Below are 230,686 nucleotides of genomic sequence, written 5' to 3'. Positions count from 1 at the left end.
TGCCTGCGGCAGAGCGACACCCTGGCGCGGATGGGCGGCGACGAGTTCACCATCCTGCTGGACTGCATCGACGCCCCCGACGCTCCGGTGCTGGTCGCCGAGCGCCTGATGAGCGCCCTGGAACCGCCCTTCCTCATCAATGGCGAGCAGCTCTATATCAGCGCCAGCATCGGCATCGCCCCCAGCGACCTGGGCTACGAGTCGGCGGAAGAAATCCTCCGCCATGCGGACCTGGCCATGTACCGGGCCAAGACCCTGGGCAAGCACCGCTTCGAGCTCTTCGACCACAGCATGCACGACCTCGCCGTCGGCCGGCTGACGCTGGAGACCCAGCTGCGCCAGGCACTGCTAAACGGCGAGTTCATCCTGCACTACCAGCCCATAGTCCGACTGCCCGGCGAAGAGATAGTGGGCGTGGAAGCGCTGGTGCGCTGGCAGAAGTCGACCGGCGAACTGGTCTACCCCGGCGACTTCATCCAGGTGGCCGAGGACACCGGCCTGATCCTGCCGCTCGGCCTCTGGGTACTGCGCGAAGCCTGCAGCAACATGGCGCGCTGGCACCGGGAACATCCCCGCCCCGCGCCTCTTACCGTGAGCATCAACCTGTCGGCCCGCCAGTTCGCCCAGCATGACCTGGTAAAACAAGTCGGCAGCATCATTGCCGAAACCGGCATCCGCCCGGAGTGCGTTCGCCTGGAGATCACCGAAAGCGTGTCCATGGCCGACTCCGAGCGGACCACCGCGGTGCTCGAGCAGCTCCACAACCTGGGCGTACGCATCAGCATCGACGACTTTGGTACCGGCTATTCCTCCCTGAGCTACCTGCACCGCTTCCACCTGGATGTACTGAAGATCGACCGTTCCTTCGTGACCCAGCTCGACCAGTGCCCGGAAGGCCGGCAGATAGTGCAGACCATCCTCAGCCTGGCCCGCAACCTGGGCATCGAGGCCGTCGCCGAGGGCGTCGAAACCGAACGCCACCTGGCGATTCTCCAGTCCCTGGACTGCGACTTCGGGCAGGGCTACCTCTTCGCCCGACCATTGTCCGCCACCGCCTTCGCCGGGTTGCTGAAAGAAAAAACGCTGCTGGCCGGGCATGATTCGACCGAATCCGGCATCCTCGCCGCGCCATTTGAGTAAGCGATTGATTCTGAAAGAAAAATGCATGTGGATGGAGCTAAAGCGCGCCAGCCGGGTATTTCAGTCCGATGCCGGGGCTTTTTAGCTACCGCGACAAGCAACTGCAGCGATGCGACAACCTCGCTCGCAGAGCCATTGCAGGGCTCCCCGCCGGCTTTCGCCTGGCAAAGCGCTATGCTAGGTTGGCCGTCGCCAGGAAGGCCGCCCCACCGCCCGAGTGCCCCCGAACAATAAGAGGACCCCCCATGGCCCAAGCCACGCCAGCGCTTGAAATCCGCAACCTGCACAAACGCTACGGCGATCTCGAAGTGCTCAAGGGCATATCGCTCACCGCCAACGACGGTGATGTGATCTCCATCCTCGGCTCCTCCGGTTCCGGTAAGTCGACCTTCCTGCGCTGCATCAACCTGCTGGAGAACCCGCACGAGGGCCAGATCCTGGTAGCCGGCGAAGAACTCAAGCTCAAGCAGAGCCGCAGTGGCGAGCTGGTCGCCGCCGACAACAAGCAGATCAACCGCATGCGCAGCGAGATCGGCTTCGTCTTCCAGAACTTCAATCTCTGGCCGCACATGACGGTGCTCGACAACATCATCGAAGCGCCGCGCCGCGTACTCGGCCAGAGCAAGGCCGAGGCCACCGAGATCGCCGAGGCCCTGCTGGCCAAGGTCGGTATCTCCGACAAGCGCCATGTCTACCCGACCCAGCTTTCCGGCGGCCAGCAGCAGCGCGCGGCCATCGCCCGCACCCTGGCCATGCAGCCGAAGGTGATCCTGTTCGACGAGCCCACTTCGGCTCTCGACCCCGAGATGGTACAAGAAGTGCTTAACGTGATCCGCGCGCTGGCCGAGGAAGGCCGCACCATGCTGCTGGTCACCCATGAAATGAACTTCGCCCGGAACGTTTCCAGCGAAGTGGTTTTCCTTCACCAGGGGTTGGTAGAAGAGCAGGGACCGCCACAGCAGGTATTTGACAACCCGCTATCGGCGCGCTGTAAACAATTCATGTCCAGCAATCGCTAAAACACGGAGCAAGATCGCATGAAGAACTACAAGAAGATTCTGCTGGCTGCGGCCGCCACTCTCGCTTTCGGCACCAGCGCCATCGCCGCCGACAAGCTGAAGATCGGCACCGAAGGCGCCTACCCACCCTTCAACCTGATCGATGCCAGCGGCCAGGCCGGCGGCTTCGACGTCGAGATTGCCCAGGCCCTCTGCGCCAAGATGAAGGCCGAGTGCGAAGTGGTCACTTCCGACTGGGACGGCATCATTCCCGCCCTCAACGCCAAGAAGTTCGACTTCCTCGCCGCCTCCATGTCGATTACCGAAGAGCGCAAGCAGGCCGTCGACTTCACCGACCCCTACTACACCAACAAGCTGCAGTTCATTGCCCCGAAAGGCTCTGACTTCAAGACCGACAAGGCCAGCCTGAAAGGCAAGGTCATCGGTGCCCAGCGCGCCACCATCGCCGGCACCTGGCTTGAAGACAACATGGCCGACGTGGTCGACATCAAGCTGTACGACACCCAGGAAAACGCCTACCTCGACCTGTCTTCCGGCCGTGTCGACGGCGTGCTGGCCGACAAGTTCGTCAACTGGGAATGGCTGAAGAGCGATGCCGGCAAGGACTTCGAGTTCAAGGGCGACCCGGTGTTCGACAACGACAAGATCGCCATTGCCGTGCGCAAGGGCGACCCGCTGCGCGAGAAGCTGAACGCAGCGCTGAAGGAGATCGTTGCCGACGGCACCTACAAGAAGATCAACGACAAATACTTCCCCTTCAGCATCTATTGACCTGCCTGCCGGTGCCGCCTGACCGCGGCACCGGCACTTGAACCCCCATGACCCTAGACCTCTACGGATTCGGCCCGGCCCTGGCCGCGGGCACCCTCATGACCATCAAGCTGGCGCTTTCCGCGCTCTCGGTGGGCCTGGTGCTCGGCCTGCTCGGTGCATTGGCCAGGACATCATCCATCAAGCCGCTGCAGTGGCTGGGTGGCACTTACTCCACACTTGTGCGCGGGATCCCCGAGTTGCTCTGGGTCCTGCTGATCTACTTCGGCACGGTCAACCTGATGCGTGCATTGGGCGAATGGCTCGGCTACCCCGATCTGGAACTGAATGCCTTCGCCGCTGGCACCATCGCCCTCGGTCTGTGCTTCGGCTCCTACGCCACCGAGGTATTCCGCGGCGCCATCCTGGCCATTCCCAAGGGGCACAGCGAAGCTGGCATGGCCCTGGGCCTGTCCAAGGGACGCATCCTCTGGCGGGTGATCCTGCCGCAGATGTGGCGCATCGCCCTGCCTGGCCTGGGCAACCTGTTCATGATCCTGATGAAGGACACCGCCCTGGTCTCCGTGATCGGCCTCGAGGAAATCATGCGCCGCTCGCAGATCGCCGTGACTGCCAGTAAGCAGCCCTTCACCTTCTTCATGGTCGCCGCCTTCATCTACCTGGGCCTGACCATCCTCGCGATGATCGGCATGCATTGGCTGGAGAAGCGCGCCGGCCGTGGCTTCAAGCGGAGCGCAGCATGAACTGGGACGTCATACTCAAATACCTGCCGCAACTGGCCCAGGGCGCGATCCTCACCCTGGAACTGGTAGCCATCGCGGTGCTCGCCGGCCTGATCGTCGCGCTCCCCCTGGGCATCGCCCGCGCCTCCCGCCACTGGTACGTGCGCGCCCTGCCCTACGGCTACATCTTCTTCTTCCGTGGCACGCCGCTGCTGGTGCAGCTGTTCCTGGTCTACTACGGGCTGGCGCAGTTCGAAGCGGTGCGCAAGGGGCCGTTCTGGCCCTATCTGCGCGACCCCTTCTGGTGCGCCGTGATCACCATGACCCTGCACACTGCGGCCTATATCGCCGAGATCCTGCGCGGCGCCATCCAGGCGGTGCCGCCGGGCGAGATCGAAGCGGCGCGGGCGCTGGGCATGTCGCGGTTCCAGGCGCTGTTCTTCATCATCCTGCCGCGCGCGGCGCGCATCGGCCTCCCGGCCTACAGCAACGAAGTGATCCTGATGGTCAAGGCCAGCGCCCTGGCCAGTACCGTCACCCTGCTGGAACTCACCGGCATGGCGCGCACCATCATCGCCCGCACCTACCTGCCGGTGGAGATCTTCTTCGCCGCCGGCCTCTTCTACCTGCTGATCGCCTACGTGCTGGTGCGGGCCTTCCGCGTGCTCGAACGCAAGCTGCGAGTAGATGCCCTGCAAGGCCGCTGAGGCCGGTTACCGCTCCTCGTCCACGGGATGAGGAGCGGTGGCGGCAGCGTTATAATCGCCGCCCCCGATTCCCTTCCGCTACGCCAGCATGACCACTCCCGCGCTCCTCCAAGGCCCGCTCCTGCGGGAACGCTTCGCCGCCCTGGACAACTTCCTGCGTGCGCACCAGGATCTCTGGCGTCCGGCACCCTTCACCGAACTGCATTTGCCCTGGGAAGACCGGTATCCCGAGCTGGCCGGCTGGCTGCGTCAGCGCACCCTGGCCGAGGCGGAAGCCATCCACAATCACCCCGAGCAGCTCCAGGCTCCGGCCCCGTACCCACAGCTCGCCGCCCAATCTGCGAACCTCAGCTGGGTGGGCGAACTGCCGGCCGCCCGCCTCGAAACCGTCTCAACCGCCTTCACTGTCGACGTGCCTGGGCGCAAATGGCAGCAGATAGAAGCCTTCGCCAGCCGCCTCGGTTTCCGCCAGGCTCCCGGCCATTGGCTGGACTGGTGCGCCGGCAAGGGGCATCTGGGTCGCCGCCTGGCCCATGACGGCACTGCACTGACCTGCATCGAACTGGACCCCGAGCTGGTCGGCGACGGGCAACAACTCAGCCGCCGCCTCGGTCTTGCCGCCGAGCACCGGGAGCAGGACGCGCTGGCCGATAGCGCCGCCCACCACCTCTCGGCCGCCCATACGCCGGTCGCCCTGCATGCCTGCGGCGATCTCCATGTGCGCCTGCTGCAATTGGCCAGCGCCGCCGGTTGCCGCCAACTGGCCGTGGCGCCCTGCTGCTACAACCGCATCCGCACCCCGGACTACCGACCACTGTCCGCCACGGCCCGAGCTTCTTCGCTTCACCTGAGCCTGGCCGACCTGCGCCTGCCGCTCAGCGAAACCATCACCGCCGGCGCCCGCGTCCGCCGCCAGCGCGACCAGTCCATGGCTCGGCGACTGGCTTTCGATCTGCTGCAACGGGAACTGCGCGGCTGCGACCAATATCTGTCGGTCCCGTCCCTGCCCACCAGTTGGCTGGGCAAACCCTTCGCCCAATACTGCCGCGAACTCTGCGAACTGAAGGAGCTGCCCTGGCCAATGGAACGAGACTGGGACGCCCTGGAAGCACTGGGCTGGCAGCGCCTGGCCGCAGTGCGCAACCTGGAGCTACCCCGCAGCCTGTTCCGCCGCCCACTGGAAATCTGGCTGCTCCTGGACCGCGCCCTGTTTCTCGAAGAGCAGGGTTACCAGGTCAGCCTCGGCAGCTTCTGCCCAACCCAACTGACCCCGCGCAATATCCTGCTGCTGGCCGAACGCTGAGCTTACCCACAGAACCTGTGGATAACTTTGTTGATGAAATCTGGGCAACCTGCCGCCAGCCCTTCCCCTGTGCGGCCAGCGACAGCTGGACGTTTTTTGGACAACCCACAAAAAGCCAATGAAAACAGCAGGTTGAAAAAATCCGAGAATTGCCGCACAAAATCTCAGAATGGCCGTGTCAGCTGAATCGCCATTGTGCATAAGCATCCTGCCTCTGATTCGAAAACCAAACGCACCTGTTGCGTAATGGTTTACTCGCCACGCCCAATCGCTATAATGGCGGCCCTTCTTCGCCGGTATAGCTCAGCTGGTAGAGCAACTGACTTGTAATCAGTAGGTCCCGGGTTCGATTCCTGGTGCCGGCACCATATACATCAAGGGTTTGGAACGACTCTTCGTTTTTGACCCCGTAATCAGATGTTCCCGAGGTACGCAATCGGTACAGTCCTGTGCCGAGCCAACCTCGGAGAACATATGGCAACCTTCGTAAAGTCCCCCTCCGGCGCCTGGAAAGCGGTTATCCGCAAGACCGGCTGGCCGACGACCGCCAAGACCTTCCGCACCAAACGCGACGCTCAGGATTGGGCCCGACGCACCGAAGATGAAATGGTGCGCGGCGTCTACATCGAACGAGGCAGCTCGGAGCGCATGACGCTTGAAAAAGCGCTGAACCGTTACCTTTCAGAAGTATCTCCCACCAAGGCACCGAAGACGGCCAAGTCGGAGGAAAGCAGCGCTAAGGTCCTATCAGCTCGCCTGGGCAAGTATTCGCTAGCAGCCCTGACTCCCATGCTCATCGCCGAGTACCGCGATGCCCGGTTGTCCGAGCGCAGCCGAAGAGGCAAGCCACTCAGCAACAACACCGTTCGACTAGAGCTTGCCCTGCTCAGCCACCTCTACACGGTCGCCATCCAGGAATGGGGCATAGGACTACCGTGCAATCCACTTCTGAACGTCCGCAAGCCCAGCCCAGGCAAAGGCCGCGACCGCCGCCTCACTGCTGAAGAGGAGCGCCAGCTGTTCGCGGCAGTAGACGCTCATTGCAATCCGATGCTGGGCTGGATTGTCCGCATTGCCGTGGAGACCTCCATGCGCTCGTCAGAAATCGCAGGCCTTCGCCGAAATCAGGTCGATCTAAAGCGCCGGGTCGTACGTTTGCCATTAACAAAGAACGGGGAGGCACGGACTGTCCCGCTAAATCGTGTCGCGACGGAAACGTTTCGGATCGCACTGGCGAACCCAATACGCCCGATTGACTGCGACTTGGTGTTCTTTGGGGAGCCGGGAAAGGACAAGAAACGACGCCCCTACGCTTTCACCAAGAAATGGGGCGAGTTGAAGAAAAAGCTGGGTATGGCGGATTTGCACTTTCACGACCTGCGGCACGAGGCGGTCAGTCGACTTGTCGAGGCCGGGCTTTCGGACCAAGAGGTTTCGGCAATCAGTGGGCACAAGTCGATGCAAATGCTCAGGCGCTACACCCACTTGAGAGGCGAGGACTTGGTAAGCCGGCTGGATAACGTGCAGGGGAGTGCAGGCTAATGCAAGGGAGCATAGGCCACTGCTAGGGAGGCATAAGTTTGCGCATGCGCAAACTAGGGTAAGCACAGGGAATTAGAGGGACGAATACAAAAAGGCCATTTTTTGGGGGGGTCGCCGGGACTGTTAAGGAAACCAATCAGAGGGTTTCCCCATGCAGTCGGCAATTCCCACCCAGTTTCTAGAACACACCGCAGCAGCAAAAATCGAGCGAGAGCTGACGGAGCGATTCGGTCCCTTGCTCACGGCCGACCATCTTGCCGAAGTGCTTCACCGCCCTCTGGAGAGCCTACGGTGGAGCCTGTGGCAGCAAAACGAGTTCGCTAGAACCATCAATTCAACCCGCGTGAAGATCGGCCGTCGCAACTACTACCGCGCCGCCGATCTTGCAGTCATTTTGGCTGGCGGAGCGACTCAATGAGGTTTTTCCAGGAGAAAGATCAACGCGACGCAGCGTGAGCTGCGTCTTATGGATCACCAACTATCGTTGCTCGGCCCGCAAGAGGAGGCTGAGCTGTTTCACGATCAACAGAGAAGTGGCTTCTTCGCACTGCTAGTGCAGCTCCCAGATAAGAAGCGCCAATCATCCTATCGCCTAACCGATATGCCGGCCGTACTGGAAATGGTCGACCCTACTCGGGATACCTGGATCTCGCAGGCCGAATTTTTCCGCCGCAATCGCCGGGTGGTGAATTTGGCCAGGATCGGACTTCTGTTTGTCGATCTGGACACCTATCGGCAGCCCTGGGCGCAGGGACGCACTCCCGAGCAGCAGGCCTCCGACGCCCTCTATCACTGCCATGCTGAAGGCATCCCCGCCCCTTCGCTGATGGTTTTCAGCGGGCGCGGCTTGCAAGCCAAGTGGTTACTAGACGGCTGCCTGCCGCGTGCGGCGCTGCCCCGTTGGAACGCTTGTCAGCGTCATCTTGTAAGTAGGCTGGATGTGCTTGGGGCCGACCCTGCCGCCATGGATGCCTCTCGCGTGCTACGCCTGGTCAATACGGTGAACAGTAGAAGCGGCGAGATTTGCCGCGTCGTCCACGTTGAGAATGGATTAGACGGCCATCCAGTACGCTACTCGTTCGAGTACATGGCCGAAATGCTATTACCAACAGCTCGCTGGGACATTGAGGCTACAAAGCATGCGCAATTCAACCGTCGGCAGCTCAAGCTCCTGGCCGGCCACAAGACGGGCGATCTGCGCACATTCAATGCTCGACAATTGGCATGGGATAGGTTGGAGGATCTACGCACTCTCGCCGAATTGCGCGGCGGCGTAAACGAAGGAGAACGAATGCAGCACTTGTTCTGGCAGTTGAATTTCCTACTTCTGTCAGGGGCAGTGCACAGCGCGGAGATGTACCACGAGGCAGCTGCGCTTGCCTGTCAGTTAGACCCTCAGTGGACCTACCGAAGCGCCGAGCTTATGACTCTTTACGCCAAGGCCAAAGCCTACAACGCCGGGGAGAAAGTTGAGTTCGGAGGCAGAATGCATGTCCCGCTTTACACTCCCAAGAATGACACGCTGATCGACCTGCTTCAGATCACGTCATGCGAACAAAAACACTTTCGTACGATTATTAGTAGGGAGGTGGCCAGAGAGCGCCACAGGGCACGCGAGGAGACCCGTAGGCGCGATGCTGGATCGATCGATAGGGAAACCTATCTAGGTATCGCTGGTGCTAAGCGGTCAACAGCGCGAGCGCTCAGTGCACAGGGCTTTTCCGTACGAGCCATAGCGGAGCGCATAGGCATATCGATCGGCTCTGTATCGAACTACCTCAACCACTGAAACTAGGGGTGTTCAAGGTCCGTGCGTATTACTAATGGCGAAGCCTAGCCGAGCCCTTCGTGACCAACAATCTGCGTTGGCTATGACCCCAGACTGCATTTGACTAGTCCAGCTGCGTCGTAGCGGCTGATAGAACACGATTTGAAGTGGGCATTCGCATTTGCGGTGCCACTCGTCCCGGAGCCTGCCGCGAAAAGAGGGGCAACAATATTTCCACGCCAGCCCAACCCGCCGTCACAGTTGTTACAAAGAAAAGGAGAGGCAAGGCTGTGGTAAAAAAAGAAAAATGGAAATTTGAAAAGACCTAAACCATTGCCGAAAAACGCAAATACTTACCTCCCGATGATGGGCGTGCGATGACCAAGTTAGCGAATGTCGACTTTGACGACTGCGTGCTGGACGCGCTACGCGACGAGAAGCTCGTCGTGTTTGCTGGTGCTGGTGTTTCGATGGGGCCACCGTCGAATTTGGCCAGTTTTTGGAAATTGACTAGTGATATTGCCCAGGGCACTGGGATGGCCCCATCCGAGCCATTGGATCGCTTTCTAGGACAGCTACAGCATCGCAAGGTGGCCGTCCACGAACGCGCTGCCCATTTACTGTCACCTGCTGGCAGCGCGCCCAATAATTTGCACTACGATCTGTTGCGGCTGTTCCGCACGGTGGAGCACGTGAGGCTGGTGACCACCAACTTCGATCTGCATTTTGAGACTGCGGCAGAAAGCCTGTTCGGAGCCACGCTGGATACCTATCACGCTCCTGCGTTACCACTGGGCAACGATTTCACTGGCATCGTCCACCTCCATGGCGCACTGCCGCGTACACGAAGTCTCGTTCTGACGGACGCAGATTTTGGCAGAGCCTACTTAACCGAAGGCTGGGCCAGACGCTTCTTGGTGGATGTGTTCCGCCGATACACAGTGTTGTTCGTGGGATATAGCCACAACGATGTGGTGATGAACTATCTGGCCCGCGCATTACCAACAGAAGGAGTTGCGGGCCGTTTCGCTCTCACCGACGAAGATGGAAGCTGGGATCTCCTTGGCATCAAGCCCATTCGTTTCAATCGCGGAATGGGGGCTGATGCCTACCAGGAACTTTACGAAGGTGTGCAAACACTTGCCGAGCGAGCCACACGGGGTGCATTGGACTGGCAGTCCAGGCTGGCTGAAATTGGCGGGCGAGAGCCTCCAACAGACGAAGAAGCGATTGGCGAAGTTGAACAAGCGCTACGTGAAGTACATACCACGCGCTTTCTCACAAATGTTGCGCGGAGTGCTGCGTGGCCGAGATGGTTGAGTGCGCGCAAGCATATTGACGCGCTGTTCGGCGTAGCCGAGCTGAACGAGCGGGACAGGCTCCTGGCATGGTGGCTGGCGGAGCATTTCGCGATCGAGCATCCCGATGCAATTTTCGAGTTGGTCGCTAAACACGGCCTACGACTGAATCCAGTTGTGTGGTGGTCGATTGGCCGCGAGCTGGGTGCAACGAAGGAAAAGTTGCTCGATGAGTCGGCGCTCAAACGCTGGGTTACGATTTTGCTCGCCACAGCACCGCCTAACGCCGACCACCACGTATTGTTATGGCTTGCCGAACGATGCGCCGACCAAGGTCTAGTCGCGTATACGCTTAAGGTGTTCCTCTTGATGGGCGAGCACAGGCTCAACATCAAACCAGGGTTCGCCTGGAATGGAGGAGAGGAAGACGAGCCAGGAAGTCGTCTAGCAGCAGAATGCCAACTGCTGGCCGACCACTGGTCTTTGAATGAGGTTTGGGTGAAGCATTTAAGGCCTCATCTCGCCTCTGTAGCGCAGCCACTGCTTTCCAGCGTTGCGCGGCACCTGGAAAACATGCACCACGATCTCGCGGCTTGGGATAAGGCGTCCCCAACGTGGGACCCAGTGAGCTACGGCCGCTCCGCGATAGAACCGCATGAGCAGGACCGTTACCCTGAAGCCATCGACATGCTAATTGATGCGGCACGAGACGCACTGGAATGGCTTGCCGCCAACGTACCTGTATTAGCCGACGCCTGGATCGAGACGCTAGTAGCATCAGATGTACCTTTGCTGCGGCGGCTGGCAATTCACGCAACGACGGCGCAACCAGAAAAATCGGCGAACGAGCGCTTGAGGTGGATGCTAGATCGCGTCGATCTATACGAACTTTCGACACACCATGAAGTTCACCGCGCAGTAGCCCTGAGTTATGCCACTGCTGACGATGAAGTGCGTCAGGTCGTCATAGACGCTTTGCTCGCACAAAAAATGTCGGACAGCGACAACTGGCCCGCAGAGCAGCGCACTGCGCGAGTGCATTTCGATTGGCTGTCGTGGTTGCTCCATTCGAAACCCGACTGTCCGCTAGCCGGCGCTGCATTGGCGCCGATTAAAGCTGAGTATCCAGAGTGGCAGCCTTCAGAACATCCCGACCTTACCCACTGGACTGGTTCAGCGGGTTGGGTGGGGTCTCAAAGCCCGTGGACCGTTGAGCAGCTGTTGGCTCAGGAGCCAGCTGAGCACCTTGATGACTTACTCAATTTCCAAGGCAGTCACTTCGACGGGCCAGATCGAAGGGGTTTAGTCACAGCGATCCAAGAGGCTTGTAAGCAGAATCCATCTTGGTCATTCGCACTGACGGCGGCGCTGGAGGCTCGTTCGCTATGGCAATCTGATTTGTGGTCCGCGGTAATAGGGGGATTGCAGGAGTCTAATCCCGCGATAGAGGAGTGGCGTGCATTATTGTTGATTGTTTCGAGACAAGAGTTGTACGAGGCGCATCCCTCCGACATTGCCAGGTTGCTTTTCGCTCTCGTCAAAGATGGCGGCAAGCCTTTCGCTCTGGATTTGCTGGATGAGGCGAACGGAGTCGCGTTACCTGTCTGGCAAGCCCTATTGCCTGACGCTCACGACGAGGAGATTGATGATTGGCTATCGCGTGCTATCAATCGGCCGGCCGGTGTCATTGTTGAGTTCTGGTTAAACAGCCTGACCCTGCTCATGCGTGGCAGGACAGGTGTCGAACGCACGCTGCCTGAGAACTACCGACAGTGGTTCACGATGGTGACACAGGAGGCAACCTCAAAGGGTGGCTTAGGGCGTAGCCTGTTGGCCAGCCAGACAGCATTCTTGTTTGGCCTTGATGAAGGATGGACACGGCAGCACATCATTCCGCTGTTCAGCGACGACGACCCGAAAAAGTTTGCGCAAGCCTGGGATGGATTCTTAGTCTGGGGCCGGTTGTATCCGGCGCTTGCAGAGGCGTTGTTGCCCGCCTTTCTCGGCGCTATCGCAAGGATTGGAGCAGATCTCCCGCGTCAACAAAGCCGTTTTATTGAGTTCTTTACAGCGTTGGCTGTGTTTCATGTGAGCGACCCGACGCAAGAGCTTTTGCCAGCCCTATTCCGTCATGGCTCCGTGGAAGATCGTGTCGGCTTCGTGTCTCATCTCGGCTTCTTCTTAGGTCAGATGCAGTCACCCGCCAAGCAGCAGCTATGGGACGCTTGGTTACACCGCTACTGGCAGGATCGCCTGCAATCGGTACCCGCCGCACTGGACGAATCAGAAACTCTGAAGATGATCGAGTGGTTGCCGGAGCTTGGCGACCTGTTCCCCGTGGCCGTATCACTGGTAGTCCGAGCGCCACATATCCGACTCGAGCACTGCCACGTGCCATACAACTTGCGTGAGAGTGATCTAGTGACACGCTATCCGACAGAAACTGCAGAACTGCTCATTTATCTCTGCAATTGCACCGTCGGCTATCACGTCGCTGATCTCGGCAAGGTTGCCGGTCGTTTACCTGAGTTGGCACCTGAATTACGCAGGCAGCTTAACGACGGCCTAGCGAGAATTGGGGCTAACTCGTGAGAAGGTTAGAGCATGGCTAGCCTCTGTCACCAGAAACGTAGCCTGATACTTGGGTGCTCATTGGGGCAGTATCGGTGCGTCATTGGGCATCGAAAGGCTGCCAGAGTGCTCGACTGGGATTTGCCGATAGCAATTTAAGGGGCGCGATAGGTGCCGTCTGGGTGTTCAGTAGGTGCTTCGTTGGGCCGCGATGGTGTTGCTTGGGGCGCATCAGGTCTTCCTGGTGCGCCATCGGTGCAGGGAGGTGCTTAGAATCTCGCAGGGTTCGGATTGGCGTCGTCATCGTCCCTAGCGTTCCGACGGTGCTTCCGTCGTTGACGCTCGGCAGCACCTTGCGCGTTGGATTTCCGAACCTCCGCTAGTCGCTTGGTAGCAACCTCCGCCGTCAACTCAGCAGCATCGGCTCGACGCGTCTCCATCTCGGCCTGCTTCTCGGCCTCGTCCGTTCGGCAGCGCAGTGCCTCCAATTCACTTTTCCACCAACCCTCTTGCATTTGCAACCGACGCGCCTGTTCGCGCAATTCTGCGCGAGCAATTCGTAACGCTTCCTCCTCTGCGTTGGCCAGCCGCCGTCGGTAGTCAGCCCCGGCCATTAGCTCATAGCTGAATACCTGGATCACCCGCGCAAAGAGCCAGCCTGAGAAGAAGGCCACTAATGTGAGCGGCCAGGCGTGGAGCAAGATGGTCCTGCCCACGGCCAGGGGTCGCCAGTCATAGCCGGTCCAAACCGCCAGGCGCGTGCCTAACAGAGGCTTCTCCATCCACTGGTAGAGCAACACTGTCAGCACGGCCAGCACCACGAGAGACAGAATCGGATTGATCCATTGGTTCAGCCATGCTTGTAAGGGCTCCATTATTTTTTTCATCGGAGGTACACCTCGGTAATCTCAGGGCGAAAATGCCCAAGCTCCTGCGAAACAGTTTCGAGGGCATCGCGTCGGCTCAATCCCAGCCGTTGGAGTTCGCCCATGCGTTGCTGGGCATAGCTGTGCCTGAGCCCATGAGCGCCGGCCGACCACCCCAGCGCTCGATTCGAGGCCGCGCTGTAGCTGCTCGACCAACGATGGCCACCAGCAAGGTCGTAGTGCTGCTGATAGTGAATACCCCTGTCCGTAACCTGGCGGGGGGCATCGAGGCGCAGGTTCTCCAGTCGAACGACAAGTTGGTGAGGAATGATGACCAGCCGAACAAGGCCACCTTTGCCATGGACGGTGTAGAGAACGCCCTGACGACCGAGGAATTTCTCGCGTCGTGCCGGACGCAGGTCGGGCGCACGCTCATCGCTGCGACGCAGGGTTAGCAATTCATGCGCCCGCAGGCCGGCGGCATGAGCCACATCGGTGGCCAAGGCATTTCGAGACTGCTGCGCCTGCGCCACCATCGAAACCTGATCGCGAGTGTAGGCACGGGACTTCAATGCCTGGTCCAGTTCGGACCTCACCACGCAGAGTGTCTGCCCTGGCGCCAGTTGTCCCGTGACATGCTGGAACATGGTCTGGATCGCCTGGCGCTCCATGTTCAGCGCGCTCTGCCCTACCGATTGAGCCCGTACCTCCAAGTAACGTAATGCCTGCTCAGGTGACAGTGCTTGTAGACCGCCCGGGATACGCTCCGATTTTGTCCACTCCGCAACGCGAGTCAGGGCCGACTCATAGTTCCGCACCGTACCGACCGACCTAAGCACAGCATCCCGCCCCTGGAGCTTCTTCACAACAGCGGCGGCCTGTTTATCTGAGGAAGAGAACTTAGCCAAGTAGCCCCTCCACCACAGTCTGCCGACTCAGCCAACGGGCAACGGTTGTATGGACCACACGCACTCGCCGCTCCCCGAGCCAACGTTGCAGCTCGGCGATGGTCGCGCCGGCCTGCCGTAGAGCGAGGAGCTCGCCAGCGTAGCGATCCAGCCGGGAGCACCGAAAAGTGGTTTTACGACGTGCGCGTGTCGCGCTTCGCAGCCGAGCAGCCTCGGCCAGAGGGTCAAATGGGATTTGGCTCATGAAGTTGCTCCTATGCGGGCTTTACAGGAGCAGCGTATCGACTAGCAAGATGCGATCAATCGAATCGGGGGGCAAAAACGCACTGTGCGTGTGCAGGTCAGGATGGTCTGTAAGAACACCTGGCCGACTGTAGTCGGACTCAGCGGCTATTCGCCTGTTCGCCCCTGTTCGCACCGTGGTGCTGGCTCGGACTGATCTCGCCATGTAATCGGGATTAGGGAGCTGATCGGCTCCTGCGTTATTGACCAGTACGCGACTGACCCCACCTGTTTAATCGCAGCCGGTGGAGTGGCTATGCCACACAGAATCACTGTGGGCGTCTCGGTTGTTTACATGGGCGGTGCCATGGGCAGATACACGTCTGCCAGCGGATCAACGGGCACAGACTAGCGCTGCCCGCCAACCTGCGCTATCGGCGTTTGCAGATCGGCGCGTGGAATGGGCGCGCCATTCTGTGCGCGGAAGTGGCTCAACGCGAGTGCCCCCGCTATGTGCGGGACCACGCAGTGGGTCTGACATAGCGGGGGCACGAGCGCACGCCAAAACGTCAGGGGAAACCGTTACCGCTTACGCAGCGACGCAGGCGCGCAGGAGGTGCTCGCTTTTACCAGGTGAATCGGTGGCGAGGACATGTAACGAGCCCTATTGTGGTGGCTCACAAACCAGCACACTTGGAGGTGCAAATGACCAACCAAATGACCGCCGATGAACAGCAGCAAATCACTATCAGGGCTCGAGCGCTGTGCGCTCTAGCCGACGCAGATGGTCACGTAAACATTGCCGAGGGGAGCCTCTGGTTGAGCACCAGATCCCATATGGAAGCGGAGTATGCGTCCGACGAGAATGTGGACGAGACAGTCAGTTTCTCTCGCGCTCCCTACTGGATAGAAATGTGTGGTGCTGAACCGATCCCCATTCTCGGCCCTGACGATCCTGATCTGCTGGAATACCTGCTCTAATACGTCCCGCTCAAAGCCCCCGATTGGGGGCTTTGTCATTTCAGGGGCACAAGAAATCGTTACCGCTTACGCAGCGACGCGTGTAAGCAGATGGTGATCGTTTTTACCCAGCGATTCGGTGGCGATACGACCTGGCCATGGATAGCCTCGACCTCATTACCCAATTGAGGAGTCGAGCGATGCCCCAACCTGCACCGAAACCGCTGCTACATAGAACGACGACCTGGCTGGGGTGGTCCGGCTTGACCCTCGGTCCCGGGCTTGCCGCCCTGCATGTTTCCGGGATGTCGTTCAGCGGCACCTATCTGGCCTATGCAAACGCGGCCTACGCCGAGTGGGAGCACAGCCAATCGTGGGTGGATGTGCCGCTGATCTCCCTCGTCGCCGTTCTAGGCCGAGCCCTCCTGGCGTGCTGGGTCGTCTGCTGGTTGTGGCGGATCGGCAAGGCCCTCCAGCACCGGTTCCGCCAGGCGGGAGGTGCGCAATGAACCGCCGTCGCTGGATCGCCCTGGCAGTCGTCTCACTGGTGTTTGGGCAGTTGGCCACCTGGGGACTCAATCATTGGGGAATATTCGGCTTCCTCCCCGGCCTGCTTATCGGAGGTCTGCTCGTCCTGAAAATCATCCCGAGTCCTGCGTATCTGGAGGCCTGAGATGGACGCAGAGGACTATGCCGGTTTTGGCTGGTTGTTTGGCATCTGGCAGGACACGGCGCTGTCCCTATTGGCCGCTACCTCGCCCGTTTTTGAGGCAATCGGAGCCAGCTCCGTCGCGCTGGTTGGCGTGGTGGGATTCCTGTGGCTGATATTGGTGCTGCTACGGGTAGCGGACGTCGGACTGGTCAGGGGTCTGGTGGGTGGCGCCTTGATTTTTGGCCTGCTCCTGCTGGGCATGCGTCCGACCACGTTCGCACAGCCAGGCCGAGCGGCGTTACCACTGCTGGAAGTCCAGAGCGTTCCCCTCAAATTCGCATTGAACCTGCACGGCATCTACGCCAGTTCGTTGTACCAGGTCATGCGCGAGCATCAGGTTGCCGGGCAGATTGTGCCAGCCCAGAAGGCCGTGGACGACGCGATCGAGCGCAGCGCCTCTCTGTACGAGGGAAGCGATCTAGCCCGGCTGATTCACGACTACAACCAATCCTGTGCCCCCAGTCGCACAGCCGTGGCCGGACCAGAGCACGAAACAGCAGTGGAGGCCTATCACGCGATCGGTCTGCTGGGCGGCGGCGGACTGGGAATACCCGATGAGGCCGTTTCGGTGCTGAGTCAGGCCAAGGCGGCAGCGGCAGGATTCTGGACCTATGTGTATGGCGACAAGGCGGAAAACGGTGGCTGGTTCAACTGGATCTATGGAGGAGCGGCCCGCGAGGGTGCTATGAAAGCCTATGACCTCGGCAGTGTTCGTGACCGACGAACTGCTGGAGTGAGGGCTCTGGAGCAAGCGAAACGGCCTTTCCTGGGCAGCAGCGCTGGCTACGCGTTGCCGACTCAGGGGCACTGGGAAGCGAACTTCCAGGGGCGCGCCAACGTCAATCCGGCTTATCTAGCTACGTCAGAGATTCCCGACGTGGAGACCATGGCAACTCATCCTGACCGACCGTCGCTCCTGTTCATCCCGCGTGACTGTGTGCAGGCATACCGAGTTGCGCAGCTCGGCGCAGAGCAGGCCTACAAGGCACTGCAGACCATTGGGGGGCGGACGTCTGAGGGGCATAGTGCAAGCGCTCAAAGTGGTTCAATCAGTGCCGGCATCGCCTGGCAGCGCCTGCTCAGCCGTTCACTGAGCGGCACAGGTGAGGTCTCGGGCGGCAGCGCCTCCGCAGCAGGCGGAATCCTGGCAGGAGTCCAAATGTTCAAGAACTGGAAAGCCTGGCTGGAATTGCAGACCCTCTTGCCTATGTACGCCGTTGGTATGGCTGGACTGTTCTGGCTGGTCCTGTTCGCGGCCCCCATTGCTCTGCTGATTGCTCCCCTGCGTGGCATTCAAGTAGTTATCTCTTGGCTGTCGATGCTGCTGTTTCCATTGCTGGCCATGGTGTTCGCACACGCGATCGCCATTGCGACCTCGCTGGCAATGGCTGGCATCTCCGTTGGCCAAGCGGCCATGGCCAGCGGATGGTCAGGTGCAGGGGCTGATCTCGATATCCTTCGCGCCGGGCTTGGCATAGTGGCCGCTGTAATGCTCGGCATTGCGACCTGGCTCGCCTCCTCCCTCACCGGGGTCTCGATTTCCGGATTGGCAGGCAGCGCGCGGGGGGCCGTGGCCACCACCAGCGATGCGGCCTCAATCGTCGCCAAGGTTGTCGGCGGGATGGCCGTCCTCGCGCGGTTCGGTGGGGCAAGGGGGGCAGGGATCGCACCTTCCGGCAGGAGCAGCGTCAGCGGCGGCGGCGGCGGAAACTCTTCCAGTGGTGTACGCCCCACGCGCCCCAACCCTCCCCCTGTCAGCCCGCCGACGCGACCGGCAGGTGGTTCCAACGACATCTTGCGAGCGAGGGGCATCAGTTTGACGCCAACACGCGCCACCCAAGCCAACGCACTCAAGATGGCCAACGACAAGAAGGTACGCGCCCAGGCCGGGTTTGAACGGCTGCGCCGCAAGCTCGATAAGCAACGGGAGGAATAATGCGAATTCCCGCTAAGCCAGGAAATTGGGCGGAGGCCATCGTGTTCGCCAGCTCTGCCACTCAGGTGGTGGCTCATCTGAACACGCTCGCAGACGATGATAGGGAGGAGGTTCGCCTGGCCGTAATGACGGCCATCGCCCTGGGCGATAGAGCGGATCTGGAACAGGCATTCCCTGATCTGGCCTTCGCCAATCCCGAGCATGGGGACTGGCCCTTCCTCAGCCAGAAATGACAAAGCCCCCGAATGGGGGCTTTGTCATTTAACCCAGCGCAGCCGGGATGGAAGTCTGCGCGTAAGGTGCAGCGTGTTGGCATTGCAGCCACCAACATCATCCACAACTCCAGCCACCTCGAACGGGCGACCACCTGCGCATGGCTATCCTACAGAAGGCGTAAGCGGTAACGCAACGGTATAGTTAGCGTCCCACGCCAGCCAGGTTCCCAGTGCCATGAAACCGCAGTCTCCCCATCGCAGTGCAGTCGCAATCCGCCAAGAAAGCTACCGGCAACGCAAAGAGGAAGCCGGCTATCGACGACGAACCCTGTGGTTGCACCAGGACAGCGAGCAGCGGGGATATGAGCATGGGTTCAATGGCGGCGCCTTGCTGCCAATGCCGGAAGGTGTGGATCAGTTCAGCTACAGCGCCGGCTGGTTCCAGGGGGCTGGTGATCGTCGGATGCCTGTGTTCTGCACCTGCTGCCAGAACCAGCTCGGCCATGGCACAGCCCGCGATTTCTACGAACTGACAACGATGCGCCCCTACGAGCTCATCTGCGACGAATGCGTGCCCCTGATGGAGGAGCACAAACGGGGCTCGTGACACAGCCAAGCCCTTTAACAATGAGCACCTCTGATCCAATGGGAGGTGCTCCATGAAGGTTCGTGTGTTCGGTCTTGCTCTGGCTCCGTGGCGATTCCTGGTCGTGAGCGTCGCAAACTTCAGCTTCGCGCTCTCCGCTGGCGGAGCGTGGTTTCCCTCGGCCACGGCCAATAGCTCCCTGCTCGGCCTGCTGCTGAGCGCACAGGTGGTGTCGTTTGGCCTCCTCCTCGGCGCAGTATCATTTTTCTATGCCGGGGTGCGAAGCTGGAAACCTGACTGGACGAACGCAGCCATCCTGCTCAATGCGGCCGTGCTCGGCAGTTACGTCGGTAATCAATTGGGAGGCTTGTGTACGTAGTTGCGCCGACCTGACCATCAGATTGCATTCCTACCGGCCAAGCACCTTCATTCGGATCGACCAGCCTCTTGTATGCAGTGTGACAGGCCAAACGACCGGCAGCACACGACCCACAGCTGCCGGCTGCAAAGGGCAGCAATCGGCCGATTCTGTTGAAAAAGTCGGTGTCGTCGCGATTCACTCATTCGAGGCCGGAAAAACATCCGATTGAGGCGTCGCTATGCGAAATCTGGAGCAATTCAGTGTTGACGCTGGCTCAGATTTCAACGTTAGCCGCTCACTTTCGCGGCCAGACATTGCGGAGGGAGTTTTTCAACAGAATCGGCCACGAGCGGACGCTCGTCGTGATGATGTATATGCTATTTCAGCAATAGCTAGCCTATCTCGGTTTTGGATTCAGGGAGTGGAAATGAAGAAGGATCTCGTAGACCGCTTTGCCGGGTGCCTGCTCGGCCTAGCTTGCGGTGACGCGGTTGGAACTACCGTTGAGTTCTGTCCTCGCAACACATTCCGCCCCCTCACGGACATGAAAGGCGGAGGGCCGTTCGCTCTTGCACCCGGTCAGTGGACTGACGATACGTCAATGGCTCTTTGCCTGGCAGAAAGCCTGCTGGCAAAGAACGGGTTTGACGCCAAGGACCAGATGGCGCGGTATCTCAACTGGTGGCAGTGGGGGTATTTGAGTTCGACTGGTCAGTGCTTCGATATTGGCGTAACGGTCAGACAGGCATTGATGAGCTATCAAAGTACGGGTCAACCCTATGCCGGCTCAATCGAGCCCGAGACTGCCGGTAATGGCTCAATCATGCGACTGGCGCCAGTTGTCCTGTTTTACTTTCCGCATAGAGACAACATCGCAATGTTTGCGCGGCAAAGCTCGTGCACTACTCACGGAGCCGCCGAAGCAGTCCAATCATGCCAACTATTGGCCGATGTCATTGCCAATGCCCTTGAAGGTAGACCGAAGGAGGCAATTTTCGACCTCTCTCCGGCCATGTATTCCGAGCCGGCAATCAGGGACCTTTCTACCGGAAGCTTTATGCACAAGCGTCGCGATCAGGTGCAGGGCACGGGTTACTGCGTTGCATCGCTGGAGGCGGCACTTTGGTGCTTCTGGACTACAGAATCTTTTGAGTCGGCGATATTGGAAGCAGCGAATCTCGGTGACGATGCCGACACCACGGCTGCCATCACGGGCCAAGTAGCTGGGGCGTTCTATGGAAAACAAGGAATTCCATCCAAATGGCTCGACACGCTGCATATGGGCGAAGAAATTGAGGACACTGCGATGGCGCTGCTTCAGGCAGCAACCGCCAGGGCACTTACAAACCCTGAAAATCGAAGATGACCGCTCCGAGACGACTTCTGCCGGTCACGACCGGCAGAGATCGGCCACATGCGGACGTTTAGAGTAGAGAAAATAAATCTTTCCCCTTGTCCTTTCTTATCCCTTTGCGGACAAATCTTGAAGTCAGTACGCTCACGCTCTCGCGTCGTCAAGGAAGCAAAAATGCGCACCGTCCATCGTGTAATGTTTTCGTCTCTGTTCGTAATCGGCTTGGTCTGGGGCCTCGGGTTTGCACTGAGCCTGGCTCCCGGAATGGACACTATAGAGAGCATTGGAATTTCAATAGCACTGGGCGCTTTTGGTTTGACCTCTGCAGCGTTCTGGCCAGCAGGTTATGTATTGATATGCGACTACATTCACTCGCGCCTTGATAAAAATGGTGCTTTCTATTTGAAATATGCCGAGTCTCTACAAAAGGATTTGGTGATTTCAGTAATAGGCGCGATTTTACTATTTCTCGTTTACTGGCTTGACTCTGCCGACTACTCGAGTTCTGGCATAGATATTGCTTTCATTGGAGTCCCTCTCTTAATCGGTGCATTTTACTCATTAATACAATGCTGCCGATTGAAACCGTTTGGAAACCCAGTCGCCAAGGTCGTATTTTTGAAGAAGACGCTCCCTGCAGTCATGTACTTTGGAGTGGCAATAGGGCTTCTGATTAAAAATTCATCTGGCGAATTGAGCTTCCCTCAAGCCTTATTCCTGCAGATATCTATCGTTCTCGGCGGGCTACAGTCTTACCTCGGATGCAGTTTGATTCAGTACAGCCTGACCAAAGAAGAAGTTCACCCTTCACCTTTCATCGAGTATTTCTATGAAAGCGTTATCCCATCCCAGTCAGGGATAACTAAAAAAGTAGCCGTAGATGTAAGATTGACTAATCAACGTTGGAAGCAGCGTAAATCTGAGCGTTCCGCTGAGATACGCCACAGCCAAAAGAGCTCTAAGAAAAACAAGAAGAACAATTCGCGAGACCGGAAGTAAGTCTATCGCCGTACTTTCATCCTTAGTCGGAAGGTGCCGCTCGCCGAGGGCAGCTGTCGGCCAAAACCCGCCCAATTGTGACTACTAAACACGCAGCAATTACCGAGGGGACTGTGGGTGAGATACTCAGCATTGGGGGGCCACGAAGGAAAACTTTCGTTACCTCTTCGGGACATACCAACTTTCATTCCGCTGTAGCACAACCCACTTCTACATCTGTGTGCGAGGAAGCCTGCTTACTGGGCACTGTTCGCTATCGCATGCCTAAGGCTCGCAGCCACGCATCGACTTGCCCGAATGCATCTACCTGCCACTGTTCCGGAGTCCGATCCCCCAGAACCTGCGTCTCTTTGACGAATCCGCGCACGCAAGTGGGGCCAAAACCTTCTACAGAATCGAATTTTTGGGCGATGAACGTGTAACCAGCCTGGCCGCTGGCAATCTCAAGCACTGGCCGACACTCTTCTGCTAGTGCTTCTGGGCCCCCTGGATAGTTCCGAACGCAGTAGTAGATGTCATAGGCGTCTTTTTGCTTGTAACGCCCTTCAATGGCATGGCCTTTCATTGCGAGTAATGCGGGGATAGAGCAAACCGCAACCTCAACACGATTGGTGCCGCCGTTCGGCATATTCCCGGAGATGGCCACCATTTGGTAAAAGCGAAGGGCCAGATCGGCGCCATCAGCGCGTTGAACGGCGAAATCGGTGATAAGCGGTGGAACGTTCTTGACGACTTCTGCATCCCTAGGCCGTAGGAAGTCGATGATGACATCGATGGGAGGCCCACCGTCGCCTACATTGATTTGGCGGACTAGTTGAAAGCGTTTGAGCTGTTGGCTTTGCGCATAGCCATGACCAAGTAGCTCTTCGACCAGATTGGCGTATTCACCATCCCCGAGCGCCTCAGCGTCTAGGCCGAGATCTAGATCTAGTGTTCCCACGTGTTGCATATCTTCGTTGTCATTCAACAGCAGCCAAGGGACGGCGCCCCCGACAACGGCGAATTTCCCTTTGAAGCTGCCGAGGATCTGCCCGATCTCGATCAAAACGGCCTTGACCGCCGCTGTGGTACGGTCGTCGTAATCACTAGCCCGCTGCGGTTCGTTCGGAGTCATTTCGTCCATTTCAATTTCTCTCGCCGAAGAAAATCAGCCGCCTCCCGCCCTCGCTCTCCGGCTTTTAAGAGATCAAGGTAGGTCTGAACGGGGCTGGTGCAAATTACTCCAGGTGCTGGCTCCACAGTGTCGAGCAATAAGCCAGGATCATCGAGTACGTTCACGATCACATTCTCCCCTTTGCTACTGGGGGAGAGTTTTAAGGCCGAACGCAGCTCTTCTAACCCCTGCTGATCGGAATAAAAATAGTGGGTGCCAGTACGTCCATATGGTGCGAGCCACTGTGCCGCAGAAAACGACGCCATTGCTGTTAGGACCCTTCCATCCGGCATTGGGGGGAGCATGCGGATAGCTTGGTCAAATGAAGAGCCATGTAGCGTCGTATAGAAGCCGATCCGTTTGTGAGGAGGCGGCTCGTACTCTTCGCTCCAAGCATCGAGCAAGGCGTCAGGGTCAGACAGAAATATCCCTTCTTCTGAGCGTTCAGCCCACTCCCGATCCAGTAAGCCAGAACGAACATTGCTCACCAAGCCGAGACTGACGCCAGCTGCTTCTGCTAGCTCAGCAACACGCCATGGGTGCTTGGGAGCGCGCAGCATCTGCCGCAGCACCTGAGCCGACTTTGGCTTGAATAGGGAGCGCAGTTCACGTCGTTCAACCACTGGCTTGCTAGTGACCTGACGGGAGATGAAGAAAGTACCAAAGGCCAACCGCGCATTACCCTCCAGGTCGAGGTAAGCGACGTTGTAATCCCGGCACAAGTCTTGGGCTTCAGCTGATAGGTATGGAGCGATGAAGACGGGGGTTACGGGCTCAGCTTGGCGCCGCACGTATTCTTGTAGCTGTAGTAACGCAGCCCGAACGTGACGCGGCTGTCCATTGGATTTCACTTCAGCTACCAGTGTGTGCCGTTTGCCGAACACCTCGACCTGGGCGATGAAATCGATCTGGTCGTTCCTCTTGGCGTGCCTGACTTCCAACCGGTCGACAGCCGGAATCTCAGCCAGGATGCGGCGTAGCGCTTCGGCGGACTGGTGTTCAATTTTCACTGGATCGACTGATTTCATCATTCGTTGAAAGTAGACCTTTTAGTGAAAACCGGTCAAGCAATTTCACTGAAACCATCATTTTCAGCGCTCGTTGAAAACTGACAATTCAGTGAAACCAACAGGTGATAGCTCAGTGATGGCCATGCTGGCGGTTAGGAGTTGTATGCTGGGGCCGAAGGCCAGTGCTCTGTGTATACGTCATCGTTCCGAGCAATGCAGATCAGTCTCCACCTGCTGGCTAAATTCACCGCAAAACGGTGGCATTTCGCGTTCTGAAGCGGGCTCGCTTGCTATCGAAGGACGTAAAGACAGAGATTCTGACGGGGCGGCCTTCACAAGGTTGCCATTGATCAATAATGGGGAGGACCGAATGGCATTGAGTAATATTGAGCGGTTCGACGAAATAACTGGAGAAGTGTTCGCCAAGCTTTATCTGAATTTTCCCGTGCCGTGCTTGCTTCGAGCTGCTGACTACGTTGCCAGTTCAACTGTATTCAATGAGCACCTCGGAGCCGATGTGCCATCCAAAGAGGCGGAATTTTTCTTTGCATGTATCCGTTGGTTAGAGGGCGCAGGATATATCACTGCAAAAGCAGAGAACGGGTTCTACGTAGCTGAGGTTGTCCTTACCAGCAAGGGGCTAGAGGTTTTGCGTGCAATGCCGTCCAGTTTACAAGGGAAAGCGTCAATTGGAGAGCGTTTGGGGGATACCGCAGCTAAAGGCGGGAAAGAAATTGCACGCATGTTGGTTTCGGAAGCACTCGCCCTCGGAACCCGAATTGTCGGCCAGCAAGTAGGGCTGGTCGTTTGAGTCCCGCATGAGAAATATCAGACCCGCTTAGATAGTACGGAAAATCAGGGTTGACAGTATCTAAAAAATTAGACTCTAGGGAGTCGACATCGCAACGGAGCATTGCATGTTCATATCAATTCCACCTGTCGATATATACAACAAGAATATAAATCTTCTTATCGGGTCTGGCGCTTCTGCTGATTTGTTTCCCACGCTGGGACTAGCGATAACCAATAATCGGTCTGAGTGGGAGACTATTGAAACATTGGCCACAAGATATGAGAGCGACCTTAAAAGGAAGACGGCTCTCTTTATGCACTATTACAATACTTGCATAAGTCCAGTTCAGAGTTACAACCCTGAACGCAGTGGCGGAGGCAAGAAAAAAGCGAACTCCAAGAACTATCAGGAATTGATAAAGACCATCATCGGCTTGCTTGATAAGCGAAAGGATCTTAGTCGCAAAGTAAATGTATTTACAACAAATTACGATGGGTGTTTACCTTTTGCTGCTGATTCAATATTGACTGATGATACACATCAGTTTGCTGTTAACGATGGCACCGCTGGATTCCGAACCAAGCATCTCCACATAAAGAATTTTCATCGATTCCAATGCCAGGCGAGTGCTTTTGAGCGGCACAACTACGGGATACCGCAAATAAATCTAATCAACCTGCATGGCTCGGTTTATTGGGCCAAAGATTCAGATAAGATTAAAGTTGATTACGATGCGCGCCCTTCTAATTTTTTGTCAGCAAGAACCCTCGATAAGCTCGAAGCCTATTCAGAGTACCTCGTTACTAAAGGGGGAACGACGGAGGAAATTCCTTCCGTGCAACTGACTTCGGGAGAAGTTAGTGGTTTCTGGGATAGCTATAATGCACTGCCCATCGTAAATCCAACCAAATGGAAGTTTCATGAGACGGTATTCGAAGAGCATTATTATCAGATGCTTCGGCTTCTAAGTTACGAGCTGGAAAAACCTAATTCAATCTTGATTACGTTTGGGTTCTCGTTCGCTGACGAGCACATCTTGAAGTTGGTGCAGCGCTCGCTTACCAATCCAACATTGAAAGCATATGTCTGCTGCTATAGCGTCTCAGGTGCCAAGAAGTTGGCCGGTGATTTTAAGGCCTGGAATAACGTAGACGTAATTGGCCCGCCTGATGGTGAGGTTCTCGATTTCACCAATTTTAATAAATACATATTCTCACTAAAACCTGAAGTGTATAGCCCTCCTGACGCTGAGGAAGATTTATGAGCCTGGTGGTCGGTGAGGTAATTGCAGTTTCGGGCATCAAAATATCATTGAGGATATTTGAAGACTCCAATCAGGAATCCATTTTTTATAATGGCGTGAAGTATCGAGGAATTTCGATCCGGGAGCACATCTCTATCCAGCGTGGATTTATAGATATTGTTTGCTTGGTAGAAGGTGAGTTTTTAGACGAGCGGAATGTTGACGCTGAGAGCGGGAAGGCAGTTTATACAAGAAGGGTTGATGTAAGGCCAATCGGATTCATTGTTGATGGCGTTTTTCAAGAGGGCGTGAAGTATATGCCTATGATCCGCGATGTGGCTTCACTGCTCAGTGAGCCTGCGGTCGCTAGGATATACGGAAAAGAAGGGCGTGGAGACTTTTCTATTGGCGTGATGTTAAAGGAAGATGTTGCAGTCAACTTGCCTTGGGCTCGGATATTCAATGGACACCTAGGGATTTTTGGAAATACGGGCAGCGGAAAATCTAATACGCTAGCAAAGCTATACACGACCTTATTTAAGCAAAAGCATGAAATCCTTAAGGATAAAAGCAGCTTTATAATAGTTGATTTCAATGGCGAGTACACGGAAGACCAGATACTTCCTTTAAGCGAAAAAAGAGTAACGATACTAAATCAGAAGAAGCCCCGCGACAAACTGAAATTGTCATCATCCCACTTCTGGGATGTTGAAACCCTGAGCTTACTTTTTCAGGCCACAACAAATACGCAGCAGCCCTTCATTCGTAGAGTTGTTAATGGTAGGGAGATGTTTAAATCCAGCCCTGACTCTCTGAAGAACTTTTTTTTGAAAGTGTTTGAGAGAGCGTTCAGTTCGGGCGAAGCAAAGCCAGATGCTTTAGAGTTAAGCAGAGAAATTGCTCGGATAGTCGACTCGCAGGCGTTGCAGACTCACCTTAAAGAGATTAAGTACATTTTTGCCAATCGCTCATTCAAAAGCAATAACGGGCCTTGGTATAACTCTGATGGGGCAGGCTTTACGGAAAGTATACTACCTATATTGCAGCGTATAGATCTGGACTATTTAGACCAGTTTGATGAGTTCCTTTTAAGGGCTTATCTGCAATTATGCTCTGATGTGGTGCTGGGTTATGCGCAGTATGAGCATATTCAGCCAGTGCTCACTCGCGCTAAGTCCTCGGTTACAGAACTACGAAAGGTGGTTGAACTGACCGGTGGACATCCTCCCTCTGATCTACTGCATGTGATCTCGCTGAAGCGGTGTAAGAGCGATATGAAGAAAATTCTTCCGCTCTTGATCGCAAAAAGTATCTATGCAAAGCACAAGGACACTGTAAAAAGCCCTCCAAATAAGACCCTTCATCTGATTATTGATGAAGCGCACAATATACTTTCAGAGCAGTCGGCAAGAGAGCATGAGGTCTGGAAGGACTACAGGCTTGAGCTTTTTGAAGAAATCATAAAAGAAGGTCGTAAGTACGGTGCGTACTTGACACTCTCTAGTCAGCGGCCAGCCGATATATCACCAACCGTAGTCTCTCAGGTTCACAATTTCTTTATTCACCGGCTTGTCAATGATCGTGACCTTAAGCTGCTAGACAACACCATTAGCACCTTGGACACCTCATCTAGAGCGCTTATTCCAACTCTTGCCAAGGGGTGCTGTGTTGTAACTGGGACAGCATTTGACCTTCCGATGATAATAAAAGTTGACCCACTACTTAAGGCACATCGCCCTAGCAGCGACGACGTAGATCTTGAGGATCTGTGGGATGATGCCTTGATCTAAGCTTTGTTGGCCGCGCAGTGAGGTTAACAAATGACAGCTAATGGCCGCTTTCTGCCGGTCGTCTCATAGCCGTCTCTTGGTCAAGCTCGATGCAACTACGTAGCTTGTGACACACCTCGACGGGGTTGAACCTGCACGCTCCCCCTCAGAGGAGTACAGCAATGTTCCCCCAACCCAGCACATTCCCTAGCGATCTCGTCGAGTGCCTGGACAAGCAACTGAACCACCTCAATGCAATTGTTCATGTCACCGTGGACAACTCCGGCAACCTGGTACTGGTCGCCATCGGCCAGAGCTGGCCGGCCCCCCTCCCCCTTCGCCATCCAACGCTTTCCTCCTTCGTTGAAGCGGAAACCCTGGCCGCTCGGTTGAACACCCTACAAGGTGCAAGTGACCGAGATCGCATCAGCGCGTTAAGAAGCATGGTCAACGCAAGGAGGACTTGATGCTGCGACTCAAGCAACAAGTGGCCCTGCGGGCAGCTCGGCTAGTGGGGAATGCTGAGCAGGTGACGGGTATCGAATCCTTCAAGATGACCACGCAATCAGCGCTGCGTCAGCTGGATGTCGAGGCTGCGCCCCTGTGGGCGGTATTGCGGCTGTGGTGGTTGGCTCACAGCATCGAGCGTTATGCCTACCACACAGCGAAACTGCTCCAGTTGCAGGAGACAGCCGATGACCTTCGAAATTGATGGCGATCTCCGGTATCTGCAAGAGGCAGACGCCCCACATTCTGAATTCCGAACCTGGGAACTGACGGAGAACCCATTCGAACGCAAGCTGGCCACCAATCTGCGGCCGGGCGTTTCGCTCGACCTCGATGTTCCAGCATTAAACCGCGTGTTAGGTAGTGCCGCTCTGCTCCTGGACAAGACCATAACCGTGGATTTGGTGCTGGGTCCCAAGGGCATCGGAGTAAGGGTCGTAGAGGTGTCGGATGCGTTGCTGCCTCTCTGGGCCGATGGCAGTGGAAACCTCACCTACGCCTTGAACTGGTTTCGCCAGAACGGCGAACACGCGCTGCGGTTGTCCGTATGCGCGGATGCCTTCTTCTGGATTCACCGAAACAAATGATGGCCTTTTGCCTTATTATCCCCCTCATGACTTTCAGCAATGGCAGGGATGCGATGAGAAAGCAACCCGCCGTTTTCGCGCATTTGCTCGCTGGATGTGATGACTCCAAGCCCCAATGGAAGGATCTTTTAATGAAGCGTCTCAGTCCCCTCGTATTCGCCGCGTTTCTCACCCTTACCGGCTGCGGTGAGAGCCACGGTGGTTTGGCATTCGAGAACATCAATGCCACCAACTACGATGAGCAGACCACTGCCATCGTGGCGCAAGTTGAAGCCCAGGACAAAGAGAAAGCCCGACAGCTAGCTGGCGCGCTGCTCACTCTCAACAATTACGAGAAACTGGCTTACCAGGCATTGGCTGGGAGCGAGTACGAACTGAAGTCCAATGACCGCATCTACTCCCGCCGTGACAAGGTGGTCAACGGCCGAACTGTTGATGACGTGATCGCGATCGGTAAGCTGGTGTTCGCGGAGGCTCAGACGGCGGACTCGAACAGGATCACCCGCCTGGATCACCGCGTGAAACGTATCCAGCAACTCCAAGACAACCTGCAGCTCGATTTCACCAACATCGTGACCGGCTTCGAGTACCGCAAGGGTTCTGGCGGTCAAGGCATCATGAAGCTGGACTACACCGCCAAGAACAACTCTGGCCTCAACATTCGGGGCTTTCTGGCACGACTGGAATTCGCTCGTAAGGATACCGGCGAGGTGGTCTATCACTTCAATGTCCCAGTGAAGGTAGACGCCGGCGATCTTGGTCCTGGTCAGGCCATCAACGAGAGCTACCGTATCAGCACACAAACGTCGTTCCTGCGCCTGCACTTCCTGGACAGTTTCAATCCGTCCGACCTGACGGCCACGATGGTGCCGCTATTCGTTTCCGAGAGCGTCAATTACAAAGCGGAGATGGTGGCCTACGCCCCTCTGGCAGCCGATGAGAAGGCTTTCGTGGATGCCTTCAACTACATTGCAGACGCCTTTGGTGCAAGACATATTGGCACCCTCTAGATGACCTGGCCTTGCAAGCACCACTATTGCATTAGCGGGACTTAAGCCCCGCTAATGTGTGACGTTACGTTTAATCGGCTCCGGACAATGCTGTAAGCTCCGGGGCCGATTTAATGTAACGTAGATTATGGGTATGCCTGAGCGCCCTTCCTCGCCGAAATCCCCGAATTTCTGTTACGTGACGCGATCCTGTACGCGCCCATGCGCGACCCGCAGGACGCTGTTTTGCACGTCCTGGGCGACTACCCGCGATTGGTGGCTGAGGTGCGAAAGCTGCGCGCGAAGGTGGCCCAGCTGGATGAGGGGGAGCCAATCTTGACGCCCGGATAGCGGCCCTACAGGAAGCCTGTCGGGCTATTTTGGAGCGTTAGGCCAGTACATCATTCCGTCAGCCCGGCAAGCTCGCCAAGTATCCAGCTGGCCGGTCCCTGATTGGAATTGCATGTAGTCCACCGACTCTTTCGCCTCGACGAAGCTAGTGCAGGCGTCTCCGCAGATCTCCCATTTCTTTTTGCCCATCCGCCTGACTTCGATGCACCACACGCCGATCGTTTCGTTGTCTGATTTTTCGTTTCCTTGCGCTAGTTGCAACTCCAGTTCTTGGATCCGAATCAGGAGCTTATTAACTTCGCTCACAGCGTGGTTGTAACGTGCCTCCTGCATATCAGCGATTGCCCGCTGCTGCTCGGCTTCTGAATTGTCGTTACGTTGCGCTTTCTGCCTCTCTCGGTAGGCCCGCTGCCGGTCGGCATTGCTGATCGCCTTGCCGGTGACCGGACGACCTCGCTTCGCCTTTGCCCGCTGCTCGTCCAGGGCGAAGAGCTGGGTTTGCTTGTCGTTGGCGTCGATCATGCTTCACCGCCTATCCACTCGAAGGCCTCCTGTGCCCAGCCGCTGAGTTCTGCGTTGAGCCCTGCCGCACTGGTGAAGGCCTGGACGAACCCGCGCAGTTCTTCAATGGTTACGTCGCCGTGTTGGTAGTCGGTGCTCAACGCCGCCCAGGTGCGCGACAGGTTTTCGACGACCTTGGCAGGAAGCTCCACAGTGCCTGGCGTGTGATCTTGGATCACGTGAAGCTCGATAAGGTCTTGCCAGTAGGCCAGGGCGCGGGCCAGTTTCGATTGGCCTTCGTCGGCGGCTATGGCGACGTGGTAGCGGATTTGACCGTTGTTGAGGAAGGGCATTTCAGCAACTCCATTCCGGGTGGACATGGAGCAATTATAGTTACGTAACAATAAATAGATGAGCGTAACGTAACGATAAATACGACCGCTCGTCGAATTAACCGCAACTCATTGCACGCAACGGGATATCAGCCCCTCGGCGGCACGTCCGCGAACGCCTCGGCCGCCGCCGCGCCGAACCCACCTCGCGCCATGACTACCCCTCGGGCGCGTACTGCGGCGCCACAAAGGGCACCTTGTCGATGCCCTTGTGGTCGATCAGACCTCCGAGGAAACGTGCTTCCCGCCACGCGCTCTACGACTGTGGGCGGATGCAATGATGGCTTTCTGCTCATCCCTTATCCCCATCCGTAAACTCAAAGGAATGATGCCTTCAACTACATCGCAGACGCCATTGGCGCAAAGCGCATCGGCACCCTCTAGAAAAGCTACCTGCTAGTAAACACGACTGTTGCCTAGCGGGCTTTAGAGCCCGCTAGCTATTTGAGAGCAGAGGGTATGGTGGGCAGTATGGAGTCCGAAATTGGAATCTCAGAATGCAAAATACCAATCATTCGGTATATGCAAGTCGAAAAGGCCACAGCCTCCATGTGTCGAGCCCGTCAAAAGATCAGCAACTCCACTATTCGGAATGCGAGTAGCTAGAGTCAGACAGGTGATCTACAAACGAATACCTTGTCAGAGAGCGCAACTCCTTCAAGGTAATGTCATCTGTCGTTCGTGCGATGATACCTTGCCTTGACATTCTAATGCCGCGTTCTTCGGCCATTTTCGCCATAGTCTTCTTTCCCTCCCCTCCTTTTACTTTGACCTCATCATCAAATATTTTTTTGACAATTTCGGATTTCAAAGGCTCTGGATCTACATCGCCATGGCAGACAATAACTATTTCCAGAGCATATGGCGGAGGCATGAGCCCTAGAGCTCCAGCGAACTCATCATCCGAGTCTGGAGATAAAGAAAAATATATTCCATACAGCTGATTCGAGTTGGCCGCAAGCTTTTCCTCAATATATGATTTAAGTTTGCACTCCGACAATGCCTGATTAAATTGATCAGGAAGTGTTACTCGCGTGTAGCTCCTAGCAAGCCAACCTGAGAATTTATCGAGCCATTGCTTTTTTATAAAATCAGGATCGCCAGAATCAATAGAGTCCACAATTTCGGCATAAGCCGGCGGCAGATTTGAAAGAACGGATCGATCAAGCCACTGACGCTGAAGAATATTTATCTCAAGCGAAATAGTCTCATCTGGCCGTATCGCCTCCACATGCAACGCCCTAGGGTGGTCGCCTTTCGAAAAACCAGGGAGACATTTTTCAATCCGCCTGGCACCTACCAATTCGAAATTCGGCACTTTATCGAAGGAATAATTATATAAATTGCATGTCTGGGATGTAATGACCCAGAAATCAACATCTGCTTGAATCGGGATGTAGCCGGCCAAATCAGATGCAACAATCACCGAGCCCTGCCACCAGCCAAGCTCTCTGATTTTAGTTAAAACAGAAATAGACTCATCCGACATCTGTAGTCCGATCTATATCAGTTAGATGAGCATCGCCCAAGAAGACGTCTGAACCTTTGATTTTGGCCATCCCCATCCTAGGTGCTAGTTCTGAAATCTTAGCCAACGCTTCCTTCAGAAGATCACCTTTATCTAGGGCGTCATCAGCTAGGACCTGCTTGAATGAACGACCAGACACCGGCAAATTCCAAACAGTCTTAAGCCGCTTCAGATCCACTCCCTTGGTGGAAGCAATTATGTCCTCCAGCAGAACAATACGACTAAGCGCCGCGCTTCTTGGCTCAGCTCCATCCATCCAGTCATAAACAGCCTTTCTAGTCACCCCAAATAGTTCAGACATCTGGGTTATTGAAAGATCTAGACAAGATTGGACATTGCCGAGTCGTTCTTTAGTAGACAGCTTAGTCGCCTGTTCGACCTCAGAATCATAGGACGACCTTGCCTCACTAGAAACGACTTCAACCCCATCTACTTTGGCAACATCATTTATTACAAGAATAAGTTTAGGCTTACCTCGATAAAGGTGAACCCCTGTGCCCGACACGACCAGTGTTTTTCGCTCAGCCTGTTCGCCCAAGTCCCTAAAAATTGAATCATCAAAACGATTCAATGCGTCAAAGTCAATCGGACACTCGGCAGATGATGTATAACTACCTGGCGAAACAACACCATAGTTTTGGAGATGGCTTGTAACAGCACCAGTAGTCAATGCGTCTACCAGCATCTTTACTCTCCTTTCCAGACTTTGAAGGCGTGCTCAGTGCACACACCTTCATGCCTGAAGAAATCGTTAGCAACGTTGTGAAGCCTATCCAACTGCGACATGACATCACTCAACGACATTCTAGCTGGAGCGGGGTTAATCAAAATAGCATCCATATCCAAAACCAACTCATTTGGCTTTAGCGAATCAAGCTGAATTGGTTTATTCGTCGCACTAGTCATCATCAGCAACCCAATCACATCCTGAGGCACAGGAAGAGCATTAGGCATACTCATAGAGTTCACTCGAAGCCTGGTATTATCACCCTTCAAGTATTCAGCAATAATATGGCCACCAACAGCATCATGTCCATCTACTGCCGGAGGAAGAAACGAAGCAGAAATATAATCTGATAAAGACTCTCCCTCCCCCGCCTTAATTCTGTCTATGTACCGAACACCTATATTCAGAACATCAACAAATCTCATATGCTCAAGAAGCGTAGAGAGCGCCCGCTCGAACTTAGAGGAAAAATCCACAAAGCGGTTATACTTCGAAGCAATAAGTAAAACTTGATCTTGGGCGAATTGTATGGCGAAGCTATGGTCAGGTGCGACCAAGACCCACGCTTGGTGAGGCTTCCCAAGAGCCTGGCCGTCGGGCCCAACTTGCTCTAATTGGATTGCATTCATCAGCGGCGCAATTTCCCGCATCGAATCTTGGATGTCGTCGATCTGCTTGGCGAGGCGCGGCCAGGGAGCAAATCGGACAGATGCGATCACGTGCGTGAGAGGGGAGCTTGCGAGTACGCCAGTACGAGTGGTCATGAGAAAGATCCGAAGCGACAAGGGGCTTGCTGGTGCAACTATACACCAAACTAAACACAACGCTTTGGGGGGCACTGTCAGATTTTTCGCATTTTCGACCAATGAAGCGGTGCAGGTAGCGGGCTGGGCAAGCCACTCCGCGAAGCGGCGCTGTGCCTGAGAAGCGCCCCGGCCAAAGCAAAGTCACCCTTTGCAGCCATAGCCGGCGGCCGGTGCCGCAAAGCCCACTAGCCGTAGATGGATACGAACCTATACGCAGCGTGCCGTGCTCATGAAAAGGTACAATAGCGGTACAGTGCTCAGTTCAAGCCGAACCGCAAAAATCGGCCAAAACTGCGCATAATCAACTAGTTAAGCCTATTGTACCCTCGCATACCCTACACTAGACTTCATTAGCCTCGGTGCATCAGTCTACGACTTGTAATCAGTAGGTCCCGGGTTCGATTCCTGGTGCCGGCACCATATAAAGAAAAGGCCTCGCAGCGATGCGAGGCCTTTTGTTTTTGGGCTCACCTGTCTTTCGGTAAGCACAATCGCCCGTTCACTCCATTGCCGCACACTGCACTAGCGTACCGATCTAACCTTCAAATCGAGGCGCAGTGCCCGGCTACTGGAGCGACGCAACGATGAATTCTGAAGGTTCACCCGAGCTCCAGGAGCTGGGCCTGCAGCCCACCAAACCGGACGAAAGCCCCCGCCCCAAGGCGGCTCCAGCCAAGTTCCAGATCGATACCCGTGGGCGGGTCGACCGGCGCCAGTCCGCCGACCGGCGTCAAACGATCCGTTTCGAGGAAGACCGGCGAAAAGGCGATCGCCGTGCCAGTAGCAATCCCTGGGACAATGGGGTCAACCTCTGAGCCGCCTTCCTTTTGAACCAGGAAATCCACCCTGCCGGTCACGATAGGGGGGTGCCACACGCGACGATCGAGACGGTAGCGCGGGCTTCCATCCCGCGGAGGTGCGCGCGATTCGCCGCGTTCCCGGCTACCGGAGCGGCGCCGCTGTGTTGCTTCGAAAATCGCGTGAAATACCGCTGTGCGGAAAAACTCGATGACTCGAACTGCAAAAAGGCCCGCAGAAATACGGGCCTTTTGATTTTCTACGGAAGGAAGGAAATTGTCTGCGCTTCTTTGAGCCTCTCTTGAACAAAGCGCCAGGCGCGCCGGACCGGCGCGAGAGTAATCCCCTGCCCTGCGTGTTGCGCTTCGCGAGTGTGGCCCCGTTTGACGCACTACACCCTGAACCCTGCCGAGCAATGGTTACCCGCAACATCCACTCCTACACTTACGCCATTCGCTAGGTGCCGCGCCTGTCTGCCAGCCAACGGAGCAGTCTGCCTATGTCTCAGCCCACCAGCCGCCTTGAGGGATTTCTGATCGCTGCGATCCTTTTCGTATTGGTGTGGTTGCCACTTCCCTTGGGCAGCAATCGTGATTGGGCGGTTGGGCTATTCATCCTTTTGATGGGTGGCCTGGGCTGCATCTGGGCGATAGGACAGCTTCGCGGAGGTGCCGAGCGAGGCGCTCGGAACAAGGCCATTAAAACTGCCCGGCCCTTGCTTGCGCTGCTCCTACTCACGCAGGCCTGGGTGGCGGTGCAATGGCTGGCCGGACTGACTGTGGATGAGGGATCGACCTTCCAGTACCTGATGCTCGGTCTGGCCTACTGCCTGTTGTTCTTCCTGGTGGTCAGCCTGTTCCACACCCGACAGCGACTCAACCTGCTGCTCGGCACGCTGGTGGTGAGTGGCACCTTGCAGGCCTTCTTCGGCGCCTTCATGACCCTTTCCAACGTGGAGTGGCTGTTGGCCGTTCCCAAAAGCAGCTATCTCGGCGACGCCACCGGCACCTTTGTGAACCGTAACCATCTGGCCGGTTACCTGGAAATGACCCTGGCCTGCGGCATCGGTCTGCTACTGGCTCTGCGCGATGGTCGCCCCTTCAGCTGGGTCAATTTGATGGAGCTGCTGCTGGGCCCCAAGGCACGCCTGCGCCTGGCACTGGTTGTCATGGTCATCGCGCTCGTCATGACCCACTCGCGCATGGGCAATACCGCCTTCTTCGCCAGCCTGTTGCTGGTGGGCGGCCTGTTCGTGCTGCTGGAGAAGGAGCACCGCCTGCGCAACGGCCTGGTTCTGGCCAGCATCATCCTCATAGACGTTCTGGTGGTCAGCCAGTATTTCGGGCTGGAGCGGCTCAAGGACCGCGTGCTCGATACCCGCCTGGACGATGTGGTGGTGAATGGCGAAGTGGTCCAGCAGGCCAACGAAGTTCGCGACGATGTGTTCAGCTACGCCCTGCAGCTTCTACAGGAGCGCCCGCTACTTGGCCAAGGCGCCGGCAGCTTCGAAGCGGTGTTCCCCAAGTACCCGGGCGAAGACATCCGCATTCACTTCGACCATGCGCACAATGACTACATCCAGTTCGCCGTCGAGTTCGGACTGCTGGGCAGCCTCCCACTGGCAGGCTTCATCCTGCTGGCCTTGTGGCATGCGTTCAAGGCGCTTTGGCGGCGCGAATCGGTTTACCGCAGGGGGGTAGGTTTCGGTGCGGCAATGGGCATCATCGCCCTGCTGATCCACTCCACCACTGATTTCAACCTGCAGATCCCGGCCAATGCCGCGACCCTGGTCGTTCTCTGTGCGATAGCCGTGCTCGCCGGAGGCCAGGTCGCCCCGGGCAAGCACGTAGTGCAAACGCAACGAGCCTGACCGCGCTCCCTGCCGTGATGCCCATCAACGCGGAGATCTCTCCGACTCAGTTGGGCGCCCTTTCGCCTGCCCTTCCAGCCTGGCGGCACCCTCACGGCGTATACGCAACCCACTTTGCAACAGCAACGAGCAGATCCATCCCAGCATTACGCCCAGGGCGTTGGCCAGCATGTCGCCGGTCGATGGTGTGCGATTGGGCAGCAAGCCCTGGCCAAATTCGATCAGAAGACCAGTCCCCAGGCTGAAGGCCAGGAGCCAGATGAAATGCGCACGGGGAAACGCCAACCGCGAGCTCACCACCAAGGCAGCGAAACCGAGCAGATGGTGCAACTTGTCCTGCTGGTCAACGGCCTCCGGCAAGGGCTGGGGCCTGAAGCCGGCGAACAGAATGACCACCAGTACGGCCAAAAAGAGCAGAACACACAGATACCGCATGAGGACTGGGACTCTCAAGTTTTCGAATGAGCGTGAAAGCAAGGGCGAATCGATTCCCTGTAATCGGGATGTAGCGAGCGATCCGGGCGCGAGGGAATGAGCGGCGGCACCTCGATCACTGCGAACCGCTTACGCCGACGGGGAGTTCAGGCAACAACCAAATCGAATGCAATTTGGAGAACCGCCTGTACGGATGCGTCATTCCCGGCCGTACCTATCCTCGAATCGCACGATGTCGTCTTCGCCCAGATAGGAGCCCGACTGCACCTCGATCAGATCCAACGGGATGACGCCTGGATTTTCCAGCGCATGCACCTGGCCAACGGGGATGTAGGTGGACTGATTTTCCGTCACCAGGTAGGTGTTGTCTCCGTTGGTGACCTTGGCCGTACCGCTAACGACGATCCAGTGTTCAGCGCGGTGGTGATGCATCTGGACCGAGAGCTTGGCGCCGGGCTGCACGGTAATTCGCTTGACCTGGTAACGTTGACCTCTGTCGATCGAGTCATATACGCCCCATGGACGATAAACCTCACGGTGGTTGAGGTGTTCGTGTCGCGAGCAACCCTTCAACTGATCGACGATCTTCTTCACGTCCTGCACATGATCCTTGTGCGCAACCAGTACGGCATCCTTGGTTTCCACAATGACCAGGTCTTCGACCCCGACGGTTGCGACCAGGCGGCTGTCGGCATGCACAAAGGTATTACTCGATCGCTGGTGCAGGACGTCGCCCCTGAAGACATTGCCTTGATCATCCTTCTCGCTGATATCCCAGAGCGCCGACCAAGAGCCGATATCGCTCCAGCCCGCATCCAGCGGCACCATTACCGCATCCTCGGTTTTCTCCATCACCGCATAGTCAATGGAGTCTTCAGGGCAGGCAGCGAAGGCGGCCTGATCTACGCGGGTGAACTGCATATCCCTTGAGGCCCCCTCCAGGGCCGAACGACAAGCCGCGAGAATGTCAGGACGGAAGCGTTGCAACTCATCCAGATAGCGGCTGGCACGGAACATGAACATGCCGCTGTTCCAGAGGTAGTTACCGCTGGCCAGGTACTCCTGGGCGTCGATCAAGTTGGGTTTTTCGACAAAGCGGCTCACCGCAAAACCGGTATCACCGATGCCTTCACCCTTCTCGATATAGCCGTAGCCGGTTTCCGGGTGGGTCGGGACGATACCGAACGTCACCAGCTTGCCATCCGCTGCCAGCGGCACGGCTGCCAGGATGCTCGCATGGAAAACCGGCACATCCCGGATCCGATGATCCGCCGCCAGCACCAGCAGCAACGGATCATCAGCCTCGGCGCACGCCTGCAAGGCAGCCAGGGCAATGGCCGGCGCAGTATTGCGGCCCACAGGTTCGAGCAGGATGTTGGCCTTCTCCATACCCAGCAGGCGCAATTGCTCTGCCGCGAGGAATCGGTGCTGCTCGTTGCAGATCAGCCGCGGTACAGCGGCATCGAGCCCCTCAAGGCGCTTGATGGTGGCCTGCAGCATGGAAAGGCCGGCATCGGCCAACGGCAAGAACTGCTTCGGTTTGAGTTGGCGCGACAACGGCCACAGGCGGGAGCCTGAACCGCCGGCCATGATCACCGGTAGGAACATTTCGGGCGTCCTCTCAAGCTGTTGGAAGTGCTATTGCAGGGCATCCAGATAGGCGCGGGTGTTGTCATGCACCTCGGGGCTGGCCTGCATCTCGGCCACGCGCCACCAGCGGAAGCAGCCATGCTGGGCGGCAGGGGGTATGAGCGTCATGGAGGGGCGTAAAAGGAGCTGGTAACCCAGCACGACATAATGGGTGTCAGGGTTGGCTTGCGTATCACCAAACACGCTATCGCTGTAGAAGTGCTCATAGACACCCAGCAAACGTGCGTGGTGTCGCTCGAAAGCCTGCCCCAACTCGTCCAGGGTCAGTCTTCGGAACGCGGCATCGAGGCTCTCGTTCTTAAGAATTCGGCCCCCGGGTACGAACCAATATCCCTGGGCCGGGCGGTTCAGCCGCTGCCCCAGGAGAATGGCTCCCTCGGCGTTCTGCACCACCAGGTCGATGGACACCAGCGGAGTCAGAGCCACCACGGTGCGAAAGGATTGGTTACTCAGCCACATTCGTCTCCGACCTCAGCCAGAAAACGCGCCAGAACCTGCTCTTTGTCGAGGAAATCACGGGCGTAGCCAGTTGCGATCCGGTTGGGAAGAGGCATTGCCAAGGTGCGTTCGATCCCCTGGACCAGGGCATCCACCGACTCCGGCTCGACCAAGGTCGCAATTCCCGGATACTCGCGGCACAGCAAGCCGAGGCTGGTATCGGGGTCAGCGGTAATCACCGCATTGCCGCCCACCGCCAGGATATTGGTCAGCTTGGAAGGCAGTACGGCATCGGCCGCACCGCGCTTCTGTATGACCAGATGGCAATCCGCAGAGGCGAGTAATGCCGGTAGCTCCTCGCAGGGCTGCAGCGGTGCGAACAGCACATTGCTCAGGCCTTTGAACTGCACCGATTCCATCAGACGAAGCTTGCCGGCGCCCTCACCCACGATCAGGAAGACCAGATCGTCCCGTTCCCGCAAGCGCCCGGCGGCTTCAACTACCGACTCCAGGCCCTGTTTTTCACCGATGTTGCCGGCATAGAGCAGAACGCGTTTGCCAGGCTCGACGCCGAGGCGACTCAACAGGCCAAGGGAACGAGGTACATCACGAAATAGAGCCGTTTCCGACCAGTTGGGGAAAAAGCGCAGACGCTGCTGATCCACGCCCTTCTGCCGGGCCCGTTGCAGCATGCCGCTGGAAATGGTGGAAACCCGGTCGAATGCCCGCAGGACAACCCTTTCGACTGCACTGGCGAAGCGCTTGAGCGCGCTGCTTCTGGCAAGCCCCAGACCGAACAGCGCATCCACCTCGTAGTCCTGGATATGCAGCACGGACCTTGCCTTCGTCAGCTTTGCCAACAGTAGCGCCTGGGGTGCGCAGAACATGGTCGGTACTTCCAGGATGACGAGCTCTGGCTTCCAGCGCAGCAGGCTGAGAATCGCCAGGGACGAAGACAGGGAAAAACTGGCAAGGTGCACGATGCGTTTAAGGGGGCTGGGCCTGGATGGCACGTAAAGCGGGCAACGGATGACGGTCACGCCATCCTCGACGCACCTGTTGAAGCGCCAGGCAGGAAATCCCTGCCAGACCTTCCACTGCGGGTAATAGGGCGGCGCCGTCACGACCCTTACCTCATGCTCGTGGGCCGCCAACCAGCGCGCCATCTCGCCGCTGTACTTGCCTATGCCGGTCAGCTCGGGACTGTAGTTGATGCCATACAGGAGGATTTTCATCAGAGCGCCCTCGTCCGGTCGAGCGCCTCGACGTACCAGCCATAGGCATCGCGCAGGCCTTCCTCCAAGCCGATACTGGCTTGCCAACCCAGCGCCTTGAGCCTTGCCACATCCATCAGCTTGCGAGGGGTACCGTCCGGCTTGCTGGGATCGAAGCTCAACTGGCCGGTGAATCCCGTGACCTTGGCAATGGTTTCCGCCAGTTCGCGAATAGTGCAGTCCACACCGGTACCCACGTTGATATGTGAGAGCATCGGCTGGGTAGTGGCCTGATAGGTAGCACGATCGAGCTCCATCACATGCACACTGGCGGCTGCCATGTCGTCCACATGCAGGAACTCGCGCATCGGCTTGCCACTCCCCCAGATCACCACGCTTTCGTCACCCCGCTGCACCGCCTCGTGAAAACGGCGGAGCAGTGCCGGGATCACATGGCTGTTCTCCGGGTGGAAGTTGTCGTGGGGGCCATACAGGTTGGTCGGCATCACGCTGCGGTAGTCGCGGCCATGCTGACGGTTATAGCTTTCGCACAGCTTGATCCCGGCGATCTTGGCGATGGCGTAAGGCTCGTTGGTGGGCTCGAGAATGCCCGTGAGCAAGACCTCTTCACGCATCGGCTGCTCAGCATGCTTGGGATAGATGCAGGAGGAGCCGAGGAACAGCAGCTTCTGGACGCCGGCCTGATGGGAGGCCTGGATGACGTTGGCTTCGATCATCAGGTTCTGGTAGATGAAGTCCGCCGGATAGGTGTTGTTGGCATGAATCCCGCCCACCTTGGCAGCGGCCAGATACACCTGATCAATCTGGTTGTGCTTGAAGAACGCTTGCACGGCGGCCTGATCGAGCAGGTCCAGCTCGTCATGGGCGGCAGTGAGAATGTTGGCGTAACCCAGCGCCCTGAGGCGCCGGACGATGGCCGAGCCCACCATACCGCGGTGGCCGGCGACGAACACAGTCTGGTCCAGATGTCGTGCCACGCTCAGTTCTCCACCGCTACCGGCACTTCATGGCCGTGCTGTTTGAGGAGCGCGTGACGCTGCGCGACCTTGAGGTCTTCGCGGACCATCTCTGCGCAAATTGCCTGCACAGGGATCTCCGGCACCCAGCCCAGCTTCTGCCTGGCCTTGGCGGGATCGCCGAGCAAGGTTTCCACTTCCGTTGGACGGAAGTAGCGAGTGTCGACGCGGACAATGACATCGCCGCTTTTCAGCGCTGGTGCCTTGTCGCCCTCGATGCGTTCGACAATGGCCATTTCATCCACACCTTCGCCTTCAAAGCGCAAGGTGAGCCCCAACTCCGCAGCTGACCAGCGAATGAAATCTCGAACCGAATACTGCACACCTGTGGCGATCACAAAGTCATCCGGCTGCTCCTGCTGCAACATCATCCACTGCATGCGGACGTAGTCCTTGGCGTGTCCCCAGTCACGCAACGCATTCATGTTGCCCAGGTACAGGCACTGTTCCAGGCCCTGGGCAATGTTGGCCAGACCGCGGGTGATCTTGCGCGTCACGAAGGTTTCCCCGCGGCGCGGCGACTCATGGTTGAACAGGATGCCGTTGCACGCATACATGCCATAGGCTTCCCGGTAATTGACCGTTATCCAGTAGGCGTAGAGCTTCGCCGCTGCATAAGGCGAGCGTGGGTAGAACGGAGTCGTTTCCCTTTGCGGGATTTCCTGCACCAGCCCGAAGAGTTCCGAAGTGGACGCCTGATAGAAGCGAGTCTTCTTCGTCAGACCCAGCAGACGGATAGCTTCAAGAATTCGCATCGGCCCCATCGCATCCACATCCGCCGTATATTCCGGCGCCTCAAAGCTCACGGCTACGTGGGACTGTGCGCCAAGGTTATAGACTTCATCAGGCTGAACTTCCTGAATAATACGAGTGAGGCTGGATGAGTCAGTCAGATCGCCGTAATGCAGCACGAAGTTTCGATTATCGACGTGCGGGGCCTGATAGATATGATCCACACGCTGGGTGTTAAACGAGGAAGCACGACGCTTTATGCCATGAACTTCATATCCCTTCTCCAGCAAGAACTCTGCGAGATAGGAACCGTCCTGGCCGGTGATACCGGTGATGAGGGCACGTTTAATCATATCGCTATCCGTATGGTTTGCTTATAGTGGATGGGATATATCTGCAAGACAATTAAGGCTGAACTCAGCGACCTACTTCTTGTCTTTAAAACTCGATAAACAATGCCCGGTTAGACGAGACAGCTCTTCGACTATCTGATCCTTGTCTGAAAGATGCACGATGGCACTTTCAAGCTCCATCACCTTGGCGCCGACCAGGAAGCGGTACCAATAGCCTTGCAGGAAGTGATAAACCAGGCCGGAACGGCCATCGAGGAACCCGAGCTGAAAAATATAACGCCAGAAAAAATAAAGCATGGCGCTCAAGGTGAAAGGCATTCGGTTGTAAACTCGCTCCTTTATCAGGCGCTTGGTCGATACCTGCAAGCAGGTACTCTCCCGGTTAACCGCCTGGTCACGCGAGAAGAGGCGAAGTCTCTGATTCAAGATCTCGATAGCTTCGCGGGTGGCGTAATTGTTGTGCTTCTCGGAAAAGAACGTGAGGTCATGCAGGTTGTGGTCAGCGAAACCACCTTCAAACGTCACCGTATTTCCGCCCCAGACAACTATATGCTCGTCCATCAAGCGGTCTTCAACTCGACCGTGACCATTGCGCCAAATACGCAGCATCAGCAGAGGGTAACGCCCGCCATGCCTGACCCAGCGCCCCATGAAAATGTGCTTGCGTTTCAGGTTTATACCAACAACATCCTTTGAAAGGTTTGGAACCTTTCTTGTTATTTCCTCGGCCAGATCCGGCTCGATAATTTCGTCGGCATCCAGGCGCATGATCCAGTTCCCTGTAATAGGAGCGTTATCCATGGCCCATTGGAATTGCCTGGCCTGATTCACGAATTTATTTTGCAGAACGAATGCACCGAGGGATTTGGCGATTTCCACGGTCTTGTCATTCGAAAATGAGTCGATCACAAAAACTTCGCTGGAAATAGCTGAAACAGACTTTATCGCGCGCCCTATGTGAATTTCTTCATTGAAAGTCAGGATAACTACTGAAATTGAAGTCTCATCTTCGCTCGAACGATAAGTATTCATCGATCGTTCCTGGTGCGGATACTGATCTTTTTGGCCGGAAATCCAGCATGGACTGTCCAGGGTTCGGTGATACTTTTCGAGACAAGAGATCTCGCGCCGACGACAACACCATCAGGAATGGACACACCCAGGGATACGAACGCCTCCGCACAAATCCAGACATGTTCGCCAATGACTATTGGCCTGGCGTATAGCTGGAAATTCCTGCTGTTGTAGTCGTGAGAGCCACCACAAAGATGCGCTCCTTGGGATATCACGCTGTAACGACCAACCTTGATCAAATCCATATTGTAGATTGTCGCACCATCGGCAATTCCTACATGATCACCAAGTTCAAGGTTCCAAGGCGCCCAGATCTTAGCGGCCGGATAAACGTGAATACCCTTTCCAAGTTTTGCGCCAAATATCCTCAACAGGAACGCACGCCACATGTGGAGCGGGCGTGGGCTAGGGCGAAAAAGCAGCAGCCAAACCGAGTTCCATACCTGTCTACGGATTCGATGACCCAAGGAAAAGGAAGCTGCTGTATATGAGTCATTTCCTTGAATGATCATTTTCAAGGCCCCCGAATGATTTCAAGCAGTCGCTCGGCAGCGCGCCTGATATGGAACCTTTGGATAAAGGATTCTTTTGCGCGATCGCTCATCCGGGTATAAGCATCGTGATCCATTGTCAACCAGCGCTGTAGATTTCGTACCGTTCCTTCAACCGTGTCTTCATCTACGAAACCGGTCTCATCCATTTCGATTTCACGCCAGATGTTGACCTTGTTACTGATAAGTACGGGTGTGCCGCAGGCCAGCGCCTCGGCTACGACGATGCCGAAATTCTCCTGATGGGAAGGCAGGCAGAACACCTCGGCGGCGTAGAATGCCGACCACTTGGCGTTACCCCGCAGCATGCCGGGCCAGGTAATGCGCCCGTCGATGCCCAAACGTTGGGCCTGTGTTTTCAGTGCAGTAGCCAGCCCAGTCTGGTCCGGTCCCCCCATCACCAGATGCAGGCGCTCGTCCTGGCTCGCAATCCGGGCAAAGGCTTCGAGCAACATGTCGCAGCCTTTTTTCTCATGAATGCGGCTCAGGAAAAGAACGATGCGCTTACCTTGCAGTTCTGGGTGAGTGGCTAAAAACTCTTGTTTCAGATCATCTGCGTTACATGGCGGGTTGGACGTGCCATAAGCCGTGACGGCTTCGGTTACTCGATAAAGCCAGAACGATTGGCGGGCCAGGAGTCGTTCCTCTTCACAAGTGAAGATCACGGCACGAGCATCGCGCAGCACCCGGTACTCGGCCCAGGGCCAATACAGCCACTTCTTAATATGTTTGAGCGGATAGGTATGCTTGAACCAGGGGTCCAGCATGCCGTGGGTGAACACATAGTAGGGGATATTGCTTCCTGCCACGGCCTTCCTCACGGCAAAGCTATGGTATTGCCAGATACCATTGACGATTATCACATCATAATTTTGCTTATTCTTTCTAAGCCAAGGAACAAGGCGCGAGTTATAGCAATAGCCAAGGCGAGATGGACCGAGCGCATGCACTTTCGCAGGGTAAGATTTCAGAAACGACTTGTTAGGTTCATCCAGGCAAACCACTTCAACTTGATGACCTGACTGAATCAGCACCTCGTCAATCTTGCACGCAGCCTCCATTGGCCCGCCACGCTCGGGGTTTATTGATGGGATGACCCTGAGAATCTTCAATTCCCGACTGATTACTGAAAGCTGGTTCACAGTTGCGCTCCATAGAACTATGGCATCGCCAAGTACAAATGCACCATCGGGCCATGGGAATAATGGAAATGCATGTATTGGATCGGATTCGGAAAGTCTTATGCAGACTCTCCCATTGCAACTTGAATCACTCAGCCAGCGGATCAGGGCCGAGCTAAAGAAAGCAGCGAGACCTTGGGATACTTTATGGAAAGTAGAGTCAATCCAAACATGATCCCGAGAAATACATTTGCGGTTAATTGGCCAATCGCCGACCAGATCAATAACGCCAGACTAAACGCGACAACCATCAATACGCAGCAGATGGACTTGTTTTCCCTGGCAGCGCGAAACGCTTTTCTGGCAAGATAAAATATAACCGCCATCTTCAGAAAAATATATGCGAATCCAAGGAGTCCACCCTCCATTATGATTCTTCCGGTTTCTGTCTCTGTAAGCATGAACATCCTTTCCCCGGACTGAAAGAAAGCTGCCAGATTCGATCCAAAACCAATTCCATAGCCCAGCCAGGAAAATCTCTCGAGAGCGACAGACTCACCAAGGAAAATAGTCAACACCCTTTCTATTATGTTTTCCTGCAGAGAGGCTTCGCTGAATCGCTCTTGCGTGGCACTCAAGGCCCCTTCAAAAACTGTGGATATGAATAAACCCGCCAGAACGGCTGCTATGACAGCGAACAGAACGTAGACTTTTTGTGAACCTCTAACGAACACAACAGCAAACAGAGAGTACACAGCAAACATGCCGAGCAAATAGATTATGGCTGACCTGGAGCCGCTGACAAGAGTACATATGATCAAGGATGAAACCGAAAGAGCAAGTATCAATTTATCCTTTCTAGTATTCTTGGCGGCGGCCAACAATGACAATACAAAAGGGGTTACGAGCGCCAGGAAGATTGTATACCCAAGTGTAAAACTGAAGGTCCCCGTTGTTCTGACCACACCGGCAATCACAAGAAAGACATTACCCTCTTCACTATCCACCTGGGTATTTATGAACGATGTCGGCGGTGAAAAATGCTGGAGCACCACAAGTGGCGTCATGGCGATCAAGGCCACGACCAGGAAATAGGCCGTTCTTTGGTAGTCATACTCGCTTAGCGTCAACGAGGCGAAGTAACCAAACCATAGATACAGCAGCCAGAACCGCACACCGAATAAGAATATGGGAAAATTATTCTCACCCAGCATAAGCTGCAACAACCCCCATAAGACCAAGAAGAAAGAGCAATAGAAAAGCACCTTCAGACTTTGGCCTTTACCTTTCAGGCTGCCATGCCTTATCGCATTTATTATCAGGTACAGCGCAAGAAGATCACGAATCAGAACCAACGGCAACGTCAATGAAGATGACAGCCACTTCCGAATGGCACCTTCGAAAATCGCGATAAGAAGTACAGATATGAATATTTTTCCGTTGTGACTGATCCTGACATTGGTTTTTTGCGCGATGTTCTCACTGAGCTTGACGTCAGGGAGCAGATACGTTTTCAAGGAAATATCTCCTTAAAGGTTTCTCTCACCCTCGCGCGATAGGCTTGCCATGTGAAGCAACCTGACGCTTCCAAGGCGCGGGCTCTGGCGCAATAAAGGATCTCCGGGTCTATCAATAATTCCCGTAATTTTTCGTATAGCGAATCAACTGTAGGTTCAACGATCCAACCACTCCCTGGAAATTTTTCGATTATTGACTTTGAACCGGTATTCGTAGATACGATTGCCGGGGTTCCACAGGCCATGGCTTCGGCAACGACCATGCCGAACGAGTCAAATCTTGATGGAAGCAGGAGGCAGTCCGAGTCAGCGAACCTGGAGTAGAGTGCTGGTTGGGGTAGGTTCTTATGCCGAGAAGCAAGTGGAGTCTTCTGTATTCTTCCCAGCAAATCAGCATCCCCCCCTCCCCCGACAAACGTCAAACTATACCTGAACCCCTCTTCATATAGCCTGTTGAAGGCATCGAGAATTATATCGATCGACTTCAGATGCCTTATACCGCCTGCAAATATGAACCTGACAGGCCCCTTGCCCTTTTTCCATGCCGGGATCCCTTTAGGCAACTCAGATCCAAGCAATATGGATCTTACTTTATCCGCAGGAACCCCATTTTCTATGAAACTTTCCCTTGCCCAGGGGGAGCAGGTGATTATCAAGTCAGACGATTCGACCTCCGCCTCCTTGCGCCTTACGATCTCGGACAAATAATTTGTATTTGGAAAATTCAACAAACTGGCAATAGACTTGTGATGCAAGGACGACGCATCCAGAACGCAGTAAGCCCCAATCGACTTCGCGGCAAGAAATGTTTTAGAGCTGGAATTCTCATAGCCTACTACTATACGCGGCTTAAGTTTCAAGACCTGCTTTGCTGCCCACGCATCGAAAAGGTGAAATATTCTGTGTGTGTAGTCGCTTCGCGAAAAGCCAGAAGGCAGGAATCTATTTGCCCTGATAAGTGCCTGAAATCTCAATGGATGGCACCTGGCTGCTTTGGGAATGTTTACACGCTTTATTCTGGCTCCATACATCTCGGGCAGCCACCAGGGAAGGCATTCACCTTCGGACAAGATCGGCACGCCCGAATAGAACTTACTCAATAGACCGCCTTCATGTAGCGCAAGAGCCAGCTGATGCGAATGCTGCAATCCGGGGTGAGCTACAAATACAGTATTCACTGGTTCACCATGAAAAGTCGTATTTCGGCACTTGCCCCACCGCGGGGTGCGCCATGCGCGCCGATCGCGGGATCAGTCCCTGCGCCTCGATCAACCATTGGTGCGCACGGCGCACCCTACCTCGTCAGCGCTTTCCCAACCCATGCCTCATAAGGGGCACAAAATATGACCGGGTTATATTCAAGGTCCATGCAGCGCTTGTTTTCCTTGATCGTTGCAGGATTTCCCACAGCCACCGAGTAGTCGGGAATATCCTTGGTAACTACCGCGCCCGCACCGACTACAGCCCCTCGGCCAATGGTTACCCCAGGTAGGATTGTCGCTCCAGTGGCAATCCAGGCGTAATCCTTTATGTATATCGGCTTTTTGAAAGACAGCCATTTCGGGTCGGATAGGCTATGGCTGGCCGTCAAGATTGTAACCCCGCTGTTTATGGTCACATGCGAGCCTATTTCAACAATGTCATGACAGGCGATATGCAAGGGGCCAACCAAGGAAGTGTTGGTTCCTATTTTCAGGTTCAGCGGACGCCCATTGATATCTACCCCGCGAACTACGGACAGATTACCAACGGTCACACCTCTTATGGTCAGCCTGGCCCTTTCAAACACGATCTTAAGAAGACCTCCGCTGGTCAATGCTCGCTTGGCCCAGACCACAAACCAACGCTTCGAGAGAAAATCGGGCGCCTCGCGGTTTTTCCATAGATAAGCAATCATACGCATCTACCATTTTTGAATATTAGATCTTTTACGTAATAGCCAGACGACATGATCACCAACAACTCGAACAAGATCATTCCAATCAAAGGAGCGTTGAACCCGAATACACCGCTGATGCTGTAAGTCACAAGCACGCAGAGCAATGCCGACAACAAATATGTCACTGAAAACCCGGAATGCTGATTGGTGGCAGACAAGACGATCATGCTCATCTGCCAAAACGATGTGAGTATGGTCGAAAGCAGAAATGCCTTAAGGAGGAACCCGTCGAATTGAACATGTCCAGAAGTCCACTCCTCCAGTATGTAAGGCGCCAGGAAATATACCGGCAGAGACGCTGCAAGGCTGATGAACACAGAGCCCAGGATCCCATATTTATATAGAGAGACTACAGCGCTGAAATTCCCAGCGCCAAACTGCTTCGATATTTCAGGCCACAAGGATCTTCCAAGCAAGGCGATAACCTGGACGAGAACCCTGGAGATAGTTCGGTATGTATTGAATATCACCACGGACGCCGGCCCAAACAGATAACCAACAAGAAGTGTGACGCCCTGGATGTTCAATGCGTTGGCAGTCGGAAAGGCCATGAATGCCAAGGAAGGCTTGATCATTTCCTTGAACTCGTTCATATCGGCGTATTTTGTTGACCAACTGAAATGTGGATGCCGACTTTTTACTATCCAGAATATTATTATCGTTTCGATAACCCTACCAATGAATTGGCTCAGCGCTGCATAAATTACGCTTCCACCGAGACTGGCTCCCAGTATTAGAAACCCCCATTCAACCAGCCTGGCCACATTGGCCATATTGGTTCCAAGCGCATATTCATCCGACGCCCTGAATACCGCATCAAAAAGACCACCCGCCATCGCAAGTAGCGACGTCGTAATCAACAGCATCAGAGCCAATTTCTTCTCGATCCCCCACGGAAAAACCACTTCCAATAGCGCCAGGATGAGAATTGCCCCGACAAATACAGCAAACGAGGTAATAGCCGTAAATTTTATTGCCGTATGAAAAACCGTCTCGGAACCCTTGTGATCGCCCGCTGAGCTCAGAATGCTCATTCTGTTGATGGCTACGGAAATGAATCCAAAATCAGAAAGTGCAAAATATGCCGGTATGGCCGATATGAGGATCCATTCGCCATATCTTTCAACCCCCCAGAAATACAGAAAAATCGGGACTGAAAGCACTTGGATTAAAACAGTTATCGCTTGGCTGGTCAGATTCGCCCCGAGGGCAGAATACAGCCTCTTGGCTACGCTCATGTCGGATGGTCTTCCGGGTTGGATTTCGATTCTTCCGCGATGAGATCGCGTCAAGCAGGGCGTCGCGCTCTTCAAGAACTGGACAGGCGATGTATAGCCCTTAAGCCAAACTCATCCGCCACTAGAGTGATTGGCACACCTGCTTGAGCAGATTTATGGTTTTTATTTGGCAAACTTCTTTCGAGAAGTTTTTCCTGACTATGTCCCGATTGATTTCCGTGCTCGCTTGGTCAAGGCGATTCTCGAGTAATCCGGGATCCTGTTCGAGTTCTTGCACTGAAAAAATCACAGCACCCATCTCGCGAAAAAATGCGTAAGTCGGGCACTCTTTTCGCAAGAACACCTTTGCCCCAATATGGAGCATGATAATTATATTGCTTACCGCCTGTTGCCGCAGATGATTCATAATTACGAAACCGCACGACTCCAGGGTTTTCACATAATCCATCAAAGGCATGAAATCAACGAGCGGGAAAAACCGTTCACCGAACAGTCTTCTTCCCTTCTTCATGACCAGGTCTCTGTAGCGCGCGTCACCGTAGCTGAGCGGGACGACAACCCTTCTGTCGTCAACGCCCAATTCTGACAGAAGAGCAAAAGAGTCGATGTGGTTGTTTTCAGCAAATGCACTATTGCCAACCAAAATTGAGCGCCCTGTCACTCGAGCGTCTTTAAGATCATTCTCCAGAGTTTCCTCTATTTCACCGTAATTCCAGGAACAATAATCTGGAAACCCACCCGCCGGATGCTTTTGTCTCACCAACTCATACTCCCCGGGCAGTACGGGCGAGAAGAAATTAATTCTTCTAATGACTTTTTCCTTGCTTATTGGAACCAACGACCTACGGATTAGGTCCTTCAACTTCTCTATTGGGCTTTTTTGAGGAATATTTTCTTGGATTTCCATACGTGTCAGGGGCAGTAGCATCTTATCCCGACTTCCGTATATGACATCATAGTAATCATAGCCCCACCCTATCCAGACTACGGGCATTTCTTTTGGAAGCCTGGAAATTGTTTTATACCAAACAGGGTTGAGCGAGTGGATGATCGCCATATCATAACCACCAAGATCCTTCGAGACCCCTCCGGTCAGTATCGAAATTATCGAAGGCATCTTCGCAGGAGATTTTATATATTTTATCGGCCTCCTACTGTAAACATATAAGTGATTGGAGCCCGGTGCCACTCTCTCAAAGTCGCTTATTGCCGCGTCAATGAATTTCTCGTCATGCGCCAAGTGGAGAATCTTTAGATCAGCCATTTACTAAGCCCATAATTTCGATGAGATTTCCCCCTAGGAATCACTGACGACTTCAGAAGGGGCCATACGGATTATTTTCATCACCCGGCATACTTAGCGTCAGATATTTGAATTCGCCGACAGGGCAAACCAAGTAACTGCGCAAGCGCATTAAATCAGGTCAATAAAGTCTTCTGCTGATCGTCCTAATGAAAACCTGCTCAACATCAGGCGAATTTCATCGATACTATTGAACATAAGTAGATCGATGATCGACAGGTTCGCCACAAACGGATTCTTCGATTGCCTATATTCGATCTTGTCGGTGCGATGAAAACGCAGCTGTATGCCACGACTCATGAAATACTCAGGGCAATACAAACTCAATCCACCGATCGGATTTATGTATGTATTGCCACCCATTACTCTCATGGTTTGGATAACTCGATCCTGGTGGTCGATTGGTGGCGGCAGGACCAAGTCGGATGAGCGCACTAGCGGTGTAGTAATACCCAGATAGGAACAGGTCTCACGTATGGCATTTTCAGCATATCGAGCGAGATTCGTTTGCGGGTGGCGCATTACCTGTTCCAGCCACGGGAACACTTCGCTTAGAAATGGCGCTCGCGAGTAATTCAAGGAAATCGTCTTGAGAATCCGAGTCAATTCATCCTGAATCCCATCGCACAATTGACGCTGGTTTATATTCAGTGTATGGCAATCCTTCTTGAGCGGAAAAGTTATGAACTTAGGCTCGCCATTAACAAGAATACGATTTCGATTTATCCAGCTCTCCTTGACATACTGCAAGTCATCGCCAAGCACAAATAAATCCGAGGTTGCTATTAACTGAAAATACCCCAAATAAGGAAATAGATAGGGCTGCATCATTGCAATCGTTCTGGACATCGATGTAACCCCTTGATAGAGACACTGATTCGAAGCGAAGTCCACGCCATCGCCAGCTCAATAGCATGGTCCCGAGACACTGAATCCGCTTGCCAGCACCATCCCCCAGGTCGAACTCACGCACTCGTGATGCTGCAATTGATTATGCGCATCGTGGCCCCGTAATCTTTCGCGCTGTAACGCTGATCACATGGAATTGGAACCAGGCTACTGACAAATTCGTACTCCAGAGACTCGGCCTTAACACGAGAGAGACAGGTTTCCCAATACGTTGGCGTGAATACTCTTTCCTTGATAAGCACCGCTCTAAGACCTTTCAGGTCGTTAAAGAACGGGTAGCACAACGGCCCATCAATATCTCCAGTATCTATCTCCAGCCTATTGTGTGGACCAAGCGCCTTATGGAGAAACCTGAAATTTTCGTCTCTTTTTAATCGTGCTGCTTCGTAATCGATACTGGATAGAAGCCTTTCCGTAAGCGCGGACATCCTTCTATAGCGGAAGTCCTCGAGCGTTTTTTCTGCAGCCTGGTGATCGGCGTATCCAGATTCCGGGGTTCCAGCAAGCCGCATCAAGAGAGGAAGCGAGCGCTGGATCGATCCTTCGTCAATCTCCTCCGGTTCAGGAACGTGAAGCTTCGTAATCAGGAGTCCACCATCCGGTATACCGAAAAATTTCCGTGGAGAGTAAATAGTGGCCAAGCAATCAAATGGGGGGACAAAGAATGCCTGAGAATGGTCAAAGACGACTTGTTCGGGATTGAATTTATTCAGGATTTCACGCTGCCGACTCGAGCAGACACCAAAATAATTTACATACAGAATCCACTCATAAGGATGAAGATTTATTTCATCCTTGATGGAGAAATCTTCATTGACAGAATAAAAGGAAACCTCGATACCTGCCTTGCTCAGGGGGCCAAGCATGGAGTCACAAATGTAGTGTGGCATCCAGACCTTGCGAGGGCGGCCGGCGCAGAGCAATGCGTAGAAGCTGGCGCGCGCGGATTGAAACCGTAGCGCCTCCGGATAGAGATCTGCGGTGCCTGACGGCAATTCAAGTTCAAAATAACCGCCAACAGCTTCATTCATGTTTTCTCACCCCGGTTGATGATTGGAGAACTGTTGTCAGAGCAACCGGACGCCATCATGCCAACATAAAAGACGAATTTGCCCAGCATCGAACTCGATACACCCCGAATACAGAAGAGCATTACTGCGAGCTTAGTTACACGCGTTCCCGCACATTACTTATCAGTTCCCCAATGGCAATGATCGATGCTTCCTGCAGCGCCGGATACATTGGCAGGCAGATCACCTTTTCAGATACCGAGTGTGCTACGGGCAGGTTGCTGCGCTGCGCCGAGACCAGCCCCCGATACATCGGGAACTCGCTTATCAGCGGATAGAAGTAGCGACGACCGAATATGTTGTTCTCTTTGAGCTTTTGGTACAGCTCGTCGCGGCTCAGCGGGTAATCCCCCTCGACCAGGATCGGGAAGTAGGAATAATTGGCGACCTTTTGACCGGCTCTCTCGACGATGCGGATGCCTTTGACATCTTTCAGCTGTTCGCGATAGGTCTGGTCGATCTCTTTACGGCGGGCGATTGCGCTGTCGATATGCTGGAGTTGCAGCAGACCAAAGGCCGCGTTGATTTCGCTCATTTTTCCGTTGATGCCGGAGGCGACCACTGTGACTTCATCGACAAAGCCGAAGTTCTTCAGATTGTTGATGCGCTGCTTGGTTTTGGCATCCGGGCAAATGATGGCGCCGCCCTCGAAGGTGTTGAACACCTTGGTGGCATGGAAGCTCAGCACACTGAGGTCGCCGTGGCGGAGAATGCTGCCGCCTTCATCCTCCACGCCAAAGGTGTGGGCTGCGTCGTAGATCACCCGCAGGTTGTAGTTATCGGCGATTTTCTGGATGGCTTCGACATCGCATGGGTTGCCATAGCAGTGCACCGGCATGATGGCGGTGGTCTGCGGGGTAATGGCGGCTTCGATCCTGGCCGGGTCGAGATTGAGGGTATGTGGATCGATGTCCACGAACACAGGCTTGATGCCATTCCACAGCAGCGAATGGGCGGTGGCGACGAAGGAGTAGGGTGTGGTGATGACCTCACCTGCCACGCGCAGGGCCTGCAACGCCGTCAGCAGGGCAATGGTGCCATTGTTGAACAGGGCGATGTGCTCGACGCCAAGGTAGTTGGAAAGAGCAGCTTCCAGCTCCTTGTGCATCGGTCCGCCATTGGTGAGGATCTTGTTGTCCCAGATGTGCTGCAGATAGGGGAGGAACTCCTCCAGCGGGGGCAGGTAAGGCTGAGTGACGTAAACCGGTTTGTCGTTCATACGACCTCCCTCACCAGGGACAGCAGATACTGGCCATAACTGTTCTTGCTCAGGGATTGGCCGATCCGGTAGAGGTGATCGGCCTTCAGCCAGCCATTGGTGAAGGCAATTTCTTCCAGGCAGGCGATCTTGAAGCCTTGGCGTTTCTCGACGGTTTCGACGAATACGCCGGCCTCCTGCAGGCTTTCATGGGTACCGGTGTCCAGCCAGGCGAAGCCGCGGCCGAGCAGTTCGACATAGAGGTCGCCGCGCTCCAGATACACCTGGTTGATGCTGGTGATTTCCAGCTCGCCCCGGGCGGACGGCCTCACCTGCCTGGCGATCTCCACCACGCCGTTGTCGTAGAAGTACAGACCGGTGACGGCGAACTGGGACTTGGGCTTGAGCGGCTTTTCCTCGATTGAGACTGCACGCTTCTGGTCATCGAACTCGACCACACCAAAGCGCTCCGGGTCCTTCACCTGATAGCCGAACACGGTGGCGCCCTTCTCACGCCGGGCAGCCTCGCACAACATGAGCCGGAAGCCCTGGCCATAGAAAATGTTGTCGCCGAGCACCAGGCACACCGAGTCGGTGCCGATGAATTCTTCGCCAATGAGGAAGGCTTGCGCCAGGCCATCGGGGCTGGGCTGCACGGCATAGCTCAGATTGATACCGAACTCGCTGCCGTCACCGAGCAACCGCTGGAACCCCGCCATATCGTCTGGCGTGCTGATCAGCAGGATGTCGCGAATCTCCGCGAGCATCAGTGCAGAAAGCGGGTAATAGACCATGGGCTTGTCGTAGATCGGCAACAGCTGCTTGGACACACCCCGGGTGATGGGGTAGAGCCGGGTTCCGGAGCCGCCGGCCAGGATAATGCCTTTCATCATCTTCCAGTCCTTATGCCAAGGCGCCTGGGCGCCCACGAATGGAGTTACCGCTCTGAACGCGGCGACAGCAGTTACCACTGGGCGGGAGGAGGGATACCGAGCTCATGCGCTGCCCGGCGGGAGGCAGCGCGTTTACGCGCGAGCATTGGCTCGCATCGATGGCCGGAACGTCAGCGAGGCTCTTGTAACCGCATCACTCGGATTTGCAGGCAACGCTGCGTCATGGAGTCTCGATCGGGGTGCGACCGCCTCAATAGACATCTCGTGAAAACAGTGCCAAAGGGGTCTGGACCATGATTTTGATGTCCAGCCACAACGACCAGTTGTTGATGTAGGCCAGGTCCAGCTCGACGCGCTTCTGCATCTTGTCGATGGTTTCGGTCTCGCCGCGCCAACCATTGATCTGGGCCAGCCCGGTTATCCCGGGCTTGATCCGATGTCGAGCCATGTAGGCGGCAATCTTGTCGATGTAGTAGTCGTTATGTGCCACAGCATGCGGGCGCGGGCCGACCAGGGACATCTGCCCCAGCAACACGTTGAACAGCTGCGGCAACTCGTCGATCGAGGTACGGCGGATAAAGCGGCCGACGCGGGTGATCCGCGGATCATCGCGACGGGCCTGCATGACCCGAGGGTCGTCATGCAGCCGCATGGAGCGGAACTTCCATACCTTGATGATGGTGCCATTCCAACCATGGCGATCCTGCTTGAACAGAACCGGGCCCCGCGATGAGCACTTCACGGCAACGGCGGTGGCCAGCAGGACCGGGCTCAGGACGATAAGCGCCAGCAGGGCCAAGGTGCGGTCCATCAGCGCCTTGCTCAGGGCCGCACTGGGATAAGCCGAGAGCGGACATTTATTCAGGTGGATGACCGGCATGCCTTCGATATCACCAACCGAGTGGTTGAGCGGCATGATGCTGCGGAGGTCTGGAAGCCAGACCATATCGATATTGGCGTCGAGCAGCTCGAAATACAGCTCTTCGATCTTGTCGGCCGCAGTCAGCGGCAAAGCGATGTACAGGCGACTGATGCGATGGATGACGATCAGATCATGCAGGTTCGAGAGGTTGCCGATTACCGGGTACCGACTATTGCTCGGTAGTTGCTCCTCATCCGCTGCGACCAGACCGACCACGGGCCCGTACTTGTATTCCACCAGCTTGCCCGCCAGCTTCCAGGCCAGCTCGCCGGTGCCAATGATCAGTGAGGAGCGCGCGGCCTGGTGCTTACGGTCGTACCGCCTGGCGAAGGTATGCAACGGCACGTAAGCGCCTGCTTGCAGGGCAAAGCCGAACATCCCCCAGGCGAGGGCCACTTCACGGGAGAAGTGTTCGCCGGTCTTGGTGACGTACACCGCCACCGTGAGGCCGCCCAGCAGAATCAGCCAGCCACCGAGCAAACGGCAGAGGCCAACCAGGTATCCATGCTTCTTGTGGTAGACCCGCATCAAGGAGTAGACGGGCACTGAACCGAACAGGACGAACAGCGCCAGCATGCGATAGTGCAATCCGATCTCGCCGGTCTCCATCATGGCCAGCACGCAGAGCAGCAAGATCATCAGACTGACGGCCACCAGCCATTGGCCCCAGAAGGTCAGGCCGCGACCGAGGAAGGTCGATCGAGGACCGGTTTGAACATTGGGATCGCGCCTGGTGGATGCTTCATGGCTGGCTGGCGCGGTTGCTTCGGACTGAGACACGACGAATACCTGTAAACAGTGCAGCGGTGTGAGTGGTGCGCTTGCTCTTAACTGCCCTGTGGCAAAGCGTGGGTAATGGCTCGTTGCGGTTTTTTCCCTGTGGTACCGGTACGAGCAGTGGTGCTAGCTGGCTATGGAGCTGGTTTGTCTGCGCAACATTCCTGCCAGTGCTGCCTGCGATCGAAGACCAGCCTGCGCCCCCGGAGACTGCATGGGCCGCAAGCGTTCGCTGCCGCGCTAATGCCGGCACTGCAAGAGCTTGCGCGAACCGATGAGCGCTTCACTCAGGCTGTCGCACAGTTCCCGGAGCAGGCCGGCCTCCTGGGCCAGTTCGAACAAGTTCTGGGCCTCGGCATTTCCGAAAGCCACGCTGCGCCTGGCAGATTCGAGAATTGCCAGGCGCTGGACCTGGCTCAAATGTGGCCAGGCGCTGAAGCCGATTTCGACCAGCTCACGGTTCACCCCGATACGCCAGGGGCCAAGCTGGAATGCCTGATCCAGGGCCTGATCGAACTCGCCGTCGAACTCCTGAAGGTACAGCTTGCTGTAAGCCAGGCCTGACCAGGTGTAAGGCCAGCTCGGCCGTGCAGCTACGGCGGCACGAAATGCGGCGAGGGCCGCACGCCGCGATTCCTGCGCAGCAGGGTCGGCATAGGGCTGGCGGAATTGCTTCCAGCTGTAGATACGCGCAAGGCGGTCCAGCCGATCGCCATCGGCGACCGGATACAGGCTGATGGCGCGTTGCGCTGCGCTGTGAGCGACTTCCCAGGCACGGGCGCTTGGCTCGGTATCGCGCTTATCCCATGAACTGATGAAGGCTTCGGTCTGATAGCTGGCGATGCCGGCCAGCAGGATACGTGCGCCCGAAACCAGCAGCACGATGGACAGCACCCCCAGCAGCAGCGGTGGCACTTGCTGCATGAGCGCGCGCTCTCCTCGTGAATGCGTATGCGAGTGCTGGTGCTTCCGAGCGCCTGGACTGTCGAGCAATTGGCTGGTGTTCATGCGAAATGGCTCTGAGCGATTTCCCAAGGCGTGTGCAGGACCAGAGACTCAGCCTTGCGGTCGCCGACAATGCGCGCGGCATGCTGCATGCCCTCGCTGAGCAGGGGCGGGCGATGCTGCAGGTTGTGGGAGTCGCTGGCGAGTATGGTGACTACGCCTTGTTCCAGTAGTGCGTGGGCGAGCACCTCGGCGGCGTGGCCGAAACGACCGGCCACCGAAGCAGCCGTGACTTGCAGCAGGCAACCCAGTTCGAGCAAGGGTTTGAGCCTGGACGGCGTGCGCATCAATTCCTTGTTGCGCTCCGGGTGGGCGATCATCGGCAGGATGTTGCGTTGCAATAGCCAACTGATCAGGCGTTCGGCGCAAAAAGGGATCTCGCCATGGGGGAACTCCAGCAGCAGGACCTTCTTGCCCTGCCATTTGCCCAGGAAGGGAATGGTTCCCTCACACACACCGGCCATCAGCTCCATGCCGAAACGTACTTCCGCAGCTGCCGCCACCCGCAGGGGAATTCCCTGCTCCTTCAGCGCCGCCTCGAAAGGGGCTCGCGCGCGCTGGATGCTGACAGACGTGTTGTCGTAACGGCCGGGGTGGATATGCGGTGTGCAGACCAGGTGAGTGATCCCGTCCTGAACGGCCATGCGCGCCAGCGCAAGCGAAGTCTCGAGGTCGGGAGCCCCATCGTCGATGCCAGGTAGCAGATGGTTGTGCATGTCAATCATGGCGGCTGTCGAAACCTTTCGCTGGCGGCCAATCCTGACTGGCCAGAAGGCGCGGACCCTCGATGGGTTTCTCGCGGGCAAAGCAATACCTGGGAGCCTGAGCTCCTGCTGAAAATTTCCGGGTTGGGGCGCGTTGGTCGGCAACGCGCTCAACGCGAAACAGAGCCTTGTTGGCTATGCGCCGATCAGGTCATGCGTTGAGCAGTCGCTCCATCGGGAGCAGAACGGGGCGCGTGGTGCTTGCTCGCGAAATGGGCTCCGAGATCATCGGTCCGCGAGCGACCTTGCCCCTGAAGGCCTCGAGGTTCTGCGGTCATGTGTCGTCCACAACTCGCTCAACCCGAGGTGACACCAGGTCCCTGTGTTCAAACCTGCTTGGTGGTGCTGTAACCGTAGTAGTCGTAATAACTGCCGTAGCTGTAGCCGTCTCGCTTGGCTTTCTTGATATCCACCTGATTGAGGACGATCCCGTTCACCGGGACATTGTTCTGCAGTAGCTGGCCGATCCCCTTCTCCACCAGCGGAATGTTGGTGGAGGCGGACTTGACCACGTAGATCACGGAGTTGGCGAATGTGGACAGGAGCACGGCATCGCTGACCGCCTGGGTCGGTGGCGAGTCGATGATGATCCGCTCGTACTTGCCCTTGAGCGCTTCGAGGAACTTGGCGAAGCGCGGCGAGGACAGCAGTTCCAGGGGGTCGGGAGGCACGGTGCCCGCACCTACGACGTCAATGCTATCCACCCGTTTGATGCAGTCTTCCAACATGGCGGTGCCAGCGATCAGGTTGGCCAAACCTGGGGTGCCTACCGGGAATTCGAAACTCCTGCCCAGGCTCGGGCGGCGCAAGTCAGCATCAATCAGCAGTACGCGTTCCATTTGTCCCAAGGCGAAGGCCAGGTTGGCCGAAACGGTACTCTTTCCCTCGCCGGGAATAGAGGAAGTTATGACTATTACCTTGTGCGGGTTGTCGACTGCAGAAAGCACCACGCCAGTACGAATGGTCCGAATCGCCTCGGAGAAGCTCTTGTCCTTGTCGATGGCGAACATGTGGGCCATCTGGTTGCGTTCCTTGCTCCTCAGGAGTGGCAGGATGCCAAGTACTGGAATGTTCAGGCGCCCTTCCAACTGCTCAGTACTCTTGACCGTGTTGTTCAGCGTCTCCAGCAACAGGGTCATCCCGATGCCCACCAGCAGGGCAAGCAACGCTCCAGCGGCGACAATCTGCAACTTCTTCGGTTTGATCGGGGAGGTTGGCACTGCCGCAGGATCGACTACTCGGGCGTTGGCGGATTCCAGGTCGGAAGTGGCGGTTGTTTCCTTCAGGCGGATCAGGAAGGTGTCATAGAGCGCACGGCTGGCCTCGACTTCACGCTGCAGTTCACGAAATTTGAACTCCTTGCGCGAAATATTCTGGATCTGCGATTTGTTGGCGTTGAAAGAGGCCTGCAGCGAATTCTCGTTGGCTACTGCCAGTTGGTAGTTGCGCTCGATACCGGCCACCACCTGTTCGACCTGGCCGCGCAGGCTGGCGGAGGCTGCACTCAGCTCGGAGCGAGCGGCCTCCATGGACGGGTGGAGTTTACCGTAGCGGCGCGACAACTCTTCGACTCTGGCCTGGGCCTTGGCTTCGTCCGCCTTGAACTGCTGGATAAGCGGATGGCCCAATACAGCCGGAACAGTTGCCAGGCGCCCCCAGCCACCGCCGCGCATGGCCTGGACTTGGCGGTATTGGCTTTCGGCTTCGGCGCGCTGGCGGCGCGCGTCGATCATGCGGTCACCCGTGAGGGAAAGTTCGGCGGCGCTGATGGTAGCCACACCGTCCACGTCCACCAGATTCTCCGATTCACGGAAGGCCTGGAGGCGGTTCTCGGCTTCCTTCAGCTTGGTGCGCAGCTCTCCCAGGCGGTTGTTCATCCAGCTGGCCGCGGTCATGGACATTTCCATGCTCGCTTCCAGCTGACTTTCGATAAAGCCCTTGGCCATGGCGTTAGCGGCCAGAGCGGCCGTACGCGGGTCCGCCATGTCCACCTGCAACTTGACCAGCTGGCTCTTGCCCTGAGCTTCGACACTGATACGTCGCATGAAAGCCTTGGTGACCGAGTCGAAGATTTGCGCTTCGGTGGTACCGCCCTCTTCCTCCAGGTCGCCGGGCAGAGTCACGGGCACTATCTTGTTGAAATCCAGATGAGCAAACAGGCCGTCAAAGTCGATCAGCGGTTCGGGCTGTTGCCGAGGATCGAATTCGGGGTGAGTGGTCAAGTTCAGCTGGCGCACAACGCGCTCTGCCAGGGCACGCGACTTGAGTAGCTCGATCTGGGTCAGGAGGTAATCGCTAGCAGCGCCTTCGACGCCGTAGACTTGCTCGATGGAGAGCACCTTGGCGGTCTTCTCCTCGATCATCAGGGTGGCGGCAGCGCGGTAGACGGGGGTGATGGCAAATACCGCGAGGATAGTCACCATGGTAACGACCAGCACCAGGGCGACAATGCTCCACTTTCGGTGCCAGACGGCGCGCCACTGCTTGAGCAGGTCGAGCCCAACGTCGACCTCTTCCTGACGTTGGGTGACCAGACTGCGCTCGATGATATGCATATTACTTTCCATGAGTGGGACACCCCTGAAAAGGTTAAGGGCGCTCAGGCACCAATGGGGTAAACCACGTGGTGCGACCCCATTCCCTGGTTTGCCGAGACGATGGCTCGCGCTAGAAAAAGCCTTGGTCGATCGTGATGGTGTCGCCAGGCATTACCAGCGTGTCGAGCGTGGCGCGCTCGGGGGTACGACTGGCATCGTGGTCACGGATGATGGTGATGCGCTTGTCCGAGGCGCGCTCGGTCAGGCCGCCGGCAAGAGCGACGGCACGACGCAAGGTCAGCCCCGGCTGGAAGGCGTAGCCGCCAGGGGTTTTCACTTCGCCACTGATGAAGAATTCACGGTATTTCAGGACGCTGACCGATACGCGAGGGTCGACCAGGTAATCGCCCTTGAGCTTGGCAATGATCATCTGCTCGATCTCGGCAGCGGTTTTGCCTTTGGCCTGCACCTCACCAATGAAGGGGTAGGAGAAAGTACCAGCATCGGTAAGGCGGAGTTCTTCGAAGCTGAGGTCCTTTTCGCCGAAAACATTGATACGGATGACATCTCCAGAAGCCAACTTGTACTGGGAGTTACCGTCCGCCTGTACGATGCCGCCATTGATCAGCAGCATGCCGAGGATCAGTCTGGAAAAAAATCGAATGATCATTTGGCTCGTTTGCTCCTGAAAATAGCGAAGTAACGAAAGGGGGCGGGTACCCCCTATTTTCTCTACGGACGCAGAGTCAGAGGCTGACGATGACGCTGACCGAGTAGATATTGCGTTCGTAGCTTTCGCCAATCGCGGTGGAGTCGTCTTCGGCGTATATGTAACCGACACCCACATCCAACCAGCGGCGCATCTCGTACGTCAGTGCCACGCTGAAAGACTTGATCTTGTCGTCACGATCTATGTCCTGGTACTCCTCGTCGGCGTACGAGTAGCTGACATCTGAGCTCAGGCGCTCGAGCCACTCGTGCTCCCAACTCAGGGAAACGCTCTGCGACTGAATAGAGGAAGAACCATCGTCACCTTCGTCGAGTTCGCGACTGGTCTCGAGGTTGAACGTGGAGTAGGTGCGCGGCTTCCATTTGACACCCACCTCCCACATCGAGCCGCTTTGCTCGTCGACGCTGGAATCATCGAAACGCTTCTTTTCTGCACCAATCTTGACGGAGCCGCTGGTCTTGGCAGTAGCTTCCCAGGTCAGGCCGCCGAGCAGAGCGATGTCATTACTGTTGAGGCGATCGTTCGTGACGTAGTCGTAGTCGCTATGGCGGGCCTCCAGCAGGGCTCGGGTCTTGGGCGCCACGCGGTAATAGAAGGTACTGCGCAGAGCGGTGGTGTCGTATTCGTTTTCGGCGTTGAGATGGTCGCTATTCTGATAGCGCAACTCCCTGTAGTCGGCACCGAGATCGATCTGCGCACGAGCGCTCTCGGCACCGTAGGTGTACACCCCACCAATATTGGCGATGGTGTACTTGTTGTTCTCCAGGCTCTGGCCATTCGTGAGATTCCGGTCATCGACAGCGGTGTCTTCAACCTGCTGGTAACCGGCGTCCAACTTCAGTTGGTTGCGCGCATCGAACTTGAGCACGGCATCAGCGTTCAGGTGGTGGTCCGTGTTGTCGTCCTTGTGGCTCGAATGAAAAATGTCAGTGTTAGCCGAGTATGTGAGCTTGTAAGCACTCTTGCGGCCTTCGGCACCCAGTTCGAAGGACGGGGCGATTTGGGTTATCCAAGAGGACTTCTCACCCTCTTCAACAGCCCGGAAATTGTCGTCGTATCGCTCGCCGACTTTCAGCGTTGGCGTGAAGGTCAGACTATCGGTCAGTTTGATGAATTGCGGCTCTATCGCCCAGGCATTGGTAGATAGCGCAACTGAAACGACGGCAGCCAATGAGCTTGCTTTCAACTTCATGCACATAGAAACCCCAGTGATCCTTTCCTGTGATTTTTTCGGCGGATATTGCAAAACAACGCCGACGCATAAAGTACCAGCATAAGAGCTTTTTCAGCGGGAGCTCACTCTATTAGTTTGGGCTGGCAGAGCCGCCACCACCGCCGTTACCCGGGTTTCTGGATCTGGCAGCGGTGTTGCCCGGGTTACCGGGGGTGGGACCTGCCGCGGCCGTGTTGACGGCGGCGGCCATCTTCGCTGCGGCGACGATCGCAGCGGCATGCGCCGGGGCAGCACTCGCCGCAGCACCGGTGATTGCAATAGCTTGGTCCGGAGCGGCGGCTACCGATGCGGCAACGATGCCAGGGGCCTGAGCCGGAGCGGCGGCCACGCCGGCGGAAATGATGGCTGCGGACTTGGACGGAGCGGCGGTTACGCCAGCGGCAACGATGTCAGCGGACTTGGACGGAGCGGCGGTTACGCCAGCGGCAACGATGGCTGCGGACTTGGACGGAGCGGCGGTTACGCCAGCGGCAACGATGGCTGCGGACTTGGACGGAGCGGCCCTCACGCCTGCGGCAACGATCTTTGCAGCCTGAGCCGGGGCGACGGTCACGCCTGCGGCAACGATGCTTACAGCTTGAGCGGGAGCGGCGGCCACGGCCTCGGCAATGATGTTTGCAGCCTGCGCTGGAGCGGCGGCCACGGCCGCGGCAACGATGTTTGCCGTATGCGACGGTGCAGCGGCCGTAGAATGGGCCGAAACGATACTGGCGACGGCTTTGGCCAGGGCATCACCTTCTGCGGCCTTCACGGCCTGAGCCTGGGCTTTGGTCAAAGCAACGCCTGCAGACTGCAATGCAGCCAGGGTGGATTGGTCAGCCAAGGCTTGGCCAGAGGCCAGCGCTACAGCCACGGTAAGAGCGCAGAGGTTGTTACGCATATGGAGCGTCCTCGTTGGGTGGTGCATGGAATCCTGTCTCCCTTCTCCTGCGAGCAGTGGACAGTTATCGGGAATTGCGACAACGCTTCTTTCCTCGAAGACGATTTCAAACCGCCCTCAGCCATCGGCCGCTTCAGTGGCCCGGCCATCAACAACAAAGTTCTTGTTCGATCTCGGACACAACCCCAATAGCCCCGCACCACCTAAATCAACCTGAGCGTCCAGACACGCTACCGCCCCAGATTTCCGACCTTCATCTGACAGCGGTAGTGCTAGATCCGATTTTTTAGAAGCAAAACCCAAGGCCCCCGCGCACCGAACAAATTTCGGCGCACCGTGACGAGTGGAAGGATAGTTGGGGGGGCGATTGGGCAGACTGACGCCCGTATGGCCCTCTTGGCCGCTAGTCGGATTTTGCTCGGCTCTTAGGCCGACAGATCCACTGCCTGCTCATCGCAGCGGTCGCTGCGCGCGTGGGCATGTCGGTGTATCGCATGAATGCCTGGATCAAGCTTCACAGCAAGGACTTGGCGCTGCGACGGCAAGCCTGTGACCAGCGGGCCGAGACTCTGAGTTCGGCGTCACATTGGAGGCTGCGGCGCGCACCTCTGCAGAAACCCGACGTCAAGATATCGCCCAGCTCAAGCAGTCCGACTCCGTGAGCAGCCTCTCTATCGTTCGGGTTGGGCAAGCCTTCTCCTGGCCAAGAGCCCGATCGGCACTATGAGTTGGCGGGGTATCTGCCACGACCATACGGTGGCCGAACAGCGTTCTTCAGTTGCGCAAGCGCGGACGCATCCGGTGAACAACACGAGGGGTTCGCGAAGAAGCTCGCAGCGATGGATTCGAATACATCCAGAAGTCTTCCCAAAGCCTGACCAGCACCTGGAAAACCCAGGGCGATTCACCCCGATGACGATCGGCGGACAGCGCTTTTCATATCCATCTTCGCGGTCCGGCGTGGCATCGATGGTGAACCCGTGAAGCGTGATCCCCCTACGGATGCCATGGTACTTGGCGGCTCAGCGTTTCCCGGTAAGCACGGGCCAAGCTTGTAAGGGCTATTTCAATCGCTTGGCAGGCCGCAGGCCTGCCCTGTGGGTAGATGCCAGGGAAAACGACGCCCTCTTCAGAGCTTTCTGATGCCGGCCAAAGGCATGAGAAGCTTCTGCTCGCGCTGCAAAAACTTGAGCAGCAGAACCACCCGCTCCTCCCCATCCATTGCCATGAAAATGGCCTCAAGGTCGGTAAATGGCCCATCGTTGATACGAACCTTTTCACCAACCGAGAGCATCTCCACTGCGCAAGGCACATGTTCGCGCTGCTGTAGTTGTTCGATCAGGCTGTCACTGAGAATCGCCGGCTGATTGCCAAAGCTCACGATACGGCTGACACCTCGCGTAGAGCGCAAGGGCCCCCAGTTATCCTCCTGGCTGAGATGGACGAACAGGTATCCGGGGAAAAGTGACTCTTCCGCGATCTCCCGCCGCCCCTTGGCCAGGCGCTCACGCCTGAGTTTGGGGTGATAGCAGGCATAGCCCTGACGCAGCAGATTTTCCTCGGCGCGCTCTTCCTGGCGCACCTTGCACTGAACCACGTACCAGGCTCTACCTGCGCTTTCCTGACTGGAACTCATCCGTGGAAACTCCCTTGCTTATGACGCGGCCAGTAACCATCCACGTTCGTAGAACGTCGACTTGCTTTGGCCCTCTGGAAGGGGCGACGCCTACCGTCGCAGCCCTGGCATAACTCCAGCGCTTGGGCCACCGTAGGTGCGCCATGCGCACCACTTGCCCCGGATCAGCCGCTGCGCCACGCCCAACCGTCGGTGCGCACGGCGCACCCTACCTGGCTGGCTCCAGTCGCTCACTCCAAACAACTCGAGCCGTAAAGGGCAGAGCCAGTTACTCATGACGACGTCTTAAGGCCGTGGTTTCCCGAGCTCAAATGAAGTGATGCATTGCGCCTCGTGACCATAAGAACATAGGGCACATCATGGCTCGGTGCCATCCATCAGGCGGCTGAACAGAGCTTTCTTACCGGCGACTCGCACAGATCGTGACTCGTCCTTGCTCCAGGGCACCATCGTCGATACCACGCGGCCAGGAGAAAGCAGATCGAGCCGACCAGTCTCAATTTGCCGCCACCGTCGACGTCATTCGATGCCGGGCTACATCAGTCCGGTAACGATTCGACGGCAACCGGCGATCAGGAATTCTTAACGCCTGTCCGCTCGCACTGGAGAAGCACCTTGTGACGACTGTAAAGGGGTTTTAGGTGCGCAGCACGAAGTTCAGAGAGGCTCGCCAGGGACTGTCGCAGGCAGTTCCACCTATGCCAAGTGTGGAGTGAAGAAGCCCGGAGAGAAGACAGATAACACCCTATCTCGCATCACCTATCAGGCTGGCTAGAGTGCCTGGGTAAAGTATCGAAACGTCGAGATATTCAGTTATGCCTGCGTTTGCTGCTTCCAAGAAATCCACGCTGGGGCGCAATACCAGGTAGGTAGGGCTTTAGCTCACCAGCAAGTTCAACTGTGGGCTAAAGCGGAGCGCCGTACGCCCCTACGGGTCTGGAAGCCAAATACCAACACTTTACGCAGGCAGCATGAAACATTTCGAATAACCTTCGACTGCAACATAGAAAACAGTGGATGCGGGCACTGCTAGAATCTCCGCAAAGCTGAATCCTCGTTTGATGGTGCGCAATATGCCCAACACCATATCAATAATGCAGCCGTATGTCTTTCCCTATATTGGGTATTTCTGCCTGATCGAGGAGAGTGACGTATTTGTTTTTTATGATGACGTGAACTTCATAAACCGCGGATGGATAAATCGCAATAGAATCCTGATAAACGGGACCCCATACAACTTCACCATCCCACTGTCGAATGGCAGCCAGAATAAACTAATCTGCGACATCAAGACGCATTCTTTTGACGACTTTAAACGGAAATTCCTGAAGCAGATACAGCTAGCCTATGGAAAATGCCCCTTCTACGAAGTTGGCTACAGGTATGTTCTTGACGTCCTAAGCACCGAACAGAGTTCAATTTCTGATGTGGCAATAAAATCGATCGAGAGGTTTTATGAGGTGATTGGAGTGGACAAGAAATTCGTTCGCTCTTCGGCCTGCTTTTCGAATACAAGGGGCATGGCCAGGCCAGACAGACTCATTGAAATAACAAAGCTTCTTGATTCAGATAATTACGTTAACTCCATAGGAGGAACTGAACTGTATGAAAAGGATTATTTCGCCGACAGAGGCGTAAACCTGTCATTTGTGAATCCGAAATTAAAAAGCTATAAACAAATCAGCGCAAGAGAGTTCGTCGCTGGGCTATCGGTTATTGATGTACTCATGAACAATGACGTGGAAAACATAAAGCTGCACTTGCAGTCGTATGAACTTTCTTGACTATTTGTTTTTATCCGGACTGACGAGATTTCGCTGGAAGTCCACCGCCGCTAGCCACACGAAGGCGAGCCAGCCTCCCCATCGCAGGGCCGCCCCAGGGCAAGTTCCAGTCGTACCGACACGCCCAGGCAACCGCTTGCACCAACCCCAGGTCCAACGCCGTTCCGCGCCAACCCCCCAGCTACACGAGCTTGAATTGCGCTGGATAAACGACATCCAGGTACTGCAAAGCACCTATGGTGACCGCCAGCGAGAAGAAAAATCCGCACTACCTACCCATCGCCTAGTATTGATCTCACCAGAGCCCAAGACGCTGGTGCTCACGCCATTCAATCGATTCAAGCGCTGAGGGAACCCCATGAAAGTGACCGTTTTTGGCATCGGCTACGTCGGCCTGGTGCAAGGTGCAGTTCTCGCAGAAGTAGGCCACGACGTTGTATGCATCGATGTGGATGCCAATAAGGTTGAGCGTCTCAAGCAGGGCGATATCCAAATCTATGAACCCGGCCTGGAAAACCTGGTCAAGGAAAACCATGCAGCTGGGCGCCTCAACTTCACCACAGATGCTGCTGCCGGGGTGAAACACGGGGAAATTCAATTCATTGCAGTCGGCACCCCGCCTGGTGAAGACGGCTCGGCAGACGTGAAATACGTGCTTGCCGTGGCAGAGACCATTGCTCGCAACATGGAAAGCCACCAGATCATCATCGACAAGTCCACTGTGCCCGTAGGCACAGCTGACAAGATCAGTGCCTGTGTGACCAAAATCCTCGCCGAGCGTGGCCGGGAGGACTTGGCCTTCGATGTCGCCTCCAACCCGGAATTCCTCAAGGAAGGTTCCGCGGTTGCCGACTGCATGCGCCCGGACCGCATCATCATCGGTACCGGTAGCCAACAGACTGAAGAGTTCATGCGGGAGCTTTACGCTCCGTTCAATCGCAACCGTGAAAGAATCATCGTCATGGATGTGCGCAGCGCAGAGCTTACCAAGTATGCAGCCAACTGCATGCTGGCCACCAAAATCAGCTTTATGAACGAAATGGCCAACCTGGCGGAACAGCTGGGTGCCGATATTGAAATGGTTCGCCAAGGAATAGGCTCTGACCCGCGCATTGGCTACCACTTCATCTATGCCGGTGCCGGCTACGGCGGCTCCTGCTTCCCTAAAGACACCCGGGCGTTGATTAGCACTGCGGACAGCATCGGCTTTGACGCCAAGGTGCTTAAGGCGGTCGAAGACCGTAACAACGAACAAAAAACCGTGCTGTTCAGCAAGATCTTCCAGCACTTCAATAGCGATCTGCGCGGCAAAAATTTTGCCCTGTGGGGGCTTAGTTTCAAACCCAATACCGATGATATGCGTGAAGCGCCGAGTCGAGTGCTGATGGAAGCACTCTGGAAGGCAGGTGCAAAAGTCCAGGCATACGACCCGGAAGCTATGGAAGAAGCCCAGAGCCTATATGGTAATGATGAAGCATTGAGCCTGTGCGGTACCAAAGAGGCTGCGTTGAAAGGCGCCGATGCCCTGATAATCGTTACAGAGTGGCAAGCATTCAAGGCGCCAGACTTCGATTTCATCAAGACGCAACTTAAACAGCCGGTTATCTTTGATGGCCGCAATTTGTTTGAGCGGAAGCGGATGACCCAAAAAGGCTTCACGTACCTGTCTATTGGCCGGTAATAACCTTAATCGCTAAATATAAAGCAGCGAAAAATGTGAATAAAAAGACTACTGCGGTCAAGGATGACTCCACAGACGGAAGACTGTCGAACCACAGGAAGGTCTAAGAAGGGCTTCCGGTTTCTGGTGCAATAGGTCGAACCCGTTAGCCAATCCATCTGGTGAAGCAGATGACCTTTGCCGATACGTACGCGGACCGCAAGCTCAGGCGGTGCGACGGCAGAGTTTGAATGCACCGATCGAGTCGCACTACCCGAAAAGTGAAGGTGAGCGTCCGGCGTACTCGCGGGTGGCCATGCGGCGAGGCACCTGATGCCGAATGGGTTCGGCTACAGCCATCCAACACGCGGCTATCACATGTCCTTCCGTCTAAAAGCCAAGCCGGGGCAAATGGCGGGCGGGCCGACAAGCCCCGCCAAAATAACGACTAGCGGGAACTACAAATCGGCTCATTGATCCTTCTGGATTGATTTGCAAACGAATTAGCAGCAACGCAACCCCTTGGCGCGACGCAGCTTTTGGAGCCGTAGCAGCAAATTGCCAGCCGTGCACCCCACTCCAACGTCCGGGCAATCCAGACCAGCGGTCATATGGTCAAACGCTATTTGACCTATATCGACGCGATCCAATGTGACTACCGTTCGTCACCCATAAGTGATGGCAACGGGCTTTACCTGATGAAGCAGTACAGGGGCACCGGCGGACATAACCCAGCCAGGAGAGGCGCCTCTTAAAGCAAAACGTCGGTGAGCCACCATGCGCAAGATTGCCGCCATCTTCATGGCAGGAGCCTTGTGTGCAGGATGCAACGGATTGGTCAAACCTGATATTTCAGGCCCCAGCACAGAAACGTACTTCTCGATTTTCTCGGGCTTTCCGCTTCCCTACTTCTATATGGCTTCGGCCGTGCAGTGGAACGAGGAATACGCCGTCACCACTGCCCACACGCCGCTGATCCCCTACGAGAAGTACCGCTGCAGTACGGGCTGCGACCTGGTGTTCATAAGGCACAAGGCCAACGGCAAAATACCGAGCTGGCGCACCGCGCAACCGGGCGAAAGCATCACTGCCGCAGGCTCCAGCCCTTATCTGGTTGGCGGCAGCAGCCATGGCAAGGTTTATCCGGCGCCCTTCCTCAATACCAATGAAGACAGCGGCGAGCTCTACGCCATTCATGACGCCCCCATCGCCAAAGGCATGTCGGGTGGCCCGGTGATGGCCGAAGACGGCAGCATTGTCGGCATCAACATGGGCATCTACTCAGTCAACCTCAACGACGTCAGCCACCACCCGGGCTTGCAGGGAGCCCAGCGAATCAGCGTGTTCATTCCCTATTCGGTCATCCAGCGGGAATGGATGCTGCTCCAGGCGAAACTGCAGCCAACAGATGAGCGACGCCTCGCCACAATCAAGTGATCCAGTGCCCTACATCTAAAAGGAGCTGGGCGAACCTTGTGGGGGCGAATTCATTCGCGAAGCAGACCAAAGGTCTGCCCTCGGGACCTCCGGGGGTCAACTTCGTAGGGTGCGCCATGCGCACCAATCCCGAGATCAGATCCGACGCCACGCCCAACCGCTGGTGTGCACAGCGCACCCTACCTGGCCGACTTCGGCGCTCTATCCAAACAACTTAAGTAACGGGCAGAGTCAGTTATTCATCACCCCGTTCTGAAACGTGGTTTCCCAAGTTCATATGAAGCTGCGCCTGACGTTGGGTCGAATATTCGCCCACCCTGCCCGGGCCAACATATCGGACCGAGGCTCGTTTCTATGGCAGAAAGCGACCAAGGAGTCTTGACCCTCATCCCCGCCCCCCCTACAGTTGCCCCCCTTCACGCTCCCCAGCAGTTGCGAAATTCTGGGGATGCCGTATCGGGATGTTGGAACGGAATCCGCTTTCCTCCTTCGCAGCACACCCGCGCGGCTGTAAAAACGACCCTGCAACCCGTGCTGGCCCTTATGTTCAAGAACATCCTGGTTGTCTGCATCGGCAATATCTGCCGCAGCCCGACCGCCGAAGCCCTGCTCGTATCCAGACTCGCCCCGCGCGGGATCACCGTCGCCTCCGCGGGCATCCATGCCCTGGAGGGCAAGCCCATGGACGCCACCGCACTCGAAGTGCTGCGTGAGCACGGCGGGGACCACCCCGACCACCAGGGCCGCCAACTGACCCGTGAAATGCTGCGCCAGTACGACCTGATCCTCACCATGGAGCAGGGCCATATCCAGCGGATCGTGCAACTGGCGCCAGAAGCGCGGGGCAAGACCTTCCTTCTCGGCAAATGGCAGGGCAATCAGGAAATCCCTGACCCCTATCGCCAGCAAAAGCCTGCCTTCGAACATGTCTATCAGCTGATGGCGCAAGGCGTCGAAAGCTGGTCGCAAAAACTCTGACCCCCTTGAAGAAGCGCTCCAGATGACCAGCCAAAACAGCCTGCCCGTGCAGGACACCCGTGATGACGATGACGATATCGACCTGCTCGCGCTGGCCGGCACCCTGCTGGACAACAAGTGGCTGATCGTCGGCATCACCGCCTTCTTTACCGTAATGGGCGCGGCCTATGCCGTGCTGACTCCCCCCGTGTACCAGGCCAACGCCCTGGTGCAGGTGGAGGAGAAAAAGGGCGGCCTGGCAGCCATGACCGGCATGTCGGAAATGACCGAGATGTTCGGCGGCACCTCGGCGGCGGTCACTGAAATCGAACTGCTGAAATCCCGCGCCGTGCTGGGCCAGGCGGTGGAAAACCTCAAGCTGGATGTGATTGTCGAGCCCCATCACTTCCCGCTGTTCGGCCGGTTCCTCGCGCGGCGCTTCCAGCCCGAACCCGGTCAGGAGCTTGCGGGGCCACTCTTTGGCCTCAGTGGCTTCGCCTGGGGCGGTGAAAAGCTGGACATCTTCCAGCTGGAAGTACCCGATAGTTACCTGGGCAAGGAGCTGACCCTCCGCGCGGAAGGCAATGGCGCCTTCACTCTGTTGAATGAAGACGATGAGGCCGTTCTGACCGGCAATGTCGGCGCCCAGATCGAGCAAGACGGCTTCAAGCTGCAAGTCGCTGAGCTGCGCGCCAATGCTGGCACTGAATTCAGCGTGGTTAAGCAACGCCGCCTGACCACCATCCTGCAGTATCAGGAAGACTTGGGGGCAGGTGAGCGCGGTAAGGAATCCGGCATCATTGCCCTCTCGCTGGAAAGCGAAGACCCGGCGCACGCTACTCGCGTGCTGGATGAAGTGAGCCGCCTCTATGTTTTGCAGAACGTGCAGCGCAACTCCGCCGAAGCGGCGCAGAGCCTGGAGTTCCTCCAGGGGCAACTGCCGGAAGTGCGCAAGCAGCTTGAGGAGGCAGAAGCCAAGCTGAACACGTACCAGACCAGCGCCCGCTCGGTGGATATCACCATCGAAACCAAGGCGGTACTGGACCAGATCGTCCAGCTGGAAACCCTGATTTCCGAGCAGAAGCTCAAGCGTGCTGAAATGGAGCGCCGCTTCACCCGTCAGCACCCCAGCTACCAGGCCCTGATCACCCAGATGGGTCAACTGGAGCAGACCAGGCGCGAGCTGTTGAAGAAGGTGGAGAACCTGCCCGAAACCCAGCAGGAACTGCTGCGCCTGACCCGTGACGTGCAGGTGAGCACAGAGATCTACACCCAGTTGCTGAACAAGTCCCAGGAGCTGGATATCCTGCGTGCCGGCACCGTGGGCAACGTGCGCATCATCGACGCCGCCGACGCCAACGTCGAGAAGCCCGTCAAACCCAAAAAGCCGCTGATTGTGATGATCGCCACTTTGCTGGGCGGCCTGATCGCGGTCGCCTATGTGCTGGTGCGCAAGGCACTGAACCGCGGCGTGGAAGACCCGGACGTCATCGAACAGATGGGCCTGCCGGTGTACGCCGCCATCCCCCACAGCAAGGAACAGGCGGCCCACGAGCAGAGCTTCAGGGGCAAGTCCCACGCCAGCACCGGCTCCCATCTGCTGGCGGTGACCAATCCGGCGGACCTGGCGGTGGAGTCCCTGCGCAGCCTGCGTACCAGCCTGCACTTCGCCACCCTGGAGGCGAAGAACAACATCATGATGATTTCCGGCCCCAGCCCGGCCGTGGGCAAGTCCTTCGTCTCCGCCAACCTCGCCGCCATCGTTGCCCAGACCGGTCAGCGCGTACTGCTGGTGGACGCCGACATGCGCAAAGGCTATCTGCACAGGATGTTCCGCGACGAGGCGGAAAACGGCCTCTCCGAGCTGCTGGCCGCGCGCATCGACCTGGATACGGCCATCACTCATACCGAGGTGGAAAACCTGCACATGATCACCCGTGGGCAGATTCCGCCGAACCCCTCGGAACTGCTGATGCACGCCAACTTCACCCGGTTCCTGGAACAGGTGAGCGGCCGCTACGACCTGGTGATAGTCGACACCCCGCCAATCCTCGCAGTAACCGATGCCGCCCTGGTGGGCCGCCAGGCGGGCACCAGCCTGATCGTCACCCGCTTCGGCATGAACGCCGCCAAGGAAATCCTGCTGACCAAGCGCCGCTTCGAGCAGAACGGCATCAACCTCAAGGGCGCCATCTTCAACGCCGTGGAGCGCAAGGCCTCGGCCTACGGCTACTACGGCAACTACGCCTACTACCAGTACGAGTACAAATCGGACAAGGCATAAGCCCACCCACTCCCCTCTCTCGCAAACGGGAGAGGGGACAAGTAGCCAAGGCTCCAGACCGAGAAGGGATGTGAATTGCATGGAAGGCAAACTTGCAGCCCCCCGCTGGTACCTGATCCAGTGCAAGCCGAAACAAGATGCGCGCGCGCAAGAGCACCTGCATCGCCAAGCCTTCACGTGCTTCCGGCCCACCCATTGCGTAACGCGCCTGCGTGCTGGTCGAAAGCAGCAGCACGATGAATCACTGTTTCCCGGCTACCTGTTCATTCAACTGGACCAGGTGAATGACAACTGGCTCCCGATTCGCTCCACTCGCGGCGTCAGCCAACTGGTGTGCTTCGGTGGCCAGCCGGCGGCCATAGCCGATGAGCTTGTCGAAGACCTGAAGCAACGCCTCACCTCCCCCCTACTCCCCGAACCCGACCTGAGCGCAGGCGATCGCGTCCGCATCAAGAGCGGCAACCTGAAGGAGTTGGAGGCCATCTTCCTGGCCAAGGACGGAACCGAGCGCGTGCTTATTCTCCTGCAACTCATGCAGCGTCAGCACACCCTCAGCGTCCCGCTGGACTGCATCGACAAGCTCTGACGGCTCCGCCGACCAGGGTTCGGGCTCTTTCAACGAGCCCCCCATAAAAACGACCCCGTCCGTCGGAACTTTCTCTTGGGTAATACGTCCCATTAGCGCGTAGGAATTTTGCCATTTTTGCCGTAGGCAGATTTCTGACTAACCGGTCATCCGCAAGATAGACACATTTCTGAAACGTCAACTTTTCGACGAGCGGTGTATGTTGATGCTCTTCACAATCTCAGACGAATCCGTAGAATGCCCCCGCAGGAACAGGCAAGGCCTATTCCTATGGGATGTAAGGCAACTGCCTACAGGCAGTCACGTCGTCAGGGAATGACTCTCCCCCTGCAAAGCGCTAGCCGAGCGCAGACTCGGTACGCCCGCTTTCATCCACTCCAACCACTGCCGCTTCGGGCCATGCCCGAGGCAAGCCATCGCCTGTGGCGACCGTTCTCAGGGAATCAACGGATAACCCTGGGGCGGTAGCGTGCCAAAAGCACGATCGGACCAAATCTGAATCCCAGAGCAATACAAGGCAGGGCCACAAGCCCAGGTAACCCGGACAAGGTTCGGAAACAGACAAGGAAGCACCGCGGAATTTCGTATTGGAACCACACCGCTAGCCCCAGGAAGGCAGGCTAGCTTCCCGATCGTAGCGTCGCCCCCAGGACAGGTATCAGTCGTGCCCACACACACTCAGGCAGCCTCTCAACGGCCCCAGGCCCAACACCGCACCGCGCCAGGCGCTCCCCAACAGGCCACCAAGGCCCGCCACAATGCCGCCGGTACGCGCACCAGCCGTATCAATCTGATCAGCAAGCGGGAAAACACTACACCGGATGCACGCGGCCTGACGTTCTGGGGCCAGTGGGCAGCCGCAATCGGCATGCTGACGTTGCTGCTCTGTGCCCTGGCCATGGGCAAGACCGGGCATATCGAAACCCAATACCGCATCCTCGCCCTGTACACCCTGCTGGGTTCCGTGCCGGCCTATTCGCTGATGGGCGTCTACCACAAGCATCATGGCTACGTGGCAGGCCTGGGTCGGCTGCTGGCCGGCTGGCTGGTCCTGCTTTCCGGCCTGACGGTGATCGCCTTCCTCACCAAGACCAGCGAGCTGTTCTCCCGCGAGATCGTCATCACCTGGGCGGGGGTCGGATTCATCGTTCAGGCCTGCCTGTTCCTGCCCCTGCATGCCTTCTCCCGCCGTTACCACCAACAGCTTCAATCCGCCCGCACCTCACTGGTGATCGGCACCGGAGACCTGGCCCAGGAACTGGCCGACAAGCTGGTGCGCAAGCGTAACGAGCCCCTGGTGGGCCTGGTGACCGCCGACGATCACCCTCACCTGGATGATGGCCTCTACCCCATCGTCGGCAACCTGAGCCATCTGCGCGAACTGATCGCCACCCACAAGGTGCGCCGTCTCTACATCGCCCTGCCCCTCTCCGCCGCAGACCAGATCGAAGGGCTCTACATCGATCTGCTCGATGCCAACGTCGACGTGGTGTGGATCCCCGACCTGCAAAGCCTGAAGCTGCTCAACCACTCGGTTTCAGATATCGACGGCCTGGCCGCGATCAACCTCAACGAAAGCCCGCTCACAAGCTACCCCACCGGCGCGCTCACCAAGGCCGCGCTGGACCGCTGTGTTGCCCTGCTGGCCATACTGCTGCTCAGCCCGCTCCTGCTGGGTACTGCCCTGGCGGTGAAGCTGTCCTCTCCGGGCCCGGTGCTGTTCAAGCAGAAGCGCCACGGTTGGAATGGCAAGGTCATCAAGGTCTGGAAGTTCCGCTCCATGCGCGTGCATGCCGATGCCCAGGTCAAGCAGGCCACCCGTGAAGACCCACGCATCACCCGCGTTGGCCGCTTCATCCGCCGCACCTCCATCGACGAACTGCCGCAGCTGTTCAATGTGCTGCAAGGCCGCATGTCCCTGGTGGGCCCGCGCCCACACGCCGTCGCGCACAACGACTACTACACCGGCAAGATCGACGCCTACATGGCCCGTCACCGCATCAAGCCCGGCATTACCGGCCTTGCGCAGATCAGCGGCAGCCGGGGCGAGACGGAAACAATCGACAAGATGGAAAGGCGTGTCGAACTGGACCTGGCCTACATCAACAACTGGTCCATCTGGCTGGATCTCAAGATCCTGATCAAAACGCCATTCACCCTGCTCTCCAAGGACATCTACTAATCCTGAACGCCAGCTCGACTCCGTAGGAGCGAGCTTGCTCGCAAATGAATCGTTTCCTGCCCCTTATCAGCAGGCCGGATCTGCCTTGCAGATGCCTGCCCCGCTAGCATGATTTGCGGCACCCGCCCCAGGAACGGAGCGGGCTCAGGAACGAGCTAAAGGACTGACACCCATGCGTTACCCGGACATCCAGCACCACGGCGCCGCCAACGGCGTAACCGGCTCTTGCCATCAGTTATTGATGGATGACCAGCACAGCCTGATGGTGGATTGCGGCCTTTTCCAGGGCGCGGAAACCTCTGCCGATGGGCGAGCCGATGCTGGCCGACTGGACATCGACTTCGATATCTCCACCCTGAAGGCCTTGGTGTTGACCCACGTACACATGGACCACGTAGGCCGGCTGCCGTATCTCCTGGCCGCCGGATACCAGGGCCCGATCTTCTGCAGCCAGCCCTCGGCACACCTGCTACCGCTGGTACTGGAAGATGCATTCCAGTTCACCTTCGGGCGCAATCCGCAGCAGCTGCAGAAATACCTAAAGCTGATTCGCCAACGTCTGATGCCTCTCCCCTACCGCACCTGGCATAGCCTGATCGACACCCCCGACCTGCAAGCGCGCATCCGCCTGCAGCGAGCCGGCCATATCCTGGGCTCCGCCTACATCGAGTGCGACCTCCGCTATCCCAAGCAGGCAGAACAGAAGCGCATCGTCTTCTCCGGCGACCTGGGCGCTACCCACACGCCCCTGCTGCCGGCACCGAAATCCCCCTGGAAGGCCGACATCCTGGTGCTGGAAAGCACCTACGGGGACCGGCTGCACGAAGACCGCCGCACGCGCAAACAACGCCTGAAAGCCATCATCGAACAAGCCCTGGCCGACAACGGCACCGTGCTGATTCCCGCCTTCAGCATCGGCCGCACTCAGGAACTGCTCTACGAGCTGGAAGACATCATCCACCAGGCAACAAACTCCACTCGCCCCCAGCTTGCCTCCCCTCGCCCGCAGCTTGTCTCCCCTCGCCCGCCTGCGGGAGAGGGGCCGGGGGAGAGGGAAACCAGCGCTCATGGAAAAGCCTCCGACGAAGATGGCATAGAACAAGCCACCACCCACTGGCCCACCCTCCCCATCATCCTCGACTCGCCCTTGGCCACACGCTTCACCCAGGCCTACCGCGACCTCCAGCACTTCTGGGACGCCGAAGCACAAAAGCGCATCAAGGTCGGCCGCACGCCGCTTGGCTTCGAGCAACTACTAACGGTCGAAGGCCACGACGCCCACCTGCGCATGGTGCGCCACCTGGCCGCAACTGCCCGCCCCGCCATCGTGATTGCCGGCAACGGCATGTGCAGTGGCGGACGCATCGTCAATTACCTGAAGGCCATGCTCGGCGACAAACGCCATAACGTGCTCTTCGTGGGTTACCAGGCACGCGGCACATCCGGCCAGATGATTCAGCAGTTCGGTTCCAAAGGCGGCTATGTCGACCTCGATAACGAGCGCTTCGAGATCCGCGCCGGCATTCACAGCGTTGGCGGCTACTCCGCCCATGCAGACCAACAAGGTCTGGTGAACTTCGTAACCCGCATGCGGCACTGGCCTGGCGAAATCCGCCTGGTGCATGGCGAGCAAGACGCCAAGGCCGCCCTGAGCAAACAACTCACCACGCATTACCGGCAGCAAGACCAAGCCGCCGACATACGTATCCCTTAAGCAATTTCCAGAAAGCAGTCCACAAGGACGCGTGGAGAAAGTAATGACGATCAAGACCCTCTGTGTTTTCGGCACCCGCCCCGAGGCCATCAAGATGGCCCCACTGGCTCTGGCCCTGGCCGCTGATGAAAACTTCGACGCCAAGGTATGCGTCACCGGGCAGCACCGGGAGATGCTCGACCAGGTATTGGGCTTGTTCGAAATCGAGCCGGACTTCGACCTCAATATCATGAAGCCCGGCCAGGACCTTACCGACGTCACCGCTACCATTCTCCAGGGCATGAAAGGCATCTTCTCTGCCTACAAACCGGATGTGGTACTGGTACACGGCGACACCGCCACTACCTTCGCCGCCAGCCTGGCGGCCTATTACCAGCAGATTCCCGTCGCCCATGTCGAAGCGGGCCTGCGTACCGGCAACATCTATTCGCCCTGGCCGGAAGAAGCCAACCGCAAACTGACCGGCGCCCTGGCCAATCTGCATTTCGCACCGACCAACACTTCGCGGGATAACCTCCTGCGTGAGGGTATCGATTCCAAGGCAGTCATCGTGACCGGCAACACCGTGATCGATGCCCTGCTCGATGTGGTGGCCCGCCTCGACAGAGATCACCTCCTCCAGGCACAAGCGGCAAAGCCCTTCGAGTTCCTCAACCTGAACCGCAAGATCATCCTGGTCACCGGCCATCGCCGCGAGAGTTTTGGTGGTGGCTTCGAGCGTATCTGCCAGGCCCTGATGGAAGTGGCCCAGCAGCATCCCGAAGTGGATATCGTCTACCCCGTCCACCTCAACCCCAATGTGCGGGAACCGGTAAACCGACTGCTGAGCGGTATCTCCAACGTGCACCTGATCGAGCCGCTGGACTACCTGCCCTTCATTTACCTGATGAGCCGCTCGTACATCATCCTGACCGATTCCGGTGGTATCCAGGAAGAAGCCCCCTCCCTGGGCAAGCCGGTGCTGGTAATGCGCGACACCACCGAACGCCCCGAGGCCGTAGCCGCCGGCACGGTGAAGTTGGTGGGTACCGACACTCAAAACATCGTCCGCGAACTCAACAGGCTGCTCTCGGACTCCAATGCCTACCGTCAAATGAGCTTCGCCCATAACCCCTATGGGGATGGCGAGGCTTGCAAGCGCATTCTCAGCGCACTGCGCTCCGCTCGATAGGCAACCGCCGCAAGGCACCGCGATACACCGTTTTCACTTTGAACTTTGGCTTTAATAAGGAAGCAAGATGCCTTACCAGACGATCTCCGTAGTTGGCTTGGGTTACATCGGCCTGCCGACCGCCGCCGTTTTTGCCTCGCGCAAGAAGAAAGTGATCGGCGTCGACGTGAACCAGCACGCCGTCGAAACCATCAACCGCGGTGAGATCCATATCGTCGAGCCGGACCTGGACATGGTGGTGCATGCTGCCGTGGTCGAAGGCTATCTGCGTGCCACCACGGTCCCCGAGCCGGCCGAAGCCTTCCTGATCGCGGTTCCGACTCCGTTCAAGGAAAACCATGAGCCGGACCTCAGCTATATAGAAACGGCCAGCAAATCCATCGCACCGGTGCTGAAGAAGGGCGACCTGGTGATCCTGGAGTCCACCTCGCCGGTCGGCGCTACCGAGCAGATGGCCGCCTGGCTTGCCGAGGCCCGCCCGGACCTGACCTTCCCGCAGACCCATGGCGAGGCTTCGGACATTCGCGTAGCCCACTGCCCCGAACGTGTACTTCCAGGCCATGTGCTTCGTGAACTGGTGCAAAACGATCGCGTTATCGGCGGCATGACCCCCAAGTGCTCCGAGGCGGCCGTGGCGCTTTATAAAGCCTTCGTCGAGGGCGACTGCGTTATCACCAATGCCCGCACTGCTGAAATGTGCAAGCTCACCGAGAACAGCTTCCGCGACGTGAACATCGCCTTTGCCAACGAACTCTCGATCATCTGCGACAAGCTGGATATCAATGTGTGGGAGCTTATTCGCCTGGCCAACCGCCATCCGCGAGTGAATATCCTCCAGCCCGGCCCGGGTGTAGGCGGCCACTGCATCGCGGTCGACCCCTGGTTCATCGTCAGCAAGACCCCCGAACAGGCCCGGCTGATCCGTACCGCACGCGAAGTGAACGACAGCAAACCGGAACTTGTCATCGAGAAGGTCAAAGCAGAAGCGTCGCGCTTTAAAAACCCGCGAATTGCGTGCTTTGGCCTCGCGTTCAAGCCGGATATCGATGACCTGCGGGAAAGCCCCGCTCTCGAAATCACCAAGAAGCTTTCTCAACTCTTCCCCGACGCGGTGATGGCTGTTGAACCAAACATTGAGAAGCTTCCTCGCAACCTAGAAAAACAAATCAGCCTTGTCGATGTTAATAACGCTTTGGAAAAAGCTGATCTTGCGGTTCTCCTTGTAGATCACAAAGAGTTTAAGACCATAAACAAAGAGAAGCTAAGCCGCCTGATTGCCATTGATACAAAGGGCATTTGGTAATCTGAAATTCACCAGGCTTGCGCGCTAGGAACTGCTCTTGGCTATTCAAAATAGCCAGCGCGCGAGCCTTATTAAAAAAAATCAAAATGTTAGACTGAAAATTTCAGAATCAAATCACGAACCAATAACTAAAAGCCACGCATGCGGAATCTCTTCAGACTAGCCCTAGACCAAGGGATATCTTCACTTTCCCTATTTATTTTTTCAGTAAGCCTAGCTCGCGAATTTGGGGCGTCGGACTTCTCCTTATTCGCCACCTCTCTCAGCTCAAGTCTAATTGTTATCGCCATACTGAACTCAGCATTCATTGAGCCCAACGCGATAAGTCAGCAAAACAACATAAGCGCACCTCTTATATTAAAACTAGCACTAACCCTTAGCATCTTTGCAACGTTCATTTGCCTCATAACGACAGAGATAGGAAACGCCCCATCCATTCTTGTTTTCACCGTTGGAAACTCTGTGCTTTACTCAGCAAGAAGAATAAATACTCTAACTGGAGAGCACAACAAACTCTACGCCGCTTCAATATTCAGCCTGGCCTCAATATCAGCAGCAACACTGGCACTTTCGCACACAAACACAACAATAAATAACTGGCTATTTGTTTACGGCCTAATAGGAATCGCAACTGCATTTACGATAAAAAACAATTCAAAACAAACAAAGATAAAGCCCCAGCCCGACCTAAACAGCCTTATAGCAGCAATAATGGTTTGGCTATGCACAAATTTCTATTTTTACTACCTCCCGGCCTCTGGACACCCAGAAATAAGCGGGCAGCTTAGAATGCTATTGACACTCTTCATGCCAGCACTACAACTCGGAACAATATTGGGTTCCTTATTAATCACCGGAAAAACAAACCACAAAAAATCACTTGGACTATCATTAGCGGCATCAATATTGTACGGCAGCACACTAACCATAATTGGACCCGATACATTAGAAAAAATAACAAACATTGAACTCCCGATCGAATCATTGCTACTCGCCACGCTTATGGCAGTCGCAATGAATCTGTCCGGCATCACATCAATATCAGCAAGAATAAAAAAGAGAGCAAAAACACTAATAATCTCCAGTTCTAGCGCTGCTTTCGCCCTGATCATTTCATCACCACTAGCCAACAATCTAAATTTCGTAATAATTGCAATCACCAGTTGCTTTATAGTCGGCACAATGTTAACGACACTAATCCCGATCATCAAAAAATGAGAACATCCAAGGTCGTCATAATCGCCATTATTCTTTTCTCACTAGACAGCCTATTAAAGATAAATCTAGAGAGCATCAGAGTACACATTTCCCACATACTTCTACTACTTGTTTTCGCTGCAGCAGCCCTCAGCTCAAAACTACCAGCAAAAGATTATTTTAGAAAACACAAGGCCATTGGCGCACTATCCATCTACCTCGCCCTACACTTCATACTTGTAGACGACAAAAAAAGCTACTTTATAGTTCTTTCATATTTCACGATTGCCATAATAACCCATATAACAATCTACTCCTTCAGGGATAGAATTGACTTTTCTTCCATATTCAAAATCTCTATCTACACACTCATAGCAACAGGTCTAACTCAGTACTCCCTACATATCGCCTTCGGATACCAACTTACACTTGGCGGGCTCGATGCGTCCTATTACAACAATGGCGGAAGTATCGCCGGAAGAATGAGAGGAATGTTCCTAGAGCCAAACTGGTACGGCCTTTATCTTTCCGCAACTCTTTTGGGCTACTTCATCACAACAAAAAGAAAAGATGTATCAATCGCACTAATTGCAGGCTCACTGATATGCCTATTCCTTAGTGGAAACAGACTCACACTATACTACAGCCTAATATCATCCGTACTTTTCATTGCCGGTCAAAGAGTACAAAAAAGAACTATCGGCCTTTCTATGTTTGCGTCTGTAGTCCCTGTAATCCTGTTTATATTGCTAACCTTCAACCCAATCCTAACCGCCAGTGTAGAGTCCGATCGATCCGCTGCCGCAAGAAGTATTACAGCGTACAAGACATACACCTATATGATTGAGAATTTCACGCCAACCAAGATACTAATTGGAAATGGCCTCTCGACATGGGGCGAGGTCTCATATGAAGAGAGCCTCTCATCACGATCGGACCCAGAGCGAAGCAAAGTAGCGAGAGACACTAGCGAATCCTATGTAATTTTATTTGAGCTAGGAGTACTGGGCGCGGCACTGTTCTTGTTAGACATAATTTCAGCATACCGCCTATCAAGAGCCAGTCCCCAGGGCGCCCAGATCATTCTTCTGGCCTCATTGATGCTTACATCTGCCTTCTACTACCCGATATTCTTCTTCATGATGTACATGGCTCCCTATTTCGCGACAAGGTCCTACTGCCTTGCAAACAAGAAAAGCAGCCACGCCAATAACTTTCACCAAGACAACCAACCCCAATTAAATATTGCAAAGCTATAACCCCTCCAAAGCCCACACCCAGGAAATATCATAAATGAAGATCATTCACTTCATTAATGATGCCACCCCCACCAGAGGGGGAGCACAAAGGCTACTATCACACCTGCGCAAGGAAGAGTCGTCCGCAGGCAAAGAGTCATATTCATTCAGCAAACAAAGAAACGACAACCTCAAGGACGCGATGAATATTACAGGAGGGAAGCTTTGGCCATTAAAGGCAATTTCCATTGCCCTCACAAAGAAGCCTAAAGTGATATTCATACACTCGAGGCTATTCTTGCCACTTTGCCCAATCTTCAGAGCACTTCGAATACACACAGTGTTCTATGCGCACGCCAACTACAAGAGCAAAAATCTGCTGTTCAGAGCGTTTAAGGCAAACAGATACATCGCCGTCTCGAACGCCGTCCGAGACAACCTGAAAAACCAAAGCGTTCCCGACAAAAAAATAGACCTATTGCTAAACCCAATTTTCGCACAGAAAGAAATCTACCCAGACCACACGACAGAGGCGGTGAATGTAAGCTACATAGGCGGTCTCTATGAATGGAAAGGGATATCCGAATTAATATTACATCTCGCCAACTCCAAGCTATATGTAAACCTTACAATCATAGGGAACGGCCCACTACGGAAAGACATTGAAGACCGGATAAAAATCCTACCCAAAAATATCAAAGTGCAGCTTGCGGGCCAACGAGAAGCCCCTTTCCTCCATGCAAGGAACTGCCAAATAAATATAGTCCCTTCAAAAGAGGAAGGCTTTGGCCTGGTAGCGTTAGAATCAATTTTCCATGGAAGAATTGTCCTTTACTCCGACATTCCGGCCCTGACCGAAATCTGCGACTCAGACAATTTTTCCTTGCCGTTCAACTTAGAAGACGAAAGCTCATTCACAAGGGCTTTGAACGAAGCCATTGAGCTAGTGAAGAACGGCATCAAAAAAGAAGAGCTAGTTAGAAGAAGCCAACGAATAACAAAGAATTACGGCGCCGACAGCTTCTCCAAAAAATATCTATCACTTATTGACCCTCAGTCTGCCTAAGCGCAATGGATGCGAGCAGTAACTCAACCAATAACCAGAATGCTAATAGCCCCGTAACTTGCAATATATTTCTTGACGGCAGCCAAACAAGAGAACGCCACACCAGAGAAATACCTACCCCAACATTTTCTACTGTTTACACCCTGAACATTCAACACAAAACTTAACCAAAAGCCCGACAGCCAATGAATAGAATTGACATATTCAATTGCCCCATGGATGTAGGCACAATGGGCGAAACGATTGATGCAATACGAAACGCCATAGTGCGAGACAAGTTCACCCAACACGTAGTCGTCAATGTCGCAAAAATAGTTCACATGGGTAGTGACTCGACTCTTAGAGAATCCGTTACGTCTTGCGACATCATCAACATAGACGGCATGGGAGTAGTCTGGGGCGCGCGTTTTCTCGGGCACAAGGTTCCCGAACGAGTGGCCGGCGTCGATCTCTTTCACGAGCTTCTTGCCATGAGCGCCAGCAATGACTTTTCCGTCTATCTGCTGGGCGCAACCGATGAAGTAGTCTCCAAGACGGCTGCTACGGTGCAATCCCTATACCCTGGCCTCAAGGTAGCCGGTTACCACCATGGTTATTTCTGGGATGATGAAGAAGCCATGGTGGAAAAGATACGCAATTCCGGTGCACGGCTCCTATTCGTGGCGATTACCTCTCCCAAGAAGGAAAACTTCATCAATCGCTGGAAGGATCAACTCGGCGTCAACTTTGTAATGGGCGTAGGGGGAACCTTCGATGTGGTTGCCGGCAAGGTCAAACGCGCACCTGTCTGGATGCAGAACTGGGGCCTCGAGTGGTTCTATCGAGTCATCCAGGAGCCCGGCCGGATGTGGAAGCGTTATTTGACCACCAATAGCCGATTTGCCTGGTTACTACTGAAAGAGAAGTGCAAACAGGTCTTTGGTAGAAGCTGATTCGCTCACTCGTCGCCAGCACCAGCATTAGCGATGCATGTCGTTTGAGTTGCTTTGGCCCAATTAAGGCTGCGACGACTCCTTAATTCCTCGCGCACTGGCAACGGAAACATTTCCGACATTATTCGGCTGTTAATCATCGATACTGTTTTTTCTTGCAGCGGCAGCCGTCTTTCCCCTACCCTATGCCACTATCTGTGCCATCAGGGATCCCCCCTCAAAAGGAGCATGACTGTGAAAAAACTTCTCTCCCTGGCTATAGCCGCTGTCATCAGCACCCCCCTGATGGCTGCCAATCCTCCCGCACAGGGCACCACCAACGCCGCGACCAAATCGGCAACTGGCGCCCAGAACGCCTCCAGGGCCGGCAATGCCATGCCCAACAAACCAGGCGCCACCCAAGGCCTCAGCCTGTCCACCCCGGTTGCCGGCGGCGTTACTGTGGGTACCGGCCTGGCAATCGGCGCGGCAGCCATTGCGGCGGGCGTCGCTGCCTCCAACAGCGGCGGCGGCGGCAACGACAACACCCCGGGCACTGGCGGCACCACTGGCACCACTGGTACCACTGGCACCACCGGCACCACCAACTAAGCCCTGCGCTTAGCCGCTGTACCCTGAAACCTCCCAGCTGTGCTGGGAGGTTTCGCATTCGGGCTGAAACTTCCGGCCCCGGTTGATCGTCACATAAGCCCAGCTTCCTTGCGCCCTTCTGCGCATAGCCTTGCGGTACGCTCCTGCTGGCTACGGCATCAACCTGAAAACATGACCCATTACTTCTGATACCGGCGCTGCCACTTCGGTCAGGCCTGTACTACTGCACAAGACCACCCGACCATGACTCGCGCACTTCCCCTGGCCATGCTGCTTGGCCTCACCCTGCAAGGCTGTATGTTCTCCCCTGGCCAACACATGGATTCCGGCAACCTGGTGCGCGAAGGTTCGCCGGAAAGCAGCCGCATCGAGTTAGTCCCCATCACGCCGAAGCTGGTGGCCATCGAGAACGGCATGAACGGTGCCAAAGTAGCGCCCGAGCTGCTCAGCTATCAGCCGGGCGAGTACCGGATTGGTGCCGGTGACCTGGTCTATATCACCGTGTGGGACCATCCCGAACTGACCGCCCCCTCCGGCCCGCAGCAGCAGATCGAGGCCAACGGCCGCCTGGTGCGCCCGGATGGAACCCTGTTCTATCCCTATGTGGGCACCATCGAAGCTGCAGGCAAGACCATCGAAGAACTGCGCTCATTGATCGCATCGCAGCTCACCAGCGTGGTGACAGAGCCCCAGGTGGACGTGAGCGTCCTGCGCTTTGCCAGCCAGAAGGTGATTCTCTCTGGTGCCTTTGGCAAGACCGGCACCGTACCGGTCACCAATACGCCCCTAAGCCTTCTGGATGCCGTCGGACAGGGCGCTGTTGTTGCGAACGCTGCCGATATCTCCGGCCTGGTGCTCAAGCGCGAAGGTCGCGAGTATGTCATCGACCTCGACACGCTGAACCGCAAGGACTCCGTCCTGCACAGCATCTACTTGAAGGACGGTGACCAGTTGCACCTGCCTTACAACGACAACAAGAAGGTCTATTTGTTGGGTGAGGTGAATGCCGCCCGCTCCCTGTTCTTCAAGGGCAGCAGCATGAACCTCACCGACGCCCTGGGTAGTGTCGGCGGCCTGCGCCAGGAAACCTCCAGCGGCAAGGAGGTGTATGTGATCCGTGGGGTGGATGACCTGCAGCGCGACGTTGCCAAGGTCTACCAACTCAACCTCAAGTCGCCGTCCGCCTTCATCCTGGCCGAACACTTCAAGCTCCAGCCCCAGGATGTGGTCTATGTCGGCCCAGCTGATGTCACCCGCTGGAACCGCTTTATCAGCCAGGTGTTCCCCACCGCCAATCTGCTGCGCACCGGGGTCGCCATTCAGGATGACATGAGCGACAACAGCAACTGAGAGCCAGTGACGTGAAGATAACGCGCCTGGCCATGCTGCCCCTGGCCGCTCTACTCAGTGCCTGCAACCCGTTGATGACGGCCAGCCTGGATACCTTCAAGGCGGCCGTGCAGGGGCCTGAGCCCCTGGAGCTGACTCGCGAGCAGGTCGATGCCGTTCCCTATTACCAGATCGTGATCACCGCCCCAACCGGGGAGGCGGTGATGGCGTTGGTGCGCCTGCAGGAAGGGGTGGAGTTCTGGCTCGCCTCGACCCAGCAGGTGCTGATGATGAAGGACGGCCTGGCCATCCGCTCCGTGGGATTCAACGACAACCTGGACGGTACGCGCTTTGTCGGCGAATCGCCCTTTCGCACCGGCCTGCACCGCATTCCGGATGGCCTGCGCGCCGAGCGCCAGGTGGATTTTGCCGGGCGCTACCAGATGGGCGCCCGCCTGATCAGTCATTTCGAGAAGCAGGGCCTGGAGACGGTGCGCATCCTCGACCTTGACCTGGAGCTGTTGCGGGTGGATGAGCATATCGAGATACCCGGCCTGGGTTTCTCGGCCCTTAACCAGTACTGGGTGGACCCCGCCGACGGCTTCATCCTGGCCAGCGTCCAGCATGTAACCCCCGAGCTGCCTTTGCGCATCGTCCAGGTGCGCCCGATGAAACCGAACGCACAATGAGTCTTCCCGCATCCTGGTTGCTGCTTTGCAGCGCCCTGTTCGTTTGCGCCGCCAGCGCCGCCCCCACCGTAACGGTTGAGGGTGATGCCGCCGAGCCTGGCCCCTATTCCATCACTTCAGAAACACGCCTCCATGATGTGCTGCTGCCTGCACAGGTAAGCCCCAATGCCTACCTGCTGGGCGCGGCCTGGCTGCATCGCCCACTGCGGGAGAAGCAGACACGCCTGAAGCTCGGCGTACTGTTCGACCTGGCCACCCTGGAACGTAATGCGCTGCTGGACAACCGCCCGGCCCTGGCCGAGTTGGCCAAACGCCTGACCGACAAGGTGCAGGCGATGCCGGTGACCGGCCGCCGCCTGGCCGTGCTCGACCCGGTGAAGGTGGAGCTGAACCGCGAGCACAACCCCGTGCTCAGCGCCGGCGACCGCCTACTGTACCCGCCGAGACCCGACTTTGTGCGGGTGGAGGGCGCCGTGCAGGCGGAGTGCAGCTTGCGCTTCGAGCCGTTCAAGCCCGCGCGGGACTACCTGGAGGCCTGCCCCCGGCATGCCGAGGCCGACGCGGATGAGCTTTTCGTGGTCCAGCCCGATGGCCAGGTGCAGCGCCAGGGCGTTGCCCTGTGGAACCGCCAGGAGGCGCCCCCACCGGCGCCGGGCGCACGCATTTATGTGCCCGTGCGCGGTGCCGGCCTGGGCGACCCGACGCCGGACCTGAATGCGGAGCTTGCGGCCTTTATCGGTACCCAGCCGCTGGAGGTGGCCCGATGAAGCGCCACTTCCTGCCCTGCCTCTTGCTGGGCTGCGCCACCTGTGCTCACGCTGAACCGCGATACACACAGAGCGACTTCGGCGGCGTAGGCCTGCTGCAAACCCCCACCGCGCGCATGGCCCCGGCCGGCGAGCTGTCGGTGAACGCCAACCGCACCGACCCGTACAGCCGCTACAGCGTGTCCTTCCAGCCCTTCGACTGGCTGGAGGGCAGCTTCCGCTATACCGCCATCAGCAACCGTGACTATGGTGCCGCAGCACTCAGCGGCGACCAGAGCTACAAGGACAAGGCCATCGACGCCAAGCTGCGCCTGCTCAAGGAAAGCCACTGGCTGCCGGAAGTGGCGCTGGGTGGCCGAGATATCGGCGGTACCGGCCTGTTCTCCAGCGAATACTTCGTGGGCAACAAGCGCTTCGGCGACCTGGATGTCAGCCTGGGCCTGGCCTGGGGTTACCTTGGTAACCGGGGCGATATCGACAACCCCTTCGGCGTGCTGGGCGACAAGTTCAACGACCGGCCGGACAACTCCGCAACGGTTGCCGATGCCGGTGAATTCAACGGTGACAGCTACTTCCGTGGCAGCCCGTCCTTCTTCGGCGGCGTGAACTACCAGACGCCCTGGGATCCGCTGTCGATCAAGATCGAGTACGAAGGCAACGACTACGAGAACGAACCGCTGAACAACAACCAGGTGCAGGATTCGCCCATCAACCTGGGCCTGGTGTTCAAGGCCGGGGACTCGGTGGATTTGCATGCCGCCTGGGAGCGTGGCAACACGGCCATGTTCGGCATCACCCTGCACACCAACTTCGCCACCCGCAAGGCGCCGGCCAAGACCTTCGACCCGCCGGCCGAACCCGTGCAGGCGAGCATGCCCAAGGTGGCGCCTGAAGATGTGAAGTGGGCCGGCGTTGCCCAGCGCCTGCAGAAGAATGCCGGCTACCGGGTGGAGCGCATCGCCCAGCGCGACTCGGAGCTGATCGTCTACGGCGAGCAGACCCGTTACTTCCACCAGCCCAAGGCCGTGGGCCGCGCCGCGCGCATTCTCGACAACAGCGTGAACGACGAGATCGACTGGTTCACTGTTGTGGATAACCGCAACGGCGTGCCGATACAGGAAATAAGCCTGCCTCGCGAAACTTTCCGCGAGGTGGCGAACAAGGACCGCTCCATCGAGGACCTGCGCCGCGTCACCGAGCAGAACGCCCCCGTACCGCATCAGGAGAAGGAGCTGTTCGCTCAGGAACTGTCGCCCTTCACCTATGGCCTGGGCGTGGGCTACAAGCAGAACGTCGGTGGCCCGGACGGCTTCATCCTCTATCAGTTCACCGCCGACCTGACTGCCGAGTACCGCTTCCAGCGTGACCTGTGGTGGAACGGTATGCTCAGCGGAAACCTGGTGAACAACTTCGACAAGTTCAAGTACACCGCGCCGAGCAACCTGCCGCGGGTGCGCACCTTCGTGCGCGAGTACATGACCACCTCGGATGTGACCATGCCCACCTTCCAGCTGAACAAGGCGCGTCAGCTGGATGAAGACCTCTACGGCATGGTCTATGGCGGTTACCTGGAATCGATGTTCGCGGGTGTGGGTGGCGAGTTGCTGTATCGCCCCATGGGCGAGCGCTGGGCCATCGGCGGCAACCTCAACTGGGTCCAACAGCGCGACTTCGAGCAGGACTTCGGCCTGCGCGACTACAACGTGCTCACCGGCCATGTGACTGGCTACTACCGCTTGCCCTTCGAGGACATCCTCGCTGCCGTGAGCGTGGGCCGCTATCTGGCCCGTGACTACGGCGTGACGGTCGACCTCTCGCGGGAATTCCGTAACGGCGTACGCTTCGGCGGCTTTGTGACACTCACCAACGTCACACAGGATGAGTACGGTGAGGGTAGTTTCAGCAAAGGCATCTACTTCTCGATTCCCTTCGACGAGCTGATGGCCAGCTCCACCATGCGCCGTGCCAACCTGGCCTGGTCGCCGCTGACCCGTGACGGTGGCGCTTCCCTGGGCCGCAGCTACTCGCTCTACTCGCTGACCGAGGGACGCAACATCGATCTGTTCCATAACAACTTCGACAAGGTAGTGGAATGAACCCTGTCTGGACCACCCGTCTCGCGCGCCTGGGTTTCTGCGCCGTGCTGCTGGTGATCCTGCTTGCCGGCCTGCGCAGCGATCCGGTGCCCGAGGCCTTCGAAAACCAGGACAAGCTGCACCATTGGGTGGGTTTTGCCTGCCTCACGCTGAGCGCGTGGCTGGCCTTTCCACGTACCCGGTTGCCGTGGCTGTTCCTGTGGCCCTTCCTGGTGTCCGTGGGCGTCGAGTTGGGGCAGGAACTGCTGCCCCTGCGCACGGCATCCTTGGCCGACATCGTGGCCAACGTGCTGGGCGTGCTGAGCGGCATTGGCTGCACGCTGGTCTTGCGCCGGTTCTGGTCGCCTGGCCAGGTCGAGCAGGCCGGGGAGCCTGAGGTGGATGCCTCGTAGAGGCTCTGGTGCGAGCCATCAGCCCGGTTAACATCCGGGGATAACCCCACCGGTTTTCGCGAATAAATTCTCAACCATGGCGATAGGTGCCACGTCTCGACTTGTGGGGGCGATTTCAATCGCATAGGGCAGCGCAGCTGCCCCCTGGGGCATTGCAGGCCGAACCTGCGGTCCGGTTAGCGAATCAATTCGCCCCCACAATAAAAGCGCTGTCTACTCCATTAGGTGTGGATCCGCACCTCCGCCTCTTTTCCGGTGGGCCGGGCGTGCTGAGCGGCATTGGCTGCACGCTGGTCTTGCGCCGGTTCTGGTCGCCTGGCCAGGTCGAGCAGGCCGGGGATAACCCCACCGGCTTTCGCGAATGAATTCTCAACCATCGCGATAGATGCCACGTCTCGACTTGTGGGGGCGATTTCAATCGCTTAGGGCAGCGCAGCTGCCCCCTGAGGCATTGCAGGCCGAACCTGCTGCCCGGTTAGCGAATGAATTCGCCCCCACAACAAAAGCGCTGTCCGCCCTATGACGTGTGGATCCGCACCCCCGCCTTATTCCCGCCGGGCCGCGGGGCGCTCCGAGCGGGGGCAGGCATCCCTCATCCGAACGCGGCCCGCCCCGGCCCTCTCCCAAAGGGAGAGGGGAGCAGGCGGGCGGTCTTGCAGTGTGCTGTGGGCGTCTCGCTCACAGGAGCGTTTCGAGAAAGAACTCCAGGTTGCCCGTTGGCGTATCTGGCAAGGGCCAGCCGTAGACCCGATTGGCGATCTTCTTGAAGGCAACTGCGCTTTTCGATCGGGGGAACTCTTCGACAACGGCACGCTGTTTGCGGACTGCGGCATGCAATTGCTCGTCGTAAGGTACGGCGCCCAGGTAATGCAGGGCCACGTCGAGAGACCGCTCTGTGAGCTTGAGCATTTTCTTGTACAGATAGGGCCCTTCCTCCGGCGTCCGCGTCATGTTTGCGAGCAGGTGAAAGCGGCTTACGCCGTGAGTGAGATGAAGCAGTCGAATAAGGGCGTATGCGTTGGCGACCGACGCCGGCTCATCGCACACCACGACCAGGACTTCCCGGGCAGCAACCGCGAAGCTGACGACTGACTGGTCTATGCCGCTGGCCGTGTCGATGACCAGTACATCCAGGTCTTGGGCAATCTCACTGAACGCGTGAATGAGCCCCGCAAGCTGGGTGGAGCTGGTTTGCGCCCCGCCGGAAGCCGACGGCACCACCTGAATGGCTGCCGGCCCGATTTGGACAACCTCTGCGAGATTGCACCTGCCGGCAAAAACGTCAGCGGAACTGAAATTGGCATTCAGGCCCAAGGCGATATCGATGTTGGCCAATGACAGGTCAGCGTCCAGCAGCGCAACTCTGCGTCCCCTTCTCGCCAGCGCGATCGCCAGATTGGTCGACACTTGGGTCTTGCCGACGCCGCCCTTGCCGCTGGTCACTGCAATAACCTGAATCGGATTCGCTTCCATGCTCACCCCACACGTTCCCTGTTGGAGTCCTCCTTGCCGACCAGAACTGACGCTGATCTGACAGGGCCTTCATCAGCATTGGTGGGCGGCCGTACCGCCTGCCACCGCTGATAATGAATGCATAGAAAATTTCCTATCCATCCTTTCCCGCGGACTCTGCCACGGCGGCCAATATGGTGGCAAGTTGCCGTCAAAGATTACCCCCAAGGCTCGGGTTGTCGCAGCCAGCAAGTAGCCCCTGTCACACGACAGGTTGTGCGATACGCCGGTGGGTTTTGTGCAACGGCTGGCCCAGACAGGGGGTAGAATTCCCGCATTTACAACCGGCTCGCCTACACGGTTAGATGCGAGCCCACACTAGATGCCGATCATCTTCAAATTCGGGGAATAGACATGCGAATTCTGGTCACTGGCGGAGCCGGCTTCATTGGCTCGGCGCTGATCCGCCACGTGCTCACGCATACCAGCCATGACGTCCTCAACCTGGACAAGCTGACCTATGCCGGTAACCTCGAGTCGCTGGCAACCGTGGCAGACAACCCGCGCTATCAGTTCCTCCAGGCCGATATCGCTGACAGCCAGGTGGTTGGCCAGGCCCTGGCCCGCTTCCAGCCCGATGCCGTGATGCACCTCGCCGCCGAGTCCCATGTCGATCGCTCCATCGACGGGCCGGCCGCCTTTATCCAGACCAATATCGTCGGCACCTATAGCCTGCTGGAAAGCGTGCGCACCTACTGGCTGGGCCTGGACGCCGAACGCAAGGCCGCCTTCCGTTTCCACCACATCTCCACCGATGAGGTGTACGGCGACCTGCATGGCGTCGACGACCTCTTCACCGAAACCACGCCCTACGCGCCCAGCTCGCCCTACTCGGCGAGCAAGGCGGCGTCCGACCACCTGGTCCGTGCCTGGCATCGCACCTATGGCCTGCCGGTGCTGCTGACCAATTGCTCGAACAACTACGGCCCCTATCACTTCCCCGAGAAGCTGATTCCGCTGATGATCCTCAACGCCCTGGAAGGCAAGCCGCTGCCGGTCTATGGCAACGGCCAGCAGGTTCGCGACTGGCTGTTCGTCGAGGACCATGCCCGCGCGCTGCTGGAAGTCGTCACCCGCGGGCAGGTGGGCGAGACCTACAACATCGGCGGCCACAACGAGCAGAAGAACCTCGACGTGGTCCATACCATCTGCAGCCTGCTGGAAGAGTTGGCACCGCAGAAGCCGGACGGCGTCGCCCGCTTCGAAGACCTCATCACCTTCGTCAAGGACCGCCCGGGCCATGACCTGCGCTACGCCATCGACGCCGGGAAGATCGAGCGCGAATTGGGCTGGGTGCCACAAGAGACCTTTGCCACCGGTCTGCGCAAGACCGTGCAGTGGTACCTGGACAACCTCGAATGGTGCCGCCGCGTACAGGACGGCAGCTACCAACGCGAACGGCTGGGAGCTTCTGTATGAAAGGGATCATCCTTGCCGGAGGCTCCGGTACACGCCTGCACCCGATCACCCTGGGCGTATCCAAGCAGCTGCTGCCGATCTATGACAAACCGATGATCTACTACCCGATCTCGGTGTTGATGCTCGCCGGCATTCGCGAAATCCTGGTGATCTCTACCCCGCACGACCTGCCGCAGTATCGCGACCTGCTGGGCGATGGCAGCCAGTTCGGAGTCCGGTTCACCTTTGCCGTGCAACCGTCGCCAGATGGCCTGGCTCAGGCTTTCCTGATTGGCGAAGAGTTCATTGGCCAGGATTCGGTGTGCCTGATCCTCGGCGACAACATCTTCCACGGCCAGCACTTCACCGAGAAGCTCAAGCGCGCGACCAGCCATCCGAGCGGGGCGACTGTTTTCGGCTACTGGGTGAACGACCCGGAGCGCTTTGGTGTGATCGAGTTCGACAGCGAGGGTCGAGCCGTCTCCATCGAAGAGAAGCCCAAGCAGCCCAAGTCCAGCTATGCGGTGACCGGCCTGTACTTCTACGACAACGATGTGATCCGCATCGCCAGGGCGGTCAAACCCTCCGCGAGGGGCGAGCTGGAGATCACCGATGTCAACAACGCCTACCTCGAACGAGGCGACCTGCGCGTCGAGCGCTTTGGCCGTGGTTTCGCCTGGCTGGATACCGGCACCCACGACAGCCTCCTGGAAGCCTCCCAGTACGTGCAGACCATCGAACATCGCCAGGGGCTCAAGGTGGCCTGCCTCGAAGAAATTGCCTTTCAGAACGGCTGGATCGACAAGGACCAGTTGCTGGCCCAAGCCAAGGCCTTCGGCAAGACCGGTTATGGCCAGTATTTATTCAAACTTGCAGGTGAACACGCATGAAAGTAATTGCAACCGAGCTGCCGGACGTATTGATCCTGGAGCCCAGGGTCTTCGGCGATGAGCGCGGTTTTTTTTACGAGAGTTACAATTCGCGCGTGTTCGAGGAGCTCACTGGCCTGAAGCCGGATTTCGTGCAGGACAATCATTCGAGCTCCCAGCGCGGTGTGCTGCGTGGCCTGCACTATCAGGTGCAACAGGCCCAGGGCAAGCTGGTGCGCGTGGTGCAAGGCGAGGTCTTCGACGTGGCGGTGGATATCCGTCGCAGTTCGCCCACCTTCGGCCAATGGACCGGAGCTTATCTGTCAGCCGAGAACAAGCTTCAGATGTGGGTGCCCGAAGGCTTCGCACATGGCTTCCTGGTGCTCAGCGAGACGGCCGAGTTCCTCTACATGACCACCAATTACTACGCACCCGTGCACGAGCGCTGCATCCGCTGGGATGACCCGGACCTGGCGATCGACTGGCCGTTGACCGGGGCCCCGATCCTGTCCGTCAAAGACCAGGCAGGCGTTGCCCTCAAGGATGCGGACCTGTTCCCATGAAGGTCCTCATCACTGGCAACAACGGGCAGGTCGCCCGCGAGCTGCAGCTGATCCTCGCCGGCAAGGCAGAGGTCGTCGCCCTGGGGCGTGATCGACTCGATCTGGCCCAGCCCGAGCTGATCCGCCAGCAGATCCGCGCCCAGTCGCCCGACCTGTTGATCAACGCCGCCGCCTACACGGCGGTGGACCAGGCGGAAAGCGAGCCCGAAGCGGCCTTCGCCATCAATGCCACTGCTCCCGGCGTGCTTGCGGAAGAAGCGGCCGCGCTCGGCATCCCGCTGTTCCACTACTCCACCGACTACGTCTACGACGGCGACAAGCCGGCTCCCTACCACGAAGACGACCCGACCAATCCCCTGGGCGCCTACGGCCGCAGCAAGCTCGCCGGCGAACAGGCGATCCGGGCCGTCGGCGGCGCGTACCTGATCCTGCGCACCAGCTGGGTTTATTCCCTGCACGGGCGCAACTTCCTGCTGACCATGCAGCGCCTGCTGCAGGAGCGTGAGGAATTGCGCGTGGTGGACGACCAGATCGGCGCGCCAACCTGGGCCGGTAGCATCGCCCAGGCCACCGCCCAACTGGTGGAGAAGTGGCAGGCAGGCAATCGCAACTGGGGCGTCTACCACCTGACCAACCAGGGGGAAACCTCCTGGTTCGGGTTCGCCAGCGCCATCGCCGATCAATTGCGCGCCGAAGGCAAGCCTTGCGCGCGGCTGGTGGCCATCCCCTCCAGCGAGTACCCGACGCCGACGAAGCGGCCGCTCAATTCGCGTTTGGACGGCAGCAAGCTGGCGCAGGACTGGCAGGTCCGCCTGCCCGACTGGCGCAGCGCGCTGGCCGAGTGCCTGGGCGACACGCGCCCGCACACCTGAGTAGCTCCCGTAGGAGCGAGCTTGCTCGCGAACCTTCGCCAGCAAGCTGGCTCCTACGATTTCCCGCGCCGGGGCCTCCTCGCTCCTGACCGCTAAGTCTGATGCCATAATGCGCCTCATCGACCGGCGCACAGTGACAGCATGACCACCACCCCCATTCCCCATCGCCCACGCTGGCGCAGCCTGGTGCTGCTGGCGTTGCTGCTGGCGCCGCTGCTCTGGCCGCTGCAGCACTTCAGCGAGCGCTACTACAGCGAGTCCCTGGCCGAGCAGAATCGCCAGACCCTCGACCTCTACGTCGCCAACCTGCTGGGCACGCTACGTCGCTACGAGGTGCTGCCGCCGATCCTCGCCGACCTGCCGCCCCTGCGCACCCTGCTGGCCCAGCCGCAGAGCGCCGGCCTCCAGGCCGAGGCCAACCGCCTGCTGGCGGAAGTCCGCCTGGAAACCGGCGCTGACGTCATCTACCTGATGAGCCCCGCCGGCCTGACCCTCAGCTCCTCCAACTGGGATCAGCCCGACAGCTTCGTCGGCCGCAGCTTCCCCTTCCGCCCTTATTTCCGTGAGGCACTGGCCGGCAAACAGGGGCGCTTCTTCGGCCTCGGCACCACGTCGCGCAAGCGTGGCTACTTCTTCGCCAGCCCGGTGCGCGACGGCGCGCGGATCATCGGCATACTGGTGGTCAAGGTAGACCTGGACGACGCCGAAACCCTCTGGGGCAACACCCCGGAGCAGCTCATGGTGACCGACGCCAACGGCGTGGTGATCATTTCCTCGCGCAGCGACTGGCGCTTCCATGCCACCCGCCCGCTGGACAATGCCGAGCGCGCCGCCATTGCTGCGAACCAGCCATACCCGACGCAATCGCCGCCGCCGCTGAAGCTGGTCGACAAGGCCTGGCTCACCCAGAGCCGCGAACTCAAGGAGACCGGCCTGACCGCCAGCATCCTCGCCCCGCGCCAGCTGATCGACCGCCAGGTGACCACCACCATGGCCATCGGCGGCGCCACCCTCCTCACCCTGCTGCTGCTGCTCGGCCTGATGATGCAGCGGCGCCGTCATTACCTCGACCGCATCGCCCTCGACGCCCGCGCCCGTCACGAGCTGGAACTGCGCGTGCAGGAACGCACCCAGGACCTCGAAGCGCTGAACAGCCGTCTCAAGGGCGAAGTGCTGGAGCGCGAACAGGCCCAGCAGGAACTGGTGCGCGCCCAGGACGAGCTGGTGCAGGCCAGCAAGCTGTCGGCCCTGGGCACCATGTCGGCGAGCATCAGCCACGAACTGAACCAACCCCTGGCGGCCATCCGCAGCTACGCCGACAACGCCGGCGTATTGCTGGACCACGAGCGCCTCGACGACGCCCGCGGCAACCTGCGCCAGATCAGCGAACTCACCGGGCGCATGGCGTCGATCATCGCCCACCTGCGCGCCTTCGCCCGCCGCGACCGCCATGCCCCGGAAAGCGTCGCCCTGCAGCCCGCCCTGGACGATGCCCTGGCGCTGCTGGCCAAGCGCCGCCGGGCCATGGACGTAGAGTTGATCCGCGACCTGCCGGACGCACCGCTCTGGGTCCAGGCCGGCGAAACCCGCCTGCGCCAGGTGCTCGGCAACCTGCTCGCCAATGCCCTCGACGCCCTGGCCGAAAAAGCCCAGCCGCGGCGCATCTGGCTCAGTGCGGAAACCAGCGCCGACGGCGTCGACCTGCACCTGCGCGACAATGGTCCCGGATTCTCCGAGGACGCCCTGCGCCATGCCCGCGAACCCTTCTTCACCACCAAGACCAGCGCCCAGGGCCTTGGCCTTGGCCTGGCCATCTGCGATAGCCTGATGCGCGCCCTGGACGGTGAGCTGCTGCTCGCCAACCACCCGGAGGGCGGCGCCCTGCTGACCCTGCGCCTGCGTAACGGCGCCCCTGGCGTCATTCCACAGCCTCCCGAGGACCTCTCTGCATGACCAACGCCCTTGATGCCCGCACCCAGGTGCTGCTGATCGACGACGACCCGCACCTGCGCCAGGCCCTCAGCCAGACCCTCGACCTGGCCGGCCTCAAGGTGCAGGCCCTGGGCGACGCCCAAGGGGTGGCGGAGTGGATCGGCAAGGACTGGCCGGGCGTGGTGGTCACTGATATCCGCATGCCGGGCATCGACGGCCTGGAACTGCTCGGCCAACTGCGCGAACGCGACCCCGACCTGCCGGTGCTGCTGATCACCGGCCACGGCGATGTGCCCCTGGCCGTGCAGGCCATGCGCGCCGGCGCCTATGACTTCCTGGAAAAACCCTTCCCCAGCGACCAGCTGCTGGACAGCGTGCACCGCGCCCTCGACCTGCGCCGCCTGGTGCTGGAAAACCGCAGCCTGCGCCTGGCCCTCTCCGACCGCCAGCAGCTCAGCGGCCGCCTGGTCGGCCAGTCGCCGGCCATGCGGCGGCTGCGTGAACAGATAGGTGCCCTCGCCGCCACCAACGCCGATGTCCTCATCCTTGGCGAAACCGGTGCCGGCAAGGAAGTGGTGGCCCGTGCGCTGCACGACCTGTCGGCGCGCCGGGACGGCCCCTTCGTCGCCATCAATGCCGGCGCCCTGGCCGAGTCGGTGGTGGAGAGCGAGCTGTTCGGCCACGAGCAGGGCGCCTTCACCGGCGCGCAGAAACGCCGTATCGGCAAGTTCGAGTTCGCCAATGGCGGCACCCTGTTCCTCGACGAGATCGAGAGCATGAGCCTGGATGTCCAGGTCAAGCTGCTGCGCCTGCTGCAGGAGCGGGCGGTCGAGCGCCTCGGCGCCAATCAGCTGATCCCGCTGGATATCCGCGTGATCGCCGCTACCAAGGAAGACCTGCGCCAGGCCGCCGACCAGGGCCGCTTCCGCGCTGACCTCTACTACCGGCTGAATGTCGCCAGCCTGCGCATCCCGCCGTTGCGCGAACGTGGCGAAGACGCCCTGCTGCTGTTCCAGCACTTCGCCGACGCTGCCAGCGGCCGCCACGGGATGGCCGCGCGCAGCCTCGACAGCAACCAGCGCGCCCTGCTCCTGACCCACGCTTGGCCGGGCAATGTGCGCGAACTGCAGAATGCCGCGGAGCGCTTCGCCCTGGGCCTGGATCTGGCCCTGGACAATACGCCGGTGGACCTGCCCCAGGTGGCCGGCGGCCTCAGCGAGCAGGTGGAAGCCTTCGAGCGCGCCCTGATCGCCGCCGAGCTGACCCGCCCCCATGGCTCGCTGCGCAGCGTGGCCGAAGCCCTCGGCCTGCCGCGCAAGACTCTCTCCGACAAACTGCGCAAGCACAACCTCAGCTTCAGTGGCGGAAATCCCGCCGATGAGCAGGATTGATCGGCAATAAACCGCTTATCCATCCGGCAGATGGCTAGCTAAAAGCCACGTGCCAGAGCGTTTTCAGCGCAATGGCACAAGGTTTGCCCCTATAGATTCAATCCCTGCTCGCGCAGGGCCAGGAGGCCGGGCCCGCTAGTTCCCGGCCTCTCCCCGAGCGGGCCACAAGCCAGCCAAGGGGCATTCCCATCGATCGCCATCGGGCACCACCCCGAGGCACCACCCGGCTACCCGCCGGGTGCCCCGAAGCCCGGCCCCGTGCCGGGCTTTTTCATGCCCATGGAAATCACGAGACGCTCGCGAGCTCACGCGTAGGGTGCGCTGCGCGCACCGATATTCCGCGCCCGATCGGTGGTGCGCACGGCGCACCCTACGGGCTGCCAATTCATGTTCCGGATATCGGACGAGCGGCTCTCGTCCGAGGGCAAGTTGCCGAGTTTTGAATAGGCCTTTTACTGCCTGATTCTTAAAAACTTTCCTACTGAAAAGCGTCCCGTAAATAGCGAAATATCCGACACAAATCGGTCATTTCGTCCAAGGATTATGGTGATGCGTCATAGGAAGCAGGGCCGGGAAGTTGCAACTTGAAGCCCCTAGAAAACCGACTAGTGTGTATTAGGCGCTGCCCGGGATGGCTGGCCAAACGCTCTATCTTGCTCCCTTCGGGTGGCGATCTGCAGTAATCCCTCCCTCTACGACAGTAAGGAAAATGTCCGTATGACTCATTAGCCAGCTATTGATCTGGATCAGAACGCAGTCGCTAGACCAAGCGCTCAATAAGCACAGTTCCTACTCCTGGTGGAGGTGCAATATGTCAGATTCTTCCGACAAACTTCGACTTGGCGCCCTGGTCGCCCTAGTTGTCGGTTCAATGGTGGGCGGGGGCATTTTCTCACTGCCGCAGAACATGGCGGCGAGTGCCGACGTCGGCGCAATTCTCATCGGCTGGGGCATTACCGCGGTGGGCATGCTCACCCTGGCATTCGTCTTCCAGACCCTGGCCAATCGCAAGCCAAACCTCGACGGCGGGGTATACGCCTACGCCAAGGCCGGTTTCGGCGACTACATGGGTTTCTCCTCGGCCTGGGGCTACTGGATCAGCGCCTGGCTGGGCAACGTCGGCTACTTCGTGCTGCTGTTCAGCACCCTGGGCTATTTCTTCCCGATCTTCGGCGAGGGCAACACGCTGGCGGCCATCATCGGCGCCTCGATCGTCCTCTGGGCCGTGCACTTCCTGGTGCTGCGCGGCATCAAGGAAGCAGCCTTCATCAACCTGGTGACCACCATCGCCAAGGTGGTGCCGCTGTTCCTGTTCATCCTCATCTGCCTGTTCGCCTTCAAGCTGGACATCTTCACCGCTGACATCTGGGGCTCGAAAAACATCGAGCTGGGCAGCGTGATGAACCAGGTGCGCAACATGATGTTGGTCACCGTCTGGGTGTTCATCGGCATCGAGGGCGCGAGCATCTTCTCCGCCCGCGCCGAGAAGCGCAGCGACGTGGGCAAGGCGACCATCCTCGGCTTCATCATCGTGCTGCTATTGCTGGTGCTGGTGAACGTGCTGTCGCTCGGCATCATGACCCAGCCGGAACTGGCCAAACTGCAGAACCCCTCCATGGCGGCGGTGCTCAAGCACGTGGTCGGCCAGTGGGGCGCCGTGCTGATCAGCGTCGGTCTGGTCATCTCCCTGATCGGCGCCCTGCTTTCCTGGGTACTGCTCTGTGCCGAGATCCTCTTCGCCGCGGCCAAGGACCACACCATGCCGGCCTTCATCCGCAAGGAGAACGCCAACCAGGTTCCGGCCAACGCCCTCTGGCTGACCAATGCCATGGTGCAGCTGTTCCTGATCATCACCCTGTTCAGCGCCAGCACCTACCTGTCGCTGATCTACCTGGCGACCTCGATGATCCTGGTGCCCTACCTCTGGTCCGCTGCCTACGCGGTGCTGCTGCCCCTGCGCGGCGAGGGCTATGAGCAGGATGCATCCGACCGCAACAAGGACCTGGTCATCGCCGCCATCGCGCTGATCTATGCCGTCTGGCTGATCTATGCCGGCGGCGTGAAGTACCTGCTGCTCTCCGCCCTGCTCTACGCACCGGGCGTGATTCTGTTCGCCAAGGCCAAACGGGAAGTTGGCCAGCCGGTATTCACCAATGTCGAGAAGCTGATATTCGCAGCCGTGGTCATCGGCGCGATCGTGGCGGCCTACGGGCTCTACGACGGCTTCCTGACCCTGTAACTCGTAAGGAGACCTGCCATGTCCAAAGTCAAACTCGGCGTTCATTCGGAAGCCGGCAAACTGCATAAGGTAATGGTCTGCTCGCCGGGTCTCGCGCACATGCGCCTGACCCCCAACAACTGCGACGAGCTGCTGTTCGATGACGTCATCTGGGTCAACCAGGCCAAGCGCGACCACTTCGACTTCGTCACCAAGATGCGCGACCGCGGCATCGATGTCCTGGAAATGCACAACCTGCTGACCGACATCGTGCAGAACAAGGAAGCGCTGAAATGGATCCTCGATCGCAAGATCACCAATGACCAGGTCGGCGTCGGCCTGGTCAATGAAGTCCGCTCCTGGATCGAAGGCCTGGAGCCGCGCAAGATCGCCGAGTTCCTCATCGGCGGCGTCGCCGGTTCCGACCTGCCGGAGAGTGAAGGCGTCAGCGCCATCAAGATGTACCGCGACTACCTGGGCCACTCCAGCTTCATCCTGCCGCCGCTGCCCAACACCCAATTCACCCGCGACACCACCTGCTGGATCTACGGCGGCGTGACCCTCAACCCCATGTACTGGCCGGCCCGTCGCCAGGAAACCCTGCTGGCCAGCGCCATCTACAAGTTCCACCCGACCTTCACCGAGGCCGAATTCGAGGTCTGGTACGGCGATCCGGACAAGGACCACGGCATGTCCACCCTCGAGGGTGGCGACGTGATGCCCATCGGCAACGGTGTGGTACTGATCGGCATGGGCGAGCGCACGTCCCGCCAGGCCATTGGCCAACTGGCGCAATCGCTGTTCGCCAAAGGCGCCGTGCAGAAGGTGGTAGTCGCTGGCCTGCCGAAGTCCCGCGCCGCCATGCACCTGGACACCGTCTTCACCTTCTGCGACCGCGACCTGGTCACCGTCTTCCCGGAAGTGGTCAAGGAAATCGTGCCCTTCGTGCTGCGCCCGGATGAAAGCCGTCCCTACGGCATCGACATCCGCCGCGAAGAGAAGGACTTCATCTCGGTGGTCGCCGAGGCCCTCAACCTCAAAGAACTGCGCGTGGTGCAAACCGGTGGCGACGCCTTCGAGGCCGAGCGCGAGCAGTGGGATGACGGCAACAACGTGGTCTGCCTGGAGCCCGGCGTGGTGGTCGGCTATGACCGCAACACCTACACCAACACCCTGCTGCGCAAGGCTGGCGTCGAGGTGGTCACCATCAGCGCCAGCGAACTCGGCCGCGGCCGTGGCGGCGGCCACTGCATGACCTGCCCGATCCTGCGCGACCCGATCGATTACTGAGTTGACACCTCTGGCGGCTCCCCACCCGGAGCCGCCTGCCCCGCCAGCCACAAGCTGTTCTGACGGAGCCTGATTTCAAGTTACCCACAAGGAGAAAGAATCATGGCCTTCAACATGCACAACCGTAACCTGCTCAGCCTGATGCACCACAGCACCCGTGAGCTGCGTTACCTGCTGGACCTCTCCCGCGACCTGAAACGCGCCAAGTACAGCGGCACCGAGCAACAGCACCTCAAGGGCAACAACATCGCCCTGATCTTCGAGAAGTCCTCCACCCGCACCCGTTGCGCCTTCGAGGTGGCCGCCTATGACCAGGGCGCCAACGTCACCTACATCGACCCGACCTCCTCGCAGATCGGCCACAAGGAGAGCATGAAGGACACCGCCCGGGTGCTCGGCCGCATGTACGACGCCATCGAGTACCGTGGCTTCAAGCAGGAAATCGTCGAAGAACTGGCCAAGTTTGCCGGCGTACCGGTTTTCAACGGCCTGACCGACGAATATCACCCGACCCAGATGCTCGCCGACGTGCTGACCATGCGCGAGAACAGCGACAAGCCGTTGCACGACATCTCCTACGCCTACCTGGGCGACGCCCGCAACAACATGGGTAACTCCCTGCTGCTGATCGGCGCCAAGCTCGGCATGGACGTCCGCATCGCCGCACCGAAGGCCCTGTGGCCGAGTGACGAACACGTCGCCGCCTGCAAGAAATTCGCCGAGGAAAGCGGCGCCCGCATCACCCTCACCGAAGATCCTAAGGAAGCGGTCAAGGGCGTGGACTTCATCCACACCGACGTATGGGTCTCCATGGGCGAGCCGGTGGAAGCCTGGGGCGAGCGCATCAAGGAACTGCTGCCTTATCAGGTCAACATGGACATGATGAAGGCCGCTGGCAATCCGCGGGTGAAGTTCATGCACTGCCTGCCCGCCTTCCACAACAGCGAAACCAAGGTCGGCAAGCAGATCGCCGAGCAGTACCCGAACCTGAAGAACGGCATCGAAGTGACCGACGACGTGTTCGAGTCGCCCTACTGCATCGCCTTCGAGCAAGCGGAAAACCGCATGCACACCATCAAGGCGATCCTCGTTTCGACCCTCGCCGACATGTAAGTCCCGATACGCCCCGGACCGCGACGCGTTCGCCGGTCCGGGACGCATTTCACCCCTCAGGAGGAAATCACTATGCGAATCGTCATCGCATTGGGCGGCAACGCGCTGCTGCGCCGTGGCGAGGCCATGACCGCTGAGAATCAGCGGGAGAACGTGCGCATCGCCTGCGAACAGATCGCCAAGGTGGCGCCAGGCAACGAACTGGTGATCGCCCACGGCAACGGCCCGCAAGTGGGCCTGCTGGCCCTGCAGGGTGCCGCCTATGACGCCAAGAACCCCTATCCGCTGGACGTCCTCGGGGCCGAGACGGAGGGCATGATCGGCTACATGATCGAACAGGAGCTGGGCAACCTGCTGCCCTTCGAAGTGCCCTTCGCCACCATCCTGACCCAGGTCGAGGTGGACCCGTCGGACCCGGCCTTCCAGAAGCCCACCAAGCCCATCGGCCCGGTCTATCCCAAGGAAGAAGCCGAGCGCCTGGCCAAGGAAAAGGGCTGGAGCATCGCCCCCGATGGCGACAAGTTCCGCCGTGTCGTGGCCAGTCCACGGCCCAAGCGCATCTTCGAGATCCGCCCGGTGAAATGGCTGCTGGAGAAAGGCACGGTGGTGATCTGCGCTGGCGGCGGCGGCATCCCGACCATGTATGACGAGTCGGGCAAGAAGCTCTCCGGCGTCGAGGCGGTGATCGACAAGGACCTCTGCTCGGCCCTGCTGGCCGAGCAGCTGGAAGCCGACCTGCTGGTGATCGCCACTGACGTCGACGCCGCTTACATCGACTGGGGCAAGCCGACGCAGAAGGCCATCGCCCAGGCCCACCCGGACGAACTGGAACGCCTCGGCTTCGCCGCCGGCTCCATGGGGCCGAAGGTGCAGGCCGCCAGCGAATTCGCCCAGAAGACCGGCAAGCCCGCGGTGATCGGTGCGCTGAAGGACATCGAAGCCATTGCCCTTGGCCAGGCCGGCACCAGCGTCAGCACCAGCGCGGCGGGGATCCAGTACCGCTGAGCGCTCCCTTCACCTTGTGGGGGCGAATTCATTCGCCAAGGGCAGCGCAGCTGCCCCTTGAATGCCCGAAGGGCAGACCTACGGTCTGCTCAGCGATTGAAATCGCCCCCACAGGGTCCTCTCTCCCTTGCAACATCTCCCCAATCTCCCGCCGAATGACCAAAGGCGTGACTTGATAGTCATACCCCTCGTCAGGTAGACATCCCGTTAAATTCGAGCTGCCACCTGGCTCATGCCACCTGGCCCGCGATGCTTGACGCTGCATAAAGCCGCCTCTTTGGAGCGGCACCCCGCCGCCAAGCCCGCCCGCCGGCATGAGATGGTCTTTTTGAGGAGTTTTCGAGAGATGTCCCGACTTCCAGTGATTGTGGGTTTTGGCGGCTACAACGCGGCTGGGCGAAGCTCGTTCCACCACGGCTTCCGCCGTATCGTGATCGAGACCCTGGACGCCCAGGCCCGCCAGGAAACCCTGGCAGGCCTCGCCGTGATGATGAAGCTGGTCTCGGTTGCCGAAGGCCAGTACCTCGACGGCGACGGCGAGGCCCTGACGCTCGCCGCGATCGAAACCCGCTTCGCCGCGCAGATCCTCGACTCCACCCTGGTGCGCCGCATCGACAAGCAGCACCTGGACGTGGATGCCGCTCACTGGCAGAAGAACCTCACCGCCCAGGTGGGCGACGGCCAGGCCCTGAGCTTCATCACCTCGCGCAAGCAGCTGCCCGAGCCGCTGCCGGCCAACTGGTCGGTGGAAGCCCTGGACAACGGCGAAGTGCGCGTGGCCATCCACGGCGCTTGCGACTTCAAGGTCGACAGCTACCGCGAGCTGCCGGTGAAGTCCGCCGGCCAGCTGCCCGGCGGCTTCGAGCCGGGCGAGCTGTACAACTCGCGCTTCCACCCGCGCGGCCTGCAAATGTCGGTGGTCGCCGCCACCGACGCCATCCGCTCCATCGGCCTGCCCTGGAAGACCATCGTCGACCGCGTGCAACCCGACGAGATCGCCGTGTTCTCTGGCAGCATCATGAGCCAGCTGGACGAGAACGGCTTCGGCGGCATGATGCAGTCGCGCCTCAAGGGCGGCCGCGTCACCGCCAAGCAGTGCCCGCTTGGCCTCAACACCATGCCGGCCGACTTCATCAACGCTTATGTGCTGGGCAGCGTCGGCACCACCGGCAGCGTTACCGGCGCCTGCGCCACCTTCCTTTACAACCTGCAGAAGGCCATTGAGCAAATCGCCAGCGGCAAGGCCCGCGTGGCCCTGGTGGGCAACGCCGAAGCGCCGATCACCCAGGAATGCATCGACGGCTACGGCGCCATGGGCGCCCTGGCCACCGAGGAAGGCTTGCGCCAGGTCGGCGGCCGCGAGGACGTGGACTTCCGCCGCGCCAGCCGGCCTTTCGGCGAGAACTGCGGCTTCACCCTGGCCGAATCCAGCCAGTACGTGGTGCTGATGGACGACGCCCTGGCCCTGGAGCTGGGCGCCGACATCCACGGCGCGGTGACCGACGTCTTCATCAATGCCGACGGTTTCAAGAAATCCATCTCGGCCCCCGGCCCGGGCAATTACCTGACGCTGGCCAAGGCCGTGGCCGCCGCCTCCCAGCTGATCGGCGCCGACGGCGTGCGTGAGCGCAGCTTCGTCCATGCCCACGGCTCCAGCACACCGGCCAACCGCGTCACCGAGTCCGAGTTGCTGGACCGCGTCGCCGCCGCCTTCGGCATCGAGCAATGGCCGGTTGCCGCGGTCAAGGCCTACGTCGGCCACTCCTTGGCCACCGCCAGCGGCGACCAGGTGATCGCCGCCCTGGGCACCTTCAAGTACGGCATCCTGCCAGGCATCAAGACTATCGACCGGGTCGCCGACGATGTACACCGCCAGCACCTCGCCATCGAAACCCGCGACCTGCCTCTGGGCGAACGCCAGATGGATGTCTGCTTCATCAATTCCAAGGGCTTCGGCGGCAACAACGCCACCGGCGTGGTCATCTCGCCACGCCTGGCGGAGAAGATGCTGCGCAAGCGCCACGGCGAGGCCGCCTTCGCTGCCTACAGCGCGAAGCGCGAGCAGACCCGCGCCAACGCCGAGGAATACGATCGCCGCGCCCGTCTCGGCGAGTTCGACATCATCTACAACTTCGGCAATGACCTGATCGACGAACAGCTGATCGAGCTGAGCAGCGAGGGCATCCAGGTGCCCGGTTTCGCCAAGCCGCTGCTGTACAAGAAGGACGAACGCTTCGCCGATATGCTGGACTGACCCGTTGGCAGGTCTGGGGCCGGCTGTGCTCTCGTAGGTTGGCGCTGAGCGGAGCGAAGCCCAACAGCGGCCTGCTGGGCGTGTTGGGAGCGCTGCGCGCTCCTTGTTGGGCTTCGCTCCGCTCAGCGCCAACCTACTGGTGCTTCGCCGATGAATTCGCTCCTACAAGAAAGGGCCCCTCGGGGCCCTTTTTCATTGCTTGTGCTCAGTCCAGCGCCCGCGCCAGCTGGATCAGCTCCGCCCGCCACTCGGCGGCGACCGGCAGGGCCAGGAAGGAAGGATTGAGGAAGTGCTCGCGGGCCTCGTAGGTCAAGGCTTCGCCGGCCAGGTCCAGCACCTCGCCGCCGGCGCCTTCGAGCACGCCCTGGGCGGCTGCGGTGTCCCATTGGCTGGTGGGCGCCAGACGCGGATAGCAGTCGGCGGAGCCTTCGGCCAGCAGGCAGAACTTCAGCGAGCTGCCGATACTGGCCAGCGCCAGGTCACCGAAGCGTTCGTTCAAGCCGGCCAGCAGGCGCTCCTGGGCCGGACTCGAATGGCGCTTGCTGGCGACCACGGTAAAGGCTTCGTCAGGGGCGATGCGCACGCTGATCTCGTGGGGGTCCTCATCGACATCCAGGCACCAGGCACCCAACCCGGCACCGCCGTAGTAGCAGCGCCCGCCCACTGGCATGCCGACCACGCCGAACACCACCCGCCCGGCTTCCACCAGGGCCACGTTGACGGTGAACTCCTCGCTGCCGGCAATGAATTCCTTGGTGCCGTCCAGCGGGTCCACCAGCCACCAGCGCTGCCAGTTGGCGCGCTCGCCCAGGGGAATGTCCGCAGCTTCCTCGGAAAGCACCGGGATGCTCGCATCCAGCGCCGCCAGTCCGGCGGCCAGCAGCTTGTGCGCGGCCAGGTCGGCGGCGGTCACGGGCGAGGTGTCGGCCTTTTCGATGACATCCAGTTCGCCACGCCAGTAAGGCAGGATGACATCACCCGCCTGGCAAACCAGGTCGATCACGGCAGGAAGCAAGGGATGGCTCACGATGGGTACTCCCCACGCTGGGTCAGGATATCGCGGGTCAGGTAGAGCGCCGCCAGGGCGCGCCCTTCGCTGAATTGCTGGTGCTGGGCGAGGCTCGAAAGCTCGCGCAGGCTGATGCGGTCCACCCGCAGCGGCTCGGGCTCGTCGCCCGGCAGGCGCTCTTCATAGAGATCGCGGGCCAGGACCACCTGGATCTTCTGGCTCATGTAGCCAGGGGACAGCGAGAGCTCGGTGAGGTGCTCCAGTTGGCGGGCACCGAATCCGGCCTCCTCCTTAAGCTCACGGTTGGCGGCGGCAAGCACATCCTCGCCCGGCTCGATCAGTCCCTTGGGCAGGGACAGCTGGTAGTCGTCGGTGCCGGCGCAGTACTCCTCCACCAGCAACACGTGCTCGGCATCGGCCATAGCCACCACCATCACCGCGCCGTAGCCGGAGCCTTTGCCCACCAGACGCTCGTAGGTGCGCTCAACGCCATTGGCGAATCGCAACTGCAGCTCCTCGACACGGAACAGGCGGCTGCTGGCGACTATCTCGCGAGCGAGCACCGTGGGCTTCTGACGCATAACGGACTCCTTGGCATGACCGGCGGGTTATCATACCCCGCCTTTGCCCGTTGTCCCCGCTGGAGATTGCATGCCAGCGACGACCAGCGATGCAATGGCGACACCCCCTGGAAATCGACCGACACCGCCCATGCCCCAACTGCCCTGGATCGACATCGACACCGTACTGCTCGACATGGACGGCACCCTGCTCGACCTGCACTTCGACAATCACTTCTGGATGGAGTACCTGCCGCAGCGCTATGCCGAGCACCACGGCATCAGCCGTGAACTGGCCGACGCCGAACTGCTGCCGCTGTTCCGTGAGAACGCTGGCCAGCTCAACTGGTACTGCACGGACTTCTGGAGCCGCGAACTCAAATTGTCGATCCGCGACCTCAAGCGCGAAGTGGCCCACCTGATCGCCCTGCGCCCGGATGCCGACCTCTTTCTCGCCGCCCTGCGCCGCGCCGGCAAGCGCGTGGCGCTGATCACCAACGCCCATCGCGACTCGCTGTCGCTGAAGATGGAGCGGGTCGAACTGGCGCCCTGGTTCGATCGCCTGATCAGCTCCCACGACTACGGCTACCCCAAGGAAGACCAGCAGTTCTGGCAGGCCCTGCAGGAGGACTTCGGCTTCGATGCGGCGCGCAGCCTGTTCATCGACGACAGCCTGCCGATCCTGCGCAGCGCCCGGCAGTACGGCGTCGCGCAATTGCTGGCCGTGCGCGAGCCGGACAGCCGCAAGGGCCCGAAGGACACCGAGGAATTCGCCGCGGTGGACAGCTACCGCACACTGATCCTGGGAATCTGAGCCGGCATCCGCACGCCGAGAGGAAACGCCATGGACATCAAGCAACTGAAGTTCCTCGTCGCCCTGGAGGAAACCCGCCACTTCGGCCAGGCCGCGGCGCGCTGCCACGTGACCCAGCCGACGCTGTCCATGCGCCTGCGCAGCCTGGAGGAAGAGCTCGGCCTGGAACTGGTGATTCGCAGCCAGCGCTTCGAGGGCTTCACCGATGCCGGCCTGCGCGTGCTGGCCTGGGCGCGCACCTTGCTGGCGGCCCACGACGGCCTCTATGCCGAGGCGGCCGCCTGCCGCGGCCAGCTGGTGGGTACCCTGCGCCTGGGCGTGGTGCCGCTGGCCGGCTTCGATCCGATGCGCCTGGTGGAGGCGTTTTCCAGCGAGCACCCGAGCCTGCGCTTCCAGCTGTATTCCTTGAGCTCCGAGCAGATTCTCGAAGGCCTGGCGCGCAACCAGCTGGACCTCGGCCTGTCCTACCTGGACCGCCTCGACCGTGAGCACTTCGAGAGCCTGGAGCTGGCACAGACCCGCATGGGCCTCTTGCACGACCGCCGCCACTTCAACTTCGACGCCCCGGCCCTGCCCTGGGAAAGCCTGATCGATCTGCCGCTGGGCCTGTTGTCAGGCGGCATGCACTTCCGCCAATCCATCGACCACGGATTCCGCAGCCGCGGCCTGTCACCCCAGCCACGCCTGGAAACCGACGCCGTGCACCAGCTGCTGCGGGCCGTCAGCGCCGGCCTGTGCTGCGCCATCATGCCCCTGGATAGCGGCCTCGATGACTTCACCGAACACCTGGCGCTGACCCCCATAGAGGACGCCCGCACCCTGGCGCCCCTGGGCCTGATCCTGCGACGCGGCGCCCCCCGCTCGGCGCTGGCGGATGCCTGCTTCACCGAGGCGCGCGCCCTGCTGGGGCTGGCTCCGGCGTCGTGATAAACGCCGTCGATCAGCGTATCGGGAATAGCGATTAGACGCCCGTCCCAGACGGGCCTAGCATGGCACTGAGTCAATCCGTCGCAGGGCCAGAAACATGCCACGTCCAGACACCAGTGGCCCCCTCGCCGCAGCCACTACCCCCTCCTCTCCCACCGGCTACGCCTTCGCCGAGCTGGATACCGGTGCCCACGTGGAAGACGCCGTGCTGGCCGAGGAATGCGCCCTGGCGATCTCCTATAACGGCATCAGCTACGCCGTGATGATGGTGTCCCCCAGCGCCCTGGAGGATTTCGTCGCCGGCTTCAGCCTGACCAGCGCTGTGGTGCAGTCCATCGACGAGATCTATGACATCCAGATCGAAGGCGAAGGCATCGCCCTGCACGCCGAAGTGGACATCGGCAACCGCGCCTTCTGGTCTCTCAAGCAGCAGCGCCGCAACCTGGCCGGCACCACCGGCTGCGGCCTCTGCGGCGTCGAAGCCCTGGAACAGGCGCTACCCGAACTGCGCTCCCTGACACCCGGGCGCCTACCGCCCGCCGAGCACTTCGTCGACCTGCGCCAGCGCATCAACGAAGCCCAGGAACTGGCCCGCCGCAGCGGCGCGCTGCATGCCGCGCTGTTCGTCGACGCCGCCGGCGAGGTGCGCCTGTGCCGCGAAGACATCGGCCGCCACAACGCCCTGGACAAGCTGATCGGCGCCCTGCTGCGGGAAGGCCTCGACCCCCGTGCCGGATTCGCCGTGGTCACCAGCCGCTGCAGCCTGGAACTTATCCACAAGGCGGTGCGCGCCGGCCTGTCCACCCTGGTCAGCCTCTCCGCCCCCACCACCCTGACAGTGGAATGGGCGCGCCGACACCATCTCAACCTCATCCACCTGCCCCATCACAGCGCCCCACGGGTCTACAGCCCGGCGCCGCAAGAGAAATCCCCGAGCCAATGAGCCTGCAACCCGTACACCCCAGCTACAAACCCTACAAGGGCGCCGCGGCCGGCTGGGGTGCGCTGAAAAGCGTCACCCGCTTCTGGCTGGACAGCAAACAGCCGTTCAAGAACCTCCGCGCCCTGCTCAAGACCAATCAGAACGGCGGCTTCGACTGCCCCGGCTGCGCCTGGGGCGACTCCCCCGAGGACGGCCGCATCAAGTTCTGCGAGAACGGCGCCAAGGCGGTCAACTGGGAAGCCACCAAGCGCCGGGTGGATGCCGCCTTCTTCGCCCGCTACAGCGTCAGCCAACTGCGTGAGCAGAGCGACTATTGGCTCGAGTACCAGGGCCGCCTGACCCAGCCCATGCGCTACGACAGCCAGACCGACCACTATGTGCCGGTCAGCTGGGAACACGCCTTCGCGCAGGTTGCCCGTCACCTGCGCGGCCTGGAAAGCCCGCACCAGGCGGAGTTCTATACCTCCGGCCGGGCGAGCAACGAAGCGGCCTACCTCTACCAGCTGTTCGTCCGCGCCTTCGGCACCAACAACTTCCCCGACTGCTCGAACATGTGCCACGAGGCCAGCGGCGTGGCCCTGGGCCAGAGCATCGGTGTCGGTAAGGGCAGCGTGACCTTCCACGACTTCGAACACGCTGACGCCATCTTCGTACTGGGTCAGAACCCCGGCACCAACCACCCGCGCATGCTCGAACCTCTGCGCGAGGCGGTGAAGCGCGGTGCCCAGGTGGTCTGTTTCAACCCGCTCAAGGAGCGCGGCCTGGAGCGTTTCCAGCACCCGCAGCACGCCCTGGAAATGCTCAGCAACGGCTCGCGGCCGCTGAATACCGCGTTCTTCCGCCCGGCCCTGGGTGGCGACATGGCCGCCCTGCGCGGCATCGCCAAGTTCCTCCTGCAGTGGGAGCGGGAAGCCCAGGCAAAGGGCGAGCCAGCGGTATTCGACCACGCCTTCATCGCCGAGCACACCGAGGGCGTAGACGCCTACCTGGCGGAACTGGATGCCACGCCCTGGGAACAGATCGAGCAGCAATCGGGCCTGACCCTGGACGAGATCGAGATCTCCGCACGCATCTACCGCGATGCCCGCAGCGTGATCATCTGCTGGGCCATGGGCATCACCCAGCATCGCCACTCGGTGCCGACCATCCAGGAAATCGTTAACCTGCAACTACTGCGCGGTAACGTCGGCCGCCCCGGCGCCGGCCTCTGCCCGGTGCGCGGCCACAGCAACGTGCAGGGCGACCGCACCATGGGCATCAATGACCGGCCGCCGGCGGCGCTGCTGGATGCCCTGGAGCGGCGCTTCCGGTTCAAGGTCCCGCGGCAGAACGGCCACAACACGGTAGAGGCAATCAACGCCATGCTCGAAGGCCAGGCCAAGGTCTTCATCGGCCTCGGCGGCAACTTCGCCCAGGCCACGCCGGACAGCCCGCGCACCCACGCCGCGCTGCAGAACTGCGAACTGACCGTGCAGATCAGCACCAAGCTCAACCGCAGCCATCTGACCACCGGCCGCGAGGCGCTGATCCTGCCCTGTCTTGGCCGCACCGATATCGACCGCCAGGCCGAAGGGCCGCAGGCGGTGACGGTGGAAGACTCGTTCAGCATGATCCATGCGTCCTATGGCCAGCTGGAGCCGTCCTCCCGCGAGATGCGCTCGGAACCGGCCATCATCGCCGGCATCGCCAAGGCCACCCTGGGCGATCGCCCGGTGGATTGGGACGCCATGGTTGCCAACTACGGCCGCATCCGCGAACTGATCGCCGACACCATCCCCGGCTTCCAGGACTTCAATCAACGTGTACAGAACCCGGGCGGCTTCTACCTGGGCAACACGGCCAACGTCCGGCAGTGGAGTACCTCCAGCGGCCGCGCCAACTTCACGGCCAGCCCGCTGCCAGCGGATCTGCTCCACGAGAAGGTCCGCAGCACCGGCGAGACGCCGCATCTGATCCTCCAGACACTGCGCTCCCACGACCAGTACAACACCACCATCTACAGCCTGGACGATCGCTACCGCGGCGTGCGCGGCCAGCGCGAGGTGGTCTTCGCCAACGAGGCGGACATCCGCCGCCTGGGCTTCGAGCCAGGGCAGAAGGTGGACATGGTGACGCTCTGGGACGATGGCGTGGAACGCCGGGTTTCCGGCTTCAGCCTGCTGGCCTTCGATATTCCCGCCGGACAGGCCGCCGCCTACTACCCGGAAACCAACCCCCTGGTGCCCCTGGAAAGCTACGGCGACGGCAGCTACACGCCCACCTCGAAATTCGTGGCCATCCGCCTCGAAGCCTCCCGCGACAACGGCCGCATCCTTTGAGGATGCGGCTCGCCCCGTAGGGTGCGCTGCGCGCACCGGGAATCCTGCGCGGAGTTTCCGGTGCGCACGGCGCACCCTACATAGGCGCAATGGCGGCAATAAACTTCCAATGGAAATAAGGGAACTTTGTTTCGACGAACTTTAATTCTGCGAAACAATTTGAAACATCGCTTCAAGCGCTATATAAAGTTCCCACGCAAACGGAACTTTCAGGGCACTTTGCTAGCAGTCAAAAAGTGCGAAAGGCAGGACTGGAGAGGGCTGGAATAGAGCTCAGACTGTGACGGACAAAAAAAGTTCTGCCGGTAAATACGAAAGTGAAAAAAATGTGAAAAGTCGGTGTTTTTCGTCGCCCGGCACTTGCGTAAGTTAATTCCTACGGTAAATATCGCCTCACCAAAACCAGTGAGGCGACCCTCATCATGAAGTACACCTCGATCCTTCTTCTGTCTCTTGGCCTGGCCAGCGGCAGCGTCTTCGCAGGCGGCAATACCGAAGCCGGTGTTGGCGGCGCGCTTGGCGGGGTCCTGGGTTCCGTGGTCGGCAACGCTGTCGGCGGCAGCACCGGTGCAGCCATCGGCGCCGGCGTGGGCGGCGCAGCGGGCGGTGCAGTAGCTGCCCCGCGCCGCAACCGTACTGAAGCCGCTATCGGCGGCGGTCTGGGCGCGGCTGGTGGTCAAGTCGTCGGCAGACAAATGGGCGGCACCACTGGCGGCCTGATCGGCGCAGCCCTCGGCGGCGGCGCCGGCGGTGCGCTGGGCAACGAATACGGCGACCGGAATCGCTACGACGATGACGACTACGACGACGATCATCGCCACTACCGCCGCGCTTACCGCGACCATCCGGGCCGCGGCCATGCCTGGGGCCATCGCAAGCACAAGCATCGCTGGCATGACGATGATTGATCAGCGCCACTAACCGAAAAAGCCCGCTTCCAGCGGGCTTTTTCTGCGGGCTGAGGCCTGGTCGAGCGACAGACGCTCCCCTCCCGAACTCATAATTCTGACCTGCGTCATGGGTGCCCCGGAGACGCCGCGGCACCATGGACTTCCCCTTCGAAATGGAGATTTAGCAAGATGCGCAAAGCAGTAACCGCCCTCGCCCTTAGCCTTCTGGCGACCCAAGCCGTCGTGGCCGGCGAGACCACCAACAACGCCATCGGCGGCGGCCTCGGCGGCGTCCTTGGCAACGTCGTTGGCAACGCTGTTGGCGGCAGCACTGGCGCGGCCATCGGCGCCGGCCTGGGTGGTGCGGCCGGTGGCGCCATGACCGCGCGCAGCGGCCGCAAGACCGAAGCTGCGATCGGCGGTGGCCTGGGTGCGGCAGGCGGCTCGGTAGCCGGCCGCGCGCTGGGCGGTTCCACCGGCTCCGCCATCGGCGCGGGCCTGGGCGGCGCAGCCGGTGGCGCCATCGCCACCGAGCTGAGCAAGGGCGACGGCCATCGCCACCGCAAGCATCGCCACGACTAAGTGTGCGCCCATGAAAAAGCCCGGCATCTGCCGGGCTTTTTCGTTGCGGGCAACAGATCAGCCGAGCTGTTCGGCGCGCGCCTCGATCACGTCGCCGCTGGCCATGCAGGCCGCCGCAGTGAAGAGCACATCGGTGGAGGAGTTCAGCGCGGTCTCGGCGGCGTCCTGGAGGATGCCGATGATGAAGCCCACGGCCACAACCTGCATCGCCACTTCGCTGGGAATGCCGAACAGGCTGCAAGCCAGCGGGATCAGCAGCAGCGAACCGCCGGCCACGCCGGACGCGCCACAGGCGCAGATGGAGGCCACCACGCTGAGGAGGATGGCGGTGGGGATGTCGACCGCGATGCCGAGGGTCTTCACCGCCGCCAGGGTCAGTACGGTGATCGTGATGGCCGCACCGGCCATGTTGATGGTGGCGCCCAGCGGAATGGATACCGAGTAGGTGTCCTCGTGCAGGCCGAGTTTTTCGGATAGCTGCAGGTTGACCGGGATGTTCGCCGCCGAACTGCGGGTGAAGAAGGCGGTGATGCCACTTTCGCGCAGGCAGGTCAGCACCAGCGGATAGGGGTTGCGGCGAATCTTCCAGAACACGATCAGCGGGTTCACCACGAACGCCACGAACAGCATGCAACCCAACAGCACCGCCAGCAGATGGGCATAGTCGGCCAGCACGCCGATACCGTTCTCCGCGAGGGTGGAGGCCACCAGGCCGAAGATGCCCAGCGGGGCGAAGCTGATCACCACGCGGACGATCAGAGAGACACCATGGGACAGGTCGCTGAACACGTTGCGGGTGGTTTCGCTGCCCTGGCGGATGGCGATGCCCAGGCCGATGGCCCAGACCAGGATACCGATGAAGTTGGCCTCCATCAGGGCGGTCACCGGGTTGGCCACGGCGCTGCCCAGCAGGCTCAGCAGTACTTCGGAGATATTGCCGGGCGGCGCCAGATCGGCGGCGCCGGTCGACAGGGCGATGGTCGAGGGGAACAGGCTGGAGGCCAGCACGGCCACCACGGCGGCGGAGAAGGTGCCAATCAGGTAGAGGAACAGGATCGGGCGGATATGGGTACGCTCGCCCGGCTTGTGGTTGGCGATGGCCGCGATCACCAGGACGAACACCAGCACCGGCGCCACGGCCTTGAGCGCCATGACGAAGAGCTTGCCGAGCAGGCCGACGGCGCTGGCAGACTCGGGCGAGGTCAGGGCCAGGGCGATGCCGGCGAGCAGGCCGATGATGATCCGGGTCACCAGGCTGGTGCGTTTCAAGCGTTGCAGGATGGAGCCGTTTGCATGGGTCATGAAAGGTACCGCTGAACGTTCGGGCCGCACGACGGGCCGGCCCCGAGTGGAAATTGAATCCCGATGACACCCCGCCTTCACTGCCGCAGATCAAGCGGAAAAGAAATAACCATGCCGCGCGGTGATTCACCTCGCAGCCGGTCGGGACGTTCGGGTTTGGCGCGCATTGTGCTGATTCGCGCCCGATATGGGTAGAGCGCGCGGACCGTTGGCCCCGTGGATGTCGCCATTCCGGCCATTTCGGGCCGAAATGCTGAAAGTTGCCCACAGGCTACATATGGCGGGGGGACGACTCTGTGGGGGCGAATTCATTCGCTAAGGGCAGCGAAGCTGCCCCCTGGGAGTCAGTCGGGCAGACCTGCGGTCTGCATAGCGAATGAATTCGCCCCCACAGGGAAAGAACCAGATCAGCCCTCTACCACCAACTCCGCCAACGCCCCGCGTAGCGTCTCGGGAATCGGCACCGGCCGGTTGCTCTCGCGGTCGACGAAGACATGCACGAAGCGTCCGGCGGCGCAGGCCTCCTCTTCACCCTGCTTGAAGATCGCCAGTTCGTACTGCACCGAGCTATTGCCCAGCGTGCCCAGCCGCAGGCCGACTTCGATACGGTCGGGGAAGGCGATGGAGGCGAAGTAGTCGCAGGAGGAACTGACCACGAAACCGACTACGCCGCCCTCGTGGATATCCAGGCCGCCGCGCTCGATCAGGTAGGCGTTCACCGCGCTGTCGAAGTAGCTGTAATAGACCACGTTGTTCACATGGCCGTAGATATCGTTGTCGTGCCAGCGCGTGGTGATGGGCTGGAAATGGCGGTAGTCACCGCGCAGGTGCTGGGGTTGGCTCATGGGGTTCCTTGGTTCGACTCAGGGTTGGCGTAGGGTGGATCACGCTTCACCGATCCACCAGACACGGTCACCGGCTGACACTCAGAAGGCCGCCTGGTAGATGGCCAGTGCGTCCCGTTCGCTGACTTCGCGCGGATTATTCACCAGCAGGCGCTGCTGCAACATGGCATCGCTGGCCAACCTCGCCAGCATGGTCTCGGGCACGCCGACCTCGCGCAGCCGGGTGGGCAGTCCGCAGCGTTGGCTGAAGTCGGCCAGCTCGACGATCAGTTGCTCGGCCAGGCTGGCGTCGTTGCCCGGGCGCAGTTTGCGCCCAAGCACCAGGGGCGCCAGCTCCGCATAGAGCGGCGCCGCCACCTCGGCATTGAATCCCAGCACATGGGGCAGCACCAGGGCGTTGGAGAGGCCGTGGGGAATGTGGAAATGCCCACCCAGCGGATAAGCCAGGGCATGCACCGCCGCCACCGGCGCGTTGGCGAAGGCCTGGCCGGCCAGGCAGGCGCCCAGCAGCATCGCCTGCCGCGCTTCGCGGTCGCGACCGTTGTGCACCACCGCATCCAGGTTGCCGGCCAGCAGGCGCAGCGCCTCGCGCGCCAGCAGGTCGGACAGCGGGTTCTTCTTCAGCTTGCTGGTGTAGGCCTCGATGGCGTGGACCATGGCGTCGATGCCGGTGGCGGCGGTGACCGCCGCCGGCAGGCCGAGGGTAAGGTCGGCGTCGAGCAGGGCCAGGTCGGGCAGCAACATCGGTGAGACCACGCCCATCTTGGTTGTCTCGCCGGTAGTGACGATGGCGATCGGCGTCACCTCCGAGCCGGTGCCGGCGGTAGTCGGCACCTGCAGCAGCGGCAGTCGCCTGCCACGGGCATTGCCCACGCCATAGATGTCCGCCAGCCCCTGGCGACACTCCGGGTGCGCCAGCAGGGCCACCAGCTTGGCCACGTCCATGGAGCTGCCGCCGCCGAAGCCCACTACCAACTCGGCACCCAGGGTCCGCCCGAGCTCCACGGCCTCCAGCACCACCGATTCCGGCGGATCGGCCTGGACCTGATCGTAAACCGCCACCGTCAGGCCGGCGGCGGCGAAGCCCGGCAGGATCTGATCGAGCAGGCCGAGGCGGATAATGCCCGGGTCGGTGACCAGCAGCACCCGGCTGGCGCCGCGTTCGTGGCAGAGCTCGGCCAGGCGCACGGCGGAACCGGATTCGCAGAGGATCTGCGCGGTGGTGGCGAAGCTGAAGGGCTGCATCCGGGCGTCCTGCGTTGTCGTTGTAGGGGCGCGCCGCTCCCGCGAGGGCGCGCCAGTTCACTCATCAGAACGCGAAATGCTCGTCGGCCAGGGCCATCAGGCAATCCGCCCCGCCCAGCAGGGCTTCGCGGTGCCCACTGGCCCGTGGCAGCACACGGCGCACGTAGAAGCGCGCGCTGTGCAGCTTGGCCTGGTAGAAATCCGCCTCACCGCTGCCGACCTCCAGGGCATCCTGGGCGCGGGCGGCGGCTTGCAGCCAGAAGCCTGCCAGCAACACATAGGCCGAGTATTGGAGAAAATCCACCGAGCAGGCGCCGATTTCCTCGGGGTTTTCCCGCACGCGATCCAGCAAGGCGGCGGTCAGCGCGCGCCACTCCTGCAGGCGCGCCAGCACCGCGCCGGCCAGTTCGGCCAGTTCCGTGCGATTGGCCTGGGCGTCGGCCAGGGCGGCGAATTCGTCCTGCAGGGCGGCCAGTTCCGCGCCGCTGTCACCCATCAGCTTGCGACGGATCAGGTCCAGCGCCTGGATGCCGTTGGTGCCTTCGTAGATCTGGGTGATGCGGCTGTCGCGCATCAGTTGTTCCATGCCCCACTCGCGGATGTAGCCGTGACCGCCGTAGACCTGCACGCCGAGGCTGGCGACCTCCTGCCCCATATCGGTGAGGAAGGCTTTGACGATGGGGATCAACAGCGCCGCGCGGCGCCCGGCGGCCTTGCGCTGGGCGGCGTCGGGGTGACCGTGCTCCAGGTCCAGCTGGCGCGCGCAGTAGGCGGCCAGCATGCGGCTGCCTTCTACCAGGGTCTTCTGGGTCAGCAGCATGCGCCGCACATCGGGGTGGTGGATGATCGGGTCGGCCGGCTTCTCCGGCGCCGCCGGGCCACGCAGGGCGCGCGATTGCAGGCGTTCGCGGGCGTAGGACAGCGAGCCCTGAAAGGCCTGTTCGCCGATGCCGAGGCCCTGCAGGCCGACCTGGAAGCGCGCGTCGTTCATCATGGTGAACATGCAGGCCAGGCCTTGGTTGGCCTCGCCGATCAACCAGCCGGTGGCGCCGTCGAAGTTCATCACGCAGGTAGCGGCACCCTTGATGCCCATCTTGTGCTCAATGGCGCCGCAGGACAGGTCATTCCTGTTCCCCGGCATGCCATCGGCATTGGCGATGAACTTGGGCACCAGGAACAGGCTGATGCCTTTCACCCCGGCGGGTGCATCCGGCAAGCGCGCCAGCACCAGGTGGATGATGTTCTCGGACAGATCCTGCTCGCCGCCGCTGATGAAGATCTTGCTACCGCTGACCTTGTAGCTGCCGTCGGCCTGGGGCTCGGCGCGTGTGCGCAGCAGGGCCAGGTCGGTGCCGGCCTGGGGTTCGGTCAGGCACATGGTGCCGGTCCACTGGCCGCTCACCATCTTGCCCAGGTAGGCCTCGCGGAGCGCCTCGCTGCCGTGCTTGTGCAGCGCCAGCACGGCGCCTTCGGTCAGGCCCGAGTAGACGCGGAAGGACAGGCTGGCGCCCATCAGCATTTCGTGGAAATTGAACGCGACCAGTTGCGGGAAGCCCTGGCCGCCGTACTCGACCGGACCGGTCATGCTCGCCCAGCCGTTGTCGCAGTACTGCCGATAGGCCTCGCGGAAGCCCTTGGGCGTAGTCACGGCGCCCTGCTCCAGGGTCACGCCTTCCTCGTCGCCACTACGGTTCAGCGGCGATACCACTTCCCCAGCGTAGCGCGCGCCTTCTTCCAGCACGCCGTCGATCAGTTCGCGGTCCAGGCCATTGCCCAGCAGCTCGCAGTGGGCGGCAACGTCGAAGAGTTCATGAAGCACGAAGCGCATGTCGCGCAGGGGCGCCTTGTAAGTCATGTTCAGGCCTCCTGTTGGAAATCGGTGAAGCGGCGATCGGAATCGGCCAGGCGGCGGATCAGCGCCGCCGGTTGCCAGTGGGCGCCGAAGCGCTCGGCCAGGGCCTCAAGGCGCGTGCGGATGGCCGGCAGACCCTGGTTGTCGGCCCAGGTCATGGGCCCGCCCTTGTCGGCCGGGAAGCCGTAGCCGTTGAGGTAGACGGTGTCGATGTCGCCACTGGAGGCGGCGATGCCCTCTTCGAGGATCTTCGCCCCTTCATTGACCAGGGCCAGCAGGCAGCGCTCGAGGATTTCCTCGGCGCCGATATCGCGACGATCGAAGCCGAGCTGCTCGGAGACCTGCAGGACCAGGGCGTCGACTTCCGGGTCCTGCTCGGCCTGGCGGCTGCCCTCGGCGTAGCGGTAATAGCCCATGCGCGCCTTCTGGCCGAAGCGGCCCAGTGCGCAGAGGCGGTTGTCCACCTGCACCGCCGGGTCGTCCTGGCCCTTGCCGGCCAGTTCGCGGGCGCGCCATTCCAGGTCGATGCCCACCACGTCGTACATGCGGAACGGCCCCATGGCGAAGCCGAAGCCCTGCAGGGCGCCGTCCACCTGGTGCGGGTAGGCACCCTCCAGCAGCATCATTCGCGCTTCGCGCACATAGGTGTGGAGCATGCGGTTGCCGATGAAGCCCTTGCAGTTACCGGCCACCACGCTGACCTTGCCCATCTGCCGGCCCAGCTCCAGGGCGGCCTCCAGCACGGCCGGGGCGGTGCGCGCACCGCGGACGATTTCCAGCAGCTTCATGATGTGGGCGGGGCTGAAGAAGTGCAGTCCAAGGACCTGTTCGGGGCGCCGGGTGACGGCAGCGATGGCGTCGATATCCAGGGCCGAGGTATTGCTGGCGAGAATTGCCGTCGGTTTCAGGCGGGTGTCCAGTTCACGAAAGATGCCCTGCTTGAGTTCGAGGTTTTCGAAGACGGCCTCGATCACCAGATCCACATCGGCCAGGGCCTCGATGCCCTCCACCGGAATGATGCGCGCCAGGCGCTCGGCGGCCTGCGCTTCGCTGATGCGGCCCTGGTGCATGTTGTGGGCATAGGTATCGGCCACGACGCCCCGGGCTTGCGCGAGCATCGACGGATTGTTGTCCAGCCAGCTCACCTCCAGGCCGGCGCTGGCCAGGCTCATGACGATACCCCGGCCCATGGTGCCGGCGCCGATCACGGCGGCTCGCTGGATATTGGTCGCGCTCTGGGTCATCGGGTCGTCCTCTTGTTGTTGTGTGAGAGCTGACGAACGCGGCCACCCTGTAGGAGCCAGCTTGCTGGCGAATGCGCCGCGAGGGTTCGCGAGCAAGCTCGCTCCTACGGTGACTCCGCCGCAGTCAGGGCCGCGTCCTCATGAAATCGCCAACCACCTTAAGGAAACCGGTACTATTTTTGAAATTTAGTCTTGTGATAAGGGGAATTCGCCAGGTGAATACCTCGAACTTCGACCTCAACCTCCTGCGCGTGCTGGACGCCCTGCTGCGCGAGCGCAATGTCTCCCGCGCAGCGGAACGCCTCTCCCTCAGCCAGCCGGCAGTGAGCAACGCACTGAACCGACTGCGCGAACTGCTCGGCGACCCGCTATTGGTGCGCGTGGGCCGTGCCATGCAGCCCACGCCTCGGGCCCTGGCGTTGGAAACGCCGATTCGTGCGGCGCTCAAGCAAATCGAGCAGAGCCTGGTGGTCGGCGAAGGCTTCGAGCCGGCACGCAGTCGCCAGCGCTTCACCGTGGCGCTGACGGACTACGTGGAGCTGATCTGCATGCCGCGCCTGCTGCAACAGCTGGCCGAAGAGGCGCCGGGGGTGAAGATCGCCATCCGCCACCTCTCCCCGCGCCTGCCCGCCGAAGCGCTGGACCAGGGCGAGCTGGACCTGGTGCTGGGGCGCTTCGAGAGCATTCCCACGCGCTTCGCCAGCCGCCGCTGGATGAGTGAAACCCTGCGCCTGGTGGCCCGCCAGGACCATCCGGCCTTGCAGCAGGCGCCCGATCTCGCGGCGTTCCTCAGGCTACGCCACCTCTGGGTGCACGGAGGCCAGACCAAAGGCATGGTCGATCAGTGGCTGGGAGAACAGGGGCTCGCGCGGGAGATCGTCTACACCACGCCCAACTACCTGCAGGCCGCCCACATAGTTGCCGACACCGACCTCACCGTCGTGCTGCCGACGCGACTGGCCCAGCACTTCGCGCGCCTGCTGCCGCTGCAGGTGCATCCCCTGCCGTTTGCCCTCGATCCCTTCCACCTGGACCTGGTGAGCGTGGCCCAGCGCGAAGGCGACGAGGCCCTGCAGTGGCTGATCGAACGGTTGATGGCCATCGGGCGCATATGAAAACGCCGCCGCTGCGCGAGGCAGCGGCGGCGTTTCGTAGGTTGGTGCAGAGCGAAGCGAAGCCCAACGCTCCAATGCAAGCAATGAGGGGAGCGCTGCGCACTCCATGTTGGGCTTCGCGGGCTCAGCGCCAACCTACGGAGCCCATCAGAACTGGTTGCGGATCACCGCTTCGTCGAAGGCCAGCTTGCCGATGCGCGGCTTGGCTTCGATGGCTTGCTTGCCCACGGCCACCATCAGGCCGATGGCATGGTTTTCCGGCAGACGGATCAGGTCGGCCACGGCGTCGAAGTCGAAGCCGTCCATGGGGCAGCTATCCAGGCCCTTGCCGCGGGCGGCGAGCATCAGGGTCTGGGCCACCAGGCCACAGCTGCGCATCACTTCGTCGCGCTGCACCTGGGGTTTGCCGCGGTAGTAGGTGTCGATGGCGCCGGCCATGAAGTCCTGCACCGGCTGCGGCGCTTCGGCCCAGACGCGGGCGGCGTCCTTCTCCCAGGCGTCCAGGCGGGCGCAGACCAGCACCAGCATGGAGGCCTCGGTCACCTGGGCCTGGCCCCAGGCCACATCACGGATGCGCTGACGCAGGGCCGGGTCGCTGACTTCCACCAGGCGCACGTGCTGCAGGTTGAAAGCGGTGGGCGCGAACAGGGCCAGCTGCAGCAGTTCGTCCTTCTCCTCGCGGCTCAGGCTGTGGCTGGTGTCATAGCCCTTGATGGCACGGCGGCTGCGGATGGCGTCATCGATATGCATGGAAAGCTCCTAGGAAAAGCGCAAAAAAAGTGGCGCCATCCTAAGCAGGCAATGCCCCCTGTTCCAACACCGATTAACGATGGAATCGATCGAAAAATCAGAATGGGCCGGTTTTCCTGGGGGAGTCCTGTAGGGGCGAATTCATTCGCCCCTACAAAGGCCCTTTCAGCCGGTCTGGCGCACCACCCAGTCGCGTACGGCGGCGTAGGGGTAAGCCTCCAGCGCCGCGAAACCTGGCAGGCTGCGCGCCTTGAGCCGGGTGAAGAGCGGCGCAGTGATGCCGCAGAGCAGGCGGGTCAGGCACTCGGCGCTGGGGGGCATGCCCTTCTGCTCTTCGTGACGGCGGATGAAGGCTCCGCACAGGGCGTGGAAATCCTGCCGCTCCAGCGATGGCAGCGCTGGCGGCTCGGGCAGGCGCGCCACCTGGCCCCGGCAGACCGAGCAGTGACCACAGCGCTCAGGCACCTCGCGGTCGCCGAAGTAGTTGGCCAGCCGGGCGCTGAGGCAGCTCTCGCTGGCGAACAGGGCCAGCATCGCGTGGATGCGGGCAATCTCGCTGTTCTCCTGCTGGTGGAAGTAGGTGTGCAGCTCCCCGCTCAGCGCTTCCAGGTCGAAGGCGGGACTAAGCGGGGCATAGACCTCGGTCATCTGCTTGCTTTCCAGCTCGATCCAGCCGCGTTCCTGGAAGTAGCCCAGGGCCTTCACCACGCGGCTGCGCTCGGCCTGGTGCTGGTGATAGAGGCTGTCGAAATCCACCGTGCACCAGGTGCGCGCGCGGGTGGAGGTCTGCACCAGGGCCTCGACGAACTGCCGGCGCTCGCCTTCGAATTTCTGGACCAGCGCCTCGGGTTCGAGCAGGTACTTGAAGCGGTACTCGGCGAAGTAGGCGAACAGCGGCGCGATGATGCCGCGCAGCTCCAACTGCACCAGCAGTGTCTTCAGCGGCAGCTGGCGGATGTTGCTCTGTTCGGACAGCGCGTTGAGCATCAACTCCCAGCGGTCCCCACCCGTTCCGGCGGCCTTGAGCTCCTCCAGCACCTGGCGGATGCCGGGCAGCTCAGGTGTGTCGCCGTAGACGAAGTTCTCCAGCACGTTGAGGCTGTCGCGGTTGGCCAGCACCAGGCAATCCGAGGCCAATCCGTCGCGCCCGGCGCGGCCGATTTCCTGGCTGTAGTTCTCCACCGACTTGGGCAGGTCGTAGTGCACCACCTGGCGGATATCGCGCTTGTCGATGCCCATGCCGAAGGCGATGGTGGCGACCATGATGTTCACCTGGCCGGCCATGAACTGGCGTTGCAGCGCTTCCCGCGCCTCATGGGGCATGCCGGCATGGTAGGCGCTGGCGGCGATGCCGCGTTGGCTCAGGCGCTGGGCGACCTCTTCGGCGGTCTTCTGCAGGGTCACGTAGACGATGGCCGGCTGCCCGGCGCGCGGTGCCAGCCAGTCCACCAGGCGACGCAGCTTGTCGCCGCCGGCCACCGGTTCGACCAGGAGGTTGAGGTTCTCGCGGTAGAAGCCGGTGGTGATCACATCGGCATCGGCGATGACGAATTTGCGCTGCATGTCGGCGATCACCGCCGGCGTCGCGGTGGCGGTCAGCAGCAGCACCTGGGGAATGCCGAACTGGCGCTGGTACTCGGGCAGCTTGAGGTAGTCAGGACGGAAGTTGTGGCCCCACTCGGAGATGCAGTGCGCCTCGTCCACCACCAGCAGGGAAATCGGCACCTGCTGGATGAAGCTGCGGAAGCGCTCGTTCTTCAGGCGCTCCACCGAAATCATCAGGATCTTCAGCTCGCCGGAGCGCGCCCTGGCCATGACCTCGGCGGCCTCCTCGCGGCTTTGCGCCGAGTCGATGCTGGCGGCGGCGATGCCATGGCGATGGAGGAAGGCGAGCTGGTCCTGCATCAGCGCCAGCAGGGGCGACACCACCAGGGTCAGGTGCGGCAGGTGCAGGGCCGGCAGCTGGTAGCACAAGGACTTGCCGGAGCCTGTGGGGAAGATGGCGGCGGCCGAGCGGCCGGCCAGCACGGCGCTGACCGCCGCCTCCTGGCCGGGGCGGAACTGGCGGAAGCCGAAGACGCGTTCGAGTGTGTCGTGCATGCGGGTCTCTCCTGTACCGGCCATCAGCGGACCTCTCATCCTAGGGAGCGCCATTGTAGGAGCGAGCTTGCTCGCGAATTGCCTGAATCCGGTTCGCGAGCAAGCTCGCTCCTACAGGTTCAGCTCAAGAGGACCAATGAAAAAGCCGCCCGGAGGCGGCTTCTTCGATCAGGACGCGGTGCGGCTTAGAGCTGCGGGCCGGCGTTCTTGATGGCGTCGGAGACGTCGAACTTCTTGAAGTTCTCGACGAACTGCTTGGCCAGGGCCTTGGCGGCTTCGTCGTAGGCAGCCTGGTCAGCCCAGGTGTTGCGCGGGTTGAGCAGGTTGGTGTCGACGCCCGGAACGGCTTTCGGCACGTCCAGGTTGATGATGTCCAGGTGCTCGGTCTCGGCACCGATCAGCGCGCCGCTCTGGATGGCAGCGATCACGCCACGGGTGGTCGGGATGTTGAAGCGCTTGCCGACACCGTAGCCACCGCCGGTCCAGCCGGTGTTGACCAGGTAGACCTTGGAGCCGAAGCCCTTGATGCGCTTGATCAGCAGTTCGGCATACTCGCCGGCCGGGCGCGGGAAGAATGGCGCGCCGAAGCAGGTGGAGAAGGTGGACTTGATGCCACCGCCGGAACCCATTTCGGTGGAGCCGACCAGCGCGGTGTAGCCGGACAGGAAGTGGTAGGCAGCCTGCTCGTTGTTCAGGATGGAAACGGGCGGCAGGACACCGGTCAGGTCGCAGGTCAGGAAGATCACGGCGTTCGGCTCGCCGGCGCGGTTGGCCTCGACGCGCTTCTCCACCAGCTCCAGCGGGTAGGCGGCGCGGGTGTTCTGGGTCAGGCTGTCATCGCTGTAGACCGGCAGACGGGTTTCCGGATCCAGCACCACGTTTTCCAGCACGGCGCCGAACTGGATGGCTTTCCAGATCACCGGCTCGTTCTTCTCGGACAGGTCGATGCACTTGGCATAGCAACCGCCTTCGATGTTGAACACGGTGCCCACGCCCCAGCCGTGCTCGTCGTCGCCGATCAGGTAGCGGCTCGGGTCGGCGGACAGGGTGGTCTTGCCGGTGCCGGACAGGCCGAAGAACAGGGTGGTATCGCCCTCTTCGCCCACGTTGGCGGCGCAGTGCATCGGCAGCACGTCTTTTTCCGGCAGCAGGAAGTTCTGCACGGAGAACATGGCCTTCTTCATTTCACCGGCGTAGCGCATGCCGGCGATCAGCACCTTCTTGGCGGCGAAGTTGAGGATCACGCAGCCGTCGGAGTTGGTGCCGTCACGCTCCGGCTCGCAGACGAAGTTCGGCGCGTTGATGATCTGCCACTCCTGGCGGGACTGCGGGTTGTACTGTTCCGCATTGATGAACAGGCAACGGCCGAACAGGTTGTGCCAGGCGGTCTCGGTGGTCATCTTGACGGCCAGGTAATGCTCGGGATCGGAGCCTACGTGCACATGGGAGACGAAACGCTCGCGTTCGGTCACATAAGCTTCGACACGGGCCCACAGTGCATCGAACTTGTCCACCGGGAAGGGGCGGTTGATGTTGCCCCAGGCGATCTTGGCGTCGGTGCTCGGCTCTTGAACGATGAAACGATCTGCCGGAGAACGACCGGTGCGGTGGCCGGTTTTCACTACCAACGAACCGTTGGCGGCCAGTTCACCCTCGCCACGGCGAATGGCCTCTTCGACCAGTTGCGCGGCGCTGATATCGGTGTACACGGCGTTATTGGCTTGCGTCATGTGGTTCCCCGTCGGCGAAAGGCCGAGTCCTCCAAACGATTTGTAGTGGGTACTGGGACCCGCTACCGCGAAAAAAGTGCGCGCGATTATGCCAGAAAAGCCCGCTTTGGGTAGAAACCTCCTGTCAGACTGGCATATTCATGACCGATAATCGCACCGCGGTCATACAGCGACCCTCGAGGCACACTACCTCATTTCAGTGGCGCGTTTCCGATGGTGCGCCACTGCCGCCACCGGCGAACAGCTGGGCGATATCCGCCGCGTCGAAGCTGTAGCGCTGGTTGCAGAATTGGCAGTCGATCACCACGGTGCCGCCACTTTCCTGCAGCAGGGCTTCGGCGTCGTGCTGACCCAGGCTGACCAGCGCATTGGCCGAACGCTGGCGTGAGCAGCTGCAGCGGAAATGGATGGCCTGCGGATCGAACAGGCGCACCGCTTCCTCGTGGTAGAGGCGGTGAAGGATGGTTTCGTTGTCCAGGCCGAGCAGCTCCTCGGCGGTCAGGGTGTCGGCCAGTGTGGTCAAATGCTGCCAGCTGGCCTCGCGCGCCTCAGGGTCTTTCAGGCGGTCGGCGGGCAGCGCCTGGAGCAGCATGCCCCGGGCGTTGCGACCGTCGGCGTTGAGCCAGAATCGGGTGGGCAGCTGCTGGGAATTGTCGAAGTAGCCGGAGAGGCATTCGGCCAGGGTGGCGCCTTCGAGGGCGACTATGCCCTGGTAGCGCTGGCCCTGCTTCGGATCGACGGTCAAGGTGAGTGCGCCTTCGGGCATCAGCTCGTGCAGGCCGGCCCCCGGGGTGACCTGGCTGGCGTGGTAACGGGCGATGCCGCGCAGCTCGCGCTCGCTGGAGCATTCCACCATCAACAGCGGAACCGCGCCCGAGGAGCGTGCCTGGAGCACGAGCAACCCATCGAACTTGAGGGTGCCGACCAGCAAGGACGCTGCGGCGAGCATTTCGCCGAGCAGTTGGGCGACAGGTTCCGGGTAGGGGTGCTTGGCCAGCACATGGGCGTAGCTCTCGCCCAGGGAGACCATTTCACCGCGCACGTCGGTGTCGTCGAAGAGAAAGCGTTGAGTGAAGTCGTATTCGTGCATATCGGCGGGCCGTAGCGAGGTACAGCACGGACGGACGCCGGGCTGTCGGGAAGAAAGGCAGAGTCAGCCAAGCGACTCCGGGATGGCGGAATATTAAGGACAAAGACCGAGGCATCCAAGGGGGACGCCAATTATTCGGCAGATTCGACCAGACGTCCGCACAATCGACGATTTTCTGTCGAATAAGCAGATTGAAAAAAGCGCCCTAACCAGTAGAAATCCAAGGACTTTGCTTTCCAGGAAATAGTGGCACTTTCGCATTTTGCGACCCGCCAGCGGCCATTTCCCCACCACCAGCCCTCCGTACGTCACCTATATCTGAAACCGTGCAGTCCACTCTTTCCTGAGGCTTGCTCCATGGATGTCAGCGTATTCGGGACCGGTTACGTCGGTCTTGCCCAGGCCGCGGCCTTGGCCGACGTCGGTCATCGGGTCCTGTGCGTCGATATCGACGAAAAGAAGATCCAGCAACTGCGAAAGGCCGTGCCACCGATCCAGGAGCCGGGCCTGTCCGCCTTGATCGACAACAACCTGCGCGAAGGGCGGCTGTCGTTCAGCACCCGGTCCGGTGATGCGGTGATCCATGGGCAGCTGATCTTCATCGCGGTGGGCGCGCCGGCGGATGAAGACGGCTCCGCCGACCTGCGCCGCGTACTCGGCGTGGCGCGGGAGATCGTGCGCCACATGGAGGCCGATCGTACCCTGGTGATCAAGTCCACCGTACCGGTCGGCACTGCCGCCCGAGTACTGGAGACGGCGCGCGAAGCCCTGGTTGAGCTGGGCAAGGAGCACCTGAAGGTACGCGTGGTATCCAACCCCGAATTCCTCAAGGAAGGCAACGCCGTCAACGACTGTACCCGCCCTGACCGCATCATCGTCGGCAGCGAGGACGAAGTGGCCCGCAGTCAGCTCGCCGAGCTCTACGCACCCTTCTGCCGCAACCACGACAAGCTGATCTTCATGGACAACCGCAGCGCGGAGCTGACCAAGTACGCGGCCAACGCCATGCTCGTGACCCGCATCAGCCTGATGAACGAACTGGCCAACCTGGCCGAACAGGTCGGCGCCGACATCGAGTCGGTGCGCAAGGGCATCGGTTCCGACCCGCACATCGGTTTCCACTATATCCACCCCGGTTGCGGTTTCGGCGGCTCCTGCTCTCCCAAGGACCTGCGCTCCCTGCTGCACACCTGTCACATGAACGGTTTCCAGCTGCGCCTGCTGAGAACCGTGCACGAGGTCAACGAGGAACAGCGCCAGGTGCTGTTCCGCAAGCTGCAGAACCACTACCCCGAGGGCCTCAAGGGCAAGTCGATAGCCGTGTGGGGCCTGGCCTTCAAGCCCGACACCGACGACATGCGCGAAGCACCGATACGCTACCTGTTGGAAGCGCTGTGGCACGAGGGCGCCACGGTGCGCGCCTTCGACCCGGAAGCCATGTCCGACTGCCGGCGCCTCTACGGCTACCGCGACGACCTGGTGCTCTGCGCCACCCGCGACGACACCGTACAAGACGCCGACGCCCTGGTGATCTGCACCGAGTGGAAGGCCTTCCGCGTGGTGGACTTCGAGTTCCTGGCCAGCAAGCTGCGCGACCGCCTCGTCATCGATGGACGCAACCTCTACAACCCTGACCAGGTGACCGCGGCCGGCCTGCACTACCAGGGTATCGGCCTGCCCAGGATCGTTCCGCTGGCCAGTGCGTCATGAAGCAGCTGGCCAAGCGGCCTGCGAGACCCTGGAGCTGATCCCCCATCCGAGCCTGCTCGGCAAATCCCTCGGCGCGCTGCTGGAGTAACAGCTGAGGGGGGCCGCGTGCCGCCTGCTCGGCATTGGCCCGTCCAGCGTCCGCCGGGCGTGGCTTCCTGGCCTACTGATCCGGCAGGCGAAAGATCTGCCGCCGCTGCTTCTTGGTCGGTCGCCCCTCGGTCTGCACCCCCAGGGCGCCAGCCTTGCGCATCGCGGCGGCCTCTTCGCGCCTGGCCACGCTCTCGGCGGTTTCTTCATAGAGCGCCTGGGCTTCGGGGGCGCCACGACGCACTGCGGAGAGGGCGCGAACGATGACGGTGCGTTCGTCGAAGCCGGCGCGGATCACGTACTCGTCGCCGACCCGCGGCTCCTTGGACGGCTTGCAGCGCTCGCCGTGGTGATGGACCTTGCCACCTTCGATCGCTTCCTTGGCCAGGGCGCGGGTCTTGTAGAAACGCGCAGCCCAGAGCCACTTGTCGAGGCGCACCTTGTCATCGTCTTTGCGGTCTTTTTCTCTCATGACTCATTTCCGTCGCGCCCGGGCCTGCCTCATTCGCCAGCCCGGTCTAAGCTCAGCCAGGGCCCAGGTGCAGTTGTCACATGGGCCCACTAGAATGCGCCAACTTTACCGGAAAGCCTGCAGTGAAGACTTTCGACCATCTCTCCGTGATCGGCCTCCGTGAGTGGATCGCCCTGCCGGAACTCGGCATGGTCGGCCTGCGCGCGAAGATCGATACCGGCGCCAGCACCTCCACCCTGCACGCCAGCGACATAGTGCCCTTCCAGAAGCACGGCGAGCGCTGGGTCCGGTTCACCGCGCACCTCGGCACCCTGGTGCAGCGGCGGCACCGTTGCGAGGCGCAGGTGGTCTCGGTGAAGACCATCAAGAGTTCCAACGGCCAGGCACAGACCCGCTATGTCATCCGCACCCAGGTGGCGCTTGGCGATCGGGTCTGGCCCATCGAGTTCACCCTGGCCTGCCGCAAGACCATGCGCTACCGCGTACTGCTGGGCTCCAAGGCCCTGGTACAGGCGCAGCTGGTGGTCAATCCGGCCCTCACCTACGTACAAGAAAAACCGACTCTTTCCGTTCCGGGTGCCCAATGAAAATCGCCGTGTTATCGCGCAATCCGCGCCTGTATTCGACTCGCCGCCTGGTGGAGGCCGGCCATCAGCGCGGCCATGAGATGGTGGTGATAGACACCCTGCGCGCCTATATGAACATCGCCAGCCACAAGCCGCAGATCCACTATCGCGGCCAGCCGCTGGAAGGCTTCGACGCGGTGATCCCGCGCATCGGCGCCTCGGTCACCTTCTATGGCTGCGCGGTGTTGCGCCAGTTCGAGATGATGGGCGTGTTTCCGCTCAACGAATCGGTGGCCATCAGCCGCTCGCGGGACAAGCTGCGCTCGCTGCAGCTGCTGTCGCGCAAGGGTATTGGCCTGCCGGTAACCGGTTTCGCTCACTCCCCGGACGACATCCCCGACCTGATCCGCATGGTCAATGGCGCGCCGCTGGTGATCAAGGTGCTGGAAGGCACCCAGGGCATAGGCGTGGTGCTCTGCGAAACGGAGAAGGCGGCGGAATCGGTGATCGAGGCCTTCATGGGGCTGAAGCAGAACATCATGGTGCAGGAATACATCCGCGAAGCCGGCGGCGCCGACATCCGCTGCTTCGTGGTAGGCGACAAGGTGATCGCGGCGATGAAGCGCCAGGCCAAGCCCGGCGAGTTCCGCTCCAACCTGCACCGGGGCGGTTCGGCCAGCCTGATCAAGATCACCCCGGAAGAGCGCATGACCGCCATCCGCGCGGCCAAGGTCATGGGCCTGTCGGTGGCGGGCGTGGACATTCTGCGCTCCCACCACGGCCCGCTCGTGATGGAGGTGAACTCCTCGCCCGGCCTGGAAGGCATCGAGACCACCACCGGCCAGGACCTGGGCAGCATCATCATCCAGTACCTGGAGAAGAATGCCTGCCCGAACTCGACGCGGACGAAAGGCAAGGGGTGAGCCGGATGGCTCTCCTCTGTGGGGGCGAATTCATTCGCCAAGCAGGCCGAAGGGCTGCCCTGAGAGGGAATGGGGCTGCTGCGCAGCCCTTGGCGAATGAATTCGCCCCTACAGGCTCCTTTCCATCACTTGCGAACCTTCGCGCGCGCGAATCCAGCTCTGGAAGCCCGCCTCGTCCAGCGGCCGACTGAAGTGGTAGCCCTGGGCCAACTCACAACCACGCTGGCGCAGCATGGCCAACTGCTCTTCGCTTTCGATGCCCTCGGCTATGCATTCCAGGCCGAGGTTGCGGCCGATGGCCAGGATGGTTTCCACCAGCGCCAGATCACTGGCGTCCCTGGCCAGGCCGTCGACGAAGCTGCGGTCGATCTTCAGGCGGTCCAGGGGCAGGCGCTTGAGGTAGGCGAGGGATGAATAGCCGGTACCGAAATCGTCGATGGCGAAACGCACGCCCAGCGTCTTGAGTGCCTGCATGGCGGCAATGCACTGTTCCACTTCCTCCAGCAGGCTGCCTTCGGTGATTTCCAGCTCCAGGCGTCCGGCCGGTACGCCATAGCGCTGCAGGGCGTTGCTGATGCGTTCGACGAAACCGGGCTTGCGCAGCTCGCGGGGGCTGACGTTGATCGCCAGCACCAGCCAGGGCCAATCCGATTGCCAGCGGGCCAGGCAGCCGCAGGCGCGCTCCAGCATCCAGTCCGAGAGTTCGAGGATCAGTCCGGTCTCTTCCGCCAACGGGATGAACTGCGCCGGGGGTATCTCGCCCCGGGTGGGGTGGTGCCAGCGCATCAGCGCCTCGGCCCCTATCACCCGGCCGTCTGCCAGGGCCAGCTGCGGCTGGAATTCCAGGCTCAGCTGGTTGCGGTCGATGGCCTGGCGCAGTTCGCTCTGCAACTGCAGGCGCTGGTCGATGGCCGCCTGCATTTCCGGGGCGAAAAAGTGCAGCGCGTTGCGCCCGGACTGCTTGGCCCGGTACATCGCCGTGTCCGCCTGCTTGAGCACATCCGCCGCGCCCTGCTCGGCGAAGGGGTGCAGGGCGATGCCGATACTGGCGCTGACCACCAGTTCATGCTCGCCGATGATGTAGCTGCCGTGCAGGCTCTGCAGCAGCTTGTCGCCCACCTCGGCGGCGAGCTTGCCGGCCTGTTCCGGGGTGTCGGCCAGGGCCTCCAGCAACACCACGAACTCATCGCCGCCGAGGCGCGCCAGGGTGTCCTCGTTGCGCAGGCAGCCGGCCAGGCGCGCGGTGACTTCCCGCAGCAGGGCGTCGCCCACCGGGTGGCCGAGGCTGTCGTTGACTGTCTTGAAGTGGTCCAGGTCGATGAACAGCAATGCGCCGCAGCGTGCTTCGCGCAACTCGCGGGCCATGGCGTGCTGCAGGCGATCGAGCAGCAGCCGTCGGTTGGGCAGCCCGGTGAGCTCGTCGCTGTAGGCCAGGCGTTCGATTTCGCGCTGGTAGCGCTGGCGCTCGGAGATATCGGTGATGCTCAGGCGGATCAGCGGCCGGCCTTCGCCGGGCAGGCGCACCAGGCGCACCTCACAGGGGCGGACCCGGCCGTTCACATCGCGCATCAGCCAGTCGAAGGTGGGCGTGTCGCCCTTGAGCGCCGCGCGGGTGTGGGCATTGCCCACCTCCCGCGACGACCGGCCGTCGGCCTGCAACGGCGGGCTGAAGGTGGTGGGCATATGACCGTTGAGCTGCTCGCGGGACAGGCCGAACAGGCGCGCGGCGTTCTCGTTGGCCTCGACTATGCCGTGCTGCGGATCGAACACCAGGATCGCCTCGGGCGCGTGCTCCACCAGGGTGCGGTAACGCGCTTCGGCCTCATGCCGGGCGCTGATGTCTTCCACCAGCGCCAACAGGGCGTAGAGCTGGCCATCCAGATCGCGTACGCCGCGCACGTTGACCCGCGCATGCACAGTGCCGCCGGAGCCTTTCATGAAGCGTTTGTCCAGCTCGTAACCGTCGCGCTTGCCGCTGCGCACCTCTTCCAGCAGGGCCTCTTCGGCAGTGCGGTCCTCGACCAGGGTCATGCTCATCCAGTCGACGCCGCGCAATTGGTCGCGGGAGCGGCCGAGGATGCTGCAGAGCTTGTAGTTGACCTCTTCCCAACGCTGGTCCGGGGTGCACAGGGCCATGCCCATCAGCGGGGCTTCGAAGAACAGGTGCAGGTGCTTGTCGCGTTCGTGCTGCAGGCGTTCGGCGCGCTTCTGGCTGGTCAGGTCGAGCATGGCGCCATAGATGCGGATCACCTGGTCGCCGTCGTGCTCGGCGAGGCCCTTGAGCCGCAGCCAGCGCGAAGTGCCCCGGGCGCCCTGCATGCGCAACTCGACGTCGAAGGGCTCGGCACTGCGCAGGCAGTGTTCCAGGGTGTCTTCCAGCAGGGCGCGGCTGGCGGGATCGAAGAAACTCAGCATCTGCCCCAGGCTGGGAGCGCCGACGCCGGGGTCCAGTTCATAGATACGGAAGCTACCCTCGCTCCAGGCCATCTTCAGGGAGCTGATTTCCAGTACCCAGCTGCCGATGTCGGCGATGGCCTCGGTCTGGTTCAGCAGGTGGGTCTGGCGCAGCAGTTCCTCGCGGCGCGTATCCAGCTCCTCGGCCAGCATCTCGCGACTGCTGACGTCGTGCTGCAGGGCGACGAAGTGGCTGATGCCCTGGCCGTCGCGCATGGGCGCCACGGTGATCTCGTTCCAGAACAGGCTGCCGTCCTTGCGATAGTTGCGCAGCACCAGGTGACATTGCTCGCCGCGTTGCAGGGCGTCCTGCAGGCGCGGCAGCTCGGACTGGTTGCGGTCGTGGTGCAGCAGGAAGCGCCAGTTGTTGCCGAGGGCCTCCTCGCGCGCATAGCCGCTCATCTGCTCGAAGGCCGGGTTGCAGTAGATCAGCGGCTGGTCCGGCTGGCGCGCGTCGGCAATGGTCACCCCCAGGGGGCTGGCCTGCAGGGCCAGGTTGGTCAGGGCCAGTTCCTTCTGCATCTCGTCGCGGCGGCCGAGGGCCAGGCGCAGGTCGCTGAGGCTGCGACCCACCAGCAGGGCGGACATCGTCAGCAGGAGCACGCTGAAATACAGCTCGATGCCCGACTGCGGGTCCGCCAAGGTGCTGCCGCCCAGTTGGCGCAGCGCCGGGATGGCAAGGACGGTCACTGCGGTGAGACCGGCGCCGCAGAGGGCGCCCGGGAAGCCCCAGACCAGCGCCAGGCCGAGCATCATCAGGCCGATGGGCGGCAGGGTGACGATCAGCGGCACCACGGTCAGCAACCAGGGAATCAGCAACGCGAGGGCCAGCAGCAGCGGCCAGGGCGGCAGGCGGTGCAGGGTTTCCGGCAGCGCCTCCACCGGCTCGGGCACCCAGCCACGGCGGCTGAACAGCGGTGTCAGGTAGGTCAGCAGCGGCAGGCTGACGGCCAGGGTGGTCAGGCTGGCGCCGGGCCAGACCAGCAGGGCGGCATTGCCCCAGCTGTCCTTGGCGGGATTGCCGCTCAGCAACAGGGCCGCCTGTTCGCCGTAGACCAGCAGGCTGACCGGCAACAGCACGCCGTAGAACATGAAGCGCAGCAACTCGCGGAAGTCCCGCAGGTCGGCATGGCAACCGGCGCGCCTGAGTAACCACCAGCCCGCCGCGACGCTGAGTGTTTCTGGCAGCGCATAGAGCGCCGCCCAGTGCCAGTCCATATCCCAGAGGGACACGCTGAGCAGGGCGTTGAAATAAATGGCGGGCAACACCCGAGCGCCCCACCAGAGGCAGAACACCAGGCCGAGGGCAAAGGGCAGGTACCAGACGGCCAGGCCGCTGGAGGTCTGGGTCGCCAGGGAGATCCAGGTGGCCAGATGCAGCAGCGGCAAGGGCAACCACCAGGTCCATTGGGGCAGTCGGAAGGAAGCGGCTGGCATACTGACCTCATGTCGGTGCGCAAGCTGAGGATAGCCCAGCGCCGGACCAGCGTACGCCGAAATATGGCGCCATGGCATCACCGCCGATGGCAGGCACGAATCAGTGACCGAAGGGATTTCAGGGAGGGAAGCGCCCCTACCGGGCCCCTTGCGGTATCCCGTTCCGTACGAAAACGCGCCGAGCAATGGCCATGCTAGGCAGGAATCGGCGAGGACGCGGAGTTAACGACTGTTAATGAGCAGGCCGAGCCGATTTCTAACGACGCATGGCCGAAGCGCAGGCCGTTTTCGTAGGAACCTACACAGCGTCGCGCGGCAGCAGCAGTCCCAGCGGCAGGCAGACCCGCGCCTCCAGGCCACCGCCGGAGCGGTTGCGCAGTTCGACGCTGCCGCCGTGCTGGGCGGCGATGCGCTTGACGATCGCCAGACCCAGGCCGGTGCCCTTGCCGCCGCGAGCGAGGTCACCGCGGATGAAGGGGTTGAAGATGTCCTGCAGTTCCGCGGGGTCGATGCCGACGCCGCGATCGAGGACGCTGAGCACCACGTAGGGCGCCGCGTTGTCGCCGGCGAGGAAGGCCGCCACTTCGACGCCGTTACCGCCATATCGCAGCGCGTTCTCGATCAGGTTCACCAGCAGCCGCTTGATCGACACACGCCGCAGCGGGAAATGCGGCAGCGGTTCGAGGCAGAGGCGCACCTGCTCCTCCTGCTGGTTGTAGGGTGCCACCACTTCTTCCACCAGTTCGCCCAGGCCCAGCTCTTCCACCCGCTCGTCACGGCCGTCGCGGATGAAGGCGAGGAACTGGTCGAGGATGGCGTCCATGTCCTCGATGTCGCGGACCATGTCCTCGGTCAGCTCGGAGTCGTTGCTCATCAGCTCCAGTGACAGACGCAGGCGCGTCAGCGGCGTACGCAGGTCGTGGGAAACGCCGGCCAGCATCAGCTCGCGCTCGCGGGCGCCGCGCTCGACGTCTTCGGCCATCTGGTTGAAGGCGCGATACACCTCGGCCATTTCGCTCGGCGTGTCGCTCACCGGCAGGCGCACGCTGCGCCCCTGGCCGACCTGGCGGGCGGCGAAGACCAGGCGCTTGAGCGGTGCGTTGAGCTGGCGCACGAAGATCCAGGCCGCGGCGGTGGAGAGCAGGCCGATGCCGAGGAACCAGCCGAGCACGCTCCAGATTCGCTGGCCGCGCAGGGGGTGTGGATAAAGCGGGATGCGTACCCAGTCCGGGCCCAGCTCCGGGGCGTGGACCCAGAGCGCCGGCGGGCTCTGGGCGCGCAGGCGCACTTCGGTGCCCGGGCCGAGTTCGGCCTGCATCTGGCGCTGGAATATCTCGCTGTAGGGCCAATGCTGCTCGCTGGCCGGCACGGCGTCACGGGTCACCCGCTTGAGGCCGGCGGCCTTGGCCAGATCGTGGCGTTCTTCTTCGCTTGCGGCCCAGTAGGCGCGCAGGGTCAGCGCGGCACCGTGGCTGTACTGGCGATCCACCAGCACGTCCTCGTTCATCATCAGGTAGACCAGGGTCAGCGCCTTGGAGAACAGCACGACGATGAGCACCAGCCAGAGGGTGCGCGAGAAGAAGCTCTGCGGGAACCAGTAGGGCGTTCTCATGACCACCCTGGGTTGCCCGGCGGCGGGTACGCCCGCCGCACGATCACTTGTTGCCATCGGGTACGAACACGTAGCCGACGCCCCAGACGGTCTGGATATAGCGCGGCTTGGAAGGGTCCGGCTCGATCAGCCGGCGCAGGCGGGATATCTGCACGTCGATGGAGCGCTCCAGGGCATCCCATTCGCGGCCCCGGGCCAGGTTCATCAGTTTGTCGCGGGTCAAGGGTTCGCGGGCGTGCTGGACCAGGGCCTTGAGCACGGCGAACTCGCCCGTGGTGAGCATCTGCACCTCGTCGCCGCGTTTCAGCTCGCGGGTGGCCAAGGACAGCTCGTACTCGCCGAAGCTGACGCTCTCGTCCTCGCTGGCCGGTGCACCCGGCACCTGGGGCGCCTGGCGGCGCAGGACCGCCTTGATCCGCGCCAGCAGCTCGCGGGGATTGAACGGCTTGGCCAGGTAGTCGTCGGCGCCCAGTTCAAGCCCCTGGATGCGGCTCGACTCGTCGCCCTTGGCGGTGAGCATGATGATCGGCACCTGGTTGTTGGACGCGCGCAGGCGGCGGCAGGCGGACAAGCCGTCTTCACCCGGCAGCATCAGGTCCAGCACCACCAGGTTGAAGAGCTCGCGAGCCAGCAGGCGGTCCATCTGCTCGACGTTTTCCACCGCGCGCACGCGGAAGCCCTGCTCGTCGAAGAAGCGCTCCAGAAGGCGCCGCAGACGGGCATCGTCGTCGACAATGAGGATCTTTTCGCCTTCAGCGGTCGAGTTGCTGCTCATGATTTCTCCTGTTTGCAAGCCGCGCATTATCACCTGCTGTCGGCGCGTGGCGGCTTGCCCATTGTTAGCAGATTTTTCCCCGAACGGTTCCCTACCCTGCGGAACTCGGTGTTTATAATGCGGCGCCTTTCATCACCGGCGAGCCCTGGCTCGCCGTTCTGTTTTTCCGCGGTAGGCCCCGTGGCCCGGCCCCCGGCTGCCGCCCATGCAGGTGTTTTTCAATGGATAGCATCAACAACCGCATCGCTGAAGAGCTGGGCGTGCGCCCGCAACAGGTCGCCGCCGCCGTGGCACTGCTGGACGAAGGCTCCACCGTGCCTTTCATCGCCCGCTACCGCAAGGAAGTCACCGGCAGCCTCGACGACACCCAGCTGCGCAATCTGGAAGAGCGCCTGCGCTACCTGCGCGAAATGGAGGACCGCCGTTCCGCGATCCTTGCCAGCATCGAGGAACAGGGCAAGCTGACCCCGGAACTGGCCCGCGAAATCAAGCTGGCCGACACCAAGACCCGCCTCGAAGACCTCTACCTGCCCTACAAGCAGAAACGCCGCACCAAGGGCCAGATCGCCCTGGAAGCCGGCCTCGGCGAACTGGCCGATGCGCTGTTCAATGACCCGAGCCTGTCGCCCGAGGTGGAAGCCGAGCGTTTCATCGACGCCGAGAAGGGCTTCGCCGACGTCAAGGCGGTGCTGGAAGGCGCCAAGTACATCCTCATGGAGCGCTTCGCCGAAGACGCCACCCTGCTCTCCAGCCTGCGCGGCTTCCTCAAGGACAACGCTACCCTCAGCGCTCGCCTGGTGGCCGGCAAGGAGCAGGAAGGCGCCAAGTTCAGCGACTACTTCGAGCATGACGAGAACCTCAAGGGCATGCCTTCGCACCGTGCCCTGGCGATCTTCCGCGGGCGCAACGAAGGCGTGCTGAGCATCGCCCTCAAGGTGGGCGAGGAACAGCCCGGCACCATGCACCCCTGCGAACTGATGATCGGCGAGCGCTTCGGCGTTGCCAACCAGGGCCGTGCCGCCGACAAGTGGCTGGCCGAGGTGGTGCGCTGGACCTGGAAGGTCAAGCTCTACACCCACCTGGAAACCGACCTGCTCGGCGAGCTGCGCGAGGCTGCCGAAGGCGAGGCCATCAACGTCTTCGCCCGCAACCTGCATGACCTGCTGCTGGCCGCCCCGGCCGGCCCGCGCGCCACCCTGGGCCTGGACCCGGGCCTGCGCACCGGCTGCAAGGTGGCCGTGGTCGACGCCACCGGCAAGCTGCTGGAAACCGCCACCGTCTACCCCCACGTGCCGCACAACAAGTGGGACGAGACCCTGGCCATCCTCGGCAAACTCTGCGCCAAGCATGGCGTCGAGCTGGTGGCCTTCGGCAACGGCACCGCCAGCCGCGAGACCGACAAGGTGGTGGTGGAGCTGATCAAGAAGTTCCCCGCCCTCAAGCTCACCAAGATCATGGTCAGCGAGGCCGGCGCCTCGGTGTACTCCGCCTCCGAGCTGGCGGCCAAGGAATTCCCCGAGCTGGACGTATCCCTGCGTGGTGCGGTGTCCATCGCCCGCCGCCTGCAGGACCCGCTGGCCGAGCTGGTGAAGATCGACCCGAAATCCATCGGCGTCGGCCAGTACCAGCACGACGTCTCCCAGCTGCAGCTGGCACGCAGCCTGGATGCGGTAGTGGAAGACTGCGTGAACGCCGTGGGCGTGGACGTCAATACCGCTTCCGCCGCCCTGCTGGCACGCATCTCCGGGCTCAACGCGACCCTGGCGCAGAACATCGTCAGCTATCGTGATGCCAATGGCGCCTTCAAGACCCGCAACGAGCTGAAGAAGGTCAGCCGCCTGGGCGAGAAGACCTTCGAGCAGGCCGCCGGCTTCCTCCGCGTGATGAGCGGCGACAACCCGCTGGACGCCTCCGCGGTGCACCCGGAAACCTACCCGCTGGTGCAGCGCATCGCCGAGACCACCTCCCGCGATATCCGCTCGCTGATCGGCGACTCCGCCTTCCTCAAGCGCCTCGACCCGGCCAAGTTCACCGACGAGACCTTCGGCCTGCCAACCGTCACCGACATCATCAAGGAGCTGGACAAACCCGGCCGCGACCCGCGACCCGAGTTCAAGACCGCCGAGTTCCAGGAAGGTGTGGAAAGCCTCAAGGACCTCAAGCCCGGCATGGTGCTGGAAGGCGTGGTGACCAACGTCACCAACTTCGGGGCCTTCGTCGACATCGGCGTCCACCAGGACGGCCTGGTGCACATCTCCGCGCTGTCGGAGAAGTTCGTCAAGGACCCGTACGAAGTGGTCAAGGCCGGCGACATCGTCCGCGTGAAGGTCATGGAAGTGGACATCCCGCGTAATCGCGTGGGCCTGTCCATGCGCATGGGCGACACCCCCGGCGAGAAAGTTGAAGGTCCGCGCGGCGGCAGTTCCCGCCAGGGCGGCCAGCCGCGCCAGCAACAGGGCGCACCGCGCCACAGCGCACCGCCGCCGAGCAACGGCGCCATGGCTTCGCTGTTCGCCAACGCCAAGCAGATCAAGAAGAAGTGACCATGGACCTCGCCGACCTGCACGCCGCCAGCGCTTACAGCAAGCTACTGGGCATCGAACCGCTGAGCCTTGGGGACGGCGTCGCCGAGGCGCGCCTGCCCATGGACGAGCACCTGCGCAACCGCGCCCAGGTGATGCACGGCGGCGCCATCTTCTCCTTGCTGGACATCACCATGGGGCTGGCCTGTTCCAGCTCCCATGGCTTCGACCGGCGCAGCGCCACCCTGGAATGCAAGATCAACTACATTCGCCCGGTGGCCGAGGGCGAGGTGATCTGCAAGGCACGGGTGCTGCACGCCGGCAAGCGCACCCTGGTGGTGGAAGCCGATGTACTGCAAGGCGACAAGTTGGTCGCCCGGGGACAAGGCACCTTCGCTCAGCTGTAACCGCGGGGTGGCGACAAAGCTCTATTCTGGACGAAGCGACAACGCGAGCCGCCGGCGGGAAAAGTATTTCGGCCGGCGGCGAAGTCCGCCTCTTGTAGACAGCTTGGTCCACCCCCATATTGGGGCGACCGACGCGTGAAGGATTCCAAATTGAGCGATCTTCTTTCCCGCCGCCTGGCCTTGCTCGGCGAGCGCGCCAACCTGCCCCTGCTCACACGTTGCCTGCACGGCATCGAGCGTGAATGCCTGCGGGTCGAAGGCAATGGCCAACTGGCGCTGACGCCGCACTCCACCGCCCTGGGCTCGGCCCTGACCCATGCGCAGATCACCACCGACTATTCGGAATCCCTGCTGGAGTTCATCACTCCTGCCGAGCCCGACCCGGCGGCGACCCTGGCGGACCTGGAGAAAGTCCATCGTTTCACCGTCGACAAGCTCGGCGACGAACTGCTCTGGAGCGCCTCCATGCCCTGCCGCCTGCCGGGTGAGGAAGAGATCCCCATCGCCCGCTATGGCAGTTCGCCCATCGGCCGCCTGAAGTATGTCTACCGCCGCGGCCTGGCCGTGCGCTATGGCAAGACCATGCAGTGCATCGCCGGCATCCACTACAACTACTCCCTGCCCGAGGCCCTCTGGCCGCTGCTCAAGCAGGCCGAGGGCGATCCGCAGAGCGAGCGCGACTACCAGTCGGCGCGCTACATCGCGATGATCCGCAACTTCCGCCGCTACAGCTGGCTGCTGATGTACCTGTTCGGCGCCGCGCCAGCCCTGGACAAGAGCTTCCTGCGCGGCCGTCCGCATGACCTCGACAGCCTCGACGCCGACACCCTCTACCTGCCTTACGCCACCAGCCTGCGGATGAGCGACCTGGGCTACCAGAACAACGCCCAGTCCGGCCTCACACCCTGCTACAACAGCCTCGACAGCTACCTGTCGAGCCTGCGCCAGGCGGTGTCCACGCCCTACCCGCCCTACGCCGAGATCGGCACCAAGCAGAACGGCGAGTGGGTGCAGCTGAACACCAACGTGATCCAGATCGAGAACGAGTACTACTCGAGCATCAGGCCCAAGCGCATCACCTACACCGGCGAGCGCCCCATCCAGGCACTGATGGCCCGTGGCGTGCAGTACGTCGAGGTACGCTGCCTGGATATCAACCCCTTCCTGCCGCTGGGCATCGACCTGCAGGAGGCGCGCTTCCTCGACGCCTTCCTGCTGTTCTGCGCCCTGCAGGACAGCCCGCCGATGGCGGGCGAGGAATGCCGCGGCGCCACCGACAACTTCCAACGAGTGGTCAAGGAAGGCCGCCGTCCGGGTCTGCAACTGCAGCGCCACGGCCACGCCGTCGACCTGACCGAATGGGCCACCGAGCTGCTCGACCGTATCGCCCGCACCGCCGAGCTGCTGGATGCCGCCCATGGCGGTCAGGAACATGCCGTCGCCCTGGCCGCCCAGCGCGCCAAGGTCGCCGATCCGGAGCTGACTCCCTCGGCACAGGTGCTGGCCGAACTGCGCCAGCGCGGCGAAAGCTTCAGCCAGTTCGCCCTGCGCCAGAGCCGCCGTCACGCCGAGTACTTCCGCAGCCAGCCCCTCGACGCGGACCAACAGGCCCGTTTCGAAGCCTTGGCCCGGGAATCCCTGGCGGAACAGGCGCGGCTGGAAGCCGAACCGGAAGTTGACTTCGACACCTTCGTCGCCGCCTACCAGGCGAGCATCCTCGGGTTGATCAGCAACTGATCAGCGAATCGCCCTGCACGGATCCTGTGGGGGCGAATTTATTCGCCCCCACAGGAGAGCAGACCTCGCCATATGAGCGCGTCGCGCTCGGGCGAAGATCAGAGTGTTTTCTCGAAGATCTGCGAATTGCGCTGGAAGTTGTACAGCGAGGCCCGCGCCGCCGGCAGGCGCTCGACGCCGCTGGGCTGGAAGCCGCGCTCGCGAAACCAGTGGGCGGTACGGGTAGTGAGAACGAAGAGCGTCTTCAGGCCCTGGGCCCGGGCACGCTCCTCGATACGTTCCAGCAGCTCGTCGCCGCGGCCGCCGTGGCGATATTCCGGGTTCACCGCCAGGCAGGCCAGCTCGCCGGCTTCGGAGTCGGCGATGGGATAGAGCGCCGCGCAGGCGATGATCAGCCCATCGCGCTCGACAATGGTGAACTGGCCGATTTCCCGCTCCAGCACCTCCCGCGAACGGCGCACCAGGATGCCCTGGTCCTCCAGCGGGGTGATCAGGTCGATCAGACCGCCGACGTCGTCGATGGTGGCTTCGCGCAGGGACTCGAACTGCTCCTGGTCCACCAGCGTGCCCCCACCGTCGCGGGTGAACAGCTCGGTGAGCAGGGAGCCGTCGTCGGCATAGCTGACCATGTGGCTGCGCTTGACCCCGGCGCGGCAGGCCTGGGCGGCGGCGTCCAGCAGCTCCGCCTGGTAGTTGTTGCCCAGCCGCGTCAGGTGCGGTGGCACCTGCTGAGGACGCAGTTCGCGCACCAGCTTGCCGGATTCGTCGATCAGGCCGCGCTCGGCGCCGAACAGGACCAGCTTGTCCGCTCCCAGGTCGATCGCGACGCGGGTGGCCACATCTTCACAGGCGAGGTTGAAGATTTCCCCGGTGGGCGAGTAGCCCAGCGGCGAGAGCAGCACGATGGTGCGCTCGTCCAGCAGCCGGCCAATGCCCTTGCGGTCAACCCGGCGCACTTCGCCGGTGTGGTGGTAGTCGATGCCGTCGACCACACCGATGGGCCGCGCGGTGACGAAATTGCCGGTGCTCACCCGCAGTCGCGAGCCCTGCATGGGCGAGGCGGCGATGTCCATGGACAGGCGCGCCTCGAGGGCGATGCGCAGCTGGCCGACGGCGTCGATCACGCACTCCAGGGTCGGGCCATCGGTGATCCGCAGGTCGCGGTGGAAATGCGGAGTCAGGCCGCGGGCGGCCAGGCGCGCCTCGATCTGCGGGCGCGAACCGTGCACCAGCACCAGACGCACGCCCAGGCTGTGCAACAGCACCAGGTCGTGGACGATATTGCCGAAATTCGGGTGGGCAACGCCCTCGCCGGGCAGCATGACCACGAAGGTGCAGTCCCGGTGGGAGTTGATGTAGGGGGAAGCGTGGCGCAGCCAGTTGACGTAATCGGGCATGGTTCCGTGAGCCTGAAGAAGTGGCGAATAGACGAATGCGGCTCCAGCTGAGGAGCTAAAAAAGTCGGCGCTTTATCGTCGTCGCATGAGCATCAACGGAAACCCTCCCGGTCAGGACGTGGTGGCGGATTGCAGGCAGTAATGCTGGATGAGCTGGCGCAATAGCGCAACGGTAGGCTCGATCCGTGACAACTCGAGGTGCTCGTCCGGCTGGTGGGCGCAGGCGATATCGCCAGGACCAAGCACCAGGGTCTCGCAACCGAGCTGCTGAAGATAAGGCGCTTCGGTGCCGAAGGCCACCGCCTGCGCGGTATGGCCAGTAAGACGTTCGGCCAGGCGCACCAGATCACTTTCCGGCGACTGCTCGAAGGGCGGCACCGCCGGGAACAGCGGCTTGAAGTCGATCTTCACCTGGAAGTGCTCGGCCACCGGCCGCAGGCGCTGGCGGATCACCGCGCGCAACGTCTCGGGGTTCATCCCCGGCAGCGGCCGCAGGTCGAACTCCAGGCTGCACTGGCCGCAGATGCGGTTGGGATTGTCGCCGCCGTGGATGCAACCAAGGTTGAGGGTGGGCTGCGGCACGCTGAACTGCGGGTTGCGGAACTCTTGCTGCCACTCGCCACGCAGTGCGATCAGGTCGCTCATCACCGCATGCATGGCTTCCAGGGCGCTGCGGCCAAGGCTGGGGTCGGAGGAGTGGCCGCTCTGCCCGAGGATGTCGATGCGTTCCATCATCACGCCCTTGTGCAGGCGGATGGGCTTGAGCCCCGTGGGCTCGCCGATCACCGCCGCGCGGCCCAGCGGCCGACCGGCCTCGGCCAGGGCACGGGCGCCGGCCATGGAGCTTTCCTCGTCGCAGGTGGCGAGGATCATCAGCGGCTGGCGGAACGGTTGGTCCAGCAAACCGCGCACGGCCTCGATGGCCAGCGGGAAGAAGCCCTTCATGTCGCAGCTGCCCAGGCCGTACCAGCGGCCATCCGCCTCGCTGAGTTTCAGCGGGTCGGTTTTCCACAGGGCGCCATCGAAGGGCACCGTATCGCTGTGCCCGGCCAGCACCAGGCCGCCGGGGCCGGTGCCATAGGTGGCCAGCAGATTGGCCTTGCCCGGCGCCACCTGCTGGATCTCGCAGCGGAAGCCGAGGTCGCCGAGCCAGGCGGCCAGCAGTTCGATCACCGCCTGGTTCGACTGGTCCCAGTTGGGCTGGGTGCAGCTCACCGAGGGCGTGGCGATCAGCGCGGCGAACTGCGATTTCAGGTCTGGAACGGACATCGGGGGCCTCCACGGACGAGGGATCATCATAGGCCCAAGGCCGCGCCAGGCGAAACCGCTGCGGCAAGGCCGGGACCTGTCCTGTAGACTTCACGGCCTTGGCAGCCACCCCCTGGCTGCGCCTGAAAGACGCCGGCCATGAACAAAGAGACCGAAATCAAGCTTCGCGCCAGCCGCGAAACCCTGGAAGCCCTGCGCGACCATCCGCTGCTGAAGAAGCGCAACAAATCCGGCTGGGAACGCCGCGAGCTCTTCAACCAGTACTTCGACACTCCCGCGCGCGACCTCGCCCAGGCCCGCGTGGCCCTGCGCCTGCGCCGCGATGGCGAGCAGTTCATCCAGACCCTCAAGACCCGTGGTCAGAGCGTGGCCGGCCTGTCCGAGCGCAACGAGTGGGACTGGTACCTGGACAAGGCCAAGCTGGACCCGAAGAAACTTACCGACGACTGCTGGCCTGCCAGCCTGGCCGAGCTCGACAAGAAGCAGCTCAAGCCGATCTTCACCACCGACTTCGCCCGCGACCGGGCCGAGATCGCCTGGGGCCGCGGCAAGGCCAAGGTGGTAATCGAGGCCGCCCTGGACCTGGGCAAGGTGATCGCCGGCAAGCAGGAAGAAGAAATCTGCGAGCTGGAGCTGGAACTGCGCCAGGGCGAGCCGGAAGCCCTGCTGGAGCTGGCTGCGGAGCTGGCCGCCGACCTGCCGCTGATGCCCTGCGACATCAGCAAGGCCGAGCGCGGCTACCGCCTGCATGATGCCAACAGCTACCACCTCAGCCTGCCGGCCCCGGAGCTGACAGCGGAGCTGCCGCTGGACGACGCCTTCGCCGCCCTCGCCTGGCACCTGCTGGGCAGCAGCCAGCGTCTGGCCGAGCAGTACCGCTTCAATGGCCATTGGAAACTGCTGGTGGACTGGGTGCAGCAACTCATCGACCTGCGCGCCCTGATCGGCAGCCTTGGCCAGGCCGCACCGCGCGCCAGCAGCCACGACCTGCGTGAAGCACTGGACGCCCTACTGAAGGACTGGCGCCTGCGGCTGCAGGCCGGCGAGCAGGATGAAGCCGTACGCCATGCCGCGCCAAAGCAATTCACCGAAGAGCTACAGGGCACCCGCTGGGGCCTGTTCTCGCTCAACGCCTCGCGCTGGCTGCTGGCCCGCGCCTGGACCGTCGAGCGCAACGACCGCGGCAACCGCCAGGGCAAGGCGCCGCTCGGCAACTGGCTGCCGCGCATGCTCGGCGAAGAAGCCGAGGCGCTGAAGCTGGAGCGCTACAAGCGCCAGCCCGAGGACCTGGCCGAACAGCTGCCGCGCATCGAGCGCCTGCTGGTGTGGCTGCGCCTCGCGCGCCAGGTGCTCGACGTGGCGGAAATCGACCGCGGCTACGGCGAGCTGGCCAAGTTCGCCGAACTGGCCGCTCTGCCGCTGGACGGCGAAGTGCTGGCCGCCCGCAGCGAACAGGCGCAGACCCTGATCAGCCTGCGTAGCTGGAAGGCGCTGACCCGGTAAGGCGCTAGATTCGAGGAGCCCCACCACCATGCTTCGGCAAAGCTTCCGCTCCGTGGTCACCACCTGGCTGACCGGCCTGCTGGCCCTGCTGCCGTTGGTCCTGACCCTGGCGCTGCTGGCCTGGCTGGTCAGCCTGCTGAACAAGCTGGTGGGCCCCTCCACGGTGATCGGCCAGCTACTCGGCGCCCTCGGCCAACATTTCGCCAGCAACCCCGTCCTGGCCTACTTTGTCGGCACCCTGGTGCTGCTGGGCAGCCTTTATCCCCTTGGCCTGGCGGTGCAGCTCGGCCTGCGCCGGCCGCTGGCCTGGCTGCTGGACATGACCCTGCGCCGCGCGCCGCTGATCGGCAGCCTCTACAGCCTGGCGGACCGCTTCGTCGGCCTGTTGGACCGCAGCAAGAACGCCGACATCACCGCCATGAGCCCGGTCTGGTGCTTCTTCGGCGGCGACGGCGCCGCCGTGCTGGCACTGCGGCCCAGCCCGGAAAGCTTCGAACTCGAAGGCCGCCAGTACTGCGCCGTGCTCGTGCCCAGCGCACCCATCCCGGTGGGTGGCGGGCTGATCTACGTCCCGGTGGACTGGGTGCGCCCGGCCGACATGGGCGTAGATGGGCTGACTGGCATCTACCTGTCCATGGGGCTGACCTCGCCGCACCAGGCGGGGAAGCTGGCTAAGGAGTCGGTAGCTATCCCCAGCGACCAATCCCCGTAGGTTGGTGCGGGCCGCGCAGGTCTGAGCCTGCGAAGCCCAACATTGACCGGCAGGGAGTTCCTGGGGCTCCGATCGTTGGGCTTCGCGTCGCTCAGCCGCAACCTACTCGATGTGCAGGCTGGTGGTGGACTTGATCTCCGACAGCGCCACGATGGAGTTCACTTCCTGTATCCCCGGCACCAGCGACAGCTTCTCGAAGAAGAAGCGCTCGTAGGCCTCGATGTCCTTGGTGACGATACGCAGCATGAAGTCCACCGCGCCCATCAGCACATGGCATTCCAGCACTTCAGGGAACTGGCGCATGGCCTCGGCGAACTCGGTGAGGTTGGAACGGCCGTGGGCATTGAGCTTGACCTGGGCGAACACCTGGGCGTTGAGGCCGATCTTGCGCCGGTCCAGCAGGGTCACCTGGCGGCGGATCACCCCCTCCTCCTTGAGACGCTGGATGCGCCGCCAGCAGGGCGACTGCGACAGCCCCACCCGCTCGGCGATCTCGGCGGTAGCCAGGCTGGCGTCCTCTTGCAGCAGCTCGAGTATGCGTTTGTCGTAGGCATCCAGGGTGACGGACATAAAAATTCCCGGTTTCGTTGACTACCAGGAAAGTCTATCCAAAGATTCCTCCATTTCCCTCGAATCAGGCAGAAAAATCCTGCGGCGAGCTGGAAAACTAGCGGCGTCCCCACCGAGGAATCATCCATGCTCAGCCTCCAGCCCACACCGCTCCTACGGGAAGACCATTGGCACCCGCACACCGCCCGCCTCCAGGCCTGCGAAATGCAGTTCGCCATCCTCGCCGAGGCGGAAGCGGACGTCCTCGGCCGCCTGCTCGGCTTCTTCGCTCAGCTGCAACTGGTGCCGCGCTGGCTGGAGGTCAACCGTCTGGGCGACAACCTCCTGGTGCAGCTGCGCCAGCCTGGGCTGACGCCGCACCGGGCGGAGGTCGTGGCGCGGAAGATGCGCTCGCAGGTTGGCGTGTTCTCGGTGGAGGTGGAGCACTCTCCCGTTCCTTGATCCAGCGCTTAGCGGCGCCTCGGCGATTCGGGCATGCTTGCCGTCCTACCGGAAGAGCGTTTGACTACTCTTCCAGACAGAGCAGCGTGACCGAGGAGCTTGCATGTCCGCCTTTGCCTCACCCGCCCAGGACCGTTGGCTGGATCTCAATGACCTGATGCGTGAATTGGTGGCCCAGGGCCGTCTGGACCAGGATCAGGCCGAGCACTGCCTGGCCATCCGCCGCAGTGCGGTGAACAACCAGCAGCACCCCCTGGAATTCCTCGCCAGCCAGCAGGTGGATGACCTAAAGCGCCCGGGCAAGAAACTCGACCTGGAAACGCTCAGCCACTGGCTGGCCGAGCATGCCGGGCAACCCTACTTGCGCATCGACCCGCTGAAGATCGACGTCGCCGCCGTCACCCCGCTGATGTCCTACGCCTTCGCCCAGCGCCACAAGATCCTCGCCGTCGCCGTGAACAGCGAAGCGGTGACCATCGCCAGCGCCCAGCCCTTCGTGCAGAGCTGGGAAAGCAACCTGACCCACGTGCTCAAGCGCCCGATCAAGCGCGTGGTGGCCAACCCGGTGGACATTCAGAGGTTCACCCTGGAGTTCTACCGCCTGGCCAAGTCCGTCAGCGGCGCCAGCGCGGTGGACCAGAAGATCAGCGGCGTCGGCAACTTCGAGCAGCTGCTCAAGCTCGGTTCCAGCGAACAGGAGCCGGACGCCAACGACGCGCATATCGTCAATATCGTCGACTGGCTGTTCCAGTACGCCTACCAGCAGCGCGCCAGCGATATCCACATCGAGCCACGCCGTGAGCAGGGCTCGGTGCGCTTCCGCATCGACGGCGTGCTGCACACCGTCTACCAGTTCCCGCCCCAGGTCACCATGGCCGTGGTCAGCCGCCTGAAGAGCCTCGGGCGGATGAATGTGGCGGAGAAGCGCAAGCCGCAGGATGGCCGGGTCAAGACCAAGACCCCGGACGGCGGCGAGGTGGAGCTGCGTCTCTCCACGCTGCCCACGGCCTTCGGCGAGAAGATGGTGATGCGGATCTTCGACCCCGAGGTGCTGCTGAAGAGCTTCGACCAGCTCGGCTTCTCCCAGGACGACCTGCGCCGCTGGCAGAGCATGACCAACCAGCCCAACGGCATCATCCTGGTCACCGGCCCCACCGGCTCGGGCAAGACCACCACGCTTTACACCACGCTCAAGCAACTGGCCACCAGCGAGGTGAACGTCTGCACCATCGAAGACCCCATCGAGATGATCGAGGGCGCCTTCAACCAGATGCAGGTGCAGCACAACATCGACCTGACCTTCGCCAGCGGCGTGCGCGCGCTGATGCGGCAGGACCCGGACATCATCATGGTCGGCGAGATCCGCGACCTGGAGACCGCCGAGATGGCCATCCAGGCTGCCCTTACCGGCCACCTGGTGCTCTCCACCCTGCACACCAATGACGCCCCCAGCGCGATTACCCGCCTGCTGGAGCTGGGCGTGCCCTACTACCTGTTGCGCGCCACCCTGCTCGGGGTCATGGCCCAGCGCCTGGTGCGCACCCTCTGCCCGCACTGCAAGGCGCCCTTGGAGCTGCGCGAGGACGACTGGAGCAACCTGACCAAGCCCTGGAGCGCGCCGATGCCCACCGGCGCGCACCGCGCCGTCGGCTGCCTGGAATGCCGCGACACCGGCTACCGTGGCCGTGCGGGGGTCTACGAGATCATGCTGCTGTCCGATGGCATCAAACCGCTGATTACCGCCGACACCGACCTGATCGCCCTGCGCCGCGCGGCCTTCAAGGAAGGCATGCGCAGCCTGCGCCTGTCCGGTGCGCAGAAGGTCGCCACGGGCCTGACGACCATCGAAGAAGTGCTGCGGGTCACGCCACAAAGCGAACAGAAATGAAATGCTAGGCGGCTGGGGCGAGGGGCCCCGGCCAACCCTGGGCTATAACTGCCTACACATAAGAACCACAGCCAGCAAACGGAGCAATTCCCATGGAAATCGGCAGTGTCGTCATCCTCTTCGTCGCCCTGGCGGTCGCGATCGTCTTCATGGGATTCAAGGTCGTGCCGCAAGGCTTCGAGTGGACGGTAGAGCGCTTCGGCCGCTACACCAACACCCTCAGGCCGGGGCTGAATATCATAGTGCCGGTGATGGACCGCATCGGCCGCAAGATCAACGTCATGGAAAGCGTGCTGGACATTCCGCCGCAGGAAGCCATCAGCGCTGACAACGCCATCGTCACCATCGACGCCGTGTGCTTCTTCCAGGTGATCAACACCGCCCAGGCGGCCTACGAGGTCAACGACCTGGAGCACGCCATCCGCAACCTGGTGATGACCAACATCCGCACCGTGCTCGGCTCCATGGAGCTGGACGCCATGCTCAGCCAGCGCGACTCGATCAACGAGCGCCTGCTGCGCACCGTGGACGAAGCCACCGCGCCCTGGGGCATCAAGGTCACCCGCATCGAGATCAAGGACATCACCCCGCCCGCCGACCTGGTGGAGGCCATGGCCAGCCAGATGAAGGCCGAGCGCCTCAAGCGCGCGCAGATTCTCGAGGCCGAAGGTCGCCGCCAGGCGGAGATCCTTACCGCCGAAGGCGAGAAGCAGGCGCAGATCCTCAAGGCCGAAGGCGAGCGCCAGGCGGCCTTCCTAGAAGCCGAGGCCCGCGAGCGCGCGGCCCAGGCCGAAGCCGAGGCGACCCGCGTGGTCTCCGACGCCATCGCCAAGGGCAACGTGCAGGCGGTGAACTACTTCGTCGCGCAAAAGTACGTCGAGGCCCTGGGCAATCTGGCCAGCGCGAACAACAGCAAAGTGGTGCTGATGCCGCTGGAAGCCAGCCAGGTGATAGGCGCGGTGGGCGGCATCGGCGAAATCGTGCGCGCCACCTTCGACGGCAACAAGGGCTGAGTCCATGTGGAACTACCTGCAGAACCTGACGTACTGGGACTGGCTGGCCCTGGGCACCCTGCTGCTGATCCTCGAAGTCTTCGGCGCCGGCGGCTACCTGCTGTGGATCGGCGTGGCCGCGGCCTGCGTCGGCGTGCTCACCTTCATCGTCCCCGAGCTGCACTGGGCCATCCAGTTCCTGCTCTTCGGCGTGCTGTCGATCCTCACCGCGGTGTTCTGGTGGCGCCGCCAGCGCAGCGCCGCCAAGCCCTCCGAGCAGCCAGGCCTGAACCAGCGCGGCCAGGAGTTCATCGGCCGCCAGTTCGCCCTGCATGAAGCCATCAGCGGCGGCCGCGGCAAGATCCGCGCCGGCGACTCGGTCTGGCTGGTGATCGGCCCCGACCTGCCCGCCGGCAGCCAGGTGCGCGTCGTCGGCCAGGACGGCGTGCTGCTCAGGGTGGAGCCAGCCTGAGGTCGAATCGCCATGCAGCCTTGACGGCTTCGGGGACATTCACGGAACCTGCACGCCACCCTGAAGCACGCTCGCCAGCACAGCGGATGTCTGCATGTCGAAGCACCACAAGAAGTTCGCTAAGAAGGCCGCCCTGTCCCATCGCCCCATCTACCCGGTCCTGGCCGGTCTCCTCCTGCTGGCCAGCCTCGGCATCTGGCTGTACCTCCAGGGCGGCCCCGCCGGGCTGCCGCGCAATGAGCCACCGCCACCCCTAGCCGTCGCACAGCCGGCCAGCATGGTCGAGGAAGGCCAGTGCGCCGGTTGCCATGCGCAGCAAGCCAAGGACTGGCAGGGCAGCCACCACCAGTTGGCCATGCAGGAGGCGAGCGGTGCCAGCGTGCTCGGCGACTTTAACGACGCCCGCTTCAAGGACGACAAGGAAACCACGCGCTTCTTCAAAAAGGACGGCGGTTTCTGGGTCAACACCCCCGGTGCGGATGGCAAGGCCGCGGATTTCAAGGTGGCCTACGCCTTCGGCGTCGCGCCCCTGCAGCAGTACCTGATCGAAGTCCCCGGCGGCCGCCTGCAGGCCCTGGGCCTGGCCTGGGACGGGGAGAAGCGCGCCTGGTTCCACCTCTATCCGGGCCAGGGCGTGGACTTCAAGGACCCGCTGCACTGGAGCCGCCCACAGCAGAACGCCAACTTCATGTGCGTGGAGTGCCACACCACCGATTTCAAACGCAATTACGACCCGGCCAGCGACCGCTTCGCCAGTCACTGGAATAGCCTGGGCGTTGGCTGCCAGGCCTGCCACGGCCCCGCATCGAAGCACCTGGAATGGGCGGCGAATGGGCGCGGCGGGGTCAACGCCGGCTTTGCCCTCGACCTGGCCAAGGCCGACGCGCTCACCGAGGTCGAAACCTGCGCCCGCTGCCATTCCCGCCGCGCGCCCCTGGACGACGGCTACCACAGCGACCGGCGGCTGATGGACGACTACCTGCCCAGCGCCCTGACCCGCGAACTCTATGAACTGGACGGCAAGATCAAGGAAGAGGTGTTCGAGTACGGCGCCTTCAGCCAGAGCAAGATGTTCGCCAAGGGCGTGCGCTGCAGCAATTGCCACAACCCCCACAGCACGGCGCTCAAGGCCCCGGGCAACGGCGTCTGCCTGCAGTGCCACAACCCCGCCGGCAAGCCGGGTGTCGAAGGGATCGACGGCAAGGGGCTGAAGGCGAAGAACTATGACTCGCCCGAACACCATCACCACGCCCAGGGCCAGGCCGGTGCCCAGTGCGTGGATTGCCACATGCCGGGCAAGTTCTTCATGGTCAACGACTACCGCCACGACCATGGCTTCACCCTGCCCAACCCGGCGCGCGCCCTGCGCCTGGGCACTCCGGACGCCTGCCTCGGGTGCCACGCCGGCCAGCCCGGGAGCATGGTCGCCGAGCAGTTCCGCCTCTGGTACGGCGAAGCCAAGCCCGCCGCGCCGCGCTACGACGAGAGCCTGTGGCTGATCCGCAATGGCAAACCCGGGGCCTCGCGGGCGCTGTTCCAGCAACTGGAGTCCAAGGATCTGCCGGCCATCCGCCGCGCCACCCTGCTGGCCGAGCTGCCCGCCTACCCCAGCGAGCGCGCCCTCAAGGCGGCCGCCAGGGACCTGGTCAACCCCGCGCCGCAGGTGCGCGAGGCGGCCATCAAGACCGTGGCCGCCCTGGTGCCGCCGGAGCAGCGCCGCAACCTGCTGGCGCCTCTGTTGAGCGATCCGCAGCGCGCCGTGCGCATCGCCGCCGCCTACGAACTGCTGGGCATGCGCACCACGGGCCTCGGCAACTACGAGAAGACCTGGAACAAGGCCATAGACGAATACGAGGCCGTGCAGCTCAGCCTGCAGGAGCGCGCCGAGGCCAACCTCAACCTGGCCATGCTCTACCAGGCCAACGGTCGCTCGGCCATGGTGGAGCCGCACCTGCGGACCGCCCTGCAACGGGACCCGGACTTCCTCCCGGCACTGGTCAGCCTGGTGCAGTGGCTGGATGGCAATTTCCGCTGGGAAGAAGGTCGAGCCCTGCTCGACAAGGGGCTGCAGGAACACCCGAAGTCGGGCCTGCTGCACCATGCCAATGGCCTGATGCTGGTGCGCAAGGGCGACCTGCCGGCCGCGCTCAAGGCCTTCGCCGAAGCCGTGCGCCTGGAACCGCAGAACAGCCAGTACGACTACGTCTATGCCGTGGCCCTGCACGACAGCGGTCAGCTGGAGGAGGCCAGCCACCGTCTGGAAAAACTGCTGGAGCGCGACCCGGCCAACCGCGAGGCGCGCCTGACGCTGATCAGCTACTGGCGCGAGGCCGGGCAGATCCAGAAGGTTCAGGCACTCCTGGCGGAGCTGGAGCAGCAGAATCCGGACGACCCGGTCTTGCGCAGGGAGTGAGGGGGATGGCAAGCCGCCATGACCAGTGGGCAGCGAGGCGGAACTCCGCGTCGGACGGCTGAATCTGATGTTTCAGGTCCACCGCGAAACGGAGTACCCCCCTCATGCGCACCCGCCTGTTTGCAGCAGTACTCGCCCTGATCGCCCTACCGGTTGGCTCGGCCATGGCGGACAGTGATTTCTGGCGCGACATCATTTCCTCCGGCGCCACCACCGCTTCCACCTACCTCACCTTCAAGGACGACAAACTGATAGTCGCGGCCCGCGACGATGCCAGCAGTTTCGTCGCCAGTAACGGCGAAATCCGCGGCCCCTACCTGGAAGCCGCGCTGCAGCGGATCCGCAGCGAGCACCCCGATCTCAAGGCCACTGACAGCGAGCTGGCCAACGCGATCCTGGCCACCGAAGAGTGATACCCCGAAACGCCCCGCGCCGCCTGATCCGGTCGCGCGGGGCGTTCGTCTTTCCCCGGACCCGCACCCGCGGCCTGCCCTTTCCGCCTACTCCCGATAATCCTCCACCGGCACGCAGGCGCAGAACAGGTTGCGGTCGCCGTAGACGTTGTCCACCCGATTCACCGTTGGCCAGTACTTGTGGGCGCGGGTATGGGCGGTGGGGGTGACGGCTTCCTCGATGCTGTAGGGCCGCTCCCAGTGGCCGATCACGTCCGCCAGGGTGTGTGGCGCGCGCTTGAGCGGGTTGTCCTCGGCCGGCCAGTCGCCGGCCTGGACCTTGGCGATCTCCCCGCGAATGCTCAGCATGGCCTCGATGAAGCGGTCCAGCTCGTGCTTGGACTCGCTCTCGGTGGGCTCGATCATCAGGGTGCCGGGCACCGGGAAGCTCATGGTCGGCGCATGGAAGCCGTAGTCCATCAGCCGCTTGGCCACGTCTTCCTCGGTGATGCCGGTTTCCGCCTTGAGCGGCCGCAGGTCGAGGATGCACTCGTGGGCCACGCGGCCGTTGCGTCCGCTGTAGAGCACCGGGTAGGCATCGCCCAGTTGCCGGGCAAGGTAGTTGGCATTGAGGATGGCGACCTCGGTGGCATCGGCCAGCTCCGGGCCCATCATGGCGATGTACATCCAGCTGATCGGCAGAATGCTCGCGCTGCCCCAGGGCGCCGCGCTGACGGCACCGTTCTCCGGGTTCGGCCCCTTGAGCTCGATCACCGGGTGATTGGCGACGAAGGGCGCCAGGTGCGCGCGCACACCGATCGGCCCCATGCCCGGCCCGCCGCCGCCATGGGGGATGCAGAAGGTCTTGTGCAGGTTCATGTGGGAGACGTCGGCGCCGATGTCCGCCGGTCGCGCCAGCCCCACCTGGGCGTTGAGGTTGGCGCCATCCATGTAGACCTGGCCGCCGTGGCTGTGGATAACCTCGCAGATCTCGCGGATGCCCTCCTCGTAGACCCCATGGGTAGAGGGATAGGTGGCCATCAGGCAGGCCAGCTGGCCGCCGGCCTCGGCGGCCTTGCGCTTCAGGTCCTCCAGATCGACGTTGCCGTCCTGGTCGCACTCCACTATCACCACGCGCATGCTGGCCATCTGCGCCGAGGCCGGGTTGGTGCCGTGGGCCGAGGCCGGGATCAGGCAGATGTTGCGGTGCCCCTCCCCACGGCTCTCGTGGTAGCGGCGGATGGCGAGCAGTCCAGCGTACTCGCCCTGGGCGCCGGAATTGGGTTGCATGCAGATGGCATCGAAGCCGGTGATGGCGCAGAGCCAGGCCTCCAGCTCGTCGATCATCAGCTTGTAGCCCAGGGCCTGCGTCCGCGGCGCGAAGGGGTGCAGGTTGGCGAGTTCCGGCCAGGTGATGGGGATCATCTCGCTGGTGGCGTTGAGCTTCATGGTGCAGGAGCCCAGCGGGATCATCGCCTGGTTCAGCGCCAGGTCCTTGTTCTCCAGCTGTTTGAGGTAGCGCAGCATCTCGGTTTCGCTGTGGTGGGCATTGAACACCGGGTGGTCGAGGTAGCCGCTGCTCCGCGCGAGGTCGGCCGGAATGCCACCGATGATCACGCTTTCGTCCAGCTCGGCGACGGACAGGCCATGGTCGGCACCGAGGAAAATGCCGAACAGTTGCTCCACGGTGTCTGCCGTGCAGGTCTCGTCGAGGCTGACCCCCAGCTTGCCGCGGCCGAGAATGCGCAGGTTGATGCGCGCGGCCTTGGCCGACTCGATCACGGCGGTCTGGCTGCCGCCCACATCCAGGGTCAGGGTGTCGAAGAAATACTGGTTGTCACGCTGGATGCCCCGGCGCGCCAGGCCTTCGGCCAGGATGGCGGTGAGCCGGTGGACGCGCTGGGCGATGCGCTTCAGGCCCTCGGGGCCGTGGTAGACGGCGTAGCAGCTGGCGATATTGGCCAGCAGCACCTGGGCCGTGCAGATGTTGGAGTTGGCCTTCTCGCGGCGGATGTGCTGCTCGCGGGTCTGCAGGGCCATGCGCAGGGCGACGTTGCCGCGGGCGTCCTTGGAGACGCCGATGATGCGTCCGGGCATGGCGCGCTTGAATTCGTCACGAGTGGCGAAGAAGGCCGCGTGGGGCCCGCCGTAGCCCATGGGCACGCCAAAGCGCTGGGCCGATCCGAAGGCCACATCCGCCCCCAGCTCACCGGGCGGGGTGAGCAGCAGCAGGCTGAGCAGGTCGGCACCGACGCAGGCCAGGGCCTGCTGACCGTGCAGGTGCTCGATCAGGGGCCGCAGGTCGCGGATCTCGCCGTGGGTGTCGGGGTACTGCAGCAGGGCGCCGAACACTTCGTGCTGCGCCAGATTATCCACAGGAGCCACCACCAGGTCGAAGCCGAAGGCGTCGGCGCGGGTCTGCACCACCGAGATGGTCTGCGGGTGGCAGTCTTCGTCGACGAAGAACAGGTTGCTCTTCGACTTGGCCACCCGCTTGGCCAGGGCCATGGCCTCGGCGGCGGCGGTGGCCTCGTCCAGCAGGGAGGCGCTGGCGAGATCGAGGCCGGTGAGGTCGATGGTCAGTTGCTGGAAGTTCAGCAGGGCCTCCAGCCGGCCCTGGGCGATCTCCGGCTGGTAGGGCGTGTAGGCGGTGTACCAGCCCGGGCTTTCCAGCACGTTGCGCAATATCACGGTGGGCGTAACGGTGCCGTAGTAGCCCATGCCGATCAGGCTGGTCCATAGCTGGTTCTGCTCGGCGTAGCCACGCAGCTTGGCCAGGGCCTGCTGCTCGTCCAGCGCCGGCGGCAGCTCCAGGGGCCGGTTGAGGCGGATCGCCGGCGGCACCGTCTGTACGATCAGCTCATCGAGGCTGGCGAGGCCCAGGGCCTCGAGCATGGCCCGCTGTTCGGCCTCGTCCGGCCCCAGGTGGCGGCGGAGGAAGGCGTCGGGCAGTTGGAGCAGGGACAGCGAGGGCATCTGGGACATGGGCAGGACCTCGTTTCGCCTCTTGTGAAAAGCAAAAAGCCTCGACTAGCGAGGCTTTTTGCAAGGATAGCGGGAGAATCAGCTATCGGCGTCGGCGGCTGCCTTGTAGGCGGCGGCGTCGAGCAGTTTTTCCAACTCGGCGGTGTCGCTCGGCTTGAGCTTGAAGAACCAGCTGCCGTAGGGATCGCTGTTGACGCTCTCGGGCGCGTCGCTGACGGCCTCGTTCACGGCGATCACTTCGCCGCCGATCGGCGCGTAGATGTCGGAGGCGGCCTTCACCGATTCCACCACACCGGCTTCCTGACCGGCGGCCAGGGTCTTGCCAACTTCCGGCAGCTCGACGAAGACCACGTCGCCCAGGGCTTCCTGGGCATGGTCGGTGATGCCCACGGTAACGCTGCCATCGGCTTCCAGACGGGCCCACTCGTGGCTGGGGGCGTAACGCAGTTCAGCGGGGATGTTGCTCATGTTGAGTTCCTCAGAGTCTGTGGCGGATGGCCCGCCTGCAAATTTAGATCAAGGCCTTGCCATTGCGCACGAAGTTCGGCCGCACGACGCGCACCGGGAACCACTTGCCGCGGATTTCCACCTCGGCACGCTCGCCGGTCGCAGCCGGTACTCGGGCCAGGGCGATGGATTTGTTCAGGGTCGGGGAGAAGCTGCCGCTGGTGATCTCGCCCTCGCCCACGCCTTCCACCCGCACCACCTGATGGGCGCGCAGCACACCGCGCTCTTCCAGCACCAGGCCGACCAGCTTGCTGGCCACGCCGGCGGCGCGCTCGGCTTCCAGGGCCTGACGGCCGATGAAGTCGCGGGTCGCGGGTTCCCAGGCAACGGTCCAGGCCATGTTGCACACCAGCGGCGAGACCGCTTCGGTCATGTCCTGGCCGTAGAGGTTCATCCCGGCCTCCAGGCGCAGGGTGTCGCGGGCACCGAGGCCGATGGGGGCGATACCGGCGCCCACCAGCTCGTTGAAGAAGCCGGCGGCCTGGTCGGCGGGGAGCATGATCTCCAGGCCGTCCTCACCGGTGTAGCCGGTGCGGGCGATGAACCAGTCATCGTCGGGCAGGCCCTGGAAGGGCTTGAGTTCGTGGATCAGCGCGGCGCGCTCGGTGCTCACCAGCTCGGCCACCTTGGCGCGGGCGCTGGGGCCCTGGATAGCGAGCATGGCCAGTTCGGCACGCTCGCGCAGCTGCACGTCGAAGCCCTGGCTGCGCGCTTGCAACCAGGCCATGTCTTTGTCGCGGGTGGCGGCATTGACCACCAGGCGATAGCCGAAGTCGGTGAGGTAGACGATGAGATCGTCGACGATGCCGCCCTGCTCGTCGAGCATGGGGCTGTAGAGCGCCTTGCCGGGCGCCTGCAGGCGGTCGACATCGTTCGCCAGCAGGACTTGCAGCCAGTCCCTGGCCTGCGGCCCGCTGACATCGACTACGGTCATGTGAGAGACGTCGAAGACGCCACAATCGCGGCGCACCTGGTGGTGTTCCTCGACCTGGGAGCCGTAGTGCAGCGGCATGTCCCAGCCGCCGAAATCGACCATCTTGGCTCCCAGTGCCAGGTGCTGGTCATGCAGTGGAGTGCGCTGTCCCATGGGTTTCTCCTTCCGGGCTTGGCGAAGATGCGGCAGGACGTCGGCGCCGGCTGAGCCGGCTGCCGCAACGGGCTGGCCGCAACGAATGGCGCGCATTGTAGCGGCAAGGTCGGGGGCTGGACACTCCGGCCGGCGGCAGGTGCCTCAGTGGCCGATCCGTCGTGCTGAACGGCGTATCAGGCCAATCACCGGCAGCAGGCCGACCAGCACCAGGGTCAGGGCGGGCAATGCTGCGCGGGCCCACTCGCCTTCGCTGGTCATTTCGAAGATGCGCACGGCCAGGGTGTCCCAACCGAATGGGCGCATCAGCAGGGTGGCGGGCATTTCCTTGAGCACGTCGACGAACACCAGCAGCGCGGCGCTGAGGGTCCCGGGCAGCAGCAGCGGCAGGTAGACCCGGAAGAACAGCGCCGGTCCGCCTACCCCCAGGCTGCGGGACGCTTCCGGCAGCGACGGGCGGATGCGTGCCAGGCCGTTCTCCAGCGGCCCGTAGGCCACCGCCATGAAGCGCACCAGGTAGGCCAGCAGCAGGGCGCCGAGGCTGCCCAGCAGCAGCGGCTTGCCGGCGCCGCCAAGCCAGCCGGAAAGCGGGATCACCATCCGGCTGTCGAGGTAGCTGAAGGCGAGCATGATCGACACCGCCAGCACCGACCCCGGCAGTGCATAGCCGAGATTGGCCAGGGCCACCGCGGCGCGTACCGGCCGGGTCGGCGCCAGGCGCCGGGCGAACGCCAGCAGCAGCGCCACGCAGACGGTGATCAGCGCGGCCATGCCGCCCAGGTACAGGGTGTGCAGGATCAGCCCGGCGTAGCGTTCGTCCAGGTCGAAGCGGCCGCGCTGCCAGAACCAGACCAGCAACTGCAGCATGGGGATGACGAAGGCGCAGGCGAACACCAGGGAGCACCAGCCGGTGGCCGCCAGGGCCTTGATCCCGTGCAGGTGGTAGAGCGCCTTGCCCCGCGGCCGCTCGCTGGCCGGGCGGCCGGCGCCACGGGCGCGGCGCTCGCCATAGAGCACCAGGCAGACGCCGAGCAACAGCAGGCTGGCCAGTTGGGCGGCGCTGGAGAGGCTGAAGAAGCCATACCAGGTCTTGTAGATGGCGGTGGTGAAAGTGTCGAAGTTGAACACCGCCACTGCGCCGAAGTCGGCCAACGTCTCCATGATCGCCAGGGCCAGGCCGGCGCCTATAGCCGGCCGCGCCATGGGCAGGGCGACGCGCCAGAAGGCCTGCCAGGGCGACTGGCCGAGTACCCGGGCGGCCTCCATCAGGCCCTTGCCCTGGGCCAGGAAGGCGGCGCGCGCCAGCAGGTAGACGTAGGGGTAGAACACCAGCACCAGCACCAGGATCACTCCGCCGGTGGAGCGCACCCGCGGCAGCCGCAGGCCGCTGCCGAACCATTCGCGGAGCAGGGTCTGCACCGGGCCGGAAAAGTCGAACAGGCCAATGAAGACGAAGGCCAGCACATAGGCCGGGACAGCGAAGGGCAGCATCAGCGCCCAGTCCAGCCAGCGCCGGCCGGGGAATTCGCAGAGGCTGGTGAGCCAGGCCAGGCTGACGCCGATCAGGGTCACCCCCACCGACACGCCAGTGACCAGCACCATGGTATTGCCCAACAGGCGCGGCATCTGGGTGTCCCAGAGGTGAGCCCAGAGCTCCGCATCCACTTCGCCCCAGGACAGCAGCAGGACGCTGAGGGGCAGGAGAACCAGGATGGCGACGGCAAAGCTGATGGGATACCAGCGACGCTGGGCGGGATGGGCCACGCAAACCTCTCGGGGATCTAAATGGAACGCCCCGGACAGGCCGGGGCGTCGAGTATGGGCGGGCAGGGCCGCCAGCTTCAAGCTGCTGGCTTCAACTTGCAGCCTATGGCTTGCAGATTGCCGCTAGATCAATTCCACCCGACCCGGTCCATCATCTTGATGGCCTCGGCCTGGCGCTTGCCGGCCACTTCCACCGGGATGCTGTCGGCCTTGAAGCTGCCCCAGGCGGCCACTTCGGCGGACGGCTTGACGCTCGGGTTGGCCGGGAACTCCTGATTGATGCCGGCGAACAGGCTCTGCGCTTCATCCGTGGTCATCCACTCCACCAGGGCCTTGGCGGCCTCGGGGTGCGGGGCGTGCCTGGTCAGGCCAACGCCCGAAAGGTTGACGTGCACGCCGCGGTCAGCCTGGTTCGGCCAGAAGATCTTCACCCGCAGGTCCGGGTTCTCCTTGTGCAAGCGGCCGTAGTAGTAGGTGTTGACGATGCCGACATCGCATTGGCCGGCGTCCACCGCCTGGATCACGGCGTTGTCATCGGCGAAGACGTCGGTCGCCAGGTTGTTCACCCAGCCCTGGAGGATTTCCTCGGTCTTGGCGGCGCCATGGGTCTCGATCAGGGTGGCGGTCAGCGACTGGTTGTAGACCTTCTTCGCGGTGCGCAGGCACAGGCGGCCTTCCCAGTTCTTGTCGGCCAGCGCCTCGTAGGTGGACAGCTCTTCGGGCTTCACCCGCTCGGTGGAGTAGACGATGGTGCGCGCGCGCAGCGAGAGTCCGGTCCAGGCATGGCTGCCGGCGCGGTACTGGGGCGGGATGTTGGCGTCGATCACGGGGGAAGTGAAGGGCTGCAGGATGCCCATCTGCTCGGCCTGCCAGAGGTTGCCGGCATCCACCGTGAGCAGCAGGTCGGCCACGCCGTTCTCGCCCTCGGCCTTGATCCGCTGCATCAGCGGGGCTTCCTTGTCGGTGATGAACTTGATCTGCACACCGGTCTTGGCGGTGTAGGCGTCGAAAACCGGTTTGATCAGCTCGTCGATCCGCGAGGAATAGACCACGACTTCATCGGCGGCCTGAACCGAGGTGGCGGCGGCGGACAGCGCGAGAAGCGCGAAGAGGGTTTTACGTACCCGCATTAGCTGGAGCCTCTTGATGACGACAAAGGCTGAATGATAGTCAACCTCAGTTGCGATAAATAGCGGTATTTATGTCGGGGTGTATCGGCTTGCCCCCTCTCCCGGAAGAGGGGGCTGTGCGGCAAAGGAGGAAGTCAGGCCCGCGCCAGCTCCGGCAAGTCGCCGGAAAGGCCCAGGGCCTGGCGGACGAAAAGCGCCTTGGCCTCGGGCATGCCGTCCACCCATTTCAGGCCACTGTTGCGCAGCCAGCGCAGGGGCAGCGAATTGGCCTGGAACAGCCGCTCGAAGCCTTCCATCGCCGCCATCATCGCCAAGTTGTGCGGCATGCGCCGACGCTCGTAGCGGCCCAGCACGCGCTCCTCGGCCAGCCGTTCGCCACGGCCGGCGGCATGCAGCAGCACTTCGGCGAGCACCGCTGCGTCGAGGAAGCCGAGGTTGACTCCCTGCCCCGCCAACGGGTGGATGGTGTGGGCAGCGTCGCCGATCAGCACCAGGCCCTCTTCCACATAGCGCTTGGCATGGCGCTGGCGCAGCGGGATGCACAGGCGCGGGTCGGCGCCCAGCACGTCGCCCAGACGCCACTCGAAAGCGCGGCCCAGTTCGTTGCAGAAAGCGGCATCGTCCAGGGCCATCAGACGCTCGGCCTCCAGCGGGGTCGCCGACCAGACGATGGAGCACCAGTGTTCGCCATCGCGCTCCAGCGGCAGGAAGGCCAGCGGCCCGTCGTCGGTGAAGCGCTGCCAGGCGGTGCGCTGGTGCGGCTCGGCGCAGCGCACGCTGGTGACTATGGCGTGGTGCAAGTAATTCCACTCGCGGGTCGCGCAGCCGGCCAGGCGGCGCACCGCGGAGTTGGCGCCGTCGGCGGCGACCACCAGGGGCGTGCGCAGCTCGCGGCCGTCTACCAGGGTCAGCAGCCAGTCGTCGCCGGAACGACGCAGGCGCTCCAGGCGCGCGCCGGGCAGAAGGCCGATGCCGCTGTCGTGCAGGGGCTCCAGCAGGGCGTCCTGGATCACGCGGTTCTCGACTATGTGGCCGAGCACCTCGGCGTGCACACTGGTGGCGGAGAAGTGGATCTGCCCGGTGCCGGAGCCGTCCCAGACCTGCATCTCGCCGTAGGGGCTGCTCCGCCGCGCGGTGACGCCCGACCAGGCGCCAAGGCGCTCGAGGATGCGTTGGCTGGCGGCGGACAGGGCGCTGACCCGCGGCTCGAAGGGCGCTTGCGCGTCGAAGGGTTTGACGCTGAGGGGGCTGCCGTCGATCAGCAGGATGTCCAGGCCGCTGTCCTTCAGCGCCAGGGCCAGGGCACTGCCGACCATGCCGGCGCCCACGATGATCAGATCCGCGCGCAATTCCATATCAGGCCTTGAGGCTCCCTGTGTGTCCGTATGAGGCACGCCCGGTCAACCCGGGCGAGTGCCCAGGCCCATGGCCTGGCGGGCGAACCAGCGCTTGGCCGGGGGCAGCAGGTCAAGGCCGAGCAGGCCCAGGTTGCGTCCGGCGGCCAGCAGCGGCTCGGCGTTGGAGAAAAGGCGGGTCACCTGGTCGGAGAAGCCCACCGTGAGATTCTGGTCCAGGCGCTGACGCTGCAGGTAACCCTGCAGGGTGGCAAAGTCGCCCGGAGTCTTGTCGCTGGCCAGCAGCGCCTCAGCCAGGGCCTGGGCGTCGCGCAGAGACAGGTTGTAACCCTGGCCGGCGATGGGGTGCAGGCTGTGGGCGGCGTTACCCAGCACCACCAGGTTGGAGCGCACCTGCTCCTCGGCCTCCACCAGTTCCAGCGGGTAGAGGTGACGCGCACCCACCTGCTGGAAGGCGCCGAGGCGGTAGCCGAACACCGCCTGCAGTTCGTCGAGGAAACGCCGCTCGTCGAGCCTGGCAAGGCGCTCGGCGTCGTCGCCAGGGCGGCTCCAGATCAGCGCGCAACGGTTTTCCGGCAAGGGCAGCAGGGCCATGGGGCCGTCGTCGGTGAAGCGTTCGAAGGCCTGGCCGCGATGGGCTTCCAGCGGGCTGACGTTGGCGATGAGCGCGGTCTGCCGGTAGGCGATGCGGCGCACGCCGATGCCCAGCTGCTCGCGCAGGCCGGAACGGCCACCATCGGCCAGCACCGCGAGGTCACAGTCGAGCTGGGTTTCGTCGTTCAGGGTCAGGCGGTAACCACCTTCGAGGGCCTGCATGCCGACCACTTCGGCCGGGCAGTGCCAGGTCACCACCTCCTCGTCCAGGGCCTGCCAGAGGCACTGGCCGAGCCAGGCGTTCTCCACCACATAGCCGAGGGCGGGAACGCCCTCCTCTATCGCGGCGAGCCGGGCGGCGCCGAAGCGCCCGCGGTCGGAGACGTGGATCTGCAGTATGGGTTCAGCGCGGTGGGCGATGTCCTGCCACAGCCCGAGGCGCTCGTAGATCTGCCGGCTACCGAAGGACAGCGCGGAAGAACGGGCGTCGTAGCTGGGCTGGAAGCTGTCGCCGGGGGCAAAGGGCTCGATCAGGACGATCTTCCAGCCCCGCGCGCGGGCGCCTTCCTGCAAGGCCAGGGCAAGGCTGGCGCCCACCAGGCCACCGCCGATGATCGCGACTTGGCTATGGTGCATGTCAGGCGGCCTGGGTGCGCGCGGCGGCCATCAGCGCCTCGATCTCGTCCACCGTCTTGGGCACGCCACCGGTGAGGATTTCGCAGCCGGTCTTCGTCACCACCACGTCGTCCTCGATGCGCACACCGATCCCGCGCCACTTCTTCGGCACGTCCTGGTTCTCGGCACCGATGTAGATGCCGGGCTCGACGGTCATCGCCATGCCCGCCTCGAGCACGCGCCATTCGCCGCCGACCTTGTAGTCGCCGACATCGTGCACGTCCATGCCCAGCCAGTGACCGGCGCGGTGCATGTAGAAGGCCTTGTAGGCTTCCGATGCGATCAGCTCGCCAACTTCGCCCTTGAGCAGGCCGAGCTCCACCAGGCCGGCGGTGATGACCCGCACTGTGGCTTCGTGGGCGGCATTCCAGTGCTTGCCGGGGGCGATTTCGGTGAAGGCGGCTTCCTGGGATTTCAGCACCAGCTCGTAGATGGCTTTCTGCTCGGGGCTGAAGCGGCCGCTGACCGGGAAGGTGCGGGTGATGTCGCTGGCGTAGCAATCCAGTTCGCAGGCGGCGTCGATCAGCACCAGGTCGCCGTCCTTCAGCGGGGCGTCGTTCTCCCGGTAATGCAGGATGCAGGCGTTCTTGCCCGCCGCGACGATGGAGCCGTAGGCCGGCATCTTCGCGCCGCCCTTGCGGAACTCGTAGTCCAGCTCGGCTTCCAGGTGGAATTCGTAGAGCCCGGCGCGGGCGGCCTGCATGGCACGCACATGGGCGCGGGCGGAAACCTCGGCGGCTTCGCGCATGACCTTCACTTCGGCCGTCGACTTGTACAAGCGCATGTCGTGCAGCAGATGGTCGAGGGCGACGAATTCGTTCGGCGGCTGGGCACCCTGGCGGGCCTTGGAACGGATCACGTTGACCCACTCCATCAGGTGCTGGTCGAACTCGGTGTTGGTGCCGATGGAGTAGTAGACGCGGCTGCGCCCTTCGATCAGGCCGGGAAGGATGTCGTCGATGTCGCCGATGGGGAAAGCATCGTCGGCGCCGTATTCGCCGATGGCACCGTCCTGGCCGGCGCGCAGGCCATCCCAGAGCTCACGTTCCGGATCGCGCTCGCGGCAGAACAGCACGTACTCGCCATGCTCGCGGCCGGGGATCAGCACCAGCACCGCTTCCGGCTCGGGGAAGCCGCTGAGGTACTGGAAGTCGCTGTCCTGGCGATAGACGTGCTCGACGTCGCGGTTGCGGATATGCACGGGCGCGGCGGGCAGGATGGCGATGCTGTTGGCTTCCATCTGCGCCATCAGCGCCTTGCGCCGGCGGGCGTACTCGGCCTTGGGGATACGGGTCATGCGCGCTCCATCAGGGCGGGCTTGGCGGCCCGCCGCTCGGGTTCAATGCAACGAGGGTTTGGGGGCCGGCGCGGCGGGTTTGGCGCACTCGGTAAACAGCAGCAGGGGCGCGATGCGCAGGTACTCCATGACTTCCATATAGTCGTTCTCGCCGTCATCGGAGTCTTCCAGGGCGCTCTGCACCTGGGCGATGGAAGCGAGATCCTGGAGCACTTCGACCGCTTCGCCGGACAGCGCGCCTTCGCGGGCGGTCAGGCCGAAGCCGCCGAGGAAGCCCTGACACCACTGGCCGAGGGCCGCGGCACGTTCGGCGAGCGGCGCCTCGTCGTCGGGGAGCAGCAGGACCACAGCCATCTCGCTGCCGGTCAGCTCGCCCTTGACCATCTCCTGCAGGCCAATCAGTGCCTGGCGCAGATTGTCCTGCGGGGCGCTGCCGAGCAGTTCGGCGGCATCCTCCAGCCAGGGCTCGGGCTCGAAGCCGGCGCCGGCGCAGCTGCGACCGAGCAGCAGGCCGTGGATTTCGGCGGGGGAAACGGCCTGACCGCTGGTGGCGAGCAGGGTGGCGAAAGCGTTGTAAGGGGAATTCGAACTGGACATAAGGGTGGCTAGGCGCCAGAGGGCGCAATCACTAGAATGACGGCCTCGTATCCTAGCAGCCTGACGCGGTGAAGGCAGCATCGGCCGCCCGCCACCAGACCCACCCACGGACGTGCGATGAATCACGCCGGCCACCAGCGGGTTTGACCCGCTCTCGCGCCGGTCCTATATAGTCCCGGTCACTCCCCATCAAGTAGACAGCCCATGGAAGATGCCGAACTGCATGCACTGACAGCCAAGCTGGAACTGCTGATCCAGCGTGTCGAGCAGCTCAAGGCCCAGAACCGGCTCCTGCTTGCCAGCGAGAAGGCCTGGCGTGAAGAGCGCGCTCATCTGATCGAAAAGAACGAAATGGCCCGGCTCAAGGTCGAAGCGATGATTTCGCGCCTGAAAGCCCTGGAGCAGGATTCATGACTCAGTCCAACACCGTCACCGTACAAATCCTCGACAAGGAATACTGCATCGCCTGCCCATCGGATGAGCGCGCCAACCTGGAGAGCGCCGCGCGCTACCTGGATGGCAAGATGCGCGAGATCCGTTCCAGCGGGAAGGTCATCGGGGCCGACCGCATCGCCGTGATGGCCGCCCTGAACATCACTCACGACTTGCTGCACAAGCAGCAGCGCCTGGACCAGGAAGCCACTTCCACCCGCGAGCGGGTACGCGACCTGCTGGAGCGCGTCGACCACGCCCTGGCCGCGGACCCGGACGCGCACCAGGCCTGAGCCTGCTGCGACAAGGTGACGCTGCGCGACCATTTTTGACGCAGCCAGACCGACGCGCAGCAGTTTCCGGAACGGTTCTTGGGGTATACTCGCCGCCAGCTCCCTGGTGTGTTGGCCAGTCGGTGATGTCCCTGAGCCGATATATGCAACCACGGGGGTTGCAAGTTGGGGCCGGTGTGCATGTCCGCCTGACGGAAAGCCTTAACGCCTCCTGCAACCTCCACCTTGAACTTTCGGGTTCAAGGGCTAACCCGACAGCGGCACGACCGGGGAGTCTATTTCTTTCATGATCTGCGCCGGATCCCACTCCCGCCAGAGCTTGCGCCGCCTGCTCCGCCAGGCCCGACGCGCACTCAGTCCCCTCCAGCAGAAGCACGCCGCCAAGGCTCTCTATCGCCAGCTCGCGCAGGACCCGCTGTTCCGCCGAGCCCGGCATGTCGCGCTCTACCTGCCCACCAATGGCGAGATCGACCCGCGTCCGCTGCTGCGCGAAGCGCAACGCCGCGGCAAGCAGGCCTATCTGCCTGTGCTCAATGCCTGGCCAAGGGAAAAGATGGTCTTCCAGCGCCTACTCCCAGGGGAAAAGCTGCGCAAGAACCGCTTCCGCATCCTCGAACCGCGCGCCAATCCGGCGCAGCAACGCAAGGTCTGGGCACTGGATCTGGTCATGCTGCCGCTGGTGGGCTTCGATGAGTACGGTGGACGGCTGGGAATGGGTGCGGGCTTCTACGACCGCAGCCTGGCCTACCTGGCGCGGCGCCGTCAATGGCGCAAGCCGACCCTGCTGGGCCTGGCGCACGAATGCCAGAAAGTGGACAGGCTGGAGCTGGCGAGCTGGGATGTCGCCTTGCAGGCGACCGTAACGGACAGTGACTGGTACGTGGGACGCTGACGGCGGCACCGCGATCCTTGCGGCGCCGGCAGGAACGGATTCAGGGCTGTTGCTGGGTCAGGTTCTCGGGTGCGCTGCTCTGGCGTTCCCAGAGGCTTTGGGTGTAACCGGTGGTAACCACACCCAGACCGAAAATGATGACCAGTACCCAGAGAATGTCTGGCTTGCGTTTCATCGATTGCCTCCCCCTTGCAGGCAAACTCCACGTGATGACCGATGGCGAGTTGTTGTTTTTGATTGGACGGTACGGCGGCACGCAGCATAAAGCGCGGCATTCTCCGGCAACGTGAGCGAACACGCAATTTGTGACGCCAACCGGCTGTCGGCCAGACCCAAGCTTCGATGCCCCCAATTAAGGACGAACGTACAGGAGCAAAGTTCATGCCTTTCTGGTTGATGAAATCCGAACCCGAGGAGCTTTCCATCCACGACCTGCAGCGCCTGGGAAAAGCCCGCTGGGACGGCGTGCGCAACTACCAGGCGCGCAACTTCATGCGCGCCATGCGCCCCGGCGAGCTGTTCTTCTTCTACCACTCCAGCTGCCCGGAGCCGGGCGTCGCCGGCATCGCGCGGATCGCCGGCGAAACCTACCCGGACCCCACCGCCCTGGACCCACAGAGCCACTACCACGACCCCAAGGCCAGCCCCGAGAAGAACCCCTGGAGCGCCCTGGACGTCGAATTCGTCGAGGCCTTCCCGGCGGTCATTCCCCTCGCCCGCCTGCGCGAACAGGCGGTGCTGTCCGGCATGCCGCTGCTGCAGAAGGGCAGCCGCCTGTCGGTGATGCCCGTGACCGAGGAAGAGTGGTCCGGGGTGCTCGCCCTGCGTTGAGTCGGGCATGGCCCTGTGCTATGAGGGAGAGGAATCTTCCGGGGCACGCCCATGCTGCACTTTCCTCCCGCCTGGCTGGTCCGATCAGCGCTCGTCCTGCTGCTCCTGGCGCTGTGCGGCACCAGCCTGCTGCTCTGGCGACAGATGGAAGACGCCCAGCAGGAGCGCATCCGCGACCGCGTCGGCTACCAGGCGCGGACCCTGGCCACCGAGCTGGAAACCAACCTGATCGATGAAGTCGAGGGCCTGCGCCGCATGGCCCTGGAGTGGAACCATCGCGGGCGAATCCCCCAGGACGAGTGGTCCCTCGAAGCCAATTTCGCCCTGGAGCACTTCCCCGGCTACCAGTCCATCCAGTGGATGGGCGCCGACCTGCGCATGCACTGGGTGCTGCCGGAAACAGGCAATGAAGCCGCCAGGGGATTTCGCCTGACCCGCAACCACCCCAACTTCAACCTCGCCATGCAGGCCAAGGCCAGCGGCGAGGCGCAGATGTCCAACAGCTTCACCCTGGTCCAGGGTGGGCGCGGCTTCATCCTCTACACGCCGCTCTACATCAGCGATGAACAGAGCAAGCGGACCTTCGATGGCTTCCTCCAGGGCGTGTTCCGCGTCGAGTCGCTGATGGACGAACTCCTCGCCAAGCTCGACGACCGCAACTTCAGTGTCCTGCTGCTGGAGTCCGGCCAACCCATCTACCGCAAGCAGCAGCCGGAGAGCCTGGGCCAGCTGAGCCAGCGCGTGCCCCTGCACCTGCTCAACAACAGCAACTTCGCCCTGCAGCTGAGCCCGACTCCCAAGCTGGTGGAGCAGCTCCGTTCGCCCCTGCCGCAGGTCGTTCTCGGCGCCAGCCTGCTCACCAGCCTGCTGCTGGTAGCGGCACTGGCCCTGGCGCTGGAGAATGCCCGCCGCGCCAGCGCCCTGCAGGCCGGCTACCGGCGCCTGAACGAGGAGGTCAGCCAGCGCGAACACGCCGAACAGGACCTTCGGGATAGCCGCCAGCGCCTGCAACTGGTACTCGACCTGACGGACTCCAGTCAGGACGGCCTGTTCATCTTCGAGCTCGCCAGCCGCGAGGTCCTGCACATGAACCAGGCCACCCACGCCAGTCTGGGCTACGACGCCGACACCTTCCGCCGGCTGCTCAAGGAAGACCCGGAGCAACTGCTGCCCGGCTTCCACACCTGGCTGGAGCTGGTGCGTCAGGCCCATCGCGATGACAACTCGAGCATCTTCCAGCGCGAGATGCGTCGCGCCGACGGCAGCCTGCAGGCAGCGGAAATCAGCGCCCAGATGGTGAACCTGAACGGCCGCGACTACCTGATCGGGGTGTCCCGCGACAACCGCGAGCGACTGGAGCTGGAAGCGCGGCTACAGCGGCTGTCCCGCCAGGACGGCCTTACCGGGCTATACAACCGGCGCTACTTCGACCGCCAGCTGGGCGGCGAATGGCGGCGCCTGCGCCGCCTCGGCGCGCCCCTGGCGCTGCTGATGCTGGATGTGGATCACTTCAAGGCGTACAACGACAGGCTCGGCCACCAGGCCGGCGACGACGCCCTGCGCCGGGTGGCCCAGGCGCTGCAACAGAGCCTGCGCCGGGAAGGCGATGTGGCCTGTCGCTACGGCGGTGAGGAGTTCGCCATCATCCTCGCCAACACCGCCGAAGAAGGTGCGCGGCACGTGGCCGAGCGGGTGATGGCGCGGATCGCCGAACTGGCCATCGAGCACCCGGCCAGCCCGGAGGAACGCCTGACGCTCAGCATCGGCATCGCCATCTCCGACCCGGCCCGCGAAGACCAGCCCGACAGCCTGGTGTCACGCAGCGACGCCGCGCTCTACCGGGCCAAGCACGAGGGGCGCAATCGCACCTGCCTGTGGGAGAAGGGTCAGGGCTGAACGATCAGGTTGTTGAACAGCAGGTCGTCCACCAGGGGCTTGCCTTCCTCGCTGTGCAGCACCTGCTGCACCTGCTTGAGCGCTTCCTGGCGGAGCTTTTCCTTGGAGTCGGAGGAGCCCAGCGACTCGTCGGTCTGCTGGGAGAACAGCATCACCAACTGGTTGCGAATCAGCGGCTCGTGGCGGGTGACCTTTTCCTCGGCTTCCGGGCCGGAAACCCGCAGCGAGATATCGGCCTTGTAGTACTTCAGGCGCGGGCCGGAGCCATAGTTGCCGACCAGGGACGGCACCAGGTCGATATAGGCGACTTTGGGCGCCTCGCCTTCCTTGGGCTCCTCTTCCTCGTTGGCCATGGCCAGCAGGGGGAGGGTCAGCGCCAGCAGCAATGCAGTCAGTCTTTTCACCAGGGTCATTCCTCGGGTCGAATGCCGCCTAGCATATCCAGAGCCGGGGCCAGCCCCAAGACCTCCGTTTATGCAGGCCTATCAGGCCCGGGCATGCTGATTGACCGCCCTGCCCTCCCACCTACACTGCAAGGCCACATGCCCGGGGCCCGCGCCCCAAGCCTAGGAGCCTCGCGATGAAAGCCGTCCTGTGCAAAGCCTTCGGTCCCGCCGATACCCTGGTGCTGGAGGAAGTCGCCAGCCCCGAGCCGAAGAAGAACGAAATCCTGATCGACGTCCACTCCGCAGCGGTCAACTTTCCCGACACCCTGATCATCGAAGGCAAGTACCAGTTCAAGCCGCCGTTCCCCTTCTCCCCGGGTGGCGAGGCGGCCGGCGTGGTTGCCGCCGTGGGCGAGAAGGTCAGCCACCTCAAGCCCGGCGACCGGGTGATGGCGCTGACCGGCTGGGGCAGCTTCGCTGAACAGGTGGCGGTGCCGGCCTACAACGTGATGCCGATTCCCAAGGGCATCGACTTCAATTCCGCCGCGGCCTTCGGCATGACCTACGGCACCTCGATGCATGCCCTGAAGCAGCGCGCCAACCTGCATCCCGGTGAAACCCTGCTGGTGCTCGGCGCCTCCGGCGGCGTCGGCCTGGCCGCGGTAGAAATCGGCAAGGCCATGGGCGCGCGGGTGATCGCCGCTGCCAGCAGCGCGGAAAAACTGGAAGTGGCCAAGGCCGCCGGCGCCGACGCGCTGATCAACTACAGCGAGGAAAACCTCAAGGACCGCGTCAAGGAGCTCACCGGCGGGCAGGGCGCCGACGTGATCTACGACCCGGTGGGTGGCGACCTGTTCGACGCCGCCGTGCGCGCCATCAACTGGAATGGCCGGCTGCTGGTGGTGGGCTTCGCCAGCGGGCGCATCCCGGAACTGCCGGTGAACCTGGCGCTGCTCAAGGGCGCCTCGGTGGTCGGTGTGTTCTGGGGTTCCTTCGCCCAGCGCCAGCCCCAGGACAACCTGGCCAACTTCCAGCAACTGTTCGCCTGGTACGCCGAAGGCAAGCTGAAGCCGCTGGTGTCGCAGACCTTCCCGCTGGAACGTGCCGCCGAAGCCATCAACGCCCTGGCCAACCGCACGGCGGTGGGCAAGGTGGTAGTCGAAGTCCGCTGACGCCTCGACCTGTAGGCTGTGCCGTGCGCACCAACAGCCCTGCGCGAGAACGCCGGTGCGCGCAGCGCACCCTACGGTGAAGCCCGCGGGATCGATGCAGCGCAGCGGCGATACCTGTCGACCGAAAAACAAAAGGCCGCCCTCGGCGGCCTTTGTCATTTCCGGATTTCACGCCCTGGGTGCGTATGCGAACACATCGGCACGCATCTGATGGGCATCCATCCCCGCCGCCACCAGGGCATCCAGGGTCGCGTAGACCATGGCCGGGGAACCGCTGGCGTAGACGCGCAGCTGCTTGAGGTCCGGGAAGTCCTCGCAAACCGCCTCGTGCAGCATGCCGCAACGCCCCTGCCAACCGCACTGGTCGCTGACCACCTTGTGCAGGGTGAGGTTCTCCAGGCGCCGCCAGTCTTCCCAGTGCGCCAGCTGATAGAAGTCATCCGGTTGGCGCACGCCCCAGTAGAGGTGCACCGGGTGCTTGAAGCCAGTAGCGCGGCAATGCTCGATCAGGCTGTGTATCTGGCCCATGCCGGTGCCCGCGGCGATCAGCACCAGCGGGCCGTCCGGCAGCTCCGCCAGGTGGGTGTCGCCGAAGGGCATGCGCACCTTGGCCATGCGCGTGCGCTGCAGCTGTTCGATGAGCGCGCAGGCGCTGCGCTCGCGACCGAGTATGTGCAGCTCGATGTCACGCCCGGCGCTGGGCGCGGAGGCCATGGAGAAGGCCGAGGCCTCGCCGTCGTCCCGCTCGATCAGCAGGTACTGCCCGGCATGGTAGCGCGGCGGCTTGCCGGCCGGGGCGCGCAGGCCCACGCGCCAGACATCGCCGCCCACCGGGGTGCACTCGGTGAGCTGGCAGCTGAGCGAACGCACCGGCAGCTCGCCCGGCGCCAGCACGCCATCCCAGTGCAGCACGCAGTCTTCCAGGGGTTCGGCCAGGCAGGTGAAGAGCTCGCCCTGAGTCAGTTCGGCGCCGTTCTGGCGCACGCGACCCTCCACCAGCAGCGCCGCGCAGATATGGCAATTGCCATTGCGGCAGCTTTGCGGGCACTCGTAGCCGAGCCGGCGCGCCGCATCCAGGATGCGCTCGTGGGGAGCCGTCTCCAATACCGCGCCTGAAGGTTGCAGGGTGACACGCATCAATCGATTCCCAGAGAGGACCAGAGCTCATCGACGCGGCGCTTGACCGCTTCGTCCTGGACGATCACCCGGCCCCACTCGCGATTGGTTTCGCCGGGCCACTTGTGGGTGGCGTCCAGGCCCATCTTCGAACCGAGCCCCGAGACGGGCGAAGCGAAGTCCAGGTAGTCGATCGGTGTGTTGTCGATCATCACCGTGTCGCGCTTGGGGTCCATGCGCGTGGTGATGGCCCAGATCACGTCGTTCCAGTCCCGCGCATTGACGTCGTCGTCAGTGACTATGACGAACTTGGTGTACATGAACTGTCGCAGGAACGACCACACACCCAGCATTACGCGCTTGGCGTGCCCCGGATACTGCTTCTTCATGGTCACTACCGCCATGCGGTAGGAGCAGCCTTCCGGCGGCAGGTAGAAGTCGGTGATCTCGGGGAACTGCTTCTGCAGTATGGGCACGAAGACTTCGTTCAGCGCCACGCCGAGGATGGCCGGTTCATCCGGCGGCCGGCCGGTGTAGGTGCTGTGGTAGATGGGCTTTTGTCGGCGGGTGATGCGTTCCACGGTGAACACCGGGAAGCTGTCCACCTCGTTGTAATAGCCGGTGTGGTCGCCGTAGGGACCCTCGTCGGCCATCTCGCCGGGATGGATCACGCCTTCGAGGACGATCTCGGCGCTGGCCGGCACTTGCAGGTCATTGCCGCGGCACTTCACCAGTTCGGTGCGGTTGTCCCGCAGCAGGCCGGCGAAGGCATATTCGGATAGGCTATCCGGCACCGGGGTGACGGCGCCGAGAATGGTCGCCGGGTCCGCGCCCAGGGCCACCGCCACCGGGAAGGGCTGGCCGGGATGCTTGCTGCACCACTCGCGATAGTCCAGCGCACCGCCGCGGTGGCTCAGCCAGCGCATGATGACCTTGTTGCGGCCGATCACCTGCTGGCGGTAGATGCCGAGGTTCTGCCGCTCCTTGTTCGGGCCGCGGGTAACGGTCAGGCCCCAGGTGATCAGCGGGGCGACGTCGCCGGGCCAGCAGGTCTGCACCGGCAGCTTCGTCAGGTCGACGTCGTCGCCCTCCTCCACCACTTCCTGGCAAGGGCCATCCTTCAGCACCTTGGGCGCCATGGCGATGACCTTCTTGAAGATCGGCAGCTTGCTCCAGGCGTCCTTCAGCCCTTTGGGCGGCTCGGGCTCCTTGAGGAAGGCCAGCAGCTTGCCGATTTCACGCAGCTCGCCGACGTCCTCTGCGCCCATGCCCAGGGCCACGCGGCCGGGGGTGCCGAAGAGGTTGCCGAGCACGGGGATATCGAAGCCGGTGGGCTTCTCGAAGAGCAGCGCCGGGCCCTGCTTGCGCAGGGTGCGGTCGCAGATTTCGGTCATTTCCAGCACGGGCGACACCGGAGTGGCGATGCGCTTGAGCTCGCCGCGCTGTTCCAGGCCGCTGATAAAGTCGCGCAGATCGCGATACTGCATGCTTGAGCCTCTCGAGGCGTGCAGGTCGGGGCGCAAAGTTTAGCGCCGAACTGGGTTATTCAGAAGGACAAAGGGCCGGCACAGAAATGCGAAGGCCGGGTTTCCCCGGCCCTTGCAGCACATCCAAGACTTACTTGCGTCGCATCGACAGGAAGAATTCGTCGTTGGTCTTGGTGTCTTTCAGTTTGTCGATCAGGAACTCGATGGCGGCGATCTCGTCCATCGGGTGCAGCAGCTTGCGCAGGATCCACATGCGCTGCAGTTCGTCGTCGGCAGTCAGCAGCTCTTCGCGGCGGGTACCGGACTTGTTGATGTTGATGGCCGGGAACACGCGCTTCTCGGCGATGCGGCGATCCAGCGGCAGCTCCATGTTGCCGGTACCCTTGAACTCTTCGTAGATGACTTCATCCATCTTCGAGCCGGTTTCGACCAGCGCGGTGGCGAGGATGGTCAGCGAGCCGCCTTCCTCGATGTTGCGCGCGGCGCCGAAGAAACGCTTGGGCTTCTCCAGGGCATGGGCGTCGACACCACCGGTGAGCACCTTGCCGGAGCTCGGGATCACGGTGTTGTAGGCACGGGCCAGGCGGGTGATGGAGTCCAGCAGGATGACCACGTCCTTCTTGTGCTCGACCAGGCGCTTGGCCTTCTCGATCACCATCTCGGCTACCTGCACGTGGCGGGTCGGCGGCTCGTCGAAGGTGGAAGCGACCACTTCGCCGCGCACGGTGCGCTGCATCTCGGTCACTTCTTCCGGACGCTCGTCGATCAGCAGGACGATCAGGTGGCACTCGGGGTTGTTGCGGGTGATGTTGGCCGCGATGTTCTGCAGCATGATGGTCTTGCCCGCTTTCGGCGGTGCCACGATCAGGCCGCGCTGGCCTTTGCCGATCGGCGCGCAGAGGTCGATCACGCGGCCGGTGATGTCTTCGGTGGAGCCGTTGCCGGCTTCCATCTTCAGGCGCTCATTGGGGAACAGGGGCGTGAGGTTCTCGAACAGGATCTTGTTCTTGGCGTTCTCGGGGCGGTCGTAGTTGATGGAGTCGACCTTGAGCAACGCGAAGTAACGCTCGCCTTCCTTCGGCGGACGAATCTTGCCGACTATGGTGTCGCCGGTACGCAGGTTGAAGCGACGGATCTGGCTCGGGGAAACGTAGATGTCGTCCGGGCCGGCCAGGTAGGACGAGTCGGCGGAGCGCAGGAAGCCGAAGCCGTCCTGGAGAATCTCCAGCACGCCGTCACCGGAGATCTCCTCGCCGCTCTTCGCGTGCTTTTTCAGCAGGGCGAAGATGATGTCCTGCTTGCGCGAGCGGGCCATGTTCTCCAGGCCCATGGCATCGGACATTTCCAGAAGTTCGCCAATCGGCTTTTGCTTGAGTTCGGTCAGATTCATAGGAATGAAGTAGATAGATATGGAGAAGGGAAAGCATCGAGCTTTGGAGGCCGCGCCGCAGAGAAGGCGACAGGATCGCTGTGCTTATTCGAATTGGGGTGCGTCGGCGACGGCGTGGAGGGCTGCATAGAAATGGCAGCGGATCGAATGTAACACCGGCGCAACGGGGTAGTCTAGTGCCGATCCATGAAAAAGCCCCGCGATTGGCGGGGCTTCTCCGGACGCTTCTGATGCGGGCGCTGCAGGCCGCGCGGAATCAGATGTTGGCGTCGAGGAAGGCCGCCAGCTGGGACTTCGACAGGGCGCCGACCTTGGTGGCTTCGACGTTGCCGTTCTTGAACAGCATCAGGGTCGGGATGCCACGCACGCCGTACTTCGGCGGGGTGTCCTGGTTCTCGTCGATGTTCAACTTGCAGACTTTCAGCTTGCCCTGGTAGTCCTTGGCGATCTCGTCGAGGACCGGGGCAATCATTTTGCACGGACCGCACCACTCGGCCCAATAGTCGACCAGCACCGCGCCGTCGGCCTTGAGCACGTCCTGCTCGAAGCTGGCATCGGTGACATTGGTGATGAATTCGCTCATGGAAGGATCTCCGTGGTTCGGAAGCAAAAAAGTGGAGCCATCATAGCCCGGCTTTCCCGGGACCGAAAGCGAAGGCTGATTGAGCTTCGCTATGGCATTACCGGGCAAAACTGATGGATGGATGCCGCCGCGTCAATCCACCAGCCGATCCGAGTAGCGCCTGGGCAGACCGCCGGCCCTGCCAGCGCGCGGTTGTCATATCCCACCTATAGTGTGCACAGCCAGTTATTCGCCAGAAAACCGCACACCCCACGCCCCTTCGTGGCCAACGCCGAATCTGGTACCAATGTACCGCTATTCGCGTTGGCTCGACGGGGCAACCGTGGCAGGATTGCGCGGTTCAGCCTCGAGACCCGAAACCATGCCGCAAAAGCCTGCCGAAATCCCGTCCCTGATCGCCGCCATCGACCTCGGCTCGAACAGCTTCCACATGGTGGTGGCCAAAGCCGACCATGGCGAGATCCGTATCCTGGAGCGGCTCGGCGACAAGGTGCAGCTGGCGGCGGGCCTGGACGAGGCACGCAACCTCAGCGAGGAATCCATGCAGCGCGGCCTGGATTGCCTGCGCCGCTTCGCCCAGATGATCGCCGGCCTGCCCGAAGGCGCGGTGCGCATAGTCGGCACCAACGCCTTGCGTGAAGCCCACAACCGGGCCGAGTTCATCCACCGCGCCGAAGAAATCCTCGGCCACCCGGTGGAGGTAATCTCCGGCCGCGAAGAAGCACGCCTGATCTACCTGGGTGTTTCCCACACCCTGCCGGACACCCCCGGCCGCCGCCTGGTGGCGGACATCGGCGGCGGCAGCACTGAGTTCATCATCGGCCAGCGCTTCGAGTCGCAGTTGCGCGAGAGCCTGCAGATGGGCTGCGTCAGTTACACCCAGCGCTATTTCCGTGACGGCAAGATCACCCCGGCGCGCTACGCCCAGGCCTATACCGCGGCGCGCCTGGAACTGATGGGCATCGAATACAGCCTGCGCCGCCTCGGGTGGCAGGAAGCGGTGGGCGCCTCCGGCACCATCCGCGCCGTCGGCCTGGCGATCCAGGCCGCGGGCCTCGGCAACGGCGAGATCAACCCGGAAGGCCTGGCCTGGCTCAAGCGCAGGCTGTTCAAGCTGGGCGACGTCGAGAAACTCGACCTGGACGGCATCAAGCCGGATCGCCGCCCCATCTTCCCGGCGGGCCTGGCGATCACCGAGGCCCTCTTCGAAGCCCTCGATCTCAAGCGCATGACCCACTCCGAAGGCGCCCTGCGCGAAGGCGTGCTCTACGACCTGCTAGGCCGCCACCACCACGAGGATGTTCGCGAGCGCACCCTGAGCGCGTTGATGGAGCGCTGCCACGTGGATCTGGAGCAGGCCGCACGGGTCGAGGCCAAGGCGCTGGCGTCCCTGGAACAGGTCGCCGAGAGCTGGGGGCTGGAAGATGACCAGCACCGCGACCTGCTGCTCTGGGCCGCGCGCGTCCATGAGATCGGCATGGACATCGCCCACTACAGCTACCACAAGCACGGCGCCTACCTGGTCGAGCACTCGGACCTGGCCGGCTTTTCCCGCCAGGACCAGCTGATGCTGGCGCTGCTGGTACGCGGCCATCGCCGCAACATCCCCAAGGACAGGTTCGCCGAGTTCGGCGAGGAAGGCGTGAAGCTGCTGCGTCTCTGCGTGCTGCTGCGCTTCGCCATCCTCTTCCACCACATCCGCGGCACCTCGGCTATGCCAGAGGTGAAGCTCAAGGCCTCTGGAAACAGCTTCGAGGTACAGTTCCCGAAAGGCTGGCTGGAGGCCAATCCGCTGACCCAGGCGGACTTCGAGCAGGAAGCCGAGTGGCTCAATCGCATCGATGTGGCGCTGAAGGTGCGCTGATCGGCGGCCGGGAGGTGGAAAGAGAAGCGCTTTCCACCCTGCGTAGGCGGAGAATCCGCCGCTGCATGAAAATCGGGGCCCGAAGGCCCCGTTTTCATTTCAGTGCTCAGCGCGCACTGGTCGGCGGGTTGGTCAACTTGTCCAGCAGAGTCGCCTGGGCGTTGCGCGAGTTCTGGTTGCCGCTCGGGCTGTTGCGCAGGTAGCGCCCGTCCGGCTGCAGCACCCAGCTCTGGGTGTTGTCGCTGATGTAGGCCTCCATTTCCTTCTTCACCCGCGTCAGCAGCTTCTTGCCCTCCACCGGGAAGCAGGTCTCGACACGCATGTCCAGGTTGCGCTCCATCCAGTCCGCGCTGGAGAGGTACATCTTCTCGTCGCCGCCATTGAGGAAGTAGTAGATACGGCTGTGTTCGAGGAAGCGCCCGATGATCGAACGCACCTGGATGTTGTGCGACACGCCGGGGATGCCCGGGCGCAGGCAGCACATGCCGCGCACCACCAGGTCGATGCGCACGCCGCTCTGGCTGGCCTTGTAGAGCGCGCGGACGACCTTGGGATCGGTCAGCGCGTTGACCTTGACCATGATGTGCGCCGGCTTGCCTTCGCTGGCGTGCAGGGCCTCGCGGGCGATCATGTCGAGCAGCGTCTTCTTCAGGGTGAAGGGCGCGTGCAGCAGCTTTCTCATGCGCAGGGTCTTGCCCATGCCGATCAGCTGGTTGAACAGCTTGTGCAGGTCCTCGCAGAGCGCGTCATCGGCGGTCAGCAGGCTGTAGTCGGTGTACAGCCGCGCGTTGCCGGCGTGGTAGTTGCCGGTGCCGAGGTGGGCGTAGCGGCGCAGCTCGCCGTTCTCGCGACGCAGGATCAGCATCATCTTGGCGTGGGTCTTGAAACCCACCACCCCGTAGATCACCACGGCGCCCGCTTCCTGCAGACGGCTCGCCAGCTGCAGGTTGGACTCCTCGTCGAAGCGCGCGCGCAGCTCGATCACCACGGTGACCTCCTTGCCGTTGCGCGCCGCTTCCACCAGGGAGTCGACGATCTCGGAGTTGGCGCCGGCGCGGTACAGCGTCTGCTTGATGGCCAGGACGCTGGGGTCCTTGGCGGCCTGGCGCAGGAAGTCCACCACCGGGGTGAAGGATTCGAAGGGATGCAGCAGCAGGATGTCCTGCTTGCCCACCACGTTGAAGAGGTTCTCGACCTTCTGCAGCAGCTTGGGGATCAGCGGAGTGAAGGACGGGTGCTGTAGCTCCGGGTGACTTTCCAGGCCGGTGATGCTGAACAGGCGGGTCAGGTTCACCGGGCCGTTGACCTGGTACAGCTCGCTCTCGTTCAGGCCGAATTGCTTGAGCAGGTAGTCCGATAGCTGTTTCGGGCAGGTGTCGGCCACTTCCAGGCGCACTGCATCGCCATAGCGACGCGAGAACAGCTCGCCGCGCAGGGCGCGGGCCAGGTCGTCGACGTCCTCGGTGTCCACCGAGAGGTCGGCGTTACGGGTCAGGCGGAACTGGTAGCAGCCCTTCACCTTCATGCCGGGGAAGAGGTCGTCGGCATGGGCGTGGATCATCGAGGACAGGAAGACGAAGTTATCCCCCGGTCCGCCGATGTCCTCGGGCACGCGGATCACCCGCGGCAGCAGGCGCGGCGCCGGGATGATCGCCAGGCCGGAATCGCGGCCGAAGGCATCCACGCCTTCCAGCTCGACGATGAAGTTGAGGCTCTTGTTCACCAGCAGCGGGAAGGGGTGCGTCGGGTCCAGGCCGATGGGGGTGATGATCGGCGCGATCTCGTCGCGGAAATAGCGGCGCACCCAGCTCTTGAGCTTGGTGGTCCAGTAACGGCGGCGGATGAAGTTGACCTGGTGCTTGGCCAGCTCCGGCAACAGGATGTCGTTGAGGATGCTGTACTGGCGGGTCACCTGCTCGTGCACCAGCTCGCTGATGCGTGCCATCGCCTGGTGCGGCAGCAGGCCGTCGGCGCCGGCCTTTTCGCGGGCGAAGGTGATCTGCTTCTTCAGGCCGGCGACGCGGATCTCGAAGAACTCGTCCAGGTTGCTGGAGAAGATCAGCAGGAACTTCAGACGTTCGAGCAAGGGATAGGACTCATCCAGCGCCTGTTCCAGCACGCGGATGTTGAACTGCAGCTGGGACAGTTCACGGTGGATGTACAGGCTGCTGTCATCCAGGCTCGGCACCACCAGCGGTGCCGGGGCGGGCGCGGCGACCGGCACAGAGGCCGGAGCCGGCCCCCCATCGACGATGGGAGCCTCGGGGGCCGCGGGGGTCTCCGAAACCTCGGGGACCTCCTTCAGGGGTTCGAGCAATGCGCTGGGGTTGAGTCCTTCGGTGTTCATCTGCAGTTCCTGGGGGGAGATCAGGCTCCCGTCTTGAGCATTTCTGCGGCGCGTACGGCGAAATAGGTGAGGATGCCATCGGCGCCGGCACGTTTGAAGGCCACCAGGGATTCGAGGATGACCGCCTCACTCAGCCAGCCGTTCTGGATGGCTGCCATGTGCATGGCGTACTCGCCACTGACCTGATAGACAAAGGTCGGCACGCGGAATTCATCTTTCACCCGACGAACGATGTCGAGGTAGGGCATGCCCGGCTTGACCATCACCATGTCGGCGCCTTCGGCGAGGTCGGCGGCGACTTCGTGCAGGGCTTCGTCGGTGTTGGCCGGGTCCATCTGGTAGCTGGCCTTGTTGCCCTTGCCGAGGTTGGCAGCCGAGCCGACGGCGTCACGGAAGGGGCCATAGTAGGCGCTGGCGTACTTGGCCGAGTAGGCCATGATGCGCACATTGGTGAAGTCGGCCAGTTCCAGCGCTTCGCGGATGGCCTGGATGCGCCCGTCCATCATGTCCGAGGGAGCCACCACCTGGGCGCCGGCCTCGGCATGGGACAGCGCCTGCTTGACCAGTGCGTCGACGGTCACGTCGTTCTGCACGTAGCCGTTCTCGTCGAGGATGCCGTCCTGGCCATGGGTGGTGAAGGGGTCCAGGGCCACGTCGCTGATCACCCCGAGGTCCGGGAAGCGGGCACGCAGGGCGCGGATGGCGCGCTGGGCAATGCCTTCCGGGTTCCAGGCCTCGGCGCCGTCGAGGGATTTTTTCTCCAGGGGCGTCACCGGGAACAGCGCCAGCGCCGGAATACCCAGGGCCACCCAGGCTTCGGCTTGCTCGAGCAGCAGGTCGATGGACAGGCGCTCGACGCCGGGCATCGAGGGCACGGCTTCGCGGCGGTTCTCGCCGTCCAGCACGAACACCGGAAGGATCAGGTCGTCGACGGTCAGGACGTTCTCGCGCACCAGGCGGCGGGAGAAATCGTCACGGCGGTTGCGGCGCAGGCGGGTGGCGGGGAACAGGCGATTGGCGGGGGTAAAGCTCACAGCAGACTCCAGGGCCCGGAATGGACGCAGTGTGACAAATATAAGGGCCGATTATGACCGAACGGTAACAATCCGCGACAGCGACCCAGAGTCGCGTCGACCGGCGTACCGCTCATCCTTCGGCGCCTTGGGCATTGTCCGTGGTCAACTCCAGCGTGATCGGCGGCGCCCGGAGCTTTTCCCGGGGCGTCATCCCGGTTAGGCTGCGCGTTCATTTCGCTGCGCACCGCAACCATGCTGCAACAATTTCTCCAGGATTTCGGCTACTTCGCCCTCTTCCTCGGCACCTTCTTCGAGGGCGAGACGATCCTGGTCCTGGCCGGCTTCCTCGCCTTCCGCGGCTACATGGACATCAACTATGTGGTGGCCACCGCCTTCTTCGGCAGCTATGCCGGCGACCAGCTCTGGTACTACCTGGGCCGCCACAAGGGGCGGCAGATCCTCGCCCGCAAGCCGCGCTGGCAGGCCATGGGCGACCGCGCGCTGGCCCACATCCGCCGCCATCCGGATATCTGGGTGCTGAGCTTCCGCTTCGTCTACGGCCTGCGCACGGTGATGCCGGTGGCCATCGGCCTGTCCGGCTACCCGCCACTACGCTACCTGATCCTCAACGGCATAGGCGCCCTGATCTGGGCCCTGACCCTCGGCTTCGCCGCCTTCCACTTCGGCGCCGTGCTCGAAGGCATGCTGGGCAACCTCAAGCGCTATGAGCTGATGGTCCTCGGCGGCCTGCTGGCCATCGGCGGCCTCCTCTGGCTGCGGCGCCGCCTGCGCAGCAACGGAAGACGCTGATCAGAGCGCCAGTGCCTCCTCGCGGCGCGGCAGGCCGATGAGCGCGGCCAGGCTGACCAGGCTGTAGAGCGCCAGCAGCCACCAACCCAAGCTCCCCATCGGCAACAACCCCAGCGCCGTGGCCGCCCAGAGCGCCGGCCAGTTCGCCAGCAGCCGCGCCAGCTCCAGGGCGCGCGCCCAGGGACGGTTCTCCAGCCAGACACCCAGCCCATAGAGCCCGAAGGCCATCCAGGCCCAGGCCAGCCAGAGCCCGGCCAGCCAAGCGTCGTCACCGGTGCCCAGCAGCCAGGTACCGGCGACCACGTAGAGCGCGAACTGCAATCCTGCGTACCACTTCTGCCCCATGCCCAGGGGCACCTCGAACTTGACGAAGCGGGCGAGGTCCGGCTTGGCCAGGGGGTAGCGCTCGGTCACGTCCGCCGGACGCCAGCCGGTGCGCATGAACCAGATGCGCAGTTTGTCCCACCAGGAATCCGCCCGCGCCGCGTCGCGCCACAGCTGCACATAGAACTGCAGGTTGGCCCAGAGCGGGTTCCAGCTGGCCAGCGGCGTGGTCACGCCGAAGATCACCGGCTCGTCGTCGAGCTCCTCCTGGAAAGTGCCGAACAGGCGGTCCCAGATGATGAACACGCCGCCGTAGTTGCGATCCATGTAGACCGGATTCTGCGCGTGGTGGACGCGGTGGTTGGAGGGAGTGATGAAGACCCATTCGAACCAGCCCAGCTTGGGCACATGGCGGGTATGCACCCAGAACTGGTAGAGCAGGTTCAGCGCCCCCACGGTGAGGAACACCAGCGGCGGCACCCCGGCGACGGCCATCGGCAGGTAGAAGATCCAGCCGATGAGAAAACCGGTACTGGTCTGCCGCAGAGCGGTGGAGAGGTTGTACTCCTCGCTCTGGTGATGCACCGAATGGGCGGCCCAGAGCAGATTGCGCTCGTGGCCCAGACGGTGGTTCCAGTAGTAGCAGAAGTCATAGAAGACAAAGGCCAGCAGCCAGACCCAGAGGCTCTCCGACGACAGCTCGAAGAGCGCCAGGTGCTGCCAGGCGAAGCCGTAGGTGAGGAGCCCCACCACCTTGGTCAGCAAGCCGCTGGTGGTGGACAGCACCCCGGCACTCAGGCTGTTCAGGCTATCGGCGGTGCGGTAGCTGCTCATCCCGCGCCAGCGATCGGCCAGCAACTCGATGCCGATCAGGAGAAAGAAGAAAGGCACTGCGTAGAGCACGTAATTCATGGGGCGGCCTTGTCGTTATGCTTGTCCGGTTTCCCGCAGGTTTCGATGAAGGATGGCGCGGCGCTCGCGGCCTGATTCCCCGGCCTGCTAGGATTGCCCGGTAGATGCTACTCCTGGAGCCAGCCCGGCTCCTCGGCATGGCGTGCCAACCCAAGCGGCATATGACGACAGCATGCGAAGACTCCTGAAACCCGCCCTGATCGCCCTGCTCCTCGTGGCCTGTACCGCCCTGCTCGGTCTCTATCCCTATCGCGCCGCCCTGTTGCCGCAGAGCGCCGACCTGAACGCGGCGGAGCAGCGCCTGGCGCGGCACCTCAGCTTCTTCGCCCCGGACGGCTCCGGTCCTTTCCCCACAGTGCTGGTGTTCCACGGCTGCAATGGCCAGAACCCCGGCCTGGTGCGCAACGTCAAGAACTGGCTGCTGCCGGCCGGCTACGCGGTGCTCTTCGTCGACAGCCATGCCGCCCGTGGCATCAGCGACTGGCGCCCGGTGTGCGACGGCAAGCGCCTATGGGGAAACGAGCGCGCCATCGACGTCTACGCGGCCCTGGCCCTGGCGCGGAAGAACCCCGCCATCGACAGCCGCCGGCTGGCCCTGCTGGGCTATTCCCACGGCGGCTGGACCATACTCGACGCCCTTTCCTATGACGGCAGCGCCGGCCACGGCTTCCCCGCCACCGGCAAGGGTGTGCTCGCCGGCGTGCGCGGCGTGATCGCCTTCTACCCCTATTGCGGCTTCCCCGCTCACCTGCGCGACGGCCTGGTCCACGATGCCCCGGTGCTGATGTTCCTCGGCGGCAAGGACCACATCACCGACCACCAGCAGTGCCTCTCCGCCCTCGACAGCCTCGCCGGCGAGCGCCTGGAACTGGTGCAGTACGGCAACGCCGACCACGTCTTCGACCAGCGCAGCGACCTGAATACCTACCAACCCGGCCTGGCCCAGGATGCCCAGCGACGCGCCCTGGCGTTCCTTCGCGAAAACCTCGGACCGGCCCAATAACCAGGAGATGTCCATGACCAAGAAAGTTGCCGTGATCCTGTCCGGCTGTGGCGTTTACGACGGCGCGGAGATCCACGAGAGCGTGATCGCCCTGCTGCGCCTGGACCAGCGCGGCGCCAAGGTCCAGTGCTTCGCCCCGAACATCGCGCAGCACCATGTGATCGACCACACCACCGGCGAAGAGATGCCGGAAAGCCGCAACGTGCTGGTGGAGTCGGCGCGCATCGCCCGCGGTGAGATCAAGGACGTGCGCGAACTGGACGCCGCCGACTTCGATGCCCTGATTGTCCCGGGCGGCTTCGGCGCGGCGAAGAACCTCTCCGACTTCGCCATCAGCGGCGCCGCCTGCACCGTGCAACCCGAAGTACTGGCCGCCGCCCGCGGCTTCGCCGAAGCCGGCAAGCCGGTGGGCCTGATCTGCATCGCCCCGGCCCTGGCGGCGAAGATCTACGGTGAAGGCGTGATCTGCACCATCGGCGACGACGCCGGCACCGCCGCGGCCCTGGCCGAGATGGGCGCCCAGCACGTCGACTGCGTGGTCAGCGAGATAGTCGAAGACGAGAAGCGCAAGCTGGTGACCACTCCGGCCTACATGCTTGCGCAATCCATCAGCGAAGCGGCCTCCGGCATCTACAAGCTGGTGGACCGGGTGCTTGAACTGACCCACTGATGGGTTCGGGCGGGTAGCGCCGGCTGCCCGCCCCGTGCCGATCCGGCCAATCCACCCGCCTCTCCCGCCGCCCCTCTGGCGTCCCGGCCGTTTCTGCTTCAGCGTCGCAGCCTAAACGCCTCCAGGAGCCGCCATGAGCCAGACCGACTTCGTCCTTACCCCCGAACTGCAGCAGGCCGTCGCCGGCTTCTTCGAACGCATCCCCTTCAACCGCGTGCTCGGCATCCAGCTCGGCGAGATGAACACCGGGAAGGTGGTGATGCACCTGCCGATGAAGGACGAGCTGATCGGCAACTTCGTCCAGGGCATCCTCCACGGCGGGGTGATCTCCAGCCTGCTCGACGTGGTCGGCGGCGCCATGGCGCTGATCGGCGCCTTCGAGCGGCATCAGCACTTATCCACGTCGGAACGCATGGCGCGGCTGTCCAAGCTCGGCACCATCGACCTGCGTATTGACTACCTGCGTCCCGGCCGTGGCAAGCACTTCACCGCCACCGCCGTGCTGCTGCGCTCGGGTAACAAGGTCGCGGTCGTGCGCTCGGAGCTGCACGCCGACGACGGTACCCTGGTGGCGGTGGGGACCGGTACCTACCTCTGCGGCTGAGCAAAGTGCTGAATCCGTGGCAGCGAACTCACTCGCGAAGGCCGCCATGCCGAATCGGTAGGGTGCGCTACGCGCACCAGGCGGAGCCGAGGATTACACCGGACCCAGTTCCTACCTCCGCTGTTGGTGCGCATGGCGCACCCTACGAGCCAGGGCCGGTGGATGACGCAAGGCGCCTAAGTCAGGCTCGGCTCAGACGGGTCAGCAACCTGTCCAGCGCATTGGCAAAGTCCTGCCGCTCCTTCTCGCCATAGGCGGCCTGTCCCCCGCCCATCTGCCCCTGGTCACGCAGGTCGGTGAGCAGGTTGCGCACGGCCAGGCGCTCGCCCATGTTGCGCTCGTCGAACTCGCGGCCGCGCGGATCCAGGGCCGCCACGCCCTTCTTGACCAGGCGATCGGCCAGCGGCACATCGCTGCAGATCACCAGCTCGCCGGGCGTGGCGTTTTCCACCAGATAGTCATCGGCCGCATCCGGGCCACTGGGTACCACGATCAGACGCACGCAAGCGAAGGCTGGCTTCACCTGGCTCTGCCCGGCCACCAGCACCACCTCGAACTTGCGCTTCAAGGCGAACTTGATCACCTGGTCCTTGGCCGCCCGGGGGCAGGCATCGGCATCGATCCAGACGCGCATCGCAACACCTTACGCAAAGAAGAAGGGCGGGAAGTATCGCACTCCCCGCCCCCGGTTCAAGCCTGGGCCAGGCTGCGTTCGCGCAGCCAGCTGCGGCCGTAGAGCAGGGCGATGGCGAGCAGCGCCAGGCCCTGGGCGGACAGGCTGTAAGCGTCTGGGTGGATGCCGAGCCAGTCGAACTCGAAGAAGGGCACCGGGCGGGTGCCCAGTACGCCAGCTTCCTGCAGGGCCGCCACGCCGTGGCCGGCGAACACCACCGACAGGGCACAGAGAAGAATGGCGTTGGCGGTGAAGAAGGTGCCGAGAGGCAGCTTCGCCGAGCCGCGCAGGATGACCCAGGCCAGGCCCACCAGCAGCACCATGGCGGTCACCGCGCCGGCGATGACCATGCTGTGTCCGGCAGGGCCGGCCTGTAGCCAGAGGGTCTCGTAGAACAGGATGACTTCGAACAGCTCGCGGTACACGGAGAAGAACGCCAGGGTGGCGAAACCAAAGCGACCGCTACTGCCGAGCAGGTGTGCCTTGATGTAATCCTGCCAGGCTGCGGCGTGGCGGCGGTCGTGCATCCATACACCGAGCCAGAGCACCATGACGCAGGCGAACAGCGCGGTGAATCCTTCCATCAGCTCGCGCTGGGCACCGCCGACGTCGATCAGGAAGGCCGCCACCGCCCAGGTGGCGAAGCCGGCGACTATCGCCAGGCCCCAGCCGACGTGGACGCTGCGTACCGCGTGCTCCTGGCCGGTCTTGCGCAGGAAGGCGAGGATCGCCGCCAGCACCAAGATGGCCTCCAGGCCTTCACGCAACAGGATCAGCAGGCTGGAGACGAAGCTCAGCGAGCCGCTCAGGCCATCGGCGCCGAGCAGCTCGGCGGACTTGTCCAGCTCCACCTTCGCCTGTTCCAGCAATTGCGCCGCCTTGGCCGCCGGCTGGCGGTCCTGCAGGGCCTGCCGATAGGCCATCAATGCGCGCTCGGTGGTCTTGCGCTGCACGGCATCGAGGTTGTCGAGCGAACTTTCCACCAACTCGAAACCTTCCAGGTAGGCCGCCACCGAGAGGTCGTAGGCCTGGTCCGCATCGCCATCGCGGTAGGCCTTGAAGCTCTGCTCCAGGGTGGCGCGAGTGTGGCCGATCAGCTCCTTGGGCCCGCGCTGCTGCAACGGCGGCTGGGCACGCTGGGCGCGGAACAGCGCCTGGGCCGCGGCTCCCTGGCTGGCGCCGATCTCCTCAGGCGTGCGCCCGGCCAGCTCTCCCAACGGCAAGGCCTCGCCCTTCACCGAAGGGTCGGCGCTGAAGCCGGCGATATAGCTGGCCAGGTCCCAGCGCTGACGGTCGTCGAGCTGGTCGGTGAAGGCCGGCATGTCGGTGCCTTCGACGCCCAGTCCCAGGGTGTTGTAGAGGTCGTAGAGGCTGAGCCGGTCCATCCGCGCCTGGTCGCGCAGGTTGGCTGGCGGCGGCTCCAGGCCCATGCCTGCCGGACCATCGCCGGCGCCGGCGTCGCCGTGGCAAACGCTGCAATGTTGGGCATAGAGCGGCGCGCCACGGGCCGGGTCGGGGGTGATGGCCGGTGCCTGGCTGACTTCATAGGCCGCCGCCAGCCGGGCGGCCAGCTGGCGTGCCTGGCGCGCCACGTCGGCGCCGCCCTGGTGCGACTCGATGGCCTGGCGCAAGGTGGCGACGCCCTGCTCCAGGTCCTTCTGGCCGTCACGGGCCGGCAGGGCGATGATCAGGCCCTGCAGCACGCCGAGGAATTCGATCTGTTCGCGGTATTCGTTGGTGTCGATGACCTTGCCATCGATCACGGTGGCCGGGTAGTCGGCCCCTATGTAGCTGAGCAGGTGCAGGGCCTGGGCGGCCCCTTCGGCCTGGTCGGCCATCAGGCTGAAGCTGCAGAGCGCCATCAACGGCATCAGCAGCCAGCCGAGCAATCTCGGAATAGGGAACATGAGTCAATCTCAAATGAGAATGGGGAGCGGAATTGTTACCCTCCTAACGATCCAGCTCAACCCCAAACATGCGAATTCCTTGCGAAGCCTGGCCGTAGAATTCGGCTGCAGGCCACACGCCATCGGGCGTTGACAAATATCAGCAAGGACCGCGAGGAGACCGGAGGAAAGGCTTTCGACAGAAAGGAACCCGGCGAGCGGACGCTCGCCGGAAGGCAGCCGCCTCAGGCGGCCGCGCGTCGCACCGTGGCCAGCAGCGCCGCGGCGCCGACGAACAGGGCAGCGAAACTGCGGTTCATCACCCGCTGCTGGCGCGGCGTGCGCAGCAGGCGCAGGACGCGGGCGGCGAGGCCGGTATAGCCGGCCATGACGATGAGGTCGACGCAGATCATGGTGACGCCCATCACCAGGTACTGCTTCACCAGCGGTGCGTGGGGGTCGATGAACTGCGGCAGCACAGCGAGCATGAAGACGATCGCCTTGGGGTTGCTGAAGTTCACCAGGAAGCCGCGCAGCACCAGGCTCAGCGGACGGCCGATGGGCCGCTCGGCGGAGTCGTTCGCAAGCTCACTGGGCAACGCCTTCCACTGCTTGACCGCCAGATAGACCAGATAGGCCACGCCAAACCACTTGATCAGGCTGAAGGCCAGGGCGGAGGCGGCGAGGATGGCGCCGACGCCGGCGGCAACGATGGCGATCTGCAGCGCCAGGCCCAGTTGCAGGCCGAGGGCATTCCAGTAGCCGCGCCAGAAGCCATACTGCAGGCCGGAAGACATGGAAGCGATGGCACCGGCACCCGGCGACAGGCTGATCACCCAACAGGCAACCAGGAAAGCGAGCCAGGTCTGGAGCGCCATGGCAGATACCTCTAAAAGCGGAAAAGGGCAGGCCGCTCAGCCTACCTCTCGGCAAAACGCCTGCCCAGTACCTTTAACGCCAACGGCGCACGGACTTCTGGAAGAACAGGCTATTGGGAACCTGCACCACCGCCCCGTGATTGCCTTCGCTGAGGTCCTCGAGGGTGGTGTAGAACAGGTTGATGGCAATCACCCTGCCCTTCACGCCGGGCTTGTCGGCGCTTTCGACCACTTCCACCTGATCGCCCATGCGGAACGGCCCGAGGGAGAAGATCAGCACCGCGCAGAACATGTTGGAGAGCACGCTCCAGATGGCGAAGAAGGCTACCGCCGCCACCGCGGTGAAGCCGGTCAGCGCGGCCCAGAGCACCTCGGCCGAAACGCCGAAGCGTTCCAGCACCAGCATGAAGGCGCTGCCGAGGATCATCCAGCGCAGCAGCCCGCGCAGGGGCATCAGCAACTCCTGGGGCAGCTGCGGGTAGCGTTGACCGAGGCGGGAGATGCCGCGGGTGACGATCCGCTGCACCAGCCAGGCCAGCAGCAGGATCAGCAGAACCTGCGCAGCGCGGATCAACGGCTCGCTCCAGGCGGTCAAGAGTTGCAGGTCATCCATCAATCCGCGGCCTCCAGTTGCCGCTGCAGCTCCTCCAGGCTTTCCAGGGCCAGGAGCCAGGCCTCTTCCAGTTCAGCCTCGCGGGCCTTCAGGCGCGCCTGCTCAGCCAGCAGGTCGCGCAGTTCGTCCTTGCGCGCCGCCTCGTAGAGCGCGGAATCGCCCAGGCGGGTTTCGACCTTGGCCAGTTGCTCATGCAGTTTGCCCAGGTCCTTTTCCAGCTTCTCGGCTTCGCGCTTGTGCGGGGCCAGTTGCTGGCGCAGCGCGGCGGCGGCCTGGCGCTGGGCGCGCTTGTCGGTCTTGTCAGAGCTCACCGGCGCACTTGCCACCGGGGCCTGACGCGCGCGGAAATCCACCAGCCAGCGGGCGTAGTCGTCGAGATCGCCATCGAAGACCTGCACGCGACCGTCGGCCACCAGCAGGAATTCGTCGGTGGTGCTCTTCAGCAGGTGCCGATCGTGGGACACCACCACCACAGCGCCGGAGAATTCCTGCAGCGCCATGGTCAGCGCCAGGCGCATTTCCAGGTCGAGGTGGTTGGTCGGTTCGTCGAGCAGCAACAGGTTGGGCTTCTGCCAGGCGATCAGGGCCAGGGCCAAGCGCGCCTTCTCGCCACCGGAGAAGTTCAGCACCGGCTCGTCGCAGCGATCGCCACGGAAGTCGAAGCCGCCTATGAAGTCGCGCAGGGTTTGCTCGCGTTCGCTCGGCGCCAGCCGCTGCAGGTGCAGCAAAGGACTGGCCTTGGGATCCAGGGAGTCGAGCTGGTGCTGGGCGAAGTAGCCGATGGCGAGGTTTTCGCCGCAGCCCAGTTCGCCGGCGAGCAGCCCCAGGTCACCGGACAGGGTCTTGATCAGGGTCGACTTGCCGGCGCCGTTGGGGCCCAGCAGGCCGATGCGCGCACCGGGCACCAGCTGCATCTTGAGCTTCTCCAGTACCGTCTTGTCGCCATAGCCCAGACGCGCTTCGGAGAGATTGAGCAACGGACTGGAGATCTTGTCCGACTCGCGGAAGCTGAAATCGAAGGGTGAATCGATATGCGCCGGTGCCAGCTCCTCGAGGCGCTCCAGAGCCTTGATCCGGCTCTGTGCCTGGCGCGCCTTGGTGGCCTGCGCCTTGAAGCGGGCGATGAACTTTTCCATGTGCGCGCGCTGCGCTTGCTGCTTTTCGTACGCCTGCTGCTGCTGCGCCAGGCGTTCGGCGCGGGTGCGCTCGAAGGCCGAGTAGCCGCCGCGGTAGAGGGTCAGCTTGCGTTGCTCCAGGTGCACCACGTGATCGACCACCGCATCGAGGAAGTCGCGGTCGTGGGAGATCAGCAGCAAGGTGCCGGGGTAGCCCTTGAGCCACTCCTCCAGCCAGAGGATCGCGTCAAGGTCGAGGTGGTTGGTCGGTTCGTCGAGCAGCAGCAACTCGGACGGGCACATCAGCGCCTGGGCCAGGTTGAGGCGCATCCGCCAGCCGCCGGAGAAGTCGCCGACACGGCGATCCATCTGCTCGCTGGTGAAGCCGAGGCCGGCCAGCAGCTTTCGCGCGCGGGCGTCTGCCGTGTAGCCGTCGGCACTGTCCAGCTCGCTGTGCAGGCGGGCGATGGCGGTGCCGTCGTGGCTCGCTTCGGCAGCGGCCAGGTCGCGCTGTACCTGGCGCAGGTGCTGGTCGCCATCGAGTACGTAGTCCACGGCCAGGCGCTCCAGGTTGTCCACTTCCTGGCGCATGTGGGCGATGCGCCAGTCGGCGGGCAGCTGGCAGTCACCGGCATCCGGCCCCAGCTCGCCACGCAGCAGGGCGAACAGGCTGGACTTGCCGGCACCGTTGGCGCCGATGAGGCCGGCCCTCTGGCCGGCGTGCAGGGTCAGTTCAGCGCTTTCTAGCAGGCGCTGCGGACCACGCTGTAGAGTGAGATTTTGCAGTCGGATCATGATGGCGGCGGAGTTTATCAGCTTCGCCGCCCCACCGCCCGGGGAGCACCATGCCTTCAGACCTGTGGACCTTTGCCCTGCGCCTCTATGCCCAGCCCGGCGTGGAGCAAGCCTGCCTGCGCCTGCAAGCGGGCGGCGCCGACGTCTGCCTGCTGCTCTGCGCCTGCTGGCTGGGTCGACGCGGCACAGCCTTCGCGGCGACGCGGGCGGACACCCTGAAAGAACTTTGCGAGCCCTGGCAGGAACAGGTGGTAAAGCCCCTGCGTTCGCTGCGGCAGGCCTGGCGCACGCAGGCGCAAGTCGACCCGGCCCTGGCCGGGCTGAGGGAGCGGATCAAGGCAATCGAACTGGACGCCGAGCGCGAGCTGCTGGCGCGGCTTGAGCAGGTAGCCGCCGGCTGGCCCGGAGACGAAGCGGAGCAGTTGCAGGACTGGCTCCAGGGCTGCGCCCCGAGGCCGGAGGGATTGGACCGCGACGCGCTGGATCTGCTGCGCGCCGCGGCCCTGGCGCCTTAGTTCGACTGCGAGGTCGGTGCGGCGCTGTTGCTGGCCGGAGCCACGCTGGCGACCGGAGCGGCGGCGGGTACCGCCGGAGCGGCCGGAGCAGCGCCGGTAGCCGACTTGACGGCTGCAGCCAAGTTCACCGGAGTACCGGCCGGCTTGGCTGCAACGGGCTTGGCCGGAGTAGCGGCGGGCTTGGCGGCGGTGGGCTTGGCCGGGGCTTTCTTCACCGCGGGCTTGGCAGCCGGTTTTGCAGCGGGCTTGGCGGCGGCGGTCGCTGCCGGTTTCGCCGCAGGTTTGGCTGCCGGCTTGGCGGCGGGCTTGGCGGCGGCCTTGGCTGCAGGTTTCACAGCAGGCTTGGCTGCAGCTTTAGCAGCGGGTTTGGCTGCAGCGGTCCTGGCTGCTGGCTTCGCAGCCGGTTTAGCAGCAGGTTTGGCGGCGGCCTTGGCAACCGGCTTCGCAGCAGGCTTGGCTGCGGCTTTTGCGGCGGGCTTGGCGGCGGGTTTCGCTGCGGGCTTGGCAGCAGCAGGTTTGGCCGCGGCCTTGGCAACCGGCTTCACAGCAGGCTTGGCTGCGGCTTTAGCGGCGGGCCTGGCGGCCGGTTTGGCTGCAGCTTTAGCGGCGGGCTTGGCCGCTGCGACTTTGGCGACCGGCTTGGCGGCAGGTTTCGCAGCGGGCTTGGCAGCTGCGGCCGGTTTGGCGGCGCGGGTGGTCAAGGCCTTGCTGGCGGCTTCACGCACTTTGCCGACGCCCTGGGCGAGCTTCAGGCTCTCCTGGGAGTCACGCTTGAGCTGCGCGATATAGGCTCGGGTTTCGGCCTGGCGATTCTTCACGGTGTCCAGCAGCGACTCGAGTTCGCCGATGCTGTCCTTGGCCTTGGCTTGCGCCTTGGCTTTGCCGGCCTTGGCCGCGTCCTGCAGCTTGACGCGTGCAGCGTGGAGTTTGTCCTGGGCCTTGCCACGCTGTTTCTCCAGCTTGGCCAGCAATTTTTCGGCGTCGACCGCTGCTTGCGTGCAGGCGTTTTCAAGGTGTTCGATGAGGCTGTTGGAAAGCTGTTGCAGCAGATGCAGCGGGGTGCTTACGGGCTTCTTCTTGGCCGACATGGTATGCCTCCTGGCGGGCGTTATTTGGCCCATACTAGTCGCCTGTTTCGCGAGTCGCCAGAGGCCGCGCCATTCAGCCCGCCAAGGCCTTGCGACTATTTGCCCGAAGCCCATTGCGCAATGCGCTCCTACCTCGAAAAAAACGAGGCCGGGAACAGACTTCGCACCAACCGCTGCACGGCGCCGCAAAGGCTCTGGAATCGGGGATGCGGCCACATCGCGCATCCCGGAATCCGGCGCCGGGCAGGAACTCCATCAGGCCGGTTGCGAAGCCTCACCCTGATGGGCGTTGTGCAGCACTTCGATCAGGCAGTCTTCCAGCTCGAAGCGTTCGTGAAGCAGCTGACCAAGATTCGTCAGTTCGCTGGTCAGGCAGATATCACGGCAGTCGCCGTTGTCGCAGCGGTCGTTGAAGGCCAGTGCAACTTCGGTGATGGCTTCGATGCGAGGATAGATTTGCTTGGCGAGGTCGAGGCCGCGTTGGTCGCCAAACGCTTTCGCCTCGTTGAGCAATTGCTCGTAGACCTCGAAGTGCCCTGCGGACACGTAGTCCAGCAGGACCTCACAAAACCTTTGCAGCCCTTCTGCGTTGGCACTGGGGGCCTGGGGCTTCTCGTTCAGCGAACTGTAGACCCGGATCAGCTCTTGGCGTTCCTGCAGCCAGCGGTCGATCAACTGGTGCACGCCACCCCAACGTTCCTGAGCGTTCTGGCAACTTTCGAGCATGGTGACGACCTCACTTCCCTAATTCGGTAATGCCGTTTATACGTCTGCTCCGAGACGGTTTTTTGTCGACCGGTGCAAGATCTTGGGAAGGCGCCGCAAAAACGGCAATATTCCGGCGGCGCGTGCGGGCCAGAGTATGCCCGCCGGGGCAGTGCCATCAAGGCGCTGGCAGGAAAAAATTCATACGAGCGTTTAATCGATAGGCCGCGGCCGGTCTGGCCGTAGGTCTGGGGAGTGCGCGCCCCATTGGCGCAACGGGAAAAGTCCCGGAGAGGACCGGGACCCGGCCTGCCAAGGAGCGCATGGAAGCCCCATGCGCCCCGCGCGCTCAAGCGCGGCGCAGCAGCTGATAGAGCGCGAAGAGGATGCAGCCGGCGAAGGCCAGCAGGCTCCATTCGGGGATGCTCATGCCGAACAGGGTCCAGGTCACCTCCGCGCAATCGGCAGTGCCGTGGAGCATGAGCTTGACGATGTCCTGGAAGGGCAAGGCTTCCATCATGTAGTCGAGGCTCGGCAGGCAGGCCGGCAACTGGTCGGCGGGCACGCTCTGCAACCACACCTGGCGGCCGGCGGTAGCGGCGCCGCCCGCGGCGAACAACAGCGCCAGCGCAGCGTAGACGCGGCGGCCGACGCGTTCCGGGCCGTGCATGGCGGCGATCAGGCAGACGATGCCGAACGCGATGACGAAGACGCGCTGGACGATGCACAGGGGGCAGGGCTCGAGGCCGAGGGCATGCTCGAGATACAGCACCCCCCCCATGATTGCGACGCAGGCGAGGAAGGCGAGCAGGAAGAGCGAACGCGGGCTGGCCAGGGACATGGCGGCTCCGATGGGTTATCAGGAAGGGCGTTACGGTAGTGGAAAGGACCCTGAGCTTTCAAGGCGGCCGTCTAGGATGGAAGGGGTTGCCTATCTGGAGAAGAACGCCATGCGCCGGCTGCTTGTGCTTTCCCTCTTCATGTTGCCCTGGCTGGCCAACGCCGCCCTGCCACTGGATCGCATCAAACTGCCCGAAGGCTTCCGAATCAGCCTGGTGAGCGACGAAGTGCCCAATGCCCGGGAGATGACCTGGGGCGATCGCGGCACACTGTTCGTCGGCAGCAATGCGGCCGGCAAGGTCTACGCCCTGGACACCGCCAGTGGAAAGGTCCGCACCATCGCCAGCGACCTGCAGCTTCCCGTGGGCGTCGCCTACAAGGAAGGTGATCTTTTCATTTCGGCAGTCAGCCGAATCCTGCGCCTGCGCGACATAGAGTCGCAACTGGATTCGCCGCCCAAACCCGAGGTGGTCTACGCCGGCTTTCCGCGAAAGACCCACCACGGCTGGAAGTTCATTGCCTTCGGTCCCGACGGCAAGCTTTACGTACCGGTAGGCGCGCCGTGCAACCTCTGTGACGAGGACCCTGACCTTTACGCCGCCATCCACCGCATGAACCCCGACGGCAGCGGCCTTGAGCTGGTGGCGCGGGGCGTGCGCAACACCGTGGGCTTCGATTGGCACCCGCGGACCGGCGAGCTCTGGTTCAGCGACAACGGCCGCGACCTGATGGGCGACGATGTGCCGGACTGCGAGCTGAATCGCCTGACGAAACCCGGCGAGCATTTCGGCTTCCCCTACTGCCATGCCGGCGACGTGACGGACCCGAAATTTTCCCAACGCCCCTGCAGCGAATTCGTGGCCCCGGTGGCCAAGCTTGGCCCCCATGTGGCGCCGCTGGGCCTGCGCTTCTACACCGGCAGCCAGTTTCCCGCGGATTACCGCAACAACCTGTTCATCGCCGAGCACGGCTCCTGGGACCGCAGCGAGAAGATCGGCTACCGCATCAAGCGGGTCGAACTGAATGAGGACGGCAGCCTGAAACGCCAGAGCGTGTTCGCCGAGGGCTGGCTCGAGGACGGCGATGTCTGGGGACGGCCAGCGGACGTGCTGGTGACGCCGGACGGCGCATTGCTGGTGAGCGATGACTACGCCGGCGCCATCTACCGCATCGACTACGTGGGGCGTTAGGCGAAGCCAGCCGTAGGGTGCGCTGTGCGCACCGGCGATTCCGCACAAAGGCCTCGGTGCGCATGGCGCACCCTACAGCCCGGCTACGAAAAAGGCCCTGGGATTTCCCGGGCCCTCTTCTGTCAGGCGATCTTCTCGGCTGGCAAGGGCAAGGCCGGCAGGCGTTGGTCGAGCAGACCCAGGCCTTCCTGGAACAGCTGGTTGCTGCGTTCGACCTCGCCCAGCTGCGCCAGCAGGCGCGCCAGTTCCGCACAGGTCTCGGGGTCGCGGCGGAAGCTCAGGCTGCTCTCGAAGTATTCGCGCGCCTTGCCCCAGAGACGGTTGCGCAGGCACAGGCGACCGAGGGTGAGGAGCAGCGTGGCGTCGCTGGCGTGTTCCTTCAACCAGCCCTCGGCGGTTTGCAGCTGGCGTGTCGGATCGCTCCCCCGTAGCTGACCATAGAGCCGCACCAGGGCGTCGTCGTAGCCACGCTTGATGGCGCCCCGCACGGCCTCTTCGGCTTCCTGCTCGGCGCCCAGGCGGCGCAGCTGTTCGGCGAAGGCGAGCACCAGCCGCGGCTCGTTGCGCTGGGCGCTGGAGAGTTGCTGCCAGGCTCGAGTCAGCGGTTGCAGGGCGGTTTCGCCTTCGTTCAGACCTTCCTCGCCGGCCTGGTGCAGCCGAGCGCTCCAGGCGCGCAATTCCAGTTCGGCCAGCCGGCTTTCCGGCAGCGCCTTCTCCTTGCGCAGGACGGGCAACAGGCCCACCAGAGATGCCCAATCGCCGCGCACCTCGTGCAGGTGCAGCATCTGCCGCAACACCTGGTGGTGGCGCGGGTGACGCTCATGCACGGCCTTCAGGGTTTCCAGCGCGGCCTCCGATTCACCACGGTCCAGCTGCAATTCGGCATGGGCCAGGGCGATGGCCAGCTCGGCCTGGGGCTGGCGCTCCAGGGCACGCTCCAGCAACTGCTCGGCCTCTTCGTGCTGGCCGATCTTCTGTGCCGCGCGGGCGGCGCCCAGGTAGTAGATCAGCGGTTGCGGGTCGTTCTCGGCGGCGCGCTTGAGATGACGCAGGGCGCGGGCCCAGCGCCCTTCGGCCAAATCCAGCAGGCCCTGCTCGGAAGCCAGGCGTGCACGGCGGCGGGCGTTACGTCGCGACCAGGGATTGACCACGCCGCCGGAGACCACCACCAGCCGCAGCAGGTAGCGCAGGCCGACGAACAGCAGCCAGAGCACCGCCAGCAGCGCCAGGGTGGCCCAGAGGGTGGACTCGTAGCGGAAGCCCTTGTACGCCACCAGCACGTAGCCCTTGTGCTGGGCCACGGCCATGCCTAGCAGGGTGGCGGCCGCGCCTATCACCAGGAGGATCAGCAGGACCTTCAGTAGACGCTTCATTGGCCGGCCTCCTTGGCCGGCTCGGTGGCGGCCGGCTCCTCGACTTCAGCGGCGGCCGCGCCCGGACTGCGCTGCAGGTAGGCCTGCAGGGCGGTCAGCGCCGGTGCGAGATCGGGCGCCTGCACCTCGACCGGCTTGCCGGCGAGTTCGTCGATGCGTACCAGCAGCGCGCGGCTGTCGGGGTTCTCCTGGTTGAAGTGGCCTTGCAACACGTCGCGAGCCTGGCGCAGGGACTGCTGGTAGACCTGGGTCTGGCCATGCAGCGCGCCCCATTGCGCCTGCTCCAGGGCAAGCGAGAGCGCCAGGCGGACCCGGGACAGGTTCTGGCCGGACAGCAGCGGCTTGATGTCCTGGTCGGCATTCAACTGGATGCGGAAGTAGTGCGAGAGCTTTTCCAGCCACTCGGACCAGCGACTGCGGCCATCGCCTTCGGCGGCCATGTCAAGCAGCACACCACCCTTGTCCTCGAAGGCCGGCACCAGCGGATTGAGCTGGGTGGCCTGCTCGCGCAGGGCGCCCAGTTGCAGGAACAGGCCAGTGCGGTCCGGTTGCTCGGTGGTGCGCAGGGCCACCAGGCTCTTCGCCAGCTGCTCACGGGCGGCGTAGGCCGCGGGATCGTCCTGCTCGCGAAGGATGTCGTCGGCGGCCTGCACCAGCGCGGTGGCGCTGTAGATATCCTGCAGCGCCGAGAGGCGCAGGCTGGCCAGGCGCAGCAGGTGCTCGGCCTCGGCCAGGCGCCAGTCCTTGCGGCTGGCGCCAAGTATGGTTTCCAGGCGCTGGCGCAGTTGCTGCTGGTCGCCCTGGAGGTCGGTCAGCAGGCGGCGGCGCTCATCCAGCTCGGCGGCGCTGGGCAGTTCGGCCAGGCGCGCGGTGAGTAGCTGCTCGCGCTGGGCCAGGGCGCGGGTCTGGCCGCGGGCATCCTCGACCATGTTGAGCTGCTGCTGGTCACGGGTCTCCAGGCTGCGCACCTGCCAGAGGCCCCAGCCACCCACGGCGACCCCGGCGGCCCCCACCAGCAGGGCGAGCGCGGCCAGGCCATTGCCCCGTGAGGCAGGCGCGGAACTGGCAGGGGTGGCGGGTTCGGCGGCTACAGTGTGTTGCTCTTGTTTCGGGGAGTCTACTTCGCTCACGTATCCATCCTTCGCATCAAGGGGCCGGCGCGGGATACAGCTCGAGCGCCGCCAGCAAGGCCGCGGCATTCGCGCCACGGCAATCCACAACATTCTTGGCGCCCGCGGCGATGGCCTGCTCGGCTACCCGCGGGCTGGGCACGAACAGGTGCAGGCGGGCCAGTTCGGGCCAGGCTTGCCCGGCCAGGCGCAGGAGGTTCTCCAGGCCCTGACCACTGCTGACCACCAGGCCGTTCAGGCGTCCCGCCTCGACCGTGCGCGCCACGGTGCCCGCCGGGTAGTCCGGCAGGCAGCGTCTGTAGAGTTCCAGATAGTCGACCGCGACACCTTGGCCGCGCAAGCGCTCGGCAAGGAATTCTCGGCCACCCTCGCCGCGCATGATCAGCACTTTGGGGTCGTGCACGGTCAGGGCCTCGGCCAGTTGCGGCAGCTCAAGCAGGGCTTCGCTGTCGTCACCGGCTGCCGGCCAGAAGGTGGACAGGCCGTAGTCTTCGAGCAAGGCGCCGGTGGCCGCGCCAACGCTGAACCAGCGCTGTTCGGCCGGAGGCTGCGGCCAGTAGCGATCGAGCAGGTCGAGGCCAAGGCGCGCCGCCGGCTTGCTGACCACCACCACGGCGCAATAGCGATCGAGGTCGAAGACGATCGCGCGCTGCTCCGGCGTTTCCGCGATGGGTTCGATGGCCAGCAGCGGCAGGCTGCTGCTGTAGACCTGCTGTTCGGCCAGGGTCGCGGCGAGGGCTTCGCACTCCTCGGCCGGGCGCGTCAGCAGCAACCGCCATTCCGTCACGGGTGACCGGCCTCGCCATAGACGGCCTTGAGGATCTCCTCGGCGCCTTGTTCCAGCAATTCGTCAGCGACCTTGACGCCGAGGGCCTCGGCGTCGACAGCGGCGGCGCGAGCTTCGGCGCGAAGCAGCTGGCCGCCATCGGGCTGGCCGACAAGGCCGCGCAGCCAGAGCTGGTCGCCTTCGAGCACGGCGTAGCAGGCGATGGGCACCTGGCAGCCGCCGTTGAGGCGCTTGTTCAAGGCGCGCTCGGCGGTGACCCGCAGGGCGGTGTCCTGGTGGTGCAGCGGCGCCAGCAAGCCATGGATTTCGCTGTCGCCTGTGCGGCATTCGATGCCCACGGCACCCTGGCCGCCAGCCGGCAGGCTGTCTTCGACACTGATGGAAGAGCGGATGCGATCCTCGAAGCCAAGGCGGATCAGGCCGGCGGCAGCGAGGATGATGGCGTCGTACTCACCGGCATCCAGCTTGGCCAGGCGGGTGTTCACGTTGCCGCGCAGGAACTGGATTTTCAGGTCCTGCCGGCGGGCCAGCAGCTGGGCCTGGCGACGCAGACTGGAGGTGCCGACCACGCTGCCGGAAGGCAGAGCGTCGAGGCTGTCGAAGCGGTTGGAGACAAAGGCATCGCGCGGATCTTCACGCTCGCAGATGCAATAGAGGCCGAGCCCTTCGGGGAAGTCCATTGGCACGTCCTTCATGGAGTGCACGGCAATATCGGCCTCGTTCTCCAGCAGGGCGGTTTCCAGCTCCTTCACGAACAGGCCCTTGCCGCCGATCTTCGCCAGGGGCGCATCGAGCAGCTTGTCGCCACGGCTGACCATGGGCACCAGGCTGACCTTGAGGCCGGGGTGGGCTTGCTCCAGTCGGGCTTTGACGTATTCGGCCTGCCACAGGGCCAGGGCACTTTTGCGGGTGGCTATGCGGATCTCGCGGGACATGATCAATTCCGGAAGCGGTTATCCCGGAATCATAACAGGCCCGCGTACGGCCTGGGCGCGGGCGGTTGTCGCGGAACGACATGGGTTGTCGAAGAAACGCAACAGGCGAGGATCAGACCACCTCCAACGGCCCTGGCTGCCAACAGCGCACTACAAGTTGTTCATCAACTTGCGCACGCCGGCAACATGGCGGCGGCTAACCGTCAGGGCCTCCCCGTTCATGCCCTTGAGGTAGAGCTGGAAGTGTCCCAGCGGGGTGCGCTGCAGGCGCTCAATCCGTTCCCGCGCCACCAGGGCGTTGCGGTGGATGCGCACGAAGCGGTCGCCGAATTCGTCTTCCAGCGCTTTCAGGGGCTCGTCCAGCAGGACCTCACCGTGCTCATGGCGCAGGGTCACGTACTTGTGGTCGGCGATGAAGAAGATCACCTGGTCCAGGGGGATCAGCTCGATGCCTTTCCGGGTGCGTGCGCTGATGTGACTTCGGGGACCGCTCCCGCTGACCGCGGCAGGACGGGTCAGCGCAGCGAGTTGCACACGGTTAGGTCGCTCGGCCTTCTTCAGCGCCTCGGCCAGGGATTCGGAGCGCACCGGCTTGACCAGATAGCCCACGGCGCTGACCTGGAAGGCCTCGAGGGCGAACTCGTCGTGGGCCGTGCAGAAGATCACCGCCGGCGGCGCCTCGCGCTCGCAGAGCCTGGCGGCCACCTGCAGGCCATCCAGACCAGGCATGCGAATGTCCAGCAGGACCACATCCGGCTTGAGGCTGTCGATCAGGGTGAGTGCCTCCTCGCCATTGCTGGCGGCAGGCTCCAGGACACGGTACCCCTCGAGGTCGCCGACCAGACGGCTGAGGCGCTCGCGGGCTAGGGGTTCATCGTCGACGATCAGGACATTCATATCGCACGGGCTTCCTGCGTGAGTCTCGCACAAGGATAGCGTAGACAGGTGAAGTGGCGGCCGTCACGGCGCTCCACGCTGAGACTTGCCCGCGGCCCGAAAAGTGCCGTCAGGCGGGCGTCGATATTGCGTAGAGCCTGCTGGGTACCACGCGAGGGCGACTGCCCCTGGACCTCTTCGTAAGGGTTGCTCACGCAGAGGCGGAACATGCCGTCTCGATAATCCGCTTCGATTCGTACCAGCCCCCCCTCGATGCGCGGCTGGATGCCATGGATCAGGGCGTTCTCCAGCAAGGGCTGCAGCGTCAACTGGGGGATGGGCAGATCTTCCGGAACTTCATCCACCTGCCAATCCAACTGTAGCCGTTCTCCGAGACGATATTGCTCGATCGAGAGATATCGTTTCGCCAGTTCCAGTTCCTCGCCCCAATCGACCAGGGTGCCGGGCTTGGCCAGGCTGGCGCGGAAGATGTCGGAAAGGTCGAGCACGGCCTGTTCGGCCTTGTCCGGGTCGATCACCACCAGGCTGGCGATGCTGTTCAGGCTGTTGAAGAGAAAATGCGGGCGGATGCGTGCCTGCAGGGATTCGATGCGCGCCCGAAGTTCGGCCTGCTGCTGTTTGCGCCACTGGCTCTGCAGGTAGAAGTAGCGCAGCAGCAGCGCCGACATGATCAGGCTGATCAGCCCATGGCGCAGGTAGAGGTTGACCTCGCCATCGCGCGGCAGCGGTCCGCCGAGGTTGAAGTAGTCGGCCAAGGCGGTGCCCGCCAGGGTCAGGCCCACCACCAGGGCGCAGCAGAGGCCGCCGGCAATTGCCGCACGCAGGCGCGCCAATAGTGGCCGCAGCTGGCACAGCAAGGCGGCCGAGAGCAGCACTATCCATTGCACGAAGAGCGACGTCAGGGCCAAGCGCACCCAGTTGAAGCTTGGCAGCATGGGCTCGGCCAGCACCAGCACCAGCACCAGCAGCTCGGCCAGCAGCACCAGCCCGAGCAGGGCCTCGGGCAGGCAGAGCTCGGGCAGGAAGAAGTCGTCGTTGACGGTTCTGGAACGCGCTTTCTTTTTCAGGCGCTTCTGCATCCCGGACATATCCCCAATAGCCCGGCAGGCGGCGAGCCAGGGTCGCCGGGCAAAAGCCTGTACTGAACCATCAAACCCACGGCGCGTCCTTGAAGGTCCCGGCAATCTGCCCCATCCCCGACCGGACAGGCCGCGCCGGTTTTTCCGGCAACACTGTTATTATCGACGGTATTTTCCGGCCCATCGGCTTTCTTTCACCTTTGCACCGAGTGAACCCATGAGCACCGACAAGACCAACCAGTCCTGGGGTGGCCGCTTCAGCGAGCCCGTCGACGCCTTCGTCGCCCGTTTCACCGCGTCCGTAGACTTCGACAAGCGCCTGTATCGCCACGACATCATGGGCTCCATCGCCCACGCCACCATGCTGGCACAGGTCGGCGTGCTCAGCGATGCGGAACGCGATGCCATCATCGACGGCCTGAAACAGATCCAGGGCGAGATCGAGGCCAGCAGCTTCGGCTGGCGCGTGGACCTGGAAGACGTGCACATGAACATCGAGGCGCGCCTGACCGACCGCATCGGCGTCACCGGCAAGAAGCTGCACACCGGGCGTAGCCGCAACGACCAGGTGGCCACCGACATCCGCCTCTGGCTGCGCGACGAGATCGACACCATCCTCGGCGAGATCACCCGACTGCAGCAGGGCCTGCTTGAACAGGCCGAACGTGAAGCGGACACCATCATGCCCGGCTTCACCCACCTGCAGACCGCCCAACCGGTGACCTTCGGCCACCACCTGCTGGCCTGGTTCGAGATGCTCAGCCGCGACCACGAGCGCCTGGTGGATTGCCGCAAGCGGGTCAACCGCATGCCGCTGGGCTCAGCCGCCCTGGCCGGCACCACCTACCCCATCCAGCGCGAGATCACCTGCCAGCTGCTCGGTTTCGACGCCGTTGGCGGCAACTCCCTGGACGGCGTGTCCGACCGAGACTTCGCCATCGAATTCTGCGCCGCCGCTGCCCTGGCGATGATGCACCTGTCGCGCTTCTCCGAAGAGCTGGTGCTCTGGACCAGCGCCCAGTTCCAGTTCATCGACCTGCCCGACCGCTTCTGCACCGGCTCCTCGATCATGCCGCAGAAGAAGAACCCCGACGTGCCCGAGCTGGTGCGCGGCAAGTCCGGTCGGGTGTTCGGCGCCCTCACCGGCCTGCTGACCCTGATGAAGGGCCAGCCGCTGGCCTACAACAAGGACAACCAGGAAGACAAGGAACCGCTGTTCGACGCCGCCGATACCCTGCGCGACAGCCTGCGCGCCTTCGCCGACATGGTTCCGGCCATCAAGCCCAAGCGCGAGATCATGCGCGAGGCGGCCCGCCGCGGCTTCTCCACCGCCACCGACCTCGCCGACTACCTGGTGCGCAAGGGCCTGCCCTTCCGCGACTGCCACGAAATCGTCGGTCACGCGGTGAAGTACGGCGTGGACAACGGCAAGGACCTGGCCGAGATGAGCCTCGAGGAACTGCGCAAGTTCAGCGACCAGATCGGCGACGACGTATTCGCCGTGCTGACCCTGGAAGGCTCGGTCAACGCCCGCGACCACATCGGCGGCACCGCACCGAACCAGGTGCGCGCCGCCGTGGCACGCGGCAAGGCCCTGCTCGCCGCACGCTGAGACACCCGCACTGGGCGGACCGGCCACTGCCGTTCCGTGCTCCGCCGTCCTGGCGGAGCACGCGACCACGCAGAAAATGCCGACATCCGCCCTGTACGCCAGCGATCCCGCTGGGAAAGCAGGCATATCCTGCTTGCTCTGAACCAATCTGCAGTTGCCAGGGTGCCCCCGGGGCGGGTCCAGGCATGGCACACTCCCGCCATCGCAAACCGGGAATCCGCCATGACCGACGACATTGATGACGGCGAAGAATCCTTCGCCGAAGCCACCCTGATCCAGGCCATCGAAAACCAGATCGAGGCCGACAGCCCGCCCGCCGCCCGCGCCACCTTCAACAAGCTGAGCCTGGTGGGTTACGAGCGCGAGGAAATCCTTCAGCTGATGGCCCTGGTGCTGGCCTACGAGATAGACGCCATGCTCAAGGCCGATCGGCCCTTCGATGGCGAATGGTACGAAAAGGCCTTGCGGGCGCTGCCGGACCTGCCGGAAGATCAGGCCTGACCTCGCCTACACTCCCATGACTCCGGCCGGCATCCGCCGACCTCCGCAGTACGACAAGAACAAGGAGCGACCATGGTCTTCACCCCCGAACTCATTGCTGAATTCGAACTGCTGGCCCTGTTCAACCTGGACAACACCCAGGAGGGCATCAAGGTCCACAACAGCGCCAATCCCAAGGCTCAGGCCGCGGTGATGCGACTGCACCAGAAAGGCCTGATCACCCAGGCCGACGGCGGCTACCTGACCAGCCTCGGTCTCGACGCCGCCGAACACGTCCAGGCCCTGCGCACCATCCTCCAACCCGAACCCGCCTGACCCCGCGCCGCTCAAGACGGCAACATCGCGGGCGATACAATGCGGAGGCCTGCCGGCAGTGAACACTGCCGGTCTGGCCACCAGCATCGGGACAAGAACAGAGCATGACGCGCACCCAGGAAATCCGCCCGGACATTGACGACGGCATCGACCGCAAGGTCCTCGCGCAGCTGCGCGCACGCTTTCTCAAGGTCAACGACGGCCGCCTGTCCCGCGCCATGCAGGCGCTTTCAACGCGCCAGCAGCTGGTACTCCGGCTGTTGCCGCTGCTCTTCCACGTCAACCACCCCCTGCTGCCCGGTTACGTCTCCGGCACCACACCCGCCGGGGTCGCCGCCTTCGAACCGGACGAGGAACTGCTGGCCGAGGCCCAGCGGCTGACACGTTCCTTCGCCTACAAGACGCGCCGCGGTCCGCAACCGCAACCGATCCACGGCCTGTTCCTGATGGGCAGCCTGGGCACCATCGCCCAGGCCGAACAGAGCGACATGGACATCTGGGTCTGCCATGCGCCGGAACTGGACGCCGCCGCCATCGCCGAACTGCAGCGCAAGTGCAGCGCGCTCGAGGAATGGGCCGCCAGCCAGGGTACCGAGGCGCACTTCTTCCTGATCGACCCCGCCCGATTCACCCAGGGCGATCGCGAAGCGCGGCTGACCTCCGACGATTGCGGCACCACCCAGCACTACCTGCTGCTGGACGAGTTCTACCGCACCGCCATCTGGCTCGCCGGGCGTACCCCGCTCTGGTGGCTGGTGCCGGTGTACGAGGAGACGCGCTACGTCGAGTACAGCCAGACCCTGCTGTCCAAGCGCTTCATCCGCGCCGAGGAAGTGCTCGACCTCGGCCACTTGGCGCACATCCCGCCCGGCGAGTTCATCGGCGCCAGCATGTGGCAGCTGTTCAAGGGCATCGAGTCGCCCTACAAGTCGGTGCTCAAACTGCTCCTCACTGAGGTCTACGCCAGCGAGCACCCGCAGGTGGCCTGTCTGTCGCTGCGCTTCAAGGAAGCGGTCTACGCCAACCGTCTCGACCTCGACGAGCTGGACCCCTACATGGTGGTCTACCGCCGCCTCGAGGAGTATTTGCTCGGCCGCGGCGAACCGGAACGCCTGGAGCTGATCCGCCGCTGCCTCTACCTCAAGGTCAACAAGAAGCTCAGCCGGCCACCGCGCAATCGCAACAAGAGCTGGCAGCGCCTGTTGCTGGAGCGCCTGACCGCCAACTGGAACTGGCAACAGCGCCAGCTGGCGATGCTCGACAGCCGCAGCCAGTGGAAGGTGCGCCAGGTGCTCGCCGAGCGCCGCGCCCTGGTCAACGAGCTGACCTACAGCTACCGCTTCCTCTCCCAGTTCGCCCGCAGCGAACAGGCCAGCGGCACGCTCAGCCGCCGCGACCTGGGCATACTCGGCCGGCGTCTTTACGCCGCATTCGAGCGCAAGGCCGGCAAGGTGGAATTCATCAACCCGGGGATAGCCCCGGATATCGCCGAAGACACTCTCACCCTGGTGCAATGCCCCAGCCCGGAGGCCAGGGACGAAACCCAGTGGGCGCTTTTCGCCGGTAGCCTGAACGCACTGGAATGGCAGGACTTCGCCCCGCTCAAGCGCAGCCGCGAGCTGGTCGCCCTGCTCGCCTGGTGCCACCGCAACGGCGTGATCGACGCCGGCACCCGCCTCTCGCTGCATCCAGGCAGCAGCGACCTGACCGAGTTCGAACTGACCAACCTGCTGGCCAGCCTGCAGCAGGCATTCCCCCAGCCCCATGGCCAGGTGGACGAAAACGCCCTGCTGCACGCCGCGGTGCCGACCGAGGTGCTGTTGCTGGTGAACGTCGGCATCGACCCGTTGAAGCAGCACAGCCAGAAGAATCTCCACCTGACCACCGATCGCACCGACGTCCTCGGTTATTCCGGGTTGCGCGACAACCTGGTGCTGACTATCGACCAGGTGACCCTGAACAGCTGGAACGAGTTGCTGGTTAGCCGCTTCGAGGGGCTCGATGCCCTGCTCGGCTGCCTGCGCGACTACCTCAACGGCCTGCCCGCCGACAGCGCCCAGCCGGGCCTGCGGGTGCGCTGCTTCTGCCGCAACCGTGCCCAGGCCATCGGCCAGCGGGTGGAAGAGCTGTTCACCGACGCGCAGAAGCTGCTCGGCGCCGCCGGCGTGCCGCGCTTCCTGCTGCAGATCCAGCAGCGCTTCCACGTCTTGCAACTGCAGCCGGGCCAGGTTCGCCATGTCGGCCTGGCTGACCTGCCGGCCCTGGTGGATCACCTGGGCCGCGACCTGCCGGGCTACAGCCCGCTGCAACTGGATCGCCACGCCCTGGAAGACCAGGACCTGGCACTGATCCTGCCCCTGGGCAGGCCCGACTGCATACAGGTGTTCTACCGCCAGGATGGCGACAGCGCCGAGATCAGCCTGCTGGACGAGCACAATGCGCTCTGGCGCCAGCACCTGCCCTTCCGCGACGAGCAGAGCCTGCTGACGCCGCTGCATCGCTTCCTGCAGTCGCTGCTCTACCGACGCAACGCCCAGCTACCGCTGGACAGCCCCCAACTGCCGCCAGCGCCGGAGATCTTCTACTACGAAGTGGTGCATCAGGGCCGCCAGCTCGAGCGCCGGATCGCGCCCACCGCGGCGGTAAGCCATCCCTTCTACGATGTACAGGCCATTGTCGAGCCAGCCGAGCAGGGCATGGTGCACGTCACCCTCTACTGCAATCACCAGGAGTTTTCCGGGCTGGAATACGGCGCGGGGGTGTTTGCCGCGGTAGCCAGGCACATCCTCGCCCAGCGCCGCGAAGCGGAGCGCTACCCCTGTTACATCACCGACCTCGACCTGACTCGGGTCCCGGGCAAGGGGCAGGCACAGACGGTCCACTACCTGCGCTACAAGGTGGAGCTGGAAGAACGGCTGAATCGGGCCCTGCAGGACGGCTGAGCCGGCTCTTCCGTGGGGGCGAATTCATTCGCCAAGGGTGGCGTAGCCGCCCCACACAATTCTCGAAGGGCGAACCTGCGATCCGCTTGGCGATTGAAATCGCCCCTACGACAGCAGAGCCCGACAGGACTGAGCCGGCGGGGCGGCGAGGAGGGATCAGCGGGCGTAGTCGCCGGCTGCTTCGGGCTGGTACTCGACGGCCAGCAGGGTCAGCTGGAGGGTCTTGCCGCCGGGAACCGGCCAGTCGATGTGCTGGCCGACGGACAGGCCGAGCAGCGCGCTGCCCACCGGAGCGAGGATCGAGACCTTGCCGTCGCCGCCCGCGTCCTCCGGGTAGACCAGGGTCAGGTGGTAATCCTTGCCGCTGCCTTCTTCGCGGCAGTGCACGCGGGAGTTCATGGTCACCACGCCCGGCGGCACCTCCTCGTGGCCGACCACCTGGGCGCGCGCCAGCTCCCTCTCCAGTGCCTCGGCACCGGGGCCGAACTCCTCCAGGCTATCGAGAAGGCGCTCGAGGCGCTGCAGGTCGAGACGAGTGATGGTGATGGTCGGCTGGTTGTTCATGGCGAAGGCAATACTCCTTGTACGTGACTCGAAAAAAGCGAAACCCCGCCCGAAGGCGGGGTTTCAGAATACGTCTGGCTGGACAACTTGTCCGGATGCCCGACAGTACGTCAGGGTGGCGGCGATTGGCAAGACCGCCCGGTCAGCCGGGCATCGGCCGCCGCCGTTGCTGGGCGGCGGTGCAGATCTCGCGGCGGCGCGGGTCACTGGCCTGGTTCCACTCGCAGATTTCCGCCAGGGTTCGACCACAGCCTACGCAGACGTCGGTATCGTCCAGACAGCAACGTCGGACGCAAGGCGACGGGTGGCGTGCCGCAGGCGCGCTGTCAGAGCTCGTCGAACTCAAGGTCTTCGCCCGCCTGTTCGCGGGTCACGCGGCTAAGCAGCTCGCCCAGGGGCTCGTCGCTGCTGTCGCAGATCCAGCGGCCGCTGGCTTCGTCGTAGTCGAAATGGAAGCCCCCCGAGCGCGCCGCCACCCAGAGCTGGCGCAGCGGCTCCTGGCGGCTGAGGATCACCTGGCTGCCGTTCTCGAAGCGCACGGTGAGCACGCCGGCGCTGTTCTCCAGGTCAATGTCCAGGTCACTGTCATCGAATGCGTCTTCCACCTGCTCCTGGACGGCATCGACCAGGTCGTGGAATCGGGCTTCGCTCAAACTCATCGGGGTTTACCTCAGGGCATAGGGTGTGAAGGGCGACGGTACTCGCCGAGGCTCTGTCCGGTCCAGCGACGGAAGGCGCGGGCCAGGGAGCCAGGCTCGCTGAAACCGACCAGGAAGGCGATATCGGCCAGTTCCCGGGCCGGATCGCGCAGATAGTGCAGCACCAGCTGCTGGCGAGTCTCGTCCACCAGTTGGCTGAAGGATAACCCGGCATCGCGCAGGCGGCGCTGCAAGGTTCTCGGGCTGAGGGCAAGGGCCTCGGAAAGCCGCTCCAGGTCCGGCCCCTCGGCGGCCAGTTGGGCAGCCAGCGACTCGCGGGCGCGATCGAGGACGCTATGGCCCTGGCGTAACTTTCCGAGCAGGCGCTCGGCATAGGCATCGAACAGGCGGCGGACCTCGGCGTCGGCCTGGCCGAGCGGCGTCGACAGCAGGCGCCGGGGAAAGACCAGGGCGTTGTCCACCTGGTTGAACGATACCGGGCAGCGGAAGATGCGCTGATGCTCCGAGACGTCCGCCGGCGCCGGATGCTGGAAGCGCACCTCGGTGGGCGGGATGTCCAGTCCGGTTATCCAGCGCCCGAAAGTCACCCAGCCGGCCAGGGTCTCCTCCGCCAGCAGGGCCCGCTGCTGCGGCAAAAGCGGCTGCCAGCTGTGCGCCACCTGCGGCTCCAGGCCTTCGCGCACGGGTTCGTCGGCCAGCTCCACGCGGCCGAGGTCTCCCACTAGCGACGCATAGCGCGCCTGTCGATGGAGGGCGTCGGCCAGGGTGGCGCAGCTCATCAGCAGGTAACCCAGCACACCGTAGTAGCCGGGCCGCACGGCCTCGCCCAGGTGCAGGCCGAGCTGCGGGTCGCCGGACAGGCGCGCGGCCTCGCCGAGTAGGTCCAGGTAGGCGCTGGCGGCAATCCGCTGGTCGCGCTGGGCGAGGATGGCCGGGGTCAGCTGCACATGCCCGAGCAGCTCGGCCGGGGCCACGCCGATCTGCCCAAGGTGCTCCACCAGTCCCTGCAGATAGGCGATCGAGACGGAGCCGGCAAGGGATGCGCCGATGTCCATGGGATCTCCTTTTTCCAGGGGCCAATGCTAGCCCCGCGCAGGCCCGCAGGCCACGCCGGACGGGAATTCCGCCGAATAGGCAAGGCGTCGGGGGGTCGGTATACTCCGGAACAATTCACGTTTTCTGCAAGGATTCCGTCATGAAGCGACTCCACGCCCCCTTCGTCGCCCTGCTCGCCGTCGCCTGTCTGCTGGCCGGCTGCGGCCAGAAAGGCCCGCTTTATCTGCCGGACGACGAAAAAGCAGCGAAAGAACACCAGAAAGACGTGTACATCCGCTGACCGGGAGAGTCGCCATGGACGCTTTCACTTACCGCGACGGTGAGCTGTTCGCGGAAGGCGTGGCGCTGTCCGATATCGCCGCCCGGTTCGGCACGCCTACCTACGTCTATTCCCGAGCCCATATAGAGGCCCAGTACCAGGCCTATGCCGACGCCCTCGCCGGTGCGCCGGGCATGGTCTGCTACGCGGTCAAGGCCAACTCCAACCTCGGCGTGCTGAACCTGCTGGCGCGCCAGGGTGCGGGCTTCGACATCGTCTCCAGCGGTGAGCTGGAGCGCGTGCTGGCTGCGGGCGGCGATGCCTCGCGCATCGTCTTCTCCGGCGTCGGCAAGAGCCGCGACGACATGCGCCGCGCCCTGGAGGCCGGCGTGCACTGCTTCAACGTCGAGTCGCGCAACGAGCTGGAACGCCTGCAGAACGTGGCCGCGGCCATGGAAGTGAAGGCCCCGGTGTCCCTGCGGGTGAACCCCGACGTGGATGCCGGCACCCATCCCTACATCGCCACCGGCCTCAAGGAAAACAAGTTCGGCATCGCCATCGACGAAGCGGAAGCCGTCTATGCCCATGCCTCCACCCTGCCGAACCTGGACGTGATCGGCGTCGACTGCCACATCGGCTCCCAGCTCACCAGCCTGGAGCCTTTCCTCGACGCCCTCGACCGCCTGCTGGCGCTGATCGACCGCCTCAAAGCGCGCGGCATCGCGATCCGCCACCTCGACCTCGGCGGCGGCCTCGGCGTGCGCTACCGCGACGAGCAGCCGCCGCTGCCCGGCGACTACATCCAGGCCGTGCGTCAGCGCATCCAGGGCCGCAACCTGGCGCTGCTGTTCGAGCCCGGTCGCTCGATAGTCGCCAACGCCGGCGTGCTCCTGACCCAGGTGGAATACCTCAAGCACACTGAACACAAGGATTTCGCCGTGATCGACGCGGCCATGAACGACCTGATCCGACCGGCGCTCTACGAGGCCTGGATGGACGTGGTGCCGGTGCAGCCCCATACCGGCGAAGAACGTACCTACGACCTGGTCGGCCCGATCTGCGAAACTGGCGATTTCCTCGCCCGCGAACGCACGCTGGTGCTGGCCGAGGGCGATCTGCTGGCGATACGTTCCGCCGGCGCCTACGGTTTCGTTATGAGCTCCAACTACAACACCCGCGGCCGCGCCGCCGAAGTGCTGGTGGACGGCGAGCAGGCCTTCGAGGTCCGCCGCCGCGAAACGATCGAAGACCTTTACGCCGGCGAAAGCCTGCTGCCGCAGTGAGGGCGCAGCCATGCTATTGCGCTTCACCAAGATGCACGGCCTCGGCAACGACTTCATGGTCCTCGACCTGGTCAGCCAGCACGCGCACATCCTGCCCAAACACGCCAAGCAGTGGGGCGATCGCCACACCGGCATCGGCTTCGACCAGTTGCTGATAGTCGAGGCGCCGACCAATCCGGATGTCGACTTCCGCTATCGCATCTTCAACTCCGATGGTTCGGAAGTGGAGCAATGCGGCAACGGCGCACGCTGCTTCGCTCGCTTCGTTCTCGACAAGCGCCTGACGGTGAAGAAGCGCATCCGCGTCGAAACCAAGGGCGGCATCATCGAGCTGGATGTGCGGCCCGATGGCCAGGTCACCGTGGACATGGGGCCGCCGCGCCTGGTCCCGCAGCAGATCCCCTTCAGCGCCGACGGCGAAGCCCTGAGCTACCCGGTGGACGTGGATGGCCAGACCGTCGAACTGGCGGCCATCTCCATGGGCAATCCCCATGCTGTGCTGCGCGTCGATGACGTCGCCACTGCGCCAGTGCACAGCCTGGGGCCTAAGCTGGAACATCACCCGCGCTTCCCGCAACGGGTGAATGTCGGCTTCCTGCAGATAGTCGATCGCAAGCTGGCCAAGCTGCGCGTATGGGAACGCGGCGCGGGGGAAACCCAGGCCTGCGGCACCGGCGCCTGCGCCGCCGCGGTAGCGGCGATCCGTCAGGGCTGGATGGACTCCCCGGTGCAGCTCGACCTGCCGGGCGGCCGGCTCTGCATCGAGTGGGCAGGCCCGGGGCACCCCGTTATGATGACCGGACCCGCGGTCCGCGTATTCGAAGGACAGGTTCGCCTATGACCGACCAGCACCAGGATCAGGATCAGCCACAGCACCTCGACGCCGAGACCGTGGCCGCCTATCTGCGCCTCCATCCGGAGTTCTTCGTCCAGCACGAAGAGTTGATTCCCGAAATGCGTATCCCCCACCAGCCGGGGGATGCCGTGTCCCTGGTGGAGCGCCAGATCAAGCTGCTGCGCGAGCGCAACATCGAGATGCGCCATCGCCTGTCGCAGCTGATGGACGTGGCCCGGGAGAACGACCGGCTGTTCGACAAGACCCGCCGCCTGGTGCTCGACCTGCTCGACGCCTCTTGCCTGGAGGAAGTAGTGGGCGCGGTGGAAGACAGCCTGCGCCATGAATTCCAGGTGCCCTTCGTCAGCCTCATCCTGTTCAGCGAGAACGCCCTGCCGGTGGGCCGCAGCGTCAGCGCAGCCGAGGCGCACCAGAGCATCGGCGGCCTGCTCGCGGGCGGCAAGACCATCTGCGGCGTGCTGCGCAGCCACGAGCTGGAGTTCCTATTTGGCAGTGATGAGCGCGACCAGGTCGGCTCCGCCGCCGTGGTCAGCCTGACCCATCAAGGCCTGCACGGCGTGCTGGCCATCGGCAGCCCCGACCCGCAGCACTACAAGAGCTCTCTCGGCACCCTGTTCCTCGGCTATGTCGCCGAAGTCCTCGCCCGAGTACTGCCGCGCTTCGCCACACCGCTGCGTTCGGTGAGATAACCGCACACCGCGCATCCCAAGGAAGTCCCATGCAAGCCGACCTGGATGCCTACCTGAATCACCTGCGCAGCGAGCGCCAGGTCTCGGCCCACACCCTGGACGGCTATCACCGCGACCTGCTGAAGGTGCGCGCGCTCTGCGAAAAATTCGCCATCGCCGACTGGAACGACCTGGACGTGCGCACCCTGCGTGGCTTCGTCGCAAGGCTGCACCAGGATGGCCTGTCCAGCCGCAGCCTGGCCCGCCTGCTCTCGGCCGTGCGCGGCCTCTATCAGTACCTGATCCGCGAAGGCCGCTGCCGCCACGACCCGGCCAACAGCTTATCTGCCCCCAAAGGCGCCCGACGCCTGCCCCGGGCGCTGGACGCCGACCGCACCCAGCAGCTGCTGGACGGCGCCGTGGAAGACGACTTCCTCGCCCGTCGCGACCAGGCCATGCTGGAACTCTTCTACTCCTCCGGCCTGCGCCTCTCCGAGCTGGTGGGCCTGGACCTCGACGGCCTCGACCTCGCCGCCGGCCTGGTGCGCGTGCGTGGCAAGGGCAACAAGACCCGCGAACTGCCGGTTGGGCGCAAGGCCCGCGAAGCGCTGGACGAGTGGCTCCCGCTGCGCGCCATGGCCGGCCCCGGCGACCAGGCGGTGTTCATCAGCCAGCAGGGCCGCCGCCTGACCCCGCGAGCCATCCAACTGCGGGTGCGCCAGGCGGGCGTTCGTGAACTGGGCCAGCATTTGCACCCGCATATGCTGCGTCACTCCTTCGCCAGCCATATGCTGGAGTCGTCCCAGGACCTGCGGGCGGTCCAGGAACTGCTCGGCCACGCCGACATTTCCACCACCCAGATCTACACCCACCTGGATTTCCAGCACCTGGCCTCGGTCTACGACCAGGCCCACCCCAGGGCCAAGCGACGCGGAGCGGACGAATGAGCATCCGACTGATCACCTTCGACCTGGATGACACCCTCTGGGACAACCGCCCTGTAATCGAGGGCGCCGAAACGGCCATGCGCGACTGGCTGATGGAACACACCCCAGCCCTGGGAACCCTGCCGGTGGAGCACCTCTGGGCCATACGCGCCGAGGTCCTGGCCGCCGAGCCGGCTCTCAAGCACCGCCTCAGCGAGCTGCGCCGGCGCACCCTGCGACGCGCGCTGCAGGGCGTCGGCTATTCGGCGGAGGACGCCGTAGACTTGGCCGAAGGTGCCTTCCAAGCCATGCTCCACGCGCGTCACCGCATCACCTTCTTCCCCGACACCGTGCCCACCCTGGAGCGCCTGGCCAACCGCTATAGCCTGGGAGTGATCACCAACGGCAATGCCGACGTGCGCCGCCTGGGCCTGGCCGACTACTTCAAGTTCGCCCTCTGCGCCGAGGAACTGGGCATCGGCAAGCCGGACCCGGTGCCCTTCCTCGAAGCACTCAAGCGGGGCGGGGTCAGCGCCGGGGAAGCCGTGCACATCGGCGACCATCCGGCCGACGACATCGAAGGCGCACGCCGCGCCGGCCTGCGCGCCATCTGGTTCAACCCCCTCGGCAAGGAGTGGAGCGGCGAGCAGCTGCCGGATGCGGAAATCACCAGCCTGGCCGAGCTGCCCGGCGTGCTGGCGCGCCTCGCGCGCTGGCATTGAGGTTGGTGGGAGCCCACAGGCCTCGCCCCTGACGTAGGGGGATCACGCTTCACCGATCCACCATCGGTGGTTCGGCCGGACAACGCTGGTGGACAAAAGAGCGCTGTCAAACCTACAGATCCGACGGGCAAGCCGGCGGCCTTTCGCGAATGAATTCGCTCCCGCAAGGGCCGGCCCCGTACCCTTTCCATCAACCATGAAAAAGCCCACCATTTGGCGGGCTCTTTCGACGGATGCCGGCCTCAGATGGGGCGGCTGCCGTACTTGCTGTCCGGCTTCTTCGGCGGGTCGGCTACCACGTTGGGTTCGACCTCCTGCACCTTGCCGCCACGGGCCAGGAAATCTTCCATAGCCTTGGCCAGGGCGTCACGTTCTTTCTGCTTGGCTTCGATGCTGGGCATCTCTTCGACTTCGACTGCGGCCTTGGCCTTCTTCCCGGAGGGAGCAGGGGCCTCGCCTTCGTCGTCGCTATCACCATCATCGGCTGCAGCCAGCTCTTCGCCGTCGTCCTCGTCGGCCGCTTCCAGCTCGTCTTGTTCCAGTTCTTCGTCGCTCATGTTCTACCTCATGCCTTGCCAAAGCAGGTTAGTTATAGCCCAGCTGCGCCAGCTTTCTAACGCTGCCGGAAAAATTTCAGGGCACCTCGCCGTGCAAGGTCGCCAAAATCCTGCGCGCACCGCCGTGGTCGCGGTGCTCGCCCAGGTAGACACCCTGCCAGGTGCCCATCGCCAGCTGCCCGTCTCGGACCGGCAAGCTCAGTTGGCAGCCCAGGAGGCTGCCCTTGAAGTGCGCGGGCAGATCGTCCGGCCCTTCATAATCATGTTCATAGTCGCTTTCTCCCTGAGGCACCAGGCGATTGAAGAATCGCTCGAAATCCCGACGCACCGCAGGGTCGGCATTTTCGTTGACCGTCAGGGAAGCCGAAGTGTGCTGCAGCCAGAGGTGCAACAGACCGACGCGGTAGCGCCTCAGTTCCGGCAATGCCGCGAGGATTTCATCCGTGACCAGATGGAAGCCCCGCGGCTTCGGGCGCAAGGTGATCAGGGTCTGCTGCCACATCCGCAAATACCTGTCTCGGCTCGTTCGGCGGGCATTCTAGCGCGGCCGCTGAAAAAACAAAGGGCGCCTTGCGGCGCCCTTTCGGCTTTCTTGCCGATTCCCCCGCCGGCAGCTGCCGAACGGGGAAATCACAAGGATCAGAGGTTGTAGCCGCGCTCGTTGTGCTGAGCCAGGTCGAGGCCTACCGTCTCTTCCTCATCGTTGACCCGCAGGCCCATGACCACGTCCAGCACCTTGAGGATCACGAAGGTGACGATGCCGGTGTAGACCACGGTGAAGGCCACGCCTTCGAACTGGGTCAGCAACTGGGCGCCGATGTCTTCGACGGTGCCGAAGCCACCCAGGGCCGGGGCGGCGAAGACGCCGGTCAGCAGGGCGCCGACGATACCGCCGACGCCATGCACGCCGAAGGCATCCAGGGAGTCGTCGTAGCCCACCTTGCGCTTGAGGCTGGTGGCGCAGAAGTAGCAGATCACGCCGGCCACCAGGCCAATGATCAGGGCACCCATCGGGCCGACGGTGCCGGCGGCCGGGGTAATGGCGACCAGTCCGGCGACCACGCCGGAGGCAATGCCCAGGGCGCTCGGCTTACCGTGGGTCAGCCACTCGGCGAACATCCAGCCCAGGGCCGCGGCGGCAGTGGCGATCTGGGTGACCAGCATGGCCATGCCGGCGGTGCCGTTGGCAGCTACCGCGGAGCCGGCGTTGAAGCCGAACCAGCCGATCCACAGCATGGCGGCGCCGAGCAGGGTGTAGCCCAGGTTGTGCGGGGCCATCGGGGTGTGCGGGTAACCCTTGCGCTTGCCCAGCACCAGGCAGGCCACGAGGCCGGCCACACCGGCGTTGATGTGCACTACGGTGCCGCCGGCGAAGTCCAGCACACCCCAGTCCCACATCAGACCGCCGTTGCCGCTCCACACCATGTGGGCGATCGGGGCATAGACCAGGGTGAACCAGACGGCCATGAAGATCAGCATCGCGGAGAATTTCATGCGCTCGGCGAAGGCGCCGACGATCAGCGCCGGGGTGATGATCGCGAAGGTCATCTGGAAAGTGATGAACACACTCTCAGGCACCGCGTACACCAGGCTGTTGGTGTTCAGGCCGCTGAGGAAAGCCTTGGACAGGCCGCCGATAAAGGAGTTGAAGTTGACAACGCCCTGCTCCATGCCAGTGGTGTCGAAGGTCAGGCTGTAGCCGTAGACCACCCACAGGATGCTGATCAGGCCGGTGATGGCGAAGCACTGCATCATCACCGAAAGAACGTTCTTGGACCGCACCATGCCACCGTAGAACAGTGCCAGACCGGGAATGGTCATGAACAGCACCAGCGCGGTAGCGACGATCATCCATGCCGTATCGCCGCTGTTCAGCACGACCTCGTCGGCAGCCATGGCCAGGCCGGGGGTAACGAGGGACAAAAGGGCTCCTAGCCCTGCGATCTTACGCAGAGTCATGTTGTTTTCTCCTGGGGCGTTGGGGTTCGGAGGCTTAGATCGCGTCTGTGCCGGTTTCGCCGGTACGGATACGGATGGCCTGTTCCAGATTGACGACGAAAATCTTGCCGTCACCGATCTTGCCGGTATTGGCTGCCTTGGTGATGGCCTCGATGACCCGATCCAGCTGGTCGTCGGCGATGGCCACGTCGATCTTCACCTTGGGCAGGAAATCGACCACGTATTCGGCGCCACGGTACAGCTCGGTGTGGCCCTTCTGCCGTCCGAAGCCCTTGACCTCGGTGACCGTGATGCCCTGCACACCGATCTCCGACAACGACTCGCGCACGTCGTCGAGCTTGAAAGGCTTGATGATGGCGGTGACTAGCTTCATGAAACTTCTCCCGTGTTTGGTTGACTTGCCCCAGGAAAAACGAACCCGGCTCAAGTCTAAGCGCAGTGTCTGGCTTTGTAACGCGTCGGACCGCCCTGGCTCGGCACTCCGACAAAAAAACCAACCGCTTCTGGCGAAACACTCCCCCGCCTCGCCCGGTGCACCGGAACTGCATCGGTGCATGCGTCGCCCACCACCAAGCAGAAATCTTGCCAGCTCGACACAAAGTGCCTCTTTTCAAGCAGATACTGGCGGAGTGCCGGCCTTTGGCTACAAAAGCCCGACACAATACGCACCAAAGAGGTGCGGAACGCCCCAGGGCGCCGCTCAAAAAGTGTGCACCGCCCATCGCCAGCTCACCGCGCCGGACCCCGTGATAGACTCCCGCTCATTCACCTCTGGATAACCACCATGCTGCCGCCCAAAGCCCTGCTCGATACCCTCGCTTCCCATGCTTCGCGCCTGTTCAGCGGCGAAAGCCCGCTGCCCCGCGCCGAGATCGAAGCGCAGTTCAAGGTCTTGCTGCAGAGCGCCTTCGGCAAGCTCGATCTGGTCAGCCGCGATGAGTTCGACAGCCAGATGGTGGTGCTCGCCCGAACCCGTGCCCGCCTGGAAGCCCTGGAGGCCAAGGTCGCGGAGCTGGATGCCAAGCTGAACCCGCCGTCGGCCGACTGATCCCGGTCCGGCCCGGCGGACCGATCAAGGAGTGATCATGTCCCTGGCCATAGTCCACAGTCGCGCGCAGGTCGGCGTCGAAGCCCCTGCCGTGACGGTCGAGGCGCACCTCGCCAACGGCCTGCCGTCCCTGGCCCTGGTGGGACTGCCGGAAGCCGCCGTCAAAGAGAGCAAGGACCGCGTCCGTAGCGCCATCCAGAACAGCGGCTTCGACTTCCCGCCAAGACGCATCACCCTCAACCTGGCCCCCGCCGACCTGCCGAAGGATGGCGGCCGCTTCGACCTGGCCATCGCCCTCGGCGTGCTCGCCGCCAGCGGCCAACTGCCGGCCGCGGCCCTGGAACAGATCGAATGCCTGGGCGAGCTGGCCCTCTCCGGCGCACTGCGCCCCGTGCAGGGCGTGCTGCCCGCCGCGCTGGCGGCCCGCGCCGCCGGACGCACCCTGGTGGTGCCGAAGGAAAACGCCGAGGAGGCCAGCCTGGCCAGCGGCCTGAGCGTGCTGGCAGTCGGGCACCTGCTGGAACTGACCGCCCACTTCGCCGGCCATACACCTCTTGCGCCCTACCAGGCCCAGGGCCTGTTGCAGGAACGACCGCCCTACCCCGACCTGGCCGAGGTCCAGGGCCAGATCGCCGCCAAGCGCGCCCTACTGGTGGCCGCTGCCGGCTCCCACAATCTGCTGTTCTGCGGCCCGCCCGGCACCGGCAAGACCCTGCTCGCCAGCCGGCTCCCTGGCCTGCTGCCGCCCCTGGAGGAAGACGAAGCGCTGGAAGTGGCGGCTATCCACTCGGTGGCCAGCCACGCACCGCTGCAGGCCTGGCCGCAGCGACCCTTCCGCCACCCACACCACAGCGCCTCGGGCGCGGCGCTGGTTGGTGGCGGCAGCCGGCCGAAACCCGGCGAGATCACCCTCGCCCACCAGGGAGTGCTCTTCCTCGATGAACTGCCCGAATTCGACCGCAAGGTCCTGGAAGTACTGCGCGAACCGATGGAGAGCGGCGAGATCGTCATCGCCCGCGCCCACGACAAGGTGCGCTTTCCCGCCCGCTTCCAGCTCGTCGCGGCCATGAACCCTTGCCCCTGTGGATATCTCGGAGATCCCGGCGGACGCTGCCGCTGCACGCCGGAGCAGATCCAGCGCTACCGCGCCAAGCTGTCCGGACCGCTGCTCGACCGCATCGATCTGCACCTGACCGTGGCCCGCGAGGCCACCGCCCTGGAACCCGCCACCCACGGTGGTCACGGCAGCATCGAAGCCGCCAGTGAAGTGGCCCGCGCTCGGCGGCTGCAGCTCCAGCGCCAGGGCTGCGCCAACGCCTTCCTCGACCTCAATGGCCTGCGCCGGCATTGCAGCCTCGCCAGGCAGGACCGCGAGTGGCTGGAAAGCGCCTGCGAGCGCCTCAACCTCTCCCTGCGCGCAGCCCACCGCATCCTCAAGGTGGCACGCACCCTGGCCGATCTGGAACAGGCCGCAAGCATCGCCCGTCACCACTTGGCCGAGGCCTTGCAGTACCGGCCGGAGCCCCAGCTTTGAGCAGGGCAAGTGCCAGGAAACCGTAGGAGCGAGCTCTGCTCGCGAAGTGGTCCCGTTCGCGAGCAGAGCTCGCTCCTGCGCTAGTTCCCGGATCTCAGGAGGGATCTTCAAACAAAACTATCGGACTATTCATCTTCGAAAGATTGGCTCTATCGATTGTGCTAGGATGCTGCGCCTTCCGCCCTTGGCGGCCATCCGATAACAAGGAGAGCTAGCTCAATGGAGGCAAATAAGTCTTCGCAATCCACCCTCAACCCGCCGGTCTTTTTCGGCTCCGCAGTACTCATCATCGCCCTGGTGCTCTATAGCACTCTGGCCCGCGAACAGGCCCAGGCGCTGTTCGGCCAGATCCAGGCCTGGATCCTGCTCAATGCCAGCTGGTTCTACGTCCTCAGCGTGGCCCTGATCCTCATCACCGTGGTCTTCCTGGCCGTCAGCCGCTTCGGCGATATCAAGCTCGGCCCCGACCACAGCCAGCCGGACTATGGCAACGGCACCTGGTTCGCCATGTTGTTCGCCGCCGGCATGGGCATCGGCCTGATGTTCTTCGGCGTCGCCGAACCTCTGATGCACTACGCCAACCCGCCCGTGGGCGATCCCAATACGGTGGCCGCGGCCAAGGAGGCGATGAAGCTCACCTTCTTCCACTGGGGCCTGCACGCCTGGTCGATCTACGCCATAGTCGCGTTGATCCTGGCGTACTTCTGCTTCCGCCACGACCTGCCGCTGACCCTGCGCTCGGCGCTGTATCCGCTGATCGGCGAACGCATCTACGGCCCGATCGGCCATGCTGTGGATATCTTCGCGATCCTCGGTACCGTCTTCGGCATCGCGACCTCCCTGGGCTATGGTGTGCTGCAGATCAACGGCGGCCTCAACCACCTGTTCGGCCTGCCGGTCAGCGTACCGGTGCAACTCGGCCTGATCGCCCTCACCTGCGGCCTGGCCACCCTGTCGGCGGCCAGCGGGCTGAACAAGGGCATCCGCGTCCTCTCCGAGCTGAACCTGGCCCTGGCGGTGCTCCTGATGCTGGTGGTGCTGGTCCTCGGCCCCACCGTGTTCCTGCTGCAGACCTTCGTGCAGAACACCGGAGGCTACCTGTCGGAGATCGTCAGCAAGACCTTCAACCTCTATGCCTACGAACCCACCGACTGGATCGGCGGCTGGACCATCCTCTACTGGGGCTGGTGGCTGTCCTGGTCGCCCTTCGTCGGCCTGTTCTTCGCCCGCATCTCCCGCGGTCGCACCATCCGCGAGTTCGTCTGCGGCGTACTCTTCGTTCCCGCCGGCTTCACCCTGCTGTGGATGACGATTTTCGGCGACACAGCCATCCACATGGTCCTGCACCAAGGCATCACCGGCCTGGTGGATACGGTCCGGCAGGATAGCTCGCTGGCGCTGTTCGCCTTCCTCGAGCAGTTCCCCTTCTCCTTCTTCCTGTCGCTGGTAGCCGTGGCCATGGTGGTGGTGTTCTTCGTCACCTCCGCCGACTCCGGCGCCCTGGTGCTGGACATGCTGGCATCCGGCGGGCGCGAAGAGACGCCGCTATGGCAGCGCCTGTTCTGGTCGATTCTGGTCGGCGTGGTCGCCATGGCCCTGCTGCTGGCCGACGGCCTCAAGGCCCTGCAAGCCGCCACCATCGCCAGCGCCCTGCCCTTCGCTGCGGTGCTGCTGGCAGCGACCTGGGGGCTGCTCAAGGCGCTGCGCCTGGATGCCACCAAGCGTGGCATCCGCTATCAGTCGCTCAACCTCTCGCGCTCGGCCCAGCGTCAGCACGGCGGTTGGCAGCGGCGCCTGCGCAATATCCTGATGTTCCCCCGGCGCACCCACGTCACTCGCTTCATCAGCGAAGTGGTGCAGCCCGCCTGCATCGAGTTGGCCGATGAACTGCGCAAGCAGGGCTACCAGGTGGAGGTGCTGAATGGCGAGGAAGGCCGCTGCAAGCTCAACGTGGGGCACGATGCAGATGTGGACTTCAGCTATGAGGTGCGCCCGCGCGCCTTCCTCCTGCCGCGTTTCGCCACCCGCGAAGCCGGTGAGGACAACGGCGATGCGCGCAAGTACTTCCGCGCCGAGGTCTACCTGCGTGAAGGCGGCCAGGACTACGACGTGATGGGCTGGAGCCGCGAGGAAGTGATCGGCGACCTGCTCGACCAGTACGAGAAGCACCTTCACTTCCTGCATGTGGTGCGCTGACGAGCTCCTTGCCACCTGTGGCTTCCCTCATCCGACCGCAGCCCGCCCCCTCTCCCTCTGGGGCGAACAGGCGCGCTTTCGGAAGCACCGCTTCCGGCGCCTATGAGCGCCTGAGCGCGAAGCGATCAGGCCGGGGCGCAGAGCGGGGTTGGAATGAGGGATGCTCCCACAGCGCACCGATCTGGCCGAAACATTTATCCACAGCCTCCTGCTGGCTCCGCCGCGCCAGCCTGCGATACTCGACGCCCGTTCCAGCGGAGCCCCGCATGACCAGCCTCACCCTCGGCCCCCTCGCCATCCCCACCCAACAGGCCCTGCTCTACCTGGGCTTCTTCGCAGCCATGCTCAGCGGCTGGCTGGCCGGGCGCAAACGCAAGGCCAATCCCGAGGCGGCGCTGTTCGCCATGCTGCTGGGCGGCCTGCTGGTGGCGCGCCTGGCCTTCGCCGCGCGCTACTTCGAACAGTACTCGTCGGCGCCCTGGGGCCTTCTGGATATCCGTGATGGCGGCTTCATGCTCTGGCCCGGGCTGCTGGCAGCGCTGCTGATTGGCGCCATCCTGGCCTGGCGCACCGCAGCCCTACGCCGACCGCTGGCCATCGCCCTGACCGTGGGCGGCCTGCTCTGGGGTGGCGCCGGCGCCATCCTCGCGGCCCTCGACCAGAGCCGGCAACTACCCGAACTGGCCCTGCTCGACCTGCAGGGCAACCCGGTCAATCTGGGCGAACTGGACGGCCGGCCGCTGGTGGTCAACCTCTGGGCCACCTGGTGCGCGCCCTGCCGCCGCGAAATGCCCGTGCTGGAAGCGGCCCAGCAAGGCAATCCCGAGGTGCGTTTCGTGCTGGTGAACCAGGGTGAACACGCTGCAGCGGTGACCGGCTTCCTGGCCGAGCAGGGTTTGAAGCCAAAGGAAGTCCTGCTCGACAGCGGCAATCGCCTGGGCCAGGCCACCGGTTCCTACGGCCTGCCAACTACCCTCTTCTATGACGCGAAGGGAAGGCTGAATCACAGCCACATGGGCGAGCTGTCCGGCGCCAGCCTGGAGCACGGGTTGCGCCAGTTGCCCTAACCGAGCAGTTCCACGGGTGGCAGCACCATGGCAGCCACCTCCGCCTGCAGGAAATCGCGCAGCCGACGCAGTCGCTCCTGGCCGCTGCGGGCGCGGGGCCAGACCAGGTAGTAGCTGTCGCCGCTGGCCACGGCGGTGGGCCAGGGCAGGCCGATGCGGCCCTGGGCCACGTCTTCGGCCACCATCACCAGGTCGCCGATTGACACGCCATAGCCCCGGGCGGCGGCCACTATGCCCAGCTCCAGGGTGTCGAACACCTGGCCGCCCTTGAGGGACACCTTCTCCCCCAGGTCCATGCGCTGCAGCCAGCGCCGCCAGTCGCGGCGGTCGGGCGTTGGGTGCAGCAGTTCGGTCTGTTGCAGGCGTTCCAGGCCCCAGGGCTCGGCCGCCTGGGAGGGCTCGCAGACTGGGATCAGCCATTCACTGAACAGCAGGGTCACTTCCCAATCCTGGTTGAAGTGGCCATCACTGAGCAGCACGGCGCAGTCGAAGGGCTCGTGCTGGAAATCCACCTTGTCCACATCCATCCAGGCGCTGGTGAGCTGCACCTCGATGTCGGCGTTGCGGTGGCGAAAGCGGGACAGGCGCGACAATAGCCAGCGCATGGTGAGGGTGGAAGGTGCCTTCAAGCGCAAGGTGGCGTCATCGACCCGCAGGGTGGTGCAGGCCCGCTCCAGGGCATCAAAGCCCTCGCGCAGGCCCGGCAGCAGCATGCGCGCCGGCTCGGTGAGTTGCAGGTTGCGCCCCTGGCGCTCGAACAGGCGACAGGAGAAATGCTCCTCCAAGGTGCGGATATGCCGGCTCACGGCGCTCTGGGTGATCGCTAGCTCCTCGGCGGCGCGGGTGAAGGAGGCGTGCCGGGCCGCGGCCTCGAAGGCCCGCAAGGCGTAGAGCGGGGGCAGGCGGCGCGACATATACCTTCACCTATGAGTCAAAGTCATGGAAGGCATCATTTTTTTCCTTTTGTGCCCGCTGTTCAAGGCTCGGAAAATTGCCAGACTCCCAGTCGGCCAAAGGGATTGGCCGGCGCACTGAAATAGTGAGCCTTACTCATGCCGCAAAGCATACGCAACGAACTGGTGGCCATTTTGCGCCTTGCCGGCCCGCTGATCGCCGCCCAGCTGGCGCACGTGCTGATGGTGTTCACCGATACCGTGATGATGGGCCTGCTCGGCCCGGCGGAACTCGCCGCCGGCGGCCTGGGCGCGGCCAGCTATTCCTTCGTGTCGATCTTCTGCGTCGGCGTTATCGCCGCAGTGGGCAACCTGGTCGCGATCCGCCATGGCGCCAATGACGCCATCGGTGCGGCGCGCCTCACCCAGGCCGGGCTGTGGCTCGGTTGGGGACTGGCGCTGGCCGCCGGCCTGTTGCTGTGGAATCTCGAACCGCTGCTGCTGCGCTTTGGCCAGGAGCCGCAGAACATCGAAGGCGGCATGCGCTTTCTCTCCACCCTGGTCTTCGCCCTGCCCGGCTACATGACTTTCATGTCCCTGCGCGGTTTCACCAGCGCCATCGGCAGGCCCGGCCCGGTGATGGCGATCAGCATTGGCGGCGCACTGGCCAACTTCGTCCTCAACTATGCGCTGATCCACGGCTGGTTCGGCTTGCCGCAACTGGGCCTGGCCGGCATCGGCGTGGTCACCGCGCTGGTGATGAATGTCATGGCCCTGCTGCTGGCCTGGCACGTCACCCGCCACCCGGCCTATGCCGCCTATTCGCTGCGCCAGGGGCTGTTCGAACCGCGCCTGGACGACCTCAAGGAGCTGCTGCGCCTGGGCCTGCCCATCGGTGGCACCTATGCGGTGGAATCCGGCCTGTTCGCTTTCGCCGCCTTGTGCATGGGTGCGCTGGGCAGCACCCAGCTGGCGGCGCACCAGATCGCCATCCAGTCGGTGTATGTGGCCTTTATGGTGCCAGTGGGGATTTCCTACGCGGTGACCTTCCGCATCGGCCAGCACTATGGCGCCGGGCGGCTTGAGGAAGCGCGCCGCGCCGGGCGCCTGGGCATCGGCTTCGGCGCCGGCTGCATGCTGGCCTTCGCCGTGCTGTTCTGGGTGGCGCCGGAGCTGGTGGTGGGTCTGTTCCTCGATCACCAGGCCGAGGAATTCCGGGACATCGTGCAGTTGGCCGTGAGCCTGCTGGCGGTGGCCGCCTGGTTCGAGCTGTTCGACGGCACCCAGACCATCGCCATGGGCGCCATTCGAGGCTTGAAGGACGCCAAGACCACCTTCCTGGTCGGCCTCGCCTGCTACTGGCTGGTGGGCGCACCGGCGGCCTGGCTGCTGGCCTTCCCCCTGGGCTGGGGCGCTGAGGGCGTCTGGTGGGGCCTGGCCCTGGGCCTGGCCTGCGCGGCGCTGGGGCTGACCCTGGGCTTCGAATGGAAGACGGCGCGGCTGTTGCGACCTGCTGCTGAGTCGATCGCCGGAAGCACGCGTAGGTTGGGCCGGGCGGCGATCCGCTGAGCTCCGCGAAGCCCAACAGGGCAGGCACCGAGCCCGGTATTGTTGGGCTTCGCTTGGCTCAGCGCCAACCTACGGCCGGCAGTGGGCGTTGGTGCGCGCGGCGCGCCTAGGGCTCCTGGCTGGCGAACAGCGGCTGGCGCGAGCTGAACACCAGGAAGCGCGCCAGCTCGGCCAGGGGTAGCGGCCGGCTGATCCAGTAACCCTGGGCCTGGTCGCAGCCGAACTGGCGCAGCAGCGCCAGCTGCTCGGCGTTTTCCACGCCCTCGGCCACCACCTCCAGCTTGAGGTTCTGCGCCAGGTTGATCATGGCCTTCACCAGTTGGCGGTTTTCCGGCCGATCCTGTATGCCACCGACGAAGCTCTTGTCGATCTTCAGCAAGGCGATGGGCAGGCTGTTGAGGTGGACGAAGGAAGAGAAGCCGGTGCCGAAGTCGTCCAGGGAGAAGCGCACGCCCAACCGGCCCAGGGCGTCCATGGTCTGGCGCACCTGTTCGCTACGGCGCATCACCGCGGTTTCGGTCAGTTCGAACTCCAGCCAGCGGGCATCCACGCCGCGCTCCTGGATCAACCGGCTCAGGGTGGAGAGCAACTGGCTGTCCTGGAACTGCCGGAAGGACAGGTTCACCGCCATGTGCAGCGGCGGCAGGCCGCGCCCGCGCAGCCACTGCATGTCGCGCAATGCGCGGGAGATGACCCAGTAGCCGAGCGGCACTATCAGCCCGCTTTCCTCGGCGAGCGGCACGAATTCGTTGGGGGTGAGCAGGCCGCGTTCGGCGTGGCGCCAGCGCACCAGGGCCTCCAGACCGAGGATGCTGCCGGTCTTCAGGCACAGCCGCGGCTGGTAGTGCAGTTCCAGTTCGTCGCGGCGCAGGGCGCGGCGCAACTCGCTCTCCAGGTCGGCCTGGCTGCGCGCACTACGGTTGATGCGCTCATCGAACACATGGAAGGTGCAGCCCTGGCTGGCCTTGGCCTGCTGCATGGCGATATGGGCGTGCCACATCAGCGGATCGGCGCCTTGTCTGGCGCGGGAGTGGGCCAAGCCCAGGCTGCAGCCCAGCAGCAGACTTTCGCCGTCCACCTGGTAGGGCTCGGCCAGGGCTTCAGCGATGCGTTCGGCGACCTGTTCGGCGCGGCTCGGGTCACGACGGACGTCCAGCAGCAAGGCGAACTCATCGCCCCCCAGGCGCGCCAGCTGGTCGCCGGCGCGCAGCTGCCCTTTGAGCCGCGCCACCACCTGCAGGATCAGGCGGTCGCCGGCCTGATAGCCGAGGGAGTCGTTGGCGTGGCGGAAGTTGTCCAGGTCCAGGTGACCGAGGGCCAGGCCGCGCCCTTCGTATTCCACCAGGCGCGCCGCCAGCAGGGTCTGGAAGCCCTGGCGGTTGGCGATGCCGGTGAGCGGGTCCTGTTCGGCCAGACGTTCCAGGGCGTGCTGCAGGTTGCGCCGCTCGCGGACATGGCGGAGGGTGCGACGCAGGGTGTCGGTGTTGAGGTGTTCGCGCACCAGCCAGTCGCTTACCCCCTGGGGCGCATCAAAGGGCTCCTCCTCCAGCAGCAGGATGATAGGCAGCGGGCAACGGCCGGCCGCGGGAAGCAGCTGTGGGGTGCAGAACACCAGGGCGCAGTCCATTTCGTCCACCAGGCTGCTGGCGGAGTCCCAGGAGGCAGCAGTAACCAGGGGGAATGCGCTGCCCATCGCGGACAGGCGTCCACGAAGGAGTTCCGCCCAGGCCGGCGTTTCCGCCAGCAGGAGCATGCGCATGGGCTCGACGAGCGCGGACAAATGACCTCCCCCGGGTCACAGAGACTACGGCGCTTTCGCGCCGGGTTGCGCCATTTCTGGCGTCATTCTTTCCACGCGTCCCTGCGCGGCCTTCCCCGGAAGGCCGGCGCAGGCGGGACCATCGTACTGCTTGCACGGAATTTTCCAAGCACTACCCACCGGCAAGGCGCGATGCGTCACAGTTGCCCAGAGGTACTTCGGTACACCCCGGCCGGCCTGCTAGAATGCGCGGCCATTCGCCTCGATCCAGCCCCAGCATGTCCCGACTCAACCCCCGGCAGCAGGAAGCCGTGAACTACGTCGGTGGTCCGCTCCTGGTACTCGCCGGTGCCGGCTCCGGCAAGACCAGCGTGATCACCCGGAAGATCGCCTACCTGGTGCAGCAGTGCGGGATCCGCGCGCAGTACATCGTCGCGGTGACCTTCACCAACAAGGCGGCGCGCGAGATGAAGGAGCGCGTCAGCAGCCTCCTGCGCGGCAGCGAGGGCAAGGGTCTGACGGTTTCCACCTTCCACAACCTCGGCTTGAACATCATCCGCAAGGAGCACTCGCGCCTGGGCTACAAGCCGGGCTTTTCGATCTTCGACGAGTCGGACATCAAGGCGCTGCTCACCGACATCATGCAGAAGGAATATGCCGGGGATGATGGCGTCGACGAGATCAAGGGCTACATCGGCAACTGGAAGAACGATCTGATTCTGCCGGAGGAGGCGCTGGCCAAGGCGCGCAACCCGAAGGAGCAGACCGCCGCCGTCGTCTACATGCACTACCAGCGCACGCTCAAGGCGTACAACGCGGTGGATTTCGACGACCTGATCCTGATGCCGGTGAAGCTGTTCCAGAACAACCCGGACATTCTGGAAAAGTGGCAGAACCGCGTGCGCTACATGCTGGTGGACGAATACCAGGACACCAACGCCAGCCAGTACCTGCTGGTGAAGCTGCTGGTGCAGCACCGCGCCCAGTTCACCGTGGTCGGCGACGACGACCAGTCGATCTACGCCTGGCGCGGCGCGCGGCCGGAAAACCTGATGCAACTGAAGGAAGACTTCCCCTCGCTGAAGGTGGTGATGCTGGAGCAGAACTACCGCTCCACCAGCCGCATCCTCAAGTGCGCCAACATCCTCATCGCCAACAACCCCCACGTGTTCGAGAAGCAACTGTGGAGCGAGATGGGCGTGGGCGACCCGATCCGGGTGATC

Annotated in this window: 205 protein-coding genes, 1 tRNA gene, 1 other RNA gene and 1 pseudogene (2 of these 208 cut by a window edge); 112 read left to right on the top strand and 96 right to left on the bottom strand. The window is 62.3% G+C overall.

The window, feature by feature from the left end; all coding sequences use genetic code 11:
* The 11 genes from E8F12_RS17525 to E8F12_RS17475 all read left to right on the top strand — a co-directional run.
* Positions 1-1,140 carry the 3' portion of an EAL domain-containing protein gene (locus E8F12_RS17525; RefSeq protein ID WP_280326483.1) on the top strand. The gene continues 864 nt to the left of window position 1, outside the view, so the window shows 1,140 of its 2,004 coding nt (coding positions 865-2,004); its start codon lies beyond the left edge, outside the window; the stop codon is at positions 1,138-1,140.
* A 245-nt stretch (positions 1,141-1,385) separates the two neighbouring features.
* Positions 1,386-2,159, top strand: a complete 774-nt coding sequence (locus E8F12_RS17520) for an ABC transporter ATP-binding protein (RefSeq protein WP_280326482.1) — start codon at positions 1,386-1,388, stop codon at positions 2,157-2,159.
* 18 nt (positions 2,160-2,177) lie between these two features.
* Positions 2,178-2,930: an ABC transporter substrate-binding protein gene (locus E8F12_RS17515; RefSeq protein WP_280326481.1), complete on the top strand. Its 753-nt coding sequence runs from the start codon at positions 2,178-2,180 to the stop codon at positions 2,928-2,930.
* A gap of 47 nt (positions 2,931-2,977) precedes the next feature.
* Positions 2,978-3,673, top strand: a complete 696-nt coding sequence (locus E8F12_RS17510) for an ABC transporter permease (protein ID WP_280326480.1) — start codon at positions 2,978-2,980, stop codon at positions 3,671-3,673.
* Complete coding sequence (locus E8F12_RS17505) at positions 3,670-4,359, top strand: ABC transporter permease (protein ID WP_280287782.1); 690 nt, start codon at positions 3,670-3,672, stop codon at positions 4,357-4,359. Before E8F12_RS17510 ends, E8F12_RS17505 begins: the two co-directional genes overlap by 4 nt.
* A gap of 88 nt (positions 4,360-4,447) precedes the next feature.
* The gene (locus tag E8F12_RS17500) at positions 4,448-5,662 is read left to right on the top strand and encodes a methyltransferase (RefSeq protein ID WP_280326479.1); all 1,215 of its coding nucleotides are present in this window, start codon (positions 4,448-4,450) and stop codon (positions 5,660-5,662) included.
* Positions 5,663-5,954: 292 nt separating this feature from the next.
* A tRNA-Thr gene (locus E8F12_RS17495) sits at positions 5,955-6,030 on the top strand.
* 106 nt (positions 6,031-6,136) lie between these two features.
* Positions 6,137-7,204, top strand: a complete 1,068-nt coding sequence (locus tag E8F12_RS17490; protein WP_280326478.1) for a site-specific integrase — start codon at positions 6,137-6,139, stop codon at positions 7,202-7,204.
* Between the two features lie 151 nt (positions 7,205-7,355).
* Positions 7,356-7,622, top strand: coding sequence for a hypothetical protein (locus tag E8F12_RS17485; RefSeq protein ID WP_280326477.1), 267 nt, complete (start codon positions 7,356-7,358; stop codon positions 7,620-7,622).
* A gap of 48 nt (positions 7,623-7,670) precedes the next feature.
* On the top strand, positions 7,671-8,993 hold the full coding sequence (locus tag E8F12_RS17480; RefSeq protein ID WP_280326476.1) for a replication protein: 1,323 nt from the start codon (positions 7,671-7,673) through the stop codon (positions 8,991-8,993).
* A 356-nt stretch (positions 8,994-9,349) separates the two neighbouring features.
* Positions 9,350-12,862, top strand: a complete 3,513-nt coding sequence (locus tag E8F12_RS17475) for a DUF4020 domain-containing protein (RefSeq protein ID WP_280326475.1) — start codon at positions 9,350-9,352, stop codon at positions 12,860-12,862.
* A gap of 248 nt (positions 12,863-13,110) precedes the next feature.
* Here the strand turns inward: E8F12_RS17475 and E8F12_RS17470 are convergent, their stop codons facing one another.
* Positions 13,111-13,728, bottom strand: coding sequence for a hypothetical protein (locus tag E8F12_RS17470; protein ID WP_280326474.1), 618 nt, complete (start codon positions 13,726-13,728; stop codon positions 13,111-13,113).
* Entirely contained in the window at positions 13,725-14,615 is an 891-nt protein-coding gene (locus E8F12_RS17465) for a site-specific integrase (protein WP_280326473.1), read from the bottom strand. Before E8F12_RS17465 ends, E8F12_RS17470 begins: the two co-directional genes overlap by 4 nt.
* A gap of 927 nt (positions 14,616-15,542) precedes the next feature.
* Here E8F12_RS17465 and E8F12_RS17460 point away from each other — a divergent pair.
* From E8F12_RS17460 to E8F12_RS17420, 9 genes are all read left to right on the top strand, one after another.
* Positions 15,543-15,818 (top strand): hypothetical protein, encoded by a 276-nt coding sequence (locus tag E8F12_RS17460; protein WP_280326472.1) that lies wholly within the window; start codon positions 15,543-15,545, stop codon positions 15,816-15,818.
* Between the two features lie 179 nt (positions 15,819-15,997).
* Positions 15,998-16,306, top strand: a complete 309-nt coding sequence (locus E8F12_RS17455) for a hypothetical protein (RefSeq protein ID WP_280326471.1) — start codon at positions 15,998-16,000, stop codon at positions 16,304-16,306.
* Positions 16,303-16,470 (top strand): hypothetical protein, encoded by a 168-nt coding sequence (locus E8F12_RS17450; protein WP_280326470.1) that lies wholly within the window; start codon positions 16,303-16,305, stop codon positions 16,468-16,470. The genes E8F12_RS17455 and E8F12_RS17450 overlap by 4 nt, the downstream gene beginning before the upstream one ends.
* A 1-nt stretch (position 16,471) precedes the next feature.
* On the top strand, positions 16,472-18,445 hold the full coding sequence (locus tag E8F12_RS17445) for a hypothetical protein (protein ID WP_280326469.1): 1,974 nt from the start codon (positions 16,472-16,474) through the stop codon (positions 18,443-18,445).
* Positions 18,445-18,678, top strand: coding sequence for a hypothetical protein (locus E8F12_RS17440; protein WP_280326468.1), 234 nt, complete (start codon positions 18,445-18,447; stop codon positions 18,676-18,678). The genes E8F12_RS17445 and E8F12_RS17440 overlap by 1 nt, the downstream gene beginning before the upstream one ends.
* Positions 18,679-18,895: 217 nt before the next feature.
* Positions 18,896-19,267 carry a hypothetical protein gene (locus E8F12_RS17435; protein ID WP_280326467.1) on the top strand — a complete coding sequence of 124 codons (372 nt, stop codon included), beginning with the start codon at positions 18,896-18,898 and terminating at the stop codon, positions 19,265-19,267.
* Between the two features lie 52 nt (positions 19,268-19,319).
* Entirely contained in the window at positions 19,320-19,625 is a 306-nt protein-coding gene (locus tag E8F12_RS17430; RefSeq protein WP_280326466.1) for a hypothetical protein, read from the top strand.
* A 409-nt stretch (positions 19,626-20,034) separates the two neighbouring features.
* Positions 20,035-20,973, top strand: coding sequence for an ADP-ribosylglycohydrolase family protein (locus E8F12_RS17425; protein ID WP_280326465.1), 939 nt, complete (start codon positions 20,035-20,037; stop codon positions 20,971-20,973).
* A gap of 162 nt (positions 20,974-21,135) precedes the next feature.
* Complete coding sequence (locus E8F12_RS17420; RefSeq protein WP_280326464.1) at positions 21,136-21,960, top strand: hypothetical protein; 825 nt, start codon at positions 21,136-21,138, stop codon at positions 21,958-21,960.
* A 253-nt stretch (positions 21,961-22,213) separates the two neighbouring features.
* Here E8F12_RS17420 and E8F12_RS17415 read toward each other — a convergent pair whose 3' ends face one another.
* Positions 22,214-23,083 carry a hypothetical protein gene (locus tag E8F12_RS17415; RefSeq protein WP_280326463.1) on the bottom strand — a complete coding sequence of 290 codons (870 nt, stop codon included), beginning with the start codon at positions 23,081-23,083 and terminating at the stop codon, positions 22,214-22,216.
* Positions 23,071-24,144 (bottom strand): type IV toxin-antitoxin system AbiEi family antitoxin, encoded by a 1,074-nt coding sequence (locus E8F12_RS17410; protein WP_280326462.1) that lies wholly within the window; start codon positions 24,142-24,144, stop codon positions 23,071-23,073. The genes E8F12_RS17415 and E8F12_RS17410 overlap by 13 nt, the downstream gene beginning before the upstream one ends.
* A gap of 349 nt (positions 24,145-24,493) precedes the next feature.
* Here E8F12_RS17410 and E8F12_RS17405 point away from each other — a divergent pair, with 349 nt between their 5' ends.
* From E8F12_RS17405 to E8F12_RS17375, 7 genes are all read left to right on the top strand, one after another.
* Positions 24,494-24,934, top strand: coding sequence for a hypothetical protein (locus E8F12_RS17405; RefSeq protein WP_280326461.1), 441 nt, complete (start codon positions 24,494-24,496; stop codon positions 24,932-24,934).
* A gap of 106 nt (positions 24,935-25,040) precedes the next feature.
* Complete coding sequence (locus tag E8F12_RS17400) at positions 25,041-26,180, top strand: SIR2 family protein (protein WP_280326460.1); 1,140 nt, start codon at positions 25,041-25,043, stop codon at positions 26,178-26,180.
* On the top strand, positions 26,177-27,949 hold the full coding sequence (locus E8F12_RS17395; RefSeq protein WP_280326459.1) for an ATP-binding protein: 1,773 nt from the start codon (positions 26,177-26,179) through the stop codon (positions 27,947-27,949). The genes E8F12_RS17400 and E8F12_RS17395 overlap by 4 nt, the downstream gene beginning before the upstream one ends.
* 161 nt (positions 27,950-28,110) lie before the next feature.
* Complete coding sequence (locus E8F12_RS17390) at positions 28,111-28,395, top strand: hypothetical protein (RefSeq protein WP_280326458.1); 285 nt, start codon at positions 28,111-28,113, stop codon at positions 28,393-28,395.
* Positions 28,395-28,640, top strand: a complete 246-nt coding sequence (locus E8F12_RS17385; RefSeq protein ID WP_280326457.1) for a hypothetical protein — start codon at positions 28,395-28,397, stop codon at positions 28,638-28,640. The genes E8F12_RS17390 and E8F12_RS17385 overlap by 1 nt, the downstream gene beginning before the upstream one ends.
* Positions 28,624-29,022 (top strand): hypothetical protein, encoded by a 399-nt coding sequence (locus E8F12_RS17380; RefSeq protein ID WP_280326456.1) that lies wholly within the window; start codon positions 28,624-28,626, stop codon positions 29,020-29,022. Before E8F12_RS17385 ends, E8F12_RS17380 begins: the two co-directional genes overlap by 17 nt.
* Positions 29,023-29,153: 131 nt before the next feature.
* Positions 29,154-30,032 carry a hypothetical protein gene (locus E8F12_RS17375; RefSeq protein WP_280326455.1) on the top strand — a complete coding sequence of 293 codons (879 nt, stop codon included), beginning with the start codon at positions 29,154-29,156 and terminating at the stop codon, positions 30,030-30,032.
* A 354-nt stretch (positions 30,033-30,386) separates the two neighbouring features.
* Here E8F12_RS17375 and E8F12_RS17370 read toward each other — a convergent pair whose 3' ends face one another.
* The 5 genes from E8F12_RS17370 to E8F12_RS17350 all read right to left on the bottom strand — a co-directional run bounded on the left by E8F12_RS17370 (position 30,387) and on the right by E8F12_RS17350 (position 34,274).
* Positions 30,387-30,884 (bottom strand): hypothetical protein, encoded by a 498-nt coding sequence (locus E8F12_RS17370; RefSeq protein ID WP_280326454.1) that lies wholly within the window; start codon positions 30,882-30,884, stop codon positions 30,387-30,389.
* A complete protein-coding gene (locus tag E8F12_RS17365; protein ID WP_280326453.1) occupies positions 30,881-31,216 on the bottom strand; it encodes a hypothetical protein in 336 nt (111 codons plus the stop codon). The genes E8F12_RS17370 and E8F12_RS17365 overlap by 4 nt, the downstream gene beginning before the upstream one ends.
* Before the next feature lie 622 nt (positions 31,217-31,838).
* Positions 31,839-32,744, bottom strand: coding sequence for a hypothetical protein (locus tag E8F12_RS17360; protein WP_280326452.1), 906 nt, complete (start codon positions 32,742-32,744; stop codon positions 31,839-31,841).
* Positions 32,734-33,468, bottom strand: coding sequence for a hypothetical protein (locus E8F12_RS17355; protein WP_280326451.1), 735 nt, complete (start codon positions 33,466-33,468; stop codon positions 32,734-32,736). The genes E8F12_RS17360 and E8F12_RS17355 overlap by 11 nt, the downstream gene beginning before the upstream one ends.
* A gap of 2 nt (positions 33,469-33,470) precedes the next feature.
* The gene (locus E8F12_RS17350) at positions 33,471-34,274 is read right to left on the bottom strand and encodes a TIGR04255 family protein (protein ID WP_280326450.1); all 804 of its coding nucleotides are present in this window, start codon (positions 34,272-34,274) and stop codon (positions 33,471-33,473) included.
* Between the two features lie 626 nt (positions 34,275-34,900).
* Here E8F12_RS17350 and E8F12_RS17345 point away from each other — a divergent pair.
* Positions 34,901-35,131: a hypothetical protein gene (locus E8F12_RS17345; RefSeq protein WP_280326449.1), complete on the top strand. Its 231-nt coding sequence runs from the start codon at positions 34,901-34,903 to the stop codon at positions 35,129-35,131.
* Positions 35,132-35,829: 698 nt separating this feature from the next.
* Positions 35,830-36,984, top strand: coding sequence for an O-antigen ligase family protein (locus E8F12_RS17340; protein ID WP_280326448.1), 1,155 nt, complete (start codon positions 35,830-35,832; stop codon positions 36,982-36,984).
* A 24-nt stretch (positions 36,985-37,008) separates the two neighbouring features.
* Here the strand turns inward: E8F12_RS17340 and E8F12_RS17335 are convergent, their stop codons facing one another.
* From E8F12_RS17335 to rfaH (E8F12_RS17210), 26 genes are all read right to left on the bottom strand, one after another.
* Positions 37,009-37,419, bottom strand: coding sequence for a VanZ family protein (locus E8F12_RS17335; RefSeq protein WP_280326447.1), 411 nt, complete (start codon positions 37,417-37,419; stop codon positions 37,009-37,011).
* Between the two features lie 198 nt (positions 37,420-37,617).
* On the bottom strand, positions 37,618-39,027 hold the full coding sequence (locus E8F12_RS17330; RefSeq protein ID WP_280326446.1) for a mannose-1-phosphate guanylyltransferase/mannose-6-phosphate isomerase: 1,410 nt from the start codon (positions 39,025-39,027) through the stop codon (positions 37,618-37,620).
* 30 nt (positions 39,028-39,057) lie between these two features.
* A complete protein-coding gene (locus tag E8F12_RS17325; protein ID WP_280326445.1) occupies positions 39,058-39,528 on the bottom strand; it encodes a GDP-mannose mannosyl hydrolase in 471 nt (156 codons plus the stop codon).
* Positions 39,519-40,742: a glycosyltransferase WbuB gene (locus E8F12_RS17320; protein WP_280326444.1), complete on the bottom strand. Its 1,224-nt coding sequence runs from the start codon at positions 40,740-40,742 to the stop codon at positions 39,519-39,521. Before E8F12_RS17320 ends, E8F12_RS17325 begins: the two co-directional genes overlap by 10 nt.
* Positions 40,742-41,719, bottom strand: a complete 978-nt coding sequence (locus tag E8F12_RS17315) for a GDP-L-fucose synthase (RefSeq protein WP_280326443.1) — start codon at positions 41,717-41,719, stop codon at positions 40,742-40,744. Before E8F12_RS17315 ends, E8F12_RS17320 begins: the two co-directional genes overlap by 1 nt.
* 2 nt (positions 41,720-41,721) lie before the next feature.
* Complete coding sequence (gmd, locus tag E8F12_RS17310; RefSeq protein ID WP_280326442.1) at positions 41,722-42,843, bottom strand: GDP-mannose 4,6-dehydratase; 1,122 nt, start codon at positions 42,841-42,843, stop codon at positions 41,722-41,724.
* A 72-nt stretch (positions 42,844-42,915) separates the two neighbouring features.
* On the bottom strand, positions 42,916-43,875 hold the full coding sequence (locus tag E8F12_RS17305) for a glycosyltransferase family 2 protein (RefSeq protein WP_280326441.1): 960 nt from the start codon (positions 43,873-43,875) through the stop codon (positions 42,916-42,918).
* Positions 43,872-44,429, bottom strand: coding sequence for a putative colanic acid biosynthesis acetyltransferase (locus E8F12_RS17300; protein ID WP_280326440.1), 558 nt, complete (start codon positions 44,427-44,429; stop codon positions 43,872-43,874). The genes E8F12_RS17305 and E8F12_RS17300 overlap by 4 nt, the downstream gene beginning before the upstream one ends.
* Before the next feature lie 2 nt (positions 44,430-44,431).
* Positions 44,432-45,610 (bottom strand): glycosyltransferase, encoded by a 1,179-nt coding sequence (locus tag E8F12_RS17295; protein WP_280326439.1) that lies wholly within the window; start codon positions 45,608-45,610, stop codon positions 44,432-44,434.
* A 143-nt stretch (positions 45,611-45,753) separates the two neighbouring features.
* Entirely contained in the window at positions 45,754-47,106 is a 1,353-nt protein-coding gene (locus E8F12_RS17290; RefSeq protein WP_280326438.1) for a hypothetical protein, read from the bottom strand.
* Positions 47,103-48,206 carry a glycosyltransferase family 4 protein gene (locus E8F12_RS17285; RefSeq protein ID WP_280326437.1) on the bottom strand — a complete coding sequence of 368 codons (1,104 nt, stop codon included), beginning with the start codon at positions 48,204-48,206 and terminating at the stop codon, positions 47,103-47,105. Before E8F12_RS17285 ends, E8F12_RS17290 begins: the two co-directional genes overlap by 4 nt.
* A 194-nt stretch (positions 48,207-48,400) precedes the next feature.
* Positions 48,401-49,003 (bottom strand): acyltransferase, encoded by a 603-nt coding sequence (locus E8F12_RS17280; RefSeq protein ID WP_280326436.1) that lies wholly within the window; start codon positions 49,001-49,003, stop codon positions 48,401-48,403.
* Complete coding sequence (locus tag E8F12_RS17275; protein WP_280326435.1) at positions 49,000-50,283, bottom strand: hypothetical protein; 1,284 nt, start codon at positions 50,281-50,283, stop codon at positions 49,000-49,002. The genes E8F12_RS17280 and E8F12_RS17275 overlap by 4 nt, the downstream gene beginning before the upstream one ends.
* Before the next feature lie 121 nt (positions 50,284-50,404).
* Positions 50,405-51,547, bottom strand: coding sequence for a TDP-N-acetylfucosamine:lipid II N-acetylfucosaminyltransferase (locus tag E8F12_RS17270; protein WP_280326434.1), 1,143 nt, complete (start codon positions 51,545-51,547; stop codon positions 50,405-50,407).
* A gap of 150 nt (positions 51,548-51,697) precedes the next feature.
* Entirely contained in the window at positions 51,698-52,435 is a 738-nt protein-coding gene (locus E8F12_RS17265; protein ID WP_280326433.1) for a WbqC family protein, read from the bottom strand.
* Positions 52,436-52,551: 116 nt separating this feature from the next.
* Positions 52,552-53,526: a hypothetical protein gene (locus E8F12_RS17260; RefSeq protein WP_280326432.1), complete on the bottom strand. Its 975-nt coding sequence runs from the start codon at positions 53,524-53,526 to the stop codon at positions 52,552-52,554.
* Positions 53,527-53,662: 136 nt separating this feature from the next.
* Entirely contained in the window at positions 53,663-54,784 is a 1,122-nt protein-coding gene (locus E8F12_RS17255) for a DegT/DnrJ/EryC1/StrS family aminotransferase (protein ID WP_280326431.1), read from the bottom strand.
* A complete protein-coding gene (gene rfbA, locus E8F12_RS17250; protein WP_280326524.1) occupies positions 54,781-55,653 on the bottom strand; it encodes a glucose-1-phosphate thymidylyltransferase RfbA in 873 nt (290 codons plus the stop codon). The genes E8F12_RS17255 and rfbA (E8F12_RS17250) overlap by 4 nt, the downstream gene beginning before the upstream one ends.
* A gap of 253 nt (positions 55,654-55,906) precedes the next feature.
* Positions 55,907-57,256 carry an undecaprenyl-phosphate glucose phosphotransferase gene (locus E8F12_RS17245; RefSeq protein ID WP_280326523.1) on the bottom strand — a complete coding sequence of 450 codons (1,350 nt, stop codon included), beginning with the start codon at positions 57,254-57,256 and terminating at the stop codon, positions 55,907-55,909.
* 339 nt (positions 57,257-57,595) lie between these two features.
* Positions 57,596-58,279, bottom strand: a complete 684-nt coding sequence (locus tag E8F12_RS17240; protein WP_280326430.1) for a hypothetical protein — start codon at positions 58,277-58,279, stop codon at positions 57,596-57,598.
* An 80-nt stretch (positions 58,280-58,359) separates the two neighbouring features.
* Entirely contained in the window at positions 58,360-59,085 is a 726-nt protein-coding gene (locus tag E8F12_RS17235; protein ID WP_280326429.1) for a CpsB/CapC family capsule biosynthesis tyrosine phosphatase, read from the bottom strand.
* A gap of 365 nt (positions 59,086-59,450) precedes the next feature.
* The gene (locus tag E8F12_RS17230; RefSeq protein ID WP_280326428.1) at positions 59,451-61,679 is read right to left on the bottom strand and encodes a polysaccharide biosynthesis tyrosine autokinase; all 2,229 of its coding nucleotides are present in this window, start codon (positions 61,677-61,679) and stop codon (positions 59,451-59,453) included.
* Positions 61,680-61,791: 112 nt separating this feature from the next.
* A complete protein-coding gene (locus E8F12_RS17225) occupies positions 61,792-62,295 on the bottom strand; it encodes a polysaccharide biosynthesis/export family protein (RefSeq protein ID WP_280326522.1) in 504 nt (167 codons plus the stop codon).
* 112 nt (positions 62,296-62,407) lie between these two features.
* Positions 62,408-63,583, bottom strand: coding sequence for an outer membrane beta-barrel protein (locus E8F12_RS17220; RefSeq protein ID WP_280326427.1), 1,176 nt, complete (start codon positions 63,581-63,583; stop codon positions 62,408-62,410).
* A gap of 112 nt (positions 63,584-63,695) precedes the next feature.
* On the bottom strand, positions 63,696-64,505 hold the full coding sequence (locus E8F12_RS17215) for a hypothetical protein (RefSeq protein WP_280326426.1): 810 nt from the start codon (positions 64,503-64,505) through the stop codon (positions 63,696-63,698).
* Between the two features lie 1,129 nt (positions 64,506-65,634).
* A complete protein-coding gene (gene rfaH / locus E8F12_RS17210; protein ID WP_280326425.1) occupies positions 65,635-66,141 on the bottom strand; it encodes a transcription/translation regulatory transformer protein RfaH in 507 nt (168 codons plus the stop codon).
* Positions 66,142-67,214: 1,073 nt separating this feature from the next.
* On the opposite strand from rfaH (E8F12_RS17210), the gene E8F12_RS17205 reads away from it, so the two are divergent.
* The 21 genes and pseudogenes from E8F12_RS17205 (at position 67,215) to E8F12_RS17105 (ending at position 91,516) form a co-directional block, all read left to right on the top strand.
* Complete coding sequence (locus E8F12_RS17205; RefSeq protein ID WP_280326424.1) at positions 67,215-67,925, top strand: WbqC family protein; 711 nt, start codon at positions 67,215-67,217, stop codon at positions 67,923-67,925.
* Between the two features lie 358 nt (positions 67,926-68,283).
* Positions 68,284-69,606 (top strand): UDP-glucose/GDP-mannose dehydrogenase family protein, encoded by a 1,323-nt coding sequence (locus E8F12_RS17200; RefSeq protein WP_280326423.1) that lies wholly within the window; start codon positions 68,284-68,286, stop codon positions 69,604-69,606.
* Positions 69,607-69,767: 161 nt separating this feature from the next.
* Positions 69,768-69,948 (top strand): annotated as a pseudogene (locus E8F12_RS17195) (IS5/IS1182 family transposase); the annotation flags it as partial.
* A gap of 414 nt (positions 69,949-70,362) precedes the next feature.
* Positions 70,363-71,022 carry a S1C family serine protease gene (locus E8F12_RS17190; protein ID WP_280326422.1) on the top strand — a complete coding sequence of 220 codons (660 nt, stop codon included), beginning with the start codon at positions 70,363-70,365 and terminating at the stop codon, positions 71,020-71,022.
* A 543-nt stretch (positions 71,023-71,565) separates the two neighbouring features.
* Positions 71,566-72,000: a low molecular weight protein-tyrosine-phosphatase gene (locus E8F12_RS17185; protein ID WP_280326421.1), complete on the top strand. Its 435-nt coding sequence runs from the start codon at positions 71,566-71,568 to the stop codon at positions 71,998-72,000.
* A gap of 22 nt (positions 72,001-72,022) precedes the next feature.
* A complete protein-coding gene (locus tag E8F12_RS17180; RefSeq protein WP_280326420.1) occupies positions 72,023-74,263 on the top strand; it encodes a polysaccharide biosynthesis tyrosine autokinase in 2,241 nt (746 codons plus the stop codon).
* Between the two features lie 79 nt (positions 74,264-74,342).
* Positions 74,343-74,849: a transcription/translation regulatory transformer protein RfaH gene (gene rfaH / locus E8F12_RS17175; protein WP_280326419.1), complete on the top strand. Its 507-nt coding sequence runs from the start codon at positions 74,343-74,345 to the stop codon at positions 74,847-74,849.
* A gap of 790 nt (positions 74,850-75,639) precedes the next feature.
* Positions 75,640-77,031 (top strand): undecaprenyl-phosphate glucose phosphotransferase, encoded by a 1,392-nt coding sequence (locus tag E8F12_RS17170; RefSeq protein WP_280326521.1) that lies wholly within the window; start codon positions 75,640-75,642, stop codon positions 77,029-77,031.
* Positions 77,032-77,203: 172 nt separating this feature from the next.
* Entirely contained in the window at positions 77,204-78,745 is a 1,542-nt protein-coding gene (locus E8F12_RS17165) for an MBL fold metallo-hydrolase (protein ID WP_280326418.1), read from the top strand.
* Between the two features lie 43 nt (positions 78,746-78,788).
* Positions 78,789-79,916: a UDP-N-acetylglucosamine 2-epimerase (non-hydrolyzing) gene (wecB, locus tag E8F12_RS17160; RefSeq protein ID WP_280326417.1), complete on the top strand. Its 1,128-nt coding sequence runs from the start codon at positions 78,789-78,791 to the stop codon at positions 79,914-79,916.
* A 67-nt stretch (positions 79,917-79,983) separates the two neighbouring features.
* On the top strand, positions 79,984-81,219 hold the full coding sequence (wecC, locus tag E8F12_RS17155) for a UDP-N-acetyl-D-mannosamine dehydrogenase (RefSeq protein WP_280326416.1): 1,236 nt from the start codon (positions 79,984-79,986) through the stop codon (positions 81,217-81,219).
* A gap of 141 nt (positions 81,220-81,360) precedes the next feature.
* Complete coding sequence (locus E8F12_RS17150) at positions 81,361-82,437, top strand: hypothetical protein (protein WP_280326415.1); 1,077 nt, start codon at positions 81,361-81,363, stop codon at positions 82,435-82,437.
* Complete coding sequence (locus E8F12_RS17145; protein WP_280326414.1) at positions 82,434-83,675, top strand: hypothetical protein; 1,242 nt, start codon at positions 82,434-82,436, stop codon at positions 83,673-83,675. The genes E8F12_RS17150 and E8F12_RS17145 overlap by 4 nt, the downstream gene beginning before the upstream one ends.
* Before the next feature lie 34 nt (positions 83,676-83,709).
* Positions 83,710-84,720, top strand: a complete 1,011-nt coding sequence (locus E8F12_RS17140) for a glycosyltransferase family 4 protein (RefSeq protein ID WP_280326413.1) — start codon at positions 83,710-83,712, stop codon at positions 84,718-84,720.
* A gap of 230 nt (positions 84,721-84,950) precedes the next feature.
* Positions 84,951-85,652, top strand: coding sequence for a WecB/TagA/CpsF family glycosyltransferase (locus E8F12_RS17135; protein ID WP_280326412.1), 702 nt, complete (start codon positions 84,951-84,953; stop codon positions 85,650-85,652).
* A 234-nt stretch (positions 85,653-85,886) separates the two neighbouring features.
* Positions 85,887-86,243 (top strand): hypothetical protein, encoded by a 357-nt coding sequence (locus E8F12_RS17130; RefSeq protein WP_280326411.1) that lies wholly within the window; start codon positions 85,887-85,889, stop codon positions 86,241-86,243.
* Between the two features lie 243 nt (positions 86,244-86,486).
* Positions 86,487-87,593, top strand: a complete 1,107-nt coding sequence (locus E8F12_RS17125) for a polysaccharide biosynthesis/export family protein (protein ID WP_280326410.1) — start codon at positions 86,487-86,489, stop codon at positions 87,591-87,593.
* 11 nt (positions 87,594-87,604) lie between these two features.
* Positions 87,605-88,261, top strand: a complete 657-nt coding sequence (locus E8F12_RS17120; RefSeq protein WP_280326409.1) for a YjbF family lipoprotein — start codon at positions 87,605-87,607, stop codon at positions 88,259-88,261.
* Entirely contained in the window at positions 88,258-89,028 is a 771-nt protein-coding gene (locus E8F12_RS17115; protein ID WP_280326408.1) for a capsule biosynthesis GfcC family protein, read from the top strand. Before E8F12_RS17120 ends, E8F12_RS17115 begins: the two co-directional genes overlap by 4 nt.
* Positions 89,025-91,124 carry a YjbH domain-containing protein gene (locus E8F12_RS17110; RefSeq protein WP_280326407.1) on the top strand — a complete coding sequence of 700 codons (2,100 nt, stop codon included), beginning with the start codon at positions 89,025-89,027 and terminating at the stop codon, positions 91,122-91,124. The genes E8F12_RS17115 and E8F12_RS17110 overlap by 4 nt, the downstream gene beginning before the upstream one ends.
* A complete protein-coding gene (locus E8F12_RS17105) occupies positions 91,121-91,516 on the top strand; it encodes a VanZ family protein (RefSeq protein WP_280291470.1) in 396 nt (131 codons plus the stop codon). The genes E8F12_RS17110 and E8F12_RS17105 overlap by 4 nt, the downstream gene beginning before the upstream one ends.
* Before the next feature lie 678 nt (positions 91,517-92,194).
* Here the strand turns inward: E8F12_RS17105 and E8F12_RS17100 are convergent.
* Entirely contained in the window at positions 92,195-92,989 is a 795-nt protein-coding gene (locus E8F12_RS17100) for a MinD/ParA family protein (RefSeq protein WP_280326406.1), read from the bottom strand.
* A gap of 393 nt (positions 92,990-93,382) precedes the next feature.
* On the opposite strand from E8F12_RS17100, the gene rfbB reads away from it, so the two are divergent.
* The 11 genes from rfbB to E8F12_RS17045 all read left to right on the top strand — a co-directional run bounded on the left by rfbB (position 93,383) and on the right by E8F12_RS17045 (position 107,933).
* Entirely contained in the window at positions 93,383-94,447 is a 1,065-nt protein-coding gene (gene rfbB / locus E8F12_RS17095) for a dTDP-glucose 4,6-dehydratase (protein WP_280326405.1), read from the top strand.
* A complete protein-coding gene (gene rfbA / locus E8F12_RS17090; RefSeq protein WP_280326404.1) occupies positions 94,444-95,316 on the top strand; it encodes a glucose-1-phosphate thymidylyltransferase RfbA in 873 nt (290 codons plus the stop codon). The genes rfbB and rfbA (E8F12_RS17090) overlap by 4 nt, the downstream gene beginning before the upstream one ends.
* Entirely contained in the window at positions 95,313-95,858 is a 546-nt protein-coding gene (gene rfbC / locus E8F12_RS17085; RefSeq protein WP_280326403.1) for a dTDP-4-dehydrorhamnose 3,5-epimerase, read from the top strand. Before rfbA (E8F12_RS17090) ends, rfbC begins: the two co-directional genes overlap by 4 nt.
* Positions 95,855-96,730 (top strand): dTDP-4-dehydrorhamnose reductase, encoded by an 876-nt coding sequence (gene rfbD, locus E8F12_RS17080; RefSeq protein ID WP_280326402.1) that lies wholly within the window; start codon positions 95,855-95,857, stop codon positions 96,728-96,730. The genes rfbC and rfbD overlap by 4 nt, the downstream gene beginning before the upstream one ends.
* A 141-nt stretch (positions 96,731-96,871) precedes the next feature.
* Positions 96,872-98,683 carry an ATP-binding protein gene (locus E8F12_RS17075; protein ID WP_280326401.1) on the top strand — a complete coding sequence of 604 codons (1,812 nt, stop codon included), beginning with the start codon at positions 96,872-96,874 and terminating at the stop codon, positions 98,681-98,683.
* Complete coding sequence (locus E8F12_RS17070; RefSeq protein WP_280326400.1) at positions 98,680-100,053, top strand: sigma-54 dependent transcriptional regulator; 1,374 nt, start codon at positions 98,680-98,682, stop codon at positions 100,051-100,053. The genes E8F12_RS17075 and E8F12_RS17070 overlap by 4 nt, the downstream gene beginning before the upstream one ends.
* Before the next feature lie 811 nt (positions 100,054-100,864).
* The gene (gene arcD, locus E8F12_RS17065; protein ID WP_280326399.1) at positions 100,865-102,292 is read left to right on the top strand and encodes an arginine-ornithine antiporter; all 1,428 of its coding nucleotides are present in this window, start codon (positions 100,865-100,867) and stop codon (positions 102,290-102,292) included.
* A gap of 18 nt (positions 102,293-102,310) precedes the next feature.
* Positions 102,311-103,561, top strand: coding sequence for an arginine deiminase (gene arcA, locus E8F12_RS17060; protein ID WP_280326398.1), 1,251 nt, complete (start codon positions 102,311-102,313; stop codon positions 103,559-103,561).
* 102 nt (positions 103,562-103,663) lie between these two features.
* Positions 103,664-104,674, top strand: coding sequence for an ornithine carbamoyltransferase (locus E8F12_RS17055; protein WP_280326397.1), 1,011 nt, complete (start codon positions 103,664-103,666; stop codon positions 104,672-104,674).
* 72 nt (positions 104,675-104,746) lie between these two features.
* Positions 104,747-105,679, top strand: a complete 933-nt coding sequence (arcC, locus tag E8F12_RS17050; RefSeq protein WP_280326396.1) for a carbamate kinase — start codon at positions 104,747-104,749, stop codon at positions 105,677-105,679.
* A 346-nt stretch (positions 105,680-106,025) separates the two neighbouring features.
* Positions 106,026-107,933 carry a beta-ketoacyl synthase gene (locus E8F12_RS17045; protein ID WP_280326395.1) on the top strand — a complete coding sequence of 636 codons (1,908 nt, stop codon included), beginning with the start codon at positions 106,026-106,028 and terminating at the stop codon, positions 107,931-107,933.
* 205 nt (positions 107,934-108,138) lie between these two features.
* Here the strand turns inward: E8F12_RS17045 and cysQ are convergent, their stop codons facing one another.
* Entirely contained in the window at positions 108,139-108,960 is an 822-nt protein-coding gene (cysQ, locus tag E8F12_RS17040; protein ID WP_280326394.1) for a 3'(2'),5'-bisphosphate nucleotidase CysQ, read from the bottom strand.
* Positions 108,957-109,523, bottom strand: a complete 567-nt coding sequence (gene nudE, locus E8F12_RS17035; RefSeq protein ID WP_280326393.1) for an ADP compounds hydrolase NudE — start codon at positions 109,521-109,523, stop codon at positions 108,957-108,959. The genes cysQ and nudE overlap by 4 nt, the downstream gene beginning before the upstream one ends.
* A gap of 130 nt (positions 109,524-109,653) precedes the next feature.
* Here nudE and yrfG point away from each other — a divergent pair, with 130 nt between their 5' ends.
* The 6 genes from yrfG to E8F12_RS17005 all read left to right on the top strand — a co-directional run bounded on the left by yrfG (position 109,654) and on the right by E8F12_RS17005 (position 115,976).
* The gene (gene yrfG / locus E8F12_RS17030) at positions 109,654-110,316 is read left to right on the top strand and encodes a GMP/IMP nucleotidase (RefSeq protein ID WP_280326392.1); all 663 of its coding nucleotides are present in this window, start codon (positions 109,654-109,656) and stop codon (positions 110,314-110,316) included.
* 30 nt (positions 110,317-110,346) lie between these two features.
* Entirely contained in the window at positions 110,347-111,243 is an 897-nt protein-coding gene (locus E8F12_RS17025; protein ID WP_280326391.1) for a LysR family transcriptional regulator, read from the top strand.
* A gap of 97 nt (positions 111,244-111,340) precedes the next feature.
* Complete coding sequence (gene fdhD, locus E8F12_RS17020) at positions 111,341-112,186, top strand: formate dehydrogenase accessory sulfurtransferase FdhD (protein WP_280326390.1); 846 nt, start codon at positions 111,341-111,343, stop codon at positions 112,184-112,186.
* Positions 112,183-114,504 carry an FdhF/YdeP family oxidoreductase gene (locus E8F12_RS17015; RefSeq protein WP_280326389.1) on the top strand — a complete coding sequence of 774 codons (2,322 nt, stop codon included), beginning with the start codon at positions 112,183-112,185 and terminating at the stop codon, positions 114,502-114,504. Before fdhD ends, E8F12_RS17015 begins: the two co-directional genes overlap by 4 nt.
* Positions 114,505-114,926: 422 nt before the next feature.
* Positions 114,927-115,412, top strand: a complete 486-nt coding sequence (locus E8F12_RS17010; RefSeq protein ID WP_280326388.1) for a hypothetical protein — start codon at positions 114,927-114,929, stop codon at positions 115,410-115,412.
* A gap of 171 nt (positions 115,413-115,583) precedes the next feature.
* Positions 115,584-115,976 (top strand): hypothetical protein, encoded by a 393-nt coding sequence (locus E8F12_RS17005; protein WP_280291489.1) that lies wholly within the window; start codon positions 115,584-115,586, stop codon positions 115,974-115,976.
* 57 nt (positions 115,977-116,033) lie between these two features.
* Here the strand turns inward: E8F12_RS17005 and sstT are convergent, their stop codons facing one another.
* From sstT to E8F12_RS16980, 5 genes are all read right to left on the bottom strand, one after another.
* Positions 116,034-117,278: a serine/threonine transporter SstT gene (gene sstT / locus E8F12_RS17000; RefSeq protein WP_280326387.1), complete on the bottom strand. Its 1,245-nt coding sequence runs from the start codon at positions 117,276-117,278 to the stop codon at positions 116,034-116,036.
* 407 nt (positions 117,279-117,685) lie between these two features.
* Entirely contained in the window at positions 117,686-118,123 is a 438-nt protein-coding gene (locus E8F12_RS16995; RefSeq protein WP_280326386.1) for a thioesterase family protein, read from the bottom strand.
* Positions 118,124-118,204: 81 nt separating this feature from the next.
* Positions 118,205-119,368 carry an iron-containing alcohol dehydrogenase gene (locus tag E8F12_RS16990; protein WP_280326385.1) on the bottom strand — a complete coding sequence of 388 codons (1,164 nt, stop codon included), beginning with the start codon at positions 119,366-119,368 and terminating at the stop codon, positions 118,205-118,207.
* 64 nt (positions 119,369-119,432) lie between these two features.
* Positions 119,433-121,223, bottom strand: coding sequence for an acyl-CoA dehydrogenase C-terminal domain-containing protein (locus E8F12_RS16985; RefSeq protein ID WP_280326384.1), 1,791 nt, complete (start codon positions 121,221-121,223; stop codon positions 119,433-119,435).
* 2 nt (positions 121,224-121,225) lie between these two features.
* Complete coding sequence (locus E8F12_RS16980; RefSeq protein ID WP_280326383.1) at positions 121,226-122,464, bottom strand: 3-hydroxyacyl-CoA dehydrogenase; 1,239 nt, start codon at positions 122,462-122,464, stop codon at positions 121,226-121,228.
* 215 nt (positions 122,465-122,679) lie between these two features.
* Between E8F12_RS16980 and E8F12_RS16975 the strand changes: the two genes are divergently transcribed.
* Positions 122,680-123,579, top strand: a complete 900-nt coding sequence (locus tag E8F12_RS16975) for a LysR family transcriptional regulator (RefSeq protein WP_280326382.1) — start codon at positions 122,680-122,682, stop codon at positions 123,577-123,579.
* Between the two features lie 147 nt (positions 123,580-123,726).
* On the opposite strand, the gene E8F12_RS16970 is transcribed toward E8F12_RS16975, so the two are convergent.
* The 4 genes from E8F12_RS16970 to hslO form a co-directional block, all read right to left on the bottom strand.
* Positions 123,727-124,329, bottom strand: coding sequence for a nitroreductase family protein (locus E8F12_RS16970; RefSeq protein ID WP_280326381.1), 603 nt, complete (start codon positions 124,327-124,329; stop codon positions 123,727-123,729).
* A gap of 165 nt (positions 124,330-124,494) precedes the next feature.
* Complete coding sequence (locus tag E8F12_RS16965) at positions 124,495-126,429, bottom strand: ATP-dependent DNA helicase RecQ (protein ID WP_280326380.1); 1,935 nt, start codon at positions 126,427-126,429, stop codon at positions 124,495-124,497.
* 185 nt (positions 126,430-126,614) lie between these two features.
* A complete protein-coding gene (locus tag E8F12_RS16960) occupies positions 126,615-128,159 on the bottom strand; it encodes a phosphoenolpyruvate carboxykinase (RefSeq protein ID WP_280326379.1) in 1,545 nt (514 codons plus the stop codon).
* 196 nt (positions 128,160-128,355) lie between these two features.
* Positions 128,356-129,249: an Hsp33 family molecular chaperone HslO gene (gene hslO, locus E8F12_RS16955; RefSeq protein WP_280326378.1), complete on the bottom strand. Its 894-nt coding sequence runs from the start codon at positions 129,247-129,249 to the stop codon at positions 128,356-128,358.
* Positions 129,250-129,606: 357 nt separating this feature from the next.
* Here hslO and E8F12_RS16950 point away from each other — a divergent pair, with 357 nt between their 5' ends.
* Positions 129,607-130,959, top strand: a complete 1,353-nt coding sequence (locus tag E8F12_RS16950) for a UDP-glucose/GDP-mannose dehydrogenase family protein (protein ID WP_280326377.1) — start codon at positions 129,607-129,609, stop codon at positions 130,957-130,959.
* 160 nt (positions 130,960-131,119) lie between these two features.
* Here the strand turns inward: E8F12_RS16950 and E8F12_RS16945 are convergent, their stop codons facing one another.
* Positions 131,120-131,518, bottom strand: coding sequence for a S4 domain-containing protein (locus E8F12_RS16945; protein ID WP_280326376.1), 399 nt, complete (start codon positions 131,516-131,518; stop codon positions 131,120-131,122).
* A gap of 149 nt (positions 131,519-131,667) precedes the next feature.
* Here E8F12_RS16945 and E8F12_RS16940 point away from each other — a divergent pair, with 149 nt between their 5' ends.
* Together E8F12_RS16940 and rimK are read left to right on the top strand one after the other, a co-directional pair.
* Positions 131,668-132,105, top strand: a complete 438-nt coding sequence (locus E8F12_RS16940; RefSeq protein ID WP_280326520.1) for an ATP-dependent zinc protease — start codon at positions 131,668-131,670, stop codon at positions 132,103-132,105.
* The gene (gene rimK, locus E8F12_RS16935; RefSeq protein WP_280291503.1) at positions 132,102-133,007 is read left to right on the top strand and encodes a 30S ribosomal protein S6--L-glutamate ligase; all 906 of its coding nucleotides are present in this window, start codon (positions 132,102-132,104) and stop codon (positions 133,005-133,007) included. Before E8F12_RS16940 ends, rimK begins: the two co-directional genes overlap by 4 nt.
* Positions 133,008-133,115: 108 nt before the next feature.
* Here the strand turns inward: rimK and E8F12_RS16930 are convergent, their stop codons facing one another.
* The 3 genes from E8F12_RS16930 to ompR all read right to left on the bottom strand — a co-directional run bounded on the left by E8F12_RS16930 (position 133,116) and on the right by ompR (position 139,285).
* A complete protein-coding gene (locus tag E8F12_RS16930; protein ID WP_280326375.1) occupies positions 133,116-136,898 on the bottom strand; it encodes an EAL domain-containing protein in 3,783 nt (1,260 codons plus the stop codon).
* Positions 136,899-137,196: 298 nt separating this feature from the next.
* Entirely contained in the window at positions 137,197-138,510 is a 1,314-nt protein-coding gene (locus E8F12_RS16925; RefSeq protein ID WP_280326374.1) for an ATP-binding protein, read from the bottom strand.
* A gap of 43 nt (positions 138,511-138,553) precedes the next feature.
* Positions 138,554-139,285 (bottom strand): two-component system response regulator OmpR, encoded by a 732-nt coding sequence (gene ompR, locus E8F12_RS16920; RefSeq protein WP_280326373.1) that lies wholly within the window; start codon positions 139,283-139,285, stop codon positions 138,554-138,556.
* A 221-nt stretch (positions 139,286-139,506) separates the two neighbouring features.
* Here ompR and E8F12_RS16915 point away from each other — a divergent pair, with 221 nt between their 5' ends.
* The 3 genes from E8F12_RS16915 (at position 139,507) to gshA (ending at position 143,951) form a co-directional block, all read left to right on the top strand.
* The gene (locus E8F12_RS16915) at positions 139,507-141,828 is read left to right on the top strand and encodes a Tex family protein (protein ID WP_280326372.1); all 2,322 of its coding nucleotides are present in this window, start codon (positions 139,507-139,509) and stop codon (positions 141,826-141,828) included.
* 2 nt (positions 141,829-141,830) lie between these two features.
* Entirely contained in the window at positions 141,831-142,214 is a 384-nt protein-coding gene (locus E8F12_RS16910; protein WP_280326371.1) for a PaaI family thioesterase, read from the top strand.
* A gap of 150 nt (positions 142,215-142,364) precedes the next feature.
* Positions 142,365-143,951 (top strand): glutamate--cysteine ligase, encoded by a 1,587-nt coding sequence (gene gshA / locus E8F12_RS16905; RefSeq protein WP_280326370.1) that lies wholly within the window; start codon positions 142,365-142,367, stop codon positions 143,949-143,951.
* A 98-nt stretch (positions 143,952-144,049) separates the two neighbouring features.
* On the opposite strand, the gene argA is transcribed toward gshA, so the two are convergent.
* The gene (gene argA, locus E8F12_RS16900) at positions 144,050-145,348 is read right to left on the bottom strand and encodes an amino-acid N-acetyltransferase (RefSeq protein WP_280326369.1); all 1,299 of its coding nucleotides are present in this window, start codon (positions 145,346-145,348) and stop codon (positions 144,050-144,052) included.
* Positions 145,349-145,459: 111 nt separating this feature from the next.
* Positions 145,460-146,617: an acetylornithine deacetylase gene (gene argE / locus E8F12_RS16895; RefSeq protein WP_280326368.1), complete on the bottom strand. Its 1,158-nt coding sequence runs from the start codon at positions 146,615-146,617 to the stop codon at positions 145,460-145,462.
* A gap of 138 nt (positions 146,618-146,755) precedes the next feature.
* Here argE and E8F12_RS16890 point away from each other — a divergent pair, with 138 nt between their 5' ends.
* Positions 146,756-148,120 carry a CYTH domain-containing protein gene (locus tag E8F12_RS16890; protein WP_280326367.1) on the top strand — a complete coding sequence of 455 codons (1,365 nt, stop codon included), beginning with the start codon at positions 146,756-146,758 and terminating at the stop codon, positions 148,118-148,120.
* Between the two features lie 28 nt (positions 148,121-148,148).
* The gene (locus E8F12_RS16885) at positions 148,149-148,832 is read left to right on the top strand and encodes a DUF502 domain-containing protein (protein WP_280326366.1); all 684 of its coding nucleotides are present in this window, start codon (positions 148,149-148,151) and stop codon (positions 148,830-148,832) included.
* A 102-nt stretch (positions 148,833-148,934) separates the two neighbouring features.
* Here the strand turns inward: E8F12_RS16885 and E8F12_RS16880 are convergent, their stop codons facing one another.
* On the bottom strand, positions 148,935-149,402 hold the full coding sequence (locus E8F12_RS16880) for an Lrp/AsnC family transcriptional regulator (protein WP_280326365.1): 468 nt from the start codon (positions 149,400-149,402) through the stop codon (positions 148,935-148,937).
* A gap of 126 nt (positions 149,403-149,528) precedes the next feature.
* Between E8F12_RS16880 and E8F12_RS16875 the strand changes: the two genes are divergently transcribed.
* The 6 genes from E8F12_RS16875 (at position 149,529) to E8F12_RS16850 (ending at position 156,021) form a co-directional block, all read left to right on the top strand.
* The gene (locus tag E8F12_RS16875; protein ID WP_280326364.1) at positions 149,529-149,843 is read left to right on the top strand and encodes a hypothetical protein; all 315 of its coding nucleotides are present in this window, start codon (positions 149,529-149,531) and stop codon (positions 149,841-149,843) included.
* Positions 149,844-149,946: 103 nt separating this feature from the next.
* Entirely contained in the window at positions 149,947-151,731 is a 1,785-nt protein-coding gene (locus E8F12_RS16870) for a GspE/PulE family protein (RefSeq protein ID WP_280326363.1), read from the top strand.
* 92 nt (positions 151,732-151,823) lie between these two features.
* Positions 151,824-152,744, top strand: a complete 921-nt coding sequence (locus tag E8F12_RS16865) for an SPFH domain-containing protein (RefSeq protein WP_280326362.1) — start codon at positions 151,824-151,826, stop codon at positions 152,742-152,744.
* A 4-nt stretch (positions 152,745-152,748) separates the two neighbouring features.
* Positions 152,749-153,195 (top strand): NfeD family protein, encoded by a 447-nt coding sequence (locus tag E8F12_RS16860; protein WP_280326361.1) that lies wholly within the window; start codon positions 152,749-152,751, stop codon positions 153,193-153,195.
* A 94-nt stretch (positions 153,196-153,289) separates the two neighbouring features.
* Positions 153,290-155,608 carry a tetratricopeptide repeat protein gene (locus E8F12_RS16855; RefSeq protein WP_280326360.1) on the top strand — a complete coding sequence of 773 codons (2,319 nt, stop codon included), beginning with the start codon at positions 153,290-153,292 and terminating at the stop codon, positions 155,606-155,608.
* Between the two features lie 104 nt (positions 155,609-155,712).
* Positions 155,713-156,021: a DUF2388 domain-containing protein gene (locus E8F12_RS16850; protein ID WP_280289090.1), complete on the top strand. Its 309-nt coding sequence runs from the start codon at positions 155,713-155,715 to the stop codon at positions 156,019-156,021.
* A gap of 87 nt (positions 156,022-156,108) precedes the next feature.
* Here the strand turns inward: E8F12_RS16850 and gcvP are convergent, their stop codons facing one another.
* The 9 genes from gcvP to E8F12_RS16805 all read right to left on the bottom strand — a co-directional run bounded on the left by gcvP (position 156,109) and on the right by E8F12_RS16805 (position 167,991).
* Positions 156,109-158,985, bottom strand: a complete 2,877-nt coding sequence (gcvP, locus tag E8F12_RS16845) for an aminomethyl-transferring glycine dehydrogenase (RefSeq protein WP_280326359.1) — start codon at positions 158,983-158,985, stop codon at positions 156,109-156,111.
* 78 nt (positions 158,986-159,063) lie between these two features.
* Positions 159,064-159,453, bottom strand: coding sequence for a glycine cleavage system protein GcvH (gcvH, locus tag E8F12_RS16840; RefSeq protein ID WP_280326358.1), 390 nt, complete (start codon positions 159,451-159,453; stop codon positions 159,064-159,066).
* A 43-nt stretch (positions 159,454-159,496) separates the two neighbouring features.
* A complete protein-coding gene (gene gcvT / locus E8F12_RS16835; protein WP_280326357.1) occupies positions 159,497-160,579 on the bottom strand; it encodes a glycine cleavage system aminomethyltransferase GcvT in 1,083 nt (360 codons plus the stop codon).
* A gap of 144 nt (positions 160,580-160,723) precedes the next feature.
* The gene (locus E8F12_RS16830; protein WP_280326356.1) at positions 160,724-162,343 is read right to left on the bottom strand and encodes an iron ABC transporter permease; all 1,620 of its coding nucleotides are present in this window, start codon (positions 162,341-162,343) and stop codon (positions 160,724-160,726) included.
* A gap of 128 nt (positions 162,344-162,471) precedes the next feature.
* Positions 162,472-163,473 carry an extracellular solute-binding protein gene (locus E8F12_RS16825; RefSeq protein ID WP_280326355.1) on the bottom strand — a complete coding sequence of 334 codons (1,002 nt, stop codon included), beginning with the start codon at positions 163,471-163,473 and terminating at the stop codon, positions 162,472-162,474.
* Positions 163,474-163,607: 134 nt separating this feature from the next.
* Positions 163,608-164,822 (bottom strand): 2-octaprenyl-3-methyl-6-methoxy-1,4-benzoquinol hydroxylase, encoded by a 1,215-nt coding sequence (locus E8F12_RS16820; RefSeq protein WP_280326519.1) that lies wholly within the window; start codon positions 164,820-164,822, stop codon positions 163,608-163,610.
* A 51-nt stretch (positions 164,823-164,873) separates the two neighbouring features.
* On the bottom strand, positions 164,874-166,058 hold the full coding sequence (ubiH, locus tag E8F12_RS16815; RefSeq protein ID WP_280326354.1) for a 2-octaprenyl-6-methoxyphenyl hydroxylase: 1,185 nt from the start codon (positions 166,056-166,058) through the stop codon (positions 164,874-164,876).
* 1 nt (position 166,059) lies between these two features.
* Positions 166,060-167,394, bottom strand: a complete 1,335-nt coding sequence (gene pepP / locus E8F12_RS16810; RefSeq protein ID WP_280326353.1) for a Xaa-Pro aminopeptidase — start codon at positions 167,392-167,394, stop codon at positions 166,060-166,062.
* A 42-nt stretch (positions 167,395-167,436) separates the two neighbouring features.
* The gene (locus E8F12_RS16805) at positions 167,437-167,991 is read right to left on the bottom strand and encodes a YecA family protein (protein WP_280326352.1); all 555 of its coding nucleotides are present in this window, start codon (positions 167,989-167,991) and stop codon (positions 167,437-167,439) included.
* 204 nt (positions 167,992-168,195) lie between these two features.
* Here E8F12_RS16805 and E8F12_RS16800 point away from each other — a divergent pair, with 204 nt between their 5' ends.
* From E8F12_RS16800 to E8F12_RS16785, 4 genes are all read left to right on the top strand, one after another.
* Positions 168,196-168,405, top strand: a complete 210-nt coding sequence (locus E8F12_RS16800) for a TIGR02449 family protein (protein ID WP_028626819.1) — start codon at positions 168,196-168,198, stop codon at positions 168,403-168,405.
* A complete protein-coding gene (locus E8F12_RS16795; RefSeq protein WP_280326351.1) occupies positions 168,402-168,716 on the top strand; it encodes a cell division protein ZapA in 315 nt (104 codons plus the stop codon). Before E8F12_RS16800 ends, E8F12_RS16795 begins: the two co-directional genes overlap by 4 nt.
* Positions 168,717-168,813: 97 nt before the next feature.
* Positions 168,814-168,993, top strand: a non-coding RNA gene (ssrS, locus tag E8F12_RS16790) — 6S RNA.
* Positions 168,994-169,002: 9 nt separating this feature from the next.
* A complete protein-coding gene (locus E8F12_RS16785) occupies positions 169,003-169,608 on the top strand; it encodes a 5-formyltetrahydrofolate cyclo-ligase (RefSeq protein ID WP_280326350.1) in 606 nt (201 codons plus the stop codon).
* 40 nt (positions 169,609-169,648) lie between these two features.
* Here E8F12_RS16785 and E8F12_RS16780 read toward each other — a convergent pair whose 3' ends face one another.
* A complete protein-coding gene (locus tag E8F12_RS16780) occupies positions 169,649-169,783 on the bottom strand; it encodes a hypothetical protein (RefSeq protein WP_280326349.1) in 135 nt (44 codons plus the stop codon).
* A gap of 206 nt (positions 169,784-169,989) precedes the next feature.
* On the opposite strand from E8F12_RS16780, the gene E8F12_RS16775 reads away from it, so the two are divergent.
* Together E8F12_RS16775 and E8F12_RS16770 are read left to right on the top strand one after the other, a co-directional pair.
* Positions 169,990-170,439 carry an EVE domain-containing protein gene (locus tag E8F12_RS16775; protein ID WP_280326348.1) on the top strand — a complete coding sequence of 150 codons (450 nt, stop codon included), beginning with the start codon at positions 169,990-169,992 and terminating at the stop codon, positions 170,437-170,439.
* 51 nt (positions 170,440-170,490) lie between these two features.
* Positions 170,491-172,335, top strand: coding sequence for a diguanylate cyclase (locus E8F12_RS16770; protein ID WP_280326347.1), 1,845 nt, complete (start codon positions 170,491-170,493; stop codon positions 172,333-172,335).
* Here the strand turns inward: E8F12_RS16770 and E8F12_RS16765 are convergent.
* Positions 172,326-172,739, bottom strand: coding sequence for a flagellar basal body-associated protein FliL (locus E8F12_RS16765; protein ID WP_280289105.1), 414 nt, complete (start codon positions 172,737-172,739; stop codon positions 172,326-172,328). The genes E8F12_RS16770 and E8F12_RS16765 overlap by 10 nt on opposite strands.
* 176 nt (positions 172,740-172,915) lie before the next feature.
* Between E8F12_RS16765 and E8F12_RS16760 the strand changes: the two genes are divergently transcribed.
* On the top strand, positions 172,916-173,893 hold the full coding sequence (locus tag E8F12_RS16760; protein WP_280326346.1) for an NADPH:quinone oxidoreductase family protein: 978 nt from the start codon (positions 172,916-172,918) through the stop codon (positions 173,891-173,893).
* Positions 173,894-174,061: 168 nt separating this feature from the next.
* Here the strand turns inward: E8F12_RS16760 and E8F12_RS16755 are convergent, their stop codons facing one another.
* The 4 genes from E8F12_RS16755 to trxA all read right to left on the bottom strand — a co-directional run bounded on the left by E8F12_RS16755 (position 174,062) and on the right by trxA (position 178,469).
* Positions 174,062-175,030: a CDP-6-deoxy-delta-3,4-glucoseen reductase gene (locus E8F12_RS16755; protein ID WP_280326345.1), complete on the bottom strand. Its 969-nt coding sequence runs from the start codon at positions 175,028-175,030 to the stop codon at positions 174,062-174,064.
* The gene (gene ubiD, locus E8F12_RS16750; RefSeq protein WP_280326344.1) at positions 175,030-176,496 is read right to left on the bottom strand and encodes a 4-hydroxy-3-polyprenylbenzoate decarboxylase; all 1,467 of its coding nucleotides are present in this window, start codon (positions 176,494-176,496) and stop codon (positions 175,030-175,032) included. The genes E8F12_RS16755 and ubiD overlap by 1 nt, the downstream gene beginning before the upstream one ends.
* A 130-nt stretch (positions 176,497-176,626) precedes the next feature.
* Entirely contained in the window at positions 176,627-177,886 is a 1,260-nt protein-coding gene (rho, locus tag E8F12_RS16745; RefSeq protein WP_280326343.1) for a transcription termination factor Rho, read from the bottom strand.
* A 256-nt stretch (positions 177,887-178,142) separates the two neighbouring features.
* Complete coding sequence (trxA, locus tag E8F12_RS16740; RefSeq protein ID WP_003457525.1) at positions 178,143-178,469, bottom strand: thioredoxin TrxA; 327 nt, start codon at positions 178,467-178,469, stop codon at positions 178,143-178,145.
* Positions 178,470-178,830: 361 nt separating this feature from the next.
* On the opposite strand from trxA, the gene ppx reads away from it, so the two are divergent.
* Entirely contained in the window at positions 178,831-180,333 is a 1,503-nt protein-coding gene (gene ppx, locus E8F12_RS16735; protein WP_280326342.1) for an exopolyphosphatase, read from the top strand.
* A gap of 106 nt (positions 180,334-180,439) precedes the next feature.
* Here ppx and ppk1 read toward each other — a convergent pair whose 3' ends face one another.
* Both ppk1 and hemB read right to left on the bottom strand, forming a co-directional pair.
* On the bottom strand, positions 180,440-182,680 hold the full coding sequence (ppk1, locus tag E8F12_RS16730) for a polyphosphate kinase 1 (protein ID WP_280326341.1): 2,241 nt from the start codon (positions 182,678-182,680) through the stop codon (positions 180,440-180,442).
* 20 nt (positions 182,681-182,700) lie between these two features.
* Positions 182,701-183,714, bottom strand: a complete 1,014-nt coding sequence (gene hemB / locus E8F12_RS16725; protein WP_280326340.1) for a porphobilinogen synthase — start codon at positions 183,712-183,714, stop codon at positions 182,701-182,703.
* Positions 183,715-183,948: 234 nt separating this feature from the next.
* Here hemB and E8F12_RS16720 point away from each other — a divergent pair, with 234 nt between their 5' ends.
* Positions 183,949-184,506 (top strand): DedA family protein, encoded by a 558-nt coding sequence (locus E8F12_RS16720; protein WP_280326339.1) that lies wholly within the window; start codon positions 183,949-183,951, stop codon positions 184,504-184,506.
* On the opposite strand, the gene E8F12_RS16715 is transcribed toward E8F12_RS16720, so the two are convergent.
* The gene (locus tag E8F12_RS16715; protein ID WP_280326338.1) at positions 184,507-185,742 is read right to left on the bottom strand and encodes a sterol desaturase family protein; all 1,236 of its coding nucleotides are present in this window, start codon (positions 185,740-185,742) and stop codon (positions 184,507-184,509) included.
* Between the two features lie 172 nt (positions 185,743-185,914).
* On the opposite strand from E8F12_RS16715, the gene E8F12_RS16710 reads away from it, so the two are divergent.
* The 3 genes from E8F12_RS16710 (at position 185,915) to E8F12_RS16700 (ending at position 188,019) form a co-directional block, all read left to right on the top strand.
* The gene (locus E8F12_RS16710) at positions 185,915-186,745 is read left to right on the top strand and encodes a dienelactone hydrolase family protein (RefSeq protein ID WP_280326337.1); all 831 of its coding nucleotides are present in this window, start codon (positions 185,915-185,917) and stop codon (positions 186,743-186,745) included.
* 13 nt (positions 186,746-186,758) lie between these two features.
* Complete coding sequence (gene elbB / locus E8F12_RS16705; protein WP_280326336.1) at positions 186,759-187,415, top strand: isoprenoid biosynthesis glyoxalase ElbB; 657 nt, start codon at positions 186,759-186,761, stop codon at positions 187,413-187,415.
* A 133-nt stretch (positions 187,416-187,548) separates the two neighbouring features.
* Positions 187,549-188,019, top strand: coding sequence for a thioesterase family protein (locus E8F12_RS16700; protein WP_280326335.1), 471 nt, complete (start codon positions 187,549-187,551; stop codon positions 188,017-188,019).
* Positions 188,020-188,200: 181 nt separating this feature from the next.
* Here E8F12_RS16700 and E8F12_RS16695 read toward each other — a convergent pair whose 3' ends face one another.
* The 5 genes from E8F12_RS16695 to E8F12_RS16675 form a co-directional block, all read right to left on the bottom strand.
* Positions 188,201-188,653, bottom strand: a complete 453-nt coding sequence (locus E8F12_RS16695; protein ID WP_280326334.1) for a YaiI/YqxD family protein — start codon at positions 188,651-188,653, stop codon at positions 188,201-188,203.
* A gap of 56 nt (positions 188,654-188,709) precedes the next feature.
* Positions 188,710-190,599, bottom strand: a complete 1,890-nt coding sequence (locus E8F12_RS16690) for an FTR1 family protein (protein ID WP_280326333.1) — start codon at positions 190,597-190,599, stop codon at positions 188,710-188,712.
* A 224-nt stretch (positions 190,600-190,823) separates the two neighbouring features.
* A complete protein-coding gene (rhtB, locus tag E8F12_RS16685; protein ID WP_280326332.1) occupies positions 190,824-191,456 on the bottom strand; it encodes a homoserine/homoserine lactone efflux protein in 633 nt (210 codons plus the stop codon).
* 73 nt (positions 191,457-191,529) lie between these two features.
* On the bottom strand, positions 191,530-192,069 hold the full coding sequence (locus E8F12_RS16680) for a mechanosensitive ion channel family protein (RefSeq protein ID WP_280326331.1): 540 nt from the start codon (positions 192,067-192,069) through the stop codon (positions 191,530-191,532).
* Positions 192,069-193,979 carry an ATP-binding cassette domain-containing protein gene (locus E8F12_RS16675; protein ID WP_280326330.1) on the bottom strand — a complete coding sequence of 637 codons (1,911 nt, stop codon included), beginning with the start codon at positions 193,977-193,979 and terminating at the stop codon, positions 192,069-192,071. The genes E8F12_RS16680 and E8F12_RS16675 overlap by 1 nt, the downstream gene beginning before the upstream one ends.
* A gap of 50 nt (positions 193,980-194,029) precedes the next feature.
* Here E8F12_RS16675 and E8F12_RS16670 point away from each other — a divergent pair, with 50 nt between their 5' ends.
* On the top strand, positions 194,030-194,494 hold the full coding sequence (locus tag E8F12_RS16670; RefSeq protein WP_280326329.1) for a TIGR02444 family protein: 465 nt from the start codon (positions 194,030-194,032) through the stop codon (positions 194,492-194,494).
* Here E8F12_RS16670 and E8F12_RS16665 read toward each other — a convergent pair.
* From E8F12_RS16665 to E8F12_RS16655, 3 genes are all read right to left on the bottom strand, one after another.
* A complete protein-coding gene (locus E8F12_RS16665) occupies positions 194,491-195,582 on the bottom strand; it encodes an AlgP family protein (RefSeq protein WP_280326518.1) in 1,092 nt (363 codons plus the stop codon). The genes E8F12_RS16670 and E8F12_RS16665 overlap by 4 nt on opposite strands.
* 255 nt (positions 195,583-195,837) lie before the next feature.
* Positions 195,838-196,308: a sigma D regulator gene (gene rsd, locus E8F12_RS16660; RefSeq protein ID WP_280289659.1), complete on the bottom strand. Its 471-nt coding sequence runs from the start codon at positions 196,306-196,308 to the stop codon at positions 195,838-195,840.
* Positions 196,309-196,636: 328 nt separating this feature from the next.
* Complete coding sequence (locus tag E8F12_RS16655) at positions 196,637-197,128, bottom strand: disulfide bond formation protein B (RefSeq protein ID WP_280326328.1); 492 nt, start codon at positions 197,126-197,128, stop codon at positions 196,637-196,639.
* 109 nt (positions 197,129-197,237) lie between these two features.
* Between E8F12_RS16655 and E8F12_RS16650 the strand changes: the two genes are divergently transcribed.
* Positions 197,238-198,317 carry a PQQ-dependent sugar dehydrogenase gene (locus E8F12_RS16650; RefSeq protein WP_280326327.1) on the top strand — a complete coding sequence of 360 codons (1,080 nt, stop codon included), beginning with the start codon at positions 197,238-197,240 and terminating at the stop codon, positions 198,315-198,317.
* Between the two features lie 122 nt (positions 198,318-198,439).
* On the opposite strand, the gene E8F12_RS16645 is transcribed toward E8F12_RS16650, so the two are convergent.
* From E8F12_RS16645 to E8F12_RS16620, 6 genes are all read right to left on the bottom strand, one after another.
* Positions 198,440-199,690, bottom strand: a complete 1,251-nt coding sequence (locus tag E8F12_RS16645; protein ID WP_280326326.1) for a heme biosynthesis HemY N-terminal domain-containing protein — start codon at positions 199,688-199,690, stop codon at positions 198,440-198,442.
* On the bottom strand, positions 199,687-200,820 hold the full coding sequence (locus tag E8F12_RS16640; RefSeq protein ID WP_280326325.1) for a uroporphyrinogen-III C-methyltransferase: 1,134 nt from the start codon (positions 200,818-200,820) through the stop codon (positions 199,687-199,689). Before E8F12_RS16640 ends, E8F12_RS16645 begins: the two co-directional genes overlap by 4 nt.
* A 16-nt stretch (positions 200,821-200,836) precedes the next feature.
* A complete protein-coding gene (locus E8F12_RS16635) occupies positions 200,837-201,607 on the bottom strand; it encodes a uroporphyrinogen-III synthase (RefSeq protein WP_280326324.1) in 771 nt (256 codons plus the stop codon).
* A complete protein-coding gene (hemC, locus tag E8F12_RS16630; RefSeq protein ID WP_280326517.1) occupies positions 201,604-202,545 on the bottom strand; it encodes a hydroxymethylbilane synthase in 942 nt (313 codons plus the stop codon). The genes E8F12_RS16635 and hemC overlap by 4 nt, the downstream gene beginning before the upstream one ends.
* A 147-nt stretch (positions 202,546-202,692) precedes the next feature.
* Positions 202,693-203,439, bottom strand: coding sequence for a LytTR family DNA-binding domain-containing protein (locus E8F12_RS16625; protein WP_151138304.1), 747 nt, complete (start codon positions 203,437-203,439; stop codon positions 202,693-202,695).
* Positions 203,436-204,518, bottom strand: a complete 1,083-nt coding sequence (locus tag E8F12_RS16620) for a sensor histidine kinase (protein WP_280326323.1) — start codon at positions 204,516-204,518, stop codon at positions 203,436-203,438. Before E8F12_RS16620 ends, E8F12_RS16625 begins: the two co-directional genes overlap by 4 nt.
* A gap of 217 nt (positions 204,519-204,735) precedes the next feature.
* Between E8F12_RS16620 and argH the strand changes: the two genes are divergently transcribed.
* The 4 genes from argH (at position 204,736) to E8F12_RS16600 (ending at position 209,888) form a co-directional block, all read left to right on the top strand.
* Positions 204,736-206,130: an argininosuccinate lyase gene (gene argH / locus E8F12_RS16615; protein ID WP_280326322.1), complete on the top strand. Its 1,395-nt coding sequence runs from the start codon at positions 204,736-204,738 to the stop codon at positions 206,128-206,130.
* Positions 206,131-206,352: 222 nt separating this feature from the next.
* Positions 206,353-206,631, top strand: coding sequence for a hypothetical protein (locus tag E8F12_RS16610; RefSeq protein WP_280326321.1), 279 nt, complete (start codon positions 206,353-206,355; stop codon positions 206,629-206,631).
* A gap of 72 nt (positions 206,632-206,703) precedes the next feature.
* Positions 206,704-206,946, top strand: coding sequence for a TIGR02647 family protein (locus E8F12_RS16605; protein WP_280286804.1), 243 nt, complete (start codon positions 206,704-206,706; stop codon positions 206,944-206,946).
* A gap of 104 nt (positions 206,947-207,050) precedes the next feature.
* Complete coding sequence (locus tag E8F12_RS16600; RefSeq protein WP_280326320.1) at positions 207,051-209,888, top strand: class I adenylate cyclase; 2,838 nt, start codon at positions 207,051-207,053, stop codon at positions 209,886-209,888.
* Positions 209,889-210,044: 156 nt separating this feature from the next.
* Here E8F12_RS16600 and rnk read toward each other — a convergent pair whose 3' ends face one another.
* From rnk to E8F12_RS16580, 4 genes are all read right to left on the bottom strand, one after another.
* Entirely contained in the window at positions 210,045-210,452 is a 408-nt protein-coding gene (rnk, locus tag E8F12_RS16595) for a nucleoside diphosphate kinase regulator (RefSeq protein WP_280326319.1), read from the bottom strand.
* 142 nt (positions 210,453-210,594) lie between these two features.
* On the bottom strand, positions 210,595-210,798 hold the full coding sequence (locus tag E8F12_RS16590; RefSeq protein WP_280326318.1) for a DUF1289 domain-containing protein: 204 nt from the start codon (positions 210,796-210,798) through the stop codon (positions 210,595-210,597).
* Positions 210,779-211,111, bottom strand: a complete 333-nt coding sequence (gene cyaY / locus E8F12_RS16585) for an iron donor protein CyaY (RefSeq protein ID WP_280326317.1) — start codon at positions 211,109-211,111, stop codon at positions 210,779-210,781. The genes E8F12_RS16590 and cyaY overlap by 20 nt, the downstream gene beginning before the upstream one ends.
* Before the next feature lie 11 nt (positions 211,112-211,122).
* On the bottom strand, positions 211,123-212,166 hold the full coding sequence (locus E8F12_RS16580; RefSeq protein WP_280326316.1) for an AraC family transcriptional regulator: 1,044 nt from the start codon (positions 212,164-212,166) through the stop codon (positions 211,123-211,125).
* Positions 212,167-212,306: 140 nt separating this feature from the next.
* Here E8F12_RS16580 and E8F12_RS16575 point away from each other — a divergent pair, with 140 nt between their 5' ends.
* From E8F12_RS16575 to E8F12_RS16550, 6 genes are read left to right on the top strand one after another with little or no spacing between them, the layout of a single operon-like run.
* Positions 212,307-212,447 carry a lipoprotein gene (locus E8F12_RS16575; protein WP_151138324.1) on the top strand — a complete coding sequence of 47 codons (141 nt, stop codon included), beginning with the start codon at positions 212,307-212,309 and terminating at the stop codon, positions 212,445-212,447.
* Between the two features lie 14 nt (positions 212,448-212,461).
* Positions 212,462-213,709 carry a diaminopimelate decarboxylase gene (lysA, locus tag E8F12_RS16570; protein ID WP_280326315.1) on the top strand — a complete coding sequence of 416 codons (1,248 nt, stop codon included), beginning with the start codon at positions 212,462-212,464 and terminating at the stop codon, positions 213,707-213,709.
* 10 nt (positions 213,710-213,719) lie between these two features.
* Entirely contained in the window at positions 213,720-214,550 is an 831-nt protein-coding gene (gene dapF, locus E8F12_RS16565) for a diaminopimelate epimerase (RefSeq protein ID WP_280326314.1), read from the top strand.
* A complete protein-coding gene (locus E8F12_RS16560; RefSeq protein WP_280326313.1) occupies positions 214,547-215,254 on the top strand; it encodes a DUF484 family protein in 708 nt (235 codons plus the stop codon). Before dapF ends, E8F12_RS16560 begins: the two co-directional genes overlap by 4 nt.
* Before the next feature lie 29 nt (positions 215,255-215,283).
* Positions 215,284-216,180 (top strand): tyrosine recombinase XerC, encoded by an 897-nt coding sequence (gene xerC / locus E8F12_RS16555; RefSeq protein WP_280326312.1) that lies wholly within the window; start codon positions 215,284-215,286, stop codon positions 216,178-216,180.
* Positions 216,177-216,881 carry an HAD-IA family hydrolase gene (locus E8F12_RS16550; RefSeq protein ID WP_280289630.1) on the top strand — a complete coding sequence of 235 codons (705 nt, stop codon included), beginning with the start codon at positions 216,177-216,179 and terminating at the stop codon, positions 216,879-216,881. The genes xerC and E8F12_RS16550 overlap by 4 nt, the downstream gene beginning before the upstream one ends.
* 242 nt (positions 216,882-217,123) lie before the next feature.
* Here the strand turns inward: E8F12_RS16550 and sutA are convergent, their stop codons facing one another.
* The 4 genes from sutA to glnK all read right to left on the bottom strand — a co-directional run bounded on the left by sutA (position 217,124) and on the right by glnK (position 219,770).
* Entirely contained in the window at positions 217,124-217,438 is a 315-nt protein-coding gene (gene sutA / locus E8F12_RS16545; protein WP_280289629.1) for a transcriptional regulator SutA, read from the bottom strand.
* A 76-nt stretch (positions 217,439-217,514) separates the two neighbouring features.
* A complete protein-coding gene (locus E8F12_RS16540) occupies positions 217,515-217,940 on the bottom strand; it encodes a secondary thiamine-phosphate synthase enzyme YjbQ (protein WP_280326311.1) in 426 nt (141 codons plus the stop codon).
* A 137-nt stretch (positions 217,941-218,077) separates the two neighbouring features.
* The gene (locus tag E8F12_RS16535; protein WP_280326310.1) at positions 218,078-219,397 is read right to left on the bottom strand and encodes an ammonium transporter; all 1,320 of its coding nucleotides are present in this window, start codon (positions 219,395-219,397) and stop codon (positions 218,078-218,080) included.
* Between the two features lie 34 nt (positions 219,398-219,431).
* Positions 219,432-219,770 (bottom strand): P-II family nitrogen regulator, encoded by a 339-nt coding sequence (gene glnK / locus E8F12_RS16530; RefSeq protein WP_003457590.1) that lies wholly within the window; start codon positions 219,768-219,770, stop codon positions 219,432-219,434.
* A gap of 411 nt (positions 219,771-220,181) precedes the next feature.
* On the opposite strand from glnK, the gene E8F12_RS16525 reads away from it, so the two are divergent.
* From E8F12_RS16525 to E8F12_RS16510, 4 genes are all read left to right on the top strand, one after another.
* Positions 220,182-220,445 (top strand): accessory factor UbiK family protein, encoded by a 264-nt coding sequence (locus E8F12_RS16525; protein WP_280326309.1) that lies wholly within the window; start codon positions 220,182-220,184, stop codon positions 220,443-220,445.
* 37 nt (positions 220,446-220,482) lie between these two features.
* Positions 220,483-221,979 (top strand): YifB family Mg chelatase-like AAA ATPase, encoded by a 1,497-nt coding sequence (locus E8F12_RS16520; protein ID WP_280326308.1) that lies wholly within the window; start codon positions 220,483-220,485, stop codon positions 221,977-221,979.
* A gap of 219 nt (positions 221,980-222,198) precedes the next feature.
* A complete protein-coding gene (gene betT / locus E8F12_RS16515) occupies positions 222,199-224,175 on the top strand; it encodes a choline BCCT transporter BetT (protein WP_280326307.1) in 1,977 nt (658 codons plus the stop codon).
* Positions 224,176-224,441: 266 nt separating this feature from the next.
* Positions 224,442-225,242, top strand: coding sequence for a TlpA disulfide reductase family protein (locus tag E8F12_RS16510; protein WP_280326306.1), 801 nt, complete (start codon positions 224,442-224,444; stop codon positions 225,240-225,242).
* On the opposite strand, the gene E8F12_RS16505 is transcribed toward E8F12_RS16510, so the two are convergent.
* On the bottom strand, positions 225,239-226,156 hold the full coding sequence (locus E8F12_RS16505) for a LysR substrate-binding domain-containing protein (RefSeq protein ID WP_280326305.1): 918 nt from the start codon (positions 226,154-226,156) through the stop codon (positions 225,239-225,241). The two genes, E8F12_RS16510 and E8F12_RS16505, sit on opposite strands and share 4 nt — an antisense overlap.
* A gap of 138 nt (positions 226,157-226,294) precedes the next feature.
* On the opposite strand from E8F12_RS16505, the gene E8F12_RS16500 reads away from it, so the two are divergent.
* A complete protein-coding gene (locus E8F12_RS16500; protein WP_280326304.1) occupies positions 226,295-227,704 on the top strand; it encodes a NorM family multidrug efflux MATE transporter in 1,410 nt (469 codons plus the stop codon).
* Positions 227,705-227,810: 106 nt separating this feature from the next.
* On the opposite strand, the gene E8F12_RS16495 is transcribed toward E8F12_RS16500, so the two are convergent.
* On the bottom strand, positions 227,811-229,484 hold the full coding sequence (locus E8F12_RS16495) for a bifunctional diguanylate cyclase/phosphodiesterase (RefSeq protein ID WP_280326303.1): 1,674 nt from the start codon (positions 229,482-229,484) through the stop codon (positions 227,811-227,813).
* A 257-nt stretch (positions 229,485-229,741) separates the two neighbouring features.
* Between E8F12_RS16495 and rep the strand changes: the two genes are divergently transcribed.
* On the top strand, positions 229,742-230,686 hold the beginning of the coding sequence (gene rep / locus E8F12_RS16490) for a DNA helicase Rep (RefSeq protein WP_280326302.1). 1,068 nt of this gene lie beyond the right edge of the window; 945 of the gene's 2,013 nt are visible here — the first part of the coding sequence; the start codon lies at positions 229,742-229,744; its stop codon lies off the right edge, out of view.

This window comes from Pseudomonas sp. BN102, from assembly GCF_029871245.1.
Taxonomy (GTDB): Bacteria; Pseudomonadota; Gammaproteobacteria; order Pseudomonadales; family Pseudomonadaceae; genus Metapseudomonas.
The sequence above is the reverse complement of the archived record's forward strand: the minus strand, read 5'-3'. Positions and strand labels throughout refer to the sequence as shown.

Coding starts and splice junctions, on each gene's coding strand:
- E8F12_RS17520 (WP_280326482.1), top strand. CDS start 1,386: ATGGCCCAAGCCACGCCAGCGCTTGAAATCCGCAACCTGCACAAACGC.
- E8F12_RS17515 (WP_280326481.1), top strand. CDS start 2,178: ATGAAGAACTACAAGAAGATTCTGCTGGCTGCGGCCGCCACTCTCGCT.
- E8F12_RS17510 (WP_280326480.1), top strand. CDS start 2,978: ATGACCCTAGACCTCTACGGATTCGGCCCGGCCCTGGCCGCGGGCACC.
- E8F12_RS17505 (WP_280287782.1), top strand. CDS start 3,670: ATGAACTGGGACGTCATACTCAAATACCTGCCGCAACTGGCCCAGGGC.
- E8F12_RS17500 (WP_280326479.1), top strand. CDS start 4,448: ATGACCACTCCCGCGCTCCTCCAAGGCCCGCTCCTGCGGGAACGCTTC.
- E8F12_RS17490 (WP_280326478.1), top strand. CDS start 6,137: ATGGCAACCTTCGTAAAGTCCCCCTCCGGCGCCTGGAAAGCGGTTATC.
- E8F12_RS17485 (WP_280326477.1), top strand. CDS start 7,356: ATGCAGTCGGCAATTCCCACCCAGTTTCTAGAACACACCGCAGCAGCA.
- E8F12_RS17480 (WP_280326476.1), top strand. CDS start 7,671: ATGGATCACCAACTATCGTTGCTCGGCCCGCAAGAGGAGGCTGAGCTG.
- E8F12_RS17475 (WP_280326475.1), top strand. CDS start 9,350: ATGACCAAGTTAGCGAATGTCGACTTTGACGACTGCGTGCTGGACGCG.
- E8F12_RS17470 (WP_280326474.1), bottom strand. CDS start 13,728: ATGAAAAAAATAATGGAGCCCTTACAAGCATGGCTGAACCAATGGATC.
- E8F12_RS17460 (WP_280326472.1), top strand. CDS start 15,543: ATGACCAACCAAATGACCGCCGATGAACAGCAGCAAATCACTATCAGG.
- E8F12_RS17455 (WP_280326471.1), top strand. CDS start 15,998: ATGCCCCAACCTGCACCGAAACCGCTGCTACATAGAACGACGACCTGG.
- E8F12_RS17450 (WP_280326470.1), top strand. CDS start 16,303: ATGAACCGCCGTCGCTGGATCGCCCTGGCAGTCGTCTCACTGGTGTTT.
- E8F12_RS17445 (WP_280326469.1), top strand. CDS start 16,472: ATGGACGCAGAGGACTATGCCGGTTTTGGCTGGTTGTTTGGCATCTGG.
- E8F12_RS17440 (WP_280326468.1), top strand. CDS start 18,445: ATGCGAATTCCCGCTAAGCCAGGAAATTGGGCGGAGGCCATCGTGTTC.
- E8F12_RS17435 (WP_280326467.1), top strand. CDS start 18,896: ATGAAACCGCAGTCTCCCCATCGCAGTGCAGTCGCAATCCGCCAAGAA.
- E8F12_RS17430 (WP_280326466.1), top strand. CDS start 19,320: ATGAAGGTTCGTGTGTTCGGTCTTGCTCTGGCTCCGTGGCGATTCCTG.
- E8F12_RS17425 (WP_280326465.1), top strand. CDS start 20,035: ATGAAGAAGGATCTCGTAGACCGCTTTGCCGGGTGCCTGCTCGGCCTA.
- E8F12_RS17420 (WP_280326464.1), top strand. CDS start 21,136: ATGCGCACCGTCCATCGTGTAATGTTTTCGTCTCTGTTCGTAATCGGC.
- E8F12_RS17415 (WP_280326463.1), bottom strand. CDS start 23,083: ATGGACGAAATGACTCCGAACGAACCGCAGCGGGCTAGTGATTACGAC.
- E8F12_RS17410 (WP_280326462.1), bottom strand. CDS start 24,144: ATGATGAAATCAGTCGATCCAGTGAAAATTGAACACCAGTCCGCCGAA.
- E8F12_RS17405 (WP_280326461.1), top strand. CDS start 24,494: ATGGCATTGAGTAATATTGAGCGGTTCGACGAAATAACTGGAGAAGTG.
- E8F12_RS17400 (WP_280326460.1), top strand. CDS start 25,041: ATGTTCATATCAATTCCACCTGTCGATATATACAACAAGAATATAAAT.
- E8F12_RS17395 (WP_280326459.1), top strand. CDS start 26,177: ATGAGCCTGGTGGTCGGTGAGGTAATTGCAGTTTCGGGCATCAAAATA.
- E8F12_RS17390 (WP_280326458.1), top strand. CDS start 28,111: ATGTTCCCCCAACCCAGCACATTCCCTAGCGATCTCGTCGAGTGCCTG.
- E8F12_RS17385 (WP_280326457.1), top strand. CDS start 28,395: ATGCTGCGACTCAAGCAACAAGTGGCCCTGCGGGCAGCTCGGCTAGTG.
- E8F12_RS17380 (WP_280326456.1), top strand. CDS start 28,624: ATGACCTTCGAAATTGATGGCGATCTCCGGTATCTGCAAGAGGCAGAC.
- E8F12_RS17375 (WP_280326455.1), top strand. CDS start 29,154: ATGAAGCGTCTCAGTCCCCTCGTATTCGCCGCGTTTCTCACCCTTACC.
- E8F12_RS17370 (WP_280326454.1), bottom strand. CDS start 30,884: ATGATCGACGCCAACGACAAGCAAACCCAGCTCTTCGCCCTGGACGAG.
- E8F12_RS17365 (WP_280326453.1), bottom strand. CDS start 31,216: ATGCCCTTCCTCAACAACGGTCAAATCCGCTACCACGTCGCCATAGCC.
- E8F12_RS17360 (WP_280326452.1), bottom strand. CDS start 32,744: ATGTCGGATGAGTCTATTTCTGTTTTAACTAAAATCAGAGAGCTTGGC.
- E8F12_RS17355 (WP_280326451.1), bottom strand. CDS start 33,468: ATGCTGGTAGACGCATTGACTACTGGTGCTGTTACAAGCCATCTCCAA.
- E8F12_RS17350 (WP_280326450.1), bottom strand. CDS start 34,274: ATGACCACTCGTACTGGCGTACTCGCAAGCTCCCCTCTCACGCACGTG.
- E8F12_RS17345 (WP_280326449.1), top strand. CDS start 34,901: ATGAATTCTGAAGGTTCACCCGAGCTCCAGGAGCTGGGCCTGCAGCCC.
- E8F12_RS17335 (WP_280326447.1), bottom strand. CDS start 37,419: ATGCGGTATCTGTGTGTTCTGCTCTTTTTGGCCGTACTGGTGGTCATT.
- E8F12_RS17330 (WP_280326446.1), bottom strand. CDS start 39,027: ATGTTCCTACCGGTGATCATGGCCGGCGGTTCAGGCTCCCGCCTGTGG.
- E8F12_RS17325 (WP_280326445.1), bottom strand. CDS start 39,528: ATGTGGCTGAGTAACCAATCCTTTCGCACCGTGGTGGCTCTGACTCCG.
- E8F12_RS17320 (WP_280326444.1), bottom strand. CDS start 40,742: ATGAAAATCCTCCTGTATGGCATCAACTACAGTCCCGAGCTGACCGGC.
- gmd (WP_280326442.1), bottom strand. CDS start 42,843: ATGATTAAACGTGCCCTCATCACCGGTATCACCGGCCAGGACGGTTCC.
- E8F12_RS17305 (WP_280326441.1), bottom strand. CDS start 43,875: ATGAATACTTATCGTTCGAGCGAAGATGAGACTTCAATTTCAGTAGTT.
- E8F12_RS17300 (WP_280326440.1), bottom strand. CDS start 44,429: ATGATCATTCAAGGAAATGACTCATATACAGCAGCTTCCTTTTCCTTG.
- E8F12_RS17280 (WP_280326436.1), bottom strand. CDS start 49,003: ATGATTGCTTATCTATGGAAAAACCGCGAGGCGCCCGATTTTCTCTCG.
- E8F12_RS17275 (WP_280326435.1), bottom strand. CDS start 50,283: ATGAGCGTAGCCAAGAGGCTGTATTCTGCCCTCGGGGCGAATCTGACC.
- E8F12_RS17270 (WP_280326434.1), bottom strand. CDS start 51,547: ATGGCTGATCTAAAGATTCTCCACTTGGCGCATGACGAGAAATTCATT.
- E8F12_RS17265 (WP_280326433.1), bottom strand. CDS start 52,435: ATGTCCAGAACGATTGCAATGATGCAGCCCTATCTATTTCCTTATTTG.
- E8F12_RS17260 (WP_280326432.1), bottom strand. CDS start 53,526: ATGAATGAAGCTGTTGGCGGTTATTTTGAACTTGAATTGCCGTCAGGC.
- E8F12_RS17255 (WP_280326431.1), bottom strand. CDS start 54,784: ATGAACGACAAACCGGTTTACGTCACTCAGCCTTACCTGCCCCCGCTG.
- rfbA (WP_280326524.1), bottom strand. CDS start 55,653: ATGAAAGGCATTATCCTGGCCGGCGGCTCCGGAACCCGGCTCTACCCC.
- E8F12_RS17240 (WP_280326430.1), bottom strand. CDS start 58,279: ATGCAGCAAGTGCCACCGCTGCTGCTGGGGGTGCTGTCCATCGTGCTG.
- E8F12_RS17235 (WP_280326429.1), bottom strand. CDS start 59,085: ATGATTGACATGCACAACCATCTGCTACCTGGCATCGACGATGGGGCT.
- E8F12_RS17230 (WP_280326428.1), bottom strand. CDS start 61,679: ATGCATATCATCGAGCGCAGTCTGGTCACCCAACGTCAGGAAGAGGTC.
- E8F12_RS17225 (WP_280326522.1), bottom strand. CDS start 62,295: ATGCTGCTGATCAATGGCGGCATCGTACAGGCGGACGGTAACTCCCAG.
- E8F12_RS17220 (WP_280326427.1), bottom strand. CDS start 63,583: ATGAAGTTGAAAGCAAGCTCATTGGCTGCCGTCGTTTCAGTTGCGCTA.
- E8F12_RS17215 (WP_280326426.1), bottom strand. CDS start 64,505: ATGCGTAACAACCTCTGCGCTCTTACCGTGGCTGTAGCGCTGGCCTCT.
- rfaH (WP_280326425.1), bottom strand. CDS start 66,141: ATGAGTTCCAGTCAGGAAAGCGCAGGTAGAGCCTGGTACGTGGTTCAG.
- E8F12_RS17205 (WP_280326424.1), top strand. CDS start 67,215: ATGCCCAACACCATATCAATAATGCAGCCGTATGTCTTTCCCTATATT.
- E8F12_RS17200 (WP_280326423.1), top strand. CDS start 68,284: ATGAAAGTGACCGTTTTTGGCATCGGCTACGTCGGCCTGGTGCAAGGT.
- E8F12_RS17190 (WP_280326422.1), top strand. CDS start 70,363: ATGCGCAAGATTGCCGCCATCTTCATGGCAGGAGCCTTGTGTGCAGGA.
- E8F12_RS17185 (WP_280326421.1), top strand. CDS start 71,566: ATGTTCAAGAACATCCTGGTTGTCTGCATCGGCAATATCTGCCGCAGC.
- E8F12_RS17180 (WP_280326420.1), top strand. CDS start 72,023: ATGACCAGCCAAAACAGCCTGCCCGTGCAGGACACCCGTGATGACGAT.
- rfaH (WP_280326419.1), top strand. CDS start 74,343: ATGGAAGGCAAACTTGCAGCCCCCCGCTGGTACCTGATCCAGTGCAAG.
- E8F12_RS17165 (WP_280326418.1), top strand. CDS start 77,204: ATGCGTTACCCGGACATCCAGCACCACGGCGCCGCCAACGGCGTAACC.
- wecB (WP_280326417.1), top strand. CDS start 78,789: ATGACGATCAAGACCCTCTGTGTTTTCGGCACCCGCCCCGAGGCCATC.
- wecC (WP_280326416.1), top strand. CDS start 79,984: ATGCCTTACCAGACGATCTCCGTAGTTGGCTTGGGTTACATCGGCCTG.
- E8F12_RS17150 (WP_280326415.1), top strand. CDS start 81,361: ATGCGGAATCTCTTCAGACTAGCCCTAGACCAAGGGATATCTTCACTT.
- E8F12_RS17145 (WP_280326414.1), top strand. CDS start 82,434: ATGAGAACATCCAAGGTCGTCATAATCGCCATTATTCTTTTCTCACTA.
- E8F12_RS17140 (WP_280326413.1), top strand. CDS start 83,710: ATGAAGATCATTCACTTCATTAATGATGCCACCCCCACCAGAGGGGGA.
- E8F12_RS17135 (WP_280326412.1), top strand. CDS start 84,951: ATGGGCGAAACGATTGATGCAATACGAAACGCCATAGTGCGAGACAAG.
- E8F12_RS17125 (WP_280326410.1), top strand. CDS start 86,487: ATGACTCGCGCACTTCCCCTGGCCATGCTGCTTGGCCTCACCCTGCAA.
- E8F12_RS17115 (WP_280326408.1), top strand. CDS start 88,258: ATGAGTCTTCCCGCATCCTGGTTGCTGCTTTGCAGCGCCCTGTTCGTT.
- E8F12_RS17110 (WP_280326407.1), top strand. CDS start 89,025: ATGAAGCGCCACTTCCTGCCCTGCCTCTTGCTGGGCTGCGCCACCTGT.
- E8F12_RS17105 (WP_280291470.1), top strand. CDS start 91,121: ATGAACCCTGTCTGGACCACCCGTCTCGCGCGCCTGGGTTTCTGCGCC.
- E8F12_RS17100 (WP_280326406.1), bottom strand. CDS start 92,989: ATGGAAGCGAATCCGATTCAGGTTATTGCAGTGACCAGCGGCAAGGGC.
- rfbB (WP_280326405.1), top strand. CDS start 93,383: ATGCGAATTCTGGTCACTGGCGGAGCCGGCTTCATTGGCTCGGCGCTG.
- rfbA (WP_280326404.1), top strand. CDS start 94,444: ATGAAAGGGATCATCCTTGCCGGAGGCTCCGGTACACGCCTGCACCCG.
- rfbC (WP_280326403.1), top strand. CDS start 95,313: ATGAAAGTAATTGCAACCGAGCTGCCGGACGTATTGATCCTGGAGCCC.
- rfbD (WP_280326402.1), top strand. CDS start 95,855: ATGAAGGTCCTCATCACTGGCAACAACGGGCAGGTCGCCCGCGAGCTG.
- E8F12_RS17075 (WP_280326401.1), top strand. CDS start 96,872: ATGACCACCACCCCCATTCCCCATCGCCCACGCTGGCGCAGCCTGGTG.
- E8F12_RS17070 (WP_280326400.1), top strand. CDS start 98,680: ATGACCAACGCCCTTGATGCCCGCACCCAGGTGCTGCTGATCGACGAC.
- arcD (WP_280326399.1), top strand. CDS start 100,865: ATGTCAGATTCTTCCGACAAACTTCGACTTGGCGCCCTGGTCGCCCTA.
- arcA (WP_280326398.1), top strand. CDS start 102,311: ATGTCCAAAGTCAAACTCGGCGTTCATTCGGAAGCCGGCAAACTGCAT.
- E8F12_RS17055 (WP_280326397.1), top strand. CDS start 103,664: ATGGCCTTCAACATGCACAACCGTAACCTGCTCAGCCTGATGCACCAC.
- arcC (WP_280326396.1), top strand. CDS start 104,747: ATGCGAATCGTCATCGCATTGGGCGGCAACGCGCTGCTGCGCCGTGGC.
- E8F12_RS17045 (WP_280326395.1), top strand. CDS start 106,026: ATGTCCCGACTTCCAGTGATTGTGGGTTTTGGCGGCTACAACGCGGCT.
- nudE (WP_280326393.1), bottom strand. CDS start 109,523: ATGCGTCAGAAGCCCACGGTGCTCGCTCGCGAGATAGTCGCCAGCAGC.
- yrfG (WP_280326392.1), top strand. CDS start 109,654: ATGCCCCAACTGCCCTGGATCGACATCGACACCGTACTGCTCGACATG.
- E8F12_RS17025 (WP_280326391.1), top strand. CDS start 110,347: ATGGACATCAAGCAACTGAAGTTCCTCGTCGCCCTGGAGGAAACCCGC.
- fdhD (WP_280326390.1), top strand. CDS start 111,341: ATGCCACGTCCAGACACCAGTGGCCCCCTCGCCGCAGCCACTACCCCC.
- E8F12_RS17015 (WP_280326389.1), top strand. CDS start 112,183: ATGAGCCTGCAACCCGTACACCCCAGCTACAAACCCTACAAGGGCGCC.
- E8F12_RS17010 (WP_280326388.1), top strand. CDS start 114,927: ATGAAGTACACCTCGATCCTTCTTCTGTCTCTTGGCCTGGCCAGCGGC.
- E8F12_RS17005 (WP_280291489.1), top strand. CDS start 115,584: ATGCGCAAAGCAGTAACCGCCCTCGCCCTTAGCCTTCTGGCGACCCAA.
- sstT (WP_280326387.1), bottom strand. CDS start 117,278: ATGACCCATGCAAACGGCTCCATCCTGCAACGCTTGAAACGCACCAGC.
- E8F12_RS16995 (WP_280326386.1), bottom strand. CDS start 118,123: ATGAGCCAACCCCAGCACCTGCGCGGTGACTACCGCCATTTCCAGCCC.
- E8F12_RS16990 (WP_280326385.1), bottom strand. CDS start 119,368: ATGCAGCCCTTCAGCTTCGCCACCACCGCGCAGATCCTCTGCGAATCC.
- E8F12_RS16985 (WP_280326384.1), bottom strand. CDS start 121,223: ATGACTTACAAGGCGCCCCTGCGCGACATGCGCTTCGTGCTTCATGAA.
- E8F12_RS16980 (WP_280326383.1), bottom strand. CDS start 122,464: ATGACCCAGAGCGCGACCAATATCCAGCGAGCCGCCGTGATCGGCGCC.
- E8F12_RS16970 (WP_280326381.1), bottom strand. CDS start 124,329: ATGCATATCGATGACGCCATCCGCAGCCGCCGTGCCATCAAGGGCTAT.
- E8F12_RS16965 (WP_280326380.1), bottom strand. CDS start 126,429: ATGCACGACACACTCGAACGCGTCTTCGGCTTCCGCCAGTTCCGCCCC.
- E8F12_RS16960 (WP_280326379.1), bottom strand. CDS start 128,159: ATGACGCAAGCCAATAACGCCGTGTACACCGATATCAGCGCCGCGCAA.
- hslO (WP_280326378.1), bottom strand. CDS start 129,249: ATGCACGAATACGACTTCACTCAACGCTTTCTCTTCGACGACACCGAC.
- E8F12_RS16950 (WP_280326377.1), top strand. CDS start 129,607: ATGGATGTCAGCGTATTCGGGACCGGTTACGTCGGTCTTGCCCAGGCC.
- E8F12_RS16945 (WP_280326376.1), bottom strand. CDS start 131,518: ATGAGAGAAAAAGACCGCAAAGACGATGACAAGGTGCGCCTCGACAAG.
- rimK (WP_280291503.1), top strand. CDS start 132,102: ATGAAAATCGCCGTGTTATCGCGCAATCCGCGCCTGTATTCGACTCGC.
- E8F12_RS16930 (WP_280326375.1), bottom strand. CDS start 136,898: ATGCCAGCCGCTTCCTTCCGACTGCCCCAATGGACCTGGTGGTTGCCC.
- E8F12_RS16925 (WP_280326374.1), bottom strand. CDS start 138,510: ATGAGAACGCCCTACTGGTTCCCGCAGAGCTTCTTCTCGCGCACCCTC.
- ompR (WP_280326373.1), bottom strand. CDS start 139,285: ATGAGCAGCAACTCGACCGCTGAAGGCGAAAAGATCCTCATTGTCGAC.
- E8F12_RS16915 (WP_280326372.1), top strand. CDS start 139,507: ATGGATAGCATCAACAACCGCATCGCTGAAGAGCTGGGCGTGCGCCCG.
- E8F12_RS16910 (WP_280326371.1), top strand. CDS start 141,831: ATGGACCTCGCCGACCTGCACGCCGCCAGCGCTTACAGCAAGCTACTG.
- argA (WP_280326369.1), bottom strand. CDS start 145,348: ATGCCCGATTACGTCAACTGGCTGCGCCACGCTTCCCCCTACATCAAC.
- argE (WP_280326368.1), bottom strand. CDS start 146,617: ATGTCCGTTCCAGACCTGAAATCGCAGTTCGCCGCGCTGATCGCCACG.
- E8F12_RS16890 (WP_280326367.1), top strand. CDS start 146,756: ATGAACAAAGAGACCGAAATCAAGCTTCGCGCCAGCCGCGAAACCCTG.
- E8F12_RS16885 (WP_280326366.1), top strand. CDS start 148,149: ATGCTTCGGCAAAGCTTCCGCTCCGTGGTCACCACCTGGCTGACCGGC.
- E8F12_RS16880 (WP_280326365.1), bottom strand. CDS start 149,402: ATGTCCGTCACCCTGGATGCCTACGACAAACGCATACTCGAGCTGCTG.
- E8F12_RS16875 (WP_280326364.1), top strand. CDS start 149,529: ATGCTCAGCCTCCAGCCCACACCGCTCCTACGGGAAGACCATTGGCAC.
- E8F12_RS16870 (WP_280326363.1), top strand. CDS start 149,947: ATGTCCGCCTTTGCCTCACCCGCCCAGGACCGTTGGCTGGATCTCAAT.
- E8F12_RS16865 (WP_280326362.1), top strand. CDS start 151,824: ATGGAAATCGGCAGTGTCGTCATCCTCTTCGTCGCCCTGGCGGTCGCG.
- E8F12_RS16860 (WP_280326361.1), top strand. CDS start 152,749: ATGTGGAACTACCTGCAGAACCTGACGTACTGGGACTGGCTGGCCCTG.
- E8F12_RS16855 (WP_280326360.1), top strand. CDS start 153,290: ATGTCGAAGCACCACAAGAAGTTCGCTAAGAAGGCCGCCCTGTCCCAT.
- E8F12_RS16850 (WP_280289090.1), top strand. CDS start 155,713: ATGCGCACCCGCCTGTTTGCAGCAGTACTCGCCCTGATCGCCCTACCG.
- gcvP (WP_280326359.1), bottom strand. CDS start 158,985: ATGTCCCAGATGCCCTCGCTGTCCCTGCTCCAACTGCCCGACGCCTTC.
- gcvH (WP_280326358.1), bottom strand. CDS start 159,453: ATGAGCAACATCCCCGCTGAACTGCGTTACGCCCCCAGCCACGAGTGG.
- gcvT (WP_280326357.1), bottom strand. CDS start 160,579: ATGGGACAGCGCACTCCACTGCATGACCAGCACCTGGCACTGGGAGCC.
- E8F12_RS16825 (WP_280326355.1), bottom strand. CDS start 163,473: ATGCGGGTACGTAAAACCCTCTTCGCGCTTCTCGCGCTGTCCGCCGCC.
- ubiH (WP_280326354.1), bottom strand. CDS start 166,058: ATGCACCATAGCCAAGTCGCGATCATCGGCGGTGGCCTGGTGGGCGCC.
- pepP (WP_280326353.1), bottom strand. CDS start 167,394: ATGACCCGTATCCCCAAGGCCGAGTACGCCCGCCGGCGCAAGGCGCTG.
- E8F12_RS16805 (WP_280326352.1), bottom strand. CDS start 167,991: ATGTCCAGTTCGAATTCCCCTTACAACGCTTTCGCCACCCTGCTCGCC.
- E8F12_RS16800 (WP_028626819.1), top strand. CDS start 168,196: ATGGAAGATGCCGAACTGCATGCACTGACAGCCAAGCTGGAACTGCTG.
- E8F12_RS16795 (WP_280326351.1), top strand. CDS start 168,402: ATGACTCAGTCCAACACCGTCACCGTACAAATCCTCGACAAGGAATAC.
- E8F12_RS16785 (WP_280326350.1), top strand. CDS start 169,003: ATGATCTGCGCCGGATCCCACTCCCGCCAGAGCTTGCGCCGCCTGCTC.
- E8F12_RS16780 (WP_280326349.1), bottom strand. CDS start 169,783: ATGAAACGCAAGCCAGACATTCTCTGGGTACTGGTCATCATTTTCGGT.
- E8F12_RS16775 (WP_280326348.1), top strand. CDS start 169,990: ATGCCTTTCTGGTTGATGAAATCCGAACCCGAGGAGCTTTCCATCCAC.
- E8F12_RS16770 (WP_280326347.1), top strand. CDS start 170,491: ATGCTGCACTTTCCTCCCGCCTGGCTGGTCCGATCAGCGCTCGTCCTG.
- E8F12_RS16760 (WP_280326346.1), top strand. CDS start 172,916: ATGAAAGCCGTCCTGTGCAAAGCCTTCGGTCCCGCCGATACCCTGGTG.
- E8F12_RS16755 (WP_280326345.1), bottom strand. CDS start 175,030: ATGCGTGTCACCCTGCAACCTTCAGGCGCGGTATTGGAGACGGCTCCC.
- ubiD (WP_280326344.1), bottom strand. CDS start 176,496: ATGCAGTATCGCGATCTGCGCGACTTTATCAGCGGCCTGGAACAGCGC.
- rho (WP_280326343.1), bottom strand. CDS start 177,886: ATGAATCTGACCGAACTCAAGCAAAAGCCGATTGGCGAACTTCTGGAA.
- trxA (WP_003457525.1), bottom strand. CDS start 178,469: ATGAGCGAATTCATCACCAATGTCACCGATGCCAGCTTCGAGCAGGAC.
- ppx (WP_280326342.1), top strand. CDS start 178,831: ATGCCGCAAAAGCCTGCCGAAATCCCGTCCCTGATCGCCGCCATCGAC.
- ppk1 (WP_280326341.1), bottom strand. CDS start 182,680: ATGAACACCGAAGGACTCAACCCCAGCGCATTGCTCGAACCCCTGAAG.
- E8F12_RS16720 (WP_280326339.1), top strand. CDS start 183,949: ATGCTGCAACAATTTCTCCAGGATTTCGGCTACTTCGCCCTCTTCCTC.
- E8F12_RS16715 (WP_280326338.1), bottom strand. CDS start 185,742: ATGAATTACGTGCTCTACGCAGTGCCTTTCTTCTTTCTCCTGATCGGC.
- E8F12_RS16710 (WP_280326337.1), top strand. CDS start 185,915: ATGCGAAGACTCCTGAAACCCGCCCTGATCGCCCTGCTCCTCGTGGCC.
- elbB (WP_280326336.1), top strand. CDS start 186,759: ATGACCAAGAAAGTTGCCGTGATCCTGTCCGGCTGTGGCGTTTACGAC.
- E8F12_RS16700 (WP_280326335.1), top strand. CDS start 187,549: ATGAGCCAGACCGACTTCGTCCTTACCCCCGAACTGCAGCAGGCCGTC.
- E8F12_RS16695 (WP_280326334.1), bottom strand. CDS start 188,653: ATGCGCGTCTGGATCGATGCCGATGCCTGCCCCCGGGCGGCCAAGGAC.
- E8F12_RS16690 (WP_280326333.1), bottom strand. CDS start 190,599: ATGTTCCCTATTCCGAGATTGCTCGGCTGGCTGCTGATGCCGTTGATG.
- rhtB (WP_280326332.1), bottom strand. CDS start 191,456: ATGGCGCTCCAGACCTGGCTCGCTTTCCTGGTTGCCTGTTGGGTGATC.
- E8F12_RS16680 (WP_280326331.1), bottom strand. CDS start 192,069: ATGGATGACCTGCAACTCTTGACCGCCTGGAGCGAGCCGTTGATCCGC.
- E8F12_RS16675 (WP_280326330.1), bottom strand. CDS start 193,979: ATGATCCGACTGCAAAATCTCACTCTACAGCGTGGTCCGCAGCGCCTG.
- E8F12_RS16670 (WP_280326329.1), top strand. CDS start 194,030: ATGCCTTCAGACCTGTGGACCTTTGCCCTGCGCCTCTATGCCCAGCCC.
- E8F12_RS16665 (WP_280326518.1), bottom strand. CDS start 195,582: ATGTCGGCCAAGAAGAAGCCCGTAAGCACCCCGCTGCATCTGCTGCAA.
- rsd (WP_280289659.1), bottom strand. CDS start 196,308: ATGCTCGAAAGTTGCCAGAACGCTCAGGAACGTTGGGGTGGCGTGCAC.
- E8F12_RS16655 (WP_280326328.1), bottom strand. CDS start 197,128: ATGTCCCTGGCCAGCCCGCGTTCGCTCTTCCTGCTCGCCTTCCTCGCC.
- E8F12_RS16650 (WP_280326327.1), top strand. CDS start 197,238: ATGCGCCGGCTGCTTGTGCTTTCCCTCTTCATGTTGCCCTGGCTGGCC.
- E8F12_RS16645 (WP_280326326.1), bottom strand. CDS start 199,690: ATGAAGCGTCTACTGAAGGTCCTGCTGATCCTCCTGGTGATAGGCGCG.
- E8F12_RS16625 (WP_151138304.1), bottom strand. CDS start 203,439: ATGAATGTCCTGATCGTCGACGATGAACCCCTAGCCCGCGAGCGCCTC.
- E8F12_RS16620 (WP_280326323.1), bottom strand. CDS start 204,518: ATGCAGAAGCGCCTGAAAAAGAAAGCGCGTTCCAGAACCGTCAACGAC.
- argH (WP_280326322.1), top strand. CDS start 204,736: ATGAGCACCGACAAGACCAACCAGTCCTGGGGTGGCCGCTTCAGCGAG.
- E8F12_RS16610 (WP_280326321.1), top strand. CDS start 206,353: ATGACCGACGACATTGATGACGGCGAAGAATCCTTCGCCGAAGCCACC.
- E8F12_RS16605 (WP_280286804.1), top strand. CDS start 206,704: ATGGTCTTCACCCCCGAACTCATTGCTGAATTCGAACTGCTGGCCCTG.
- E8F12_RS16600 (WP_280326320.1), top strand. CDS start 207,051: ATGACGCGCACCCAGGAAATCCGCCCGGACATTGACGACGGCATCGAC.
- rnk (WP_280326319.1), bottom strand. CDS start 210,452: ATGAACAACCAGCCGACCATCACCATCACTCGTCTCGACCTGCAGCGC.
- cyaY (WP_280326317.1), bottom strand. CDS start 211,111: ATGAGTTTGAGCGAAGCCCGATTCCACGACCTGGTCGATGCCGTCCAG.
- E8F12_RS16580 (WP_280326316.1), bottom strand. CDS start 212,166: ATGGACATCGGCGCATCCCTTGCCGGCTCCGTCTCGATCGCCTATCTG.
- E8F12_RS16575 (WP_151138324.1), top strand. CDS start 212,307: ATGAAGCGACTCCACGCCCCCTTCGTCGCCCTGCTCGCCGTCGCCTGT.
- lysA (WP_280326315.1), top strand. CDS start 212,462: ATGGACGCTTTCACTTACCGCGACGGTGAGCTGTTCGCGGAAGGCGTG.
- dapF (WP_280326314.1), top strand. CDS start 213,720: ATGCTATTGCGCTTCACCAAGATGCACGGCCTCGGCAACGACTTCATG.
- E8F12_RS16560 (WP_280326313.1), top strand. CDS start 214,547: ATGACCGACCAGCACCAGGATCAGGATCAGCCACAGCACCTCGACGCC.
- xerC (WP_280326312.1), top strand. CDS start 215,284: ATGCAAGCCGACCTGGATGCCTACCTGAATCACCTGCGCAGCGAGCGC.
- E8F12_RS16550 (WP_280289630.1), top strand. CDS start 216,177: ATGAGCATCCGACTGATCACCTTCGACCTGGATGACACCCTCTGGGAC.
- sutA (WP_280289629.1), bottom strand. CDS start 217,438: ATGAGCGACGAAGAACTGGAACAAGACGAGCTGGAAGCGGCCGACGAG.
- E8F12_RS16540 (WP_280326311.1), bottom strand. CDS start 217,940: ATGTGGCAGCAGACCCTGATCACCTTGCGCCCGAAGCCGCGGGGCTTC.
- E8F12_RS16535 (WP_280326310.1), bottom strand. CDS start 219,397: ATGACTCTGCGTAAGATCGCAGGGCTAGGAGCCCTTTTGTCCCTCGTT.
- glnK (WP_003457590.1), bottom strand. CDS start 219,770: ATGAAGCTAGTCACCGCCATCATCAAGCCTTTCAAGCTCGACGACGTG.
- E8F12_RS16525 (WP_280326309.1), top strand. CDS start 220,182: ATGCTGCCGCCCAAAGCCCTGCTCGATACCCTCGCTTCCCATGCTTCG.
- E8F12_RS16520 (WP_280326308.1), top strand. CDS start 220,483: ATGTCCCTGGCCATAGTCCACAGTCGCGCGCAGGTCGGCGTCGAAGCC.
- betT (WP_280326307.1), top strand. CDS start 222,199: ATGGAGGCAAATAAGTCTTCGCAATCCACCCTCAACCCGCCGGTCTTT.
- E8F12_RS16510 (WP_280326306.1), top strand. CDS start 224,442: ATGACCAGCCTCACCCTCGGCCCCCTCGCCATCCCCACCCAACAGGCC.
- E8F12_RS16505 (WP_280326305.1), bottom strand. CDS start 226,156: ATGTCGCGCCGCCTGCCCCCGCTCTACGCCTTGCGGGCCTTCGAGGCC.
- E8F12_RS16500 (WP_280326304.1), top strand. CDS start 226,295: ATGCCGCAAAGCATACGCAACGAACTGGTGGCCATTTTGCGCCTTGCC.